Source organism: Arthrobacter sp. Soil_C_60 (assembly GCF_057656375.1).
The window spans coordinates 449,008-632,547 of the sequence record NZ_JBDGKM010000003.1 but is presented as its reverse complement, the minus strand read 5'-3'; the positions used below and the strand labels follow the sequence as shown (position 1 = coordinate 632,547).

At 65.5% G+C, this 183,540-nt stretch carries 158 protein-coding genes, 5 tRNA genes and 3 pseudogenes (1 of these 166 only partly in view); 87 read left to right on the top strand and 79 right to left on the bottom strand.

What is annotated here, in order from left to right:
• Positions 1-342: 342 nt before the first annotated feature.
• Genes glgB through AC3A4M_RS09715 form a run of 3 tightly spaced genes read right to left on the bottom strand, consistent with a single transcriptional unit; the run spans position 343 to position 8,020 of the window.
• Positions 343-4,158, bottom strand: a complete 3,816-nt coding sequence (gene glgB / locus AC3A4M_RS09725; protein WP_498735563.1) for a 1,4-alpha-glucan branching protein GlgB — start codon at positions 4,156-4,158, stop codon at positions 343-345.
• Complete coding sequence (gene treS, locus AC3A4M_RS09720; protein ID WP_498735562.1) at positions 4,155-5,951, bottom strand: maltose alpha-D-glucosyltransferase; 1,797 nt, start codon at positions 5,949-5,951, stop codon at positions 4,155-4,157. The genes glgB and treS overlap by 4 nt, the downstream gene beginning before the upstream one ends.
• Positions 5,951-8,020: an alpha-1,4-glucan--maltose-1-phosphate maltosyltransferase gene (locus AC3A4M_RS09715; protein WP_498735561.1), complete on the bottom strand. Its 2,070-nt coding sequence runs from the start codon at positions 8,018-8,020 to the stop codon at positions 5,951-5,953. Before AC3A4M_RS09715 ends, treS begins: the two co-directional genes overlap by 1 nt.
• A gap of 133 nt (positions 8,021-8,153) precedes the next feature.
• On the opposite strand from AC3A4M_RS09715, the gene glgP reads away from it, so the two are divergent.
• Positions 8,154-10,781, top strand: a complete 2,628-nt coding sequence (gene glgP / locus AC3A4M_RS09710; RefSeq protein WP_498735560.1) for an alpha-glucan family phosphorylase — start codon at positions 8,154-8,156, stop codon at positions 10,779-10,781.
• Positions 10,782-10,802: 21 nt separating this feature from the next.
• Here glgP and AC3A4M_RS09705 read toward each other — a convergent pair whose 3' ends face one another.
• Genes AC3A4M_RS09705 through AC3A4M_RS09695 form a run of 3 tightly spaced genes read right to left on the bottom strand, consistent with a single transcriptional unit; the run spans position 10,803 to position 13,241 of the window.
• Positions 10,803-10,961 (bottom strand): CDGSH iron-sulfur domain-containing protein, encoded by a 159-nt coding sequence (locus AC3A4M_RS09705; protein WP_498735559.1) that lies wholly within the window; start codon positions 10,959-10,961, stop codon positions 10,803-10,805.
• A 44-nt stretch (positions 10,962-11,005) separates the two neighbouring features.
• The gene (locus AC3A4M_RS09700; protein WP_498735558.1) at positions 11,006-12,172 is read right to left on the bottom strand and encodes a glycosyltransferase family 2 protein; all 1,167 of its coding nucleotides are present in this window, start codon (positions 12,170-12,172) and stop codon (positions 11,006-11,008) included.
• A 40-nt stretch (positions 12,173-12,212) separates the two neighbouring features.
• The gene (locus AC3A4M_RS09695; protein ID WP_498735557.1) at positions 12,213-13,241 is read right to left on the bottom strand and encodes an iron-containing redox enzyme family protein; all 1,029 of its coding nucleotides are present in this window, start codon (positions 13,239-13,241) and stop codon (positions 12,213-12,215) included.
• A gap of 97 nt (positions 13,242-13,338) precedes the next feature.
• Between AC3A4M_RS09695 and AC3A4M_RS09690 the strand changes: the two genes are divergently transcribed.
• From AC3A4M_RS09690 to AC3A4M_RS09675, 4 genes are read left to right on the top strand one after another with little or no spacing between them, the layout of a single operon-like run.
• On the top strand, positions 13,339-14,415 hold the full coding sequence (locus AC3A4M_RS09690; RefSeq protein WP_498735556.1) for a YihY/virulence factor BrkB family protein: 1,077 nt from the start codon (positions 13,339-13,341) through the stop codon (positions 14,413-14,415).
• A 47-nt stretch (positions 14,416-14,462) separates the two neighbouring features.
• Positions 14,463-15,386 carry an ATP synthase subunit B family protein gene (locus AC3A4M_RS09685; RefSeq protein WP_498735555.1) on the top strand — a complete coding sequence of 308 codons (924 nt, stop codon included), beginning with the start codon at positions 14,463-14,465 and terminating at the stop codon, positions 15,384-15,386.
• Positions 15,383-15,826, top strand: a complete 444-nt coding sequence (locus AC3A4M_RS09680; protein ID WP_498735554.1) for a phage holin family protein — start codon at positions 15,383-15,385, stop codon at positions 15,824-15,826. The genes AC3A4M_RS09685 and AC3A4M_RS09680 overlap by 4 nt, the downstream gene beginning before the upstream one ends.
• Positions 15,823-16,434, top strand: a complete 612-nt coding sequence (locus AC3A4M_RS09675; protein WP_498735553.1) for a DUF3618 domain-containing protein — start codon at positions 15,823-15,825, stop codon at positions 16,432-16,434. The genes AC3A4M_RS09680 and AC3A4M_RS09675 overlap by 4 nt, the downstream gene beginning before the upstream one ends.
• 111 nt (positions 16,435-16,545) lie before the next feature.
• On the opposite strand, the gene glgX is transcribed toward AC3A4M_RS09675, so the two are convergent.
• The 6 genes from glgX to AC3A4M_RS09645 form a co-directional block, all read right to left on the bottom strand.
• Positions 16,546-18,555 carry a glycogen debranching protein GlgX gene (glgX, locus tag AC3A4M_RS09670; protein ID WP_498735587.1) on the bottom strand — a complete coding sequence of 670 codons (2,010 nt, stop codon included), beginning with the start codon at positions 18,553-18,555 and terminating at the stop codon, positions 16,546-16,548.
• 183 nt (positions 18,556-18,738) lie between these two features.
• Positions 18,739-19,722 (bottom strand): 23S rRNA (guanosine(2251)-2'-O)-methyltransferase RlmB, encoded by a 984-nt coding sequence (rlmB, locus tag AC3A4M_RS09665; protein WP_498735552.1) that lies wholly within the window; start codon positions 19,720-19,722, stop codon positions 18,739-18,741.
• Positions 19,723-19,820: 98 nt separating this feature from the next.
• Positions 19,821-21,281, bottom strand: a complete 1,461-nt coding sequence (gene cysS / locus AC3A4M_RS09660; protein ID WP_498735551.1) for a cysteine--tRNA ligase — start codon at positions 21,279-21,281, stop codon at positions 19,821-19,823.
• 16 nt (positions 21,282-21,297) lie between these two features.
• Positions 21,298-21,804, bottom strand: coding sequence for a 2-C-methyl-D-erythritol 2,4-cyclodiphosphate synthase (gene ispF / locus AC3A4M_RS09655; RefSeq protein WP_498735550.1), 507 nt, complete (start codon positions 21,802-21,804; stop codon positions 21,298-21,300).
• 3 nt (positions 21,805-21,807) lie between these two features.
• Positions 21,808-22,602, bottom strand: coding sequence for a 2-C-methyl-D-erythritol 4-phosphate cytidylyltransferase (ispD, locus tag AC3A4M_RS09650; RefSeq protein WP_498735549.1), 795 nt, complete (start codon positions 22,600-22,602; stop codon positions 21,808-21,810).
• 86 nt (positions 22,603-22,688) lie between these two features.
• Complete coding sequence (locus tag AC3A4M_RS09645) at positions 22,689-23,171, bottom strand: CarD family transcriptional regulator (protein ID WP_074699806.1); 483 nt, start codon at positions 23,169-23,171, stop codon at positions 22,689-22,691.
• A 278-nt stretch (positions 23,172-23,449) separates the two neighbouring features.
• Between AC3A4M_RS09645 and AC3A4M_RS09640 the strand changes: the two genes are divergently transcribed.
• Positions 23,450-24,004, top strand: a complete 555-nt coding sequence (locus AC3A4M_RS09640; protein WP_498735548.1) for a hypothetical protein — start codon at positions 23,450-23,452, stop codon at positions 24,002-24,004.
• An 88-nt stretch (positions 24,005-24,092) separates the two neighbouring features.
• On the opposite strand, the gene AC3A4M_RS09635 is transcribed toward AC3A4M_RS09640, so the two are convergent.
• Positions 24,093-24,773 carry a winged helix-turn-helix domain-containing protein gene (locus AC3A4M_RS09635; RefSeq protein WP_074699808.1) on the bottom strand — a complete coding sequence of 227 codons (681 nt, stop codon included), beginning with the start codon at positions 24,771-24,773 and terminating at the stop codon, positions 24,093-24,095.
• The gene (locus AC3A4M_RS09630) at positions 24,770-25,969 is read right to left on the bottom strand and encodes a sensor histidine kinase (RefSeq protein WP_498735586.1); all 1,200 of its coding nucleotides are present in this window, start codon (positions 25,967-25,969) and stop codon (positions 24,770-24,772) included. The genes AC3A4M_RS09635 and AC3A4M_RS09630 overlap by 4 nt, the downstream gene beginning before the upstream one ends.
• 173 nt (positions 25,970-26,142) lie before the next feature.
• Between AC3A4M_RS09630 and phoU the strand changes: the two genes are divergently transcribed.
• A complete protein-coding gene (gene phoU, locus AC3A4M_RS09625) occupies positions 26,143-26,802 on the top strand; it encodes a phosphate signaling complex protein PhoU (RefSeq protein WP_498735547.1) in 660 nt (219 codons plus the stop codon).
• 120 nt (positions 26,803-26,922) lie between these two features.
• Here the strand turns inward: phoU and AC3A4M_RS09620 are convergent, their stop codons facing one another.
• Positions 26,923-27,681 (bottom strand): phosphoglyceromutase, encoded by a 759-nt coding sequence (locus AC3A4M_RS09620; protein WP_498735546.1) that lies wholly within the window; start codon positions 27,679-27,681, stop codon positions 26,923-26,925.
• Between the two features lie 338 nt (positions 27,682-28,019).
• Between AC3A4M_RS09620 and AC3A4M_RS09615 the strand changes: the two genes are divergently transcribed.
• Entirely contained in the window at positions 28,020-28,754 is a 735-nt protein-coding gene (locus AC3A4M_RS09615) for a class I SAM-dependent methyltransferase (RefSeq protein WP_498735585.1), read from the top strand.
• A 7-nt stretch (positions 28,755-28,761) separates the two neighbouring features.
• On the opposite strand, the gene AC3A4M_RS09610 is transcribed toward AC3A4M_RS09615, so the two are convergent.
• Both AC3A4M_RS09610 and AC3A4M_RS09605 read right to left on the bottom strand, forming a co-directional pair.
• Positions 28,762-29,097, bottom strand: a complete 336-nt coding sequence (locus AC3A4M_RS09610) for a DUF2516 family protein (RefSeq protein ID WP_498640220.1) — start codon at positions 29,095-29,097, stop codon at positions 28,762-28,764.
• Between the two features lie 28 nt (positions 29,098-29,125).
• Positions 29,126-30,283 (bottom strand): trans-sulfuration enzyme family protein, encoded by a 1,158-nt coding sequence (locus AC3A4M_RS09605; protein ID WP_498735545.1) that lies wholly within the window; start codon positions 30,281-30,283, stop codon positions 29,126-29,128.
• Positions 30,284-30,364: 81 nt separating this feature from the next.
• Here AC3A4M_RS09605 and tmk point away from each other — a divergent pair, with 81 nt between their 5' ends.
• From tmk to AC3A4M_RS09585, 4 genes are all read left to right on the top strand, one after another.
• Positions 30,365-31,024, top strand: coding sequence for a dTMP kinase (tmk, locus tag AC3A4M_RS09600; RefSeq protein WP_498735544.1), 660 nt, complete (start codon positions 30,365-30,367; stop codon positions 31,022-31,024).
• A complete protein-coding gene (locus tag AC3A4M_RS09595; protein WP_498735543.1) occupies positions 31,021-32,160 on the top strand; it encodes a DNA polymerase III subunit delta' in 1,140 nt (379 codons plus the stop codon). Before tmk ends, AC3A4M_RS09595 begins: the two co-directional genes overlap by 4 nt.
• A gap of 28 nt (positions 32,161-32,188) precedes the next feature.
• Positions 32,189-33,727, top strand: a complete 1,539-nt coding sequence (locus AC3A4M_RS09590) for an alpha/beta hydrolase (protein ID WP_498735542.1) — start codon at positions 32,189-32,191, stop codon at positions 33,725-33,727.
• A gap of 80 nt (positions 33,728-33,807) precedes the next feature.
• Positions 33,808-33,880, top strand: a tRNA-Thr gene (locus AC3A4M_RS09585).
• Positions 33,881-34,020: 140 nt separating this feature from the next.
• On the opposite strand, the gene AC3A4M_RS09580 is transcribed toward AC3A4M_RS09585, so the two are convergent.
• The 5 genes from AC3A4M_RS09580 to AC3A4M_RS09560 form a co-directional block, all read right to left on the bottom strand.
• Positions 34,021-34,485, bottom strand: a complete 465-nt coding sequence (locus AC3A4M_RS09580) for a hypothetical protein (protein WP_498735541.1) — start codon at positions 34,483-34,485, stop codon at positions 34,021-34,023.
• A gap of 5 nt (positions 34,486-34,490) precedes the next feature.
• A complete protein-coding gene (locus AC3A4M_RS09575) occupies positions 34,491-35,105 on the bottom strand; it encodes a bacterial proteasome activator family protein (RefSeq protein ID WP_498735540.1) in 615 nt (204 codons plus the stop codon).
• 176 nt (positions 35,106-35,281) lie between these two features.
• Entirely contained in the window at positions 35,282-35,503 is a 222-nt protein-coding gene (locus tag AC3A4M_RS09570; RefSeq protein ID WP_498735539.1) for a YbdD/YjiX family protein, read from the bottom strand.
• A gap of 5 nt (positions 35,504-35,508) precedes the next feature.
• Complete coding sequence (locus AC3A4M_RS09565; protein WP_498735538.1) at positions 35,509-37,806, bottom strand: carbon starvation CstA family protein; 2,298 nt, start codon at positions 37,804-37,806, stop codon at positions 35,509-35,511.
• Positions 37,807-37,980: 174 nt separating this feature from the next.
• Positions 37,981-38,967, bottom strand: coding sequence for an NAD(P)H-quinone oxidoreductase (locus AC3A4M_RS09560; protein ID WP_498735537.1), 987 nt, complete (start codon positions 38,965-38,967; stop codon positions 37,981-37,983).
• Positions 38,968-39,044: 77 nt separating this feature from the next.
• Between AC3A4M_RS09560 and AC3A4M_RS09555 the strand changes: the two genes are divergently transcribed.
• Positions 39,045-39,132: transfer RNA gene (locus AC3A4M_RS09555), tRNA-Ser, on the top strand.
• A 312-nt stretch (positions 39,133-39,444) separates the two neighbouring features.
• Positions 39,445-44,172: an ExeM/NucH family extracellular endonuclease gene (locus AC3A4M_RS09550; RefSeq protein WP_498735536.1), complete on the top strand. Its 4,728-nt coding sequence runs from the start codon at positions 39,445-39,447 to the stop codon at positions 44,170-44,172.
• Between the two features lie 1,247 nt (positions 44,173-45,419).
• On the opposite strand, the pseudogene AC3A4M_RS09545 reads toward AC3A4M_RS09550, so the two are convergent.
• Positions 45,420-45,962 (bottom strand): annotated as a pseudogene (locus AC3A4M_RS09545) (FAD/NAD(P)-binding protein); the annotation flags it as partial.
• Between the two features lie 131 nt (positions 45,963-46,093).
• On the opposite strand from AC3A4M_RS09545, the gene AC3A4M_RS09540 reads away from it, so the two are divergent.
• Positions 46,094-48,169, top strand: coding sequence for a prolyl oligopeptidase family serine peptidase (locus AC3A4M_RS09540; RefSeq protein ID WP_498735535.1), 2,076 nt, complete (start codon positions 46,094-46,096; stop codon positions 48,167-48,169).
• 95 nt (positions 48,170-48,264) lie between these two features.
• A tRNA-Ser gene (locus AC3A4M_RS09535) sits at positions 48,265-48,353 on the top strand.
• A 130-nt stretch (positions 48,354-48,483) separates the two neighbouring features.
• Here AC3A4M_RS09535 and AC3A4M_RS09530 read toward each other — a convergent pair.
• Positions 48,484-50,646 (bottom strand): RecQ family ATP-dependent DNA helicase, encoded by a 2,163-nt coding sequence (locus AC3A4M_RS09530; RefSeq protein WP_498735533.1) that lies wholly within the window; start codon positions 50,644-50,646, stop codon positions 48,484-48,486.
• Between the two features lie 70 nt (positions 50,647-50,716).
• Here AC3A4M_RS09530 and AC3A4M_RS09525 point away from each other — a divergent pair, with 70 nt between their 5' ends.
• From AC3A4M_RS09525 to AC3A4M_RS09510, 4 genes are all read left to right on the top strand, one after another.
• On the top strand, positions 50,717-52,126 hold the full coding sequence (locus AC3A4M_RS09525) for a phosphomannomutase/phosphoglucomutase (protein ID WP_498735532.1): 1,410 nt from the start codon (positions 50,717-50,719) through the stop codon (positions 52,124-52,126).
• 3 nt (positions 52,127-52,129) lie between these two features.
• Complete coding sequence (locus tag AC3A4M_RS09520; RefSeq protein ID WP_169992935.1) at positions 52,130-52,600, top strand: hypothetical protein; 471 nt, start codon at positions 52,130-52,132, stop codon at positions 52,598-52,600.
• Positions 52,601-52,657: 57 nt separating this feature from the next.
• On the top strand, positions 52,658-53,107 hold the full coding sequence (locus tag AC3A4M_RS09515; protein ID WP_498735530.1) for an RrF2 family transcriptional regulator: 450 nt from the start codon (positions 52,658-52,660) through the stop codon (positions 53,105-53,107).
• Positions 53,108-53,216: 109 nt separating this feature from the next.
• Complete coding sequence (locus tag AC3A4M_RS09510) at positions 53,217-54,389, top strand: globin domain-containing protein (protein ID WP_498735528.1); 1,173 nt, start codon at positions 53,217-53,219, stop codon at positions 54,387-54,389.
• Positions 54,390-54,472: 83 nt separating this feature from the next.
• On the opposite strand, the gene AC3A4M_RS09505 is transcribed toward AC3A4M_RS09510, so the two are convergent.
• Positions 54,473-57,049, bottom strand: coding sequence for a PEP/pyruvate-binding domain-containing protein (locus AC3A4M_RS09505; RefSeq protein WP_498735526.1), 2,577 nt, complete (start codon positions 57,047-57,049; stop codon positions 54,473-54,475).
• Between the two features lie 125 nt (positions 57,050-57,174).
• Positions 57,175-59,016, bottom strand: coding sequence for a phosphoenolpyruvate carboxykinase (GTP) (locus tag AC3A4M_RS09500; RefSeq protein ID WP_498735524.1), 1,842 nt, complete (start codon positions 59,014-59,016; stop codon positions 57,175-57,177).
• Between the two features lie 317 nt (positions 59,017-59,333).
• On the opposite strand from AC3A4M_RS09500, the gene AC3A4M_RS09495 reads away from it, so the two are divergent.
• A tRNA-Arg gene (locus tag AC3A4M_RS09495) sits at positions 59,334-59,410 on the top strand.
• A 113-nt stretch (positions 59,411-59,523) separates the two neighbouring features.
• On the opposite strand, the gene AC3A4M_RS09490 is transcribed toward AC3A4M_RS09495, so the two are convergent.
• The 3 genes from AC3A4M_RS09490 to AC3A4M_RS09480 all read right to left on the bottom strand — a co-directional run bounded on the left by AC3A4M_RS09490 (position 59,524) and on the right by AC3A4M_RS09480 (position 62,038).
• Positions 59,524-59,739 carry an AsnC family protein gene (locus AC3A4M_RS09490; protein WP_498735522.1) on the bottom strand — a complete coding sequence of 72 codons (216 nt, stop codon included), beginning with the start codon at positions 59,737-59,739 and terminating at the stop codon, positions 59,524-59,526.
• Positions 59,740-59,780: 41 nt separating this feature from the next.
• Positions 59,781-61,382, bottom strand: a complete 1,602-nt coding sequence (locus AC3A4M_RS09485) for an HNH endonuclease signature motif containing protein (RefSeq protein WP_498735521.1) — start codon at positions 61,380-61,382, stop codon at positions 59,781-59,783.
• Positions 61,383-61,516: 134 nt separating this feature from the next.
• Entirely contained in the window at positions 61,517-62,038 is a 522-nt protein-coding gene (locus AC3A4M_RS09480) for a SixA phosphatase family protein (RefSeq protein ID WP_139004201.1), read from the bottom strand.
• Positions 62,039-62,106: 68 nt separating this feature from the next.
• On the opposite strand from AC3A4M_RS09480, the pseudogene AC3A4M_RS09475 reads away from it, so the two are divergent.
• Positions 62,107-63,559, top strand: a pseudogene (locus AC3A4M_RS09475) (dihydrolipoyl dehydrogenase family protein).
• A 96-nt stretch (positions 63,560-63,655) separates the two neighbouring features.
• Here AC3A4M_RS09475 and AC3A4M_RS09470 read toward each other — a convergent pair.
• Both AC3A4M_RS09470 and upp read right to left on the bottom strand, forming a co-directional pair.
• The gene (locus tag AC3A4M_RS09470; RefSeq protein ID WP_074699833.1) at positions 63,656-64,504 is read right to left on the bottom strand and encodes a winged helix-turn-helix domain-containing protein; all 849 of its coding nucleotides are present in this window, start codon (positions 64,502-64,504) and stop codon (positions 63,656-63,658) included.
• Positions 64,505-65,018: 514 nt separating this feature from the next.
• Positions 65,019-65,657: a uracil phosphoribosyltransferase gene (gene upp / locus AC3A4M_RS09465; protein WP_498735518.1), complete on the bottom strand. Its 639-nt coding sequence runs from the start codon at positions 65,655-65,657 to the stop codon at positions 65,019-65,021.
• A gap of 115 nt (positions 65,658-65,772) precedes the next feature.
• Between upp and tadA the strand changes: the two genes are divergently transcribed.
• From tadA to AC3A4M_RS09405, 12 genes are all read left to right on the top strand, one after another.
• A complete protein-coding gene (tadA, locus tag AC3A4M_RS09460; protein WP_498735516.1) occupies positions 65,773-66,240 on the top strand; it encodes a tRNA adenosine(34) deaminase TadA in 468 nt (155 codons plus the stop codon).
• Between the two features lie 54 nt (positions 66,241-66,294).
• Positions 66,295-66,780 carry a pyridoxamine 5'-phosphate oxidase family protein gene (locus tag AC3A4M_RS09455; RefSeq protein WP_498735514.1) on the top strand — a complete coding sequence of 162 codons (486 nt, stop codon included), beginning with the start codon at positions 66,295-66,297 and terminating at the stop codon, positions 66,778-66,780.
• Positions 66,781-66,891: 111 nt separating this feature from the next.
• Positions 66,892-66,979, top strand: a tRNA-Ser gene (locus AC3A4M_RS09450).
• A gap of 132 nt (positions 66,980-67,111) precedes the next feature.
• Complete coding sequence (locus AC3A4M_RS09445) at positions 67,112-67,954, top strand: thioesterase family protein (RefSeq protein WP_498735512.1); 843 nt, start codon at positions 67,112-67,114, stop codon at positions 67,952-67,954.
• Positions 67,955-68,156: 202 nt separating this feature from the next.
• Positions 68,157-69,518, top strand: a complete 1,362-nt coding sequence (locus AC3A4M_RS09440; RefSeq protein WP_498735510.1) for a flotillin family protein — start codon at positions 68,157-68,159, stop codon at positions 69,516-69,518.
• A gap of 66 nt (positions 69,519-69,584) precedes the next feature.
• The gene (locus AC3A4M_RS09435) at positions 69,585-70,052 is read left to right on the top strand and encodes a 23S rRNA (pseudouridine(1915)-N(3))-methyltransferase RlmH (protein ID WP_498735508.1); all 468 of its coding nucleotides are present in this window, start codon (positions 69,585-69,587) and stop codon (positions 70,050-70,052) included.
• Between the two features lie 98 nt (positions 70,053-70,150).
• A complete protein-coding gene (locus AC3A4M_RS09430; RefSeq protein WP_498735506.1) occupies positions 70,151-70,765 on the top strand; it encodes a hypothetical protein in 615 nt (204 codons plus the stop codon).
• A 98-nt stretch (positions 70,766-70,863) separates the two neighbouring features.
• A complete protein-coding gene (locus AC3A4M_RS09425; protein WP_498735504.1) occupies positions 70,864-71,652 on the top strand; it encodes a YcnI family copper-binding membrane protein in 789 nt (262 codons plus the stop codon).
• 86 nt (positions 71,653-71,738) lie between these two features.
• Positions 71,739-72,431 carry a DUF4232 domain-containing protein gene (locus AC3A4M_RS09420; protein WP_498735502.1) on the top strand — a complete coding sequence of 231 codons (693 nt, stop codon included), beginning with the start codon at positions 71,739-71,741 and terminating at the stop codon, positions 72,429-72,431.
• Positions 72,432-72,477: 46 nt separating this feature from the next.
• Positions 72,478-77,343, top strand: a complete 4,866-nt coding sequence (locus AC3A4M_RS09415) for an ATP-dependent helicase (RefSeq protein ID WP_498735584.1) — start codon at positions 72,478-72,480, stop codon at positions 77,341-77,343.
• Positions 77,336-78,142 carry an Fpg/Nei family DNA glycosylase gene (locus AC3A4M_RS09410; protein ID WP_498735500.1) on the top strand — a complete coding sequence of 269 codons (807 nt, stop codon included), beginning with the start codon at positions 77,336-77,338 and terminating at the stop codon, positions 78,140-78,142. Before AC3A4M_RS09415 ends, AC3A4M_RS09410 begins: the two co-directional genes overlap by 8 nt.
• A gap of 28 nt (positions 78,143-78,170) precedes the next feature.
• Positions 78,171-80,123: a DUF6541 family protein gene (locus tag AC3A4M_RS09405; RefSeq protein ID WP_498735498.1), complete on the top strand. Its 1,953-nt coding sequence runs from the start codon at positions 78,171-78,173 to the stop codon at positions 80,121-80,123.
• Between the two features lie 48 nt (positions 80,124-80,171).
• Here the strand turns inward: AC3A4M_RS09405 and AC3A4M_RS09400 are convergent, their stop codons facing one another.
• Positions 80,172-80,471 carry a DUF4193 domain-containing protein gene (locus AC3A4M_RS09400; RefSeq protein ID WP_498735496.1) on the bottom strand — a complete coding sequence of 100 codons (300 nt, stop codon included), beginning with the start codon at positions 80,469-80,471 and terminating at the stop codon, positions 80,172-80,174.
• Between the two features lie 197 nt (positions 80,472-80,668).
• Here AC3A4M_RS09400 and AC3A4M_RS09395 point away from each other — a divergent pair, with 197 nt between their 5' ends.
• The 4 genes from AC3A4M_RS09395 (at position 80,669) to AC3A4M_RS09380 (ending at position 84,262) form a co-directional block, all read left to right on the top strand.
• Positions 80,669-81,598, top strand: coding sequence for an RluA family pseudouridine synthase (locus AC3A4M_RS09395; RefSeq protein ID WP_498735583.1), 930 nt, complete (start codon positions 80,669-80,671; stop codon positions 81,596-81,598).
• A gap of 159 nt (positions 81,599-81,757) precedes the next feature.
• Positions 81,758-82,639, top strand: coding sequence for a manganese catalase (locus AC3A4M_RS09390; RefSeq protein ID WP_498735495.1), 882 nt, complete (start codon positions 81,758-81,760; stop codon positions 82,637-82,639).
• An 11-nt stretch (positions 82,640-82,650) separates the two neighbouring features.
• Complete coding sequence (locus AC3A4M_RS09385; protein WP_498735493.1) at positions 82,651-83,394, top strand: MBL fold metallo-hydrolase; 744 nt, start codon at positions 82,651-82,653, stop codon at positions 83,392-83,394.
• Positions 83,395-83,431: 37 nt separating this feature from the next.
• The gene (locus AC3A4M_RS09380) at positions 83,432-84,262 is read left to right on the top strand and encodes an FRG domain-containing protein (protein ID WP_498735492.1); all 831 of its coding nucleotides are present in this window, start codon (positions 83,432-83,434) and stop codon (positions 84,260-84,262) included.
• Positions 84,263-84,313: 51 nt separating this feature from the next.
• On the opposite strand, the gene AC3A4M_RS09375 is transcribed toward AC3A4M_RS09380, so the two are convergent.
• Positions 84,314-84,835, bottom strand: a complete 522-nt coding sequence (locus AC3A4M_RS09375; protein ID WP_498735490.1) for an O-acetyl-ADP-ribose deacetylase — start codon at positions 84,833-84,835, stop codon at positions 84,314-84,316.
• Positions 84,836-84,881: 46 nt separating this feature from the next.
• On the opposite strand from AC3A4M_RS09375, the gene AC3A4M_RS09370 reads away from it, so the two are divergent.
• Genes AC3A4M_RS09370 through AC3A4M_RS09360 form a run of 3 tightly spaced genes read left to right on the top strand, consistent with a single transcriptional unit; the run spans position 84,882 to position 87,339 of the window.
• Positions 84,882-85,505: a DedA family protein gene (locus AC3A4M_RS09370; RefSeq protein WP_498735488.1), complete on the top strand. Its 624-nt coding sequence runs from the start codon at positions 84,882-84,884 to the stop codon at positions 85,503-85,505.
• A gap of 34 nt (positions 85,506-85,539) precedes the next feature.
• Positions 85,540-86,397, top strand: coding sequence for a TspO-related membrane protein (locus AC3A4M_RS09365; protein ID WP_498735486.1), 858 nt, complete (start codon positions 85,540-85,542; stop codon positions 86,395-86,397).
• Positions 86,398-86,442: 45 nt separating this feature from the next.
• Positions 86,443-87,339 (top strand): alpha/beta hydrolase, encoded by an 897-nt coding sequence (locus AC3A4M_RS09360; RefSeq protein WP_498735484.1) that lies wholly within the window; start codon positions 86,443-86,445, stop codon positions 87,337-87,339.
• A gap of 28 nt (positions 87,340-87,367) precedes the next feature.
• Here the strand turns inward: AC3A4M_RS09360 and AC3A4M_RS09355 are convergent, their stop codons facing one another.
• Genes AC3A4M_RS09355 through AC3A4M_RS09340 form a run of 4 tightly spaced genes read right to left on the bottom strand, consistent with a single transcriptional unit; the run spans position 87,368 to position 89,172 of the window.
• Complete coding sequence (locus tag AC3A4M_RS09355; protein WP_498735483.1) at positions 87,368-87,676, bottom strand: hypothetical protein; 309 nt, start codon at positions 87,674-87,676, stop codon at positions 87,368-87,370.
• A gap of 46 nt (positions 87,677-87,722) precedes the next feature.
• Positions 87,723-87,977 (bottom strand): Txe/YoeB family addiction module toxin, encoded by a 255-nt coding sequence (locus AC3A4M_RS09350; RefSeq protein WP_498735481.1) that lies wholly within the window; start codon positions 87,975-87,977, stop codon positions 87,723-87,725.
• A complete protein-coding gene (locus tag AC3A4M_RS09345) occupies positions 87,974-88,219 on the bottom strand; it encodes a type II toxin-antitoxin system Phd/YefM family antitoxin (RefSeq protein ID WP_498735479.1) in 246 nt (81 codons plus the stop codon). Before AC3A4M_RS09345 ends, AC3A4M_RS09350 begins: the two co-directional genes overlap by 4 nt.
• A gap of 29 nt (positions 88,220-88,248) precedes the next feature.
• Positions 88,249-89,172: a LysR family transcriptional regulator gene (locus AC3A4M_RS09340; protein ID WP_498735477.1), complete on the bottom strand. Its 924-nt coding sequence runs from the start codon at positions 89,170-89,172 to the stop codon at positions 88,249-88,251.
• Between the two features lie 100 nt (positions 89,173-89,272).
• Between AC3A4M_RS09340 and AC3A4M_RS09335 the strand changes: the two genes are divergently transcribed.
• Together AC3A4M_RS09335 and AC3A4M_RS09330 are read left to right on the top strand one after the other, a co-directional pair.
• Positions 89,273-90,298: an MBL fold metallo-hydrolase gene (locus AC3A4M_RS09335; protein ID WP_498735475.1), complete on the top strand. Its 1,026-nt coding sequence runs from the start codon at positions 89,273-89,275 to the stop codon at positions 90,296-90,298.
• Between the two features lie 62 nt (positions 90,299-90,360).
• On the top strand, positions 90,361-91,704 hold the full coding sequence (locus AC3A4M_RS09330; protein ID WP_498735473.1) for an MFS transporter: 1,344 nt from the start codon (positions 90,361-90,363) through the stop codon (positions 91,702-91,704).
• Positions 91,705-91,794: 90 nt separating this feature from the next.
• Here AC3A4M_RS09330 and AC3A4M_RS09325 read toward each other — a convergent pair whose 3' ends face one another.
• The 12 genes from AC3A4M_RS09325 to AC3A4M_RS09270 form a co-directional block, all read right to left on the bottom strand.
• The gene (locus AC3A4M_RS09325) at positions 91,795-93,345 is read right to left on the bottom strand and encodes an aldehyde dehydrogenase family protein (RefSeq protein WP_498735472.1); all 1,551 of its coding nucleotides are present in this window, start codon (positions 93,343-93,345) and stop codon (positions 91,795-91,797) included.
• Positions 93,342-94,115, bottom strand: a complete 774-nt coding sequence (locus AC3A4M_RS09320) for an HD domain-containing protein (RefSeq protein ID WP_498735470.1) — start codon at positions 94,113-94,115, stop codon at positions 93,342-93,344. Before AC3A4M_RS09320 ends, AC3A4M_RS09325 begins: the two co-directional genes overlap by 4 nt.
• A gap of 8 nt (positions 94,116-94,123) precedes the next feature.
• Positions 94,124-95,446, bottom strand: a complete 1,323-nt coding sequence (locus tag AC3A4M_RS09315; RefSeq protein WP_498735468.1) for an NAD(P)/FAD-dependent oxidoreductase — start codon at positions 95,444-95,446, stop codon at positions 94,124-94,126.
• Positions 95,447-95,448: 2 nt separating this feature from the next.
• Positions 95,449-95,769 (bottom strand): 2Fe-2S iron-sulfur cluster-binding protein, encoded by a 321-nt coding sequence (locus tag AC3A4M_RS09310; protein ID WP_498735466.1) that lies wholly within the window; start codon positions 95,767-95,769, stop codon positions 95,449-95,451.
• A 49-nt stretch (positions 95,770-95,818) separates the two neighbouring features.
• The gene (locus AC3A4M_RS09305) at positions 95,819-96,631 is read right to left on the bottom strand and encodes an SDR family NAD(P)-dependent oxidoreductase (RefSeq protein ID WP_498735464.1); all 813 of its coding nucleotides are present in this window, start codon (positions 96,629-96,631) and stop codon (positions 95,819-95,821) included.
• Between the two features lie 92 nt (positions 96,632-96,723).
• A complete protein-coding gene (locus tag AC3A4M_RS09300; protein ID WP_498735462.1) occupies positions 96,724-98,595 on the bottom strand; it encodes a PEP-utilizing enzyme in 1,872 nt (623 codons plus the stop codon).
• Positions 98,596-98,650: 55 nt separating this feature from the next.
• A complete protein-coding gene (locus AC3A4M_RS09295) occupies positions 98,651-99,811 on the bottom strand; it encodes a PEP/pyruvate-binding domain-containing protein (RefSeq protein ID WP_498735460.1) in 1,161 nt (386 codons plus the stop codon).
• A 4-nt stretch (positions 99,812-99,815) separates the two neighbouring features.
• A complete protein-coding gene (locus AC3A4M_RS09290) occupies positions 99,816-101,093 on the bottom strand; it encodes a cytochrome P450 (protein ID WP_498735459.1) in 1,278 nt (425 codons plus the stop codon).
• 170 nt (positions 101,094-101,263) lie between these two features.
• The gene (locus AC3A4M_RS09285; RefSeq protein WP_498735457.1) at positions 101,264-102,049 is read right to left on the bottom strand and encodes an IclR family transcriptional regulator; all 786 of its coding nucleotides are present in this window, start codon (positions 102,047-102,049) and stop codon (positions 101,264-101,266) included.
• A gap of 65 nt (positions 102,050-102,114) precedes the next feature.
• Positions 102,115-102,801, bottom strand: coding sequence for an HD domain-containing protein (locus AC3A4M_RS09280; protein ID WP_498735456.1), 687 nt, complete (start codon positions 102,799-102,801; stop codon positions 102,115-102,117).
• Between the two features lie 76 nt (positions 102,802-102,877).
• The gene (gene ppc, locus AC3A4M_RS09275) at positions 102,878-105,667 is read right to left on the bottom strand and encodes a phosphoenolpyruvate carboxylase (RefSeq protein WP_498735454.1); all 2,790 of its coding nucleotides are present in this window, start codon (positions 105,665-105,667) and stop codon (positions 102,878-102,880) included.
• A gap of 28 nt (positions 105,668-105,695) precedes the next feature.
• On the bottom strand, positions 105,696-106,082 hold the full coding sequence (locus AC3A4M_RS09270; protein WP_498735452.1) for a VOC family protein: 387 nt from the start codon (positions 106,080-106,082) through the stop codon (positions 105,696-105,698).
• A gap of 146 nt (positions 106,083-106,228) precedes the next feature.
• Between AC3A4M_RS09270 and AC3A4M_RS09265 the strand changes: the two genes are divergently transcribed.
• Together AC3A4M_RS09265 and AC3A4M_RS09260 are read left to right on the top strand one after the other, a co-directional pair.
• Positions 106,229-106,585: a hypothetical protein gene (locus tag AC3A4M_RS09265; RefSeq protein WP_498735450.1), complete on the top strand. Its 357-nt coding sequence runs from the start codon at positions 106,229-106,231 to the stop codon at positions 106,583-106,585.
• Positions 106,519-107,004, top strand: a complete 486-nt coding sequence (locus AC3A4M_RS09260; protein ID WP_498735449.1) for a DUF1684 domain-containing protein — start codon at positions 106,519-106,521, stop codon at positions 107,002-107,004. Before AC3A4M_RS09265 ends, AC3A4M_RS09260 begins: the two co-directional genes overlap by 67 nt.
• 5 nt (positions 107,005-107,009) lie before the next feature.
• On the opposite strand, the gene AC3A4M_RS09255 is transcribed toward AC3A4M_RS09260, so the two are convergent.
• Complete coding sequence (locus AC3A4M_RS09255; protein ID WP_498735447.1) at positions 107,010-108,227, bottom strand: acyl-CoA dehydrogenase family protein; 1,218 nt, start codon at positions 108,225-108,227, stop codon at positions 107,010-107,012.
• On the bottom strand, positions 108,227-109,003 hold the full coding sequence (locus AC3A4M_RS09250) for a 3-hydroxyacyl-CoA dehydrogenase (RefSeq protein WP_498735446.1): 777 nt from the start codon (positions 109,001-109,003) through the stop codon (positions 108,227-108,229). The genes AC3A4M_RS09255 and AC3A4M_RS09250 overlap by 1 nt, the downstream gene beginning before the upstream one ends.
• A gap of 127 nt (positions 109,004-109,130) precedes the next feature.
• Between AC3A4M_RS09250 and AC3A4M_RS09245 the strand changes: the two genes are divergently transcribed.
• The 4 genes from AC3A4M_RS09245 (at position 109,131) to AC3A4M_RS09230 (ending at position 114,401) form a co-directional block, all read left to right on the top strand.
• Positions 109,131-110,282 (top strand): glycoside hydrolase family 76 protein, encoded by a 1,152-nt coding sequence (locus AC3A4M_RS09245; RefSeq protein ID WP_498735444.1) that lies wholly within the window; start codon positions 109,131-109,133, stop codon positions 110,280-110,282.
• Positions 110,283-110,447: 165 nt separating this feature from the next.
• Positions 110,448-111,497: an iron ABC transporter substrate-binding protein gene (locus tag AC3A4M_RS09240; RefSeq protein WP_498735442.1), complete on the top strand. Its 1,050-nt coding sequence runs from the start codon at positions 110,448-110,450 to the stop codon at positions 111,495-111,497.
• An 8-nt stretch (positions 111,498-111,505) separates the two neighbouring features.
• On the top strand, positions 111,506-113,284 hold the full coding sequence (locus tag AC3A4M_RS09235) for an ABC transporter permease (RefSeq protein WP_498735440.1): 1,779 nt from the start codon (positions 111,506-111,508) through the stop codon (positions 113,282-113,284).
• A 22-nt stretch (positions 113,285-113,306) separates the two neighbouring features.
• A complete protein-coding gene (locus AC3A4M_RS09230; protein ID WP_498735438.1) occupies positions 113,307-114,401 on the top strand; it encodes an ABC transporter ATP-binding protein in 1,095 nt (364 codons plus the stop codon).
• Between the two features lie 18 nt (positions 114,402-114,419).
• Here the strand turns inward: AC3A4M_RS09230 and AC3A4M_RS09225 are convergent, their stop codons facing one another.
• Complete coding sequence (locus AC3A4M_RS09225; RefSeq protein WP_498735436.1) at positions 114,420-115,010, bottom strand: YdeI/OmpD-associated family protein; 591 nt, start codon at positions 115,008-115,010, stop codon at positions 114,420-114,422.
• 72 nt (positions 115,011-115,082) lie between these two features.
• Here AC3A4M_RS09225 and AC3A4M_RS09220 point away from each other — a divergent pair, with 72 nt between their 5' ends.
• From AC3A4M_RS09220 to AC3A4M_RS09195, 6 genes are all read left to right on the top strand, one after another.
• Positions 115,083-115,859, top strand: coding sequence for a VOC family protein (locus AC3A4M_RS09220; RefSeq protein ID WP_498735434.1), 777 nt, complete (start codon positions 115,083-115,085; stop codon positions 115,857-115,859).
• 80 nt (positions 115,860-115,939) lie between these two features.
• Positions 115,940-116,479 carry an NUDIX hydrolase family protein gene (locus AC3A4M_RS09215; protein WP_139004158.1) on the top strand — a complete coding sequence of 180 codons (540 nt, stop codon included), beginning with the start codon at positions 115,940-115,942 and terminating at the stop codon, positions 116,477-116,479.
• A gap of 280 nt (positions 116,480-116,759) precedes the next feature.
• Positions 116,760-117,662, top strand: coding sequence for a DUF6707 family protein (locus AC3A4M_RS09210; RefSeq protein WP_074699874.1), 903 nt, complete (start codon positions 116,760-116,762; stop codon positions 117,660-117,662).
• Between the two features lie 72 nt (positions 117,663-117,734).
• The gene (locus AC3A4M_RS09205; RefSeq protein WP_498735431.1) at positions 117,735-118,517 is read left to right on the top strand and encodes an SRPBCC family protein; all 783 of its coding nucleotides are present in this window, start codon (positions 117,735-117,737) and stop codon (positions 118,515-118,517) included.
• A gap of 131 nt (positions 118,518-118,648) precedes the next feature.
• Complete coding sequence (locus AC3A4M_RS09200) at positions 118,649-119,332, top strand: TetR/AcrR family transcriptional regulator (RefSeq protein ID WP_498735429.1); 684 nt, start codon at positions 118,649-118,651, stop codon at positions 119,330-119,332.
• Entirely contained in the window at positions 119,325-120,290 is a 966-nt protein-coding gene (locus AC3A4M_RS09195) for a TIGR01777 family oxidoreductase (RefSeq protein ID WP_498735428.1), read from the top strand. Before AC3A4M_RS09200 ends, AC3A4M_RS09195 begins: the two co-directional genes overlap by 8 nt.
• A 5-nt stretch (positions 120,291-120,295) precedes the next feature.
• Here AC3A4M_RS09195 and AC3A4M_RS09190 read toward each other — a convergent pair whose 3' ends face one another.
• Positions 120,296-121,363, bottom strand: coding sequence for an FUSC family protein (locus AC3A4M_RS09190; protein WP_498735426.1), 1,068 nt, complete (start codon positions 121,361-121,363; stop codon positions 120,296-120,298).
• 145 nt (positions 121,364-121,508) lie between these two features.
• Here AC3A4M_RS09190 and tgt point away from each other — a divergent pair, with 145 nt between their 5' ends.
• Positions 121,509-122,777 carry a tRNA guanosine(34) transglycosylase Tgt gene (tgt, locus tag AC3A4M_RS09185; protein ID WP_498735424.1) on the top strand — a complete coding sequence of 423 codons (1,269 nt, stop codon included), beginning with the start codon at positions 121,509-121,511 and terminating at the stop codon, positions 122,775-122,777.
• On the opposite strand, the gene AC3A4M_RS09180 is transcribed toward tgt, so the two are convergent.
• Positions 122,743-123,354 carry a DUF4126 domain-containing protein gene (locus AC3A4M_RS09180; protein WP_498735422.1) on the bottom strand — a complete coding sequence of 204 codons (612 nt, stop codon included), beginning with the start codon at positions 123,352-123,354 and terminating at the stop codon, positions 122,743-122,745. The genes tgt and AC3A4M_RS09180 overlap by 35 nt on opposite strands.
• 61 nt (positions 123,355-123,415) lie before the next feature.
• On the opposite strand from AC3A4M_RS09180, the gene AC3A4M_RS09175 reads away from it, so the two are divergent.
• Both AC3A4M_RS09175 and AC3A4M_RS09170 read left to right on the top strand, forming a co-directional pair.
• Entirely contained in the window at positions 123,416-124,207 is a 792-nt protein-coding gene (locus tag AC3A4M_RS09175) for a ZIP family metal transporter (protein ID WP_498735420.1), read from the top strand.
• Between the two features lie 93 nt (positions 124,208-124,300).
• On the top strand, positions 124,301-124,714 hold the full coding sequence (locus AC3A4M_RS09170) for an SRPBCC domain-containing protein (protein ID WP_498735418.1): 414 nt from the start codon (positions 124,301-124,303) through the stop codon (positions 124,712-124,714).
• A gap of 45 nt (positions 124,715-124,759) precedes the next feature.
• On the opposite strand, the gene AC3A4M_RS09165 is transcribed toward AC3A4M_RS09170, so the two are convergent.
• Positions 124,760-125,464, bottom strand: a complete 705-nt coding sequence (locus tag AC3A4M_RS09165; RefSeq protein ID WP_498735416.1) for a queuosine precursor transporter — start codon at positions 125,462-125,464, stop codon at positions 124,760-124,762.
• A 251-nt stretch (positions 125,465-125,715) separates the two neighbouring features.
• Between AC3A4M_RS09165 and AC3A4M_RS09160 the strand changes: the two genes are divergently transcribed.
• The gene (locus tag AC3A4M_RS09160; RefSeq protein ID WP_498735415.1) at positions 125,716-126,216 is read left to right on the top strand and encodes a hypothetical protein; all 501 of its coding nucleotides are present in this window, start codon (positions 125,716-125,718) and stop codon (positions 126,214-126,216) included.
• Between the two features lie 110 nt (positions 126,217-126,326).
• On the top strand, positions 126,327-127,172 hold the full coding sequence (gene thiD, locus AC3A4M_RS09155) for a bifunctional hydroxymethylpyrimidine kinase/phosphomethylpyrimidine kinase (protein WP_498735414.1): 846 nt from the start codon (positions 126,327-126,329) through the stop codon (positions 127,170-127,172).
• Positions 127,173-127,396: 224 nt separating this feature from the next.
• On the opposite strand, the gene AC3A4M_RS09150 is transcribed toward thiD, so the two are convergent.
• On the bottom strand, positions 127,397-127,798 hold the full coding sequence (locus AC3A4M_RS09150; RefSeq protein WP_498735413.1) for a VOC family protein: 402 nt from the start codon (positions 127,796-127,798) through the stop codon (positions 127,397-127,399).
• Between the two features lie 181 nt (positions 127,799-127,979).
• Between AC3A4M_RS09150 and AC3A4M_RS09145 the strand changes: the two genes are divergently transcribed.
• The 3 genes from AC3A4M_RS09145 to AC3A4M_RS09135 all read left to right on the top strand — a co-directional run bounded on the left by AC3A4M_RS09145 (position 127,980) and on the right by AC3A4M_RS09135 (position 131,142).
• On the top strand, positions 127,980-128,411 hold the full coding sequence (locus tag AC3A4M_RS09145; RefSeq protein ID WP_498735411.1) for an SRPBCC domain-containing protein: 432 nt from the start codon (positions 127,980-127,982) through the stop codon (positions 128,409-128,411).
• 129 nt (positions 128,412-128,540) lie between these two features.
• Positions 128,541-129,767 (top strand): glycine cleavage T C-terminal barrel domain-containing protein, encoded by a 1,227-nt coding sequence (locus AC3A4M_RS09140; RefSeq protein ID WP_498735410.1) that lies wholly within the window; start codon positions 128,541-128,543, stop codon positions 129,765-129,767.
• Between the two features lie 163 nt (positions 129,768-129,930).
• Positions 129,931-131,142, top strand: coding sequence for an MFS transporter (locus AC3A4M_RS09135; RefSeq protein ID WP_498735408.1), 1,212 nt, complete (start codon positions 129,931-129,933; stop codon positions 131,140-131,142).
• 47 nt (positions 131,143-131,189) lie between these two features.
• Here AC3A4M_RS09135 and AC3A4M_RS09130 read toward each other — a convergent pair whose 3' ends face one another.
• Entirely contained in the window at positions 131,190-132,107 is a 918-nt protein-coding gene (locus AC3A4M_RS09130; protein WP_498732532.1) for a LysR family transcriptional regulator, read from the bottom strand.
• Positions 132,108-132,378: 271 nt separating this feature from the next.
• Here AC3A4M_RS09130 and AC3A4M_RS09125 point away from each other — a divergent pair, with 271 nt between their 5' ends.
• Genes AC3A4M_RS09125 through AC3A4M_RS09115 form a run of 3 tightly spaced genes read left to right on the top strand, consistent with a single transcriptional unit; the run spans position 132,379 to position 137,396 of the window.
• Positions 132,379-134,742 (top strand): PrpF domain-containing protein, encoded by a 2,364-nt coding sequence (locus AC3A4M_RS09125; RefSeq protein ID WP_498735406.1) that lies wholly within the window; start codon positions 132,379-132,381, stop codon positions 134,740-134,742.
• A gap of 9 nt (positions 134,743-134,751) precedes the next feature.
• Complete coding sequence (locus AC3A4M_RS09120; RefSeq protein WP_498735404.1) at positions 134,752-136,980, top strand: tripartite tricarboxylate transporter permease; 2,229 nt, start codon at positions 134,752-134,754, stop codon at positions 136,978-136,980.
• A 35-nt stretch (positions 136,981-137,015) separates the two neighbouring features.
• Positions 137,016-137,396, top strand: coding sequence for a universal stress protein (locus tag AC3A4M_RS09115; protein ID WP_498735403.1), 381 nt, complete (start codon positions 137,016-137,018; stop codon positions 137,394-137,396).
• 67 nt (positions 137,397-137,463) lie between these two features.
• Here the strand turns inward: AC3A4M_RS09115 and AC3A4M_RS09110 are convergent, their stop codons facing one another.
• Together AC3A4M_RS09110 and AC3A4M_RS09105 are read right to left on the bottom strand one after the other, a co-directional pair.
• A complete protein-coding gene (locus AC3A4M_RS09110) occupies positions 137,464-138,759 on the bottom strand; it encodes a Y-family DNA polymerase (protein WP_498735400.1) in 1,296 nt (431 codons plus the stop codon).
• The gene (locus AC3A4M_RS09105; protein ID WP_498735582.1) at positions 138,752-139,132 is read right to left on the bottom strand and encodes a LexA family protein; all 381 of its coding nucleotides are present in this window, start codon (positions 139,130-139,132) and stop codon (positions 138,752-138,754) included. Before AC3A4M_RS09105 ends, AC3A4M_RS09110 begins: the two co-directional genes overlap by 8 nt.
• A 256-nt stretch (positions 139,133-139,388) precedes the next feature.
• On the opposite strand from AC3A4M_RS09105, the gene AC3A4M_RS09100 reads away from it, so the two are divergent.
• The 3 genes from AC3A4M_RS09100 (at position 139,389) to AC3A4M_RS09090 (ending at position 144,349) form a co-directional block, all read left to right on the top strand.
• Positions 139,389-140,042 carry a response regulator gene (locus AC3A4M_RS09100; protein WP_498735399.1) on the top strand — a complete coding sequence of 218 codons (654 nt, stop codon included), beginning with the start codon at positions 139,389-139,391 and terminating at the stop codon, positions 140,040-140,042.
• Between the two features lie 93 nt (positions 140,043-140,135).
• The gene (locus AC3A4M_RS09095) at positions 140,136-141,494 is read left to right on the top strand and encodes a carboxylesterase family protein (RefSeq protein WP_498735397.1); all 1,359 of its coding nucleotides are present in this window, start codon (positions 140,136-140,138) and stop codon (positions 141,492-141,494) included.
• A gap of 518 nt (positions 141,495-142,012) precedes the next feature.
• Entirely contained in the window at positions 142,013-144,349 is a 2,337-nt protein-coding gene (locus AC3A4M_RS09090) for a glycoside hydrolase family 3 protein (RefSeq protein WP_498735395.1), read from the top strand.
• 75 nt (positions 144,350-144,424) lie between these two features.
• Here the strand turns inward: AC3A4M_RS09090 and AC3A4M_RS09085 are convergent, their stop codons facing one another.
• The 4 genes from AC3A4M_RS09085 to AC3A4M_RS09070 all read right to left on the bottom strand — a co-directional run bounded on the left by AC3A4M_RS09085 (position 144,425) and on the right by AC3A4M_RS09070 (position 147,142).
• Positions 144,425-145,435: an ATP-dependent DNA ligase gene (locus AC3A4M_RS09085; RefSeq protein WP_498735392.1), complete on the bottom strand. Its 1,011-nt coding sequence runs from the start codon at positions 145,433-145,435 to the stop codon at positions 144,425-144,427.
• A gap of 22 nt (positions 145,436-145,457) precedes the next feature.
• Positions 145,458-145,706, bottom strand: coding sequence for a hypothetical protein (locus AC3A4M_RS09080; protein WP_498735391.1), 249 nt, complete (start codon positions 145,704-145,706; stop codon positions 145,458-145,460).
• 6 nt (positions 145,707-145,712) lie between these two features.
• On the bottom strand, positions 145,713-146,072 hold the full coding sequence (locus tag AC3A4M_RS09075; protein ID WP_498735389.1) for a hypothetical protein: 360 nt from the start codon (positions 146,070-146,072) through the stop codon (positions 145,713-145,715).
• 119 nt (positions 146,073-146,191) lie between these two features.
• Positions 146,192-147,142, bottom strand: a complete 951-nt coding sequence (locus AC3A4M_RS09070) for an AfsR/SARP family transcriptional regulator (RefSeq protein ID WP_498735387.1) — start codon at positions 147,140-147,142, stop codon at positions 146,192-146,194.
• A gap of 236 nt (positions 147,143-147,378) precedes the next feature.
• Between AC3A4M_RS09070 and AC3A4M_RS09065 the strand changes: the two genes are divergently transcribed.
• The 4 genes from AC3A4M_RS09065 (at position 147,379) to AC3A4M_RS09050 (ending at position 152,343) form a co-directional block, all read left to right on the top strand.
• Positions 147,379-147,909 (top strand): hypothetical protein, encoded by a 531-nt coding sequence (locus AC3A4M_RS09065; RefSeq protein WP_498735385.1) that lies wholly within the window; start codon positions 147,379-147,381, stop codon positions 147,907-147,909.
• A gap of 168 nt (positions 147,910-148,077) precedes the next feature.
• Entirely contained in the window at positions 148,078-149,568 is a 1,491-nt protein-coding gene (locus AC3A4M_RS09060) for a multicopper oxidase family protein (RefSeq protein WP_498735383.1), read from the top strand.
• Positions 149,569-149,574: 6 nt separating this feature from the next.
• A complete protein-coding gene (gene lepB, locus AC3A4M_RS09055) occupies positions 149,575-150,093 on the top strand; it encodes a signal peptidase I (RefSeq protein WP_498735382.1) in 519 nt (172 codons plus the stop codon).
• Between the two features lie 231 nt (positions 150,094-150,324).
• The gene (locus tag AC3A4M_RS09050) at positions 150,325-152,343 is read left to right on the top strand and encodes a fibronectin type III domain-containing protein (RefSeq protein ID WP_498735380.1); all 2,019 of its coding nucleotides are present in this window, start codon (positions 150,325-150,327) and stop codon (positions 152,341-152,343) included.
• Positions 152,344-152,412: 69 nt separating this feature from the next.
• Here the strand turns inward: AC3A4M_RS09050 and AC3A4M_RS09045 are convergent, their stop codons facing one another.
• Positions 152,413-153,111 carry an alpha/beta fold hydrolase gene (locus tag AC3A4M_RS09045; protein WP_498735378.1) on the bottom strand — a complete coding sequence of 233 codons (699 nt, stop codon included), beginning with the start codon at positions 153,109-153,111 and terminating at the stop codon, positions 152,413-152,415.
• A 180-nt stretch (positions 153,112-153,291) separates the two neighbouring features.
• Here AC3A4M_RS09045 and AC3A4M_RS09040 point away from each other — a divergent pair, with 180 nt between their 5' ends.
• From AC3A4M_RS09040 to AC3A4M_RS09030, 3 genes are all read left to right on the top strand, one after another.
• On the top strand, positions 153,292-153,618 hold the full coding sequence (locus AC3A4M_RS09040) for a GYD domain-containing protein (RefSeq protein WP_074699899.1): 327 nt from the start codon (positions 153,292-153,294) through the stop codon (positions 153,616-153,618).
• A 297-nt stretch (positions 153,619-153,915) separates the two neighbouring features.
• A complete protein-coding gene (locus tag AC3A4M_RS09035; protein ID WP_498735376.1) occupies positions 153,916-154,296 on the top strand; it encodes a hypothetical protein in 381 nt (126 codons plus the stop codon).
• 476 nt (positions 154,297-154,772) lie between these two features.
• Positions 154,773-157,373 carry an ATP-dependent Clp protease ATP-binding subunit gene (locus AC3A4M_RS09030; protein ID WP_498735374.1) on the top strand — a complete coding sequence of 867 codons (2,601 nt, stop codon included), beginning with the start codon at positions 154,773-154,775 and terminating at the stop codon, positions 157,371-157,373.
• Positions 157,374-157,476: 103 nt separating this feature from the next.
• On the opposite strand, the gene AC3A4M_RS09025 is transcribed toward AC3A4M_RS09030, so the two are convergent.
• Positions 157,477-159,063 carry a BCCT family transporter gene (locus tag AC3A4M_RS09025; protein WP_498735372.1) on the bottom strand — a complete coding sequence of 529 codons (1,587 nt, stop codon included), beginning with the start codon at positions 159,061-159,063 and terminating at the stop codon, positions 157,477-157,479.
• 77 nt (positions 159,064-159,140) lie between these two features.
• On the bottom strand, positions 159,141-160,088 hold the full coding sequence (locus AC3A4M_RS09020; RefSeq protein ID WP_498735370.1) for a flavin reductase: 948 nt from the start codon (positions 160,086-160,088) through the stop codon (positions 159,141-159,143).
• A gap of 141 nt (positions 160,089-160,229) precedes the next feature.
• Between AC3A4M_RS09020 and AC3A4M_RS09015 the strand changes: the two genes are divergently transcribed.
• The 9 genes from AC3A4M_RS09015 to AC3A4M_RS08975 all read left to right on the top strand — a co-directional run bounded on the left by AC3A4M_RS09015 (position 160,230) and on the right by AC3A4M_RS08975 (position 166,441).
• Entirely contained in the window at positions 160,230-160,916 is a 687-nt protein-coding gene (locus AC3A4M_RS09015) for a GntR family transcriptional regulator (RefSeq protein ID WP_498735368.1), read from the top strand.
• A gap of 48 nt (positions 160,917-160,964) precedes the next feature.
• A complete protein-coding gene (locus AC3A4M_RS09010; protein ID WP_498735366.1) occupies positions 160,965-162,083 on the top strand; it encodes an LLM class flavin-dependent oxidoreductase in 1,119 nt (372 codons plus the stop codon).
• Entirely contained in the window at positions 162,076-162,705 is a 630-nt protein-coding gene (locus AC3A4M_RS09005; RefSeq protein WP_498735364.1) for an amino acid synthesis family protein, read from the top strand. Before AC3A4M_RS09010 ends, AC3A4M_RS09005 begins: the two co-directional genes overlap by 8 nt.
• Complete coding sequence (locus AC3A4M_RS09000; protein ID WP_498732498.1) at positions 162,702-163,253, top strand: amino acid synthesis family protein; 552 nt, start codon at positions 162,702-162,704, stop codon at positions 163,251-163,253. Before AC3A4M_RS09005 ends, AC3A4M_RS09000 begins: the two co-directional genes overlap by 4 nt.
• 2 nt (positions 163,254-163,255) lie before the next feature.
• Positions 163,256-164,008 (top strand): alpha/beta fold hydrolase, encoded by a 753-nt coding sequence (locus tag AC3A4M_RS08995; RefSeq protein ID WP_498735363.1) that lies wholly within the window; start codon positions 163,256-163,258, stop codon positions 164,006-164,008.
• The gene (locus tag AC3A4M_RS08990) at positions 164,001-165,482 is read left to right on the top strand and encodes an aldehyde dehydrogenase (protein WP_170837943.1); all 1,482 of its coding nucleotides are present in this window, start codon (positions 164,001-164,003) and stop codon (positions 165,480-165,482) included. Before AC3A4M_RS08995 ends, AC3A4M_RS08990 begins: the two co-directional genes overlap by 8 nt.
• Positions 165,483-165,491: 9 nt before the next feature.
• Positions 165,492-165,707 (top strand): tautomerase family protein, encoded by a 216-nt coding sequence (locus tag AC3A4M_RS08985; protein ID WP_074699907.1) that lies wholly within the window; start codon positions 165,492-165,494, stop codon positions 165,705-165,707.
• Positions 165,707-166,012: a hypothetical protein gene (locus tag AC3A4M_RS08980; RefSeq protein WP_498735361.1), complete on the top strand. Its 306-nt coding sequence runs from the start codon at positions 165,707-165,709 to the stop codon at positions 166,010-166,012. The genes AC3A4M_RS08985 and AC3A4M_RS08980 overlap by 1 nt, the downstream gene beginning before the upstream one ends.
• 81 nt (positions 166,013-166,093) lie before the next feature.
• On the top strand, positions 166,094-166,441 hold the full coding sequence (locus AC3A4M_RS08975; protein WP_498735359.1) for a nuclear transport factor 2 family protein: 348 nt from the start codon (positions 166,094-166,096) through the stop codon (positions 166,439-166,441).
• A gap of 80 nt (positions 166,442-166,521) precedes the next feature.
• Here the strand turns inward: AC3A4M_RS08975 and AC3A4M_RS08970 are convergent, their stop codons facing one another.
• On the bottom strand, positions 166,522-167,934 hold the full coding sequence (locus tag AC3A4M_RS08970; RefSeq protein ID WP_498735357.1) for an MFS transporter: 1,413 nt from the start codon (positions 167,932-167,934) through the stop codon (positions 166,522-166,524).
• Positions 167,935-167,950: 16 nt separating this feature from the next.
• Positions 167,951-169,012 (bottom strand): MBL fold metallo-hydrolase, encoded by a 1,062-nt coding sequence (locus AC3A4M_RS08965; protein ID WP_498735355.1) that lies wholly within the window; start codon positions 169,010-169,012, stop codon positions 167,951-167,953.
• A gap of 106 nt (positions 169,013-169,118) precedes the next feature.
• On the opposite strand from AC3A4M_RS08965, the gene AC3A4M_RS08960 reads away from it, so the two are divergent.
• Entirely contained in the window at positions 169,119-170,012 is an 894-nt protein-coding gene (locus AC3A4M_RS08960) for a LysR family transcriptional regulator (RefSeq protein WP_498735354.1), read from the top strand.
• Positions 170,013-170,106: 94 nt separating this feature from the next.
• On the opposite strand, the gene AC3A4M_RS08955 is transcribed toward AC3A4M_RS08960, so the two are convergent.
• The 6 genes from AC3A4M_RS08955 to AC3A4M_RS08930 form a co-directional block, all read right to left on the bottom strand.
• On the bottom strand, positions 170,107-171,462 hold the full coding sequence (locus tag AC3A4M_RS08955; RefSeq protein WP_498735352.1) for an MFS transporter: 1,356 nt from the start codon (positions 171,460-171,462) through the stop codon (positions 170,107-170,109).
• Between the two features lie 117 nt (positions 171,463-171,579).
• The gene (locus AC3A4M_RS08950; protein WP_498735350.1) at positions 171,580-173,970 is read right to left on the bottom strand and encodes a bifunctional salicylyl-CoA 5-hydroxylase/oxidoreductase; all 2,391 of its coding nucleotides are present in this window, start codon (positions 173,968-173,970) and stop codon (positions 171,580-171,582) included.
• 13 nt (positions 173,971-173,983) lie between these two features.
• On the bottom strand, positions 173,984-175,639 hold the full coding sequence (locus tag AC3A4M_RS08945; RefSeq protein WP_498735348.1) for an AMP-binding protein: 1,656 nt from the start codon (positions 175,637-175,639) through the stop codon (positions 173,984-173,986).
• Positions 175,640-175,685: 46 nt separating this feature from the next.
• Positions 175,686-176,582: an acyl-CoA thioesterase gene (locus AC3A4M_RS08940; protein WP_498735346.1), complete on the bottom strand. Its 897-nt coding sequence runs from the start codon at positions 176,580-176,582 to the stop codon at positions 175,686-175,688.
• Positions 176,579-177,061, bottom strand: coding sequence for a cupin domain-containing protein (locus AC3A4M_RS08935; protein ID WP_498735344.1), 483 nt, complete (start codon positions 177,059-177,061; stop codon positions 176,579-176,581). The genes AC3A4M_RS08940 and AC3A4M_RS08935 overlap by 4 nt, the downstream gene beginning before the upstream one ends.
• 12 nt (positions 177,062-177,073) lie before the next feature.
• Entirely contained in the window at positions 177,074-177,928 is an 855-nt protein-coding gene (locus tag AC3A4M_RS08930) for a fumarylacetoacetate hydrolase family protein (RefSeq protein ID WP_498735343.1), read from the bottom strand.
• Between the two features lie 140 nt (positions 177,929-178,068).
• Here AC3A4M_RS08930 and AC3A4M_RS08925 point away from each other — a divergent pair, with 140 nt between their 5' ends.
• Positions 178,069-178,485 carry a RidA family protein gene (locus AC3A4M_RS08925; protein ID WP_498735341.1) on the top strand — a complete coding sequence of 139 codons (417 nt, stop codon included), beginning with the start codon at positions 178,069-178,071 and terminating at the stop codon, positions 178,483-178,485.
• 479 nt (positions 178,486-178,964) lie between these two features.
• Here the strand turns inward: AC3A4M_RS08925 and AC3A4M_RS08920 are convergent, their stop codons facing one another.
• The 5 genes and pseudogenes from AC3A4M_RS08920 to AC3A4M_RS08900 all read right to left on the bottom strand — a co-directional run.
• Complete coding sequence (locus tag AC3A4M_RS08920) at positions 178,965-180,245, bottom strand: MFS transporter (RefSeq protein ID WP_498735339.1); 1,281 nt, start codon at positions 180,243-180,245, stop codon at positions 178,965-178,967.
• 261 nt (positions 180,246-180,506) lie between these two features.
• Positions 180,507-181,703, bottom strand: coding sequence for an MBL fold metallo-hydrolase (locus AC3A4M_RS08915; RefSeq protein WP_498735337.1), 1,197 nt, complete (start codon positions 181,701-181,703; stop codon positions 180,507-180,509).
• Between the two features lie 507 nt (positions 181,704-182,210).
• Positions 182,211-182,915: a LysR substrate-binding domain-containing protein gene (locus tag AC3A4M_RS08910; protein ID WP_498735581.1), complete on the bottom strand. Its 705-nt coding sequence runs from the start codon at positions 182,913-182,915 to the stop codon at positions 182,211-182,213.
• Between the two features lie 15 nt (positions 182,916-182,930).
• Positions 182,931-183,116 (bottom strand): annotated as a pseudogene (locus AC3A4M_RS08905) (LysR family transcriptional regulator); the annotation flags it as partial.
• 48 nt (positions 183,117-183,164) lie between these two features.
• Positions 183,165-183,540 carry the 3' portion of a PaaX family transcriptional regulator gene (locus tag AC3A4M_RS08900; RefSeq protein WP_498735336.1) on the bottom strand. Its footprint extends 500 nt past the window's final position, so the window shows 376 of its 876 coding nt (coding positions 501-876); its start codon lies off the right edge, out of view; its stop codon occupies positions 183,165-183,167.

Genomic DNA, 183,540 nt, shown 5'->3' with positions numbered 1-183,540 from the left:
ACGACAATAATTCAACCAATAAAATAATTGGTATCAACAAACTTGGCACACTATTGAGTTCTCAAACAACAGGAGCACCCGGCACCAGTCGGACCCTTCTTCAAGGCCCTCCATCGCTCCGGAGCAACTTTTCAAATTTACCCGCACTGCAGGTCCCTGTCAACTCAACCCGTTCCCGCACGCCTCTCAATGAGGTTCGACCTAAGCCTTGTGTGGTTTCGAGCTGTTCAACTGTTCCCTCAGCGCGGATATAAACTCTACTCCGGTTCGGCCCAAATGTAAATCCAAGGTTGCCTGCGAGCGAAGACCCGCGGAATTCCGGGGGTCTCCGCTGCGGCAGCTTTAGGTCGCCGGCTTCAGATACAGGACTCCCAGCGGAGGCACCGTCAGCACGGCGGAGGCCGGATGGCCATTCCAGGCGCCTTCGGCACCGGCGACAAGCCCCTTGTTCCCGACGCCTGATCCTCCGTACTCCGGGTCATCCGTGTTCAGTACTTCCTGCCAGTTACCGGCCCAGGGCAATCCGATTCGGAAATCGGTATGCGGGTGTCCGGCGAAATTCGCGATGCAGACCACCGGGTTGCCGTGGTTGTCCCACCGGATGAAGGAGAGTGTGTTGCGCGCCCCGTCGTTTTCGTCGATCCACTGGAAGCCAGCAGGTTCGTTGTCCCGTTCGTACAGGGCGGGGGTCTCACGGTAGAGCCCATTGAGGTTGCGAACCAGCTTCTGCAATCCCTTGTGCGGAACGTTTTCGGACAGCCACCAGTCGAGGCCGTGTTGCTCGGACCATTCAGCTTCCTGCCCGAACTCCGTCCCCATGAAAATCAGCTGCTTGCCCGGATGCGCCCACTGGAAAGCAAGGTAAGCGCGCAGGTTTGCGAGCTGCTGCCACCTGTCCCCCGGCATCTTGCGGAGCATCGAGCCCTTCCCGTGCACAACCTCGTCATGGCTGATCGGGAGCAGGAAGTTTTCCGTGTAGGCGTAGACCATGGAGAACGTGGCCTTGTTGTGGTGGTGGACCCTGTTGATGGGGTCCTCCGAAATGTACTGGAGGGTGTCATGCATCCAGCCCATGTTCCACTTCAGCCCGAAGCCCAGTCCCCCGGCGCTGGTGGCCCTGGTGACGCCGTCGAACGCGGTGGATTCTTCCGCGATGGTGACAATGCCCGGCACCCGCTTGTACGCCGTGGCGTTGACTTCCTGCAGGAAGGAAATGGCTTCCAGGTTTTCGCGGCCGCCGTGGACGTTGGGGTACCACTGGCCTTCCTCACGCGAATAGTCGCGGTAGAGCATGGAAGCGACAGCATCCACGCGCAGCCCGTCGATGTGGAACTCCTCAAACCAGTAGAGGGCATTGGCAACCAGGAAGTTGCGTACCTCGCGGCGACCGAAGTCGAAGATAAGCGTGCCCCAGTCGGGGTGCTCGCCCAACCGGGGATCTTCGTGTTCATAAAGCGGCTGGCCGTCGAAGCGGGCCAAAGCCCACTCGTCCTTGGGGAAGTGCGCCGGCACCCAGTCCAGGATGATGCCGATGCCGGCCTGGTGCAGCTTGTCCACCAGGTATTTGAAGTCGTCCGGATGGCCAAACCGCGAGGTAGGCGCGTAGTAAGAGGTGACCTGGTAGCCCCAGGACCCGCCGAAGGGGTGCTCGGCCACGGGCATCAGCTCGACATGCGTGAAGCCCTGCCACTTGACATACTCGACCAGCTGCTCGGCCAGCTGGCGGTAGTCCAGACCGACCCGCCAGGAACCCAAGTGCACCTCGTACACACTCATGGGCGAGTTGTGCGGATCGCGTGCAGCACGCCGGGCCAGCCACTCGCCGTCGGAAAAGTTGTACCGGGTATCCACGACACGTGAACCGGTCAGCGGCGGCACCTCGGTCCAGCGGGCCATGGGGTCCGCTTTCTCATGCCAGTGCCCGTCGCGGCCCAGCAGCTCGTATTTGTAGATCGAGCCCGATGCGACGCCCGGGATGAAAATCTCCCAAACACCGGATCCGCCCATGGACCGCATGGCATGCCGGACAGCGTTCCAGCCATTGAAGTCACCCTTGACCCGCACGGCCTGGGCATTCGGCGCCCATACCGCAAAGCTGGTGCCGGTGACGTCGCCCAGTGTGGAATTGTAGTGGCGGACATGAGAGCCCAGAGCCGTCCACAGCGTTTCGTGCCGGCCCTCGCCGATCAGGTGCAGGTCGATTTCGCCCAGCGTTGGGAGGTAATGGTACGGATCGTCCACCAGGAGGGGGGCGCCGCCGTCGTACACCACCTCGAGACGGTAGTCCGGCACATGACCCGCACGTTCCGCGGGCAGGGTGGCAACCCAGACGCCTTCCTGCTCGTGCTGCATGGACACGCGTGTTGCCGCAGTGATGACGGTGACGGAGTCCGCTAGCGGCTGCAGCGAGCGGACCGTGACATGGCCGTGGTCATCCAGATGGGCGCCGAGGACGGCGTGCGGCTGGAAGTAACTGCCATGCGCGACGGCGGACAGCGTGTTCTGGTCGACCGGCACCGGATTGCCGGCGCTGGTGGCGGAGGTCGCCGACGTTTCGGCCCGCCCTTCGGCAAGCGTCGCCGCTGCGGGTCCGACAGCTTGTGCCGTTTCCGAGGAGGAGGCTTGGCCTGCAGCGGAACTGCTTGCAGCCGGTTCGCCGTCGCCCGCCGTAGAAGAGTTGGCGTTAGAAGAGTTGCCGGCAGAAGAGTTGGCAGTCTGCATCTGTTCCAGCGCGCGGCGGACGGCCTTGACCGGGACGCCGACCCAGCGCGGACGGTTCCGCTGTTCGTACACAACTTCGTAGAGCGCCTTGTCCAGCCACAAGCCTAGGAACAGCGGGGAGGTCGTGTCGATGCGGACCCCGGTCTCACGTTCATAGCCAGCGATGAACGCATCAGCGGCCGCGGCTGTCCAGCGGTCTGCAGCGGCTTCCACCTGTCCCGATTCGTTGCCCTCGGCGGTGGTGACCGCGACGCCGCCGGCATAGTCGAAGGAGCGGAGCATGCCAACGACGTCGCGCAGGGCGACATCGTCCGTACCGCGGCTGCCCATGGGACGCAGCGGTTCGCCTTCAAAGTCCAGGACTACCCAGCCGCGTTCGGCCGAGTGAAGGACCTGGCCCAGGTGGTAGTCGCCGTGGATCCGCTGAAGCTCGGGGCGTTCCTCAAGGTTTTCCAGCCGGCGCAGCAGCTCATCCACCGTCCGGTCCAGCGGACCGACGGCGGATCCTGCCTGCGCCCAACCCCACCGGATCCGCTCGCGGAGTTCGGCTGCCAGCGCTGCGGCTTCCTCTTCGGTAGCCTCATGTGCGCCGAAACTCTTCCGCAGCTGGCTGTGGATCCGGCCCGTAACCTGCCCAAGTTCGCCGGCTTCCTTGGTGAAATCGGCGTCGTCCAAGGCCGCCGCCGAGGCGGTGCGCCAGGCGTCCTTGCTGTTCGCGATGTACTCGCGCAGCACGCTCAGATGCCCGGAGTCCCACAGCTTGTCCGCATTCGAATCCGTGTGCTGGCCCGGCGTGTGCCAGCCTCCGGTCACCCAGCCGTAGGTGGCGGGAACTTCGCTGGCGCCAAGCTCGCTCAACATCGCCCCGATTTCAACATCGGGATTGGCGCCGGCCTCCAAGACGCGGAAGAACTTCACGATGAGGGATGCACTGTCCGTTTCCACGACCACCGAGGTGTTGGACTGCTCCCCGGCGAGCACGGAGGCCTTCAGCGGAGCGTCGAACGGCGGCCAGTCGCCGAAGCCTGCACCGGCGTGGCCACGGGTGCGGCCGTCCGCGGTCACGGATTCGCGCCGCATCAGTTCCAGCCAGGCGGCGACGAATACCGGGTCGTGGGTGCCGTCGTACAGCCAGCAGTTTTCCGTGCCCTGCCGTGGCTCGGCTCCGGTATGGCCGATCAGCGCCGCTTCGCCGCCCTCAAGCGGTTCGTGCCGGAAGCTGACCGGCACGTTGACGATGAAGACGTCCTGGTCGGTGTGGACCGCAACAATATGGACCTCCAGCGCGACGGCGTCTGCCGGGTCCTGCAGGCGGATTCCGCCGAGTCGGCGCAGCACCGTTTCTTTGCCTTTGGCCGGGAACCATCGCTGCTGCGGCAACCAGTCGTGGAGCAGTTCAGGCAAGGACTGCGAAGCATTGGTAACGGTGTTTGTCATGGGCTCTCCACCTCAGAACGGGTGTTCACCGAAGTGAGCACGGGAAGGGCTTCGGTCAAAGGCGACGCCGGATTGGACCGGGCCGAACGCACACGCAGCCAGAAGAAATCGTGGCTGCCGAGCGTCAGGGTCAGCTGACCGGCGTCGTCAAGGGCAGGAAAGGGTAGTCCGCCGAACAAGTCGCGCAGACCCCGCCCCGCAAATTCTGGCATCCGCAAGGGCGCGGCCACCGGGTGTTGCGACAGATTAAAAATGCACAGCAGCGCTTCCGGCTCCGCCCCTTCGCGGTTGCCCGGCGGAATTTCGCGGATGAATGCCAGGACGGATTCGGCTTCTGTGGGCACATTGCGGTAGCCGCCGAGCCCGAAGGCAGGATGGGCTTTGCGTACCGCGAGCATTTGGCGCACCCAGTGCAGCAGGGAGCTGCTGTGGGCAAGCTGCGCCTCGACGTTGACGTAGTTGTAGTTGTAGACCAGGGACTGCACCACCGGCAGATAAAGCTTGCCCGGATCCGCCGTCGAGAATCCGGCATTGCGGTCCGGGTTCCACTGCATCGGCGTGCGCGAGGCATCGCGGTCTTCGAGCCAGATGTTGTCGCCCATGCCGATCTCGTCCCCGTAGTACAGAAACGGGCTGCCCGGCAGCGACAGCAGCAGCGCGTGGATCAGCTCAAGCTCGGCGCGGGAGTTATCCAGCAGCGGGGCCAGCCGGCGCCGGATACCGATGTTGGCCCGCATCCGCGAGTCCGGCGCGTACCAGCCGAGCATGGCCTCGCGTTCTTCATTGGTCACCATTTCAAGCGTCAGCTCGTCATGGTTTCGCAGGAACGTGCCCCACTGTGCACCGGTGGGTATGTCCGGTGTCTCTTCCATGGTCTGGATGATGGGGGCGGCCTTCTGGTCGCGCAGGGCGTAGAACAGCCGCGGCATGATCGGGAAATGGAAGCACATGTGGCACTCCGGCACCAACCCGCCGTCGTCGGTCTTTTCGCCGAAGTACTCCACGACTTCATGCGGCATCTGGTTGGCCTCGGCAATGATCACCCGGCCGGGGTACTCCGAGTCCACCAGGGCGCGCAGGTCCTGCAGGAACTTGTGGGTTGCCGGCAGGTTTTCGCAGTTGGTCCCGTCCTCTTCGAACAGGTAGGGAATGGCGTCCGCGCGGAAACCGTCGATGCCCTGGTCCAGCCAAAACCTAACGACGTCGAAAACGGCCTCGATGACCTTGGGGTTCTCGTAGTTCAGGTCCGGCTGGTGGCTGAAGAACCGGTGCCAGAAGAACTGCCGGCGGATCGGGTCGAACGCCCAGTTGGATTCCTCGGTATCGACGAAGATGATGCGCGCATCCTGGTATTTCTCGTCCGTGTCGCTCCAGACATAGAAGTCCCCGTACGGCCCGTCAGGCTCCCGCCGCGACGCCTCGAACCACTGGTGTTGGTCCGAGGTGTGGTTCAGCGGCAGATCGATGATCACCCGGACGCCGCGGGCATGGGCCTCTGCAACCAGGCGTTTGAAGTCGCTGATGGTGCCGAATTCGTCCAGCACGTCGTAATAGTCGGCGATGTCGTAGCCGCCGTCGCGCAGGGGGGATTTGAAGAACGGCGGCACCCACAGGCAGTCGATCCCCAGCCACTGCAGGTAGTCCAGTTTGTCGATCAGTCCCGAGAAGTCCCCCGACCCGTCCCCATTGGCATCTGCGAAACCGCGGACCAAGACCTCGTAAAAGACGGCCTTGCGATACCAATGGGGGTCATGCGCCAGTCCAGGCGCATGGAGTTGGAAGGGACTGGCCACTAGCTGCTCCTACGGATATGCAGGATATGCGCGGGCTCGAAATGCGCGTCCAGCCGCACATAGTTGTGCTCGCCCCACCGCCAGCTTTCCCCGCTGATCAGGTCGTCCACCCAGAAGGTGCCGTCCTCGTTCAGGTCCGCCGGGTCCAAGCCGAGTGCGGCGAGGTCCAGGCTGACGGTGCATTCGCGGGCACTGTGCGGATCCACATTCACGACGATGATGATCGTGTCTTTCCCGGTGCCCTCGCTGCCGTCTGCGGCCGGCAGGTTCTCCTTGTGCTTGGAAAAGACCACGGTGGCGTCATCCGTGCTCCGATGGACAGTGAGGTTCTGCAGGTCCCGAAGCGCCGGGTGGGCACGCCGGATGTGGTTAAGGCGCGTCAGGTACGGGGCCAGCGAGCGGCCTTCCGCTTCCGCACGGGCAAAGTCCCGCGCCTTGTACTCGTACTTCTCATTGTCGATGTATTCCTCGGCGCCGGGCCGGGCGACGTGTTCGTAGAGTTCGTAACCGGCGTAGACGCCCCAGAGCGGGCTTCCCATTGCGGCCAGCACGGCGCGGATCTTGAACGCCGCCGGGCCGCCGTACTGGAGGAACTCGGTCAGGATGTCCGGAGTATTGACGAAAAAGTTCGGCCGGAAGAACGCCGCGGTTTCATGACTGACCTGGGTCAGGTACTCTTCGATCTCGGTCTTCTGGTTGCGCCAGGTGAAGTAGCTGTAGGACTGCTGGAACCCTGCGCGGCCCAGCGCATGCATCATCGCCGGCACGGTGAAGGCCTCGGCCAGGAAGACCACATCCGGATCGGTGGCGTTGACCTCGCCGATCAGCCATTCCCAGAACCAGACCGGCTTGGTGTGCGGATTGTCCACCCGGAAGATCTTTACCCCGTGGCTGATCCACAGCCGGACGATGCGCAGCACTTCTTCCGACAGGCCCTCGGGGTCGTTGTCGAAGTTCAGTGGGTAGATGTCCTGGTATTTCTTCGGCGGGTTCTCTGCGTAGGCAATGGTGCCGTCCACGCGGGTGGTGAACCACTCCGGGTGCTCCCTGGCCCAAGGATGGTCCGGCGAGCACTGCAGCGCGAGGTCCAGGGCGACTTCGAGCCCCACGTCCGCGGCGGACCGGATAAAGCGGTCGAAGTCCTCGAAGGCGCCCAGGTCAGGGTGGATGGCGTCGTGGCCGCCTTCGGCGGCACCGATGGCCCACGGCGAGCCCGGATCATCCGGACCGGCGGTGAGGGTGTTGTTGGGCCCCTTGCGGTTCGTCACGCCGATGGGATGGATCGGGGGCAGGTAAATGACGTCAAAACCCATGCCGGCGACGGCTGGGAGCCGCTCTGCCGCCGTCGTAAAGTTTCCCGACGTCCATTTGTTGGCGGCCGGGTCGAAGACGGCGCCCTCGGAGCGCGGGAAGAACTCGTACCAGGCGCCGCGCCCGGCCAGATCCCGCTCCACCAGGATGGGGTACCGCTGTGACTCGGTGACGAGGCTGCGGATGGGGTGGGTGCGTACTGCCGCGAGGACCTCATCCGAGCCGCCCGCGGCCAGACGGTCTTCGGCGGAGCGGCCTTCATCGGCAATGGCGCCCGCGGCCCGGCGCAGGACCTCTGCGTTCTCGGCCGGGCGGCCGTCCTGTCCGGCGGCCTGGTTGAACAGGCGGATTCCTTCGGCCAGCATCAGGTCCACGTCCACGCCCGCGGCGATCTTGACCTCGGCGTTGTGGTGCCAGGTGGCGTAGAGATCGCCCCAGCCTTCAATGGTGAAGGTCCAGTTTCCCGGCGATGTGGGGCGGAGGGTGCCGGCCCAGCGGTCCGTTCCGCCGCCGAGCGGACGCAGGTGGGTCCGCTGCACGGCGTGGCCGTCCGGGTCGTACAGCACCGCGGTCACGCCGAGCTGGTCGTGGCCCTCGCGGAAGACTGTGGCGGCGACTTCGATGTCCTCGCCGGGCACGGTTTTGGCGGGAAAACGCCCGCAATCCACCACCGGAGCGACCCCGGTGATGGGGATCCTGCCAAAGCGCAGGCGTGAGTTGGACGGTGCCGGACGCGGTTCCTCGGTGAATGTGCTCACAGACTAGACGTTAGCGACAAATGTGCCGGTTTGCTAAGGCTTCTGGACGAACTGGGTACAAATTCGGATCGTTACTCAAGCGTTTACGTATTTGAAACCGACATATGGTTACATCTGCGCTACCGTAGGCCGGGTGAAGGCAATCCGCAGATTTACGGTCCGCACTGTTCTCCCTGACAGCATCGCCGCCCTGGGCCGGCTGGCAGGCAATTTGCGCTGGTCCTGGCACCGGCCCACCCAGCAGTTGTTCGAGCGTCTTGACCCTGTCCTGTGGGCCAAAAGCCATGACCCGGTGGCGTTGCTGGGCTCGTTCAACCGCGAGCAGCTCCAGGCCCTGGCGGCCGACGCTGCGCTGGTGGACCAGATCCAGGCCCTCAGTGCAGACCTGGACCGGTACCTGAGCGACGACCGCTGGTACCAGACCCTCGGTGCGGAAGCACCGGCGTCGATCGCTTATTTCTCCCCCGAATACGGCATCAGCTCGGTCCTCCCCCAGTACTCGGGCGGGCTCGGCATCCTCGCCGGGGACCATCTCAAGGCCGCCTCGGACCTGGGCGTGCCGCTGATCGGTGTCGGCCTGCTCTACGCGGCCGGCTACTTCAAGCAGTCCCTCAGCCGCGACGGCTGGCAGCAGGAAACGTACCCGGTGTTGGATCCCGATGGGCTGCCGCTGACCCTCCTGCGCGAAGCCGACGGGACGCCGGCGCAGGTGGAACTGCCGCTGCCCAATGAGCGCCGCCTGCTGGCGCACATCTGGCGTGCCGACGTCGGACGCGTGCCGCTGCTGCTGCTCGATTCGAACGTGGCCGGCAATGACGAGGCCGCACGTCATATTACGGACCGGCTCTACGGAGGCGGCGGCGACCACCGGCTCCAGCAGGAGCTGCTGCTGGGCATGGGCGGCGTGAAGGCCCTGCGCATCTACGAGCGGCTGACGGGCACACCCGCGCCGGAAGTTTTCCACACCAACGAAGGCCATGCCGGCTTCCTTGGCGTCGAGCGTATCCGCGAGCTGATGGACACCGGGCTGAACTGGCACGAGGCGCAGGCCGCGGGCCGCGCCAACACGGTCTTCACCACGCATACCCCCGTACCGGCCGGAATCGACAGGTTCGAGAAGCTGCAGGTCGAGCATTTCTTCCGCGCCGGCCTGGCCCCGAATGTGCCGATCGAAATGATCCTCGCCCTGGGCGCCGAAAATTACGACGGCGGGGATCCCACCAAATTCAACATGGCCGTCATGGGCCTGAGGCTGGCCCAGCGGGCCAATGGCGTGGCCAAGCTGCACGGCGTGGTCTCCCGCGGCATGTTCTCCGGACTCTTCCCGGGGTTCGACACGCAGGAAGTGCCGATCGCCTCGGTCACCAACGGCGTGCATGTGCCTACCTGGGTGGATGCCCGGATCGCCGCGCTGGCCAAGGCCAAGTTCGGCACCGAGTCCGTGGTGGCCCGGCAGTGGGACAAGGTCTACGACGTCGACGACGAGGAGATCTGGAACCTGCGCCGCGAGCTGCGCTCCACCCTGATCGACGACGTCCGGCGGCGGCTGCGCTCCTCCTGGAAGAAACGCGGCGCCACGGATGCCGAGCTGGCCTGGACCAAGAACGTGCTGGATCCGGATGTGCTGACCATCGGCTTTGCCCGCCGCGTCCCCACCTACAAGCGGCTGACCCTCATGCTGCGCGATCCGGCCCGGCTCAAGGCACTGCTGCTGCACAAGGAGCATCCCATCCAGCTGGTCATCGCCGGCAAGTCCCACCCCGCCGATGAGCAGGGCAAGCGGATGATCCAGGACCTGGTCCGTTTCACCGACGACCCCGCGATCCGGCACCGGATTGTCTTCCTGCCCAACTACGACATCGCCATGGCGCGCACGCTCTTCCCGGGCTGCGACGTCTGGCTGAACAACCCGCTGCGGCCGCTCGAGGCCTGCGGAACGTCGGGCATGAAGGCGGCCATCAACGGCGGGCTGAACCTGTCCGTGCTGGATGGCTGGTGGGATGAAATGTACGACGGCGACAACGGCTGGGCGATTCCGACGGCTAATCCTTCCACGACGTCCGGAACGGATTCGGTGGTCAGCCCCGAGGAACGCGACGACATCGAGGCCGCCGCCCTGTACGACTTGCTGGAGAACCAGGTGGCCCCGCGCTTCTATGGGGAGGCCACCGAAGGCGCCACTGCCGCCGGGCCGTCCGCGCCGGTTGCACCGTCCGACCGGCTGCCGCACCAGTGGATTGCGATGATCCGGCATACCCTGGCCAACCTGGGGCCCGCGGTTTCGGCCGAGCGCATGGTGGAGGACTATGTCCGCCAGCTCTACACGCCCGCCTGCGCCGCAGGCCGCGACGCCCGCGCCGCGGACTTCGCCGTCGCCCGGGATTTTGCGGGCTGGATCAGGCGGGTGCGCGCGGCCTGGCCCGACGTATCAGTGGAACATGTGGACTCGCTGGGTGTGTCCGACAATCCGCAGATCGGGGACCCGCTGCGGGTCAATGCCTATGTGCGCCTGGGCAAGCTCAACCCTTCGGATGTCTGCGTCGAGGTAGCCCACGGCCAGGTTGGCGAGGGAGATGAGCTGGACCAGACGGGTTTCGATGCGCTCTCCTTTAAAGAGGACTTGGGCGAGGGCAGGTTCCTGTTCTGCGGGGAGGTCGTGATCGACCGCTCCGGTTCCTTTGGCTACACCGTACGGGTCCTGCCGCTGCATGACTCCATGGCGGCGAAAGCCGAGCTTGGGCTGGTGGCCAACGCGAATTAGGCGGCTGGCCGCCAACGGGGCCTATGCCTCCGGGGAGGACTGTCCCGCTGTGCCGACGGCGGTGGTGAAGCCGATCAGCTTATGGGTGCCGTCGCAGTAGGGCTTGATCGAAGACGCTCCGCAACGGCACAGCGCTACGGTCTTCCGGCGGCGCGGTACCAGTTCACCGTCCGGCGTCACGATTTCGACATCGCCGCGCAGCAGGAAGGGCCCGTCCGGGCAGGCTACGAGGACGTTGTCCGGGTGTGCGGGGCTGCAAGGGCTTCCTGACGTTCCGGCATTTTCATCGGTGTCTGCTGTATTGCAGGTTGGCTCGGTTGACTCGATCGGCTCGGCTGGCTGCATGGGAAGTTCCTTTCCTGGTCCCGGGGCGGGAGCGGTGATGGGATGTGCTGCGATCGTTGGGCGGCATACTTCCGCCGCAGTTGGTAGCGGGGCGTGCCCGCCGTGGGCATCCGGTTGCCGGCGTATTTCACGCCACCGGCCAGCCGCTGGCCCAACGCCAGCCAGATGCAGACGGCGCGTTCGAGCAGCCAGCACGGCGTCCACAGCGCCGAGGTCGGCGGGAAGACAGCGCGCCCGTTTTTCCGCCGTCGTCCGGCTTCCGCCATGGCGACGGCGGCCGCCAGCAACGGGATCCAGCGGGCCGGCCGGCGGGCCGCGAAGATCATTAACGGCAGCAGCGTAAGTTCCACGGCCAGCCGGACTGGCTGGGCGAAGTCGTCGTAGGCCTGGCGGACCCGCTGTCCCCTGAAATGTGCGGCCGTTGCCGGCATCCGGCCGACAAAAAGATCGTCCGCCCTAAGTTCCCGTCCGCCGGCGGCCTTGATCGTGCGGATCAGCTCGAGGTTTTCGAACAATACGTCCCCGTCGTATCCGTCTGTAGCGTCCAGAGCGCTGCGGCGGACTCCCAGCGTACCGGGGAAGTCCGAGGCAACGGCGCGGTTGAGCAGCGTGCGTGCGGTGTCCCAGCGGGCATGCCAGGGCAGGGCCAGGAAGTAGTTCTGCGGCCGGACAACGTCTGCCCCCGACAGCAGTGCCACCAGCCGGCGGAGCGAGGGAAGGGTGTAGCGGACGTCGTCGTCGGCCAGCACCAGGTATTCCTTGCTGCTGTGCCGCACTCCTGTCATCACGCCGGCGACTTTGCCGTTGCGCCCCGGCCAAACTTCGGGCCTGCGGTGCTCCACCAACCCGGCCCACGCTGCTGCGTGTACCTCATACAGTTCGGGGGCGGAGCCGTCCACCACGGTGATGCGGATCCAGCCCGAGAGCATGCGGAGGTAGCCGGTCAGCTCATCGAGGCCCTCGTCCGAAAACCAGCGCAGCGGCAGAATGTACTCCGCCTCGGGCAGCTGCACCTCGTGACCGCTGCTGCCCTCAGTCCCGGTCATGCTGGCGCTCCCTCCTGCCCGCGGACAGGACCGCCGCTGCTCATGCCGCCAGATCCAGCGGGATCCGCAGCGAGCTGCGCCCGGCCTGCCAGGCCGAAAGCTGGTGCGTTCCCACCAAAGCGTCCACGGCCAGCGCCGCTGCGGCCCCGAACAGGATGTCCGGCAGCAGCCCAGGTTCCGCTTCCGCGAGTCCGCCGGCCAGATCGCGCCCGGCGATCTGTTCGTGGACGGCATCGGCCTCGACATGCTCGTCGAAGTAGCCGGTCACATCCTCGCCGTGGCCATGGCGGCGGAAGCCCCGGCTGTAGAACTTGTTCGGGATGGATGACGTCATCTCGTACGCCGCCAGATGCCCCACGATCGCGCCGCGCAGCCGCCGGTTCAGGCCGAACAACGACATCATATTGACCGAGGCCAGCGTCACGGCAGGGATCAAATCCACATACGCGCCGTACTGATCGTCCAGCCCCAGGCCCCGCATTGACCGGGCGAAGAGTGCCGAGTGCATCCGCTCCGGCCGGCCGCCGCCATATTCGTCCGCCTGGATTTCCACCAGGGCCGCCTTGGCCCGTCCGGTCAGCCGCGGGATCGCCCAGCTGTGCGGATCCGCTTCCTTGAGCTGGTAGACGGACCGGTGGATCAGGAACTCCCGCAGTTGCTCCGGCGTCGCCTCCCTGGCGACGTATTTCGAAACGCTGGGGCCGTCGTCGTCCCCCGTGAGTTTGAACAGCGCCGCCGCTACGTCCCCGGCAATGGGCGGTGGAGCGTCGGGCACCTCGGTCATCCGGCGGAGGACGCCCTCAAAGCGGCGTTCCAGCTCCAGCCGGAACGCGGTCAGCTCCGGATGCCATTCCCACCGGTCGTCCACACCCTCGATGCCGCCGTAGTGCAGCTCGTAGAGACAGAAGAGCGCAAGCTGCAGGTCGTCGTCGTCCATTAGCTGACCCGGGGCCGTCTGTTCCATGGCGGCGCCCAGCCTTGCTAGCTCGGGCACATGGTGTTGCGGTGCCGTGGCGAGGATGTCCATCAGGATCGAGCTCACCGGTCCGCGAGGCGTAGGCATTTTCATTATTTCTCCTGTTCCAAGGGAACCCCTTACTTCTAAGCATACTTACCAATACGATGGAATTTGTCCGACCATGTCGGGTTCTCCCCAGGAGGTGATCATGACACACGAAGATACGACGGCGAAGGGATCGCGGGCGCCATCGCCCGAAGACTCCCGTAAGCCCGATTCGCCCGGCGACATTAAGAAACCGTCGTGGCTCTACGTCTTCCGCAAGGCCATCCGCGAGTTCTCCGCGGACCAGTGCACGGACCTGGCTGCTGCCCTGACCTACTATGCAGTGCTGTCCTTGTTCCCGGCACTGCTGGCGCTGGTCTCACTGCTCGGCGTCTTCGGACAGGGCGAGCAGACCACCACATTCATGACAGACATGCTCCAACGGGTGGCACCGGGAGGGGCAGCAGAGACCATGCGCCAGCCGATCGAGCAGCTGGCCAATGCGCCCACCGCCGGGCTGGCGCTGATCGTTGGTGTCGCCGGTGCACTATGGTCCGCTTCCGGCTACGTCAACGCCTTCAGCCGCGCGATGAACCGGATCTATGAAATCGAAGAGGGCCGGCCGTTCTGGAAGCTGCGTCCGGTCATGCTGCTGATTACCCTGGTGGTGGTAGTGCTGGCCGCGCTGATGCTGCTCATCCTGATCCTGTCCGGTCCCGTTGCGGAAGCCCTGGGTTCGGCCATCGGACTGGGCAGCGTGGCGCTGACGGTGTGGAACATCGCCAAGTGGCCCGTGCTGGCTGCCTTCGCCGTGCTGGTGGTGGCGCTGCTCTACTACGCCACTCCCAACGTGAAGCAGCCGAAATTCCGCTGGATGAGCATGGGCGCGTTCATCGCGCTGCTGGTGCTGGCCCTGACCACTGCCGGCTTTGCCTTCTACGTAGCGTTTTTTTCCAACTACAACCGGACCTACGGCGCAATCGGCGGCATGATCGTGCTGCTGCTGTGGTTCTGGCTGTCCAATCTGTCCCTGCTCTTCGGTGCCGAGTTCGATGCAGAAACCGAACGCGGCCGCCAGCTGCAGGCAGGCATCGAGGCGGAGGAAACCATCCAGTTGCCGCCTCGTGATACCCGCAAGAGCGACAAGCAGCTCGAAAAAGAAAAGGAGGACATAGAGCGCGGCCGTTCTCTGCGCCGCAAATACGCCCAGACCGAGGATGATTCCGGCGGCCCAGGCTAACCATCATCTGCTCCGCAGGAAGAAACCGACGAGGAAAAGGAATTGCGATGACTACGAATCCGAATACCGGCAACTACGACGACGGCGTTCCCGGCTACAGCCAGCCCGGCGGTCCGGTCAGCCAGGATCCCTACGCCCCGGATCCTTATGCCACGCCGGCCGACCAGCAGTCCAAGAGCGATACGGCAAAGGAAGAGGCCCGGGAAGTAGGCCGCGAGAGCAAAGCCGCCGGCGAGCACGTCAAGGAAACGGCCAAGGGCGAGGCGAAGCAGGTAGCGCAGGAGGCCAAGCAGAAGGCCCGCGGCCTGATGTCCGAGCTCGGCGACGACGTCAAAAGCCAGGCCAGCAGCCAGCAGCAGCGCGTGGCATCGGGCCTGCGCTCCATCGGCGACGAGCTCCGCTCCATGTCCCAGAACTCGGAAGGTTCGGGTACGGCTACCCATCTTGTGGGGCAGGCGGCTGACAAGGCAGGCTCCGTGGCAGGTTGGCTGGAGAACCGTGATCCGGGCTCGCTGCTGGACGAGTGCAAGCGCTTTGCACGCCAACGTCCCGGCGCCTTCCTTGCGATCGCGGCCGGCGCAGGACTGCTTGCAGGCCGGTTGACCCGCGGTATGACCGCAGACAGCGGAGGATCCGGACAGACCGGACAGGGCGCAACACAGTACGGCGGCGCACACCGCGCGACGCCGGCAGTGTCCGACTATGACTACGACACGCAAAGTGCCGCGGGCTTCGCTGCCCCGGGTGCACAGACAGGCTCGGCACTCGGCGGCGCAGCCGGAGCCCCGGAAACCATCGGGTATCCCTCCGGCACCCCGACCGGTGCCACCGAGCGCCAGGAAACAAATTCCGGTCTCGGTGGAGCGGCTGGCACGCCGGAGACCATCAGCTACCCGGAGGAACCGCCGGCCGGCGGCCGGGGCACGGCCATTCCGGAGCGGGACCCGTATGAGGGCGGTGGGAGCCGATGACCGAGAACCGCGTTCCCGATCCGGGTCAGGTTCCGCCCACGCGCGCCGAAGTCAAGGCGGAAAACGAGTCGCTGGGCGATTTGCTCGGCGAAGTCAGCCGTGACATTTCGATACTGATGCGCCAGGAACTGGAACTGGCCAAGGCCGAACTCAAGGAAACCGGAACAAGGGCCGGCAAGGGCGTAGGGATGATGGTGGGTGCCGCGGTCGCGGGCCACTTCGTCCTGCTGTTCCTCTCCATCGGCCTTTGGGATGCCCTCGGCTCCCTCATCGGCTGGGGCTGGTCCGCGGTGATAGTCGCCGTCATATGGGCAATCATCGGCGCCATCCTCTTCGCCGTCGGCAAGAAGCAGATGAAGACCGTCCAAGGGATGCCCCGCACCACGGAGTCCGTCAAGAAAATACCCGAAACTCTCAAGCCCAGTGAGGAAGCACGATGAGCCAGTCACCAGAAGAAATCCGAGCAGACATCGAACGTACCCGGGCACGGCTTGGCACGGATGTAGACGCCGTCGCAGAGAAGGCCTCGCCCTCGAACATGGTGCACCGGCAGACGGACAAGGTGAAGGATTCCGTTGGCCGGGCCAAGGACAAGGTCATGGGCGCCAAGGACTCAGTCATGGGTGCCAAAGATGACGCGAGCGGCTCCGCCCGGTCCATGGCGCACGACGCCGGCGAGGCAGTCAGCGAAGCACCGCACCAGATTGCCCGCAAGACCGAGGGCAATCCGCTGGCCGCGGGCCTGATCGCCTTCGGCGCCGGTTGGCTGGTCTCCTCGCTGTTCCCCGCCAGCAAGGTGGAGCAGCAGGCGGCCGAAAAGGTGAAGGACCAAGCCCAGCCCCTGGTCGAAGAGGTCAAGGGCTCCGCCCAGCAGGTGGCTCAGGACATGAAGGAACCTGCCCGGCAAGCGGCCGAGGATCTGAAGACTTCGGCCAAGGAATCGGCGGAGAACGTCAAGGCCGAAGGCCAGACGGCGGCGCAGGACGTCAAGGACCGGGCCGACACGGCACGGCAGCACGTTCAGGAACCGCCGGCCGGCCGGGTCTAGGCCGGCTTTCAGGGGTATCCGCTCCGGATTGGTCCGCGACTGTAGCAGAGCGGGACCTGGCCAAGACGGGTAGAGGGGAACGACGGCGGTGGTGCACACCGCCGTCGTTCTCTAATTTTCGCCCGGTAGCCAGGCGCGATAGACGCTGAGGGCATCCGCGCCGATGATCTCGCGTTCGCCGCTGCGCACTTTGGCGCCGCGGCGCTGGTCATCCAGCTTGGACGTGGTCAGGACCAGTTCAAACATCCGGTTGTTGCCGTCGAGGATGCCGAAATCCTTCAGGGCGCCGGCGCTGGGCATCGTGATCTTCCGCGGCTCGCACCGGCCGTTGATCACCACCAGCCCGTCGATGACGCCGTCCGGCGAGCCCATCAGCAGCTGGACGGTCCGGCTGCCGGGATCGGTCCACTGCTCCTGGGTCATGGGTTCGCCCGCTTCGTTGAACCACAGCAGGTAGGAGCTCTGTTCCCGGGTGGGATAACTGCGCGGCTGGCTGGTCAGGAAGGACTGCCGGATCCGCAGCAGCCGCCGCGTGATCTTGAACATCTGTTCCTGGCGGTCGTCGAGCACCCAGTTGAGCCAGGACAGCTCATTGTCCTGGCAGTAGGCGTTGTTGTTGCCGTGCTGGGTTTTGCCCAGTTCGTCCCCGGCGGTGATCATCGGGACGCCGAGCGAGAGCAGCAGCGTGGCCATCAGGTTCCGGGCGGAGCGGGCCCGCGCATCCAGGACGGCCGCGTCGCCCGTGGGACCTTCGACCCCGTGGTTGTAGCTGCGGTTGTGGTTGGTTCCGTCCCGGTTTTCTTCGCCGTTGTCCTCGTTGTGCTTGCGGTCGTACGATGTCAGGTCCGCCAGGGTGAAACCGTCATGGGCGGTGATGAAGTTGACCGACGCCAGCGAGCTGCGGCCGGAACCGGCGAAGACATCGGCCGAGCCGGCCAGACGGCTCGCCAGGCGTGCCACCGATCCGCCCGGCATGCCCTGGCTGATGGCGTGCTGGTCCCCGAGCCAGAAGTCCCGGACGGTATCGCGGAAACGGTCATTCCAGTCCGCCCAGCCGGCAGGGAAATTACCGGTCTGCCAGCCGCCCGGCGCCACGTCCCATGGTTCGGAAATCAGTTTGACCCGGGACAGCGTGGGGTCTTCCGCCGTCGCACGCAGGAACGGATGGCGCGGATTGAAATGGCCGTCCGGGTCGCGGCAGAGCGAGACGGCCAGATCGAAACGGAAGCCATCGATATGGAATTCCTGGACCCAGTACCGCAGCGAGTCCAGCACCAGGGCCAGGACCTGCGGCTCGTTCAGGTCAAGGGTATTGCCGCAGCCGGTGGTGTCCAGGTAGTTGCCGTGGCCGTCGTGGCGGTAGTAGACCTCGTCGCCCAGGCCGCGGAACGAGTAGGTCTGCTGGTGTTTGCCGCCCTCGGCGGTGTGGTTGTAGACCACGTCGAGAACGACTTCGAGCCCGGCTTCGTGCAGACTCTTGACCATGGACTTGAACTCGTCCTGCACAGCCTTTGGCCCCGCGGCGCGGGCGGCCTTGGTGGCGTACCGGGCGTGCGGGGCGAAAAAACCCAGCGTGTTGTAGCCCCAGTAGTTGGACAGGCCCAGCTCCTGCAGGTGCGGCTCGTCGATATGGAAATGCACCGGCAGCAGCTGGACGGAAGTAACGCCCAGGTTCTTGAAGTACGCGAGCATGACCGGGTGCGCCAGACCCGCGTAGGTGCCGCGGAGCGCTTCGGGGATCTCCGGGTGCAGCTTGGTCTGGCCCTTCACATGGCATTCGTAGACCACCGTGTCCCGCCACGGCACCTCCGGCGAAGTGTCGCCGGCCCAGTCGAACCCGGCCTCCACATGAACCGAACGGAAGATGCCGCCGTCGTCGTCAATGGCACGGCCGTAAGGATCCAGCAGCAGCTGCCCCGCACCGCCGTCGGGCAGTGCTTTGCCGTGCGGCCACAACGCATAGCGGCCGCCGGGGAGCAGACCCCGGACGACCCCATGATGCACGCCATCGGTCAGCTCCGGCAGTAGCGCGGAAACCCACCGGCCGTCGGAGTCCTCGAAATGGATGTCCAGGGCGGAGACCGCCGGCGCGAACACCGCCACGTTGACCTCCCCGGCCACCAGCCCGGCAGCACCGGCGCTGACGCCCAGCGGTGCGGGACTGGAGGTCCGGGAGGAACGGCCCTCGCTGCCCCGGCGCCCGGCGGTCTGCCTGCCGACGCTCGGGTTGGCTGTGGTGTTGACGGGAGTGACGGAATCGGCGGTGTTGGCCAAGGGTTCGCCTGTTCTGTTGGTACGGCGGCGCTATTGCGCAGCGCGCTGCCGGGATACTTCGTACAGGCTGATGCCCACGGCCATGGACGCGTTCAGCGATTCCATGTCCGAGTCGATCGGGATGGAGACAATCTGATCGCAGTTCTCGCGGACCAGCCGGGACAGGCCCTTGCCCTCGGAACCGACCACGATGCACAGCGGCTCGGTAGCGAGTTCCAGCCCGGGCAGCGAAACGTCTCCGCCGCCGTCGAGCCCCACGACGTAGATGCCCAACTGCTTGAAGGCCTTGAGCGCGTTGTTCAGGTTGGAGGCCCTGGCCACCGGGACGCGCACGGCCGCACCGGCACTGGTCTTCCAAGCAGAGGCCGTCATGCCCACCGAGCGGCGCTCGGGCACAATGACGCCGTGACCGCTGAAGGCCGAGGCCGAGCGGATGATGGCGCCGAGGTTACGCGGGTCCGTGATGCCGTCCAGCGCGACAAACAGCGGCGCGTTGCGGATATAGCCCTTCTTGAACTTCGCCATGGTTTCTTCGGCCAGTTCCAGCGCGTCCTGGTAGTCGTACGGCGGGATCTGCAGGACCAGGCCCTGGTGGACGGCGTCTTCGGTCATCCGGTCAAGTTCCGGCTTATGGGTTTCCATCACCGGGATACCGCGTTCGGCGGCGAGCTTCAGGGACTCCTTGACCCGGTCATCCATCTCCACCCGGACCGCGACGTGCAGCGCCTTCGCCGGCACTCCGGCGCGCAGTGCCTCCACCACGGAGTTGCGCCCGGTGACGACCTCCTCCGCGGTCTTGCTGCGTCCGCGGGAGGCCCCTGCCCGGCCTGCGGGCCGCTTGGCAACGGAACGTTCGGCGAGTTCCTTGCCGCGGTAGGCCTTGTGGTACGGCCGGTCCTCCGCCTTCGGGGTCGGCCCCTTGCCTTCGAGAGACTTGCGCCCGTGCCCTCCGGTCCCCGTGGTGGGGCCCTTCTTGGTCTTGCGCACCGCTCCGGGGCGTCCTTTGTTGGCCATGGTTTTACCTTCGGTCAGTCAAATATGCTCCGCACCGGTCGGCGCGGGATCAGTTTCTAGCGATTCCCGTCGTCCAGGTCTTGCCTATGCGTACGAGTTTACCGGGCTGCCACGGTCCACGTGGGCCCGTCCGCGGAATCCTCCACCACGACGCCGGCCGCGGCCAGCGTGTCGCGGATGGCATCGGCCCTGGCCCAGTCCTTCGCTTCGCGCGCTGCCCGGCGTTCCTCGAGCTGCGCCTGGACCAGGGTGTCCAGCGCCTGACGTGCCGCGATGTCCGTCCCGCCGGTGTTCCAGTGCGGATCCAGCGGGTTGATGAAGAGCACGTCCGTCATCGCGAGCACCTGGTGCAGCGCCCGCTCTATCCCTTCGCTGTCCTTGCCGTCCAGGGCTGTGTTGCCGGCCCGCACGGTCTCGTGGATCACGGCCAGCGCCTGCGGCACGTTCAGGTCATCATCCATCGCGGCGCGGAAGGCCTCCGGGACATCGCTGCCCACGAAGCCGAAGTCTTCGCCGTAGAGGAACTTCAGCGACCGCTGCAGGAACCCTTCAATACGTTCGACGGCGGCCGCGGCCTCCGTGAGCGAGCCCGGGTTGTAATCCAGTGCGGAGCGGTACTGCGCCTGGCCCAGGTAGTAGCGGACCACCACGGGCCGGGCCAGCTCCAACATTTCGGTGGGGGTGACAATGTTGCCCACGGACTTGGACATCTTTTCACCCTCGTAGGTGACCATGCCGTTGTGCATCCAGAAGTTGGCGAACCCGTGGCCGGCGGCGCGGGACTGCGCCATCTCGTTTTCGTGGTGCGGGAAGCGCAGGTCCAGCCCGCCGCCGTGGATGTCGAACTCCGGGCCCAGGTACTTGGTGACCATGGCCGAGCATTCCAGATGCCAGCCGGGGCGGCCGGTGCCCCACGGGCTGGGCCAGCTGGCGGTGGCGGGCTCGCCCTCCTTGTAACCCTTCCACAGCGCAAAGTCGCGCGGATCCTTCTTGCCGCGGGGACCGGCGTCGGGCGCTGCCTGCATGTCTTCGATCTTCTGCCGTGTCAGCGAGCCGTACTCGGACCACGAGCGCACGTCGAAGTAGACGTCGCCGGAGCCGTCCAGCGCGGGGTAGGCGTGGCCGCGGTCGATCAGCAGCGCGATGAGCTGGTGCATTTCCGGAATGTGCCCGGTGGCGCGCGGCTCGTAGGTGGGCCGCTGCACGCCGAGGATGTCGTAGGCGCGCTCGAAGGCCTGCTCGTAGCGGTAGGCCAGCGCCCACCACGGCTCATTGGGGACCGCCAGCGGGTCCTCCAGCGCTTCCGGCAGGTAGGAGGCGGCGGATTTGGCCAGGATCTTGTCGTCGATGTCCGTAACATTGCGGACCACGGTGACCTCATAGCCGCTGTAGCGCAGCCAGCGGGTCAGCTGGTCAAACGCGATGCCCGAGCGGATGTGGCCCACGTGCGGATCCCCCTGCACCGTGGCACCGCAGTAGTAGAGGCCTACCTTCCCGGGCTCCAGCGGGACGAAATCGCGGACTTCTGCACTGGCGGTGTCATAGAATCTCAGGCTCACCGCTCCAGATTAGCTGTCAGGGCTGGCGAACCGAAACAACGACGGCGGTCGCCACCGCCGCGATCCCCTCGCCTCTGCCGGTGAAACCCAGGCGGTCGCTGGTCGTGGCGGCGACGCTCACCGGCGCTCCGGCGGCCTGAGTGAGGGCCGCCTCGGACTCGTCCCGCCGCGGGGTGAACTTGGGGCGGTTGCCGATCAGCTGCACGGCGACGTTGCCGATCTCGAACCCGGCGTCGCGAACGATCCGGGCGGCTTCGGCCAGCAGCGTGAGCCCGGATGCGCCGGCGTATTCCGGCCGGTCGGTGCCGAAGTGGGTGCCGAGATCGCCCACTCCTGCGGCCGAGAACAGGGCATCTGCGGCGGCGTGGGCCACGGGATCGCCGTCGGAATGACCGGCCAGGCCTCGTTCGCCTTCCCAGTGCAGGCCGCCCAGCCACAGCGGCTGCGGGTCATCCTCGGGTGCGTAAGCGTGGACGTCCACGCCGATGCCTGTGCGCGGAAGCGGGTAGGGGAACGTGGCCACGGATCAATCCTCCATTGTCGGGACAGGCTGGTTAGCGGTGGTCGGCTGGCCGGTTCGGGAGCGGGCTGCCACCAACGCTTCGGCGGTCATCAAGTCGAGCGCCGTGGTGATCTTTAGGGCCTCCGGCGATCCGGGCACCAGGAACACCTCGGTGCCTTGGCTTTCCAGCAGCATCGCATCGTCCGTGATCGCCTCGGCCTCCAGCGGCCCCATCGCGGCCAAGGTGCGGTGCGCGGCGGTCAGGGCGGCGGCGTCGAAACCCTGCGGGGTCTGCACCGCGCGCAGCCGGGAACGGTCCGGGGTTCCGGCCACTTTTTCGCCGGCGATGGCCTGTTGCCCGGCTGCGGAGGGAACGGCGGTCTTGATGGTGTCCGCCACGGGAACCGCAGGAATGACGGCCTTCGCCCCCGCGGCCAGCGCCTCGACCACGCGGACGAAAACTTCCGGCGGCGTGAGCGCGCGGGCGGCATCGTGGACCAGGATGCCGTCCAGATCCGGGCCCAACCCGGCCAGTGCCCGGCTCACGGAAGCGGCACGGCTGGCACCGCCCTCCACCGCCGTCACGGGAACCCGCCCGGAAGCCCCGGCACAGACGGCCCGCAGCACGGAATCGCCCGCCGGTACGGCCACGCAGATCCGCTCCGCGATCCCTGAGGCCTGGATGCCCTCCAGCGCGTGCGCCAGGATGGTGCGTCCGGCCAGCGGTACCTGGGCTTTGGGCAGCCCGTAGCCAAGTCGTTGGCCGGAGCCTGCTGCAACAACAACGACGCCGATCCGCGGCTTGGAACTTCTGGGCACGGCCCAAGCCTATACCGGCATTGAAAAAGCGGCCGGTCCATCAGGACCGGCCGCTTTAAGTTCATTGTGCCTTGCAGGCTGCCGGGTTAGGAGGCCAGGACCTCGTCGAGCACTTCAGCTGCCTTGTCTTCGTCTGTCTTTTCCGCAAGAGCCAGTTCGGAAATCAGGATCTGGCGGGCCTTGGCCAGCATGCGCTTTTCGCCTGCCGAAAGACCGCGGTCCTGCTCCCGGCGCCACAAGTCACGGACTACTTCCGCTACCTTGATAACGTCACCGGAGGCCAGTTTTTCCAGATTCGCCTTGTACCGACGCGACCAGTTGGTGGGCTCTTCAGTGAACTCGGCACGGAGAACGTCGAACACGTGCTCCAGGCCTTCCTTGCCCACTACATCCCGAACGCCAACCAGGTCTACGTTCTCTGCCGGAACCTCAATGGTCAGGTCACCCTGAGCCACGCGGAGCTTGAGATACATCTTCTCTTCGCCCTTGATGGTGCGCATCTTGATCTCTTCGATCTTCGCTGCACCGTGGTGAGGGTAAACTACCGTCTCGCCGACCTCAAATACCATGTGGACTTTCCCCTTTCCCGCCTACAAGTTTACCACGGAAAAAGGCCCTACTTCCCCGAGTTTGCGCTGGTCAGAGGCCCTCGGAGGGGCAAAATGATCCGTCTTATGGTCTTGACGGATCCGACGATTGATGCATCCCGGGGTCAGTCTGACGCGTTCTTTACGGGTGCCGAGTCCTGTTTTTTGGGCGATTACGGCTAGGCTAGTGACCGTGTTGTGCTTTCTGTCCGCGCAACCGCCACTCATCTACAAAGCCTTTTGATTGAGGAGTTCCTGCTGTGAAGATTGCGCCGAAGAACCGTGTGCAGCGTGCCCTTGTAGCCGGCGCCGCCGCACTAGCCCTGCTGGGGACCGCAGGGTGCAGCGCCATCAATGAACAGGCGACTACGTTCTCCTACGCGGCCAGCGATGGCGTCGTGGCCGACATCGGCCCGATCGACCTGCGCAACCTGATGATCGTTGCCGCCGATGCCGAATCGCCGGGCCGCGTGCTGGGCACCGCCGCAAACACCTCGGACTCCCCCGTCCAGCTGAGCCTGGCCGTTGCCGGCAGCACCGCCAGCGTTACTGTTCCGGCCAACGGGCAGATCCGTTTCGAGCAGGATGAGAACGAAACGATCCTCAGCAACCCGGGCGGCGTTCCCGGTTCCATCGTCGACGTCACCGTCCAGGTCAACTCGGACTCCCAGGTAGTCGGCGTACCGGTCCTGGACGGCACCCTCGCTGAATACACCGAGTTCGTACCCGGCGGCACCCCGGCCGAAACCAGCGCCCCCGCCGAAAGCGCCAGCCCGGAAGCAACCGAGGCAGCAACCGAAACGGCGTCGCACTAGCCGCTGCCCCGCGCCGGCTGGCCCGGCCTGGGCATACAAGAAGGACCGCACTCGCAAGGAGTGCGGTCCTTCTTGTATGCCCAGGGGTTTACGGCTCGAATTTGTAGCCGAGGCCGCGGACGGTGACCAGATAACGCGGGGCGGACGGGTCCGGCTCCACCTTGCTGCGCAACCGCTTCACGTGGACGTCCAGGGTCTTGGTATCCCCGACGTAGTCGGAGCCCCAGACCCGGTCGATCAGCTGGCCGCGGGTGAGCACCCGGCCCGCGTTGCGCAACAGCATTTCCAGCAGTTCGAATTCCTTCAGCGGCAGGGAGACCTGCTCACCGCTGACGCTCACCACATGCCGCTCGACATCCATCCGGACCGGGCCGGACTGGACCGTATTGGAAATCAGCTCTTCCGGCTCGCCCTGGCGGCGCAGGACGGCGCGGACACGGGCTACCAGTTCGCGCGAGGAATAGGGCTTGGTGACATAGTCGTCGGCGCCCAGTTCCAGGCCGACCACCTTGTCGATCTCCGCGTCCTTGGCGGTCAGCATGATCACGGGTACGTTGGATCGCTGGCGCAGCTGCCGGCATACCTCGGTGCCGGACTGTCCTGGCAGCATCAGATCCAGCAGGACCAGATCCGCACCGGACCGGTCAAACTCCACTACGGCGTCCAAACCGTTGTCGACAACCTGTACTTCAAAGCCCTCTTTGCCCAAAAGATAGCTCAGCGGATCGCTCAGCGACTCTTCATCTTCGACAACCAGAATGCGGGTCAAGCACTAACTCCTTGCTCACGGGCGCCTGCGCCCTTTGGTGTTTCCCGGGCCGGTTCATTGCCGGCCTCGTCCTCGGAATCGGACTGCTCCATCTCCGGCAGCCGGACGGTAAAGGTCGATCCCTGCCCGGGCTGGGACCAGACCGAAATTTCACCGCCATGCTGGGAAATGACGTGTTTGACAATGCTCAGTCCCAGCCCGGTTCCGCCGGTCTGCCTCGAGCGCGCGGCATCGATGCGGTAAAAGCGCTCGAAGATGCGGTCCTGCTCATCCTGGCTGATCCCGGGCCCCTGATCGGTAACCGACACCGTGGCGAGGCCATCGCGGGTCCGCATGCCGACTCCCACGGTGGAGCTCTCCGGCGCATAGCGGATGGCGTTATCGATGAGATTGCGCAGCGCGGTCATGAGCAGATCTGCGTCCCCGTAGACTTCGTTGTCTAGTTTGCCGCCCACCACAATCTTAATGTCCTTGCTTTCGGCCGGCAGCCGGTTGCGGTCCACGGCTTCGGCGACCACCGCGTTGAGGTCGACAGCCTCACCGGACTGCACCACGTCGGCACTTTGCAGCCGCGACAGTTCGATGATGTCCTGCACCAGCGCGCTGAGTCGTTTGGACTCCTTCTCCATCCGCTTGGCGAACCGGCGCACCGCCACCTCGTCATCCGCGGCCTCTTCAATCGCCTCGGCTAGCAGCGACAAGGCGCCGACCGGGGTTTTCAGTTCGTGCGAGACGTTGGCGACGAAGTCGGTGCGCATCGCCTCGGTGCGGGTGATTTCGGTCCGGTCGTCGGCCAGCAGCAGGATGTATTCGTCCCCGATGGGAGCCACCCGTACCTGCACGATGATCGTGCCTTGGCCCAACGGGCCGCGGGGCAGTTCCAGCTGTCGTTCTTCGATCACGCCGTCGCGGCGGACCCGTGCGGTCAGTTCCAGCAGTTCCTTGTGCACCACGGTGTGGCCGCGGACCAGGCCAAAGGCATAGGCCCCGGGGCTGGCACGCACTACGCCGTCGATCACATCAACAATCACGTAGGCACGTCCGACGACGGACAACACTTCCGCCGATCCATCCGGAATGGTCGGCTCGGCAACTTCGATGCGGTCCCGCCGCTGGCTCTCGCTCAGCCTGAAGGCGAACACACCAAAGGCGCCCAGCACGATGCCGGCCAGTCCGGCCAGCAGGCCGATCATCAGAGCACTCACGCCTCTAGCTTATGCCTACGAAAGCGCCACAATTACCCGTTCCAGTAGTAATCAAACAGGGGTTCAACTAACGTTCACCTAGAGACGGGTAACAGTTCACCGGGCGCTGAAAGTCTGCTTGGTAAGTGTGACCACAACTATTGCAACAAGTGAAAGGACGCCCTGTGCGCAAGGTATTCCAGGCGGAGCTCCACCAGGTCGGCGAACAGCTGATCGAGATTTCACGGCTCGTAGCCGAAGCGATGGAGAAGGCGAACCAGTCGTTCGTTAACGCCGATATCGAACTCGCCCAGGAGGTCATCGCTGCCGATACGCGGATCGATTTCCTGCAGAACGACCTGGACGAACGCGCCATTGAGATCCTGGCGCTCCAGGGACCGGTGGCTTCGGATCTGCGCATGATCGTGGGGGCGCTGCGTATGAGTGCGTCGCTGGAGCGGATGGGCGACTTAGCCCGCCATGTCGCACAGCTGGCACGCATGCGCTATCCGGCGAATGTCAGCCCCGAGTCGCTGCGCCCCACGTTCGCGGAACTCGCCGAGAATGACATCGCCATCGCACGAAAGCTAACGGAGCTGCTGGACACCCGCAACCTCGAGTTGGCGCGGGACATCAACCGCCACAACGACCGTATCAACGAACTGCATGCCGGTATCTTCAAGGCCATTGCGGCCCCTGACTTCTCCGGCACGGCTCCCACCGCCGTCGACGTTTCACTGGCCAGCCGCTACTTCGAGCGCTTCGCGGACCACGGCGTCTCGGTGGCCCGCAAGGTCACTTACCTGGTGACCGGCGAATGGCAGCCCCACGCCGAGTCCAGCTAACCGTTCTCGGTCCGGGCGGCCACCGTCCGGCCTCAAGAAACCCTCCGGACCAAAAGCGAAGGCCGGCCCTAAGCGCAGTAACTGCGCCGAGGGCCGGCCTTCGGCGTATCGGTACAGGGGCTACTTTTTGCCCTGGTTGGCCACGGCTTCGATGGCCGCCGCCGCCGCGTCGGCGTCGAGGTAGGTGCCACCGGCCTTCACGGGCTTGAGGTTTTCGTCCAGTTCGTACACCAGCGGGATGCCGGTGGGGATATTCAGGCTGGCAATGTCGTCGTCGCTAATGCCGTCCAGGTGCTTGACCAAGGCGCGCAGCGAGTTGCCGTGCGCGGCCACCAGCACCGTCTTGCCGGCTTTCACGTCCTTGGAAATATCCGACTCCCAGTACGGGATGAACCGCTCCAGCACGTCCTTGAGGCACTCGGTGCGCGGGATGTTGCCGTTGAGGTCCGCGTAGCGCGGGTCCCCCACCTGCGACCATTCGCTGGAGTCATCCAGCTTGGGCGGCGGGGTGTCGTAGGAGCGGCGCCACAGCATGAACTGCTCGTCGCCGAACTCTTCGCGGATCTGCGCCTTGTCCTTGCCCTGCAGCGCGCCGTAGTGGCGCTCGTTCAGGCGCCAGTCCCGCTTGACGTCGATCCAGTCCCGGTCCGCCGCCTCGAGCGCAATATTGGCCGTGACGATGGCGCGCTTGAGCCGCGAGGTGTAGAGCACGTCGGGCAGGATGCCCGCCTCAACCAGCAGTTCGCCGCCGCGCTTGGCCTCGGCCCGGCCCTGTTGGGTCAGCGGAACGTCCACCCAGCCGGTGAAGAGGTTTTTCTCGTTCCAGTCGCTTTGGCCGTGCCGCAGCAGAATCAGCTTGAAGTTCGAAGAGGCAGTCATGGCTGTAATCCTAGCGTTTACACGCCTTTCCCAGCCGTCCGCGACCGTGACGTTACGCACGCTGCTGCGCCGCGCCCCGCCGTCGTCATTCGGGCCTTCCCCTGCTGTGACCTGCGGATTTAGTTTCCACCAGGAGCAATTACGACGGCGGTGGGCGGCCGCCGTCGTCATCCCGTGTTTCCGTGCGGCACTTATTCTTTTTCCTTGTGCCCAGCCTGAATACTGCTCCCGCCGCGTCCGGCCTCACTGTGGAGTACCCGAGGGTCGGGCCCGGCAGGCCAGGCAAACCGGTCGGTTCGATCACGCGGGGTACCACCAACCCGAACCGGCTGCGGCGGATGGACCGCTGGCTCTCCGGCCCGAGCGCGGCCAGCGTCAAAAAGGCAGCCGACCCGCTGGTCATCGATCTGGGCTACGGCGCAGCGCCGATCACCGCCGTCGAACTCCACCACCGGTTGGCCAAGGTGCGCCCCGATGTCGAAGTGATCGGGATCGAGATCGAACCGGAACGGGTCCTCCGTGCTAAAGCGCTGGAGCGGCCTGGGTTGAGTTTCCGGCAGGGCGGCTTTGAGATCCCCGTGGCGGGGCGCCGCCCGGCGGTGGTGCGCGCCTTCAACGTGCTGCGCCAGTATGACGAGTCGGAGTACGCCGCGCACTGGGACATGGTCCGGGCGCGGCTGGCACCGGGCGGGCTGTTCATCGACGGCACCTGCGACGAGATCGGCCGGCGCGCCACCTGGGTAGCCATTGCGCCTGAGGGGCCGGTGTCGCTGAGCATCTCGCTGCGGTTCGGCGCCTTCGACCGGCCCTCCGATGTGGCCGAGCGGCTGCCCAAGGCACTGATCCACCACAATTTCCCGGGCGAGAAAATCCACGGCTATCTGCAGGCGCTGGACAAGGCCTGGGCGGAGGCCGCCGTGCTGGCTTCCTTCGGCAACCGGCAGCGATGGCTGGCGATGTGCCACAGCATGGCCGCGGCCGGCTGGCCCGTGCTGGACGGACCCTCGCGCTGGCGCCTGGGTGAAGTGACGGTGGCCTGGGCGGCAGTGGAGCCGGGTTACCAGGGTTTGTAGGAGCCGTTTACCAGGGCCCGTAGGGACCGTAGGCGCTGCCGCCCGATCCCTTGAGCTCGTTCAGCGCTGGCTTCACATCCGCCAGGTACACGGAGGCGACGGCGACGGCGGCCAGCTGGAACAGCATCAACGTGCCCAAGCCTGTGCTCAGCAGCGACAGGGCGCCCACGGCAACGGAACCGGCGGTCATGCCGGTCCAGAACCCCTTGGTGCGCTTGAAGGCGGCCTGGAAGTGCTCGCCCTTCCGGCCGAGGCAGTCGACCAGCGCCCACAACTCAATGCCCAGGGCAAGAATCCCCAGGCCGAAATACAGCCAATGCTGGAACGCGTAGACAAGTAGCACCTTCCAAGCCTAACCGTTCTTGCGCTTATCAGTCCTGCACTTTTTCCAGCGCCTGCTCAAGATCGGCCCACAGGTCGGCCACGTTCTCGATTCCGACGGACAGCCGCAGCAGGTTTTCGGGTACGCTCTCCGGTTCGTTGACGTGCCGGCGGCGGCGCTCGATCAGCGACTCCACCCCGCCCAGCGAGGTTGCGGGCAGCCACAGCTGCAGTGCCTCGGTAACGGCTTCAGCGGCAGCCGCACCGCCGCGGATCTGGATGGCGATGATGGAGCCGAAGCCGTTCATCTGCGCCTTGGCGCGCTCGTGTCCCGGATCGCCCGGCAGACCCGGGTAGCGCACGGCTTCCACCCGCGGATGCTGCTGCAGTTTCGCGGCGAGCTCTCCCGCCGTCGCCTGCGAACGGTCAACCCGCAGTGCCAGGGTGCGCACCCCGCGCAGCGCGAGCCAGGTTGCGAACGGCCCGGCGATGGCGCCGTGCAGGGAGCGGTGCGTGAGCAGCTTCGCCTGCAGCTCCGGATTGGACGTGACCACGGCGCCGAGAACGACGTCGGAATGCCCGGCAAGATATTTCGTCACCGAATGGACGACGACGTCGACGCCGACCTCCAGCGGGCGCTGTCCCAGCGGGGTGGAAAAGGTGTTGTCGGCAACCACCAAGGCACCGGCGTCGTGCGCTGCCTTGGCCAGGACGCCGAGCTCGGCTATCTCGAGCATGGGGTTGGTGGGGCTTTCCAGCCACACCATGTCCGCGCCCTCCAGCTGGGCCTTCACCGCCTCGGTATCCGCAATGTCCACCCTGCGGATCTTCACCGCGCCGCGCCCGGCCAGGTCTTCGGCCAAGGCCAGGCTGCCCTGGTAGCTGTGCTGGGGCATGACCACCACGCCGCCGGCGGGAACCAGGGACAGCGCCGCGGCCACGGCGGCCAGGCCCGAGGCGAAGACCAGGGCAGGCAGCTCGGCGCCCTCAAGCTCGCCCAGGGTTTCCTCGAACGGGTCCCAGGTGGGGTTGGAGTAACGCCCGTAGGCGCGGTCGCCCGCCACGACTTCGCCGAGGCCGAAGAACGTCGAGGACAGCACCACCGGCGGGTTCACCGGGGAATCGTGCGTCCGCTCCGGGCGGCCGGCGGAAACCACCACGGTGTCCGGGGCAAGGTGGTCTGGATGCTGGGATGCGCTCTGGCTCATGACAGCAAGGTTAATCCCGCGGGCCGTCCACAGGTTAACTCATGACTCTGTGGCCGCAGCGAAGAACGGTACGCTAATTGGGTGACTTCCCCCGGTATCCCCTCCCCCGCTCGCGCCCGCGCGGGGCTGTTCATCGCGTTCGAGGGCGGCGACGGGGCAGGCAAGTCCACCCAGGCAGCTGCGGTCCAGGCCCGGCTGGAAGCCGCCGGTCACGCTGTATTGCGGACCCGGGAGCCCGGCGGCACGCCCATCGGCGAAAAGCTACGCTCCCTGGTGCTGGACCATGGCCACGGCGAGATCGACGCCCGCACCGAAGCTTTGATTTTTGCCGCCTCGCGGGCGGCCCACGTGCAGCAAGTGATCCTCCCGGCGCTGGAGCGCGGCGAGATTGTGCTGTGCGACCGTTTCATCGACTCGTCGGTGGCCTACCAAGGTGCCGGGCGGGAACTGGGCATTGCCGCGGTGCGGGACATCAACCTATGGGCCACGGCTTCGCTGCTGCCCGATGTCACGGTACTGCTCGACGTTGCGCCCGATGACGGCCGCGACCGGCGGTTGGCCGGTGAAGCGGCCGAAGACCGGCTGGAGTCCGAACCGGATGACTTCCACGGGCGGATCCGGGCCGCCTTCCTCGAACTGGCCGCGGCCCGCCCCGACGAGTACCTGGTGCTGGACGCGCGGACCGAACGCGAGGCCCTGACCGCCGCCATCCTCAAGCGCATCGACGGGATGCTGGCATGAGCGTCTGGTCCGAGCTGCCCGGCCAAGCCGCCGTGGTGGAACAGCTCAGCCGTGCCGCGGCAGCAGAGCGGCCCAACCACGCCTGGCTGTTCACCGGACCGCCCGGCTCCGGCCGGTCCAACGCCGCGCGGTCCTTCGCCGCCGCGCTGTTGTGCGAGCAGCCCGACCCCGCCGCCCGTGGCTGCGGCGAGTGCCACGCCTGCCACACCGTTTTGGGCGGCACCAACGCGGACGTGTCCGCCATGGTGACGGAGAACGTGTCCTTCACCATCCGCGAGGTCCGTGACTGGGTCACCAAGGCCCAGGACAAACCCTCCTCGGGCCGCTGGCGCGTGATCATCATCGAGGACGCCGACCGCATGGCGGAGCGGACCACCAACGTGCTGCTCAAGGCCATCGAGGAACCGCCGCCGCGGACCATCTGGCTGCTCTGCGCGCCAAGCCCGGCGGACGTACTGGTGACCATCCGCTCGCGCTGCCGCCCCGTCGGCCTGCGCATTCCGCCCGTGGGCGATGTGGCCGAACTGCTGGTCCGCCGCGACGGCGCATCTCCCGAGCTGGCGGAGTTCGCTGCCCGGGTTTCGCAGAGCCACATCGGTGTGGCCCGCCGGCTTGCCGCCAATGAGGACGCCCGCAGCCGCCGGGACACGATTGTCCGGCTGCCGCTGCGCCTGCGCGGGGTCTCCGATGCTGTCATGGCCGCCGGCGAGCTGGTGGAAATCTCCAATGCCGACGCCGCCGCTGCCTCCGAGCAGCGCAACGCCGCCGAGCGCGAGGCCTTGCTGCACACCCTCGGCGCGCCGGAAAAAGGCACGCTGCCGCCGGCCATGCGCAGCCAGCTCAAGCAGCTGGAGGACGAGCAGAAACGCCGGGCCAAGCGTAGCGTGAGCGACTCCCTGGACCGCGTCATGATAGACCTGACCACGTTCTACCGGGACGTGCTGGCCCTCCAGCTGGGCGCGTCGTCGGACCTGGTCAACGAGTACCTGCGGCCGGAGCTGACCACATACGCGGAACAATCGACCCCCGAGAAGACGTTGGAGAGGTTGGACGCCATCGCCCAGACGCGCAAACGGCTCAGCACCAACGTGGCACCGGTACTGGCCATGGAAGCCATGGCTGTCAGTCTGCTTTAGATCCTTGACCACCCCAGGAGAACAATTGATGCGCACACTACCGCGACGATCCGGCGCCAGCGCCAAAACCGCAGCGGCCGCCGTCGTGCTTTTCCTGCTGGCCGGGTGCGGACTGCTCCCGGGCGCAACGGAGGCCCCGCCGTCGTCATCACCTGAAGTCATCGGCAGCGTAGACGAGCAGCTGATGCCCTACTACAACCAGTCGGTCAGCTGGGAAAGCTGCGAAGGCCGGTTCGAGTGCGCGGAGATCGAAGTCCCGGTCGATTATGCCGATCCGGACGGCGAGAGCATCACGGTCGCCGCCATCCGCAGCACCACCGACGGCGATTCCTTGGGTTCCATCCTGCTGAACCCCGGGGGTCCGGGCGGTTCCGGCTATGACACCGTGCGCGGCTCGCTGGAGCAGATGACCACCGAGGAACTGCGCGGCAGCTACGACATCGTGGGCTTCGACCCCCGCGGCGTGAAACGTTCGGCCCCGGTCACCTGCATGACCGACGCGGAGCGGGATGCCGCACGCGAGGTGCAGTATGACCTGGACAGCGATGCCGGCATCGCCGAAGCCAGGGAGGACGCGGCCGAGCTGGCCGAGAAGTGCGAGGCGAAGACCGGCGAAGTCCTGGCCCACGTAGACACCGCCAGCGCAGCCAAGGACATGGACATCATCCGCGCCGTGGTCGGGGACGCCAAGCTGAACTACCTGGGCTTCTCCTACGGCACCTTCCTCGGCGCAACCTATGCGGACCTCTTCCCGGAGCGGGTGGGCCGGATGGTGCTCGACGGGGCGATGGATCCGTCGCTGACAAATGAGCAGGTGACGCTCGGCCAGGCCAAGGCGTTCGAAGCAGCGATCCGCAGCTACGCGGAAAGCTGCCTAGCGTCCGCTGAGTGCCCCTTGAGCGGCGACGCGGATCAGGCAGTTGGCCAGATCCAGGACCTGATCCAGTCCGTCGAGGCCAACCCGTTGACGGCCGAGGACGGTCGCCTGGTCACCGTGGGCACCTTCGTCTCGGGCTTCATCGTCCCGCTGTACAACGACGTGAACTGGCCGCTGCTGACTCAGGCCCTGGACGGCGCTTTCGACGGCGATCCGACGGACATGCTGTACCTGGCAGACCTGGGCGCCGAACGTCAGGCGGACGGCAACTACACATCCAACAGCACGGCCGCGTTTACCGCCATCAACTGCCTGGACTATCCGATGGAATCCGATCTGGCGGGCATGAAGGAAAATGCGGCGGCCCTGGAGGAAGCGTCGCCAACGCTGGGCCGGTACCTCGCCTACGGCGGCACCACCTGCGAGAACTGGCCGGCGGAGCCGGTGCGCACCCCCGCACCGGTTGATGCTGCGGGAGCGGATCCGATCCTGGTCATCGGGACCACCGGCGACCCGGCCACCCCGTACGAATGGGCCGTTTCCATGACAGAGCAGCTGGAATCCGCCTCGCTGCTGACCTACGAGGCGCAGGGCCACACCGCCTACGGCCGCGGCGACAGCTGCGTACAGAACGCCGTGGACAGCTACTTCATCGAGGGCACGATGCCGGACGAGGGTACTGTTTGCTAAGCCGGTTTTGACCAGCGTGCCCTTGCTCTCCTATAGTTGTTCCTTGTGGATTCTGGCCGGTTATCCGGCTTGGAAGCCCGGCCTCCTTAGCTCAGTCGGTAGAGCGTTTCACTCGTAATGAAAAGGTCGCCAGTTCGATTCTGGCAGGGGGCTCACCTAAGAAATCCCGTCGCATCAGCAGATGCGGCGGGATTTTTCTTGCCCATTCCGCGGGACGGGCTGGCAGAGCATCCGCTACGCCGCCGCAACCATCGACCGACTGTACTGACACTTACCAACCGACGACGGCGCCGCTAACGGGTTTCAAGGTAGCGCTGCGCGTCCGCAACGTCCTCGATCACGATGTCGGCCCGCCGCCGTACGTTTTCAACGTTAGCCGAGCCGCTGGAGGGTGTATCGGAGTGCCCAGGGTTCAGCCGGATCATGGCGGCGGCCTGCGCTGCCGCGGCCAATGAGTTTCCGGCCTTGGACAGGCAGCGGTGGACGGCGGCCAGATTCCCGCCGGGGATGTCCATCCCGTCGCTCGGATGCAGCTCATGTGCCGCCATGCAGTAGGCACGCACCCGGGGCAGCAGCGCGGCGAGTTCGTCGGCGATGACCAGGAGCTCGCCGTAGAGTTCTTCGTCCTGCACGCCTTCAAGAACCTGGTGGTAGCGGTCCAGCCCGCGGCGGAACCGGTCATGGGTGCGCCGCCAGATGCCTTTGCCCAGTTCCTTATCGTCCCGCCGGGCCTGGCGGGCGGCTCCGAACAGCGCCACGGAACTCAGAGGTACTGGCCCGGAGTGTGGGTGCCGGGGCCGGTCGGGTTTTCCGATTCCGCTCCGTCAGCGCGGCGCGGTTCGCCGTCGTTGCCAATGACCACGCCGGGGGCAATGACCGTGCCGGGCGGGAGCTGGCGCATCTGCATCCGCGCCGCCATCTGCTGGGTGGCGGCCTGCTGCGCGGCGATGGCGGTTTGGATACCGTGGAACAGCCCTTCGAGCCAGCCGACCAGCTGGGCCTGGGCGATCCGCAGTTCGGCGTCCGACGGCGTGGAGTCGTCGGTGAAGGGCAGATTGATCCGATGCAGTTCGTCGATGAGCTCCGGGGCCAGGCCGTCCTCGAGTTCCTTCACGGAGCGTTCGTGGATTTCCGCCAGCCGGTTCCGTGCGGCATCATCGAGCGGGGCGCTGCGGACCTCTTCCAGCAATTGGCGGATCATGGTTCCGATCCGCATGACCTTGGCGGGTTCATCCACCAGGTCATGGAGCTGCGAGCCCTTCTTCCCGTTGCTGCCCGCTCCGTTCCGGGCCTCGGCTTCCTCCGCGCGCTGCTGGTCAGGGGTGAGAGCTCCTTCGATGGCCGGTTCTTCCGTCTGAGGTATCTGCTCGTCGCTCATGGTTTCATCTTGCCAGAGGCCGAAGCTAAATCCAGCCCTGCGCCCGCACATCGCAGGCACAGCAGGATTGCCGGAAACTTCCGCCGGAGCACAAACCGTCACAAAACGGCACCCGCCCCGAAGTCCCAGTGAGGAGCTCGAGGCGGGTGCCGCCGTCGTTGTTCAGCTGTGGGCCGCTAGCAGCAGCGGCCTTCCGGATTGCGGTCCTGGCGGTCCGTCTTGTCCCGCCAGAACTCGCGCTCGGTCATGGGCGGTTTACCGGTGTGGGTCCGCGCGTGGTGGTCTAGGTACGCCTGGTAGGCGTTCTCGCCCATCAGGGACTTGAAGTACCAGACGAAGCCCTTCCAGCCGGCGTGTGCTTTGCCGGCCGCCTGGTTGAAGGCCTTGTTCGTGGACATGGTCATCAGTGCTTCGACCGTGCCAGCCGCTTGTCCTGGGGCAGTTCGTCCCAGCGCTTCTGCAGTTCGCGCTCCGGTGGTGTGGCGATGAAGCCGGCCGGCGCGTAGGTGGCCGAGACGACGGCGGGGTCCTCATGCGACTTTTCGCCGCCCCGCTGCCAGGACTTGATCGTGGCGATGATGGCGGTGGCGATGACGATGATGGTCAGCACCACGAACACGATGGACAGCGTGCCCTGGACCCAGGTATTCCGGACCACCGCCTCCATCGCTTCGACCGACCCTGCGTTGCCCAGGCTGGTCTCGCCGTTGGCCAGCGCTTCCTGGTGCGCGAAGTGGTTGGCCCAGTAGCCCACCCGCACGTCCGGCGAGAAGATCTTCAGGATCGACGCCCAGATGGTGATCACTGCCGCGAAGGCCAGCGGGAGGGCGATGATCCACAGGTACTTGAACACGCCCTTTTTGGCCGCGATGGCCATGCAGACCGCGAGCGCGATCGCCGCGAGCAGCTGGTTGGCGATGCCGAAGAGCGGGAAGAACGTGTTGATGCCGCCCAGCGGATCCGTCACCCCGAGTATCAGGATGTACCCCCAGCCGGCCACCATGATCGCCGTACAGATCCAGACCCCGGGGCGCCAGGACATGTCCTTGAACTTGGGAGCGAAGTTGCCGATAGTGTCCTGCAGCATGAAGCGGGCCACGCGGGTTCCGGCGTCGACGGCGGTGAGGATGAACAACGCTTCGAACATGATGGCGAAGTGGTACCAGAACGCCATCAGGCCTACCCCGCCGATCAGGCTCTGCATGATCTGGGCGAGGCCGACGGCGAGGGTCGGGGCACCGCCCGTCCGCGAGACCACCGACTCCTCGCCGACGTTGGCCGCCAGCTGGGTCAGCATGTCCGGGGTCAGATTCACGCCGGCCAGGCCCAGACTGTTGACGAAGGCCACCGCGCCCTCCACGGTGCCGCCTGTGGCGGCGGCCGAGGAGTTCATTGCGAAATAGATCCCGCGGTCAATGGAGATCGCAGCGACCAGGGCCATGATGGCCACGAAGGACTCCATCAGCATGCCGCCGTACCCGATGAACCGGGTCTGCTTCTCCTTGTGGACCATCTTCGGCGTGGTGCCCGAAGAGATCAGCGCGTGGAAGCCGGACAAGGCGCCGCAGGCAATGGTCACGAACAGGAACGGCCACAGGGAGCCGGGTACTACCGGCCCATCGGTCCGGCCGGCGAACTCGCTGATGGCGGGGATGTTGATTTCCGGACGCACCAGCACGATGGCCACGGCCAGCATGACAATGGTGCCGATCTTCATGAAGGTGGAGAGGTAGTCGCGCGGGGCCAGCAGCAGCCATACCGGAAGCACCGCGGCGATGAAGCCGTAGATGATGATGCCCCAGGCGATGGTGATGCGGTCCAGCGTGAAGACGGCTACGCCCCAGTCGGTTTCGGCAATCATGCCGCCACCGATGATCGCAGCGATCAGCAGCACGAAACCGATGATCGAGATCTCGCTGACTTTGCCGGGGCGGATGAAGCGCAGGTAGATGCCCATGAAGATGGCGATCGGAATGGTCATGGAAACCGAGAAGACGCCCCACGGGGATTCGCCCAGTGCATTGACCACAACGAGGGCCAGGATGGCGACGATGATGATCATGATGGCCAGCGTGGCGATCAGGGCGGCGGTTCCGCCGATCAGGCCCAGCTCTTCGCGGGCCATCTGGCCCAGCGAGCGTCCGCCGCGGCGCATCGAGAAGAACAGCACCAGGTAGTCCTGCACCGCACCGGCCAGAATCACGCCGATAATGATCCAGATGGTGCCGGGGAGGTAGCCCATCTGGGCGGCGAGGATGGGACCGACCAGCGGTCCGGCCCCGGCGATCGCGGCGAAGTGGTGCCCGTAGAGCACCCGGCGGTCCGTGACCACATAGTCTTTGCCGTCCGCCTTGTACTCCGCTGGCGTGGCCCGCTTGTCGTTGGGCCTGGTGATCTTGTTCTCGATGAACTTCGAATAGAAGCGGTAGAAGATCAGGTAGGTGCAGACTGCGGCGAAAACGAACCAGATGGCGTTGACGGTTTCGCCTCGTACAAAGGCGAGCATCGTCCAGGCCACGCCGCCCAGCAGCGCGATGACTACCCAAATGGCGATCTTCAGCGGCGGCCACCGGCGCTCCTCAGCGGCAGCGATCTCCGGGTCGAGGGCTACCGGTGGAAGGTTGGGATCCTGGACCAGGACAGCTGAATCACGGTCCTGGTCCGGATCCGGCGCGGATCCTGCTGTTGGTGTTTGGCTCATCATTGCTCCCTGTTGAGACGCACGGCGGATAAAAAGCTTACTTATCAGCAATCTAACAGCAGCGTGCATCAAGTCACAGGGATTCGGCCTACCAATAGCCGAGCAGTCCGGACTATGCGACCAGCGGGTCTCCCGCTGCGGGGGCCCGCTGGCTTTCCCCCTTGCCAGACGGGGCTAGGCGGCCGCGGTGGTGAGCAGGATCTTGCCGATGTGCTCGCCCGAGTCGAAATACTCGTGCGCCTCGGCCGCCTGATCCAGCGCATAGGTCCGGCCCACCTGCGCGGCGATATCCCCCGAGGCGACCAGCGGCCAGACATGGGTCATGACGGCCCGGACGATCGCGGACTTTTCCTCCACCGGCCGCGAGCGCAGCGTGGTTCCGATGACGGCGGCGCGCTTGGACATCAGCTGGCCGAGGTTCAGTTCCGCCTTGGCGCCGCCCTGCAGCCCGATGACCACCAGCCGGCCGGAGGTTGCCAGCGCATCCAGATTGCGCTGCAGGTATTTCGCTCCAACGACGTCGAGGATCACGTCAGCGCCGCGGCCACCGGTGGCTTCCTTGACCCTGGCGACAAAGTCCTCTTCCTTGTAGTTGATGAGGACCTGGGCACCCAGGGGACGTACGACGTCGAGCTTGGCTTGGGAGCCGGCAGTCACCATAGGCAGGCCACCGAACGCGCGGACCATCTGGACCGCCATCGTGCCGATGCCGCCGCCGCCACCGTGGATGAGCACACTTTCGCCCGCCTGCACCCCGGCCGCCATAAAGAGATTGGAGAAGATGGTAGCCGTCACTTCCGGCAGCGCCGCCGCCGTGACCAGGTCCACTCCTTCGGGCACGGTCATGAGTTGGCCTGCAGGCACCGCAACCTGCTCGGCATAACCGCCGCCGGCCAGCAGGGCGCAGACCTCGTCGCCGACCTTCCAGCCGGTGACGTCTTCGCCGAGTGCAGCGATACGGCCGGAAACCTCGAGGCCGGGAATGTCCGAGGCGCCGGGCGGCGGCGGGTAGACTCCGCGGCGCTGCTGCACGTCAGCGCGGTTCAAGCCGGCGGCAACGACGTCGACAATCACCTCGCCCGGCTTCGGCACCGGCGGCTGGACCTCACGGACCTCGATGACCTCGGGACCGCCTGAGCCTTCGTAAAAAACCGCCTTCATTCACGCCTCCTGGTGCACGCCGAAAACCGGCCGGAGTTTTGATATCTCCGGCCCCTCCGTGACACACTACTAGGCAGGGAAGGTTGTCCGAGCGGCCGAAGGAGCTGGTCTTGAAAACCAGTAGGCGGTAACCCCGTCTCATGGGTTCAAATCCCATACCTTCCGCTCCCTGTTACTCAAGGGCCCCGGTTCCGGGGTCCTTGAGTTATTTAAGCGCCGACACTGTTTCGCGGGCCGCGGCTTTTGTCAAGACTTCCCGAGCGTCACGGACGTTCCGAAGCCCTTCTTTCACAGAACTATTCCCTTGGTACTACCCGCGCGGTAACCTCTCGTTCATCCTGCTGGGCGGGGATGGTCAGGTGCGCTCACACACCATCACTGCCTTGCTGCCGGACCGGCTCGCCTTGGGTGCCGTCCTCCGGCACACCTTTATGGGGAACCGAAACTGGAGATACCGTGCCAAAGGCTGCTTCATCTATGAAGGCCACGCTGGGCGCTGCATTGTCGATCGGCCTGCTGGCCGCTCCCTTCGCAGCCCTGCCCGCCGTGGCAAACGAATCCGATCCGGAACCGACCACGGTCTCGTCGCCTGCCGAAGACCAACAGGTTGAGACGCTGGACGTAGGCGACACCTACGAGCTGAACCTGCTGGGTATCAACGACTTCCACGGCCGCATTGACGACAACACGGTGAAGTTTGCCGGCACCGTCGAACAACTGCGGGAGCAGAACCCGGATGGCACGCTCTTTACTTCTGCCGGCGACAACATCGGGGCTTCGCTGTTCGCCTCGGCTTCCCAGGACGACCAGCCGACCATCGATGTTCTGAACGCGCTGGAACTGGCGACCACCGCCGTCGGCAATCATGAGTTCGACAAGGGCTTCGAGGACCTGAACGGGCGCGTTTCCAACAGCTCCAGCTACCCGCAGCTTGGTGCCAACGTGTATTCGAAGGGCACCACCACTCCCGCGCTGCAGGAATACGCCCTGGTCGAGGTGGACGGACTGACGGTTGGCGTCATCGGTGCGGTGACGCAGGAAACCTCGACGCTGGTCAGCCCCGGCGGCATTTCCACGCTCGACTTCGGCGATCCCGTGGCAGCCGTCAACCGTGTTACTGCCGAGCTGACGGACGGCGCCGGCGACGAAGCAGACATCATTCTGGCGTCGTACCACGAGGGCGCCGCCACCGGTGCGAGTCTGGACGCCGCGCTGGGTAGCGCCGTCTTTGCACGCATCGCCAACGAGACCTCGGCCGAGGTGGATGCGATCTTCACCGGGCACACGCACCAGGCCTACACCTTCGACGCTCCCGTACCCGGTGCCGCCGGCGAAACCCGGCCCATCGTCCAGACCGGGCAGTACGGCGAGAACATCGGCCAGATCCAGCTCAGTGTCACCGAGGGCGAGAAAAACGGCGAGGCGACCTTCGATGTCACCAGCTACGAGACGGCCCTTGTCCCCCGCGTGGCGATCCCGGACGAGGACGCTGCGAATGCGGACGAGCTAAACAAGGCCCTCGATGACGAGCTGGCTGGCAGGTACCCCCGGGTAGCCGAAGTCCGGACGATCGTTGACGCAGCCCTGGCCGAAGCCGAAGTGGTGGGGGCACGGCCGGTCGGTTCCGTGACGGGCGACATCACCACGGCCTTCACCCCCGACGGCGAGGACGAGGATACGCTGCCTGAGCGCGACGACCGCGCCTCCGAATCCGCCCTGGGCAACCTGGTGGCGGACTCGCTGGTCGAAACACTCTCGGCCGAGGGACTGGGCGGCGCCGAGATCGGCGTAGTCAATCCGGGCGGCCTGCGCTCCGAGCTCTACTACGCGCCGGACGGAACCATCACGTTCGCCGAGGCCAATGCGGTGCTGCCCTTCGTGAACAACCTGTGGACCACCACGCTCACCGGCGCCCAGTTCAAGACGCTGCTGGAGCAGCAGTGGCAGCTGGATGCCGACGGCAATGTGCCCAGCCGCCCGTTCCTGCACCTGGGCCTTTCGGACAACGTCACCTACACCTACGATCCGGACGCCGAACAGGGCAACCACATCACCGGCGTGTGGATCAACGGCGAGCAGTTGGACGAAACCCGCGGGTACCGGATCGGCACGTTCAGCTTCCTAGCGCAGGGCGGGGACAACTTCCACGTCTTCAACGAGGGCACCGATACCCGGGATTCCGGCCTGATCGACCGTGACGCATGGATCGCCTACCTGGAGCAGAACAGCCCGCTGTCCCCGTCCTTCGACCGCCGCGCGGTAGCCCTCACGGGTGTGCCCGCCACGGTTGAACCGGGCCAGCAGGTCTCCTTCGAGGTCTCCAAGCTGGACCTGACCTCGCTGGGCGCTCCGGTCAACACCGAGCTGACGCTGCGTTACGAACCGGCCGACAGCGGCGCCAGCCCTCTAGGCACTTTCGACGTGACCGACGGCGCCGCTACCGTCTCCTTCACCGTTCCGGACGAGCTGAGCGGCGGCGTGTTCGCCCTGACCGCGGCCGGGTCCGGCACGCTGGTGCGGCTGCCGCTCGAGATCCCGGCGAGCGCGGCGGAACCGGCAGACACCGCCGTCGTAATCAATGAGGCGTACGTCAACGGCGGAAGCCGCAACGCGCCCTATGCCCATAAGTTCGTGGAGCTGTTCAACACGACGGACTCCCCCGTCAGCCTGGACGGCATGTCCCTGCAGTATCGCTCGGCCACAGGCACCGAAAATCCGAACGGCGTGGTGCAACTGCGCGGCACGATCCCGGCCAATGGCCACTTCCTCGTCGAGGGCGGCAGCAACGGCGCTAACGGTGTTGCCCTGCCCGAGCCGGACATCTCCAGCGGCGCGCTGAATCCGTCCGGAACGTCCGGCACGCTTGTGCTGGCCGACCAGCCGGGCGCATTGGACGGGCTGGCTACCGGTTCAGTAACCGATGACGAGCGGGTGCTGGATCTACTGGGCTACGGCAGCTCCAACACCTTCGAGACCTCGGCCGCGCCATCACCCGGCGGGAGCACGAACCCGCTCTCGATGAACCGTACCGAGGGCGCGGACACCAACGACAACTCGGCCGACTTCACCTTGAGCGACCAGGTCACGCCGACCAATTCCGGCGGAACCGGCGCCGAGCCCGGTCCTGAACCCGAACCGCAACCGGCCGAGGAACGGACCATCGCCGAGATCCAGGGCACGTCGGACGTCTCGCCGCTGGCCGGCAAGAACGTGACGACCCGCGGCATAGTGACGGCGGTGTACCCGGAGGGCGGGTTCAACGGGTACTACATCCAGACGCCGGGCACCGGCGGGGACATCGACGCGGACCATGCAGCGTCGCACGGCATTTTCGTCTTCTCCTCCGCCACGGTGGATGAGGTTGCACTGGGCGATTATGTCGAGGTTACCGGCGGGGTCAGCGAATACTACGGGCTGACCGAGCTGACCGTTGAAGAGGGCGGGCTGGTCCTGCTGGACGAAGCGGCCGAGCAAGTGAAGCCTGCTGCCATCGAGTGGCCCGCCAGCGACGGCGAGCGGGAGAAATTCGAGGGCATGCTGCTTGATCCGCAGGGCAGCTTTACCGTGACGGACAACTACTCGCTGAACCAGTACGGCGAGATCGGTCTGGCCGCCGGCGACCAGCCGCTGGTCCAGCCCACCGCCGTCGGCACCTACGGCTCGGACGAGTTCTGGGCGGAAACCGAGAAGAATGCCGCGCATTCCGTGACCCTGGACGACGGTGCCAGCATCAACTACCTGGGCTCCGACGCCAACAAGGACATCCCCCTGCCGTACCTGACCCCGGAAACCCCTGTCCGGGTGGGCTCACCGGCATCCTTCGACACGAGCGTGGTGTTGGACTACCGGTTCGGCCTGTGGCGTTTCCAGCCGCTGACCCAACTGACCGCAGCCAACGGCGGAACGGTCCAGCCGGCGTCGTTCTCCGATACCCGCACGCAGGCGCCGGAGGACGTGGCCGGCAATGTGAAGATCGCCTCCTTCAACGTGCTGAACTACTTCACCACCACCGGCGACCAACTGGACGGCTGCAACGCCTACACAGATCGGGACGGTAACCCGATCACCGCCCGGAACTGTGACGCCCGCGGCGCCTACGACGCCGAGAACCTCGAACGGCAGGAGGCCAAGATCGTCGCCGCGATCAACGCACTGGACGCGGACGTCGTCGCCCTCGAGGAGATCGAGAACTCCGCACAGTTCGGCAAGGACCGGGACGATGCCCTGGCCACGCTGACCGCCGCCCTGAACGAGGGCCTCGCCGCCGACGGCGAAGACGCAGCATGGGACTACGTCCGTTCGCCGGAAGAGCTGCCCGCGCTGAAGGACGAGGACTTCATCCGCACGGCCTTCATTTACAAGAAGGACGCCGTGCAGACCATCGGCGAGTCCGTCATCCACAACGACACGGAGGCCTTTGCCAACGCCCGCAAGCCGCTGGCCCAGACCTTCAAAGTCAAGCACGGCGGCGCGGACACGAAGTTCATTGTGGTGGCCAACCACTTCAAGTCCAAGGGCTCCGCCCCGTCCTCGGGCGAAAATGCGGACCACGGCCAGGGTGCGTGGAACGTAGCGCGCACCGAGCAGGCGGAATCCCTGGTGGACTTCGCCGGGGCGATGCAGGAGCGGTTTGCCACGGAGAAGCTCTACCTCACCGGTGACTTTAACTCCTATGCGCAGGAAGATCCGATCCGCGTCCTGACGGAGGCCGGCTACATCGATCAAGGCGCCAAGACCGGCGAGCACAGCTACAACTTTGATGGCATGGTGGGCTCGCTGGACTACATCTTCGCTTCACCCGAGGCGGACGCCGTGGTGGAAGGCGCGGACATCTGGAACATCAACTCGGTGGAGTCGATCGCGCTGGAATACAGCCGGTACAACTACAACGTGACCGATTTCTACGCCCCGGACATGTTCCGGGCCAGCGACCACGACCCGATCGTCGTCGGCCTGGACCTGCCGACCGCGCGGGACAAAGGCGCACGGCAAGCGGTAGGGCAGGAGGAAACCCGTCAGGCAGGGCCCGCGGCAGAGCCGGCCTTAACCCGGGCGGCACCGGCGGGCGCGGCCGCATCCAGAATGGCGCGCGCAATATCGTCCGCGTCCTTCAGGGTGCGGCCGCCCTGGCCCACCGGCGCACCGGCTTCCGCGGCAATGGATGTCCCCCACTGCACCGAGGACAGCTGGAGCCCCAGCACATAGAGGTTCTCCACGGGCCGGCCGTTGATCCCGATCGGGCGGTACGGCGGCCGGGTGACATCCAACCCCGACGTCGGAACCGGCGCCCCTTCGGCACCGAGCATCTGCTTAGGCCGGACCAGCCCGGCCTCCAGCAGGTGGCGCAGTAGCGCGGAGCGGTTCTGCGCCACCCGGTTGGCCGGCATCATGGCTTCCATCAGATACGTCGCCGAGTACGCCGCGCCAACAACCCAGGGCGAAGCGGCCCGGAACTGTTCGGTCTCCGGGTCCACTTCGAAGTGCGGGTCAGGTCCTACGAACTCGACGATTCCGGCGCGGGCGAGCGCAGCCAGTTGCTCGATACGCTGGGCCGGCGGTCCGCTGGCGAGGCCTTCCACCAGCGGTTCGAACCAGCCCCGCAGCTCGGCGAGCCAGGATTCGTCGGTCAGTCCGCCGTCGGCCACAATCTCCTTGAGCAGGCTCCGCCCGGCGTTCAGCGCTCCGATCGCCATCTTCAACGGGTCGTCCTCGCCCAGCGCCGAGCCGGCCGCATCCGCGTCGAGATAAGCGACCATGGCCTGCTGGTACTCCTGTGCGGAGGCGAACTTCCGTCCCGCGAAGGGCCGGGCCAGCGCCTCGACGTCCAGCAGCCTCCCGGGCTCAATGTGTTCGTCCAGGTACCCGCGGATGCGGTTGCGCAGGGTCGGGCTGCCCGGAACGGTTTTCTGGTCCAGCAGCCCCTGAAGCCCGGCCAGGAATTGGCGTGGATTCCCGTTGATGCTCCCGGGCTCCACCCTCACCAGCGTGGCATAGTACGTCCACAGCACATCTCGCTGCAGCAGCGGCCACAGGTCGTGGTCAAAACCCGGCTGCACACCGGCGTCCGCAAAGAGCCGCGCGGCGGACGGCGTGAAATAGCGAAGTTCGACGCCGGCAGGAAGGTAGCTCTGCAGCCTCGCCTTGGCGCGGTACGGGGTGCCGCGGCGGGAACCGGCCACCAGCTTGGGTTCCTTGCCGGAGGGGACGTACCGCATGGGTTCGGTGTCCGACGCCGGCAGGAACGTTCCGCCCCGGCCTTCGGTCAGCTGGATCATCACGTCGAAAAAGTTCAGGCCCAGGCCGCGGACCAGCATGGTGCGGCCGGCCGGGATGCGGCTGAAGTCGAGATCCGCAGGCACATTCGGCGGCAGGTAGTGCAGGCCGTACCGGGCGGCCTCGTCCTGCAGGTTCTGTTGTTCGGGGTTCAGCGCGGCAGGCAAATGCCCCAGCGCCAGCACCACCGCGTCCGCGTCCACAGTGCTGCCGTCGGCGAGGGTCACCCGGCTGGTGCCGTCGATCCGGTGCAGGTGGGTGGCCTCAGTCGCGTGGACGTGGACCACCACGTGGTTTCCGGCCGCCTCGTTCAGCCGGGCGAACGTCCAGGCCAGGTACCTTCCGTACAGTGCCCGGCTGGGGAAGTCCGAGGCCGTGAGCGACCGGGCCTCGTCTACGTCCTCCGGCGGCACATCGCTGATGCTCCCGGCAACGACGGCGGTCCGCCAGGCCTCGAAGGACATTCCGGTCAACGGTGCGGCGTCCAGTTCTCCGGTCGGCACCACGGTGGGAAACAGCGAGGGGGTGTTCATCAGGAACAGCCGGGACTGGCCGGAACGCCAGACGTGGCCGGGGCCCGGCGGGTACGGATCAATGAGATGGATGTGCAGCCGGCCGGTCTCGCCACGGTCCCGGCGATTGGCTACCAAACGTTCCAACACGGAGGTGCCGCGCGGGCCTGCACCCACGATAGCCACCCGGTAGCCGCGCTGAGATTCCATGCCTTCTAGCGTAACCGGGCCCGCGCACTGGCCCGCTCGTGGCCCCTCCGGCTGCCTCGCACCAGGCCGCGACGGCTCACTTGCTCTGGCCCCGACGGCTTGGTTGCCCGGTCCTGCCTAGGATGGGAAGCATGACTCAGGAGCCCACTCACCTGCCCGACGACGAATTCCGCTGGCTCGAAGACATTTACGGCGAGAAACCGCTGGACTGGGTCCGCGACGAGAACGCCCGCACCCAAGCCAAGCTGGTAGACGAGAAGTTCCTTGAGCTGGAGCAAAGCGTGCTCGAGGTGCTGGACTCGGAGGACCGGATTCCTGCCGTCACCAAGCGCGGCAACTTCTACTACAACTTCTGGCGGGACAAGACAAACCCCCGCGGCCTCTGGCGGCGCACTACGTGGGAGAGCTACCTGCAGGACTCGCCCGAGTGGGACGTCCTGCTCGACGTCGACGCGCTGGCCGCGGCCGAAGGTACGGAATGGGTCTTCGCCGGTTCGCAGTTCCTCCGCCCCGCGGACGGCACCAGCTACCGGCGCGCGCTGCTGCGGCTCTCCCCCGACGGCGGGGACGCGGTCACGCTGCGCGAGTTCGACGTCGAAACCCGGAGCTTCGTGGACGGCGGCTTCGAGATTCCCGCCGCCAAAACCTACGCCAGCTGGCTGGACGAGGACACCATCCTGCTCGGAACAAACTTCGGACCCGGCAGCATGACCACGTCCTCCTACCCGCGCACCAGCCGGATCCTGCGCCGCGGCCACAGCCCGGCGGACGCCGAACCGTATTTCGAAGTGCCCGCCGAGCATATGCTGGCGCAGGCCGTCCACGACTCCACACCCGGTTTCGAGCGCGAGATCGCGGTAGACGTGATCGATTTCTTCAACTACCGCAACTACCTCAGGCGCGACGGCGGATGGCTGCCCATCGACGTGCCCACGGACGTGGAGGTCGGCTTCCACAAACAGTGGCTGACCCTGCGCCCGCAGACCGACTGGCAGCCTGCCGGCACCGACACCACCTACCCGGCGGGCTCGCTGCTGGCCGTCGGGCTCGAGGATTTCCTCGCCGGCAGCCGCGACGTCATCGCCCTCTTCACGCCGGATGCCGGCACCTCGCTGCAGTCCTGGAGTTGGACGCAGAACTTCCTGCTGCTGAACTTGCTGCAGGACGTCTCCTCGCAGGTGCTGGTCCTGGACCCGGCGAAGAACTGGGCGGCCGTGGAACTCGATGCCTGCCCGCCACTGCATTCGGTGGACGCCTCGGCCGTGGACGATGAGGACAGCGACGACTACTGGCTGGTGGCCACGGGCTTCCTCACGCCGTCCACGCTCTCCCGCGGCACCGTGGCAGATCGCCCCGCGACGGCGGTGAAGTCGTCGCCGTCGTTCTTTGAAGCCTCCGGCCACACGGTGGAGCAGCATTTCGCCGTATCCAAGGACGGAACCAAGATTCCGTATTTCCAGGTGGGACCCAAAGAGCTTACGTACGACGGCGGCAATCCCACCCTGCTCTCGGGCTACGGCGGGTTCGAGGTCAGCAGGACGCCCGCCTACAGCGGGACCGTCGGGCGGGCCTGGCTGCAGCAGCGCACGGCGGACGGGCGCGGCGGAGTGTACGTGCTCGCCAACATCCGCGGCGGCGGCGAGTACGGCCCGGCCTGGCACCGCGCCGCACTGCAGGCGAACCGGCACCGGGCCTACGAGGATTTCGCGGCCGTCGCGCAGGATCTGATGGACCGCGGCGTGACCCGGCGGGAGCGTCTGGGCTGCTCGGGCGGTTCCAACGGCGGGCTGCTGGTGGGGAACATGCTCACCCGGTACCCGCACCTGTTCGGGGCGGTCTCCTGCGGAGTCCCGCTGCTGGACATGGCCCGCTATACGAAGCTGTCCGCGGGGTATTCGTGGGTTGCCGAATACGGCGACCCGGAGGACCCGGCGCAGTGGGACTTCATCCGCACCTTCTCGCCGTACCACCTGCTTGAGCCGGGAACCGACTACCCGGATACCTTGATCTGGACGGCAACCTCGGATGACCGGGTCGGACCGGTGCAGGCACGGAAGATGGCGGCCCGGATGCGGGCCATGGGCGTGCAGAATGTCTGGTTCCACGAAGCGCTCGAAGGCGGGCATGCCGGCGCCAGCGACAACAAACAGGCCGCCCGCCTGCAGACGCTGTCCAACACCTTCCTGTGGAACGCGCTCACGGATTGAGGCCCTGCTGCACGGCGGCGGAGACCACCTGTTGGCGCCCGTTTTGATCTGGCCCGGTTATCTGGGTAATCTTGATGGGCTGGCAACAGCATCTTGGAGACGTGCCAGAGCGGCCGAATGGACTTCACTGCTAATGAAGGGTCGGGGTTAAACTCGACCGGGGGTTCAAATCCCCCCGTCTCCGCGTTTGGCCCCTGCAGTTCCGCGAGGAACCGCAGGGGCCTTTTGCGTTTCCACGCGGCGTTCCGCGGAGTCTGAGGCCCCGTGCCGGCCCGGCGACCGGGTGGGCACGGGGGCCTCTCAGTCCCGCGGCATCAGGCTTTCAGCGCCAGGGCGAACGGCAGCACGGCCTCGGCTCCGGCCCTGCGCAACGTGCGGCCGGCAACCGTAACGGTCCACCGGCTGTCCGCCAGATCATCCACCAGCAGAACCGGCCCCGGGTTGTCCGCGAACCATTCGGCTCCACCAGCCGGCACCTCGAACTGATCCCAGACGTCGGCCAAACGGTACGCGCTGTTGCCGCCCGGGCCGCTCTTCGGACCACCGCCGGGCATGGACAGAGCGCCCAGGTAGGGCATCCGCCCGATGCTGGCCAAGCCCTCAGCCAGCGAACCGACCAGTTGCGGGCGGGTCCGGGACGGCACGCTGACCACCGCGACGGGCCGCTGGGCCCAGCCCCATTCCGCGAGCACGCGGACGCAGGCCTGCAAAGTCAGCTGATCCAGCGGCTGATCCGGCGCCTGATCGGACAACAGTTCACGCAGTTTGCCGCCCCAGCCCAGATCCGTCAGACGGGCCAACGCGCGCCCGGGCAGGTTCGTCTCCGCCGGTCCGATCTTGCCTTTGACCTCCACACCGAGCCGGTTCATGCCGGTGGGCCACATGGCACGCGGATCCAGTTCGACCCCCACCCGGTGCAGGGCGGCATCGGCGCTTTCCGTGGCGGACTCTGCCACGGAGTCCGCGTACCAGCGGCCCGCGCAGTTATCACAGCGGCCGCACGGTGCCGCCGCCGGATCGTCCAGCTCGCGGGACAGGAATTCCATCCGGCAGCCGGCGGTGTTCTCGTAATCCAGCATCGAGTTCTGCTCCGCGACGCGGGCCTTGGCAATGCGCTCGTAGCGCTCCCGATCATAATCCCAGGGCTGCCCGGTGCCTTCCCAGCCGCCCGAGACCCGTTGCACGGCACCGTCCACGGCCAGCACTTTGAGCAGCAGTTCCAGCGGGGAGCGCTTGAGATTGACCCGGGTTTCCAGCGCCGCGGTGGACAGGACGGTCCCCGGCTGCGCCAGTTCCCGGAGCACGGCCAGCGCGGTGTCCTCGTTCGGCATGGACGCGGTGGCGAAGTACTCCCAAATATCGCGGTCTTCGCGGCCGGGCAGCAGCAAGACGTCAGCGTTCGGCGTGCCGCGGCCGGCGCGGCCCACCTGCTGGTAGTACGCCACCGGTGACGACGGCGCCCCGAGGTGCACCACGAATCCCAGGTCCGGCTTGTCGAACCCCATGCCCAGCGCGCTGGTGGCGACCAGTGCCTTGACCCGGTTGTCCTTCAGTGCCGCCTCGGCAGCCTCGCGGTCCGCCGGATCCGTCCGGCCGGTGTAGGCGAGCACTTCGTGGCCCGCCTCGCGCAGCAGCCGGGCGGTATCCTCGGCGTTGGAAACGGTCAGTGCGTAGATGATGCCGCTGCCGGGAAGCTCGTGCAGATGCGTCAGCAGCCAGCCCAGCCGTGCCCTCGCATTGGGCAGGCGCAGCACCCCCAGCCGCAGCGATTCCCGGGCCAGCGGACCGCGGATGGTCAGCACCTGTCCGCCGGCAGCAACGTCACCGGCAAGGGCCGCGGCCCCGAGCTGTTCCTCGATGTCATGGACCACGCGGGAGTTAGCCGTCGCGGTAGTGGCCAGTACCGGCACGGATGCGGGCAACTGCTCGATCAGGTCCCGGATGCGCCGGTAGTCGGGGCGGAAATCATGGCCCCAGTCCGAGATGCAGTGCGCCTCATCGATCACCAGCAGGCCCGAACTGCGGATCAGCTCAGGCAACTGTTCATCCCGGAACCGCGGATTGTTCAGCCGCTCCGGGGAGACCAGCAGGACATCCACGCTGTTGCCCGCCAGTTTGGCGCGGATGTCGTCCCATTCCAACTGGTTGGCCGAGTTGATGGCGGCGGCGCGGACCCCGGCGCGTTCGGCCGCGGAGACCTGGTCCCGCATCAGCGCGAGCAGCGGGGAGACGATCAGGGTCGGCCCGACACCCCGGGCCCGCAGCAGCAGGCTTGCCACGAAGTAGACGGCGGACTTTCCCCAGCCCGTCCGCTGGACCACCAGCGCCCGCCGGCCGCCGGCCACCAGAGCTTCCACAGCCTCGAACTGCCCCGAGTGGAACTGTGCCTCCGGATTTCCCACCAGCCGGCGGAGGATTTCGGTTGCTTCTTCCCTAAGGTCGGTTACCTGTCCGGTCATGCTCTGCAAATCAGCCATTACCCCAGTATTACAGCCGCGCCTGACAGCCCTGTCGGTTATCCACAGGGGTTCCTTATAAGCTAGGGCGGTGACGAGTCTCGATCTTAGTGTTTCTTTCCAGGAGTCCTTCAAGGCGTACGACGTGCGCGGCATCGTCGGCGAAACGATTACCGCGGCCACGGTGGAGGCCACCGGCGCCGCGTTTGTGGACGTCCTCGGACTGGCCGGCCAGACCGTCCTGGTCGGCGGGGACATGCGCCCGTCCTCCCCCGAATTCGCCCGGGCCTTCGCCCGCGGCGCCGCGGCCCGGGGCGCGAACCCGAAGATGCTGGGCCTGATCTCCACGGACGAGCTCTACTTTGCCTGCGGCACCCTGTCCGCGGCCGGCGTCGTCTTCACCGCCTCGCACAACCCGGCCGAATACAACGGCATGAAAATGGCCCTGCCCGGCGCCGTCCCGGTCTCCTCCGACACCGGCTTGTTCGACATCCGCGACACCGCCGCCCGCTATCTCACGGACGGGATTCCCGCCTCCGACCCCGGCACCCTCAGCGAACAGGACGTGCTGGCCGACTACGCCGGCTACCTGCGCTCCCTGGTCGACCTCTCCGGCTCCCGGCCCCTGAAGATTGTGGTCGACGCCGGCAACGGCATGGCCGGGCTGACCACCCCCGCGGTCCTGGGCGACGGCGTGCTGCCGGCCCTGCCGCTGGAAATCGTCGAGCTGTACTTCGAGCTCGACGGCACGTTCCCGAACCATCCGGCCAACCCGCTGGAACCGGAAAACCTGCGCGACCTGCAGGCCGCCGTCGTCGCCCACGGCGCGGACATCGGCCTGGCGTTCGACGGCGACGCGGACCGCTGCTTCGTGATCGACGAAACCGGCAACCCGGTCTCCCCCTCCGCCGTCACCGCACTGGTGGCCCGCCGCGAAATCGCCCGCGCCAAGGCCGCCGGCGAGCACACCCCGGTCATCATCCACAACCTGATCACCTCCCGCGCCGTGCCCGAACTCGTCGCTACCGACGGCGGCCGCGCCGTGCGCACCCGGGTGGGACATTCCTTCATCAAGGCCGTGATGGCCGCCGAAGGCGCCGTGTTCGGCGGGGAACACTCCGCGCACTACTACTTCCGCGACTTCTTCAACGCCGACACCGGCATGCTCGCCGCGATGCACGTCCTAGCCGCCCTCGGCGAACAGAACCAGCCGCTCTCCGCCCTGGCGCACGAGTACGAGCCCTACGTCTCCTCCGGCGAAATCAACTCCAAGATCGAGGACAAGGACGCCGCCGTCGCCCGCATCCGCGCCCGGTTCGCCGGCGACGACGTGGACATCGACGAACTCGACGGCGCGACCTTCACCGCCCGCGACGGCTCCTGGTGGTTCAACCTCCGCCCGTCCAACACCGAACCCTTCCTGCGCCTGAACGCAGAAGCCATCGACACCGCAACACTGGACAAGGTCCGGGACACCGTCCTGGGACTGGTAAGGGAATAACCAATGAGCACAGAGGGCACTTCGTGGCGCGAAGGCATAGAACCTGAGGTCCTGAACGACATCGACACGCTCTTCGGTACTGGCCTGGGTATGGCGCAGGAGCAACTGGAAGAACACGGCGCCTTCCTGCCGGTTGGCCTGGTCATGACCACCGACGGCGAGCTGCGGCTGATCGCCGTCCAGCCCGAGGACATCGAGGGTGATGAAGAGTCCGACGAGGTGGACGCGGATGCCATGATCCAGGACATCTACACCGCGCTGCAGCAGGAGAAGTCGCAGTTCCGCGCCATCGCGGTGATCAGCGACATCTATCTGCCCGACAATGACACGGACGCCATCCACGTCGCCACCGAGCATTCGTGGGGAGCGGCCATCGCCGCTATCCAGCCCTACAGCCATGACGACGACGGCGAATGGACCTACCCGGATCCGTTCATCGACCCGCAGGACCGGATTGTCTGGCCGCCCGCCTAAGACCGGACGGAGCAACCACCGGACGGAGCATCAACGCGGCGGCGTTAGAATGCCTGCATGCGGATCAATGCCTTCTCTGACGTGTGCCTGCGCGCTATCATGCTGCTCAGCGCCTCGCCCGAAGGCGAACTGCTGACCACCCAAGCCATCGCCGACGGCGTCGGGACTCCCTACAACCACGTCAGCAAAGCGGTCCTGAAACTGCGCTCCCTCGGCCTCGTGGACGCGGTCCGCGGCCGTTCCGGAGGCGTGCGTTTGAGCACCAAAGGGCGTACGACGACGGTGGGCTGGCTGCTGCGCGAACTGGACGGGCGCGAAGACCTCGTCGACTGCGAAAGCGCCTCCGGCAACTGCCCGATGAGCAACAACTGCGGCCTGCGCGGCGCCCTGCGCCGCGCCCGCGAAGCCTTCTACCGCGAGCTCGACGATCTGGTCGTCTCGAGCCTGCCGCATCAGGCCCAAATGGAGCCGGTTTTTGTGATGTTGGGCACACGCCGCCAAGCCTAGCTGCGAAAAATCAAGGAAATTTCTACATGCGGTAGAAATGGGGATTTAAACCAGCATGTTGAATGCTACTTTTGAGGCATCAACCACCTTCTGACCCCAAGGAGTAACGATGCTCTCGGAGAAATCCCGCCCCATCATTGAAGCCACCCTTCCCCTCGTGGGCGAGCGGTTGGGGAGCATTACACCGAACTTTTACAGCCGCCTGTTCGCGGCGCATCCGGAACTCCTGGACGGGCTTTTCAGCCGCGCCAACCAGCGCAACGGGGAGCAGCAGAAGGCCCTGGCCGGCTCCATCGCCGCCTTCGCCTCCGCTCTGGTCGCCAACCCGGACCTGATCCCCGAGGCCATGCTCAGCCGCATCGCCAACAAGCACACCTCGCTGGGCATCACCGAAGACCAGTACGAGATCGTCTACAAGTACCTCTTCGAAGCCATCGCCGAAGAGCTGGCCGATGTGATCACCGCCGAGATCGCCGAAGCATGGAGCGAGGTCTACTGGCTGATGGCCAATGCCCTGATCAAGATCGAAAAGGGCCTCTACGCACAGCAAGCCAACGACAAGATGTGGATGCCGTGGAAGGTCGTGGAGAAGAACCAGGCCGGCACCGGGTCCATGACGTTCGTCCTTGAGCCGGCGGATGACACCCCGGTCACCGTCGCCCGCCCCGGCCAGTTCGTCAGCGTCAAGGTCCAGCTGCCCGACGGTCTGCGCCAGGTCCGCCAGTACTCGCTCTCCGCCGACGTCCACTCCACGGACCGCCGCGTCTTCACCGCCAAGCTCGACGACGGCGGTGACGTCTCCCCCGTGCTCCACCAGAACATTCAGGTCGGCGATGTACTTGAGCTGTCCAACCCCTACGGTGACGTCACTCTGGACGAGGGCGACACTCCGGTGGTCTTCGCAACGGCAGGCATAGGCTGCACCCCGTCCGCATCCGCGCTGCGCTCCCTGGCCCGGCAGGGTTCCAGCCGCAAAGTAATGGTGCTGCACGCGGAAAAGAACCTGGAAGCCTGGGCCCTCCGCGACCAGATGGTCAACGACATCGAAAAGCTCGACGGCGCCAACCTCAAGCTGTGGCTCGAGGAACCGGCCGAAGGCGCAACCACAGGCTTCATGTCCCTGCAGGATGTCGAGCTTCCGGCCGATGCCTCCGTCTACGTCTGTGGCCCGCTGCCGTTCATGAAGTCCATCCGCAGCCAAGCGATCGATGCCGGCATCCCCGCCACCAAGATCCACTACGAGGTCTTCGGTCCGGACCTCTGGCTCGCCTCGGCCAACTAAGGCCCCTCACATACTCAGTCACCATCCCAACGACGGCGGCCCGGAAACGGCCGGGCCGCCGTCGTTGTTAAGCGCACTCATCGTCAAGTAAGCTCATCGCCGGCAGCAAGCACCAGGCCTGCCGACCCGTCGACCAGCACTTGCTGGCCGTCCTGCAGCACCTTGGTTCCAGTGCCGGTTCCCATTACCGCCGGAATGCCGTATTCGCGGGCCACGATCGCGGCGTGCGAGCCGAGGCCGCCGGCATCCACGACGACGGCGGCGGCTCGCTGGAACAGCGGCGTCCACGAGGGATTGGTGTACGGGCACACCAGGATCTCCCCGCTGGCCAAGGTGCCGAAATCCGCCGGCGAGAGGATCACCCGGACCGGTCCGGCCGCCCGGCCCGCGCTGGCCGCTGTACCGGAAACCAGCGCGTTCCCATGCCGGCGCCTTCCGGCGAAGAGGGCATCCATCGGCAGCAGCGGGATGCCTTCGAGCTCGCGACGTTTTGCCTCGCGTGCCAGCACCACGCGGCGGTACCGCTCGCGTTCGGCGGCCGGCAGCGCCCCGCCGTCGCCGCCACCGCCGATTGTCATCGTTTGGAGTTCGTCGAATCGCAGGTGGTGGACCTGGTCCGGTGAGTCCAGCACACCGGCCGCGACGAGCCTCCGCCCGAGCTCCAGCAGCGCCCGGCGCAGCGGTGGCAGCAGCTTCGTGGCATAGAAGTGGGTGTCTTCGCGGAACGCTATGCCCGATTTGGCAGCCGCGACGGCGCCAAGAACCTGGCGCCGGAGCGGCCCGATCCGGAGGGCGGGATGGCGCTCCAGCTCCCGCAGGGCCTGTCCGGTCTGGTCAGCGCCCTGGTGCCGCTCGCCCAACATCGCCTTGACCAGACCGAGCACCACGTCGGGAGCGCCGGACCAGGTGGGTGCGCTGCTGAGGACAACGCTCACTGTCTCGCGGTGGCCGTACTCCGCCAGGAAAGCGTCGAAATCAGCGCGGAAGCCGGCGAACTCCGGCTCCGCCAGCCGGACGAGCAAGTCTGCTGGGGCCAGCTCGTCGAACGCCGCGGACAGGACTGGATCGCGCCGGATGCCTTCCGCCAGCTGCTCAAGGCCGCGGTTAGCCTGGCTGGTGCGGGTTTCGGCGCCTGCGATCAACGCTGCCGCCAGCCGTGGTTTGCCCAGCAGCAGCAATAACAACCGCAGCTTCGCCTGCGGGACAAAGGCACCGGGCAAATAGGAAGCTCGCAGTTCGGTAATCCAGTGGAGCGCGGCGAAAGCGTCTTCGGCCAGCTGGATGACGCCCTGCCAGCGCAGCGGCTGCGGATCCCGGGCATTCAACTGCTCCACCTCGGCCAGGAAGGCGGTGAACCGGCCATCCTCGGTCCACTTTTCCGGCTTGAACCGGCGGACGCGCAGGGCGACGGACAAGGGCGCGGCCAGAGTCCGCAGCGTTGGCCGCGGGACCGGCGGGACCAGCCGGACCACCACCCCGTCCTCTTCCGGCAACAGCTGTTGAATGCTCGGGAAGCGGACGCCCACGCTGCCCGCCATGCCCCGGAGCATGGCGCCGATTCCCCGGTCCATCCAGCCGGAGACATCCATTGGATACGGACGCTGCGTGAACATCTCCAAGAAGAACGGCCCCATAAGCCTCTGGAACCGGTTCAGTTTCACCGGCTGCGGCGGCAAGGCTGTCATCGGGCGGGACTGGAGGACGTACACTCGGCCTCCGGCTACCGCCCACTCCATGTCCTGCGGTCGGCCGAACAGCTCCGCCGCCTGCCGCGCCAGCCCTGCGAGTTCCGCGAGCTGTGGCGGGCTAAGTGACGGCTGCCGGTCCGCGGTGCCCTGGCCCTGGACGCGGCTGTGCCCCTCGCCGGCACCTCGGCTCCCGCTGGTCCCGTTGCTCTCGCCAGCACCTCGGCTCTCGCCGGTTCCGCCGCCCTCGTGCGCGTGAATCACTACTTCACGTCGACCAGGGGCATAAGCCGTCAGGCGTCCGGCGCCGTCGAGAACGTAATGGTCAGGAGTGACCAGGCCGGAGACCACCGCTTCCCCCAGCCCGCTGCTGGCATCCACGACAGTCTCATCCCGCGCACCGGTTACCGGGTTCGCGCCGAACATCACGCCGGCAATTTCCGCCGGAACCATCTCCTGAACGACGACGGCGATGGCCACCTCATGCGGATCGATCCCCCGCCGCTGGCGGTACGCGATCGCCCGGTCCGTCCAGAGCGAGGCCCAGCAATCCGCCACGGCACTGATCACTGCGTTCTCTCCGACAACATTGAGGTATGTGTCCTGTTGGCCGGCGAAGGCCGCGCCCGGCAGGTCCTCGGCGGTGGCACTCGACCGCACGGCTACCGGTTTCGACCCCAGCTGTGCATACGCATCCGCTACTGCAACCCGGATTTCCGGCGGAACGGCCGTGGCGGCAAATTCCGCCCTGATGCTGGCGCCGTCCGCGCCGGACTGCAGCAGTTCTGCCAGTTTCGCGCCCAGCGGGGTGGAGTCCAGCAGGGCGGCGTAGGCCCGGGTCGTAACGACGAAGCCGTCCGGCACGGGAAAGCCGTTTCGGATCAGCTCGCCAAGGTTGGCACCCTTGCCTCCCGCCAAGGCGATATCCCCGGCGTCGAACCCGACCAAGCGTCCAACAAGTGCGCTTTGAGTCATTCCGAGGCTCCTCCGGGGGTCGCGGGCGGCGGTCCTCTACAAGATACGCCCGAAGCCAATTAAAAGAAGCAGGCCCCGACTCAATTGTCGGGACCTGATTCCGTACGGCCTAGCGGCAGGGAACCTTACGCGGCGAAGCGCTCCTGCAGCACCTTCAGCTGTGCGGACAACTGCTCCGGCAGGGACTCGCCGAAGCGGGCGTACCATTCCTCGATGCCCTTGAGCTCTTCGGCCCATTCAGCAGGATCAACCTTGACGGCTTCCTCAACCTGTTCCGGCGTCATGTCGAGACCGGTGAGATCGAGGGAGTCCGGCGTCGGCACGAAGCCGATCGGCGTTTCCGTGGCGTCGGCCTTGCCTTCGATCCGCTCGATGGCCCACTTCAACACTCGGGAGTTGTCCCCGAAGCCCGGCCAGGCGAAGCCACCGTCGGCCGTGCGGCGGAACCAGTTGACCAGGAAGATCTTGGGCAGACGCTCCTGATTGCCCTTGCCGGAAACGGTGATCCAGTGGCGCAGGTAGTCGCCTGCGTCGTAACCCATGAAGGGCAGCATGGCCATCGGATCGCGGCGGACCACGCCCACGGCACCGGCTGCAGCAGCAGTGGTTTCCGAGGACAGCGTGGAGCCCATGAAGATACCGTTGGTCCAGTCGCGGGCCTCGGTGACCAGCGGGATGGTGGTCTTGCGGCGGCCGCCGAAGAGGATGGCGTCGATGGCCACGCCCTGCGGGTCGTGGTACTCCGGTGCCAGCATGTCGACCTGGTCGATGGGCGTGCAGAACCGCGAGTTCGGGTGCGCGGCTGGACGGCCGGCCTCCGGGGTCCATTCGTTGCCCTGCCAGTCGGTCAGGTGCTCGGGAACCTCATCCGTCATTCCTTCCCACCAGACACCGCCGTCGTCGGTCAGTGCCACGTTGGTGAATATGGAGTTGCCCTTGGCAATGGCGCGCATGGCGTTGGGGTTGGTGCTCCACCCCGTACCCGGTGCAACACCGAACAGGCCTGCCTCGGGGTTGACTGCCCGCAACTCGCCGTCCTTGCCAAAGCGCATCCAGTTGATGTCGTCACCGAGGGTCTCGGCCTTCCAGCCTTCGATGGTCGGATCCAGCAGGGCCAGGTTGGTCTTGCCACACGCAGACGGGAATGCCGCCGCGACATGGTAGGCCTTGTTCTCCGGACTGGTCAGCTTAAGAATGAGCATGTGCTCAGCAAGCCACCCCTCATCGCGGGCCATGACGGACGCGATGCGCAGGGAGTAGCACTTCTTGCCCAGCAGCGCGTTGCCACCGTAGCCGGAACCGTAGGACCAGATGGAGCGCTCCTCGGGGAAGTGGACAATCCACTTCTCCTCGTTGCACGGCCACGGGACATCCTGCTGCCCCGGCTCCAGCGGAGCACCGACGGAGTGCAGTGCCGGCACGAAGAAGGCATCCAGCTCTTCGATCTTGCGCAGCACATCCGAGCCGATGCGGGCCATGATGCGCATGGAGGCGACCACGTAAGCGCTGTCGGTAATTTCGACGCCGAACTTCGGATCTTCTGCGTCCAGGTGTCCCATGACGAACGGGATCACATACATGGTGCGGCCACGCATGCTGCCGGCGAAGCGCTCCCGCAGGATGCCCTTCATCTTGGCCGGATCCATCCAGTTGTTGGTGAAGCCGGAGTCGCGTTCGTTCTCCGAGCAGATAAACGTCCGCTCTTCGACGCGGGCCACGTCCTTGGGATCGGAGGAGCCGGCAAAGGAGTTCGGAAACAGCTCGGGGTTCAGCCGCTTGAGTGTGCCTGCCTCGACCAGTTCATCCGTGAGTTGCTTGTACTCTGCTTCGGAACCGTCCACCCAATAGACTGAGTCAGGCTGCGTCAGCTCGGAAACTTCGGCAACCCAGGCCAGAAGCTTGGCATGTGTAGTTGGTGCGTTCTTGAGTGTTTCGTCAAGAACCGGCTGACGCGCGTTATCGCCCATGACTCTTCCCTTTCTCGGGCCAGTGGTGTGTATTGATGCTATGGGCCGTGGGGTAGACCGGACTGCAGCTTTGTAATGCGCAGCACTGTTCAGAGTGACAGTCAACCGCGGAAAATCAAGGTTTTTCGAATCGAGCTCCTCAATTTAAGTGATAAAGGTCATATAGACCGGTCTAGTTCACAGTAGTCACCGACGGTCGCAATCCGGAGCCAGCCGCATGGTTCCCTGGGTTTATGAGGAGTGGCGATCCTCACCCTAGCGCCGATTTGGTGACCGGAGGGAAACACGCTAGAGTTATATCCGGCCGCGAGGCCAAAGCGCCCATAGCTCAGCTGGATAGAGCGTCTGTCTACGGAACAGAAGGCCGGGGGTTCGAATCCCTCTGGGCGCACCATTCGAGATGAGGCTCGGTCAACATTTTGACCGGGCCTCATTTTTGTTTCCGGAACCGTCGATTTGCGAACGGTACCTCATCAGGCTGACCTCCTGAATCAGCTGACTCTTACATCACCCGGCCGACCGCTTGCGAAACTTCTGATGAGCCGCCTGCTTGCTCACGCCCAGGACTGCGGCAATGGCCGCCCAACTGACGTCGGCGTTCCGAGCTTGCAGCACCCAGTAGTGCTCCTGCCGCTCCAATTGCAATCGGGCCGTGCGGATAGCGCCGAGTTCCTGCAGAGGATCGCCACCTTCTGCTTGGCTTAGATCAGTTTTTGAGGCCATGCCGTCAGGCTACGTTGACGACATATGCACGTCAATCATTTTCAGAAGGGCGGTGGGGTGTAGAGGTCCGGTGGTGGTGGTTCGGTTGGTGGGCGGATGGACCAGCTGTTTTCCGGCGTGCTGGTCCATTCGTGGCCGGTACGCGATTTCCAGACGGTGCTGCCGTCGGCATATTGGGTGACTTTCCAACCGCCTTTGTGTTTTGCAGCGTGCTCGGGTTTACAGAGCGCCTTGAGATTTTCGAGCACGGTTTTGCCGCCTTCTTCCCAGGCGATGGTGTGGTCGATCTCGCAGAACCGGGCTTCTACGCGGCAGCCGGGGCCGCTGCAGTGCCCGTCGCGTAACCGGACGAGTCGTTTGAGCCATTCGGGCGGGTGCCGCAGGTCTTTCGCGGCGGCGATCGCGTTGCCGTATCCATCGGTCAACACCGGCAGCCACGATTCCGCGAGTCCGGCGAGGTTGCGGGCCATGTCCGGCGGGATCGGCCCGTACCCGGCGAGTTCACCGGGTTCCTCGCTCAACCCCGCCGCGGTCTCCAATGACAACGTGACCGCGACGCTGGCCGTCACCCCCGCGCCGGCACCGGTCCCCGTCCCCGCGCCGCTGCCGGTGCAGGTGGCTGCGCTGCTGCCGGCGCAGGTTCCGGTCCCGCTGCCGTTGCAGGTGCCGGGGCTGTGGAGGATCAGGTCGGTGATGACGTCGGCGCGCAGCTGGGGCAGGGTCCGGGCTTCGTCGGGGCCCTGCAGCTTCTTCGCGAGGGCCTGAACCAGGTTGAACACCATCACCGCCTTGTCCGCGCTGCAGCGGAACCAGACTTCGGCCATCCCGTCATCCTGCGGCACCAAGCCGACGTTCCGGGACTGGTTCGCGCGTTCGTGCCGGACGGTCAGGCTATCGGGGTGCAAACGTTCACAGGCCTTGCGGGCACGGGCCCGCACACTGTCCACGGTGATCCCGCCAGCTTGGGGCAGGACCCCGGCCTCGAACGCAGGCAAGAGTTCTTCGGGCAGGTCGGCGGAGCCGCGCGCGATCGCGGTGGCCCGCGGCAGGTCCAGGTCCCCGGCGGCCATCGCCTCCACCGTGGCCGGCAAATGGTCGCACAGCTGCGCGGCCTCGGTGAGGTCCTGCTGCGCAGCCCCGCGGGGCTGGGCCAGGGCCGCGGCGATCTCCGTCGCCGCGCAGGAAGAGAAGCCATGCGCGTTGCCGGTCTCGGCGCCCTCGGCCGGGCGCAGCTCGGTGAACCGGCTCAAGGCCTTCACCCGGCCGGACTGCAGCCACGCCACGGCCTTCGCGGATGCCTGCAGGTAATCAATGGTCCCGACGTCATCCAGGCCGTCCGGATCAATCCGCTCCAAAACCGCGGCCAGCGCCGCCGGCGCCAGGTTTTCCCAGCCCTCCGGCAGGCCCGGCACCTCCGGCAGCACCGCGGCCGTCGCCAGGGTCCCGGCCGCTTCCTCGGCCGCTTCATCGAAAGGCTCCGAGTGCCGGCCGCCGAAGGCCAGGTTCTCCTCCGCCCAGGCATCGAGGAGGAGTTTGTGCAGCATGATTTCCAGCAACGAACGCCCCGCCAAACCGAGCGCCCGCAAACCGCGCTCCCGGTCCGGCTCCGGCGCCGGTATGAAATCAAACTGGAAATCTTCCATACACCCACCCTACGAACCGCCTCTGACAGTATGTGACCACGCACACACCATGCGGTGGAAACCACTGGAAAACATTCCGGCACGTGCCGAGCTTGCGTTGGCTGACCAGGACGAGGTGATGTCGGGATTGCCGTTTAGCGGCGAACGACGAAACGCGTCAGCTTGGCGTCCCGGCCATCGAGCTCGGCCCAGCTCTTTTCGTGTTCGAACACCGTCAGGCCGGACGTCGGGTAGTGCGTGGCCATGTCCATCACCGACTCCTCGTCCGACTCGACGGATGCGAGCCGCATGGCCAGGTTCTGTACCGCGGGCATGTGGCTGATCACCAGCAGGCTTGTGATGGTATCGGGGAGTTGGTTGATCTCGCTGAGTACCTGCGTGGCCGAGGCTTCGTAAATTCCGTCGGAGAGCATCGGGGTGGGCGCTTTGTCGCCGAGTTCGTTGCAGATCCAGGTGCAGGTCTGCCGGGTGCGAAGCGCGGACGAGCACAAAATGAAGTCGGGAATGTGGCCCTGCTCCACCATCCACCGGCCGATCAGCGGCGCCTCGTTGTGCCCGCGCTGGGCCAGCGGCCGCTCGTGATCGTCCACGCCCAAGGGCCAAGCGGCCTTCGCGTGGCGCAGGATCAGCAGCTTCTTGATGTGGTGCTCGCTCATCCTCCGAGTCTAGCGGCGGCGCCGTCCAACCCCTTGTGCCGCGACCGAGCAACTGGGAGGCTCGGCACATGGCGGATCAAACGATGAAGGTGGACGCAATAGTCATTGGCGCGGGTGCCGTTGGCGAGAACGTGGCCGAACGCACGGCGCGCGGCGGCTTGAAGACCGTCCTGATCGAAAAGGCGCTGGTGGGCGGTGAATGTTCTTACTGGGCTTGTATGCCTTCGAAGGCACTCTTGCGTGCCGGGACGGCGGTGAATGCCGCGCGAAGCATAAACGGCGCCAAACAGGCAGTCACCGGGTCGCTGGATACTGACGCGGTGCTCCAGCGCCGCGACGGCTTTACCTCCCACTGGGACGACAAGTCACAGGTGGAGTGGGTGCACGGCGCTGGCATCGAACTGCTGCGCGGCACGGCCCGGCTGACCGGTGAGCGCACGGTGGAACTGGCTGCCGAGGACGGTACAACCAAGGCCATCGAGGCGCGCCACGCCGTCGTACTGGCCACCGGCTCAGTGCCCACGATCCCGCCGATCGAAGGTTTGGACAGCGTGGACTTCTGGGGCACGCGCGAGGCCACCGCTTCACAGGAGATCCCGCAAAACCTGCTGGTGCTCGGCGGCGGGGTGTCCGGGGCGGAGTTGGCGCAGGCATATGCGCGCCTGGGAGCAGCCGTCACGCTGGTTGCCCGCGGTGACCTGCTGGCCAGTTATCCGGAACCGGCACGACGCCTGGTGGAAGCCGGCCTGCGCGAGGACGGCATCGATGTCCGGCTGCACACCACCACGCAGAAGGCTGCGCAGGATGAATCGGGTATCCACTTGACGTTGATACCAACAGATAACGACGGCGGCGCCGCGCCTTCGAATGTCAGCGGCGCCAAGCTGCTGGTTTCCACCGGGCGCCATCCGGCCCTGGTCGACCTGGGCCTGGAAGCCATCGGCGTTGTTCCCGAGGACCTTAAGACCGACTCCAGTGGTCAGGTGGCAGGTGTGGAGGGTGGCTGGCTTTACGCTGTTGGCGACGCCGCGGGAAAAGCGTTGCTGACCCACCAGGGGAAGTACGAGGCCCGCGCAGCTGGCGAGGCAATCGCGGCAAGGGCCGCGGGCGACTTGGACGGCGGGACGCCGGAACGGTGGAGCCGCTTCGCCGCCACGGCGGACGAGGCTGCGGTACCGTCCGTGGTCTTCACCGATCCGGAAGTGGCGATGGTGGGGCTGACCCTTGAGCAGGCGCGGGAGGGCCGCGCCAAAGCCAGAGGCGTAGAACTGCCGATCGCCGTCGCCGGTTCGGCGCTGCATGCAGACGGGTATGACGGCTGGGCGCAGCTAGTGGTTGGACGAGGACCGCGAAGTAATTCTCGGTGCCACCTTTGCCGGCCCCGATGTCAGTGAGCTGCTGCACGCGGCGACCATCGCCGTCGTCGGCCAGATTCCGCTGGACCGCCTCTGGCATGCCGTTCCGGCCTACCCCACCATCAGCGAAGTCTGGCTCCGGCTGCTCGAGGAATACGGCCTCTAAACGGCACCGGCGCCTGGCGAGCTTCAAGCGCTTACGGCGGGCTTAAAGCGGCGAGGGCGCCTCCTTGCGGAGACGCCCTCGGGCCAAAAGCAGGACTTAGATGGAGTACTCCGGCGCGGCCCAGACGACAACCTCGGGGTGCTCGTAGAAGCGGTAGCCCTGGCCGCGGACGGTGCGCACGGTGTTGGCCAGGCGTCCGAGCTTGGAACGCAAGCGGCGGATGTGCACGTCGATGGTGCGCTCATTCGGCACCTCTTCGGCGTTCTTCCACAGGCCGGAAAGCAGTTCATCGCGGCCCACGGTCCGGGTGGCATTTTCCACCAGGTAGTTGAGCAGCTCGAACTCCTTGAACGTCAGGTTCAGGGTTTCGCCATCCAGGTGGACCTCGCGGCGAGACAGGTCGATCAGCACGCCGCTGGGACGGCTCGACTGCTGCGCCGTGTGCACCGTGCGCTGCTGGACCTCGGTCCGCGGACGGCGGCTGACGGTCGGGTCGCCAAGGGCCTGGCGGACGACGTCGATATTCTCGCCCTGTGCGTCGGCAGGAGCCAATGCGACGGCGGCATGGCTTTGCGCTCCGGGAACCAGGGTCTGGACATAGGAGCGGATCTGGGAAGCAAGCTGTGTCAGCGACGTACCGGCTGCCGCGGCGGCGGACTCGTCCAGGCCTACATACAAAACAAACCCGCGGGCGACATTGTCAGCTGACACTGCCTGCGGGCCTGGTTCCCCATTGGGCGTAATCACCGGCGTGGGAGCGGTGGTCGGGTTGGCGGCATCGCCGTCGAACTGCCCGGGAACGGCGCGGAGCACACGGTACTGCTGAGCGGGATTGGCCTGGGGCGCGCCGTACTGCGGGCGGTTGAAGCCCTGGCGCTGGGCTGCAGCGGCCCGGTTCTGGGCGTTGCGGACGGAGATGTGGACGTATCCGGATGAAACTGACATGTTCTAAAACCTCATATGTGAATGGCCGTCATCGCGGCGCGAATGCATGGGTATGCCCGCACGGGATGCTGTTTGCCCGCCATCGGACAGATGAATTGCCTGAATAACTCTTGGGTGGTGAGTTAGGCCTGCATTCGACAACAGCACAAGGTCCATCCGGAATGGGATCCGGTGAGGATTGCTGCGGCTGCAGATGCTGTTGAAATGTTGTTCACGTCTCTGATTTTGTCCGTAATAAACGGTACGTGCAAGTAACAAAAGCTGATTCGTCTCGCATCGTGAGATTTCTGGCCCTTTTGTGTTCCAACTCACATTCAGAGGGCTGAATAATTATAAGGGGCCTTATCGCGATGATGGCGAGGAGTCAGGGCATATTCATGCACGTTAACGGTATGTATATGCAGTTTGAACGATCATAGTTACTCGCAAAGATGCAAGTGTCCCACTATATGGACCGCTGGTCCATGGCGAAGGTCTGTAGCACAACCGGCTGGAGGTGCTTCTCAGGTTTAGGTCAGCCGGCGATGCCGTACAGCCGGTCTCCAGCGTCGCCGAGACCCGGAACGATATAAGCGTGTTCATCCAGCCGATCGTCCACCGAAGCCAGCACGATGGTCACGTTTTCGGCATCGCCAAGTTCGGCCTCGAGCATCTTGAGCCCCTCAGGGGCGGCGAGCAGGCAAATGCAGGTCACGTCGGCGGCACCCCGGGCAAACAGGAACTTGATGGCCTCGCGCAGGGTGCCGCCGGTGGCCAGCATCGGATCCAGCACGAAGACCTGGCGGCCGGTCAGATCAGCCGGCAGACGCTCGGCATAGGTGATGGCCTCGAGCGTCTCCTCGTTGCGCGCCATTCCGAGGAAACCGACCTCTGCGGTGGGAACCAGCTTGGTCATGCCCTCGAGCATGCCGAGTCCCGCGCGGAGAATGGGCACCACCAGCGGGGTGGGCTTGGTGAAGGCCGTCCCGACGGTCCTGGTCACGGGCGTCTCGATTTCCACCGGTTGCGTGCGCACGTCGCGTGTGGCCTCATACGCCAGCAGGGTCACCAGTTCTTCGGTCAACTGGCGGAAAACGGGCGACGGAGTGGTCTTGTCGCGGAGAACGGTGAGTTTGTGGGCAACAAGAGGGTGGTCCACTTCGAGTACGCGCATGCGTCAAAGTTACAGTCACGCGGATAGGCAGCACAAACACCCCCTGGTTAGTCCGAGGGTGTCTGCGGCCGTACCGAAGTTGTCCGGAGCAGTGCCCGCGGCAACAATTGAGCACATGATGCCTGCCGACCCGCTGCACAGCGAGTGGATGGACCTTGCCCTGGAGCAGGCGCGCCTTGCCCTCATTACCGCGGACGTGCCGATCGGCGCCGTCGTTATTGGTCCGGACGGCACGGTCATCGGGTCGGGACGGAATGAACGCGAAGCCCACCACGACCCCACCGCGCACGCGGAGATGGTGGCGATCCGTGAGGCGGCGCGGAAGCTGGACTCCTGGCGGCTGGAGGGCTGCACCCTGGTGGTCACGCTGGAGCCGTGCGCCATGTGTGCCGGCGCGGTGGTTCTTGCCCGGGTTCCCAAAGTCGTGTTCGGGGCGTGGGACGAAAAAGCCGGGGCGGCCGGCAGCGTGTTCGATATCCTCCGCGAGCGCCGGCTCAACCACTGGGTGGAGGTCCATCCCGAGGTCCGCGCCGATGAGTGCGGGAACCTGCTGCGGGAGTTCTTCGAGGCCCACCGCGACTAGCCACAGCCCCGATAGCAAGTAGGCTTGGTAATTCCGGAACCCGAAAGGATAGCGATGACTAACCAAGAAAACGGACATCAGGAAGTAGCCAAGATCCTCAAGGATGCCGACATCGCGGTGCTGACCACGGTGAACGCCGACAACCAGCTGGTCAGCCGCCCGCTGGCCCTCCAGTCAGTGGAGTTCGACGGTCTGCTCTGGTTCTTCACCCAGGACCCCTCCCCCAAGGCCGATGAAATCCGCGCCAACCAGCAGGTCAACGTCTCGGTCCACGCCGGCGGCGGTTACCTCTCCATCTCCGGCACCGCGGACATTGTGCACAACAGGCCGAAGATCGACGACTTGTGGAGCGCCGCCGTCGAGCCTTGGTTCGAGAACGGCAAGGATGATCCCACGGTCGCCCTGATCCGGGTTGCGGCGGACACCGCCGAATACTGGACGCCCGATTCACCCAAGGTTGCCACCCTGTTCAAGCTCGCCAAGGGAATGGTCACCGGTGAACAGCCCGACGTCGGCAAGAATGACGTCGTCGAGATGTAGCCGCGCCCGGGAGGTATTTAGAGCATGCACCGGGCCGGGGACGCACCGCTGACGGACTGCTGACGCGCCGTTTTGGGCCACAGCCCAACTACCGGTAAAGTTGACGCGTCTGGTGACGTGTCCGAGCGGCCGAAGGTGCAACACTCGAAATGTTGTTTGGTGCAAGCCAACGTGGGTTCAAATCCCACCGTCACCGCCACTGATAGCCCCGCAACCCCCACGGTTGCGGGGCTATTGTTTTGTCCCGGCTCCGCCCCGGCGCAGGTCGGACCGGATCCCGCTGCCGTATGACGGGTTCCGTATCCTGAGCGGCGGTCACTAAAGTTGGACCATGGCCGACTCCCTCACCACAATCGCCACGGAACATATTGGTGCCGCCGGCGAAACGATCCCGGACGCCTACTACATCCGGCTGGACGACACCCGCTTCCACTCGACCCTGCACTCGCAAGGCGCTTGGAATGCGCACGAGCAGCACATGGCGAGCGCCTCGGGGCTGCTGATCCACGCGGTCCAGCAGAACCATCCGCGGCCGGAAGTGGCGCTGAGCCAGGTCACGTTCGAGATCCTCGGGGTCATCCCGGGCGGCGAAATCGAAGTGACAACCGAGGTAGTCCGTCCCGGCCGCACCATAGAACTGATCGAGGCGACGCTCAGCGGCAACGGCCGCCCGGCGATCCGCGCCCTGGTCTGGCGCCTGCTCACCGGGGACACCAACGAAGTGGCCGGCGGCGAGGGCGGACAGCTCAAGCCGCCCTCCGAATGCGCGCCCTATGAGATGGAGTCAGTCTGGGACGGCGGCTTCATCGCGTCCACCGAATTCCGCATCGCGGAGCGGGGCGGGCCGGGCAACGGTGCCGCGTGGATACGCACGCCGTACGCGATTGTGGACGGCGAGGAATCCGAGCCCATCGCCCGTTTCCTGGGCCATGTTGATACGGCTAACGGCATTGCGGTCCGGCAAAGCCCGCGGAAGTACATGTTCCCCAACCTGGACCTGACCGTGCACCTGTTCCGCCAGCCCGAGGGCGAGTGGACCGGCATGGACACCCGCGTGCACTTCGGCGCGTCCGGCGTCGGCATGACCGCCACGGACCTTTACGACGAGCGGGGCCTCGTGGGCAAGGCGGCGCAGATCCTCACCGTGCGCAAGTTCCCCGAGCCGAAGGCATAAGCGCCAAAGCCCGAACGAACGACGACGGCGGGGCTCACCTTAGCGGGGCGTTGCTCGCGTTTGTGGGGCTACTGCGGTTCTCCACAGCTGGTGAAAGCTTCCAACAGCCCATGGCCTAGGATCGAAGTGGGGCCGCCGGAGTGACGCACCAGACAACGGCGGTTGTCTGTCCTGCCCAGTCTCGCAAAGAAAGCAGTCCGCCGTGGAGTTAGTTCTGCCAGCCGTTCTCGTCGTCGTCGTTCTCATCATTATTTTCAGTTTCATGCGGGCCTACCGCGTCGCCGGTCCTTCCGAGGCGCTGATCATCACCGGCCGGGGCGGCCAGGATGACCAGCGGGTGGTCTCCGGCGGACGCGTCATTGTGTACCCCTTCATCCAGCGGGCGTACACCATGTCGCTGGCCTCGCGCCAGATCCGGGTGGAAATCGACGGCATCTCGAAGAACGGCATCCAGCTCTCTCTCACCGGCGTCGCGCAGGTCAAGGTCGGTGGGGACGAGGTCTCCATCCGCCGGGCCGCGCAGCGTTTCCTCAACCAGCAGGACCAGATCGACCACTACACGCAAGAGATCCTGGCCGGCTCACTGCGCGCCGTCGTCGGAACGTTGACCGTGGAGCAGGTCATCCAGGACCGCGCGTCCTTCGCCGCCTCGGTTTCCGAAGAGGCCGAGCACTCCATGAACAACCAGGGCCTGGTCATCGACACGTTCCAGATCTCGGCCGTGGACGATGACGGCGACTACATCAACAACATGGGCCGCCCGCAGGCCGCCGAGGTGGCCAAGCTCGCCGCCATCGCCGAGGCGCAGGCCACGCGCGAGGCCTCCGAGGCACAGGCCCTGGCCGATGAGAAGGTTGCCATCGCCCAGCGCACGCTGGCCCTGAAGCAGGCCGAAATCAAGGAAGAGACCGATGCCCGGCTGGCCGCTGCCAACGCCGCCGGCCCGCTGGCCGAAGCCGCGCAGCGCCAGCGGATCCTGGAGCAGGAAGAACTTGTTGCCGTCCGCCAGGCGGAACTGAAGGCCAAGCAGTTGGACACCGAAGTGCGCCGGCCGGCCGATGCGGAACGTTACCGCCAGGTGCAGATCGCGGAGGCCGCCAAGACCCAGTCCATGCTGGCCGCCGAAGCCGAACTGGCCCGCCGTGAAAACGAAGCCAAGGCCGTGGAGCTTGAAGGTGCCGCCAAGGCCGCCGCCATCCGCGCGCAGGGTGAAGCAGAGGCCGCATCCACGCTGGCCAAGGCCGAGGCCTACAAGCAGTTCAACGACGCCGCCGTGCTGGACCGGATGCTGGACACGCTCCCCCTGATCGCGCACGAGCTGGCGGCACCGTACGCCAATATCTCGGAGCTGAACGTCATCTCCAACGACGGCGAAAGCAAGCTCAGCCAGAACATCTCCACCAACCTGGTGGAAACGCTGTCCATGCTCAAGACCATGACCGGCGTGGATCTGACCGACGTCGCCCGCAACATGACGGCGGAAAAGACCTCCAAGGCGGGGGCTACCGGAACCAGCACGGATCTGCTGGCGGCCTCCGACAACCACGAGCGCGCCGGAAGCTAGCGGTAACTCCGTTGGACCGGCGGGCTCCTGGCCCGCCGGTCGGCAGCCGGATGACAAGATAGTCCAATGGCACTTCGCATTCTGACCGTCGGCCGCAAGCACGAGTCCTGGGTGGCCGAGGGGATCGACCGCTACGAGAAGCGGATGAAGAAGCCCTTCGATGTCACCTGGCTGCCCATCCCGCACTCCGCCCGCGAGCACGACGCTGCCCGCAAGGAGGAATCCGAGCAGCTGCTGGGCAAGCTGGGCGGCAAGTGCGCCAACGACTTTGTCATCCTGCTGGACGAACGCGGCAAGAACATCGACTCGCCCACACTGGCCCGCACGCTGCAGGCGCCGCTGGATACCTCGCGCAACATCACGTTGATCATCGGCGGCGCCTACGGCGTGGACCAGAGCATCCACCAGCGCGCCGATTTCGTCTGGTCCCTGTCCAAGCTGGTATTCCCGCACCAGCTGGTCCGGCTGATCCTGATCGAACAGCTCTACCGGGCTCAGGAAATTGCAAGCGGCCGCCCCTACCATCACGAGTGAGGCAACAGGGGCTGTGCCGGCGCATGATTTGAGGCGCGCGGGTCCCTGGCGGCTAGACTTTTACGGAATGTAGAAGAACGGCGGGAAGGGAGGCGGCGATGCTATCCGTGGCTCCCGTCCGCCTGCTCCGCGCCGCCGCGGTAAGCGCGACGGTGCTGTGCCTCGCTGCCGCCGCGCACGTGGCCGGCGGCGGCACTATGCCGGCCGCCGGCGTCGTTATTGGCCTGGGTGTGCTGACGCTGCTTCCGGTGACCTTGCTTGCCGGCCGCAAACTCGGCCCCACCACGATGGCCGCCATCCTCGCCGCTAGCCAACTGGCCCTGCATCAGGCCTTCACTGCTCTAAGTACGACGGCGGTGTGCACCGAAGCGGGCCACCACGCCTATGCGGGGGCCGGGTCGCTGGAGTGCGTGGCCGGCGCCGCCGGTGCTGCTGGTGTTGCTGCGCACGGGCCGGCCGAGCATGGTGCTGCCATGGTCGTCGCCCACGTGCTCGCCGCCGCGCTGACCGGGCTGCTCCTGGTCCGGGGCGAAGAGGCCGTCTGGGCGCTTGCCGCCTGGCTTCGGCCGCTCGCCAAGCTGCCCTCCGCCGTCGTTCTTCCCATCCGTCCCGCCCATACCGCGCCGGCACCCGGTACGCTGCTGCGCCCGCGGACCCTGTGCCAGCTGAAGCTGGAGCCGCTGCGCGGGCCACCGGCGCTTTCCTTTCACTAAGCCATCCGGCTTGCAGCGTTCCGGGCAACACCCCGGCCATCGCCCGCAGGCCATTCAGCTCACGCGCCCTACTTGGCGCACCCTGAAAGGTAATAGCCATGACCACCCAGACAACGAACCCTGCCCGCACCGCCGGCGCTGCCCGCACTAACCGCCGCACCGCGCGCACCCTGCGCACCGGGCTTGCCGCCGCCGCGACCATCGGGCTCCTCGGCTTCGGTGCCGCCGCGGCCTCGGCCCACGTCCATGTCACCCCGGACAGCACGGCCGCCGGCTCCTCGTCCCTGCTCACCTTCGACTTCTCACACGGCTGCGAAGCTGCGCCAACCACCGAAATCGCGATCAGCCTGCCGGAGCAGATCGACGACGCCACGCCTACGGCGCATCCGGGTTGGGACGTCGAGAAGGTCGAAGAGACGTTGGAGACGCCCAAGAAGCTCGAGAACGGGACCACCATCACCAAGCGCGTGAGCGAGATCGTCTACACCGCGAAGGAGCCGCTGGCCGACGGCGTCCGCGATGTCCTCCAGATCCAGGTCCAGCTGCCCGCGGCCGAGGGCGAAAACCTGGCCTTCCCCGTGCTGCAGACCTGCACCGAGGGGTCCACGGACTGGGCGCAGGTCGCCGAAGCGGGCCAGGACTCCCACGATCTGGAGTCCCCCGCGCCGTCGTTCGCGGTAACCGCGGCCGAGGCGGCGGGCCAGGGCCAGGGCACGGCCGGGGGCTCCGCCGACACCGAGCAGGCGTCGAACACCTCCGCGGCCGGTACCGGTGGAACCAACGACGGCGGTGCGGCCACGGCCGGCTGGGTCGGCCTCGGGGCCGGGCTGCTGGGCCTGCTCGCGGGCGCCGCGGCGCTGGTTCGCACCCGCGGAGTGAAGAAGTAAAGAACGCTCCGCAAAAAGTCGGCGAAACCCGGTCCTTGGCGGCCGGGTTTCGTTGACTCCGGGCCGGCTGGCCGTACGCTGGTGTCATGGTGAAACGTAACAAGCTGCCCGGGGCAGCAGCGGCAGTTCTGATGGGTTGTGCTGTACTGCTGGCCGGGTGCGGCCAGCCGGAATCCCAGGAGCCCGCCGGCAGCGCTCCTGCCGCCTCGTCCGCCGCCCCCGAGGCCTCGGAGCAGGCCTCCGGTTCGGCGTCGGGGTCCGGCTCCGCCGCCACCGAAAGCACGCCTGCGGAAGAAGCAGAAACCTCCGCCCCGGCCGCCGAAGAGACGGACGCGCCGGCCGAGGGCACTGCCGAAACGGGCGAGTGCAAGGCGGACCAGTTGGAGGCCGCCATCAAGACCGAGCCCGGGGCCGGCGCGGCCGGAAGCGTCTATCGCAGCCTGATGGTCACCAACATCGACTCCGAGGACTGCACCGTCCGCGGCTACCCCGGGGTGTCCTACGTGGACGCCGCCGGCAACCAGATCGGCGCGCCGGCGGACCGGGATCCGGCAGCGGAGGCCGTGACCGTAACGCTGGCGCCGGGCGAATCCGCCGTGGCCCAGCTGCAGCAGACCAATGCGGGTAACTACGGTCCCGAATGCAACCAGGCGGACGTGGCTGGGGTCCGCGTCTACCCGCCGAACGACACCGCCTGGCTGACCGCACCGCAGGAGACCATCGGCTGCGCCAACGAGGCCGTGGTGCTCATGACGGTCGGCACTTTTGTAGCTGCATAACCGCCGGCGGGTGCATCCTGTCAGTGCCGGGCGATAGTCTCGAACTATCGAAAACAGCTCGCCGGTTCTGTCCAGGTTCTCCCCGGCCACAAGCGCGTGGTTCGCCGGGGCTTTTAGCGCGCCCACGGACGCGCAGGAGGGCGCCTGGAACGCCATCTCGGCCGGCTCCCATGCGCTGGTGGTCGCCCCTACCGGCTCCGGCAAGACGCTGGCGGCCTTCCTCTGGGCGCTGGACAGCTTCATCACCGCGGCCGAACATGCCCCGGAGCTGCCCATCGAAGAACTCCCGGCAGCCAAGCGCGGCAAAAAACCCTCCCGCGGCACGAAGGTCCTCTACATCTCGCCGCTGAAGGCTCTGGGCGTGGACGTGGAACGGAACCTGCGCGCGCCGCTGATCGGCATCACCCAGACCGCCAAACGGCTCGGGCTGCCAGCACCGGAGATCACGGTAGGTGTCCGGTCCGGGGACACCCCGGCGTCGGACCGGCGCCGGCTACTTACCCACCCGCCTGACATCCTGATTACGACGCCGGAATCCCTGTTCCTGATGCTGACTTCCAGGGCGCGCGAGACTTTGGCGGCGGTGGACACCGTCATTGTGGACGAGGTCCACGCCGTCGCCGGGACCAAGCGCGGCGCCCATCTGGCCCTGTCGCTGGAGCGACTGGATGCGCTGCTGCCGAAACGTGCCCAGCGGATCGGGCTTTCGGCCACGGTTGAACCGCTGGACACGGTCGCCCGCTTCCTCGGCGGCAGCGCGCCGGTGGAAATCGTGGCGCCGCCGTCGCAGAAGAAATGGGACCTGACCGTCTCCGTCCCGGTGGAGGACATGACGGCGCTGGCGGCACCGTCGGCGGAGGAACTCGGGCCGGGCGCGCAGCCGGCATCCATCTGGCCGCATGTCGAAGAGAAGATCGTGGATCTGATCGCCGCGAACCGGTCCACCATTGTTTTCGCCAACTCCCGGCGGCTGGCCGAACGGCTCACGGCCCGGTTCAACGAGATCTGGGCCGAACGCCAGACCGCCGCCGAGGTGTGGGCGACGGAGCAGCCACCGGACAATGCCGCCGGGGCCAACGGGACGTCAGCCGGCGCCGAACCTGTTCCGGACGCCGGTCCAGCCATTGCCGGTTCCCCGCCGCGCATGCCCGCGCAGATCATGGCGCAGGCCGGTTCGATGTCCGGAGCGGAGCCGCTGCTGGCGCGTGCCCACCACGGGTCGGTCAGCAAGGACCAGCGGGCCCTGATCGAAGATGACCTGAAGTCCGGCCGGCTGCGTTGCGTGGTCGCCACCTCCAGCCTGGAACTGGGTATCGACATGGGTGCCGTGGACCTGGTGGTCCAGGTGGAGTCCCCGCAATCGGTAGCCAGCGGGCTGCAGCGCGTGGGCCGGGCCGGGCACCAGGTCGGCGAGACCTCGCAGGGGGTACTGTTCCCCAAGCACCGACAGGACCTGGTCAACACTACGGTCACCGTTGAGCGCATGCTGGCCGGGCGGATCGAGCCGCTCTACATTCCGGCCAATCCGCTGGACATCCTCGCCCAGCAAACGGTGGCGGCCACAGCGTTAGGTCCCGTGGAGGTGGAGGAATGGTTCGACGTCGTACGCCGTTCCGCACCCTTCGGCACTCTGCCGCGCTCCGCCTTCGAGGCCACCCTGGACCTGCTCGGTGGCCGCTACCCCTCGGACGAGTTCGCCGAACTGCGCCCGCGGATTATCTGGGACCGCGTGGCCGGAACCATCACCGGGCGGCCGGGTGCGCAGCGGCTGGCAGTTACTTCCGGCGGCACCATTCCGGACCGCGGGCTCTTCGGCGTCTACCTGGTGGGCTCCGAAGACGGCGCGGGCAAGGGCGGCAGGCGGGTCGGCGAGCTGGACGAGGAGATGGTCTACGAATCGCGTGTGGGGGACGTGTTCGCCCTGGGCGCCACGAGCTGGCGGATCGAGGACATCACCCATGACCGGGTGCTGGTCTCCCCCGCCTTCGGCCAGCCCGGCAAGCTCCCGTTCTGGAAGGGCGATTCGCTCGGCCGGCCGGTGGAGCTGGGCCGCGCGCTGGGCGCCTTTGTGCGCGAGCTGGCCGCGACTGCACCCGAGCCGGCGCTGGAGCGGCTGCGCGGAAACGGCCTGGACGAGTGGGCCGCCGCCAACCTGGTGGCTTATCTGGCCGAGCAGCGGCAGGCCACGGACGTGGTGCCCAGCGACCGGGCACTGGTGGTGGAGCGCTTCCACGACGAGCTCGGCGACTGGCGGGTGGTGCTGCACAGCCCGTTCGGTATGCCCGTGCACGCACCTTGGGCCCTCGCCGTCGGCGCCCGGCTGCACCAGCGCTACGGCCTGGACGGTTCGGCGATGGCCGCGGATGACGGCATTGTCCTGCGCGTGCCGATGATGGAAGACGAGCCGCCGGGCGCGGAGCTGTTCCTGTTCGACCCGGAGGAGCTGGACCAGATCGTCACCGCCGAGGTGGGCGGTTCCGCCCTGTTCGCGTCCCGGTTCCGTGAGTGCGCGGCCCGCGCGCTGCTGCTCCCCCGGCAGAACCCGGCCAAACGCACCCCGCTGTGGCAGCAGCGCCAGCGCTCGGCCCAGCTGCTGGATGTCGCCCGGAAGTACCCCACGTTCCCCATCGTGCTCGAAACCGTGCGCGAATGCCTGCAGGATGTCTATGACCTGCCCGCGTTGAAAGACATCGCCTCGTCCATCGAGCGCCGGGAACTGCGTATGGTCGAGACCACCACGCCGCAGCCGTCCCCGTTCGCCCGCTCGCTGCTCTATGGCTATGTGGCGTCCTTCCTCTACGAAGGCGACTCCCCGCTGGCCGAGCGGCGCGCGGCGGCCCTGTCGCTGGATCCGTCGCTGCTCAATGACCTGCTGGGCCGGGCGGAACTGCGCGAACTGCTGGACGCGGACATTATCGCCCGCACGGAGCGCGAACTCCAGCGCCTCAGCGAGGATCGGAAGGTCCGCGGCATCGAGGGCATCGCGGACCTGCTGCGGCTGCTCGGACCGCTCACGACGGCGGAAATCGCCTTGCGCGTCGAACTCCCCGAGGGCGCGGGGCCGGCGGAAGCCGAGACCACGACGCCGGATAGCGAGGCTGCGGTGGACGCTGCCGCCGCAGCCTACGTCGAGCCGCTGCTGGCGGAACTGGCCAAAGCCAACCGTGCACTCAAGGTGGGCATCGCCGGCGTCGGGCGCTGGGCCGCCGTCGAAGACGCCGCGCGGCTGCGCGACGCACTCGGTGTCCCACTGCCGATGGGCGTGCCGCTGGCCTTCATCGAGCCGGTGGCGGATCCGCTCGGGGACCTGGTGGGCCGCTATGCCCGTACGCACGGTCCGTTCACCGCGCCGGAATGCGCGGCGCGGCTGGGGCTCGGCGTGGCCGTGGTGGACACCGCGCTGCGCCGCCTGCTCAAGGACGGGCGCGTGGCCGAGGGCGAGTTCCGGCCGCCGGAAAGCACCGTCCCGCCGGTGACCGGCGTGGTGGAGTGGTGCGATGTCGAGGTGCTGCGCAAGATCCGCCGCCGCTCGCTGGCCGCCCTCCGCCAAGAGGTGGAGCCGGTGGATCCGGCCACGTACGCGCGGTTCCTGCCGGTCTGGCAGAACGTGGGCTCCGGCCTGCGGGGGCTCGACGGCGTGGCCACCGTGATCGACCAGCTCTCCGGCGTGCCGGTGCCAGCCTCGGCCTGGGAGCCCCTGATCCTGGGCACCCGGGTTGCCAACTACGCGCCGTCGATGCTGGACGAGCTGACCGCTACCGGCGAGGTGCTGTGGGCCGGGGCCGGATCGCTGGCCGGAAACGACGGCTGGATCACGCTGCAGCTGGCCGAGAACGCCCCGCTGACGCTCAACCCGCAGCCCGATTTCGAGCCCAGCGTGCTGCAGTACGAACTGCTGAACCTGCTTGCCTCCGGCGGGCAGTTCGGCGGGGCCGCCTTCTTCTTCCGCCAGCTCGCGGATGCGCTGGCGGCCGGCGGCACCCAGGCAACGGATACCGACGTGGTGACCGCCCTGTGGGAACTCGTCTGGGCCGGGCGGATCACCAATGACACGTTCACACCGGTGCGTGCCCTGCTCGCGGGCGGGACCACGGCGCATAAGCAGCGGCCGTCCGCGCCGCGCGCCCGCTCGGCACGGCTGGGCCGGATCGGGCGGATGCACGGGCTGGGCACCGGGACCGGCCTCGGGTCGGGAGCCGGGCTGAGGCCGGGCGCCAGCGCGGGACACTCTGGCCGCGCGGCCCTCCCGCTCGCGGCCGGTCGCTGGTCGCTGCTGCCGGCGCCGGAAGCGGATCCGACCATCCACGCCCATGCCACTGCCGAACTGATGCTGGACCGCTACGGCGTGGTGACCCGCGGCTCGGTGGCCAACGAAGGGATTCCGGGCGGCTTCGGGCTGCTCTACAAGGTGCTGGCGCGGCTGGAGGAAACCGGGCGCTGCCGGCGCGGCTACTTCATCGAACATCTCGGCGCCGCGCAGTTCGCCGTACCCGCCACCGTGGACCGGCTGCGTTCATTCAACCGCGACGCGCAGCTGGCCGAGCAGGCCCCGGCCGCGCTCGCCCTCGCCGCCACGGATCCGGCCAATCCCTACGGGGCTGCGCTGCCGTGGCCGGCCCAGGACGGCGGACACCGGCCGGGCCGCAAAGCCGGTGCGCTGGTAGTGCTGGTGGACGGAGAGCTGTCGCTGTACGTGGAGCGCGGCGGCAAGACGCTGCTGACCTTCACCGAGGATCCGGACGCACTGACGCTATGTGCCGAGGCCTTGGTGGGCATCATCCGCCGCGGCGCCGCGGACAAGATGGCGGTGGAGAAGGTCAACGGCGCACCCGTGCTGGACACGGATGTTGCCCGGGCGCTGACCGGCGCCGGCTTCTACACCACGCCGCGGGGACTGAGGTTCCGTGCCTGAGGGGGACAACGTCTGGCGCACTGCGCGCAGCCTGCGCGCGGCGCTGGCCGGGCAAGTGCTGCTGCGCTCGGACTTCCGTGTGCCCAAGCTGGCCACCCTGGACCTCGCGGGCAACACCGTGGACAACATTGTCTCGCGCGGCAAGCACCTGTTGATGCGCACCTCCGGCCCCGCCGGGGACCTGAGCATCCATTCCCACCTGCTGATGGACGGCAGCTGGCGGATCTACGCCCCGGGCCAGCGGTGGAACAAGCCGGCATTCCAAGCCCGCGTGGTGCTGGAGACCAAGCCGGCCACCGCCGTCGGGTTCCTGCTGGGCATCCTCGAAGTAATACCGACGGCGGAGGAAGCCCAGTCGGTGGGCCATCTGGGGCCGGATCTGCTGGGCCCGGACTGGGACGCGGAGGAGGCGCTGCGGCGGCTGCGCTCGGACCCGGAGCGCGGCATCGGCCTGGCGCTGCTGGACCAGCGGAACATGGCCGGCGTGGGCAACGTCTACCGTTGCGAACTGTGCTTCCTGGCGGGAGTGCACCCGCTGGCGAAGGTAGGGCAGGTACCGGACCTGCCTAGGATCGTGCGGCTGGCCAAGACCCTGCTCGAAGCGAACAAGGACCGGAATCGGCGCAACACCGTCGGCGGGCCGGCGGGCCGGAACGCGAGTCCGGTCTGGGTCTACGGCCGCGCCGGACAGCCCTGTCTGCGCTGCCGCACCCCGGTGGCCCATACCAAGCTGGGCGAGACGGAGCTAACGGAGCGGGACCTGTATTTCTGCCCGCGCTGCCAGCCCGAGACCATATGATTAGCAACGGAACGCGAGAAGGGGGACTATGAGCTGGGTCGAGACCATCCCGGCCTTCGTGACGGCCGTGGTGCTGGTCTTCGGACCCGGCCTGCTCTGGGGCGGCGTCCTGGGACTGCGCCGCCTGGCGCTGGTCGCCGTGGCCGGGCCGTTCAGCGTCACCGCCATGGTGGTCGCCGCGGAATTGGGCGGGCTGACCGGATTACCCTGGGCCTGGCCAACCCTGCTGCTGGTCACCGTGGTCGTTGCGGTAGCGCTCTGGTGGCTGCGACGGCTGATGCGCAACCGGCTTCACCGCGAACATACTGCGGCATCGGCCCCGGCGCTGTGGCGGACGGTCGCGATTACCTGGGCCGTCTCCGCCGTGCCGCTGGCCGGCTACATGTTCTGGATCATCGGCTCGCCGGACAATATCGCCCAGTCGCACGACAACGTTTTCCATCTCAATGCCCTGCGCTACATCGCGGATACCTCCAATGCCTCCTCGCTGACGCTGGGCTATCTGGGCACCACCGACCAGGGAGTCTTCTACCCGGCCGGCTGGCACGCCGTTGTTTCCCTGGTCATGACCACCGCCGGCCTCCCCGTGGCTGCGGCCATCAACGTCACCAACATTGTCCTGATCACCGGCATCTGGAGCACCGGCTGCCTCTTTTTGGTCAGCCGCATCACCGGCGAACGCATGATGCCGCTGCTGGTGGCCGCGGTACTCTCCACCGCCTTCAGCAGCTTTCCGTACCTGCTGCTGGAATTCGGCGTTGTCTATCCGTTCATGCTCTCCATCGCCATCCTGCCCGCCGCCCTGGGCCTGGTGATCCAGTTGCTGCGGATCGGCCTGCCCGGCACCATCTCCACCGAGGGCAACATTCTGTTGCTGGTCGGGCTGATACCGGGCATGGCGCTGGCGCACCCGGCCACCGTGATGGGACTGCTGGCGCTTGCGACGCCGATGGTACTGGCTGCGGCGTACGGCGTCTCCCGCTCGGGTACTTCACGCGACAAGACAAAAGCCGGGCTCAGCACGGTGGCCTATCTGGTGGTGCTCGGTTTCCTGTGGGCAGTACTCCGGCCGGCGCGCAGCAGCTCGGAAAACTGGGACAACATGGGCAACGCGCTCCTGGCGCTCTGGGAGGTGGTGGTGCATGCCCCGCTCTACCGGCCCATCGGAATCCTGGCGACGATACTCACCATCGTGGGGGCCGCCGTCGTACTTAATGTGCGCAAGCACCGGTGGGTCCTGGGGATCTATCTGGTCGCCGCCGTGATTTTCGTGGTGGGGAACTGGAAGGAAGCCCCGCTGATCCGCTGGCTGGTGGCCGGCATCTGGTACAACGACTTTTTCCGGATCAGCGCCATGCTCCCGGTGGCCGGCATCCTGATCGCCTCCCTGGGCGGGGTGGCGTTGGCCGGGACGGCGCGGTCCTTCTTCCGGGCGTGGCTGGCGCACAAGGACAAGAAGCAGCCGGTGTGGTTCCGGCCGGCCGCCACGGCGGTGCTGACCATCGTGGCGCTGGCGGTCGCTCCGCTGTTCGCCGCCCAGCGCAGCATCCAGGAAGCGGCGTTCAAGTACCGGTTCACGGACGATTCGTACCTGCTGACCGAGGACGAACTCGCGCTCATCAAACGGCTGCCCGAGCACGTTCCGGCGGACGCCGTCGTCGTTGGTAATCCAATGACCGGCGCGTCCTTGTCCTACTCGTACACGGGAATCCAGACGCTGCTGCCTTCCGGCACTACCTCCCCCGCCGTCAACGGGAAGCTCATTCTTCAGAAGCTGGACGAGATGGACTCGGACCCGGCGGTCTGCGAAGCCGTGCGCGCTGCCGGCGTGGGATTTGTCCTGGACTTCGGCACGAGTTCGGTCCACCCGGGCGAGACCAGCATCCAGCCGGGGCTGCGGGACCTGGATACAGAGAACGGTTTCGAGCTCGTGGACAGCGAAGGCGACGCGGCGCTCTACCGGATCACCGGCTGCAGCTGAGCGGACGGGGCGCGATGGCTGCCGGGTGCGGTGGATGCCGGCCGCGGGTCAGCTTTCGCAGTCCTTGCAGTAGAACAGGCCGTCCTGTTCCCGGGCCAGCATAGAGTGGTGGCGGATCAGGAAGCAGGATGAACAGGTGAATTCGTCCTCGCCGGGCGGGATGATCCTGACCTGGAGCTCCTCGCCGGAAAGGTCGGCACCGGGCAGCTCGAACCCCTCTGCCGCGTCGGCTTCATCCACCTCGATCTCCGAGGACCGGCTGTCGCTCTTGTGGGATTTGAGTTCCTCGATGGACTCTTCGGGCTCGTCCTCGGTCGATTTTCGCGGTGCATCGTAGTCTGTAGCCATCGCGGGCCTCCACTTCAACTGTTGACAGTCCTCGTACGCTTCAGCACGCTCCCGCAAGAACGTTGGTTCCCCACTATAGGGCAGTTGCCGGGGTCGCTGTCATCCCTTTCCACAGGAATGGCAGCGGCGCTGGGAGCGGGCGTGGGCAGCGGCGGCCGGACAACTGCTGCGCCGGGCGCCGGTACCCTTGAAGGGTGATGAAATCCCCCCTCCCTGTGCGCGACGGCGTCAACGCCACCCGGCTGCGCCTGCCTGACAACGGACCTTGGCAGACGGCACTGGACTACATGCTGCACCGCTGGGGCCATGTGGATCCGGAGGGCATCAAGGACCGTTTCGACCGCGGCGAGATTGTCGGCGAGGGCGGTGTGCGGTTGCACCGGGACACTGCGCTGGAGGACCACACCTTCATTTGGTACTACCGGACGCTGCCGGCCGAGGACCGGCTGCCGGTGGAGCTGGACATTCTGCACCAGGACGAGAACATCCTGGTGGTGGACAAGCCCCATTTCCTCCCGACGACGCCGGGCGGAACCTACATCAGCGAATCGGCCCTGGTCCGGCTGCGCGTCCAGCTCGACATCCCGGACCTGATTCCCATGCACCGGCTGGACCGCCTCACCGCCGGCGTGCTGCTCTTCTCCACCAACCCCGCCACCCGCGGCAACTACCAGGTGCTGTTCGAAAAGCGCCGCGTGGAAAAGGAGTACGAGGCGATCGCGGCGGTGGACCAGCGGCTTCAGTTCCCGCTCGTCGTGCGCAACCGGATGGTCAAGTCCCGCACCTACTTGCTGGCCGAGGTAGTGGAGGGCGCGTTCAACGCCGAGACCCGGATCGAGCTGGAAGAAACCCGCGGCGTGCTCGGCAAGTACCGGCTGGAACCGCATACCGGCAAGACGCACCAGCTGCGCGTGCATATGGCCTCGCTGGGAGTGGGCATCCTGCACGATCCGTTCTACCCGGTCCTGCTGGACAAGGCCCCGGACGATTACAGCCGGCCGCTGCAGCTGCTGGCGCGCGGCGTCCGCTTCACTGATCCCCTCTCCGGCGCACCGGTCGAATACCGCAGCCGGCTGGAGCTGTCCGAATGGGCAGCCGCTGCTGCTCCGGAGCCTGCGGGACGCTGAGCGGGACAGATCATAAGCCGACTGACCATTTCGGCCAAACCTCTTATGCCGCCGGTGGTTCATAGTTAGAGTCGGATCATCCAGCCCGGTCCGCACAGACCCAGAAAGACGAGTTGGCTGTCGCACGTCCGGGCACTCGCTATGCGGAGGAAGCCATCCATGTTTTTCCATAAGCAAGAGCTGCAATACAAATCAACGCCGGACAAGCCCGATGCCGTTTATGCCCGCAAGTTGCAGGAGGTATTGGGCGGACAATACGGTGAAATCACCGTGGCGATGCAATACAGCTTCCAAGCCTGGAACATCCATATCCCGGGCAAGTACAAGGATCTGCTCTACGGGATCGGCGCCGAGGAATTCGGCCACGTGGAAATGCTCGCCAAAATGATCGCCCAACTGCTGGAAAAGTCCCCGCTGGGGATTACCAACGACGCCGTGCAGTCGGATCCTACCGTAGCGGCAGTTGTCGGCGGCACCGACGTTCAGCAGGCAATCGTTGCCGGGGCCGGCGCGAGGCCGGTGGACAGCAACGGCAACCCGTGGATGGGTTCCTATGTCACGGCCAGCGGCAATCTGTTGGCTGATTTCACCGCCAACGCCAATGCGGAAATGCAGGGCAGGCTCCAGGTGGCGCGGCTCTACCACATGACCGATGACCATGGCGTGCGGGATCTGCTCTCCTTCCTGTTGGCCCGCGACACCATGCACCAAAACCAGTGGATTGCCGCCGCACGCGAACTCCAGGAAGAAGGCGCCGAAACACTGCCGGTACCCAGCAACTTCCCGCTTTCCAAAGAGAACCGCGACGTTGCCTACCAGTACCAGAACTTCTCGGACGGCGCCGCCGCTTCCGAAGGTTCCTGGGCCAATGGACCCACACCGGACGGGCGCGGGGAATTCACGTACCACGATGGCCCGACCACTACCGGCCCGATGCCGGAGCCGACGCATCCCGATTCACGCTTCTACGGCACCACGGAACTGCCGAACATCGTGGAAAAAACCGCCGGCTCCGTTCAGGACAAGCTGCACAAGGAGTAGAGGACTAAGGCATGTTCCACCGCAATGTAGCCGAGAAGATCCATCTCATTGAGCACGCCAATGTGAACCTGTACCTCGTCGAGGACGGTGACCAGATCATGCTGGTTGATTCCGGCCTGCCGGCCATGTGGAAGATGACGGTCGCTGCCCTCCGCGAGCTCGGCCGTTCGCCACGTGACATTTCCGCGCTGGTCCTGACGCACGCGCACTTCGACCACCTCGGGTTCGCCGCCAGGATCCAGCACGATCTCGATGTGCCGGTCTACGCGCACCCGGGCGACAGCTACATCGCCGAGCACCCGTACCGGTACAAGCATGAAAAGAACCGGCTGACCTACCCCGTTAAGTACCCCGCCTGCGTTCCCATCCTGGCCCGGATGACCCTGGCCGGAGCGCTCAACGTCCGGGGAGTCAAGGATCTTCGCGTACTGGGCGCCGAGGCCGGCCTGCAGTTGCCCGGCGCACCGGCGGTTATCCATACGCCCGGTCATACCGAGGGCCACTGCGCGCTCCATTTTCCGGAACGGGACACCATCTTCACCGGAGACGCCTTGGTCACCCTCGATCCGTACACCGGCAAGCGCGGCCCGCACATTGTCTCCGCGGCGGCCACGGCAGATACCAGGCAGGCGCTGAAATCGCTCGAACTGCTGGCCGAAACCGGTGCCGGCACGGCGTTGCCCGGCCATGGCGAACCGTACCGCGGCGGAGTTGCCTCCGCAGTGGACGAGGCCGTGCGCCGCGGCGCCACCTAGCACCGGCGGCCAGGACAGCAAGGGCAGGAGGGCCGCGATGGAATCCGTAGTGGAGGTTGACCCGGATGATCTGTACGGCCTGATCGCCGCCCTGACGCAGGACCAGTGGCAGCCCGTCCGTCCGCACATTCGTATCGCAGTGGCCTACCGCGGCCACACCTCCGCTGAGCGTGACCTGTCTACCGGACTCGTGCGGCTGCGCGGGGACTCAAGTGCCCAAGTGGAACCGCATCTGATGCGCAACTTCCGCAAATATGCCCACCGGGATACCACCCCCGGGGACTCGGACTGGAACTGGTTGAGCGTAGCCCAGCATTACGGCCTGCCGACGCGGCTGCTGGACTGGAGCCACTCGCCCTACGTTGCGCTGCACTTTGCCACGAGGGACACCTCCCGCTACGAGGAAGCCGGCGCGGTGTGGTGCGTGGATTATGCTGCGGCCCATGAATTGCTGCCACCGGAACTGCGCAGCGAGATCGAACCGGCCGGCGGCGGGCTCTTCACCACCGAGATGCTCTCCCGCTCGGCCTACACCCTCGCCGAGTTCGACCGGTTCCATGACGACGACGGACACAGCATCCCGTTGTTTTTCGAGCCGCCCTCGCTGGACGAGCGCATTGTGAACCAGGCCGCGATCTTTTCCACCATGTCCGACGCCACGGCCGGCCTGGACGAATGGCTGCAGCGCCACCCGGAGCTGTACCGGAAGGTGATTGTTCCCGCGCAGCTCAAATGGCGGATCAGGGACCATCTGGACCAGGCCAATGTGACCGAGCGCGTGCTGTTTCCCGGTCTCGACGGCCTGTCCCGCTGGCTGCGGCGCTACTACAGTCCACGTGACCCGGTGCGGAACCCGCGGGACGCCTGAGGAAGCGGCCTGCTCATGGCCGACGGCGAGCGCCGCTGGTCCAAGCGAGCGCTATTGGCCCAGCAGGCTCCGGTGGACGGCGCGGAAGGTCTGGGCCAACCCGGCAGAAAACAGCACGAACTCGATGAGCTGGACGCCGCCGTCGTATTTCCTGGCCTCACCCAGCCCGGCCAGGGCGACGCTCCCGCCGTCCCAGCCGTAGACCCCGGCGCTGATCGCCGGGAAGGCCACGGACCGGGCGCCCAGCTCATCGGCCACACGGAGGCTTTCGCGGAAGCAGGAGGCCAGCAGGGCCGGATCATTCTGGCCAGCGTGCAGGTTGGGGCCGACGGTGTGGATCACCCAGCGGGCGGGCAGCCGGAAGGCCTCGGTGGCGACGGCGGATCCTACCGGCAGACCGTCGGGCAGCTGCGAAGACCGCAGTTCCCGGCACGCGGCCAGCAGCTCCGGACCGGCGGCGCGGTGGATCGCGCCGTCCACCCCTCCTCCGCCCAGCAGGCTCGAGTTCGCCGCGTTGACCACGGCGTCCACCTCGCGGCGGGTGATGTCACCTTCGAGAATCCTTATCTCCATACTTTGTACTCTGCCACCGGTGCAGCATTGCGGGTAGATTGGGGAGGTGGAAATCCCCGAAGGGCCGTGGCAATGGCTGTATTATCCGATGACCTTGCTGATGGTCGTTCTGGATGCCCCCATGCCCGCCGCGCCGTCGGAAATCATGGTCATCGGCGGCGGCACGCTGCTGGCCCACGGGGAGCTGATCCTGCCGCTGGTTGTCCTGACCGCGTTCGCCGGCAGCATGGCCGGGGACGTGCTGCTGTTCCTGCTCTTCCGAGGCGGCATCAACACCCTGCTCAACCGGTACCGGTGGGGCCGCAGGGTGGACCGTGCCGTGACCCAGGCGCTGGAGAAGGCCGGCCGGTCCTCCACCTATGCCGCCATTGTCGCCGCGCGCTTTATCCCCGGCGGCCGGACCGCGTCCGTCGCGGCTGCCGGCCTGGCGGATGTCCCGCTGAATACGTTCCTGGTCTTGTCCGCCACGGGCTCCACAGTCTGGGCGTTGTGGATGACCGGATTGGGGCTTGCCACCGGCCTCGCCACGGATCTGCCGTTCTGGGTGAATCTTGTTTTGGGTACGGTGATTGGCATACTGGTGGGCACGGCCATAGCTGCCGTCATCAGCCTGCGCCGCCGCAGCCAGCCGGCGCCGGTGCTCGGGGGTGCCGTCGACATCGAGGAGTAGCAGGAGCGAACACCCCGCTTCGGTCCAAGCCGTTATGGACGCCGTAAAACCCTACCTCCACAAGACCCGGACCATCCTCGCCACCGACCTGGCACGCCAACTCGCGGTCAGCGTCAGCCTGATGTTCGCGCTGCTGATCGGGGTGCGCGGTGCCGGCCTGCTGGGCGGCACCGCAATCAAGGACGCGGCCGGGGGCGCCTTTGCCCCGGACTTCACCCTGCTGGCCCCCGCTTCGGGCGCGTTCAGCATCTGGTCGGTGATCTACGTGGGGCTGGTCGGCTACACCATCTTCCAGTGGTGGCCGACGCAGCGCCGCACACCGCGGCAGCGCGCCGCAGGCTGGCTGGTGGCCGCGTCGCTCGTCCTCAATGCCTGCTGGATCCTGAGCGCGCAGGCCTCGAATGTGGGGCTGAGCCTGATCGTCATGATCCTGCTGCTGGCCGTACTGCTGGCCGCGGTCTACTTCCTGACGCGCTATCCGACAAAGTCCCTCGTGGAAGGGCTCCTCACAGATGCTCCGGTAGGGCTGTACACCGGCTGGATTCTGGTAGCGGAAGGCGCCAACGCGGCCAGCTGGCTCACGCTGCGCGGCATCGACCTGTTCGGCTGGGGCGCCGATGTCTGGGCCGTCATCACCCTCGGCATGGTCTCCTTCGCCGGAGCGGTAGTGGCTATGACTGGCCGCGGCCGGATGTCCGCCGTAGCGGCCTTGTGCTGGGGGCTGGGCTGGATCGCAGTATCCCGGCTCCTGGGCGATCCGGTCTCCGTGCCGGTGGTCATCGCGGCCGGATTCGGTTTCTTCTTTGTGCTGGTCTGCGGGACGTCGCGCCGTTTCCGTGTGGGGCACGAGGAGCGCCGGGCCTTTCGCCGCGGCTACGTTCCGGAGATCTGAGATCCAAACAACGACGGCGTGCCACGGCGGCCAAGGGGTATCAGTATGACCAGCAACTACGGCACTTTCGTCCAACGTCCCGCAGGACCTGCCGGAGCGATGGAGAGCACGTGGTGGCCGTGGCGTGACATGGACGTCCATGTTGAGCGCATCGGCGCCCCGGACGCCCCGGTGCGGTTGGTACTCTTCCACGGTGCCGGCGGCAACGCCGACGCCATGCGTCCCTTCGCAGAACATCTGGCAGCATTGGGAACCTGCGTGAGCGTTCCGGATCTTCCCGGGTACGGCCTCACCCGGTCACCCGATCCGGCAGGTATCCGGTACGGACACTGGCAGCAGTTCGCCCAGGACTTCGTGCGTGCCGAATCCGATGACCGTCCGCTGGTCCTGATGGGAGCCAGCATGGGCGGGCTGCTCGCTTTCGAAGCGGCAGCCGCCACCTCGCTCGCCGCCGCCCTGGTGGTGACGTGCTTGCTGGATCCCCGGGACGAGAGGGTCCGGGCACGCCTGGCCTGGCATCCGGTGCTGGGGAAAGTAGCCGGCTCTGGGCTCCGGCTCCTGGCCGGGCCCCTTGCCCGCGTGCGGGTTCCCATCCGCTGGCTTGCCGATATGCGCCACATCAGCAATGATCCCGGACTGGTGCGTGCCGTCCTCCGGGACCCCAACGGCGGCGGTGGCTCGATGTCCCTGGGCTGGATGCGCAGCTTCATGGAATGGCAGCCCGATGTTGAACCGGAAGACTTCAGCTCAGGCCGCGTCCTGATGGTGCATCCTGCCGAGGACCGGTGGACGCCGCCGGAGATCAGCGAGGCGTTTTTCGAACACATCGCGGCGCCCAAGCAGATCGTGATGCTGGAGAACGCGGGGCATTTCCCGATCGAGCAACCAGGGCTGGACCAGCTTGTGGCGGCTGTCGGACAACTGGTGGCGGACCTCCGGTAGCCTCCGCTTGGGGCGCGGCAGGTCGAGGTCAGCGCAGCGTCTGCCACTTTCCGCGGCTGCGGCGCAGGACGGCGAGTCTTTCAGTGGTGGCCACCTGCTCGACGGCATGGCGCATGTTAGCGGCGGCCTGCAGCGCCTGGCGGTTTTCGGCGTCGTACGCATTCGGGTCCACCGTGAAACGTACGGTGATCCGCGGGACCCCGGCAACGACGTCGAGCTGGTTCGCTTCCACCACGTGGGCAGAGCCGATGGCAGCGACGGCGGCCTCCATCACGTGCTCTGGAACATGTCCGGGGCGCAGGCCAGTGATGTTGAGCTGGGCTCGGAAGGATGGCATCGCTCAACTCTATCTGCGCCACGCGAACGAATCCGACCCAATACCGTCAGTAATGGTGGCGGGCGGCAATGACCACCAGCTGGGCATCCTCCATGGCATAGACCAGCCTGTGTTCTGCGGTGATCCGGCGTGACCAGTATCCCGCCAGTTGGTGCTTCAACGCTTCCGGCTTGCCAATGCCCCCGAACGGAGTGCGCCGGCATTCCTCAATCAGCCGGTTGATGCGCTTCAGGATGGCCCTGTCCGTTGCGATCCAGTACTGGTAATCCTGCGAACCGATATCGGTAAACAGGACATTCACTCGGCGAGCTGCCTGGCCGTTGCTTTTCCGGCTCGATGCTGGGCGATGCTTTCAGTGAGGCGGGCGGCGTTTGCGGGGGTTCGCAGCAAGTATGCCGTCTCCTGCAAGGCCTCGTAATCTTCAAGCGACATGAGCACAGCGCTGCCCTTTTTGGACACAATCTCAACGGGGACGTGGTCCTCGTTAACCTGTTCGATCAAGGGAAACAGCCGCGCGCGTGCTTCCGATGCGGTTATGGCCATGAATCCTCCTAGTGGTACTGGATATTGTACTACTGAGGTCTGTCGGCGGACGGAGCGGATGCTACAGCCTCCCGAAGGAAACGGATCGCTTCTTTGACCCGCCGCGGGACGCGGGTCCCTGGCGGCAGGGCGGCAACCACGGCGTTAGGCGGCAGCTCGTCGGCAAGCGGAACATAGGCGACCTTGAGCCCGTCCCCCGTTGTGTCGTTCACCGGGCGGGTGTTGACCATGGAATAGCCCAGTCCGCGGGCAACAAGGGAGCGGATGGTTTCCATGTCTGTGCTGGGCCAGCGGAGCTTTGGCTCGACGCCGACGGCGCGCATCATGCCGGTCGCCCTTTCGATGGTGGGCGGCACGTCATGAAGGATGGCCCATTCATCCTGCACCTGGGCGAAAGTAATGGACTCCTGACTTGCCAGCGGGTGCGTTGCCGACAACATCAGGTGCGGTTTCACCCGGGCAATTTCCGCCAGCTCCACGCCGTCGACCGCCTGCAGCGAGTAGATCAGGGCAAGATCGATCCGCCCCTCCAGGACGTCCTGCTGCAGTTCGGCAGCGCTGGCCTCACGGAATGAGACGTCTACTGCCGGATACTCCCGGCTGAAATACTCCACGAGGCCAGGCAACAAACGCGGGGACAGGGTGGGGCTGCAGCCCGCACGCAACGCTCCCCGCATTTCGTCGAAGCCGCCGGCAACGGCACCTTCAATGTCGCCGATCATGCTCAGGATGTGCCTTGCCCTCGCCGCGAGCTCCACGCCCGCCGGCGTTGCCACCACTTTCTTCGCGCGGGTCCGGATCAGCAGATCAACACCTACTGCGTGCTCCAGCTGGGCGATGGCCATGGAGGCCGCCGCCTGGGAGATATTCGATTCCTTCGCGGCTGCCGTGACGGAACCGTGGTCCAGTACGGCAACGAAGTACTGCAGTTGGCGGATGGTGAACTCAGCCATCAACTCCCCTTATGAACTCCATCAGATTGATTGACTATACACATTTTGTGATCGGAGCCACACTTGAAGAAATCAACGATCTTCATTTCGAGGAGCATTCATGACCGCGTCGAACCTCAAGCCCCGCATCGTTACCCTCGGCACGGCCGGCGGCCCCCGGTGGTGGACGCCCGCGGAGGAGAACAACCGGACCGGGATCGCCACCGCCGTCGTCGTCGGGGATTCCTTCTACCTGGTGGACTGCGGACACGGTGTTGGCCGCCGTTTGAGCCAGGCCGGCCTGAAGCTGGCCAACCTGCGCGGCATCTTCCTCACCCACTTGCATTCGGACCACACTGTGGATCTGGCCAGCCTTGCCATTTTCGGGCTGTACGACCTTCTCGACCGGCGCACCGATTCGGTCAGGATCATCGGACCCGGAAACCGCGGTATGTTGCCGTACACCTCGCCGCGGGCCACCGTTGAGCCCGTCCCGGTGGCTCCGCACTGTCCGACTCCCGGAACCCGCGAGATGTTCGAGCAGCTGATGTACGCACATGCCACGGACCTCAACGACAGGATCATCGACAGTCTGCGACCGTCCCCGTTTGAGCTGTTCGAAGCCACCGATATCGAGATTCCGCAGGACATCGGCTACCACCCGAATGAGAATCCGACGCCGGCCATGGATCCGTTCGTGATCTACGAAGACGACCTCGTCAAGGTCTCGGCAATCCTGGTGGAGCACCCGCCGGTGGCGCCGGCTTTCGGGTTCCGCTTCGACACGGCGGAGGGCTCGGTCACGTTCTCCGGGGACACCACCTACACGCAGAACATGGTCACGTTGGCACAGGACACCGACCTGCTGCTGCACGAGGCTATCGACTTCGATTTTGTCGAGGCCCTGTACGCGGACAAGACGGACGAAGGCTCCCGCGCGGCCAGGGACCACCACTACAAGTCGCACACCAGCGTCCGTGATGCGGCCAAGGTCGCCAGCGAGGCCGGCGCCAAACAACTGGCCCTGCACCACCTCGTTCCCGGCATGGCCGGCGATTCCGTCTGGAAGCAGGCCGCGGAACACTTCCACGGTACCTTCCACGTACCGGCAGACCTCGAACACATCGAACTCCGCCCGTCCCGCTGAATCCTAGCGCTCCATCCATGAACCCCTCCCAAGATCCCTCGAACTCATCATCAGGAGGAATTGTGTCCGAGTCACCGACGACCGTTACGCAGTCCGCACCGTCCGCACCGCAGCACCAGTCCGGCTCCGAGTCCTTGAACACGAAGGACATGCGCCGGATCCTCGCGTCCAGCTTCATCGGCAGCGCCATCGAGTACTACGACTTCATTCTGTACGCAACCGCAGCCAGCATCGTTTTCAATACCGTTTTCTTCGCCAACCTCAGCCCCGCCTTCGGCCTGTTTGCCTCCTTCGCGACGCTGGCCGCAGGCTACCTGGCGCGTCCGCTCGGCGGCATCGTCTTCGGCCACTTCGGCGACAAAATCGGGCGCAAGAAAATGCTCGTGCTGTCCATGCTGCTGATGGGCGCCTCGACAGTCCTCATCGGCCTGCTGCCTACCACCGCCGTGATCGGAATCCTTGCCCCGGTGCTGCTGGTGACCCTGCGCGTCATCCAGGGCATTGCCGTGGGCGGCGAATGGGGCGGCGCTGCCTTGATGGCGCTGGAGTCTGCACCGCAGAAGAAACGCGGCCTGGCCACTTCCTTCGCCACCGCCGGCGGCCCCGCCGGTGCAGTACTCGCCACCCTGGTGGTGTCGCTGACGTCCGCCCTGACCGGCGATGCGTTTCTGCAGTGGGGCTGGCGCATTCCGTTCCTGCTCAGTGCCGTACTGATCGCCGTCGGCATGATCATCCGGCTCAAGGTTGCTGAAACGCCCATGTTCCAGAAGCTGCAGGAAGCCGGCGAGAAGAAGCGCATGCCGCTCTTCGACGTGCTGCGCAACCATCCGCGTGCCGTGGTTGTTGCCTTGATCGCCACCATGAGCTTCTACGCCTGCCAGGGCATCCTGACCGTGTGGGGCGTTTCCATCGCCGTCGGCAATGGGGTGGACCGCTCCGGTGTCCTCAACTGGAAAGCGGCGGGCGCCGTCCTCACCCTGATCATGTGCTTCTACACCGCCCGGCTCAGCGACCGCATCGGCCGCCGCAAGGTCCTCACCGTCGCGGGCATCACCGGCATCGTGCTGGCCTACCCGCTGCTGATGCTGCTGAACAACGGCACGCTGTGGGGCTTCGCCGTCGCCATCGTGGTCGGCAACGGCATTGTGCAGGGCGCCCTCTTCGGCCCCATCGGCGCCTACATCGCGGAGCAGTTCCCCACCCGTATGCGCTACACCGGGGCCTCGCTGTCCTACCAGGGTGCCTCGGTGCTTGGTGCCGGCTTCACCCCGATGATCGCCACCGGCCTGATGATCGCGGGCAACGGCAGTATCTGGCTGGTCGGAGCATTCTGGATCGCCGTCATCCTCGCCGGTACCATTGCCGTCCGCGCGACGCCGGAAGGCACCAAGGTCAACCTCGACTGACACGGAACACACCAAACAACTGAAGAGGAAAATGCCCGGATGGAAACTCCATCCGGGCATTTTCCGTTCGACACGTAAGGCAGTCGCAGGTTACGGCCGGCGGTGGATGGACTTGTAGCTGAGGTAGGCGTTGAGCCCCTCGATGCCGTATTCCGTGCCGAGACCCGAATCGTGCCGCCCGCCAAACGGCGCGGAGTGGTTGGAGGCAAAGAAGTTGATGCCCACGGAGCCGGTGTCCATCCGGTCAGCGACGGCGAGGGCAGCGTCCTGATCCGTGCCGAACACCAGGCCACCCAGGCCGAAATCGGTGTTGTTTGCTAAGGCGACGGCCTCGTCCACGTCCGCGTACTTGAGGACAGAGATCACTGGACCGAATATCTCCTCGCGCGAGATCCGCATGGACGGTGTGACATCGGCGAAGACCGTGGGTTCCACGAAGAAGCCTCCTTCGAGTCCGCCGCCAAGCTGCGCTGCGCGGCCGCCGGTGGTCGCCCGGGCGCCTTCGGCCCGGCCTGCGTCCACGTATTCCAGCACCGTCCGGTACTGGGATTCGGTGGCTGCCGGCCCGAAGACGGTGGCGGGATCCAGCGGGTCTCCCTGCACTCCGGCGGCGATGGTGGCGGTCACCATGTCCACCACCTCGTCGTAACGTCCCGCGGGGGCCAGGATCCGGGTGGAGATGTAGCAGGTCTGGCCGGTGTTGCGCATGCAGGAGCGCACCAGACCGCTGGACATGGCATCCAGGTCAGCATCCGGCAGCACAATGGCGCTGGACTTGCCACCCAGTTCCAGCGTTACCGGCCGCAGCAGTTCACCGCAGGCCGCGGCGATCTTCCGGCCCACCGGCGTGGAACCGGTGAAGGCCACCTTGTCCACGCCCGGGTGCCGAACCAGGGTGTCGCCCAGCCGGCCGGAACCGGTGACCAGGTTGACCACGCCGGCGGGCACACCGGCGGCGGCCACGGCGTCGACAATCAGCCGGAAGGACAGCGGAGTAGGCGAGGCAGGTTTCATCACCACGGTGCAGCCGGCCAGCAGCGCCGGCGCCAGCTTGATCACCATCAGGTTGATCGGGAAGTTCCACGGGGCGATCAGCGCGCACACGCCCACCGGATCCCGGCGCACCACGGACTCGCCGCCGCCGCGCGGAAACGGCCGGACGTCATCGCGCTCCAGGTACTCCGCGAGCGTGGCGAAGTAGCGGAAGATGCTCGCCGCGTTGGCCGCGGCCCCCGAGGACTCTGAGATCGGGGAACCGTTCTCGCGGGTGTTGGTCAGCGACAGCTCCTCCGCCCGCGTGTCCACTTCGTCGGCGATGCGTAGCAGGTAGGCAGCCCGCTCCGATGGAGCCAGCCGGGACCACCCGCCGTCGTACGCCTTGCGCGCCGCGCCGACGGCGGCGTCGATATCCTCTGGGGTTCCGTCCGGAACCGAGCCCCAGACCTGGCCCGTGGCCGGATCCGTGACGGAGTTGCGGCCGGTGCCGCGGGCGGGGACCCAGGCGCCGTCGATGAAGACATCGTCCACGTGGGTGTAGGGCAGGGTGAGCGCGGCGCGGGCGTCCACGGCAGGGCCGGAGAACGACGCCGGAGCTTGCCCGGTTGCCGCGGTGGCAGTTGCGCTGTGGGCAGCGGAAGTCATCGGATCACTCCAGTCTTGAGCAGTGCGTTGGACCGGGCAAGGTCGGCCGTGCCCATCGCGTAGGCGGCTTCGGTGATGAGTTCGGGGATGATCTCCGCGGCCAGACGGTCCGTGTAGACAGCCGGCGTCATGCCGAACCAGGACGAGGCCAGCGCAATGCCGGCGTGGTCGAAGCGCCACAACCGGTCGGCGTCGCGGACCAGGGCATCCTCCAGCGAAAAGGCCACATGGCGGGTGTCGTGCCCGTCGATGATTTCGCAGACACGCGCAATGAAGCCGCCGGAGTAGCCCAGTCCGGGCAGCACCCGGCGGGCCACTTTGCAGCCTTCGGCCTCGTGCTCGAAGCGGATGGCAGCCTTCCGCCAGTCGCCCGTGAAGCCCTCGGAGAGGATGCGCGATTCGTCCACGTGCGCCCAGCCGGTGTCATGCAGCACGATCGCCACGCGGACCAGCTCGGCGTCGGCCTCCGGGTAGGCCCGGCAGAGCCGTTCGGCGTAGGCCAGCGAGATGGGCAGGTGGATGTCGTTGCCGCGGCTGCGGGTTTCCTCCACCACGGCCTTCCAGAGCCGGTCCAGGTCTTCGGCCGCCGGGGTGCCGGCGATGGGCGAGGTATCCAGGGTGCCGGTGGCCGGGACGGGGCGCACCGGGTGCGCGGCGGCAAAGGCGGCGGCGCGGGGATCTTCCGCATGCGCAGCCGGATCCGCTGCCGGCCAGGCGGTGCTGGCCGCGTCGCTGTTGGTCTGCGGACTCTGCGTGTCGGGGGTTCTCATGGGGCTCCTTAGCCGTCCGTGATGATGGTCTTCAGCACGACGGCGGTATCCGCCGCCGCGTCCGCGGGTATGTTCTGTCCCTTGGCCAGGGCGTTCTTGACCGACATGAAGTCCAGCGGTGCGTTGACGCAGTCCGCGGCAATGATCCGGCCGCCGCGGTAGTAGAGCACGGAGAATTTGCCGCGTTCCTCGTCGCGCCGGACCACGGTCTGGTCGTAGCCGAGGGTCAGTCCGGCGATCTGCAGTTTCAGGTCCACCTGGTTGGACCAGAACCACGGGATGCCCGCGTAGTCCTCGCGCCGGCCCATCAGCGAATAGGCGGCTACCTTGGCGTGCTCGATCGCATTGTTCACGCTTTCCAACCGGATGCGCTCGCCTTCCGGCGAACCGGGCAGCGGGTTGGGCATGTTCGCCACATCGCCCACCGCCACGGTGGTGCCGTCGGAGGCCAAGGCGTGCGAGTCCACCACAATGCCGTTGTCCACTTCCAAGCCCAGCTGCTCGGCCAGTTCGGTGTTGGGGACCACGCCGATTCCGACCAGCACCAGCTGCGCGGGGATCACCGTGCCGTCCTCAAGTTCGACGCCGGCCACACGGCTTCCGTCGTCGGCTGCGGTCAGACGCTTCATCCTGGCATCGAGCCGGATGTCGATGCCGCGGCCGCGGTGGGCCTGGAGGAAGTAGTCGCTGGTGTCTTCGCCCACGGCGCGGCCGATCAGGCGCGGGCCGTACTCGAGTACCGTGACGGCCTTGCCCATTTTGTGCAGGCTGGAAGCCGCTTCCAGACCGATGAAGCCGCCGCCGACCACCACCGCTTCGCGGACGCTGTCCAGCTGTGCCTTCAGGGCCAGGGCGTCGTCCGCGTTGCGCAGGTAGACCACGCCGTCCAGGTCCGCCCCGGGCAGGTCGAGCTTCCGCGCCCGGGCGCCGACGGTCAGGGCCAGGCGCTTGAAGCCGAATTCGGCTCCGGAGGCGGCATGCGCGGTGCCGGAGCCGTCGTCGTTCTTATCGATCCGGGTGATGCACTCGCCCTTGACGAGGATGATGTTGTGCTCGTCCCAGTACTCGTTGGAGCGGAAGATCAGCGATTCGCTCTCCACGGTGCCCTGCAGGAACTCCTTGGACAGGGCGGGGCGCTGATAGGGCCGGTGGTCCTCGTCGCCGAGCAGCGTGATGTGCTCGTCGAAGCCCAGGGCCCGCAGCGAGACGGCCAGCTGCACGCCGGATTGGCTGGCGCCGATGATCAGCAGCCCGGTCCGGGCTGGCGCCTTCGGTGCCGCGGCGGCGCCGTCGTTGGTCTTGGTTGCCGCGTCAGCGGTTCCGGTGTTCATGATCAGACCTGTGTTTCCGGTGTGGTGACGTGGATGTCCTGGCCGTCGCACAGCTTCAGCTGGCAGGACAGGCGTGAGTTGTCCTCGCGGTCCACGGCCGTGCCGTAAAGCATTTCGTCCTCCATGTCCTCCATGGGCGGCAGCTCGGCCAGCTCGTCCTCGCGGACAAAGACGTGGCAGGTGGCGCAGGACAGCGAGCCGCCGCATTCGGCGACGATGCCGGGGACGCCGTTGCGCACGGCCGTCTCCATGACCGAGTCCCCGGGGTTGCCGGTGATCTCGCGTGTGGTGCCTTCCGTGTCGGTGAAATAAACCGTTGGCATGGCTCCTCCTTGGGGTGGAAATCTACTGTTGGAAGTTGGGTGGAAGCTTTTAGATGAACTGGCGGCCGCCGTCGACCACCATGGTTTGGCCGGTGATGTACGAGCTGTCCGGACCGGCGAGGAACAGCGCGGCCCCGACGATGTCTTCGGGCTGGCTGGCCCGCTTGAGCGCCCCGCGGTCCACGCCGTAGCTTTCGGCGTCCTCCATCAGCGAGTAGCTGGATTCGGTGAGCGTGAAGCCGGGAGCGATCGCGTTGACGGTGATGCCGCGCCGGCCCAGCTCCTTGGCCAGCACCCGGGTCAGCGCAACCACTCCGCCCTTGGAAGCGACGTAGTGCAGCCACTGCTCGGAGCCGGAGAAAATGGTGGCGCTGGAGAGATTGATGACGCGCCCGCCGTCGGCCAGGTAAGGGCTCGCCGCGCGGGTCACCAGCCACGGGCCCTTGAGGTTCACATTCATGACCAGGTCCCATTCGTCCGGGTCGATGTCCTCGAAGGGCGTGCGGGTCACCGTGGCGTAGATGGCCGCGTTATTGAGTACGACGTCGATGCGTCCGTTCCCGAATTCCGCCACCTGGGCGGCGAGCGACTCGGTGGACGCGCGATCGGTCACGTCGGCCTGGTAGGCCGCCGCGTCGGCGCCGCCTTCGCGGACCAGCTTGGCCGTCTCTTCGGCGCCTTCCAGGTTCACATCCGCGACGGCCACCCGGTAGCCGCGGCTGGCAAAGCCGAGGGCGAAAGCCCGGCCGAGGCCCCCGGCGGCACCGGTGATCAGCACGGTCCGCTGGGCCATATCAGTGCCCGTACGCTCCACGCCGCGGGCAGCAGCGGCGTCGTTGGCGTCGGTGGGTTGCTGCGTCATCTTCAAACCTTTGCGTTGGGTTGTGCCGGACCGGGGCCTTGGGAAGGACAGCGCGCCCGGCCCGGCACTGGGATCACCTGAGGGGGAGGTGCTCAGGCGTGGCTGTGGCTGTGCGCGCCGGGGCCGGTCACTACGGGGGTAAGCTCCTCGGCATCCAGGATCTGCACGGTGCCCTTGGTGCCGTCGACCCGCAGCAGCTGCCCGGTCTTGATGGTGGTGGAGCCGCTGCCCGTGCCGGTGACCGCCGGCAGCCCGTACTCGCGGCAGACAATAGCGGCGTGGCTCATCATGCCGCCGATGTCGGTCACGGTGGCCTTGATCTTGCCGAAGATCGGGCCCCAGGACGGCGCGGTCACGGTCGCCACCAGGATCTCGCCCTGCTGGACCCCCGAAAGCTGGTCCGCGTCCGTCACGACGCGGGCAACGCCCTCGACGACGCCGGGTGAGGCCGCCATGCCGCGCAGTCCCCCGCCCTCGACTTCCTCGCCCGCACCCAGCCACTGCTGGACCTGCTCGGTGGTGATGCCCCAGAGCATCCGGGTGAACGGTTCGGTGATGGATTCCGGCGGCGTGTTCAGCGCCGGCTGCGGACGGGCGGTCTTGAGCGCATCGACAATGCCGCGGCGGCGTTCGATCTCCTCCGGCCAATAGGTGGGGCCGATCGGTTCGGCGCCCACACCCCAGCCAGTGACCAGGTCGAAGAGCGCGTCGCGGACCTCGTTGCGGGTCAGGTAGAGCAGGTCATCGGGTTCGGCCCAAAAGCCCTCGGCGTGCATCATCCGGGACAGTTCCCGGATCTTGCGCCAGAAGACGCCCATGGTCCAGTGCTCGATGTAGAAGTTGTGGTTTTCCACGTACGGGTACGCCGTGGCGGCGAGCTGGCGCTTGGCGTCGAACAGGGCCTGGGTTTCACCTTCGAGCAGGTCCCGGTACTCCTCGACGATGCGTTCCTTCTCCACGATGAGCTCCTCGGTGGGGCGCATGATGTTCTGGCCCTCGCCGAGCCGGCGGATGTAATCGGCAATGTAGCCCAGGGGGATCTCCTGGTGCTCATACCAGTACTTGTCGTGTCCGTAGAAACCGTTGCCCACAGTGAAGTTGAACCACGGATCCTTGGCGCCCTCGTACTGGGCAATCCAACGCTCCCCGCCCGGTGCCGCAGCAATGGCACTCAAGGTGGCATCGACGTCGTCCGTATTGCCGAAGGCGGACTCCAGGCGAAGCTCCACGGCCAGTTTGGCGAGCTTCTTGAGCTCATCGTCCGGGCGGAACAGCTCCATGTCCACGCCCTGGACCATGGTCGCGATGGACTGGTCCGGAATGTTCGGGAACACTTCCTTACAGAAGTTGAAGAAGTCCAAGTAGGCAATGTAGCCCAGGTTCAGGAACTCGAAGTGGTACTGCCAGTTCTGGTAAGCCAGCTGGATCAGCCGGTCGTAGTTCTCCAGCAGCACTTCGGAGCCGTCCATCGCTTTGCCGGTGGTGATGTCATCCATCGGAACCATGTCCGGCAGCTTGTTGAAGGACAGCGTCTCCATCTCGTCGATGGTGCCGCGGACCTTGATGTGCCACTGCTTGAGCAGCTCCTCCCAGTTCTGGAAGTAGTGGCCCACGCGCTGCTCGAAATGCGGAACCCGCGCCGCGATCTGGTCCTCGGGGACCGGGATCGGGGACATGTACAGGTAGCCCAGGTGCACGCGGAACTCGATGCCGTTGGCGTTGGGGATCATCAGGTGCCGGGCGTTGTACTGGCCCAGGCACTTTACCGCGAACTCCCCGCCGATGGTTTCGAACGGCTTGTAGACGGTGGGCCAGTGCTGGCTGTCGCAGAACCAGAACTTCGAGTCTTCCTGCTCCTTGAGCTTGTCCTGGAAGACCAGATAGTACGGGTAGATCTGCTCCCATCCTTCGGCGCCAGCGGGCACCGGCAGTTCGGACGGCTTCGGGAAAGACTTCATGGACATGACGGACCTTTCGATGGTGGCTCGGCGGTGAGCCTGTGGGTCGGTAACGGTGGTTTCACACCGAGGGTTTGAGCAGCGAGGCGGTGATGCTGCCGAGGCTGAAGCCGCTGCTGGCGGCGGGCGTAGAGCCGGTAGAGGTGGAGCCGGTGGTGGAAGCAGCAGCGCCGGTGGCGCCGAAGGCTGCGGCGTATCCGCTAGTGCTGGCTGCAGCGGGAACCGTCGGCTTGGAAGAATGCACGGTTTCGGGGCGGGACTGCAGGAGCAGCAGATTCTCGCCGTCGGGCAGGTCCGCATCCAGTGCCCACTCGACGTCCTGCGGGCATTTGTAGTGCTTCTCGGCCCGCTTGGCCATCTGTGCGACCGCCTTGACTTCCTCATCGCTCAGGCTGCGGCGGCCGCGGCGCTCGGTGTCGACCTCCCGTTCCACCAGGGCGCGTGCTGCGGTGTCCGGAACGAGTTCGGCGTGCTTGTCGCCCAAGTGTTCAGACACCAGCGCGAGCGTCACCTTGTCCAGCACGATGTTGTCCGGAGTGACCTGGCCCGAGACCACCATCTCGCCGACACCGTAGGAAGAGTCGATGGTGATCTTGGAGCGGTCACCATTGGTCGGGTCCATAGTGATGGCAACGCCGGAGACCTTGGAGTTGACCATTTTCTGCACCACCACGGCCATGGACAGTCCCTCGTCGGGAATGTTGTTCTTCAGCCGGTAGATGATGGCGCGCGACGTGTAGAGCGAGGCCCAGCACTGGCGGATGTGCTCGGTAACGGCCTTGACGCCCTCCAGCCACAGATAGGTATCCTGCTGGCCGGCAAACGAGGCGTCCGGCAGGTCCTCGGCCGTGGCGCTGGAGCGCACGGCCACCGGGACCGGTGTTTCGAACCGGGACATCAGGGAGTCGTACGCCTGGATGGTCACCGCCCGGATGGCCTCCGGAACCGGCCGGGAACAGATGTCCGCCCGGATAGCCGCAGAGACCTTGTCCACTTGGGCAACGTCTTCGGGATCGAGCCCCGCCAGGAGTTCGTTGATCTGCCGCGTGATGCCGGCTTCGGCCATAAACGCATCGAACTCGGCCGTAGTGACCACGAATCCGGGCGGCACCGGCATGCCGGCGGCGGTCATGGTGACCAGGGATGCGCCCTTGCCGCCGAGCGTTTCGAGATTCGGTTCGAGGCCGCCATCGAAAAACTGGATGTACTCGTTGCTTTCCATGTGCTTATGCCTCCCAAGTAACGGGAACGGTTTCGGGGACCCGGAAGGACAGGTTTTCGCGGAACGCGATCTCCTCGGGATCCTGCAGTTTCAGGTTCGGAGCAAGCCGGGCGACTTCCTCGAGGGCGATCTTCGCCTGCAGCTTGGCCAGCATGTTGCCCAGGCAGTAGTGGATGCCGAAGCCGAAGGACAGGTGCTCGCGGGCATTGGGCCGGGAGATGTCGAAATCTTCGCCGTTCTCGAACTTGCCCTCTTCGCGGTTCGCCGAGCCCATCAGCAGCAGCAACTGGCCGCCTTCCTCGATCTTCACGCCGCCGACCTCGGTGTCTTTGAGCGCCTTGCGCCGCCAGCCGACAATCGAGCCGGCATAGCGCAGCACCTCGTCGATGGCGCCGGGGATCTTCTTCGGCTCCTCGACCAGCACCGCCCACTGTTCCGGGCGGGCCAGCAGCACGCGCAGTGAATTGGCGATCAGCGTGGTGGTGGTTTCGTGGCCGGCGAAAAGCAGGCTGTAGAGGACCGATGCGATCTCGTGGTCGGAGATTTCCGCGCCGTCGTTCTGCGCACGCACCAGGTCGGCGGTGAGGTTGTCGCCGCCCTTCTCATGGACTACGCGGACCAGGCGCAGGCATTCCTGCCAGTACTCCACCAGGTTGTGCGCATGCGGGATCTGCTGGTCGTCGCTCAGGTCGCCCCAGGTCATCGCCGCGCGGGAATCGCTCCAGCGCTTGAACTTGTCGACCTGACTGACATCGGCGCCGATCAGCGTGAGAATGGTGATCGTCGGGACGTCGTAGGCCAGGTCTTTCACCAGGTCGCCGGTGCGTTCGGGCCGGGCCAGCATCTTCTCCACCAAGTCCACCACGTTCTGGCGGATGAAGGGCTCCAGCGCCTTGTAACGGCGGGGCGTGAAAGCCTTTTGCACTACCGAGCGGATCCGGGTGTGCTCCGGCGGGCGGCGGGCGGAGAGTCCCGAGTACGCGGTGAAGCCGCCCTCTTCCATGATCTTCTTGGCGGCCGGGCCGCGCTCGCGGACCGGGGCCTGGGCGTTTTCGCTCGAGAAGGTCTCCCAGTCCTCGAAAACTGCCTTGATGTCGTCGTAGCGGGAAACTACGTAGTAGCCGATGCGCTCGTCGAACATGACCGGCTGCTCGGCCCGCAGTTCCGCGTAGGCGGGGAAAGGATCCTTCATCTGGAACGGTTCGTAACCGTGGTGCCCGGCAGGCGCCTCGGCTCCGTGGCCGAACGGGCAGCGGGCCGCCGTTTCCGTCGAGGGTGACATCTGTTCTCCTTGGGGTTGGTTCCCGTTGGCGGTTGCTGGACCATCCAATGGGTTCGTTCACACCAGTGTTGTCCACATCACCCGTGGTGCACATCACGGTCTTCCACTGAGTAGAAACCGAATAGAACGACGACGGCGCCTTCTCTTCGCTGGAGCCGTGCATGCAGCGGCTATTTGCGGTGGCTGCCCAGCAGCGTTTCGAGCGGGATGTGGGCCGTGGCGCGCTCGATCTGCACCGAGACGCCTTTGAGCACGGGCAGGTGGCGGTTCATGGTGGCGGCCTGTGCGGTCGGCAGCACCAGCCCCAGTCCCGCACCGATGACGCCGGTATGGAAGACCGGAACGGCGATCGAGCAGGATCCGAGCCGGACTTCCTCCAAGGTGGTGGCGAAGCCCTGCTCGCGGATGGTGTCGAGTTCCTTGGCCAGCCGGCCAGCATGGATATGCGTGTGAGCCGTGGGACGTTCCAGCTCGCGGTTCAGGTAGGCGATGCGGACCCATTCCTCCTCGAAGGCCAGGATCACCTTGCCGACGGCGGTGGCATGCATGGGCAGCCGGCCGCCGACCCGCGAGGCCCGCGGGACGCGCTTCGTGCCGTAGATGCGCTCGATGTAGAGCACTTCGTGTCCTTCGCGGACCGCGAGCTGGGATGTCTCCCCGGTGAGGGAAAACAGGTCCTGGACGAAAGGCCGCGCTGCCTCGCGCAGCTGCCGTCCGGCGTTCTGCGCCAGCTCCCACAGGCGGATCCCCAACTGGTAGCGGCCGTTGGCTCCGCGCGAGAGGAATCCCCAGTCGGTCAGCTCGGCGACCAGCCGGTGCGTGGTGCTGAGCGGCAAACCGGATCCCTCGGAAATCTCCGTCAGGCTGAGCGATCCGCGGGCCTTTTCGAACACCTCGAGGATGGCAAGCACCCTGGAGGTCACGGATCGTCCCGCATCGCGGCTTCCGCCCGCCATCGCTGCCTCCTCATCCGGCCGCTCTCGGTCCGGCACCTGCCGCCGGCCGCCGGCCGAAACCGAGTCTAGTCCTCAGCCAGCAGGGCACGCCGCTGCGGCCACAGGGTCACCGATTCCAGCGCCGATAACGCCCGCGCCATGGCTTTCGCCTCCTCGGTCAACAGGTGGCCGTGGACCCGCTGGCTGCACAGCCGCACGGCTTGCTCTCGCTCCAAGCCGAACCAGTCCATCACGGTGTCTATCCCGTGTGGGGTCAACCGCCAGGTCTTATCCGAGTCCTTCACAATGGCGTCCTCGACCGAGAGTGCCTCGCGCCGCGAATCGTGTCCGTCAATGATCTGCAGAATCGCGGGAACCTTGGCCGCGTTGTAGCCGACCTCGGCCAGAATATCCGCGGCCAGGCGGGCGCCTTCCTTCTCATGCAGCAGCACCAGATCCGGCCGACCACCGCCCGGGGCGATCGCGGAGAGCACTTCGTCCGGGGGCACCTGCGACCAGCCGATGTCGTGCAGCATGATCGCCGGAAGAACGACGTCGGCATCCGCCTCCGGGTGCAAGCCCAGTAAGGCTTGGGCCAGGCCGAAGGCGTACAGAGTGTGCGCGTCGTTGTCGCGGACGGCCAGCAAGGGCGCTGCCAGCTCCCAGATCCGGGCGAGGACCGGATCCAGGGCGATGACGCCGTCGGGATTTGCGGCAATGGCGCCGGTGACATCGTGGCCGTACTGGTTGGCGGCAGGCAGGAACTTGGTCATGCTCCCACCGTGGACCAGCAGCCGCGGCCGTGGCAACAATCGGATTCCGCTGGCCGGAAGCGGCGCGCGGCCTGCTTCAGCCGGTGTTGCGCAGGCCCGCCGCGACGCCGTTGACCGTGATCAGCATGGCCCGCTGCAGGCTTTCATCCGGCGCATCCCCACTCGAGGTCCCGTTCGCACGCAGCCTGCGCAGCAGCTCCACCTGCATGTAGGAAATCGGATCCAGATACTGGTCCCGCACTTCCAACGACTTTTTGAGCACCGGCTGGTTGTCCAGCAGCCGCACTTCGCCGGTGAGGCGCCGGACCTCGGCCACCGTGAGCTCGAACTCTTCGCGGATCCGGTCGAACAGATGCTGCAGCCGGGCCGGCACCAGCGTGGCCACATAGTGCGCGGCGATGTCCAGGTCGGTCTTGACCAGGGTCATTTCCACATTCGAAACCACGGTCTGGAAAAAGTGCCACCGGTCCGCCATCTCCTGCAGCACCTCCCCGTGGCCGGCTTCGCGCGCCGCCTTCAGCCCGGAGCCGACGCCGTACCAGCCGGGCACGATCTGCCGCGACTGGGTCCAGCCGAAAACCCACGGGATGGCACGCAGACCTTCCAGGCCGGCGCCTGAATCCGGCCGCATGGAAGGACGTGAGCCGATCTTCAGCGAACCGAGCTGCTCCACCGGCGTCGAGGTGAAGAAATACTCCGGCAGGTCCGGGTCCTCGATGAGCTCCCGGTAGCAGCGGAAGGACGCATCGGAGACGGTTTCCATCACCTTGCCGTAGCGATGGCGCTCGCCGGCGGACGTGCGCGGCTCCCGGTGCAGCGCAGAGCCTTCCAGCACAGCCGCCAGCGACAATTCCAGGTTCTCCCGCGCCAGCGTCTGCAGCGAGTACTTGTCCGAAATGACTTCGCCCTGCTCGGTGAACTTGATTGCGCCTTCCAGCACGCCGTTCGGCTGGGCCAGGATGGCGTCGTAGGTGGGTCCGCCGCCGCGCCCTACGGAGCCGCCCCGGCCGTGGAAGAGCCGCAGCCGGACCCCGTGCTTGGCAGCGACGTCGCGCAGGACCCGCTGCGTCTGGTGGATTTCCCACAGGCTGGTCAGCACGCCGGATTCCTTGTTCGAGTCCGAGTACCCGAGCATGACTTCCTGCACGTCGCCGCGGAGCCGGACAATCTCCCGGTACTGCGGATCCGCCAGCAGCCCGTCCAGAATCCGCCCGGACCGGCGCAGCTCCTCCACGGTTTCCAGCAGCGGCGCGAAACCGATACGTGCAAACGCGTCCCCGCCGTGCAGCCGCAGCAGGCCGGCTTCCCGCGCCAGCACCGCGGCGGCGAGCACGTCATCCGGTCCGCGGGTCATGGACACGATGTAGGTCTCCACCACGTTCGAACCGTAGGTCTCCAAAGCCCGCTGGATTTCGCCGAACACCGCGTACGTCTTGGCTTCCTCGCCTGCCAGCGGAGCCGGCACCGGCGCCAGCGGCCGGCGGGAAGCGAGCTCCTTCGACAGCACCGCCTGGCGTTCCGCCCGCGCCAGGTCCGCATAACGCCCGGGCAGTTCGCCCAGCCGGTCCATCAACACACCGACGACTGCGTGGTGCCGCTCGGCGTGCTCGCGGACATCCAGCACGGCCAGGTTCAGGCCGACAGCGGACATGATCCGCCGCACGCCTGCCAGCGCTCCATCCGCCGCCAGCGAGGACCCGTGGGCGCGCAGCGATCGTTCCAGCAGTCCCAGCTCGTCCAGCACCTGTGCGGCGGAGGCATAGTCCCGCCCGGGCTGGTGCGCGGTGCCGTTACGGACGCGGGCGGAGGTGTTCATCAATTTGGCCTTGATGCAGGTGAGCTTGAGCCTGTACGGCTCCTGGGCATTGAGCACGAGCACGCGCTTATCCAGCCCGGGCAGCTTTTCCAGGTCCTGCTGGATGGATTCCAGCAGCTCCGGCTCCGCTTCGGCGAGCGCCGTGGAGTTGGACAGCACCGAGATCAGCTCGTCCACCTGCTCGATCCCGATCCGCACGGCGTGCTGGTTCTGCAGGGCGAGGATCTCCCGCGTTACGTCTGCGGTGACATTCGGGTTGCCGTCCCGGTCGCCGCCGATCCAGCTGCCGAACCGCAGCGGCGAGCGCTCGGCGGACAGGACTGCGCCGTGGCCGTCCAGCAGTTCCGCCAGTTCGGCCAGCAGCTCCGGCACCGCGCCGCGGAAAATGTTGTCGAGGTAGTAGAGGGCGTTGCGGGCCTCGTCCACCGGGCTGGGCCGCACCTGCCGCAGCTCGTCCGTCTGCCACATCTGGTCGATGATTTCCGCCAGGATGCGGTCCTGCCGCCGCCTGGCCACGCTGTCCTCGGCGGTCCGCACCGCCAGCACATCGGAGAGCTTGCGCAGCTTATCCAGCACCGAACGGCGCGATGCCTCGGTGGGATGTGCGGTGAAGACCGGCCGCACATCCAGCGCGTCCACGGCCTCCTGCAGCACTGCGGGGCCTGCCTTCGCGGCGACGTCCGCCACGGCCTTGGCCAGCCAGCCGTCCTGTTCCGGGCGGGTCCGCAGGGTCCGGACGCGGTGGACCTGCTCGGCGGCATTGGCCAGATGAAAGTAGAAGGTGAAAGCCCGCACCAACTGCGTCGCCTGGCCGGTGGGCAGCCCCGCCAGCAGTTCGCGCACCTGGTCCGCCACGTCACGTGCCGTCCATGGCCCGCTGGCCTCCCCGCCCCCGCGAGCCGCCTCCTTGGACTCCTTGGTCAGCAGCCGCACCTGCTCCACCAGCTCCAACAGCTCCGGACCGTGCTGGCGCACCAGCGATTGGCCCAGCAACGTGCTGACGCGGCGGACATCCGCACGCAGCCTGGCATCGAGATCCCCTTCAGGCATCAAAACCCTCCTGTGCCATCAACCGGCCCTACAGATTGAACGCGGGCGCGTGCGAGGGCTGGTACAGCAGGATGTCGTCGGCGCCGGGCACCTGCAGCATCGCGCCCGTGCCGAAACCCAGGTCCGTTGACTCTGAGCTGAAGCCCGCGCCGCGGCTTTCCAGTTCGGACATGGTGGCCGCCAGGTCGTCGCACATCAGGGCGATCTGGTGGTGGCGCGGGGCAGAAAACTCCTCGCCTTCCCAGACGCCGCTTGTCGGATGCACGCCCAGCTCGCTCGGACCGGTCTTGAAAATCAGCCAGTCCTCGCCCGAGCCGGCGTCGGGAACCGAGGGCCACTGCAATACGTCGCGCAGGAACGCCCGGGTAGCCGTCGGATCATCGGAGTAGATCAGCGTGTGCACGGAAGTGATCATGGACCTAGGCTAACGCCCAGCACTGCCTCCGGTAACCTCCACCGGGACGTCCCGGTGCGGCTTGTCTTGCGGCAGACCCCGGGGCAGACTGTGCTGATACAGCCCCGGGTGGGCGGTGACAGCCTCAGCCAGCCCCAAGGAGCGCAATGACCAGCCTGGAAAACGAGGTCACTACGGCCGAAGCGGAGTTCGGTGCCTGGCACAGAAAGCGCAATGACGCCTTGGCCGAGGATTTCGGCCTCCTGACCCTCACCTCGTTCCAGTGGCTCGCCGCTGAACCGTCAGCCGTCGATCTTGTCCCCGGACTGTGGAGCGCCGGCCGAGCGGTGGCGGCACTGAACGCCGGCGACTCGGATGGCTTCGTTATGTACGACGGCGGCACACCGGTCCGCGGATCCTCACCCAGGCGGTGGCCGAGCGTGGCCAGACAATGTGGGTGCGCTGGTGCGCCGGTCCGGAACAGGTGGCGGTGGAGCTGGCCAGGCGGGACGGCCGCTATCTGATCCGCACGCGAGCCGCCTCCACGCCGGCACAGCAGAATTTCAGCGGCGTGCCGGTCTTCGACTTCGATCCGGACTGGATTCTCAAGGGCAGCTATGTTCCGTACGACTCGCCCCAGGTCTCGCGGATCTCCACGTCCCGCAGCGATACCTCGCTGACCGTGGTCCTGGCGGGCGAGATCACCTTCAACTACCAGGGCTCAAGCTACCGGCTGCGGGCCGAGTTCGAACCGGGCACGGGCGCGCTGCGCGTGACCTTCCACGATGCGACCAATGGACTTGGTACCGCGCCCTGGCGCTTCCTCGACGTGCCGCCGCCTGCGCTGGACGGAACGGTACTGCTGGATTTCAACCGCGCGCAGAACTATGCAGGGAACCAGCTTCCCCTCGCAGTCACCGCCGGGGAGAAGCTGCCGGTCTGACCGGCTCAGGCGATGGCGGAAATGCCCGTGACCGCGCGGCCCACAATCAGGCTGTTGATCTCGTACGAGCCCTCGTACGTGTAGATCGCTTCGGCGTCGGAAAAGATCTTGGCCATGAGGTAATCGGTCACGATCCCGTTGCCGCCCAGAATGGACCGGCCCAGCGAGACGGTCTCGCGCATCCGCGCCGAAGTGTAGGACTTGGCGAGCGCGGCCTGCGCCATGTCAGCCCCGCTGTGCCGGGTGCCCCGCGGGCCGGTGTGGCTCTCCTCCTGCAGCTGGGCGACCCGGGCCAGCATGCCCAGCGACGCCGTGGCATTGCCGAGCATCCGCACCAGCTGGTCCTGGATCAGCTGGAAACTCGCGATCGGGCGGCCGAACTGCTCGCGTTCCAGCGCATACCGCCGGGCCACCTCGTAGGCCGCGAGCTGCTGGCCGACCGCCTGCCAGCCCACCATGATGCGCGAGCCCCGCAGCAGATGCTTGGTGTCGTCGAAGCTGCCGATCCCGGCAAACCGGTCCGCTTCCGCAACGCGGACATTGTCGAGGATGATGTCCGCGTTCTGCACCGTGCGCAGGGAGATCTTGTTGCCGATCCGCTCAGCCCGGAACCCCTCCAGCTTCGAGTCCACAATGAACCCGCGCACCTGGTTAGTGTCTTCGTCCCGGGCCCAGACCAGCATGTAGTCGCAGAAGGTTCCATTGCCGATCCAGCGCTTGGCCCCGTTGAGGATCCAGTCCCCGCCCTCGCGGCGCGCCCTGGTTGCCATGCCGCCGGCGACGTCGGAACCGTGCTCCGGTTCGGTCAGCGCGAAGGCGCCGGTGATGCGCAGCGCCAGAGCGTCCTCAAGCAGGCGGGCCTTCTGCTCAGCGCTGCCGAACTCGTACAGCGCCTGCACAAACAGGTCGTGGTGGACCATGAAGAAGGTGGCGATGGATGTGTCCGCGCGGGTCATTTCGGCGATGACCAGCCCGGCGAAGAGGTGGCTGTAGCCCTGCTGGACCGGCGTGCTCAGCTCCAGCCCGGCCAGTCCGGGCAGCAGCTCCGCCGGAAAGCGGCCGCGGTTCCACCAGTCCACCGCATGCGGTTCCACCTCGGCGGCGAGGAACTCGCGCAGCTGTGCCAGCTTCAGCCGCTCCCGGTCGCTGAGCAGGGACTCGAACCCGTAGAAGTCCGGCCGCGGCAGGTCCGCCATGTTCACCGTGTCCCCAGTGCCCGGCATTAGCGCGGCGCCATCCGGATGGCGCCGTCCAGCCGGATGACCTCCCCGTTGAGCATGGCATTGTCGATGATGTGCGCTGCGAGGTTGGCGTATTCGCCAGGCCGGCCCAGCCGGGACGGATGCGGCACCTGCTGCCCGAGCGAATCCTGTGCCTCCTGCGGCAGCCCGGCCATCATCGGCGTCTCGAAGATGCCCGGGGCAATGGTGACCACGCGGATCAGCGAGCGCGCCAGTTCGCGGGCGATCGGCAGCGTCATGGCAGCCACGGCTCCCTTGGAAGCGGCGTACGCCGGCTGGCCGACCTGCCCGTCGAAGGCAGCCACGGACGCGGTGTTGATGATGACGCCGCGCTCGGGCCCGCCCAGTTCCGTGCTGACCGGCTCGGTCTCGGCCATGGCGGCGGCCGCCAGACGGATCACGTTGAAGGTGCCGATGAGGTTGATCTGCACTACCTTGCTGAAGTTCTCCAGCGGGAGCACGCCGCCGCGTCCCAGCACCTTGCCCGGGGTGGCAACTCCGGCACAATTGACGACGACGCGCAGCGGGCCGAGCGAAACGGCCGCGTCAACCGCCGCCTGCACGTCTTCTTCGCTGGTCACATCGGCCGGCGCGAAGACGGCCCGTTCCCCCAGTTCCGCCGAATACTCGGCCCCCGCGGATCCCGGGAGGTCAACCAGCACCACGGAGGCCCCGGCGTCGTACAAGCGGCGGGCGGTGGCAGCCCCCAGGCCGGACGCCCCCCCGGTCACCAGCGCAACGGAATTGGCAATCTCCACGTCAACCTCCTGAAATGAATCCTTTCCGCCAGCCTAGTGTGGTCCGGCGCACAACGCATTCGGGCGGCTGGCCACTGGGCAAAATTCCTTTCGTGAATACTCGGACCGGGACAGCTACGCTGGTCAGATGGTCGCAGAGTCCAGCAAGCTTCCCGGCGAACACCCGCCCCCGCCCAGGTTCGCCTCGGGCCGGGCGGACGAGGCCGCCGTCGCTGTCATCCGGCACTTCGGCCAGCGTCTGCTGTGCCTCCCGTTCACCCATCTGGGGGCCGTGGCCAGGCCGCGGCAGAGCTACCTGCCGCTGGTCGGGCCGTGGCACTACTGGTGGCAGGCGCACTATCTGGACTGCCTGGTGGATGCAGGCTGGCGCGAACTCGAACACCAGCAGCACTACGACGGCGGGTTCGGCGTCAGCGCCGGCCAGCTCGGTGCGCGTCTGCTGCGCAGCATCAAGTGGCGCAACTGCTTCCGGTTCACCAACTCCTACTATGACGACATGGCCTGGCTGGCGCTGGCCGTCGGCCGCCTGGACGTGCTGGCCGCCGCGACGGGCAAGCCGCGGTTCCGCAACCGGGCCGCTGCCCGCGCATTGCTGCCGGCGCTGGAATCAGCCCATACCGCGGACCTGGGCGGCGGACTGTTCTGGAACACCAAGCGCGATTTCAAGAACACTCCCGCCACGGCCCCGGCCGCCCTCCATTTTGCCCGCATCGGCCAGACGGACCGCGCGGCGGCCCTGCTGGACTGGCTGGATGACAAGCTTTACGACGGCGTTTCCGGGCTGTACCAGGACGGGCTGCGCATTGTGGGCGGCGAGCCGGTGCTGGTGCCGGACATCTACAGCTACAACCAGGGTCCGGTGCTGGCGGCGCTGCTGGAAGTGGGCCGGGAGGCAGACCTGCGGCGTGCCGCCGACCTGATCAAGGCGGTGGCCGCCGGGCTCACCGCCGACCATGACGGCATGCCCGTGCTGCGCACCCACGGCGATGGCGACGGCGGACTGTTCACCGGGATCCTGGCGCGCTATCTGGCCGTTGCTGCCAATTCGGATCGGCTGCCCGTAGACGCCCGGGAGCAGGCGCGCACGCTGGTAGCCAACACCGCCGCGGCGTTCTGGTCCGGCCGCCGGCTGGAGAACCACCGGACGTGGGAGGTGCTGGTGTTTTCCAAGGATCCCGCCCTGCCGGCCAAGACCACTTATCCGCCGGGCGAGCGCGTGCAGCTCTCCACCCAGCTACAGGCCTGGATGACGCTCGAAGCCGCCGCATCCGTCGCCTGACAACCGGCGTCGTTGTCACGTTTCGACAATAAGTCACACAAGCGTTGCCGATTTACTGCGGCTTCTGCCACAATGACGAGCACAGGTGAGCTAAGCCTTACCTAATATTTACCGGGCAACGCGGTGGGGACCGCGCCCGGTCCTCATTTTCCTGAAAGGTTCTCCATGAAGATCCGATTTCCGCAGCTTTCCGCAGCCGCCATCGTCGCCGCCGCTGCACTGACCCTGTCCGCCTGTGGCTCCGGCTCGGCCTCGCCGGCACCCGAAGGATCCACCGCCGCCGCGGCCGGTGAACTCACCGTCTACAACGCCCAGCACGAATCCATGACCCAGGCCTGGGTGGATGCGTTCGAGGCCGAGACGGGCATCAAGGTGAACGTCCGCCAGGGCAAGGACACCGAGATGAGCAACCAGATCATCGCCGAGGGGGATGCCTCCCCCGCCGATGTCTTCATCACCGAGAATTCACCGGCCATGACGCAGGTGGAAAACGCCGGGCTCTTCGCCGACATCTCCTCCACCGTGCAGGAGAACGTGCCCGAGCAGTACCGGCCGTCGTCGAACAAGTGGTCAGGCGTCGCGGCCCGGTCCACGGTCTTCGTGTACAACAAGGACGCCGTGAAGGAAGCCGACCTGCCGGCGTCGATCATGGATCTGGCCGATGACAAGTGGGCCGGAAAGTGGGGAGCGGCTCCGGGCGGAGCGGACTTCCAGGCCATCGTCTCCGCCATGCTGGAACTCGAAGGCGAAGAGGCCACCGCCGAATGGCTCAAGGCCATGAAGGAGAACGCCAAGGCCTACCCGAAGAACGGCGCTGCCATGAAGGCCGTCAACACCGGAGAGGTCGACGGCGCCGTCATCTACCACTACTACTACACGGCGGACCAGGCAGAGACGGCGGAGAACTCCGGCAACGTTGCCCCGCACTACTTCAAGAACCAGGATCCGGGCGCCTTTGTCAGCGTCTCCGGCGGCGGCGTCCTGAAGTCCTCCCAGCACCCGGAAGAGGCGATGCAGTTCCTTGAATTCATCACTTCCAAGCAGGGCCAGGAGTCTCTGGCAACGGGCAGCGATTACGAGTACCCGGTGGGCAAGGACGTCACCCCGCGCGAAGGACTCGTTCCCCTCGAGGAACTCGAAGCTCCCTCCGTCGATGCCGCCAAGCTGAACAGCCAGAAGGTTGTCGAGCTCATGACGGATGCCGGCCTGTTGTAGAACTGCCCATGTCGGTTCATCCACGAACGCGTACCGGTAGCCGGGGCCCTGCGGTCCCGGCTACCGGTGCGCCGTCCGCCGACGTTTCAGTTGAGCTGACCCAAGCCGCGCAGCGGGGCTCTCCGGCTTCGACCGACGCTGCTCCACCGGGCGCTGCTCCGTCTGGCACAGTTGCCGGCGTTGCGTCACCCCGCATCATTCCGTCCGGCCCCAACCTGCCCGGCCCGCAACATCCGGTTCGGCGCGCACTCCGGCGCAGGCGCAGCGCTGCGCGGCCGCCGTACGGAACGGTAGCCGCCGCCGTCGTTATTTCGCTGGCAACCCTGGTGCCGCTGGGCTTCGTCATCGTGATGACGGTGGCCACCGGCTGGGAAACGGCGGCGGAGCTGATCTTCCGGCCCCGCGTGGGCGAGCTGCTGTTCAACACGGTGGCGCTGGTGCTGGCCGCGGTGCCGCTGTGCATCCTGATCGGCATTGCGGCGGCCTGGCTGGTGGAGCGGACGCAGCTGCCCGGCGCGAGGTTCTGGTCCCTGGTGCTCGCCGCGCCGCTGGCCGTGCCCGCATTCGTCAACAGCTATGCCTGGGTGAGCACCATTCCGTCGCTGGGCGGGATCGGCGGCGGCACGCTGATTTCAGTGCTCTCCTATTACCCGCTGGTGTACATTCCCGCGGCCGCGGCCCTGCGCCGGATGGACCCCGCGCTCGAGCAGTCCGCGGCGTCGCTCGGGCTGGGACGCTGGCGCACCTTTTTCCGCGTGGTCCTGCCCCAGCTCTGGCTGCCGATCACCGGCGGCGCGCTGCTGGTGGGCCTGCACCTGCTGGCCGAGTTCGGCGCGTTTTCGATGATTCGGTTCGCCACCTTCACCACCGCGATCATGGAGCAGTACCAGTCCACCTTCAACGGCGCGGCCGCCAACATGCTCGCCAGCGTGCTGGTCTTCATCTGCCTGCTGATGCTGCTTGCCGAATCCCGCCTGCGGGGCAACGCCCGGTACGCGCGCCTGGGCTCCGGGGTAGCCAGCCGCCCGCCTGCCCTGCCGCTGGGACGCTACCGGGTTGCCGCCGTCGTTGGCGTGCTGGCCCTGGCGGTGCTGGCGCTCGGGGTGCCGCTGGGCAACATCCTGCGCTGGCTGCTGGCCGGCGGAGCGGAAATCTGGGATCTGCCGGTGATCGGCGAGACGCTGCTGCAGACCCTCGGTTTCGGCCTGGCCGGCGCGCTGCTGACCGTGGTGCTGGCGTTCCCCGTGGCATGGCTGGCCGTGCGGTACCCGGGCTGGTTCACCAAGCTGCTGGAAAGCACCAACTACATCACGTCCTCGCTGCCCGGCATTGTGGTGGCGCTGGCCTTCATCACCGTGGCGATCAACTTCGCGCGGCCGCTCTACCAAACGGTGCCGCTGGTCATCGCCGCCTACGTGCTGCTGTTCCTGCCGCGGGCGCTGGTGAACCTGCGCGCCGGGCTGGCGCAGGCGCCGCAGGAGCTCGAAGAGGCCGCGCGGTCGCTGGGCAGTTCGCCGTTCAGGGCGTTCCTGCGGGTGACCCTGCGCCTGACCGCGCCCGCTGCCGCCGGCGGGGCCGCCCTGGTTTTCCTGGGCATTGCCAACGAGCTGACCGCCACCTTGCTGCTCGCGCCCACGGGCGTGAACACGCTGGCCACGCGCTTCTGGGCGCTGAGTTCGGAGATCGACTACACCGGCGCCGCGCCGTACGCGCTGATCCTGATCCTGCTCTCGCTGCCGATGACCTACCTGCTTTACACCCAGTCGCAGAAAGCTGCCGGGCAATGACCTTTGTGAAAGGGACCCGCCTGTGAGCCCCGCGGACATTCCGGTGCCGGAGGGCCACCTGGTCGTCGATGCCGTCACCAAGTCCTTTGGAGATACGTCCGTGCTCCGCGGCGTCAGCCTGTCCGTCCAGAGGGGAATTACGACGGCGATCGTAGGCCCCTCGGGCAGCGGCAAGACTACCTTGCTCCGGCTGATTGCCGGCTTCGAGGCACCGGACTCCGGCCGCATTACGCTCGACGGCGAGGCGGTGGCCAACGGTGGCCGACTGGTTCCCGCGCACCGGCGGAACGTGGGTTATGTGGCCCAGGACGGAGCGCTCTTCCCGCACCTGAGCGTGGGCCGGAATATCGCCTTCGGGCTGGAGAAGAAGCGGTTCGCTTCCCGGCCGGCGGTGGAACGCCGGGTCGCCGAACTGCTGGCCATGGTCTCGCTGGAACCCGGATACGCCGGGCGCCGGCCGGACGAGCTCTCCGGCGGCCAGCAGCAGCGCGTCGCCCTGGCCCGGGCGCTGGCCCGCGAGCCGGAGCTGATGCTGCTGGACGAACCGTTCAGCGCTCTGGACGCCGGCCTCCGGGTGGCTACCCGCAAGGCGGTGGCCCGCACCCTCGCGGCGGCCGGGGTGACCACCATCCTGGTCACGCACGACCAGGCGGAGGCACTGTCCTTCGCCGACCAGGTGGCGGTGATGCGCCGCGGCGTCCTGGCCCAGATCGGCAATCCCTTTGTGGTTTACACCCGGCCCGCGGACCGGGAAACGGCCGAGTTCCTCGGCGATGCGGTGATCCTCAACGCGGAGCTGCAGGGTTCCCTGGCCACCTGCGCGCTTGGCGGTATCCCGGTCCGCCGGCCCACATGCCAGGGGAAGGTGCACCTGATGCTGCGCCCGGAGCAGATCCGTATTTCCGACGGCGGACCCATCCGCGGCACCGTGCTGGAGACGGACTTTTTCGGGCCGGAGGTGACGGTGCGGCTGGAACTGCACGGACCCGAGGACGGCCAGGGAAACCGGCAGCGCGGGGAGACCATCACCATCCGCCACTGGAATGCGACGCTGGCCAAGCCCGGCTCGGAACTGTTCCTGCGCGTGATCGGCGAGGGCGTGGCCTTCCCGGCCTGAGTCTTTCCCGAACCTGGGCTACGGCTTTTTCTTCTGCGGGTACGGTGCCTCGTGCCGGGCCAGCATCTCCACGAAACCCGTGATCTTCTTCCGCCGGGCGTCCTCGGTCTTGAGCTGGCTGAGCCGGAAAATCAGCGCGAACCGGTTCTGCGAGGTCAGCACGTCGAACATGGCCTGCGCCCGAGGCACGGCAGCGATCGCCGCGGCGAGATCCTCGGGTACTTCCGCCGTCGCGGGTCCGGCGTAGGCCTTGTCCCACCGCCCATCGGCCTGCGCCGCCGCGACCGCCGCGCGGCCGGCGTCGTGCATTTTTCCTGCCGCCTCCAGCTGCTCGATCCGTGCCACGTTGCGCAGCGACCAGATGCTGCGCTTGCCCCGCGGGCTGAACCGCTGGAAGGAACTCTCGGCGTCGCGCCGCTTGGCCTGCCCGTCGATCCAGCCGAAACACAGCGCTTCTTCGAGGGCGCCGGCATAGTCGAGCGTGGTGACGGTTCCGCCCTTCTTGTGCAGCACCAGCCACACGCCGGGCGAGCTGTCATGGTGCTCCTGAAGCCAGGCACGCCAGGCGGCGGCGTCGGGCAGCAGCAGTTCGGGGAGTTCGACAGCCATGCGCACACACTAGCCGCGCAACCGGCCGCCGCGCCATACTCTGGGAAGAGGCCGCTACCGAGGAGACAAAAAATGCTGCGTGTCCGCCCCGTCCACTACACCTCCCGCATGCACGAGTACAAGGAACTGCTGACCGCGCTCGGGCTCGCCGTCACCGCCGACTACGAGACCTGGATGGAGTTCGACGCCGGCCACGGGCGGCTCGCCGTCCACGCCATGCCCGCAGGGCCCGACGACGGCGTCACCTCTCTCGGCTTCGAGGCGCGGGACCTGGAGGAATTCCGCCGCCGGACCGAGGAAGCGGGGACGCGGGCCGAGCCGTTCTCGGCGGACCACGGCGGCAGCGTGAAGGTCACCTCGCCGGAGGGCACCGTGTTCCTGGTGGACCGGGCGAACGAGGCGGCCGAACCGCATGATGCGGATCGGTCACTGACGGTAGCCGCGGTGTGGACCACAACCGAGCTGCCCACCGCGGCCAAGGTGCTCGCGGATATCGGTGCCCGCCGGCGTTCTGCGGCACGGGCTGGCGGCCAGTCCGAGTTCAGCCAGGTGGACTGGGACCTGACCGACGTGGGCCGGGTTGACTTCGCCGCCAAGAACGGCGGGATCATCACGGTGCAGCAGGGCACTGCTGCCGGGATTGCCCTCGGCTTCGAGTACGACGGCGGGCTCGAGGTTCTGCGCGACAGGCTGGCCTCGGCCGGAATCCAGGCGCGGCTGGCCGAGGACGACGCCGGCGCCCGCGTCCTCCTCGTGCCGGACCCGGACGGCTCGAGCAGTGCAGGCGGCGCAGGCGGCGCAGGCGGCGGGAACATCAGCATCCGGGAGGCAACCGCACCGCAGGCGTGATCTTACGCTCTACGGAAAACCCGCACCCTCCCGGCTGGTCCCGCGTGACGGGCGCATCAGCCGTGCGGTACAACAAGTACATGAATGTTCGCACTCCCGACCCGTATCCAGGCTGGCTCTCCGAAGAGGATCTCTACGAGGCCCGGCAGCGTTTGCCCATGGTCTACGTGGAGGCCGTGCCGGTACGGCTGGATTCCCTCGGCTATGTGACCGAAGTCGGGCTTTTGCTGCAGGCTTCCGACGAGGGGCAGATGGTGCGCACCTTTGTCTCGGGGCGGGTGATGTACCGGGAGACCATCCGTGCGGCGCTCATCCGGCATCTGGAAAAGGATCTTGGGCCGCTGGCGTTCCCGCAGCTGCCGGCCTCCCCGGTGCCCTTTACCGTGGCCGAGTACTTCCCTTCCCCGTCGGAAACCGGGATGACCGATGACCGCCAGCATTGTGTCGCGCTGGCCTATCTGATCCCCGTCACCGGCGAGTGCGAGCCCCGGCAGGACGCACTGGAACTGACCTGGATGACGCCGGACGACGCCCTGAGCCCGGAGGTCCAGTCGGAGTTCGTCGGCGGGCGCGGCAACCTGCTGCGCCATGCGCTGGCCCACGCCGGCTGGTGCCGCTGACCTCCTGATAACGACGGCGGAGGTCCGGCTTTCGTCTCCGGCGCACCGACCGTTGGCCCCGGCGGAATGCCGGACGACGCGCCCTCCGGCCGCCGTCGTAATCCCTGCCTTCCGCGGGGTGCGGCACCCCAACGGGTGTCCCTGATCCGCTGCCTTCGTTAGCCGCGCGTCATGAAGGATGCCGGCTGCTGCCACGTGCTACCGGCGTGGCGCAACTTCGGCTTGAGAGGTAACAAATTCATATACTGAGGTTTGACCCTGAGCTTTGGAGGACCACCCAATGACCGAGCAACAGCCACAGACATACGTCCATAATGTCAAAGCTGAGGCGGTTGAACCGGGCCATATGTTTCTGCGTCGGCGCGGAAAACAATCGGCCGCGGTGGTGTCCTCCGCCGTCGAGAAGGATGATTTCGGCTCGCCGGCCTTGGTGATTGCGAAGCTGGCGGACGGAACGCAGGTGCGCATCGCCCACGGTTCGAGCATCCGGGTTGCCTCCACGCGGCCCTTCCAGAAGGCTCCGACCGTCCTGACCAACAGCGACCTTGAGCTGATCCCCGCCGAGGAGGGCACTCCGGAGGCGGTCATCGTGGGCACCGCGCGGGCCCATCCGAAGGACATCAGGGTCCAGCGCCTCGCCGCCCGCCTGAGCAAGGGACTGAACACCAAGGCCGGCAGCAACCTGCAGGATGTCCGCGATCTGGCCCACCGGCTGTTCGTCGACCTGGCGGATGAGGACAACGCTCTCCATGTCTGCCGCTTGGTAACGGACCTGCCCTTCGACGGCAACTTCGGGCGCTGGAAGTGGATCCAGTCCACCCTGGCGATCGCCGCCTACATCACCCACGAGGCCGGCGACATCGAGGAGTCGCAGCGGCTCGGCGACGCCATGCGCGCCCCGGACGAGGCCGAAGAGGAAGATCCACTGCGCGCCAAGATGAACGCAGTGGTACGCCAGCGTCAGCTCAACGAGCCCAACCTCTACGACTCGGAGATCCACCGGGCGATGGCCTCCGGCGATCAGTCGGCGGAGCACGAATGGCGCGTCGAACGCCTTTCCACACTGATGTACCTTCGCACCCACGGCGGCTCCGAGACCCTGGAGCCGGCCGAACTGGACCGCCGCATCGCGAATGAACTGGTGGCCATCCGCGCACTGAACGGCAAGCTGACCGCCCCCTGACCACCGTCCTGCCCAGACCTCTGGCCAGTCCAAGGGGCCGGGGGTAAAGTCGGCCTCATGACGGATAGCGCTGTGAAAACAGAATCAGAATCTGGTCCCCGCAAGCTCAGCGTCCACATCAACGCAGACGCCCAGCAGGTATGGATCATGCTGCGCGAACCCAAACGGCTTGCGCAGTGGCACGGCTGGGAGCTGGACGGCCTCGATGAGGAGATCAAAGAGATCTACTTTGCCGGCGCCGTCGAAAGCCCTGATCACAAGAAGCTCACGCTGGGCAATGGCGATACGTTCATCATCGAGCCGGTAGAGGACGGCGTCCAGCTGACGCTCGAACGCGGACTCCTGGATCCGGCATCGGAAATGGCGCATTGGGACAAGGACCTCACCGAGGGGTGGACCACGTTCCTCCAGCAGCTGCGTTTCATGCTTGAGCGGCATCCGAACACCCCGCGGCAGACAACATACTTTTCGGCCGATTCCGTACCCGAAGGCGGCCTCCTGCAGAGCCTGAGCCTGACGGTCCTGCCGGAGCCCGACGAGCCGTACGAGGCGACCCTGAGCACGGGCGAATCGATCAGCGGGAAGGTCTGGTTCCGCACTGAAGCGCAGCTAGGACTGACGGTACAGTCCTATGCCGAGCACGGGGACGGTCTGCTGATTCTCGCCACCATGCCCCAACTTATGGACGAAAGGCCCGACGGCGGCACGCAGGTTCTGATTACCACCTACGGCTTGGGTGCCAAGTCGCTCGCCGCCATCCGGGACGCCTGGGACGGCTGGCGGACGCAGCACTTCCCCTCCTCGGAGCCGTTGTCCACGCGCAGCCGCTCCCGCGACGAACTGCCCGTCCGCTAGAGCCAACGCTTCGCCGGATTGCCCTAAAGACCTAGCTTCTTTTCCGCTCCATCTTTTGAACGTGTTCATTTTCGTGTTCTACTGGAAATTGAACACGTTCAATTCATCACGCTCTGGTCGGAAGGTGCGCTATGGCAGCCGAAGAGAAACCAGCTCGCACGCCCAAAAGTGCGCAGACCCGGGCGGCTCTCGTCGAGACGGCTCTCCAGATGTTCCGCAGCCAGGGCTATGACAAGACCACCATGCGTTCCATTGCCGATAAGGCAGGACTCTCCGTCGGCAACGCCTACTACTACTTCCCATCCAAGGACGCGCTGGTTCTCGAACTCTATGACCGGCTGCAGGATGAGCACCGGGAACGGGCCGTTGCCCTCCTGGAGGATGGAAAAGGCCTGAACGCACAGCTACGGGCAATCCTTCACACCGGCATCGACGTGATGACGCCGTACCACGAATTCGGCGCAAATTTCATCAATGTAGCCATTGCACCGAAATCGCCTACCAGCCCTTTCGGACCAGGCGCAGGAGTTGCGCGCGGCAAGGCTGTCGCACTCTTTCGCGAAGCGCTGCAACGCTCACGCCAGCAACCGCCGCCTGCCATTCGGGAAGAACTGCCCGAACTGCTCTGGCTGCTGTATATGGGCATCACTTTGTTCTGGGTCTACGACCAGTCTCCGGGGCAGAAACGAACGCGCAGCCTGATCGACAAGACCGCTCCGCTTGTCGCCAAGCTCGTAGCGCTATCACGGCTTCCGGGGGTCCGGAAGATCACCGAGGACATCGCGGGTCTTGTGCGGGAGGTAAAACGTGACTGACAATGCCGAGAATCCGGCGGCGGCGGCCCCAGCGACAGTGGTTCTGGCCGGAGCATCAGGCTTTATTGGGCGCTGGTTCCAGGATCAATTTGCCGAAGCCGGCACTACCATGCGCACCATCGGACGCCAGCCCGAAGACAGTGCGCACTGGGACATTCCGGAGGCTATGGCCAATGCCTTGAACGGTGCCGATCTGCTGGTCAATCTCGCCGGGCGTTCCGTTAGCTGCCGCTACAACCAGCGCAACCGGGACGAGATCCTGGACTCGCGCACGCGGACCACCGCGCAACTTGGCAGCGCTTTGGCGTCGGTTCAGCGGCAGGGCGGAACGCCGCCGTCGTTATGGGTTAATGCGAGCACCGGGACGATTTACCGGCACGCCGAGGACCGCCCGCAGACCGAAGCCGAGGGTGAATTGGGCACCGGATTTTCCGTTGACGTTGCCAAGGCATGGGAGCAGGCCCTGCACGAGGCCGCAACACCGGGAGTCCGGCAGGTTGCCCTGCGCATCGCCATTGTGCTTGGTCCCGGAGGCGGTGTGATGGATCCGTTCAAGAACCTGGCCCGCTGCGGTTTGGGCGGCCATATGGGCACGGGGAACCAGAAGTTCAGCTGGATCCATGTCCAGGATCTTTACCGCGCGGTGCTGCATCTTTATGCGCATCCAGAACTGTCCGGGCCGGTCAACGCTGCCGCGCCTGAGGTGGTCAGCAACCGCGAACTGATGCAGGCCGTACGTCACGCCTACCGGATGCCCGCGGGCCTTCCGACGCCGCGCTGGCTGCTGGAGCTGGGAGCAGTGATGATTCGGACGGAGACGGAGCTGGTGCTCAAGAGCCGCTGGGTAGGCGCGGAAAAGCTGGCGCAGTCAGGCTTTGCCTTCCGCTATCCCAACTTGGACGCCGCGCTGGCGAGCATCGTCGGCCTGTCGCCTGGTCCTGCTGTGTCGCGCGCCTGAACCCGTCAGGCCTCGGGATCCTGGTGCTTCCGCAGCCGGCGGCGGGTCTTTTCCCGCAGCGTGCGCTGATGCATCAGGTAGACCAGGCTGAGGCCCACAAGCGCGCCGATGGCCGTCTGGATGGCGCGGTCCACCATCAGGGCGGTCGGGTCCGTAGGCGCCGCCAGCTCGGTCATCAGCAGTGCCAGCGGCGTGATGAAGATCAGCGCCAGTGCGTAGTGGCGCAGCACAAACATCTCCGCAGCGAACTGCAGCACGATCACTATCAGCACCATTACCCACGGCGCCGGATGCGGTGCCAGCAGCAGTCCGGCGGCAGCCACCCCGGCAAACGTACCCAGGATGCGGTGGACGCCCTTGTTCACGCGCTGCGCCAGGCTCGGACCGGCGATCGGTGCCACGGCGGCCACCATCGCCCAATAGTTGTGGCCCAGGCCCACCATCGTTGCCAGCGCCCCCGCGGCAAGGGCGGCCAGGGCGTTGGCGCCGGCTTCGACGCCGAATTCGCGCCAATGCCCGGGAGTCAGGATGCGGCGTTCGGGCGCGGCCATGGAGGTCCGCCAAGCCGGCCGCAAGCGGCTGCTGATGCCGATCAGCATGGCCAGCACCACGCTGGCCAGACCGGTCAGCATCGCCTGCCAGAGCGGCGTCGTCAGCGGGATGGAGCCGACGGCGGCGTAGCCGAAGGTAAAGAAGATGACCCCGGCGGGGCGCAGCTGGAAGTAGTTCACCGCCAGCGACCACAGCCCGGCCACGATGGTGGTGCCGAAAACGATTCCCCAGGGGCCGGCGCCGACCGCCGAGGTCAGGGCGCCCGCAAACATGACCAGCAGGATCAGCACGCCGAACTGGCCCTGATGCCGGAGCCGCACGCCGTGGGCCTCGCCGCGGCCGTATATTCCGGTAAAGGCACCGAAAGCGGCGAAGATCATCAGGTCGAAGCGGCCCGCCGCCAGCAGGATGAGCAGCGGCAGTCCCACGCTGACGGCACAGCGCGTGGCCACAACGTGATCCCGGCGGGCCGGGCCCACGCGGAAAAACTCGCGCACATGGTGTTTCACGTTACGGCTCACCGCCTTTCATCGAGCGTTTACAGCCTGCCACGGCCGGACGTGCGGCCAATTTATCGTGCAAACAAGAGACTGCTTCAATTTTGTGAGCAGTCAGACAAGGCTCCGGCGGAACCGCCAGCCCCGTGGCGTAAGGCAAAATGGATAGGTGCCGCAATCTGATTTCTCCTTTACCGTAGGCAAACGCCTGTCCGAAACCGCCCCACCCACCGCCGCCCAGGTCGAGGCCAACGGCGGTGAATTCAAAGGGCGCACCGGCACCATCGCCACCCCGCATGGCGACATCCAGACGCCGGCGTTCATCGCCGTCGGCACCAAGGCCACGGTGAAGGCTGTGCTCCCCGAATCCATGAAGGACCTCGGCGCGCAGGCACTGCTGGCCAATGCTTACCACCTCTACCTGCAGCCCGGCCCGGAGATTCTTGACGAGGCCGGCGGTCTGGGAAAGTTCATGAACTGGGCCGGCCCCACCTTCACCGACTCGGGCGGTTTCCAGGTGATGAGCCTGGGCTCCGGCTTCAAGAAGGTCATCAACATGGACGCGGCCGCCGAGGCCGGGGCCGGTTCCGGCGCCGATGATCGCGTGGCGGCGGGCAAGGAACGCCTCGCCCACGTGGATGACGACGGCGTCTGGTTCAAGTCCCACCTCAACGGCGACCGGCACCGGTTCACGCCGGAAATCTCCATGCAGGTCCAGCACCAGCTCGGCGCGGACATCATGTTCGCCTTCGACGAGCTGACCACGCTGATGAACTCCCGCGCCTACCAGGAGCTCAGCCTGGAGCGGACCCGGCTCTGGGCCGAGCGCTGCATCGTGGAGCATGAGCGGCTGACCAAGGAGCGTTCGCACCGGCCGTACCAGGCGCTGTTCGGCGTCATCCAGGGCGCCCAGTACGAGGACCTGCGCCGCAAGGCCAGCAGCGACCTCGGCGCCATGAACTTCGACGGCTTCGGCATCGGCGGCGCGTTGGAAAAGGAGAACCTGGGCACCATTGTGCGCTGGTGCAACGAGGAACTCCCCGAGGACAAGCCGCGCCACCTGCTGGGCATTTCCGAACCCGATGACATCTTCACCGCCATCGAAAACGGCGCGGACACCTTCGACTGCGTCTCCCCCACCCGGGTGGCCCGCAACTCCGCCTTCTACACCCCGGACGGCCGGAAAAACCTCTCCAACGCCAAGTTCAAGCGTGACTTCACCCCGCTGGTGGAGGGCTGCGACTGCTACGCCTGCGCCAACTACACCCGCGCCTACATCCACCACCTGTTCAAGGCCAACGAGATGGTCAGCCACACCCTGATCTCCATCCACAACGAGCGCTTCACCGTGAAACTGGTCGACGACGCCCGCCTGGCCATCGAGGACGGCTCTTTCTTCGACTTCAAAAACGAGGTCTTGGGACGCTACTACGCCTGACCCCCGGCCGGCGGAACCTGCGGTACAGCAACCACAAACCAAGTACGACGGCGGCAATCACCACGATCACGAGCGCTGGCAACAGTACGGCAGCCAAGGCGAGCGACAGGCTCGCCGTGTCCTCGGCCGTGCTGACCACCGGCGCCGCAGTGCCGACGGTCGCAGCGTTCAGCACCGGCCGGGTCATCATCTTCACCAGGTGGACGGCAAAGGCGATAACAATGCCGATGACCACGGGGATCCAGGCGTCGCCGCCGAAGAACGCATCCGGGTCTGAAACGGTCACGGTTTCCGAAGACACCCCGCTGCCGAAGACGATGCCGCCGGCAGCCGGCCGGATGACGGTCTGGATCCAGTCGTTGACGCTGTCCACCATCGGGATTTTGTCCGCGGCGATCTCAAGTACCAGCAGCAGGCCCACAATCAGCAGCACCCACCCGTTGCCCAGCCACGCCCACTCGGCGGGCAACTGGACCAGGTCCGTGTACCGGTCCAGCAAACCAAGGAGCAGCATCGGAATGAACGCATTCAGTCCCGCTGCCACAGACAATCCCGTGCCGGTCAGGATTTCGAGCATGGCATAAGAGTAATCCCAATTCAGCGGGTCCGACGTGGCCAAACGCTTCTATACTGGCGCCATGGGACCGTCGCTGGTTTTTGGCGCCGTGGCTTCCAGCGCACTGGTGCTGGGCGCACTCATCGGAGTGAAGTTCGAGTTGCCCAAGCGGTTCCTGGCCATGTTGCTCTCCTTCGCGGCGGGCGCCTTGATCACCGCGTTGAGTTTCGAGCTCTTCCAGGACGCCTACCAGCACGGCGGCATCTGGCGGGCGGCCATCGGGCTCTTCGTGGGCGCGGCGGTCTTCACCGCCTTGAGTGCCTTGCTTGACCGCTGGGCCCAGCCCAAGTCGCGGCCTACCCCGGCCGACCAATATCAGGGCAGCGCCAAGCTCGACACCAACGCGGCTGCCGAGGACCGCGCGCCCACCAAGGAATCCACCCGGGGTGCAGCGGGCATGGCCCTGCTGGCCGCCGTAACCCTCGACGGCGTGCCGGAGAACGTCGCCCTGGGCGTCGCGCTGACGGAAGGAACCGGCGGGCTGGCCCTGCTGGCCGCGATCTTCGTGTCCAACCTGCCGGAGTCGCTCGTCGGCGCTTCCTCCATGCGCAGCCAGGGCAAGTCCACGGGCAAGATCCTCGGCCTGTGGCTGGCGTGTGCGGTGCTGCTCGTCATCGCCGTCGTTATTGGGGCCGGTCCCCTGTCGGGCAGCGACCCGGAAACCATCTCCCTGCCGCTGGCTTTCGCCGCCGGCGCGGTCATCGCCTCGCTTGCGGACACCCTCATGCCCGAGGCGTTCGAGCACGGCGGTCCGGCGGTAGCGCTGAGTACCGCCGCCGGTTTTGTCCTGTCGTTCGTGCTGTCGCTCGCCTAAGGATGGCCGCTCAGTTCTCCACCCATTTCCCCGCCGCACTTTCCCGTGGCCGGGCCATTGACGCACGCCCTGCGAGCGGGTAATCCGGTGTACATGACTCCAACAGGATTAACGCAGGACGCTGGCTGGGAAATGGGAGTCCGCAAGACGGTTCCAGCACCGTTGCCCCGGGTCTGGGATTTCCTCATCGGCGAGGGTCTGCCGCTGTGGCTGGGCGAAACGGCCCTCGGCACCCGCCGCCGCGACCAATATGAAACCACGGACGGCACCCGGGGCGAAATCCGCAGTTTCCACCCGCACGAGCGGATCAGGCTGACCTGGGAACCGCAGGACTGGGATCACGATTCCATCCTGCAGATCACGCTGATGCAGGTACAGGCAGGCACCACCATCGGCTTCCACCAGGAGCATCTGGCCAGTGCCGCTGAGCGGGAGAAGATGCTCGATCACTGGCACGACGTTGCCGATCGGATCGCCGCCGCCCTTGGCAAGAGAACCGCGCGTTAGGGCGCTGCCGTCCGGGCGCGGCCCGGGGTGAGGGCGCTGCCTGCTTTAGGACGCAACCCCGTACGAAGGTTCCCGCTTCTTCACCCAGCCGATGGCCGCCGTCGTAAGTGGAACGAAGAGGAACTCAACCAGGGTTTTGTAGACAAAGCCGACGACGACGTAGTTCACGAACGTCGGGATATCCGTAATGCCGATGACCGACGCCGCGATCGAGCAGAAGATCAGCGTGTCCGCGAATTCGCCGACGCCGGTGGAGCCCATCAGCCGCGCCCACAGCTTGCGTTCCCCGAAGCGCTCCTTCATCTTGACCAGCATCCAGGAATTCAGCGTCTGGCCGACCAGGAAGCCCAGCAGGCTCGCGAGCACAATCAAGGGCACCGGGCCGAGGGCCAGCTCCAGCGCCTCCTGCTTGGCGAGGCCGAAATCGTCGTTGAAGCCGGGCAGCGCGATGATGACCCAGTAGCAGAGCGAGGCGAAAACGGACAGGGCGAACGTGGTGAGGATAGCCTTGCGCGCCACCTTGAAGCCGTACACCTCGCTGACCACATCGCCCAGGATGTAGGCCAGCGGGAAGAGGAAGAAACCGCCGTCGGTAATGATCGGGCCGATGGCCACGCCCTTGGACGCGCCGATGTTGGACAGGATCAGCACCACGGCCATGGCCGCAAGCATGATGCCGAAATACGGGCTGCCGATCGAGGCGAACTTGGCCGGCGCATGGCCGGGGCGGGATTTCTGCAGGTCAGTCATTGTGGTTTTGTACCTTTTTGGAAGTAGTGGTTCGCGCAACGCCGCGATGCTGCCGGTAGTGCCGGCGTCGAAAGCGTTGGCTGTATTAGCACTGGGCCCGTCTGCGCCCGGACCGGCATCAATTCTCCCACGTCGCCGGAGGAATGGTTGCGTTACCGGCGCTTCGATCTATTCTGGGGTTAGACCCTCAGTCCGGCGCCGGCAGGGGACAGTGCCGCGGCGACTGTCACTGACCTCGGAAGGGGCACGCAATGACGCAGGACGGGACCAACGCGGATCCTCTCGAGCCAGGTCTGCCGGAGGACGAGCAGTTCGCGGACGAACTGCTGGACCACAAGTCCGGCCACCGCATCACGTTCGGCCCGTTGGCGTTCTTCACCGGTTTCTTCGTCACCATCGCCGCCTTCTCGCTCACCCTGATGCTGATCTCGATCGTCGGCGGCACGTTCAGCTGGCGGCAGGTCTGGCCGACCTTCGGGATGGCGTTCGTGGTGCTGCTCTACGCCGCCGGCATCGGCCTGATCATCGGCGCACCCATCGCCTTCCTGCTGGGCCTGGCGCTGCGGCCGGTGCGCCGCCAGTGGGTCCACGTGCTGGTGTTCTTCGTGGTCATTACTCTGGTGGCCTGGTTGATTTTCAGCGTGATGTACGGCGGGGCGGCGTGGGAGACGCTGCTGCTGGCCGCGCTGATCGGGCTGTGCGCCGCAATCGGCCGGGCCTCGGTGTGGAAGCTCGTGACCGTTTACGACTGAGGGGTGCGGGTCCGTTGGAACCCAGATCCGGTCAGCGGAACGACGGCGGTGCAGGCCCATGGATCGCGCCCGGTTGGCCATCGACGGGGGTCACGGTGGAAAATGGACGCATGCCTTCTTCCACTGACATTTCCGCCGACGCTGCCCTGAATGCCCGTCCCGCTATCACGCTGACGATTGCGGGCTCCGAAGCCACCGGCGGCGCCGGTGCCCAGGCGGACCTGAAGACCTTCCAGGAACTCGGCACCTACGGCATCACCGCCCTGACGTGCATTGTCTCCTTCAATCCGAAGGACAACTGGAACCACCGCTTCGTCCCGGTCGACGCGAACGTCATCGCCGACCAGCTCGAAGCCATCCAGACCTGCTACGAGGGCTCGCTGAAGACCGTCAAGATCGGCATGCTCGGCTCCCCCGTCACCATCGACACGGTAGCCAGCGCCCTGGGCAACCAGGAGTGGGACAACATCGTGCTGGACCCCGTGCTGATCTGCAAGGGCCAGGAACCCGGCCACGCACTGGACACGGACCAGGCACTCAAGGCGCAGGTACTGCCGCTGGCTACCTTCGTCACCCCGAACCATTTCGAGGCCGAATCCCTCTCCGGCATCACGATCAACAATGTCGAGGATCTGGAAAAGGCCGCCCGCATCATCCACGAAGCCTCCGGCGCTGCTGTGCTGGCTAAGGGCGGCGTACGCCTTGAGGGCCCGGATGCCGTGGACGTCTTCTTCGACGGCGAGACCCTCGAGGTACTCAGCGCACCGAAAATCGGTGAGGTGGCCGTCAGCGGCGCCGGCTGCTCCTTGGCTGCGGCCGTAACCGCCGAACTGGCCAAGGGCGCCACTCCGCTGGAGGCCGCCCGGACCGCCAAGACCTTCGTGACCGAGGGCATCAAGGCGCGCGTCTCCTCCCACGCCCCGTTCGACGCACTGTGGCAGGGCTTCGCCAACTAAGGCGCGGGTCCGGCGGCCGTTCCGCTCGCTTTCAGGCGTTTCCGCACCTTTTCCGCCCTGTTCAAACCCAAGTTCAGGCTTATCGGTCCAACTTTAGGCTTCAAGCGTCCCGCTGACTTGGGACGATGTTCCGGGCGCGTTTTAAACATGGGTCGTTAGCGGGGACCAGGTCGAACGACGACGGCGGGGGCCCGTGTGGGGCAGAGGCCCACAGATTCCGCTGGTCAGAGTTCCCGGGGATTCCGAGTGTCGCGCCGGATCGGGTGGTCCTCCGGGACCTCCACCAGCACGATGTGCACGCCGTCCGGATCGGCGATCCACATTTCCAGCAAACCCCACGGTTCCTCCACCGGCGCACGCAATATGTCCACCCCGGCGGCCTGAAGCTTCTTCCACTCGGCTTCGATGTCGCGGACCTGGATCCACAACTCCAGCCGCCCGGCGCCCTCATCGCCGCGCTGCCCGGATACCTCGAGCAGACCGTTGCCGAGGAAGAATACGATGCCTGGACTTTCGGGATCGCCGAATTCACGGTAGACGGCCAGCCCCAGGGCGTCGCGGTAAAAGGTCTGGCTCTTCGCCGGGTCGGAAGGCCGCAGGATTATGCGACTGCTCAATGGCTCCATTCCGCGATCTTGTCCCAGCCATCCCCAGGCGTCAACCGCTGGCGGGTCGGCGGCGGTACGTCGGCGCGGTCCCGCTTCGAGCGCGAAGTGGAACAGGCAGCCCCGTAGTGCCCTCCCGAACTGCCCTCAGCGGGAGTAATCTAGGGCCAGCGTCGATGCTGCTTCGATGAAGGAGAAGGCTGTGCCCGGGAACTATGTCGCCACCTCGACAATCTTGATCGACGCTCCGACGAGCCAAGTCTGGTCCGTCATCACGGACCCCGAATCGATCCAGGAGTTCATGTTCGGCACCACCGTCGTCACTGACTGGACCGTTGGCAGCCCGGTCAACTGGCGGGGCGAGTGGAAAGGCAAGGCCTACGAGGACAAGGGCGTAATCCTTGCGGTCGAACCCGGTAAGCGGCTGGTGCACACACACTTCAGCCCGCTCTCCGGTCAGGCCGACGTGCCGGAGAATTACCACACGCTGACATGGACGCTCGAGAACAAGGCAGACAAGACCAAGCTGACCCTCTCGCAAGATAACAACCCCAGCGCCGAAGAGGCGGAGCACTCGAAGGGCATGTGGGACAGCTTGGTCCAGGGCGTGAAGACGGTCGCCGAGCGAAGCTAGCCGGTTAAGCTACCCCTTGACTGCCCCTCGCAGCGACTGCCACCATGAACTGCACAGGGCGCATCGTTGCGCAGCATGCGCAACTGAAGAGTTCGGACTGGCGCCAAACTCTCGAAGGAGCAGCACCGCATGTCGCAGATCATTCCCGGTTCCGGCCCCGCCCAGCAGGCCGCCGCGAACCTGCCTGGCCCCGTCCCGCATCCCGACATCACGCTCTACACCCGGCTGCGGAAATCACCCTACTTCTGGAAGTCGCGGGAGCACGGCGTCGCCGCCTACAGCGTCTACAACCACACCTACCACCCGCGCCACTATGGCGATCCGGTCAGCGAATACTGGTCCCTGCTGAACGATGTCACCCTGTGGGACGTCGGCGTGGAGCGGCAGCTGCAGATCAGCGGTCCGCAGGCGTTCGACTTCGCCAACATGCTCACCCCGCGCGACCTGACCAAGTGCCGGGTAGGCCAGTGCAAGTACGTCTTCATCACCGCTCCTGACGGCGGAATCATCAACGATCCCATCCTGCTCCGCGTGGCAGAGGACAAGTTCTGGCTCTCGCTCGCAGACAGCGACGTCCACCTCTGGGCCATGGGGCTGGCGCACGCCGGCGGCTGGGACGTCACCGTCGAAGAAGTCGACGTCGCGCCGGTCCAGATCCAGGGCCCCAAGGCCAAAGGGCTGATGAGCGACCTCTTCGGGCCCCAGATCCTCGACATGCCCTACTACCACCTGCAGCACCACACGCTAAACGGCATGGACGTGGTGGTCAGCCGCACCGGCTACACCGGCGAGATCGGCTACGAAATCTACCTCTACAACGCTACCCTGGACGCCGGGAAGCTGTGGGATACGATCTGGGAAGCCGGGCAACCTCATGACCTCCGCGTGATCGGCCCCTGCCATATCCGCCGGATCGAGGCCGGCATGCTGGCGTACGGCTGCGACATCACCCTGAACACCAATCCGCTGGAGGTCGGCTACGGCTACGACTGGATGGTTGACCTGGACCAGGAGGCCGACTTCGTTGGCAGGGAGTCGCTCCGCAAGGCCCGCACCGACGGGATCGGCCGGCTCATGGTCGGCGTGGAGATCGGCGGCGACCCGCTGGGCAGCTACAACGACGGATCGATGATCGAACCATTCCGTGTCACGACGCACGGCGGCGTCCCGGCCGGCGAAGTCACCAGCGCCTGCCACTCCCCTCGGCTGGAACGCAACATCGGCCTGGCTATGGTCTCGATCGCCCACAGCCGCCTCGGCACGGAACTTACTATCCATACGCTCGACGGCGAACGCCCGGGAACCGTCGTCCAGAAACCTTTCGTGGATCCCACCAAGGCAACACCCAAGGACTGAACAACCGCCGCCCAGCCCGCCGCGGCGACCCCGCGCCGGGTCAGACACCTCTTTATTACGACGGCGGGGCGCGTCTTACGTGGCCGGCGCCGCCTTTGTACGCCTGCGGATAATGTGGACGGACAGACCCGAAGGCGGAAGGAGAGCTGTGGCGGCTCCGGTCATGACTCGGCAGCGCACGGATGCGGCGTGGATCGTCGTCGTGCTTGCGGGCATTACCGCAGCCATGCATATCTGGAAGCTGCCGTCGGCGATCCCCGTCATCCAGTCCGAGCTGGACATGTCTCTGGTGGAGGCCGGGGTGCTGCTGGGACTCGTGCAGGTGGCCGGCATGGCGGGCGGACTGGCCGTCTCCCTGTTCGCCGAGATGATCGGTGCGCGCCGCTGCCTGCTGATCGGTCTGGGCCTGCTGTTCGCCGGCTCCGTGGTGGGCGGTTTCGCGGAGACCGCCGGACTGCTGATGGTTTGCCGGGCCGTGGAAGGTGCCGGATTCCTGCTGGCTACCGTGGTCGCACCCGGCCTGATCCGCACCAACACTCCCCTGCGCCGGGTCAACACCGCCGTGGGATTCTGGAGCGCCTACCAAGGATGCGCCACGTTCGTTGGCCTGATCGCGAGCGCGCTCGTGCTGCAGGTGACGGACTGGCATACGTGGTGGTGGATCATGGCGGCCCTGACCCTGGTGCCGGTGCCGCTGGTGCTCGCCTTCGTTCCGAAGGATCCGGCGGGCGACGGCAGCGGTCTAAAGGCAGCGGTACGGCGGATCGGCGTGACCGTGCGCTCGCCGAAACCGTGGGTGGCCGGCGTCGTCTTCGGCTGTTACACCATCCAGTGGATGGCCGTCGTTGGCTTCCTGCCGACCATTTACCAGCAGAACGGCGTCACCGGAATCTGGCCGGGCGTGCTCAGCGCAGTGGTCGGCGGCCTCAATGCCGTCGGCGCCATCGCCACCGCTCCCCTGCTGCAGCGCGGCGTCACCGCCCGCCGGCTCATCATCCCCACCTTCATCCTCATGGGTGCGACGTCGTTGCTCACCTTCGCGGTGGATTGGACCACGGTGCCGGGAGGCATTGCAATCCAGTTCGCCTGCGTGGCGGCGTTCTCCCTGGTCGGGGCCGCGATTCCCTCCACGCTCACGCGGATGGCCGTCGACCTGGCCCCGCCCGGCGGCTCCACCCCGGCGGCCATGGGCCTGATGCAGCAGATCTTCAACGTCGGCAATTTCACCGGGCCGGCCATCGTCGCCTGGCTGGCCACCGCCACCGGGGGCTGGGACTCCACCTGGTGGATGACCTGTACGTTCGCCGCGCTCGGAATCGGGCTGAGCCTCTACCTGAGCGAGAAGCGCCTCGGCCTGAGCTTCGCGCACCGCTAACTGCACCAGAGCCCGCATCGGCTGCTAGTTGCACCGGTATCAAGCGATCAAGCGTGGATGCCGGCGCTCCATTGCTCCCCGACGGCAAGCAGCATTGACTGGAACGCCACCTCCGCCGGTGCCCGCACTCTGTCATGCCGTTGGGCCAGCATGACCCTCCGCGACGGCACGGAATCACCCAACTGCAGCACCTTGACGCCAGGATGCTGATTGACGACAGCAGTCTGAGGCGCCAGAGCGATGCCGAGCCCGACGCTCACCATCGCCTGCGCTTCCTGGTAGTCGTTGGCTTGGAAAGCAATATGGGGTGCGAAGCCGGCGGAATTACAGCTCCGTTCGAGCACTTCCGCCACCGGATGCTCGTTGGCCCGGACAATCCACTGCTCCTGGGCAAGATCGGCCATCTCAACTTTGCCCATCCCTGCCAGCCTGTGCTCGGCGCCGACCACCAGCACCGTGGGTTCGACGAAGACCTGCGTGAGCTCGAACATCTTCGGATCAAGCCGGTGCCAGTCATACTCCCAGAGGAGGCAGAGGCCCACATCGCCTTTGGCAAGCAGCTCAACCAGCCCGTCGAGCCTGCTGCTGCGTACGTCCAGCCGGATGGCAGGATACTCGCGGCGGAACCTGCTGATAACGATCGGCAGGAACGATCCTCCAAGCGTCGGGAACGTACCCAGGCTCAAGCTGCCGCGCTTGAGTCCGGCGATCTGAGCAAGGTCAGCAACGGCTGCGTCCATTTCCCTCAGGATAGAGCGGGCATGGCTGGCAAGGACGTGCCCGGCATCGGTAGGCACCATGCCCCGGGAGCGGCGCTGGAGCAGCGGCTGACCCACCTCTTCCTCTAGTTTGCGCAGCTGCTGCGACACCGCCGACGGGGTATAGAACAACTCGTCTGCCGCGGCGGTAACCGAACCTGTCTCGACAACCTTCAGTAATATCTGCAGTCTCTTGATATCCAGCATGCCTGACTCCTTTAGCGCTGCTTCAACATACTTTAGAAAACGAGTTTTAGCTACATGGTGTCTCTACTCCCGACCAGTCCGCGGCCGACGTCATGGTGTCTTTCTGGCTGTTGGTGCCCTTCCTGACCCCAGCACATCCTGAATGAAGAAACACTACATACAAGTCCAGTTTTGGTAACTGGTAATTAACTCTCGCTGCCCTCACTATCGAATCAACAAACTTCGTGGGCCCCATCACATCGGGGCACCCAATCTCCGATTCCTAAAGTAGGTGAGAACAATTACCAGATCAGTCGACGCCGTCTGGATGCGCGGCGGAACCAGCAAGTGCTGGGTGTTCGAACGAGAGCAGCTGAATATCCCCGGCTACACGGTGGACGAGGTCCTGCTTCGGCTTTTCGGCAGCCCGGACTCACGACAGGTCGACGGCGTTGGGGGCGGGACCTCGACAACCAGCAAGGCTGTCATCCTGTCCCCTTCCCAGGAACCGGATACGGATGTTGACTACACCTTCGCCCAGGTCGGCATTGACGAGGGCAAGGTCGACTGGGGCAGCAACTGCGGCAACTGTTCCGCCGTCGTCGCCCTCTACGCGATGGATCGCGGCTGGGTCCAGCCGCAAGGGGACGAGACGCTGGTCCGTGCCCTCAACACGAACACACAACAGCAGATTGTGCAGAGGGTCGCGACGCCGGGCGGCAAGTGGCAACCGGAGCTCGACACGATGATTCCCGGTGTACCCTTCCCGGGCACCGAAGTGGGCTTGGGCTTCGTCGAGCCGGCAGGCAAGACCACCGGCAGCCTTCTGCCGACAGGCAACGCCGCCGACCTGCTGATGGTGGGCGGCCGCGCCGTCGAGGCTTCAATGGTTGATGCCGGGGCGCCGCTGGTGATCATTTCCGCCACCACAGCGGGACTCGGCGAGACGGATTTCCGGGAGTGGGGCCTGGAAGTACTGCCCGAACTGGAGAATCTGGACGCGATCCGCCGGGCCGGCGCCGTCGCCATGGGCCTGTCCGACACACCAGAAAGCGCCGAACGTGCCATCCCCAAGCTGGCCATCGCCGCGCCGTCGGACAGCCCGGGCGAGGCCGACGTCCAGATCATGATGCTCTCCATGGGCAACCCCCACCCCGCCTTGGCCATCACCGGGAGCATCGGCCTGACGCTGGCGGCGGGTACACCCGGCACAGTTGTCGAACGTGCCCTCAAGTCACCTGCGGGCACTTCCTTGAATATCCGCACGCCGGCAGGAATCATTTCCACGTGGCGCAGCACCTTGGACGGCAGCGAAATCGTCGGCTCGGTCCGCACCGCCAGGATCCTTGCCCGCGCTTCGCTTCCGCTGCCCCCGCTGCGTGCTGCTGAAGGGCACGCACTGGAACCTGCAAGGCACAGCCAGTCAAAGGAGACACCGATGGTCCAGCTGCCCCCTGCGTCGCAGGATAACGACGACGACAACGGGCGCGACGATCTGCCGCCCGCCGACAATGAATTGGCCGAACTCGCCGATCCGCCGCAGCATTCGCGCCGCACCGTGCTGACCGCCGTCGGGCTCTTCGCCGCGCTCGGCCTGGGCACCACCGTATTCGGCGGCGGACTGCTGCGGCCGCCGGTGACGACTGCGGACGGAGACTACGCCGGGGAGACCATCAAGATGGTCATCCCGCTGGCGGAGGGTGGCGGCACCGATACGTGGGCACGGTTCATCGGCACGGAGATGGTCCATTTTGTTCCCGGCGTACCTGGATTCGCGCCCACCAACGAGTCCGGCGGCGAAGGCATCACCGGAAGCAACCACTTCGCCACGTCCGCCAAGGACGATGGCACCGAGCTGCTTGTCAGCACCGCAACCACGGTGGTCCCCTGGGTTCTCGGCCGGCACGCGGTCAAGTACTCCTTCAGTGACCTGACGCCGGTTCTGGTCAACGGAACAGGCGGAGTCATCTACGCCCGGACCGCCGCCGGCATCAAGTCCGTCAAGGATCTCATCGGCCGCGACAAGCCGCTGGTCTTCGGCGGCATCAGCGCGACCGGCCTCGACCTCACTACCCTCGTCGCCTTCGACCTGCTCGAGGCGGAGACCACGGCCACGTTCGGATTCGAGGGACGTGGGCCAGTCAACCTGGCGCTCCAGCGCGGCGAGATCGATATCGACTACACCACCACTTCCTCCTATGGCTCGGCGGTTGAAGGCATCGCCGAGGAAGGCAAAGCCGTAGTACTGATGTCCTTCGGCCAGCTGGACGCAGACGGCAAGGTCATCCGCGATCCGAACTTCCCCGACGTCCCCACCGTCGTCGAGGTCTACCGCGAACTGCATGGAACCGAACCAAGCGGCGAAAAGCTCGAAGCGTACAAGACACTGCTCGGCCTGACCTACACCTACCAAAAGGGTCTGTGGGCGCCCGCCGGCACCCCGGACGAAGCCGTGAAGCTGCTGCGCGAGTCCGCCCACAAGATGGCCACGGACAAGGCCTTCAACGCCAAAGCGGACAAGATTCTGGGCGGTTACCCGATTACGGCCGATGCACAGTTGCCCGCACGCGTTGCCGAGGCTTACACGGTGACGGATGCAACCAAGAAGTATGTGCTGCGCCTGCTCAAAGACACCTACGACATCGAAGTCGACTAAGGAATAACAATGCTTGATTCAGCTATGGCCGCATTGGCCTCATTGGCGGACCCGGCACTGCTGTTAATGCTGCTCGTCGGCGTTGTGGCAGGCCTGGTCATGGGCCTCATCCCGGGCCTCGGCGGCACCGGAGCGGTGGCGATCCTGCTGCCCATTACCTTCGGCATGGAACCCGCACCCGCTCTGGCCCTGCTCATCGGAGCCCTCGCCGTCGTCCATACCTCGGACACCGTCTCGGCGGTACTGCTCGGCGCACCGGGATCGGCGTCGGCATCGGTGACGATGCTCGACGGCTACTCAATGGCCCGCAAGGGCCAGGCCAAACGTGCACTCAGCCTGGCCTTCCTCTCCTCCATGGCGGGCGGCCTCATCGGTGCCGTTGGCCTGACGCTGGCGATCCCGCTGGCCCGGCCGCTAGTGCTCTCCTTTGCCAGCCCGGAACTGTTCATGCTGACCGTCCTCGGTGTCGCGCTGGCCGCGGTGCTCTCACGCGGCAACGTAGTGAAGGGCCTGGTCGCCGGCCTCATGGGCCTCCTGCTCGGCATGGTGGGCACTTCGCCTACAACAGCCGAGGAGCGCTTCACCTTCGGCAGCCTGTTCCTCGGCGACGGGCTCTCCCTGGTCGCCGTTGCACTGGGCATCTTCGGCCTCGCGGAAATCGCGTCCAGGGCCAGCCAGCGCCGCGGCGAAAATGCTCCGGTCAAGGTCACAGGCGGCTGGGGTTCGGGTATCCGCGAGTGGCTCACCCACTGGTCGCAGGTCATCCGCGGCTCGTTGATCGGCATCTGGGCCGGCGTGCTCCCCGGCGTCGGCGCGACCGCCGGCACCTGGCTGGCCTACGGCCAGGCCGTGGCCACGGCGAAAGACAAGCGTCAGTTCGGCAAGGGCGACCCGCGCGGCATCGTCGGACCGGAAAGCGCCAACAACTCGGTGGAGGCCGGGGACCTGATCCCCACGCTGCTGTTCGGCATCCCCGGCGGCGTCCCCTCCGCGATGCTCCTGGGCATGCTGCTGACCTACGGGATCCAGCCGGGACCGTCCATCATCACGGACCACCTTGACCTGATGTATCTGATCGTCTGGTCCTTCGCCATTGCCTCCGTGCTCGGCGCGCTGTTCTGCTTCCTGACCGTGCGCCCGTTGGCTTCGCTGACCAAGGTTCCGTTCGCCGTCTTGGCGTCCGGCCTCGTTGCGATCATGCTGCTGGGCTCCTTCCAGGAGGGCGGCCAGCTGGGCGACCTCTGGGTCATGGTGCTGCTGGGCGTGGCCGGCTGGGTCCTGAAGTCCACCGGCTTCCCGCGGGCTCCATTCCTGATCGGCTTTGTCCTGGCCATTCCGCTGGAACGCTACTACTTCCTGACCGACAGCCTGTACAACGGCTTCGAGTGGATGCTGCGCCCGGGCACTATGGTGTTCCTGGCGATCCTGGTGCTGCCGATCCTCTGGAACATCTTCAAGTGGATCCGTGCCCGCCGCCGGCTGGACCGCGACGACGACCCGACGCAGGAGAATGCTGTCGACGCCGAAAGTCCGCTGAAGAACTCCACCTGGTCGCGGGCCACCGCACTGGTCGTCATCGTGATCTTCGCTGGCTCGCTGGTCATCTCCTCCGGGTTCTCCCCGGAAGCACGGCTGGTGCCGCAGTTGGTCGGCTGGGGCGGTCTCATCATGGGCCTTGCCCTGCTGGGCCAGGAAATCCTTATTCGGCGCAGGGCCGGGCAGCTCCAAGCCGCCATGCCCGAGCGGGTTGCGGTGGAAGCGGCGTCGCCGTCCATCGCCACTGGGTCCACCAGCTCCGCGCACGCCAACGGCTCGGCCGGTTCCGCGGGAATCACCGGCTCAACCTCCACCGAATCGATTTCCTCGGCAGGCACGGGGACAGGCTCCCGCCGGGCCGCCAGCTCCGTGTCCCTTGTCCGACCTTCGGCGGAGTCGGCAACGAGCGACGTCCCTGCGAGCGGCCAGGCGTCCCCAGGGTACGGGCCGGGCTGGACCAAAGAGGCAGGATTCGCCTTCAAGACGTTCGGCTGGATGGCAGGGTTCCTGATTTTGATCGGCATCCTTGGCTACCTCATTGCCGTCATGATCTTCGTTCCGGCCTTCCTGCTCATCGTCGCCCGGGCCAAAACCAAGACGACGATCATCTACACGGCCGTTCTCTACGTGGTACTGCTGGCCCTGCCGACACTGCTGCCCATCGACCTGCCGCAGGGCTGGCTCAGCCAGCTTGTCGGCTGAGCCAGCGAACGATACGAAAGCGAAAGGAACCAACGATGACAATCCTCGCCTGCTTTACCGACACCCCTGAAGGCCGGGCCGCAGTTCGGCGTGCAGTCGAAGAAGCCGGGCGGCTCAACTCCGACGTGCTGATCGCGAATATCGACACCGACCGACGGGAGCTGTTGCTGGCGGAGTTGGACATCGATCCGGCCGAGTTCAACAGTGGAGGCCGTACGGTTGCCGTGTTGCCGCCGTCGTCGGTCATCCATGACGCAGCGGATCTGGTGCTGCAGACCGAGCAGGAGCGCAAGGTCGCCCTGATCGTCCTGGGCCTGCGCCGGCGTTCCCGGGTGGGAAAGCTCATCCTCGGCAGCCACGCGCAGCGGATCCTGCTCGACGCCGGCTGTCCGGTCCTGACCGTCAAGGCGAACTGACCGGGAAATGAAACTCGTCCCCGGGCATTGCACGCAAGCGATGCCCGGGGACGAGTTGCTTAAGGCCTCAGGCACGTACCACCGGCAGGTCGCTCCACTCGGTGGTGTAGCGCGGGGAGGAGAAGTCCCGCTTCATGGACCATGTGGCCGGAACGGCCAGCCCGCCCTGGCCGAGGCCGATGGCCGCTTCGCCGAACTTGGCGCGGACGCTGCCCAGCAGGTCCCCGATGTGCCGCTGGTCCAGATCGCTGACAAAAGGGTCCAGCGTCTGCTGCCCGTCGGCCGGCTCGAGTCCGGTGAACAAAACACCCGCCCGCACATAGGAAGTCCCTTCAGTGATGCAGGTCCGCATTGTCGCCACCGCCGTCCTGGTCAGCTGGATGGGATCCTGCGTCGGCACCGGCAGCCGGGCGCTGGCGGAGGGAAACGACTTCTCCCCGCCGCCGAACCTGCTGGTTCCCGCCGTCACCGTCAGCACCGAGGCGCTCAGACCCTCGGCCGCCATCCGGGCTGCACCGCGCTGGGCATAAACCGCCATCACCTGGTCCATTTCCTCTGCGCTGGTTACCGGCGTCGAGAAGCTGCGTGAGAACATGACCTGCTGTTTGTCGGCCCGCTCCTCGGAGTGCGGGATGCAGGCAGTTCCGTTGAGTTCCAGCACCGTCCGCTGAAGCACCACCGAAAACCGCTTGCGGATAAGCTGCGGGTCCGCCGCCTTCAAATCCGCGACAGTCTCGATCCCCATCGCATTCAGCCGCTTCGCGGTCCGGCCGCCCACGCCCCACAGCCCCGTGACCGGCACGCGCGACTGGATCCGCGCGACCTCCGCGGCCGGCATGGAGTCCAGCGAGCAGACGCCTTGCATGTGCGGATTGCGCTTGGCGATGTGGTTCACGAACTTGGCGAGCGTCTTGGTGCCGGCTACTCCTACACACACCGGAACACCGACGTGCCGCATGACGGCCGCCCGGATCCGTGCGGCCGTCCCGAGCAGTTGCCGCTCATCCCCGGGCAACCCTAGGAAACACTCGTCGATCGAGTAAACCTCCTGCCAGCTGCCGAAGCGGCCCAGGACCTCCATCACCCGCGCGCTCAAATCGCCATAAAGCTCGTAGTTGCTGGAACGGGCCACCAGCCCCCACCGCTCGGCCTCCGGCGCCACCTTGAACCACGGCGTTCCGGTGGCGATGCCCAGCTGCTTCGCCTCCTCGGAGCGCGCCACGACGCAGCCATCGTTATTGGAAAGTACGACGACGGGACGCCGCTCGAGCGCGGGGTCGAAGACCCGCTCGCAGGAGACATAGAAATTGTTGACGTCCACTAGCGCGATGCGTCCGCCGGAGAGTGCTGGTTCGCTAGACATGGTGCAGGCACCGGGTGACGACGCCCCAGATGCTCAAGTCGGCGAGCTCGGGCACTTCGGTGGGGACTCCGCCGTCGTCCGTCTGCAGTCTGACGTGGTCGCCGGAGAGATGCAGGCGCCGGATGATCAGTTCACCGTTGACCACGGCCACAACTACGGAGCCGTCCCGCGGGGTAAGGGACCGATCCACGATGAGCTCATCGCCGTCGCTGATGCCCGAGGCAGCCATGGAACTGCCGCTCACCCGCATGACAAACGTGCAAGTACGGTCGCGGATCAGATGCCGGTTCAGGTCGATGCCGCCGTGGAAATAGTCCTGCGCAGGAGAAGGAAACCCGCGCGCATCCCCGGGCCCGCCGTCGTCGTCGTTCATCTCCGGGCCTGGACCGGATGGTGAAGGCGTTTCCATACCGAACACAGCAGCCGCCACCCTTCGAATCTATCTTCGATGGATAACCTTACCACCGGGTGGATCGGGAATTTCTTGAGCTAATTTTGCGCAAGAACCGGCCCAACGCTTGAGTTGCCGCTGGCACGATTATGATCCACAGGCGATGGAGACAGCACAGATTCGGGCACTCGCCCCGACCACCTCCTCGGCTGAGTCATACAGGGTGGGGGCCCCTCAGATGAACGAACCAACGGACAACCGTCCATGCATAGTGATAATCAGCGGCCAGTTGCTGCTCGCAGAACTGCTGTCCGGGGCGCTTGCATCCCACAACCTCATGTCCGGAGGCTTTGCCGGCAGCGCGGCGGAAGGCATCGAGCTGTGCCGTGGCCTGCTGCCGGACGCTGTGGTCCTTGACTATCGGCTGCCTGATAGGGAGGGCCTGGAGACGGCCGAGCAGATCCTGTCCGATTCACCGGCTACGCGGATCATCCTGCTGACCGCCCACCCGTCCCACGACCTGCTTGGCCGTGCGGCCGACCTGGGCATCTGCGGACTGCTGCCGCTGCACGGCACAGTCGATTCGCTGTTCGATGCGATCGAGCACGCTCGGCCCGGCGCCATGGTGATCCATCCGTCCTTCCTGGTGCCAGTCACGCCACCCCTCGGCGCGCCCGGCCTGCCGACGTTGAGCAGGCGCGAACGGCAGGTTCTGGCGCTTCTGGCCGAAGGTTGCGACGTCAAGACTTCGTCCAAGCGGCTGAATGTCACGATCAGCACCTGTCGCGGATATGTGAAATCCGTTCTGTCGAAGCTGGACGCGCACACGCAGCTGGAAGCGGTGGCCGTGGCCAGGCGGATGCAACTGCTGGAACCGGCCCAGCCGGTTTAGCGGCTGCTCCCCCATGGTCTTTCACTAGGATAACTTCGAGCAGGACCGCGCTCTGAAGAACCACGACGACGTTCAGTGATAGAAAAAGGAAGCATGACCACGACAGCGCTCACCTTCACTCCACCCTGCGGTCCAATAGACGGCTGGGAGGACGGGGACGTCATTCGGGCGACTGGTATTCCCTATGCAAATGCCGACCGATTCGCCGCGCCAGCCCCGTCGCCGGACTGGACGGAGCCTTGTAAAGCCACGGAGCTTTCGCCGGCCTGCCCCCAAGTCCGTTCACGATTCCTCACCGAGGTCCTCGGGAACCCGCTGGCCGGTTTACCGCGAGACGAGCAGTGCCAAAGGCTTTCGGTGACCCGGCCCCATGACCTGCACGTGGATGAAAAGCTTCCGGTGATGGTCTGGATCCACGGTGGCTCCTACACCACTGGGGCCGGCGACGCGTCGATAATGGATCCGGCCCGACTGGTGGCAGAACAGCAAGTAGTGGTCGTGGCCGTCACCTACCGGCTGGGCCTGTTCGGTTATCTGGGTTCTGCCGACGCCCGACCGGCCAACCTTGGACTGCTCGACCAGCTGCAGGCATTGCGCTGGGTGCAGCGCAATATCTCTGCCTTCGGCGGCGACCCGGATCAGGTCACGCTGTTCGGCCAGTCCTCCGGCGGTGACGCAGTCGCACATCTCATGGCAGTTCCGGAGTCCATTTCCCTGTTCCGGCGCGCTATTCTCCAAAGTCCTCCTTTGGGCATCTCCCGCGGTCGCCACAAGATGAACGTTGCCATGGCGCAGGCTGCTGAGGTCGTTACCACCGCCATGTCAGCAGACGAGGTGGTGGCTCTGCAGGCCGAAGTCCAGAAGCATGCTTCTTCATACGGTCTCATGGGACAGATGGCATTCGGCACCCAGTACGGACATCATCCCCTGCCCGCCGAAAAAGAGATCGAGGCCGCTTGGGACCGCGCAGCTCCGCACATCGACATCCTCATCGGTCACACCGCAGAGGAGGCGCTGCTTTACTTTCCTACGGTGCCTGCCCTACAACGAGTCGCCAGTATCCCGCTGATCGGGCCTTTGATCCGCCGCGTTGTCGTAAAGCTCGTAACGGCGGCAGTCTACTCGCACGCAATCCACCGGTTCGCCCGGCGCCACGCCCGCGCCGGCGGCACTGCCCACACGTACGTGCTCACTTGGGCAGCCCCCGGCAACCCATACGGCGCCGCCCACACTATCGACCTGCCACTGCTGTTCGGCAACGAGCAGGCCTGGGCTGGTTCGCAATTGCTAACCGGAGCTTCATGGGCGACCGTTGACGCCCACGGCCGGAAGATTCGAAAGTTATGGGCGGATTTCGCGCGCGGCCTCCCACTCGCCGCAAAGGGGCAGGTCCCTGATGTGCTCAGCTATAGCTCGGCTTCCGGAACGTGGTCGAAACCATCCCCAGAATAGGGGGGCCATTGGGGATTGATTTTTGGGACTGAGATTTTTCGAAGGACGGCAGGGCAAGCTTGGTCCTATCTTGATCCCCAGAAACCGCTGACACTGGTCCCAAAGTGATCAAGACTCCGGAGTCCGGCGAGCTCGCCCCAGCCCCGCCGGGCTCCGGATCCCCTTATCCCAGCAGACTCCGGGAACTTAAAAAAGGCCGAACAGATAACCCGACTCAGCGGTTGCCGCGAACGATGTCGTCTGGCATTCCAACGAAATCGTGGGCCCGCTATCGTGTGTCCAGCGTCCTCACGTGCAGGGTTGAGCCCGTTGCTCATCGGTGTCCGTGTCGGGCCAGGATCGGTACCCCGAACGAGGGCAACAGATGGCAACTCCTTTCCCACCGTGTCGAGGGTCACCGAGACTGGGGGTCATGCCCGGGATGCTCCCGGGCACCGACGGCCGCGATCGGGTCCTCGGTACACCGTGGGGAGCGTCGCACTGCGCGCCTCTCCGACTCTGTTCAAAGGAGAACTTCGTTGACCACAGCCAATTCGCGCATGAGACGACGGCGCGGCATGGTGGGCCTCGCCGCCGCGCTGCCGCTAACCTTCATCCTGGGCGCCGGCGCCGTAGCCGCTGCACCCCAGTCCACCAATGAGGGCAATCACGGAAAGCCCGCGGCGCTGGAGACCCGCGCCAAGGAGATCATCAAGGTCAAGGGGCGGCAGTTCAAGGACCTGAATGGCAACGGCAAGCTTGACGTCTACGAGGACTGGCGAAAGCCGGTCGAGGCTCGAGTCGCCGATCTCGTCGGGCAGATGACGCTTGAGGAGAAGGCAGGCCTCATGCTCATCGACACGGTGAACGCCTCGTGCGACCCGGCGACTGGCAAGTTCGGCACCGTACCCGATACCGCCCGCGACTACATCGACAGCCAGCAGATGCACCGGTTCATCTTCCGCAACGTCGTCGACAGCGGTGAGCGGGATGCCTGCCAGCCCAGCGGCGGCGGCTTCGGGACCAACGTGCGCGTCACCCCGGGCGAGGCTGCGACGTTCATGAACGACGTCCAGGAGCTAAGCGAGGCCACTCGCCTCGGCATCCCCGTGCTGTACAAGTCGAACGCCCGCAACCACATCGATCCCCAGGCCAGGGCCGGCATCAACGAGGCATCCGGGGCATTCTCCGCGTTCCCCAAGGAAGCCGGCATCGCCGCCGCCGCCCTCGGCGAGCAGGCGAAGGCCACCGGCGAGGCGACCGATGGAGATATGTCCGTCGTCGAGGAGTTCGCCGAAGTGATGGGCGAGGAATGGTCCTCCATCGGCCTACGCGGCATGTACGGCTACATGGCCGACCTGTCCACCGAGCCGCGCTGGTACCGCACGCACGAGACGTTCACCGAGGACGCCGACCTGGGCGCGAACATCATGGGCCAGCTCGTGGAGTCGCTCCAGGGTGAGGTCGGCAAGGACGGCAACTCCCTGAGCGCAGAGACCGACGTCGCGCTCACGATGAAACACTTCCCGGGCGGCGGCCCGCAGGAGCTCGGCCTCGACCCGCACTACGCCTTCGGCAAGGCGCAGGTCTACCCCGGGGATGCCTTCGGCTACCACCTCAAGCCCTTCGAGGCCGCCATCGAGGCCGGAGTCTCGTCGATCATGCCGTACTACGGCGTGCCGGTCGACGTCACCCACGAGGGCGTGGACTACGACGAGGTCGGCATGGCCTTCTCCGACCAGATCGTTAACGGGCTGCTGCGCGACCAGATGGGCTTCGACGGCTACGTCAACTCCGATACCGGCATCATCAACGATCGTGCCTGGGGACTCGAGGACGCTACCGTTCCCGAGCGCGTCGCCGCGGCCATCAACGGTGGCACGGACACCCTCTCGGGGTTCAACGAGGTGCAGACGATCACCGACCTCGTCGATGCGAAGCTCGTGACCGAGGACCGTGTGGACCTCGCCGCGGAGCGCCTTCTCGCCCCGATGTTCGAGATGGGCCTGTTCGAGGACCCATACGTCGACCCCGCGGTCGCGACCGCCACGGTCGGCAGTGACGAGAACCGCGAGGTCGCCCTCGACCTGCAGCGCAAGTCCACCGTGCTGCTGCAGAACCAGGAGATCGACGGCGACTCCGTGCTCCCGCTCGACGGCGACGAGACCGTGTACGTACTCGGCAACGTCGACGCCGAGGAAGTTGCGGCCTCCGGCTACGAGGTCATCGACGGCAACGACCCGGCTGAGCAGCGCACTGCTGCGGATGCCGACGTCGCGCTCATCTCGATGACCGCGCGGAACGTCAACACCGGCAGCTACGTCAGCAACGACCCGGCCACGGGCCTCAACCCCGAGCACATCAATCCGAGCGCCATCGAGGGCTTCGACGGCCTCGACGGGCAGAGCCCGTACGGCGCGGCGGACGCGTGTGTGGTCAACGGTGGTGGCGCGTGCACCGACGACCGGCTGCGCTTCGGCGGTTCCTTCCCATGGGAGTCGAGCACGCTCGACTTCACCGGCATGAAGGACGCCGAGTCCTGGGAGGTCACCCCGTCGCTCGACGCGGTGCAGCAGGTGATGACCGAGGTCGGTGCCGAGAACACCGTGCTCGACATCTACTTCCGCCAGCCGTTCGTGCTCGACGAGGCCAGCGGCCTGCGCGACGCCGGTGCGATCCTCGCCAACTTCGGCAACACCACCACGGCGCTCATGGACGTCGTCTCGGGCGAGTTCAACCCGCAGGGCCGGATGCCCTTCGCGTTGGCCGGAACCCGTGAGGCGATCCTCCAGCAGAACAGCGACACTCCGGGTTACGACGAAACCGACGACGGGGCGCTCTTCCCCTACGGTTTCGGCCTCAGCTACAAGGAGTAACGCTTTCTCTTCCATTGAAGCGGCGGGCTACCAGAACGGTGGTCCGCCGCTTCACCGTGCCGCGCGAATGGCTAGTCAGGGAGGATCTGGTGGCGGCGAGACGTCATCCGGATCCAACTCCGGGCGGTAACGCAAATAGCGCAATGGGTGACGGAACGACTGCCCGGACCAGGCTGTGTCGGCGGAGACCTCGACAACGATGGGTTCGATGAGGGTCAGCTCGGTCTCTTCCCTGGTGGCGTTGAACCGGGCCATCGCGGTGGACTTCACGCGTTGCGGCCATGGATGCCAGCCGGCCGGCGGCTGCAGCCGCGACCCCAGTAGTTTGGCCGCCGCCGGCTTGAGCGGAACAGAGCGCCCCACTATCCGCAGCTCACCGTCGAGGGGCAGGCCGGCGACGATTGCTTGCGGCTTGGCCATCGGACCGATGACGGCTGCGCAGACGACGTCCAGCGTTTCCCTGTGCTTGACCTTGAGCCATTGGCGCTGACCGCCGTCGTAACTTTGACCGGCGCCTTTGATGACCAAACCTTCGACTCCGGTTGCCGGCAAATCCCGGAACCAGGCGGCGGCTTTTTCCGGATCCGCAGTCACCGGCGACAACTCCAACGGGCCGGACCATCCCTTGGCCAGTTCCTCGAGCAGTGCGCGGCGGTCGCGCAGCGGCTCCTGCCGAATGTCATGGCCAGCCACTGCGAGCAGATCGAAGGCGACGAAGTGCGCGGGCTTGTCCTGCACCTGACGCCACAAGGATTGGGCGGATGCACTCAGACGCTGCTGCAGGAGCGAGAAGTCCAGCCGGTCCTGCGACCAGATCACCGCCTCACCGTCCACCAGGCATCCGGGCGGCAGGTACTCGTGAGCAGCTGGCACCAGGTCCGGGAAGTAGCGGGTGAGGTCCTTGCCCTGGCGGGACTGTAAGAACGTGTCATCACCGTCCCGGCAGACGAGGAGCCGATAGCCGTCCCATTTGGGTTCAAAGAAGCACCCGCCGGGCAGGGCGCCCGGTTTGGGGATCAGTGGGACACTGCGGGCCAACGCCACGTCCAGCGGTGGCCGCAGCTCCGGCGGCAGGCGGTCGGACACTAAGCGAACCGGAACGCCATGCCTACACCGGCGCCCCGGCAGGACGTCCGTTCGAGGCCCTGCGCAGGAGGTCGTTCGCGTCCCTGCGGTCGAGTTCCTGCCGGATCTCGTCGACGCGGAATTCCGTCTCGGGGTCCGGGGAACCTGAACGCTGATATTCCAGATCCAGCTGCCGGTGCAGCAGGCTGTTGAGCACATGGAGCCGTGTGTCCGAAAGCGTGGTCAGGTCAGCTGGGAAGGGCGCATCCGGCGGCAGACTGCTGGCAGTCATCGAAACCTACGCTGCTGCCGGCTGTGCCGGCCTGATCGGCTGGCTGCTGTCCGGCAGTGCGCCCTGGCTGCAAGCGCCTGAATTCGTGGGAAGGACAATGCCCATACTGCCGATTCCCGCGATCTCCAGCTTTCCGATCATTTCGCCCAACTCGGTGTAGCCGAGGGCGTCCAGGACAGTTGGCTCCAGATAATCGGCCTCGCGCAGATCAAGACTGATCTGCGCATCAGCGGCCAGGCCTTTGGTACGAATCAGCAGAGGCAGGAGCGCCTTGTAGTTCCGGGCGGTTACACAGCCGCGGACTTCGATGCGGACCGAAGCCATGTCGGTATCGAGGCACACGCAGACATTCAAACTATGTTCCATTAGTCCTTCTCAAAGGAATGGGAATTGCGGCGCCTGCTTCACCGCTTCAAGACTAGGCATGAGCCTGTTGCGTTCACAATGCCTCGGGGCCACTTTTAGGCCGAGGAAGGGGAAATACCTCAGGCCGAGGCGAGCGCCCTTCGCAGGAACGAGTCGATCACGCTGCCGGCGGTCTCATAGACAGTGGTGTCGCGGCCATCGGTTTGTTTCAACGTGCATGCTTTGCCGGTCCGGCTCTTGACCCGCTCGTTCAAGCAGATCAGCGCGGACAGTACCTCCTCCAGCTCCGCGTCCTCGTCGGAGGTGCAGTGAAGCAGTCGGGCATGTGCGGCTTGCAGCAGCGGTCCTGGGTTGCAGTGCAGCTCACGCCGGAACAGCAGCCGGCAGTTGTCGTAGGCCTGCAGGGCTTCGATGTAACGCGCGCCTTGTTCCAGTCCGTCCACCAAAGCTGTCCATGCGCGTTCGTTCAGCGGCTCCGCAGCAACAGCCTGCCGCGCCCAGTGGACGGCTTCGTCCGTTTTTCCCAGCTTCACTGCCATCTCGGCTGCCCTGGCACTGCAGTCGGCGACTTGCGCCGCATGCCGGGCGCGAGCAGATTCCGCCCATTCGAAAGTCAGCTCATCGCTCAGCAAGGGCGCGGACGCCAGCTCCAGTGCGCTGACGAGCTTAGGATAAGCCTCCGCCGGCTTGGTGCCGTCTGCCGCGCCGATGGTCCGTTCGAACAGGTCAAGATCCACCTGAACCAGCTTCGGGTCCAGAATGTAGCTGCCTTTGTCGGTGCGCAGCGGGCCGTTCTTCGCCTGCCCTGGCTGTATGTTCCGGCGGATGACACTGACGTAGCTTTCCACCGTGGCGCTGGCCGCCGACGGCGGGCTGCCGTGCCAGAGGATATTGATGATTTGTTCCCGCGGGACCGGCCGGCCCAACTGCAGCGCCAAAATTTCCAGGATCTGGCGGGCCTTCGGGCTGCCGAGCTTGGCCGCCGTCAATACCTGCCCGTCCCGCTCCACGCGCAAGGGACCGATGAGTTTGATGGAAATACCCACGGATGGACCAATAAGTCTGTTCATGATGTGCCCCAACCCCCGATAAACCAACGCCCTAGCGGGCATCTGACCTAATAGTCGGCGTACTGCCGCCGGTTCACCAGCCCACGGTGGAGGGTAGGGTGCACCCTCAAATTCGGGGAGCAGGACCCGGGACCTCGGACCCTAGTGCTGATGGAAGAACTAGGGCGCTCGAAGGGATGCGGATTCATCGTGTCCCGGCCGAAGTTTTTTGCAAGTTTTCGGCGAATCATGGCGACATGTCAGCAATAGATGTCAGAACTGACGGCCGGGCAAAAACTGGCCGTCGCACGATCGCCATTCCCCTGGTGCTCGTGGCTGTGCTCGGACTTGCGTTCGGGTACCTGTTCCTCACCGCAGATGTGAAAACCAGTGCTCCGCTGGGCGCATCTGCTGAGGTTGAAGGCGGGGTGGCCAGCATTACCGGGGTCGTTCCGCTCGAAAGCGATGGATGGCAGCCGCCCTCTCCTGTGGCTGCCCTCCAGAAAGATCCGCAGGAAGGCGCACACCGCGTTCGCATCCAGGTGCAGTTCACCGCCTTGGAAAAGACCGGCTTGCCGTTGGATCCTGGCGGATTCTTCGTTGACGGACTCGGCTCGGGAAAGCCCGGCCCGCTATGGACCTCGTCGTCCTCCACGACGCTGGCCCAGGGTGAATTCGTCAACACCACCATGGTGTTCGAACTTCCGGACAAGGCCATCGCCTTGGTCCTCGAAGACGCCGCCGGCAGCCGACTCTCCCTCGGCGTCGAACACCACACGGCTGGCTAAGCAGCCAGCTTGATCCACGAAGTCATCATTGGGAAGTGACTCGATATGTCAGTAACAAGACGGCAACTCCTCACCTGGGGAGGTCTAGGAGTTGTCGGGGCCGGTTTAGTAACCGTCCCCATTTCTACCGTGAGTGCCAAATCGGCCAGCCAACTAAGTTCGCGGGATATGCCTCGGCCATACAAGGCGGCATTTACCAGACCGCCAAGGCTTAAGCCCGATTCAGTCAGCTACGAATCGGACGGCACCCCGGTCAACCACTACACCCTCGCGATGCGCCAAGCGCAAGCCCAGATCCTGCCGACGAAAAAGACCGGAATTCTGGGCTACAACGGAATATTTCCCGGTCCGACGATCGAGCTCGACCAAGGCACTAAGGCAGTGGTGCACATGCGCAACCGGATGCCGAAGAACCACCCGCAGTGGAACCACCACCTGTTGGCGGCATCGACGCATCTGCACGGTTCGGCGTCGCTGCCTCAGTTTGACGGCTACGCCAGTGATGTCATCCAACCAGGCTTTTGCAAGGACTACCACTACCCGAATTTCCAGCCTGCACGGACTCTTTGGTACCACGACCACGGCGTCCATTTCACCGCGCAGAACGTCTATTCCGGTCTGGCCGGGGTGTATGTGATGCATGATCAGCTGGAACGGGAATTGCTGCCGCAGGGCGACTTTGATGTGCCCTTGGTGGTCAGCGATGCGATGTTTGCAGCGAACGGTTCCCTCGCCTACGACGACCGGGAACATTCGGGTTTGTGGGGCGACATCATTCTGGTCAACGGCCAGCCATGGCCGGTGATGAAGGTACAGCCCAGGGTCTACCGTTTCCGGGTCCTAAACGCCTCCATTTCGCGGTCCTACCGGTTCGCCCTCAGCAGCGGCCAGCCCTTCCACATCGTCGGAACGGACGGCGGCCTCATGCCGGCGACCCAGTCCGTCAAGAATTTTCGCCAAGGCATGGCCGAGCGGTACGAAGTCCTGATCGACTTCAGCAAATACACGCCTGGGACACGAGTGGAACTGAAGAATCTTTCCAACGACAACAACCGCGATTACGACCACACCAACAAGGTGATGAGGTTCGACGTCGTTGCTGCCGCCGCCGACATGAAATCGGACCCGAAGTGGAACCAAATTCCTACCAAACTGGTGGACAGCGAAGTCATGTCCCTGACCGACGACGACGCAGACGAAAAGCGCCGCTTCCGGTTGGAAAAGGATGGCGTGGTTGAACCGTGGACGTTCAACGGCGTCACCTGGGAAGACGTGATCGCCAGCAACTTCAAACTGGCCAGCGCGGATCCGGCGCTCAATTCGGTGGAAGTGTGGGAGATCGAGAACAAGTCCGGCGGATGGTTCCATCCGGTGCACATCCACCTGGTCGACTTCAGGGTCCTCAGCCGCAACGGCAAGGCACCTTTCGCCTGGGAGCGGGGGCCAAAGGATGTGGTCTACGTCGGGGAGAACGAAAAGGTGGACCTCGTCATGAGGTTCGGCCCGCATGAGGGCCGCTACATGGTCCACTGCCATAATCTGCCGCACGAGGACCATTCCATGATGTTCCAGTTCCGGGTGGGCCTGGGCGAGGACGATCCGGACCCCTGTGATCCGATGACGGCGGCCATGGCGGAACTCGACACTGACCCGGACTAAGCCGTCATGCCTACCGGCGCGACACAACGTCCCTCCGTTTCCAGTCCCCGGAAACGGAGGGGCCGGGGCGGACTGGTCCTGCTGGGCCTGGCCGGCCTTCTGGCCATCCGAATCTGGGTGGTGGAACCCGCCATCGTGGATTCGGACAGCATGGAACCCACGTTGAATCCGGGCAGCTTGGTGTTTGTCTTCAAGGCGGCACCCCAGCTGTCCGGCATCCACCCCGGCGACGTGGTGGTTTTCCAGTCGCCCGAAGACAACTCGACGATGATCAAGCGCGTGGTGGCAGTAGGAAACCAGACCGTGGAGGTCCGGGACGCCGTGCTGTTTGTCGATGGCATCGCTCCGGATGAGCCGTTTGTGGACCACGAAACCATTGACGGCACTCACTTCTCCTTGCAGCGCATACCTCCCGGCGAGGTGTTTGTGCTGGGAGACAACCGCGAGCGCTCCATCGATTCCCGCGATTTCGGTACGCTGCCGCTTTCCTCCCTCCAGGGCTTGGTGCTCGGAGCGGGAAAGTAGGAGCCAATCCGGACATCTGTTCCTCTGGCGCGCCCGCCGAATCTTGCTACCGGGAAGCTAAGGAATTTTCAAGAAGCAGCAGACAGTCTCAATCTCATTCCTGGACGCCATGGACGGCAGCGGCACAGGAAAAACCGGGGGAAATGTCATCAGCTCGGATCGAGGGTCAGCCAACGGCCCGGGCACACAAACAGCGGATCTGCCGGTCCGCAATTCCTGAAGGGTAAGAAAATGCAACACAGACCAATTGGCCAGGGGCAGCGTAGGACGCGCACAGCTCTGGTCACCCTTACCGCAGCAAGCCTTTCCGCCACGGCCTTGTTCGCGGCCGGAGCTGCGACGGCGGCCGTGCCCAAATTCCCTAACAACGTAGTGGTTTTCCCTGACCGGGACTTCGTTTCGATCGAGGGCTACGCCGACCGGGTCGGTGACGAGGCACTGGTAGAAGTCACCCGGCCCGGTGCCGGCGTTGTCGGCTCCGCGAAGAGCAAGGTTTCGGGCACGGATGTAGCCTTCGAAATCAACCATCCAGGTGGAGTCTGTTGGGGCGCGGGCACGACCCATCAGGTGACTCCGGACATCAAGCCGGGCGACGTTGTCTCCATCGCTTTCGAGGACGGCACTAGGGATGAAACCACAGTGGCGGATACTACCGTCACGAAGGACATGACCCTCAACGGCAATACGATCACGGTGGACGGCCGGGTGGGTACCGGTGTCAATACCGCCCAGATGGAACAGCGGATCATCAATCCGGACATGGACGATACCGCCATCGGCCGCCGCGACATTCGTGCAGTACCCGGTCCACTGACGCCGTCAGACAAGGGCGGATACTCCTCCAGTCTCGAGTTCCCCACCGCGGACACCTTCCTAGCCACGTACGTCTTCGATGACCCGGCTGTTGCGGAAGTCGCCGCAGCCGCAGACCTCGGCGAGCGCGCCATGGCCTGGCAGCAAGAGGACGCGGACGGCAACCGCCAAGGCCTGACCATTTCTGAGTACGGTGAGCTCGGCGGTCCGGGTATGGGCGGTTGCCCCGCCGGTCCGGCAGACCAGGGCGCTCCGGCCGCGGGGACTGCCTCCGTGGTCTACTCCTCTGACCGCACCACTATGAAGGTCAACTGGACGCCGGCCACTGCACAGCCTGGCACCACTGCTGTCACGGGCTACAGCGTGACTGCTGTCGCCGGCACCGCCGTCTCCACCGGCCAATACGCACAGGTCGGCATGCGTACGGATGCAAACGCCACCTCCACGACCCTCAGTAGCCTCAAGCCGGATGAGAAGTACACCGTTGAGGTGCGCTCCATCGCCGGGGCCCGCATGAGCGAAGCTCTCACCATCACCGATGCAACTGCACCCGGTTCGGATGGCAGCACTCCGCCATCGGACACTACCGCTCCGACTTTGACGCTCAGCCCGGCGCCGACAGCAGACACTGTCACGACCGCCTCGTCCGTCACGGTTACGGGCGACGGCCAGAACTTCTACACCACTGATGGTTCGCCGGTCATCAACGCTGGCCTACCCTCGGACACGGCCAAACTGTATAGCGGGCCGATCGCCATCACCGAAGCCGTGACGCTCAAAGTGGCAGCCTTCGATCAGGGCGGCAACTACACACTGATGGAAGGGGCCTATGCACCCGAGCCTGCTGACGCCACTCCCCCGGCCGCGCCCGAGGGCCTGACAGCTACTGCAGGGCAAGGCGAGGTCACGCTTCGCTGGAACGCCGGAGATGCCGCTGTCACGGGGTACCAGGTTTCGGTATACGATACTGCGGGAGCTGCGGCCACCGGCATTCAACAACCCGCTGAAACAACGGCACGTACCCAGACCGTCACCGGCTTGACTGCTGGCACCGAATACCAATTCAGCGTCAAAGCCAAGACGGCCGCCGGAGGTTGGGGCGCTGAAGCAGAAAAGGTGAGCGCGACCCCGCAGGCTGTTACTGATCGCCTCACCATCGGCACCGCCAGGTACCGCGCCGGTGATGAATTCCGCGTCTCAGGCACTGGATCGCAGGTAGGCGCTACAGTCACCGTCCACCGCCCCGACGCCCAGGGCAATATCGGCGCAGCGATTCCCGGTGCGACGGCGCGCGTCCTGGCAGGAGCTGTTGCCGGAACCGGCAACTACTCTATCCGTCTCAGGGACAACACCGTCCCGGCCAGCAACCCCGGCCGAATCTGGGTAAAGTCCAGCGGCGGCGGAACTGCCGGCCCCTTCACAGTGGCAAATCGTTAGTCCCCTTCCCATAACAGAGGACCTGCCCGCCGGATCACCCCGGCGGGCAGGTCCTTTGTCGCGTTCGATTCAGCGTTCTACGGCGGCAAGGATGGCCTTGCCGAGCTCGGCAGGTTTGGTGAACTGCGGCCAGTGCCCCGTGGGCAGGTCCACATACTCAACCTCGCGGATTCGCGCCAGCTCCGCCACATAGGGATGGCCGGATGCGATCCATTCGGTAAGCACTGACGACGGGAACTCGCACGCGATGACGGTGGCCGGAACGTCGTAGCGCCGCTCGTCGGTCAAGTGCTGTTTGTCGTACGCGACCCCGCGCGGCTGTGGTATGGCCCGTGCACGGAAAGCCGCCCGAAGCCCGTCGTCCAGATCCACAAGATCAGCTTCGTCAAAGCCGTCCCAGGGAGGCAGCGGAATCTCATCGCCCTCCGCCGGCAGTTCGTCGTTGATGACGCCGCCGTCCGCCAGCGGACCGCTGTCCACGTAGACAGCGCGAGCCACGCGCTCCGGTCGCGCATCGACGACGCCGTTGATGATGGCACCGCCTCCGGAGTGGCCGACCAGCACTACCTGCCCGTCAATCCCATCGACCGCCGCAACAACGGCGTCGATATGGTCCCGCAACCCGATACCCGCCCGTGATGCGTTCACGGACTCCAGCCCAGGCAACGTTAACGGGTGGACTGCGTGGCCTGCCGCGACCAGCGCCGGCGTGACCTCCGACCACGAGGAAGCGTCCAGCCAGATTCCGGGAACAAGGATGATATCCATGCCCGGTACCCTACGCGGGCCCAGTCGCAAATGGTACGCATCGGCCCGAAACTGCTGCCGCCAGCCCGCAGAAAAGAGCCCGCAATCAGGACGGGAGATACCCGATCTTTTCGAGGCTCCCGGATCTAGACTTTAAGCCGAACCGCAACTTCGCCGGTCCGGTGGACGAGAGGAATAGACATGCCGCTCTATCTTTCAAAGTTCAGCTACACTCCGGAGACCTGGGCCAGGTTGATCAGCAAGCCCGAGGACCGGCGCCAAGCCGCACAGGCGTACATCGAGGCGGTTGGCGGCAAGCTCCACGGTTTCTGGTACGCCTTCGGTTCCTATGACGGATACACGCTGTGGGAAGCCCCGGACAACGTTTCCATGGCCGCCGTGGCGCTCGCCATCACCGGAGGCGGCGCGCTAAGCACCTTGGAAACAACCGTGCTGATGACGGTCGACGACACGATGCAGGCACTGCGGCACGCAGACCAGGTCCGCTACCGCGCTCCCGGCACCTGATTTCAAAAACGTACGACGGCGGGACTTTCGGCCCGATTTTGCCCAACCAAGGCTTCGCCAAGGTTATTTTCAGCTTGCATTCAGCTTCCGCTCCTACCTTGAGAAATCTCATTTCGGATCTGCGGTCGGAGGTCATCCATCCTCCCCGCAGGGGTTCCGGGGTTATCCCGTCGGGACGGGGCATCCGGAAGGGGAAATTCACAGCTGAGGGCGTTTAGCCCGATGGGAAAGTGTGCCAGGAGACGACGACGTCTTCGCGCCTCGATCCCGTTTATATCTATGCATTGGGGCAGAACTATGAACAACAACACCTTGAAAGTCGTAACCGCCGCACTAGCAGCCGCGGCACTCGTAGCGTTGGGAGCTGGCCCCGCGTCGGCGGCACGGAGCAGTTACGGAGCGCATGTTTACAAAGATTCCGGGTCTGTCTACGAGTACAACATGGTGACGACTCCCAACTCGAAGTTAATCGTCCAGTACAACGAGCACAGCGGATACGGCAAGGACTCGTCCTTGAAGAGCGCCAGCCATGGCCATGAACTCATGGACAACGAGGGAACCAAAGAAACGCACGGCAAATACTCGTACTCCGACAGCAGCGGGTCCAAGTCCGAATACTCATTCCATGCCTCCAAGGGAAAGACCCAGGAACGTTCCCGGTCCAAGGGCGGGCACTAGGCGCTATGCGTGCGGCTCACTGCAGGTCCTCCCCTGCTTCCCGCGGCTCGGTGAAATCGCAGGTACCGGGATGGCGTTCGGGCAGGAGGCACGTACGGCCGGTTGGAAGGTGAAGGTTGGCACAGCGGCCGGCCCGCGCTACGTCTTCGCGGACATGCATGTTGGCCAGGTCGGGCCGTTCCTGACCAACCTGATGAGGCTGAGGAGCGGTGGGATCTGGTTCTTGGGCGTTCATCTCTACCAACCGATCTTCGTAGTGGACGGTTTGTGCGGATTCCAGCCACAGCGGGCGCTGCTTCCAGTCTGGCGTCGCCAGGTTAACCTCGGATGTCGCCCGGATTGTCTTTCGATGACGGATGTCACCAGCGAATCACAGACCTGAGCCAACTTCGCTCAATTTTTTCAGGCAGGCGGAATAATTCTCCAGCCTCAGCGTTAACATGAGTCGAAGGTACTCAAGTTCCTGAGGAGGATACATGCCATTGTTCTTCGGACCCGCCGCATCAGGCAGCGGCTCATTCGACGAATTCCTGGCCCGCTACCTGCAGGGCCAGCGGGCCGCACAGGCCCGGCGCCCCATCGACATCACCCGGCTGCTGAGCCGACGCTCGCATGAGCTGCTCAGCCACGCGGCCCGCTTCGCCACCGACCACGGCCACTCCGAGGTCGACGCGCTGCACATCCTGCGCGTCATGGTGGAACAGGAGCCGACCGCCAGCCACCTCAAGCAGGCCGGCGCCGAGCCAGCCGCCATCGCCAAGGCCGCCGAGCAGCGACTGCCGGGAGAATCGGACGAAAAGCCGGACACTCCGCCGTCGCTCACCCAGTCGGCCCAGCGCGTACTGCTGGACGCCCACCAGGTAGCCCGCTCCTTCGGGTCCACCTACATCGACCCCGAACACCTCTTCATCGCATTCGTCCTTAACACGGAGTCGCCCGCAGGACAGGTGCTGGCTGCGGCCGGCGTCACGCCGCAGTCGCTGCAGGAAGGCGCCCGGGAAGTCCAGTCCAACGGCGCGGGCAACCGCCAGGGCTCAAACACGGCCGCCGAAAATTCGGAAACCCCGATGCTGGACCAGTTCGGTACGGACCTGACCGCTTTGGCGCGCGAGAACAAGCTGGATCCGGTGATCGGCCGGTCGGAGGAAATCGAGCAGACTATCGAGATCCTGGCCCGGCGCACCAAGAACAACCCGGTGCTGATCGGCGAAGCCGGCGTCGGCAAGACCGCCATCGCGGAAGGCCTGGCGCAAGCGATCGAGGCCGGCGATGTTCCTCAGCAGTTGCGCGGCAAGCGCGTGGTCTCCCTCGACCTGCCCGGCATGCTCGCCGGAACCCGCTACCGCGGCGACTTCGAGGAGCGGCTGACCAAGACGATGGACGAGATCAGCGCCAACAGCCAGAGCATGATTGTGTTCATTGACGAGCTGCACACTGTGGTCGGCGCGGGCGGTTCGGGCGAGGGCGGCATGGATGCCGGCAACATCCTCAAGCCGCGGCTGGCCCGGGGCGAACTGCACCTGGTCGGCGCCACCACGCTCGGCGAGTACCGCAAGATCGAGAAGGATCCGGCACTGGAACGCCGCTTCCAGCCGGTCACGGTCGGCGAGCCCAGCGTCGAGGACGCGGTCCGGATCCTCGCCGGGCTGAAGGACCGTTACGAGGAACACCACGGCGTCACCTACACCGACGAGGCGATCCGCGCCGCCGTCGAAATGTCCGCCCGGTACATCACCGACCGCTTCCTGCCCGATAAGGCGATCGACCTGATCGACCAGGCCGGCGCCCGGCTGAGCCTGCAGCGGGGTCCGCGGGTTGACATCGCGGCACTACGCGAACAGGCCGCAACTCTGGAAGCGTCCAAGAACGCCGCGGTGGCCGAGGAGCACTACGAGGAAGCCTCCCGCCTGCGCGACGAGATCGAGGCGCTTAACCAGCAGATCGCCGCCGCCGAGGGTACACAAGCCGGCCACAGCGCAACGGAAGCTAACGACGGCGGGGCGAGCGCCGGCGTCGTACGCTCACCGTCCGTGGTGGGTGAGACCGAGATCGCGGCGATCATCGCCCGCGCCACCGGCATTCCCGCCGCACGGCTGACCGAGGGCGACCGCGCGCGGCTCGCCCGCCTCGAGGAAGACTTGCATCAGCGGGTCATCGGGCAGGAGGACGCGGTGGCCGCCATCGCCAAGTCCGTGCGGCGCAACCGCACGGGCATGGGTGACGAGGGCCGGCCCGTGGGCAGCTTCCTGTTCCTCGGTCCCACCGGCGTGGGCAAAACCGAGCTTGCCAAGGCGCTGGCCCAGTCGCTGTTCGGCGACGAGAAGGCCATGGCGCGCTTCGACATGAGCGAGTTCGGCGAGCGCCACACCGTGAGCCGCCTGGTCGGGGCTCCCCCGGGCTACGTCGGCTACGACGAGGCCGGCCAGCTGACCGAACGCGTGCGGCGCCAGCCGTACTCCGTGGTGCTGCTCGACGAAATCGAGAAGGCCCACCCGGACGTGTTCAACCTGCTGCTCCAGGTGCTCGACGACGGCCGCCTCACCGACAGCCAGGGCCGCACCGTGGACTTCCGCAACACCGTGGTCATCATGACCTCGAACCTCGGCTCGGAGTTCCTGGCCAGCAAGGGCGGCGCCCTGGGCTTCACCGCGAACAACGACGGCGACGGCTTCGGTTCCGAACCGGAGCTGCGCGCCCGGGTGATGGGCCGGCTGCGCGAGAGCATGCGGCCGGAGTTCATCAACCGGATCGACGAGATCGTGCTGTTCCGCAAGCTCAACCAGGAGCAGCTGCGCGAGATCGTCCGGCTACAGCTGGGCAAGACCGAGGCCCGGCTGCAGGACCAGGGCATCGGCCTGGCGGTCAGCGAGGAAGCCGTGGCCTGGATCGCCGAGGCCGGTTACGAACCGGAGTACGGCGCCCGGCCGCTGCGCCGCGTCATCCAGCGCGAGCTCGATGACCGCATCGCGGACCTGCTGGTCACCGAGGCACTGCGCGACGGCGGGCGGGTCACCGTGACCGTCGACGGCGGACAGCTGCGGGTTTCCGCAGGCGTGGCAGCACCGATGGCCGCGTAAGGCCTGCGGCACCGTTGCCTGAGCGGTCAGGCACCCAAAAGAGCCGGCCGGGAAGAGTTGCATCTTCCCGGCCGGCTCTTTGCCTAATCTGACCAGCAGCTACCTAAGCAGGCGGGTTCTTACCCTTTTCTTCCAGATCCTTAAGCCGTGCGTGCCGTAGAGCCTCGAACTCCCGGTCCTTCCTCAGTTCCATGACCAAGCATGTTCCGAGGAGGGCCACGATGACGGTGAAGGGCAACGCTGAGAGCATCGCCGCCTGCTGCAGGGCCGTTAGCCCGCCGACCAGCAGCAGGAGAACGGCGCAGGCTCCGGTCAGTCCGCCCCACAGCCCGAGGACCGGCTTGCTTGGCTCCAGGCTTCCCTTCGAGGACAGCATGCTCAGGACAAACGTGTTCGCGTCGGCACCCGATATGAAGAAGAGTGCAACCAGGACAACCGTGACCACTGCTGTGAGCTGGACGAGCGGCAGATTCTCCAGCATTGCAAAGAATGCGCTATTGATGTTCTCAGTTGTCGCCGCACCGATGCCTGCGCCGTTCATGTCCATCTGAATGGCGGAGCCGCCAAAGATGGTGAACCAGGCGAAGAAGACCAGACTGGGCACGCCGAGCACGCCTGCCACGAACTGGCGGATGGTGCGACCGCGGGAAATCTTCGCCAGGAAGACTCCGACGAAAGCGCCCCAGCTGAGCCACCAAGCCATCATGAAGTAGGTCCACCACTGCATCCACTGCAAATCGTCCGGGGTGCTGGGGGTTATCAGGCTGACCTGCAGGAAGTCACTGAAGTACTGCCCGACAGACCGGAAAAACAGGTTGGAAATGAAGTTGGTCGGGCCGGCGATGAAGACATAGATGGCTAACGCCAACGAAAGTGTCATGGTGATCTGGCTGATGTACTTAATGCCACGGTTCACGCCGGAGAGCGCCGAAAGGGTGAAGAGGACAGTCACCACAGCAATAATCAGAATCTGGGTGACCAGGCCGGACGAGACACCGAAGACACGTCCCAGGCCCTCGGCGATCTGCGAGGCGCCCAGCCCCAGCGAAGTGGTGGTGCCGAAGAGAGTGGCGATGATGGCGAAAACGTCGATCATCTTGCCGAACCAACCGTCCACCAGCTTGCCGAAGATCGGGCGCAGCATCGGGGAAACCAAGCCGGGGCGCTTCTTGCGGTGGGTCGAATACCCGATCGCCAGGCCGAAAATTCCGAAGACCGCCCAGGCATGCGGGCCCCAATCGAAGAAGCTGAACTGCATGGCCCGGACTGCGGCTTCCATCGTTTCGGGCTGCGCCAGGGCGTGCGGCGGGGCCATGAAATGGGAAATGGGTTCCGCCACACCGTAACTAATGAGGCCGATCCCCATCACAGCCGACAGGATCATGGCCAGCCACGCCCACGTACTGTATTCGGGCCGGTCTGTATCGGAGCCGAGTCGGATCCCACCAAAGCGGCTGAAGCCCAGGTAGAGCATGAGACCGATGCACAGCAGAGTCACCACCAGGTAGCTCCATCCCACGGAGGCTGCCACCCAGTTCATGCTGGCCGTCATGACGTCGCCCAGACTCTGAGGCGACACCGAAGACCACAAGACAAAGGCCGCGATAAGAGCGATGGACGACCAGAAAACGGCACCAAGGCGCGTTGTACCGGCGCCGTTCGTCTCGTCGGGCAAATTATCTTGAGGCATGTCATCCACCGTCGGACGGGTGATTTGTTGAACCATGAGTGGTCTCCGAATCTCAGGAGTAGGGCGTCGCACGGACGTCAGAGCTGGGACAGGCCTTCGCTGTCGAAGAAGCGGCCTGCCTGATATACCATCGGCGACGTCTCGCTCACTTCTGCGTGGCGGACGCGGCAAATAAAGATGGTGTGGGTTTTCGCCTGGAAGCGTTCCCGGATCTCGGCTTCCAGCGCCGCGGAAGATCCGTCGATCAACGGTGATCCGCTGGGGCCTGCGTGCCAGTCCAGATCGGCAAACTTGTCCGCCGATTTTGAGGCGAAAGTGGAAACGGTGTCTTTTTGCTGGTTGCTCAGGATGTTGATGCCCAGGTGGCTGGAGGCGAACAGGGCGGGGTAGGTGGAGGATGTTTTCTGGATGCAGACCATGACCAGCGGCGGTTCCAGCGAAACGGAGGCGTAGGCGTTCACCGCAAGCCCCTTGGGAACGCCGTTTTCGTTGGTCGTGACAACGGTAACGCCGGTGACGAACTGCCGGTTGAAGGTCTTCATGATCTCAAGGTCCGGCTCACCCGCGAGCGAATCGACGACGACGGCGGGGTCTGCCGGTGCCATCGCGTCACCCAGATGGCGGATGCCGAGGGACGCGAGCAGCTCACTGCTGTCCCAGGTAACGGTTTCCTGCTTGATCCGGCCGTTTTCCATGGTCAGGAAATTGGAACCCCGCGTCTGCACCTGGCGTCCCGTGGGCGGTACGCCCATGAACGGAGCCGTGTGCGTCCCGGTCGAGGTCCAGAAAATCGCAGCGGTCTCACCGTTGACGACCACAGCATCGACCGAAGTCACCAGATCCGGGAATCCTTCCCTGATCGCCAGGATCTCATTTTGGTGCTGCGTAAGGCTGGAGGCCTTGCCGCTGCCCTTGCTGACCCTGATGTAATCCGGAGTGACCAGCGCCCCAAGGGCCTGCACTTCTCCGCGATCCCAAGCGGCTTCCCAAGCGTTCGCTACTGCATTCTCAAAAGTCTGTTGCATGGCAGACAGCGTAATCTGCATCACGTGCAGAGGTCAACAGATAGATCAAGAATCTACAAAAGTGCCTAAATTATGCGGATTCTCTTCGGCAAACACTCCGCGCACTTGACGACGTGATGCATGCAACATAATCTCTCATGTATGCAACAGACGATCGTGAATCAGCCGGGCAGAAACGGTGCCCTCCAGGGAGAGCCGCTGCTCGACAAGGTGCGCACCCTTATCCTCGGCGGCGACTATCCACCCGGAGCCCCAGTGTCCGAGGTCTTCCTCGCGCAGGAATTCGACGTCAGCCGCACTCCCATCCGCGAGGCGTTGAAGCAGCTGCAGCATGAAGGTCTGGTGGAGATCCGCCCGAAGGTGGGCACCTTCGTCCGTGAACCCACGCGACGCGAGATTGTCGAACTGTTCCAGCTCAAGGAAAGCTTCGAAGGACTCGCAGCAGGCCTGCTGGCCCGCCGGGGCAAAGTACGGGAGATCTCCATCCTTGAACGCAACGTGGAGGAGTCCGACGAAGCCGCGGCCGAGCAGGACGTCGAACGCTATGCCGAGCTGGTCCACGAGTTCCATCACACGATCATCACGGGTGCGGACAACAGCAAACTTGCCGAGCACTACGAGCGGCTGATGAACCAGCTGGCCTACCACCGGCTGGTACTGCGCACGGCCGGCCACCCTGGCCGCATCAGCTCCTCCACCTCGGAACACCGCACCGTGCTGGCCATGATCAAAGACAAAGACCATTTCGGAGCCGAAGCGGCCATGCGCAACCACGTCTATGCATCTTCCCGCGAAGTGCTGACGGATTCGCGCGACCAAACTGACTGAAGACTTCCTTAGCTAGACCATTTTTGAGCCACCCTGAAAGGACCAACCATGCGCTTTTCGATTTTCCACGGCCTCGGCGCCCCCGGCGATCTGGCCAACTACAACCAGCATATGAAGGACGCCCGCGAGTACGCGGTAGCCGCTGAGAAGTATGGCTTCTGGTCCACTTGGTACACGGAGCACCACTTCGGGCACGAGGGGCAGGAGCTGACCCCGAACCCAATCATGATGGGTGTCGACATTGCCGCCCGCACCTCTAAGATCCGCATCGGCCAGGCCGCCTCGATCGTCACCTTCTGGCACCCGCTGCGGCTTGCCGAGGATCTCGCGCTGCTGGACCAGCTCTCCGACGGCCGCCTCGAAGTAGGCGTGGGCCGGGGTCTGTATGGCCGCGAAGCACTGAACCTGAACCCGGCGGCCGATCCGCGCGACCAGAAAAAGAACCGCGCGCTGTTCGCTGAGACCATGGAGATCCTGCAGAAGGCCTGGAACAACGAGTTCTTCAGCCACAAGGGCGAGTTCTACGAGTTCCCCGCGCCGGGTGTGAAGTGGAGCCACCCGCTCTCGCCGGCCACGCCGGACTTCACCGAAAACGGGGAGATCACGAAGATGGCGGTGGTTCCCCGCCCGCTGCAGCCCGAACTCCCGCTCTGGCAGGTCATCGACACACCCCGCTCCATCATCAGCGCCGCCGAAACCGGCGTGCAGGGCATCTTCTGGCTGCCGCCCGTGTCCGCACTCAAGGGCCGGTTCGAGCTGTACCGCGAGCATGCTTCCAAGGCCCAGGGCCGCGAGGTTCCGCTCGGCGAGGGCATCGCCCTGGTCCGCGATGTCTACGTGGCGGACACGATGGAGCAGGCCCGCGAAGAGTTCGAGGAAGCGGTCCTGAACACCTACAAATGGATCACCCACTGGCGCGGCCTGTCGAACCTGATGGAAGAGGGCGAAGAGCTCACCGACGGGCACAAGCTGGATTTCGACCTCCTGATGGACCGCAACATGCTGGTCGGCACGCCCGAATTCGTCACCGAAAAGATCCACGAGCTGAAAGGCGAAGTCGGCCTCGAGCACATGATGCTCTGGACCACGCACCCGGGCCTGAAGCACGAGAAGGCAATGCGCAGCCTCGAGCTGTTCTCCGAGAAAGTGAAGCCCCACTTTGACTAGCATTGAGCAACCCAATCCCGACGCCGCCGCCGGCATCCGGAAGATCGTGTACTACCAGGAAGAGATTCTGGTAGAGAACGGGACCATGCCGCCGGTGCCGGCCCTGCGTGCCACCGCAGCCGCTGTTATTACCAACCCTTGGAAAGGCACCGGACCGGACACCGATCTGGGACCCGAGGCCCAGCGGATCGCTCCGCACATCGCCAAGGCGCTGACCGACCGTCTGATTGACGGACTCGGCGGTGTTGAGGAGATCGAGGCCTTCGGCAAGGCCGCCATCGTCGGAACCGGAGGCGAGATCGAGCACGCGGGTGCATTGATCCATACTCCCTTCTTTGGCAACCTCGTCCGGGAGTACCTCGACGGCTCGTCCATTATCTGCTTTGCCGACGACCGGGCCGAAGCCGGGCAACCGCTGGTTGTGCCGATGTGGCACAAGACCCACGCGGCAACCCGCAGCCACTACCAGACCGTTACCGCCCGGATTCCGGACGGGCCGCGGGCCGACGAGATCGTCGTCGTTGCCGCGGCCTCAACCGGACCGCGTCCGCACGCCAGAATCGGCGACCGCAAAACAGACCCTGCAGTAACTTCCCGCGTCCTTGAAGGAGCCACCGCATGAACGTCCGCAAGATCGTCACCCTGGTTGAAGAGACTCTCACCGAGGGCGGCCGGCCCGTCGAACCTAACGCCCGTGTGGTCGTCGTCGCCGCGATCATCGAGAACCCCTGGCACGGACAGGGATTCGTCGAAGACCTCAGCGCCGGCATCGACGCGGTAGCGTCCGACATCGGCGAACTGCTCGCACCGCGCGTGGTCAAGACACTGGGCGGGAACGTCGAAGCCTACGGCAAGGCCGCGATCGTCGGCCTGGACGGCGAGATCGAGCACGGTTCGGCCCTGATCCACACGCTGAAGTTCGGCGACCACTTCCGCAACGCCGCCAACGCCACCACCCTGCTGCCGGCTGTGGAAAAGCGCGGACCGGCCGGAGTCACGTTCGATATCCCGCTCAAGCACATCACCGACGCGACCATCCGCTCGCACCACCAGAGCATTGAGGTCCGCTTGGCCGACGCGCCGCACCCGGGCGAGATCGTCATCGCCCTCGCCGCCGCGTCCCAGGGCCGTCCTCAGCAGCGGTTGGCAGCCCTGTCAACGGAACAGTAACCATGGATGCGAAACTGCCCATCGTCCTGCTCCACGGTGTGGGGCTGGACAGCACCATGTGGGACCAGTTCCGGGACGAAATACGCCGGACCAGCGACCGTGAGGTCCTTGCCCTGGATCTGCCCGGCCACGGCAGCCGGCCGCCGCTGGAACGGGAAGTTTCGCTTGGCGACCTGGCCGACGACGTCGGGAACCGGCTCCCAGCGCGAGCCCACCTTGTAGGGTTTTCGCTGGGGGCGCTGATCGCCCAGCATCTGGCCCGGTTCCATCCGGAGCGGGTGGCCACCCTCACCAGCGTCAGTTCGGTCTGCCTTCGGACACTTCAGGAGGCTGAGTCCGTGGATGCCCGGCTGCAGAATGCCGCCGCGGACTTCTCCGGGAGCGTCGAGGCGTCCATCGAGCGCTGGTTCCCGGCCGATGCCGGGACGGATCCGGCCACGGTGGCCGGCGTCCGCCGGACGCTGCTGGCCAACGATCCGAGCTCCTACCTTCACGCGTACCGCGTGTTTGCCACAGCCGACGCCGAAATCGGGGCCGAGCTTGGGACCATCGCGGTGCCGTCCCTGGCCGTGACCGGTGACCAGGACCCGGGCTCCACGCCGGAGATGACCCGGCGTTTAGGCGAGGCCATTCCCGGAGCACGCACCGCCGTCGTACCTAATACCCGGCACATGCTTCCCGTGCAGCGCCCGGCGGAACTGGCACGCATCATCATCGAGTTCATCGAAGAATCGAGTCGAGATATCCATGACTAGGCAATACGAGCACTTCATCAACGGCAAATGGGCCACCCCTGCCGAAGGCGCCTATTTCGAGAGCACCAACCCGGCTACCCTCGAGGTCCTCTACGCGGCCGCCCGCGGCAGCAAGGCCGATGTCGACACGGCCGTCCGCGCTGCCCGCGCCGCCTTTGAGAATCCGCTCTGGCGTGACCTGAGCCAGACCAAGCGCGGCCATCTCTTGCGCAAGCTGGGAGACCTCGTCGGCGAGCATGCCGAGGAACTGGCGCAGATGGAAACCGCCGACAACGGCAAGCTGCTGCGCGAGATGCGCGGGCAGCTGGCAACGCTGCCCGAGTACCTGTACTACTACGCCGGACTGGCGGACAAGGTGCAGGGCAGCCAGATTCCGACGATGAATCCCGCCGTCCTCAACTACACCCAGCGCGAACCGCTCGGCGTGGTCGGGGCCATCACCCCGTGGAACTCGCCGCTGACCTTGACGACGTCGAAGCTTGCCCCCGCGCTGGCTGCCGGCAACACCGTGGTCATCAAGCCGTCCGAATACACGTCCCGCACTGTGCTGCGGCTGGCCGAGCTGACCGTCGAGGCCGGGTTCCCCGACGGCGTGGTCAACGTTGTCACCGGCCTCGGTGCCGAGGCCGGTGCCGCCCTGGTGGACCACCCGGAGATTGCCAAGATCTCCTTTACCGGTTCCACCGCCACCGGATCCGCCATCGCGGCTTCCGCGGCAGCCCGCTTCATCGGCTGCACTCTGGAACTCGGCGGCAAGAGCCCGAACATTGTGTTCGAGGACGCCAATATTTCGAACGCTGCCATGGGCGTGGTGGCCGGCATCTTCGCCGCTGCCGGCCAGACCTGCATTGCCGGCAGCCGCGTCTTCGCACACCGGTCCGTGTACGACGAACTGTTGGAGAAAGTCTCCGCGCGGGCCAAGAGCATCGTGATCGGCGATCCCCGCGAGGACAGCACCGAGCTCGGTCCGCTGGCGTTCGCCGCCCAGCAGGAAAAGGTCGGCTCCTACGTCGAACTGGGCGTCTCGGAAGGCGCCAAGGTACTGACCGGCGGCGGCCGGCCCGAGATTGATCTGCCCGGTTACTTCTACGCGCCGACTGTCCTGACCGACGTCGATAATTCCATGCGCGTGGTCCGCGAGGAGATCTTCGGACCGGTCGCGGCCATCATGCCCTTCGACTCCGAGGAAGAGGTCCTGCGCTTGGCCAATGACACGCAGTACGGCCTTGCCGCCGGCGTTTGGACGCAGAATCTGGCCAGGGCGCACCGGATGAGCCGCCGTCTGGAAGCCGGCACCGTCTGGGTCAACACCTACCGCGCCATGTCGCCGATGTCACCGCGGCAGGGATTCAAGAACAGCGGCGTGGGCATCGAGCACGGGCTGGAGTCAATGCACGAATACACGCGGTTGAAGAGTGTCTGGATCAACACCGATGAGGGCCCTGTAGCGGACCCGTTCGTCATGCGTGCATAGGAGAAAAGAATGCCACTGATTGATGTGTCCATTGCTGAGGGCCGCACCCCGGAGCAGCTGCGGGAACTGACCGCTGCGCTGCACCGGGCCGCGGAAGAATCCGTCGGCGCGCTTCCCGAAAACACCACGGTGATTATCCGTGAGGTTCCGACCACGCACTGGTCCAAGGGAAACCAGACCATCGCCGAACGGCAGCAGGCAGCGCTGGAACAGGAGCGTGCCTGATGTATGTGGAGGTCCAGTCTGCCGGGGACGCATCCGTGCAGGACGTTGAAAACCTCCGTGAGCTTGCTGTGCGTGCCCACGGCGTGGACGTGAATGGGATTTCTGCCGCGCTGCAGGCCAGGGGCTTGGGAACGGTGGAAGGCGAGCACGCCTGGCTGGTCGTGGAGAGGCTTCGCCGCAGTGGGCCGGATGACCTAGCCCAGTGGAGCGAGGGCTTCGACGGGATGATCTCGTATGCGGGCAAGCAAGGCTGGCTCAACGAGGACGGCACCAGAGTCCGCGCCCATCTGGAGCATGTGGCGTAGATGAGTTGAGGAGCCAAGGGCCGGCCGGGACGAACCTATCGTCCCGGCCGGCCCTCGCGCTTCCCCGGTACTCTTTATCGCATGCGGGACGAAGAAGCTATTGTGCGGGCCTTCAACGACGCGATCAACCGGCGGGATGTCGGTGGTCTAGCCGCGTTGATGACGCCGGGCCATCGCTTCATTGATACGTCAGGCGCGGCGATCGAAGGCAAGGACGCCTGCATCGACGCCTGGCGCCGGTTCTTCGCGGCTTTTCCGGACTACCTTAACTTTTTTGACGAAGTGCGGGTCGTGGCGGACGGACGGGTGGAAGTGCTGGGCCGGTCCGAATGCAGCGTCCCGGAGTTGAATGGCCCGGCCCTGTGGCAGGTTTCCGTCCGGGACGGCTTGATCGACGAGTGGCGTGTCATGGAGTTCCCCAGCGACTGACCGCGCGGGTCGAGTACGACGCGCGCGGGCGGCCGGGAAGAGTTGCATCTTCCCGGCCGCCCGCGTACAGCTACTGGTTCTTAGGCCCGTACAGCTGCTGTTTCGCCGTCGTTCTGTATGGAAGTGCTGGTCTCTGGGGCCGCTGCCGCCGCAGGCTCGTCCAGCTGCTGGATGTCCTGGCCGGACCGGTCCTTCGCCGCAAGCAGGGCCACCAGGCTCATCCCGGAGAACGCGATCCAGAGGCACGCCACCATCCACAGGGACCCGCCGCCGGCGACTACCAGCGCCGTCGCAATCAATGGCGTGAAACCGGCGCCCAGGGTGGAGGCCAGCTGGTAGCCGATGGAGGTGCCGGAATAGCGTACCGACGTCGGGAATAGCTCGCCCACGAAAGCACCGTACGGCCCGGAGGTGAAGCCCTGGACAGCTGACAGCCCGAGGAAAATCGCGAGCATGAACGCCACGGTCGAACCCATTTCCAGCAGGGACATGACGGGGAAGGCCAGCAGCATGGCGCCGATGTTGCCCCAAATCAGAACCTTGCGGCGGCCCAGCCGGTCGGAGAGCTTGGAGGCAATGATGATCATCACGATCGTGCTGACGCCGCCAAGGGCCTTGAGGTTCAGCACCTCTCCCGGTGCGAGCACGGCCTGCTGCACCGCGTAGGAAATAGCCCAGGCGCCCATCAGGCCCTGTGCCATCTGGCCGGAGAGCCCGGAGGCGACGGCGATCAGCAGTGACTTGGGATGCTCGCGGAACAGCTCGGCTGCCGGAACACGCTTCTTCTTTGCCTCGCTCTTCGCCGAGATTTCCTTGAAGACCCGGGACTCCGAGACGCGCATCCGGATGAAGATCGCCAGTCCCATCAGCACAGCCGAGAGAACGAAAGGCACTCGCCAGCCCCACTCCAGGAACTGTCCGTCCGGCAGCGTTGTCATCGCCGAAAGCATCAGTGTGCCGAGGATGGTGCCGGCAGGTGCGCCCATGTAGGCGAAGGCCGACGCGAATCCGCGGGACTCTTTCTTCGCGTTCTCAAAGGCCAGCAGCATCGCCCCGCCCCATTCGCCGCCAACGGCGATGCCCTGGAACAGGCGGAGGGCAACCAGCAGGATGGGAGCCCAGACGCCGATCTGTTCGCTCGTCGGCAGCAGGCCGATGAGCGTGGACGCGATGCCCATCATCAGTACAGTACCAACGAGGATTGCCTTGCGCCCCAGCAGATCGCCAAGATGGCCGAAGATAAAGCCGCCCAACGGACGGGCGATATACCCCACGGCGAGGGTGCCGAAGGAAACGAGGATTGCCAGGTTCGGGTCCATACCGGCGAAGAACACCTGGTTGAACACAATGCCGGCGGCGGTTGCGTAGAGGATGAAGTCGTAATATTCGACGGCGGTGCCCAGGAAGCTGGAGAAGAGGATCCTGCGCATTTCGCGCGGGCCCGCGGTATAGCTTCCGCCGGGTACAACCGGATTCTGCGGCTGAGTGGTCATGACGTGTCCTTACTCTTTACCGGGCGGCTGCGCTGCCGGCGGTGACGGGCGTGGCCAGCACTTCGGTGTCGTGGCGGCCGAAAGGGATGACCTCGAGATCGTCGGGGATGCTCAAGGTCCCGTTGTAGGTGGAGCGGGCCTCGGCCCAGGCCTCCGGTGGTGAATAACTCGGAACCAGATGGTGCAGCGCAAGGTGGCGCGCACCGGCGTCGTACGCAATTTGGCCGGCCTCCGCAGCCGTTGTGTGGGCCCGGCGGTGGTGGTCCATGGTGGCCTGGAGCATCTCCGCGTCCGAGTACTGGCGGGCGAGAATTTCCAGATTGATTGCCTCGTGCAGCAGCAGGTCCGTGCCGCTGGCCAGGCGCACCATGTTGGTGCAGGGGGCGGTGTCGCCCGAGATGGTCACGGAGCCGGACTCGGTATCGAACCGGAAGGCAAAGGCGGGTGCCGTCGGGTGGTGCGAAACCAGGATGGCGGTCACGGTAACGTTCGCGTCCCGGAACACCTCGAAGGGCTCCATCTCCGGGGCCACATTGGTGTCGGGGTCGAAGCCGATGCCCGCGGGCAAGGTGATCTCCCGCGGCCTGAACTGCTCGGTTGGACTCTTGGCGAGCGAATCGAAAATCCGGTCGTTGCAGTCCGTGGCATACGCGCCGAGCAGACCTTCCACCAGCCCCGCAACGCCAGGCGTCGGCCGCAGCGGCGCGACGGGCACCGGGACGGAGGTGGCGCGAGGCGAAAGCGGCGGCAGCTTACCGCGGTCCCCCGGCCCGACAATGGGGATGGGGCCGCGCGGGGAGTTCTTCAGTTCGAACGCGCCGAAGAGCAGCAGTGAGGGTAGGTCCACCGTGTGGTCCGAGTGCATATGCGTGATGAAAATGCCGCCCAGATTCGCCATGTCGAGGCCGGCCGCATTGGCTTGGCGGCCCGCCCCCTGGCCGCAGTCCACCAGGTACCACGTGTTATCGACGACGACGGCGGTGGCTATGCCGAAGCGCGGCGTGCCCTGATGGTCCTTCCACCAGCGGGGTCCGCCGGCGGTGCCGAGGGTGATCACATAGGGGGCCTGATGCTGCACGGGGCCGGTCCTTTCCAAAGGGGCGAAAATGTTCCTTCTTCGAGGATGGTGTGCCGGATCACATTTGTCGAACTACAATAACTGACCAGACCTACAAGGAGAGCTTATGAAGGAGATCACCCTCCGGCAGCTGGAGTACTTCGCGGCCGTGGCGGAGACGCAGTCCGTAACCGAGGCGGCCAAGCGCTGCAATGTTTCGCAGGCGGCTGTGAGCCTGGCGTTGGCCCAGTTGGAGGAGGCGGTCGGCGCAACGCTCGCCATCCGCCGGCGGGGCAAGGGCATGGCGCTCACGGCCGAAGGGCAGACTGTCGCCACCCGTGCACGTCAGGTAGCCGAACAGATCGCCGATCTGGCCTCCGCCGTGGACCGGGTGCACGGCGAACTGTCCGGCAGGCTGGTGATCGGCGTGTTCCGGACGCTGGCCATGCACGCCATCCCGCCTCTGGTGGACTGGTTCACGGCACGGCATCCGCAGGTAAAACTGGACTTTATCGAGGGCGCCGGGCCGGACATACAGGAGGCGATGTTGGCGGGGCGGGCCCAGCTGTGCGTGCTGTACGAAGCCCAGCTAATGCCTGATTGCTCGCCCGAGTTGCTCATGGAGGCGAAGCGGCAGGTGGTGTTCAGCCCCGATCATCCGCTGGCTGCCAAGGACAACGTGAGCTTGGCCGAGTTGGCGCAGTATCCGGCAATAATGATCGACGAAGAGCCTGCCCTCCAGCGGACTATGGCCGAATTTGCCAAGGCTGGCGTGGACCCATTGGTGCGGTGGCGCTCCGCCAGCGTCCAAGCCATCCACAACGTGGTGGGGCGCAATCTGGCCTATTCGCTGCTGATGCAACCGTCGCCACTGAGTCCAGAAGGCCGTCCGCTGGTCTTCCGGCAACTGGCCGGAGACGTTCCGAGTAACGCCGTGTTGGCCGCCTTGCCCGCGGGAGTTGTTCGGAGCGCGCTAGTCAATGAGGCGCTGGCGGCGCTGCACGCGCACTGGAAAAACTAGGGCAGAGGAGGCGAATTGGCCGCCACTCACTAGCGGCACAGACGCGTGCCAGCAGGCCGGGAAGCACAAGTTCGCCTTCCCGGCCTGCTCGCATTTAGTTTGCGGTCACGCCAACCGTTTCGTCGCCGGCTACCGCCGGCTCCGGCTGTGCTTCCCGCCGCTTCGGGATGAGCGCCACTGCGGATGCTGCCAGCACGGCGATGGCAGCAAAAATGATGAAGTTCCATTCGAACGGCAAAGCCGCGCTGCCGATCCAGCCGCCGATCAACGGCCCGCAGATAGCACCAATTCGAGCGAAGCTCAGGGCCCAGCCGGTGGCTGTGGCACGCACCTTTGCCGGGTAGTAATCGGCAATGTAGCCGGTCAGGACCAGAGAGGTCGAGATGGATCCGATGCCGGCGAAGGCCACGAATACGAGGTTCACCACCATATTTCCCGGGAACATCAGCAGCAGGATGCCGCCACCGCCCAGGAGGTAGAAAGCAACGAGGATGAGCTTTTGCCCGTACTTGTCCGCAGCCCGGCCGAGGGCGAGTCCACCTGCCGCCGAGGCGAGGCTGAAGACCAACAGGAAGGTCAGCGAAGAGCCCAGGTCGTAACCGGCGGATTTCATGATGGACGGCAGCCAAGTGTTCAGGCCATAGACAAGAACCATGCCGCAGAACAGGGAAATCCAGAAGAAGACAGTGGAACGCAGGTACAGGGGTGAGAACATCGCGGTGATCGTCCGCCACCATGGTTCCGCGAAGGCCCCACTCGTCGTGGGAGCGGTTACCGCCGGAATGTAAGGTGCAATTCCAAGCCGTGCTGCCAGCCGGTCGGCTTCAGGGCGCTTGCCCTTGGCCTCCAGATAATCCAGCGACTCAGGCAACAGCTTGGCGATAATCGGAAGCAGAACGACGGGGAGCGCGCCGAAGGCGATTACCCAACGCCAGCCGATTGTCGGCAACAGGAACATTGCAACCAGGGCTGCGGCAACAATGCCGAGGGAGTACCCCGAGTACATGACGCCATAGTTATAGGAGCGTTTCTTCGGCGCTGAGTACTCGATGGTCAGGGCAGCTGCGACGGGGATGACGCCGCCCATACCCAGCCCGCCGATCAAGCGGAAAAGGCCGAAGATCTCCGGTGTGGGTGCAATGGCTGCACCGGCTTGGGTCAAAGTAAAGATGACCATGGAGAGCAGGAGCATCTTCTTGCGGCCGAACAAATCGCTGAGCGTGCCGATGAAGAGGGCACCGAGCAGCATTCCTACCAGGGCGTAAGCGCCGAGGCCGCCGAGTTCCAGCGGCGAAAGGTCCCAGGCTCGGTATTCCGCCAGCGCGGGCAGGACGGCGCCGAGGACACCGACGTCGTAGCCTTCGGCCAGGATCGCCAGCCAGCAGCAAAAAAGCACCAGGCGGGTTGTCCGCGGGGGTACGTTCCAATCATTTATGGGCGTCGTTGCCACATGTTTCTCATTTCATTTCTTGAAGGGAGGTTGGTATTGCTGAGCTCGGGTGGCGGGACGGATCATAAGGATCTGTCCCGCCACCCATGTTTACCTGAACCCGCTTCCCTGCGGGAACTACTTGACCAAAGCAGGCTCCGCGTTACGCGCGGGGCGCCACCGCAGGTGGGCGTTGGCCAGCTCGTCTTCGGTCTCGCGCAGCAGGGACAGCCGGGGCCGGACCGCGTCGGTACGCGAGCTCGGCGGCTTGCGCCGTCCGGCCCGGAACTGCGGGATCCATTCCGCGCCTTGACCCTTGTAGTCCTGCTCTGCGGCGGCGTGTAGCGTCCACTGCGGGTCATACAGGTGCGTACGGCCCAGTGCGATCAGGTCCGCGCGACCGGCGAGCAGGATCGAGTTGACGTCGTCGTACGAGGAGATGGCGCCGACGGCGATCACTGCGATCCCTGCCGGTTCGGCCACTTCCTGTCGGATCCGGTCCGCATACGGGGTCTGGTAGCTGCGGCCGTAAGCGGGTTTTTCTTCCTTGCCCACTTGGCCGGTGGAGACGTCGATACCGTCGGCGCCGTGAGCGGCGAAGGCTTTGGCGATCTGAACCGCGTCATCGAGGGTGTTGCCGCCGTCGATCCAATCGGTCGCGGAGATACGGACTGTGAGCGGTTTCTGTGCCGGCCATGCGGCGCGCACGGCGTCAAACACCTCCAGCGGGTAGCGCAGCCGGTTTTCAAGGCTGCCGCCGTACTCGTCGGTCCGCTTGTTGGCTACCGGGGACAGGAATGACGAGAGCAGGTAGCCGTGCGCAGCGTGTACCTCGAGCAGGTCGAAGCCGGCTTCGTCGGCTCGGCGGGCGGCGGCCACGAAGTCCGCTTTCACCCGGTCCATTTCGTCGCGGTCCATCTCGCGCGGCGTCTGGCTGCCTGGCCCGTACGGCAAAGCCGAGGGGCCCACCGCTTTCCAGTTGCCGGACTTGAGCGGCTCGTCGATGCCGTCCCACATCAGCCGGGTGGACGCCTTGCGCCCCGCATGCCCGATCTGGGCACCGATCTTGGCCGAAGAGTTGCCGTGGACGAAGCCTGCTATTTCCTTCCAGCTGTCCCGCTGAACATCGTTGTACAGACCGGTGCAGCCAGGAGTGATGCGCCCTTCTGCGGAGACACACACCATTTCGGTCATGATGAGCCCGGCGCCGCCGAGGGCCTTGCTGCCCAGGTGTACCTTGTGGAAATCCCCGGGCACGCCGTCGGTAGCCGAGTACATGTCCATGGGCGAGACGACAACCCGGTTCTTCAGCTCCAGTCCGCCGATGCGGTAGGGCTGGAACATGGCGGGTGCTACCTGGGTCAGCCCTTGGGACTCGGCGAACTGCCGATCCACCCGGTCGGCAAATTCGGGATCGCGCAGCCGCAGGTTGTCCTGGGTGATGCGGCGGCTGCGGGTGAGCAGGTTGAACGCGAACTGGGTCGGTTCCTGGTCCTTGTACTGGCCGATGCGCTCGAACCATTCCAGCGAAGCCTGGGCGGCACGCTGGGTAGATTCGACTACCGGCCGGCGCTCGGTCTCGTAAGCGGCCAGTGCTGATTCAAGGTCCGCGTGCTCATGCAGGCAGGCGGCCAGTGCGAGGGAGTCTTCCATGGCCAGCTTGGTACCGGAGCCGATGGAGAAGTGTGCGGTGTGCGCGGCGTCGCCGAGCAGGACGACGTTGTTATGCCGCCAGCTGCGGTTGCGGACAGTAGTGAAGTTGATCCACTTGGAGTTGTTGGCCAGCACGTCGTGGCCGGCAAGTTCCTCGGCGAAGATTTCCTGGATTTTGGCGATCGCCTTCTCGTCCGAGACGCCGGGCGGGAAGACGTCATTGGCGGTCTCGTCGAAGCCGGCGGCATGCCAGACGTCTTCGTGCATCTCGACAATGAAGGTGGATCCGGCGTCCGAGTACGGGTAGCCGTGGATCTGCATGGTCCCGAACTCGGTCTCCTTGACGAAGAACTTGAAGGCCTCGAACACCTGGTCCGTGCCCAGCCACATGAACTTGTTGGGCCGCGGGTCCAGGCTGGGTCCGAAGGAGTCCGCGTACTTCGCACGGATCTGGGAGTTCACCCCGTCCGCCGCAAGCACCAGGTCGTATTCGGCTTCCAGTTCTTCCACTGGCGGGGCCATTGTCGAGAAGCGCACGTCCACGCCGAGTTCAATACTGCGGCGCTGCAGCAGTTCCAGCAGTTCCTTGCGGCTCATCGCGGCGAAGCCCTGGCCGCCCACCGTAATGGTCTCGTCCTTGAAGTGGATGTCGATGTCCGACCAGCGGGCGAACCGGCGGCTCATGTAGTCAGCCACCACCGGATCGGCGTTGCCGATCCCGCCCAAGGTTTCGTCTGAAAAGACGACGCCGAAACCGAAGGTATCGCTGGCGGCGTTACGTTCCCACACCGTCACCTCGTGTGCCGGATCCAGCTGCTTCATCAGTGCCCCGAAGTACAGGCCGCCCGGGCCGCCTCCGACGATTGCGATCTTCATTTTCATTGTCCTTTCAGCGGCCTTGGCCTGCGCCGGCTAATTCTGTGGTTTCTTCCGAGACGGCAGCGCGCAATTTGAAGTGCTGCAGCTTGCCGCTGGGATTGCGGGGCAGTTCGGTCACGAACCGCACGTCCCTCGGATACTTGTATGGGGCGATGGTCGCCTTGACGAAGTCCTGGATTTCTTTGCGCTTGGCTGCATCGGCTGCGACACCGTCGCGCAGCACGATGAATGCGCAGACCACGCTGCCGCGTTCCGGGTCGGGCCGGCCTATTACGGCGTTCTCCACCACGTCCGGGTGCTGATCGATCGCGGCTTCGACTTCGGGAGCGCCGATGTTGTAGCCGGAGGAGACGATCATGTTGTCGGAGCGGGCCTGGTAGTAGAAGTACCCTTCCTCATCGCGCACGAACGTGTCGCCGGTGACGTTCCAGCCGTTGTGGACGTAGTTCAGCTGGCGCTCGTCGTTCAGGTAACGGCAGCCGGTCGGGCCGATCACGGCCAGCCGGCCGGGCTCGTTCGGGGCGGCCTCGTTGCCGTCCTCGTCGAAGATCGTTGCGCGGAACCCCGGGATGGCAACGCCGGTCGCGCCCGGGCGGATATCGTCTCCGGCGGCGGAAATGAACACGTGGAGCATTTCCGTGGCGCCGATGCCGTTGACCAGCGAGAGTCCCGTGGCCTCGTGCACCGCTTCCCAGGTTTCCTTGGGCAGATGCTCGCCGGCCGAGACCGCGACGCGCAGGTTCTTGAGCAGGTCACCCCGGCCTTCTTTCAGGATGGCCCGGTAGGCCGTCGGCGCCGTGAAGAGCACGGTGGCACCGGCGGCAGCGGCCTGCCGGGCCAGATCCATCGGCGTGGCCCGTTCGGTCAGCAACGCCGAGGCACCGAAGCGCAGCGGGAAGACTACCAGCCCGCCAAGTCCGAAGGTGAAGGCCAGCGGCGGCGAACCGGCGAAGACGTCCTCTGAGGTGGGCTTGAGAATGTGCCGTGCGAACGTGTCGGCGTTGGCCAGGATGTCCCGATGGAAGTGCATGGTGATTTTCGGGGTGCCGGTGGTGCCTGACGTCGGCCCCAGCAGCGCCACGTCGTCGGCCGCCGTCGGCACATCCTTGAAGGTCCCGCTCTTCGCGGCGCAACGGGCGGTAAGGTCGCTATCGTCGCTGGCGCCGTAAGTAACGACGGCGGTGCCTGCCCTCACCGCGTCCTGGACATCCGCCGAGAAGCGGTGGTCCGAAATTGCCACAACGGGCTCGGTCAGCTCGCAGATCTTGGCGACTTCGCTGGCACGCAGTACCGGCATGGTGGTCACAACCACGGCCCCGGCCTTGAGCACGCCGAGCCAGGCGGCCACCAGCCACGGATTGTTCGGGCCGCGCAGCAGGACACGGTTGCCCGGCACCACACCCAAGTCCTCCGTCAGAACCTGCGCTACCTGGTTGGCGTGCCGCTTCAGCTGGCCGTAACTCCAGGTTCCCCCGTCCGGAGTGTGCAGCGCCGGGCGCTCCGCTCCGAAGGTCTCGACCGCGTCGTCGATGAGGACCGTCGCAGCGTTGAGCCGGTCCGGGTATTGCAGTTCCGGCAGGGTGAATTCAAGTACCGGCCACTGCTCGGCCGGCGGCAGGTTATCGCGTGTGAAGGTGTCCACGTGCGCCGATGGTGATAGTTCCATGGCGTTCCTTTCGAATGCTGGATGAAGCGGAGGGATGCGTCCGGTGTCAGTTGCCGGCGCGGATCATGCCTTCCTGGGCAACAGTGGCCAGGAGGCGCCCCGAGCGGTCGAAGAACCGGCCGGTTGCGAGTCCGCGGTTGCGCTGGCCGGTCACGGCTTCCTGCGCGTAGAGGACCCACTCATCGGCACGGCCATCACGGTGGAACCACATGGAGTGGTCCAGGCTTGCGGTCGCCAGCCCGGGTGTGGACCAGTGCAGGCCCTTGGCCCGCAGGATCGGTTCCAGGATGGTGTAGTCGCACACATAGGCCAGCGCGGCACGGTGCAGGTTTGCAGTGCTCTGCGCATCCGGGCCGTCGGGCAGGCGGTCGAAGGCTTTGACCCACACTGCCTGCTGCGGCGTCTGTTCGCCCTCAATCTGCACGTAGACCGGACCGGGGACATGGCGCATGTCGAAGCTGCGGCCTGCTGCCCAGTAGGCCGCGGCATCGCCGTCGACGCCGTCCAGTACCTGGGCCGCACTGCGCAGCGACTCGGGCTCCACTGCTGCCGGCATTTCGGCTTGGAACTCCGGGCCGTCCTCAGGCACCTGAAACGATCCCATAGCGGCGAACACGGTCTTGCCGCCTTGGTAGCCGCGAACGCTGCGGGTTGAATAGCCCCGGCCGTCGCGTAGGTTCTCCACCTCGTAGCGGACTACGGCACCGATGTCGACCGGCCGCATGAAGTAGCTGTGCATCGAATGCAGCTGGCGGTCCACGCCGACCGAGCGCATCATCGCTGCCGCGGATTGCGCCACCATATCTCCACCATAGGCTTTGGGCCACGGCACATACTGGGTGGTGGCCTCGTAGGCCTCGTCGAAGACCTCGGGTACTACGGCGTCGAGCTCAATGGCGCGGAGGAAAGTCTCGGCTGTCAGGGATCCGGTTAGCGTGTTCATGCCCGGCGGTATCCTTCCAGCTTTTCGTCGGCTACATCATCCAGGTTGACCACGAGGTTTTCCGGCGTGCGGGCGGTCAGCCAAACCAGCTCTTCGGTGACGGACATGTTCGCTTCGACGTGCGGCATGAACGGCGGCACGAAGACCCAGTCGCCTGCCTTCATATCGATGAATTCGGAGTAATTATCACCGAAGTAGATGCGGCCGTGGCCGCGGAGTACGTAGCCCCCGGTTTCCGCTTCGCCATGGTGGTGCGGCAGCGAGCGGTAGCCGGGGACGTTGGAGACCTGGCCGAACCAGATCTTGGTGGCGGGGGTGTGCTGGATACTGACGCCGGAAACCCGGACGCAGTCGCCTGACTGGGCGGTGTTGGTGTCTTCACTGCCTGCTCGGGTTACCACGGGTACCACCTTGCCGTCGTTGGCGGCGTAGATGGAGTTATCGCCCTCGAGGCGGTATCCGGTTGCTGTCTCAGTCATGTCTTCTCCTTCTTAGTGGAACGCAGGTTGGCGGATCAGAACGCGGTTCTCCAGGCGTCCAATGCCGTCGATCTCGGTGGTAATTACGTCGCCGTCAGTGAGGAAGCGCGGCGGGGTCATGCCCATCCCCACTCCCCCGGGGGTCCCGGTCAGCACGAGGTCTCCCGGGCGGAGGGTTGTGAATTGGGAAATGTAGGAAAGCAGGCGTGCCGGGCCGAACACCAAGGTTCGCGTGTGGCCTTGCTGGACCAGTTCATCATTGACGTAGCCGCGGACTTCGAAGCCGCCGCCGTCGAATTCATCGGGCGTCACCATGACCGGCCCGACAGGCGTGGTCCCGTCAAAGGCCTTGCCTTGGAACCACTGCAGCGTGCGGTTCTGCCAATCACGCATGGAAACGTCATTGGCCACCGTGTAACCGGCGATGGCGGCCTCGGCTTCTGCCTCATCGGCCCGGGTCAACGTCGCACCGACCACCACGGCCAGCTCCGCTTCCCAGTCCACCCGGGTACTGCCTTCCACCGTCAAATCATCGGCAGGACCGGCAAGCGTGTCAGCAAACTTGGCGAAGAGAGTGGGGTATTCCGGCAACTCCCGGCCCATTTCCTGAATGTGGTCGCCGTAGTTCAGGCCGCAGCAGATGACCTTTCCGGCCTGCGGCAGCAGCGGTGCCACGTCCGCGGCCGTGTAAGGAACACTGTCGGAAGCCGCCGCGGCCGCCAGAGCCTCTTCAGCCTTCGCCTGCCAGCACGGGTCGGCAAGCAAGGCGCCAACGTCACTGGCAGGAAGCGGCAGATAAGCATCCGAACGTAGCTGGATTGCCGCCGTCGTCGTTGCTGGGCCGGTACGGACCGTGGCCAGTTTCATCTCTAGAATCTCCTTTGATCTGATGTATCGACTTTTTTACGGCCGTCACATATGCTCAAGGTAGCACGATCGAAAGGATCTGCACCAGAGGTTTTTCTCAAAAATCTTGGATCCAGATAACCGATGCCAAGGAGGCACAGATGAGCAACCAGACCGCGGTCGGGAACCGCACTATCAACCCGGATTCGCTGCCGAAGCCTTCCGGTTACGCCCACGGGATTCTCGCCGGCAACACGGTCTTCCTTGGCGGCCAGACCGCCCTGGACAAGGACATGAACATCGTCCCCGGCGGCATCGTTGATCAATTCCGCCAAGCGTTCTCCAACGTTCTGGCCACACTGGCCGAAGCCGGTGGACGCCCGGAAGACCTCGTCAGCGTGACCATCTACCTGACCGACGTGGATGACTACATGGCCAACGGTCGGGAAATCGGCAAGCTATGGCGCGAAATGGCCGGAACCGAATACCCTGCCATGGCCGGCATCGGGGTTAGCAGGCTCTGGCAGAAAGAGGCGCTGATCGAAATTCAGGGAATCGCAGTAATTCCAGAGCGTTGATTCATGCGAGTGTTGCCCGGCCGGTGAGAACCAGCCGGGCAACACTCATTTGAGGCCCTTTCTTAAGGTTTCCTAAGCGGCCTCCCGCCACTGTTAGTGCCCTTGCTGCGTGTAACCATCCGTCACCCGCATTCATCATCTCGAGTGAGCCGGGCGGCATTCATACTGAACGCCATCCAAGCCCGCGTCGATCAGAACGAATAATGGATCATCGCCAGCCCTAGAGGCCTTAGGCGGTCAGGATAGTTACGCTCGAGACTCAAGCGCCTACGACGCATATACCCTGCGTTCGTTGGTCGGAGGCTGTCCGCAGGGGTACCTGCGTCTCCCGCCATATGCCTGGTCAGCTTTGGTTGAGTCACTGTTTCATCGCGGGAATGCCACTGGGAAAGGAAATGGGATCCGGAATGAACGGTGCCCACTTCCTTTTCCCTAAGGTCTCTATGCAACATAGAAGGTGGTTTTCCTACTGGCGGTGATTAAGCTCCTGCGGGAGTGGTCTCACTGGGGGTCGGCGACGAGTCGACATCTTTTCCTACCCGGTTGGACAGCTTGGGCAGAATGAGCCAGCAAATAGTAGTGATGATGATGGGAGCAGTCAGGAGCAAAACGATGTTTTGCGCGGGCCAGGACAGTGCGAGGAGAACACCTCCCACTGTTGGGCCCAGAATGGATCCCATTCGTCCGACCGCAGCAGACCATCCAACGCCGGTCGTTCGCACCGAGGCTTCGTAGATCGATACGGCGATTGCGGTTTGCCCTATCGAGCCTGCCGTGATGCCGGCCCCGGCGATGAGTGTGATCGCCATGAGCAGTGCGGTTTCGACTGAGAAGGTAGCAAGTGCTGCTGTCGCGAGAGCACCGATGGTGGACATCAGAACAAGTGCACGTGCTGTACCGATTTTCGCGGAGAGCAGCATCACCACCAGACCGGCCACCACACCGCCGAGGCTGTAGTATGCCAATCCCAGCCCCGCGTCCAGCTTGGACAAACCGTAGTCGGTGAACAGGGTCGGAAGCCAGGACTTCAGCGTGTATGTGACGGTGAAGATGAGGAAGGTCGCTGTCCAGAGCAAGAAGGTTGCGTGACGATGGTCTCCGGCGAAGATGGCGGCTATTCCCGTGCTCGGGGCGCCGGCCTTGGAGTTGACGGCGGGCCGGTCGGAAGTCGCCGGCACGTACATTTGTAGGAGGATAGCGATGACGAGAGGCATGACTCCTGCCACCCAAAGGACACCGTTTGAGCCAAGGCCCTCGATGAGCAGCCCCCCAGTGAAGCCGGCCACGGTGGCCCCGCTGATCAATCCCATGGTGACCATCACTGCCAGAGGCTGGCGCTTGGCCTCCGGTCCGTTTTGGGTTCCGACAATAACGGCCATGGGGAGAACAACCCCCAGACCTAGCCCTGTGATAGCCCGGGTAATACTGAGGACGCCCATTGATTCCATGGGCAATGTGGCAGCGGTGAGGATCGTCGCGACGCCGAATAGGGCGGTACCGAGGACCAGCAGGCGCTTCTGGCCCAGCAGTTTAGCCAGGGCACCGCACGAGAGGTAGCCAATTACGACGCCCAGGTTGGTAAGCACCAGCGGATAAGTGAATGCGGCAGGCGTCGTTGCCCAGTCCTGGGCCAGGTGGGGCACAAGCATGGCGAGGATCGCGGTGTCGAAGCCGTCGGTGAGCACAGCCAAGAAGGCCAGAGCGATTACGACCTTATTGACTCCGACCGTTGACCGGCCGTTGAATTCCATATTGCTCATAGTATAAATCTCCTGGATCTAGGAGTCCCGCCTGAGGGACGGGATCGAATGCGATAAGACCGCTTGAGCCTGGAACAGCTCGGTCAATTGAGCAGCCGGGCCGGCCAAGCCTTATGGGCGGGATCTGCCGGCTGTACGTCCAATGCCCGGGAGGAGCAAAGAGCAGTCATGGCAACCCCGAGAGGATCAGTTCCAAAGAGGACTATGCCTTGGGGCGCCGCTGCACCACTCATTCCTTCGCCTCCGCGGCTGAATTTTCCGTCAACCCAGGGGCAGGCCAGCTGGGACGCGCCACTCGGCTGAGTGATCGGACGCGATGCTCGATACGTCAATCGAGAGTAGATCTCGACCTACAACAACGATTCCTTCGAATTCGGACGCGGCTCCGTGAAGGAATTCTTCGTCGGAAACGGTGCCGTCTCCGGGATAGATGTGGTTGAGAACGAGGGACTTGACGTTAGCCGTTCTCGCTACGGTTCCGACTCCCGGAATCGCCGGGAGCCCGTCCCCGGCCTCCCTGCCAACCAAGGGGGTATGCGCACTCAGAAACTGATGGGCCATGGTCGAGTAGATACGCGTGCCCTTGAACCGCGCTATCGCTGGATCAACCGCCATCACTTCGTTGACGAGTGCATCCGCACCCTGTGCGAGCTCTATGAGATTTGCACAGGGACTGGTGTCGCCGCTGAAGACCACGGATCCGTGGTCGGTATCGAACCGGAATGCGAATGCAGGAAACACAGGTGGGTGATGTACCAGGGTGGCCGTAACCCGCACCTTTTCATCCTCGTACACGAGAAACCCCTCGCAGTCCGGTGATGGGTTGCTTACGCTGGCACCGGCGGGGACCACGATGTCATTCGTTCTGAACATGGGTGCCCCGAAGACCCCGGTAAAGTCGAGAGCCCTCCCGTCCTTCCGTCGGGTAGAGCGAAGGCGTTCATTAATGTCATAAGCATTTGCCCGGATAAACAACTCGGTCATGTCACGCAGGCCCGGTGTCGGCAGCTCCGGGGTGATGACGGGAGTATCGGAGTAGTCAGGGAGCCCCGGCACTTGTGAATCCTCAGGGCCGCAGGCGGAAGCACGTCCGGGACCAAACAGTTCAACAGTTTGCTCGTCCGAGTCCCAGTTGGTCCAGTTGAGCATGAAAAAGTTGAAGTAATCCGAATAATGGTCCGAATGCAGATGCGTGATGAACATTCCACGGACCTGATCGAAGCGGAGACCGGCTTCAGAGAAGCGCACCGGAAGACCGCTTCCCGCATCAACGATGTAAATACTTCCGTCAACGACCAAGGCGCTGGAAGTGGCGGCACGCTCCCCGGGTATCGGCCCACCCTGCGTACCCAAAAGGATTACATGGGTCCCCGAAGCAGGAACTCCCCCCAGGGACTTTCGAAGATCCGTCGAGTATTCGGCGGAACCCAAGGTAGATGATCTGTTTTCGATTGGCATCGATGCCCTCCTACGGGGACTAGCGCTGAGATTGGAGCTGCCCCGGTCGGGCCTCCGGCCGGCGCGAAAGCTGAAAGCTGATTGCGCTTCTAGGAACTTTGCGTTTTCAGTTTCTGTGACACGGGTCACCCGTGTAAAACAGTTATTAAAGGGCAATAATGTAAGTTCAGCTTTCAATATCCTCGCCCGCATCCAGGAGCACGGGGCGCATGCGAGGTACAACTCCTGGAGCCTGACACGGGCTTGCAGCGCGCCGCAGGCGCTAAAGGTTCCACGCCGTGTTACCGGCGCACTGCTAAAAACGGAGTCCTCGCGCTCGCGCCGCAACGATGCCGTCTGCGAACCGATGGAAAGGGGGTGCGCCGACACATCACCTACTGCTGGCGCGGGTGTCCGTATTCGTTGATCAGGACCTGAGCACGCTTCAGTCCATGAAGCTCCGGCGGGAATTCGCCTGACAAGGGTTTAGCGCCATGCAGGAAAGACATCTGCGCATAACCGATGTTCTTAGCCGGTCAACGTCCTGACCGCGTCGCTGCGAAGGATCTCCGCGAGCTTATCCACCTTGCCTATCTTCTGCCGACGAGGCGGCAAGGCGATAACAAGGGCATTGCGGGAGAGCCGGTCGCTGACCGGCACAGCAACTACCGGCGGGCTGCCGGGTTCCGATGCCGGAGGAAAGACATAAAGCAGGGAATACCCAAAGCCCCGTGCCACCATGGCCCGGATAGTCTCCGGACTGGCAAAGGTCCAGCGGATGTTCGGTTCCACGTCCGCTTCCCGCATCACGGCCAACATGGCTTGCAGAGCCGGCCCGTCCGGCGTGATGGCTGGCTCATCCGCCAGTTCGGCCAGCGAGATGTTCGTGCGAGTCGCCAGCGGATGGTTAGCCGGCAGGGCAACCTTGACCTGGATCGGGCAGATATTGATTGACTCCAAATCGTCCGGCATCTGGCGCTGAAACACGAGGCCCGCATCCACCTGGCCGTCCCGCACCGCCTGCAGCACCTCTGCCCCGATCCCCTCCCGGAAAACCAAGTCGACCTTCGGATGGCGTTCGGCAAAGGTTGAAGCAATCAGGGGAATTAGCACCGGCGACAATGCCAGGGTACAACTGACCGACAGTTCCCCAGTCAGCTCCTGCTGTCCGGACTGCCCGAGCAGATCAATTCCGGCAGCATCCTTTAGGATGTTTCTGGCCAGCGGCAGCATTGCCCGGCCGGCAGCGGTCGCAACCACGCCCTTGGCCTTCCGACGGACAAGCAGCTGTGTCCCGACGGTACGCTCCAGTTCGTTAAGCCCGTTGGAAATCCCTGCATGGGATATATGGCATAGCCGGGCAGCGCCGCTGAGGCTGCCCGTCTGCACAGCCGCCACGAAATACTCCAACTGTTTCAGAGTAAAGCCACTCACAGCGACAGCTTACATATCAACAGCTTGAAGCCTCCTTGTCCGGGTCCCCTAAGCGGCCTCGGCCTTGTTCACGAGGGACATTGCGTAAGCCTCCGCCATGGGGGCGATCAACCTGTGCACCCCGAAGAAAATACTCCGGACTTCCGGGCCCTGCCATCCCTCCGGCAAGTATTCGAGCGGCAGGCCTGGGTCCCGATACGGGAGACGGCGCCACAAGGTCAGCATCGGAACGTAGTACCGGAACGCATCACGGCGAAGTTCTTCTGAGGATGCGGCCAGCGCCGCTGCTGGATCCTCTCCCACGTATTTCGTCCAGTCGGTGAGCGAATTCCGGTAATAGTCCATAAACTCGGAAATCTGGACGCCCAGCGCCTCCAGATCCCACCATTTGGCTACCTTGCTCCGCATATCCCCCTCTGCGGAA

What these genes read in the sequence shown, in the direction of transcription:
- AC3A4M_RS09285 (WP_498735457.1), bottom strand. Translation starts at nt 102,049, where the DNA reads ATGGCGGGCGGAAGCCGCGATGCGGGACGATCCGTGACCTCCAGGGTG.
- AC3A4M_RS09520 (WP_169992935.1), top strand. Translation starts at nt 52,130, where the DNA reads ATGAGCACAGAGGGCACTTCGTGGCGCGAAGGCATAGAACCTGAGGTC.
- AC3A4M_RS09500 (WP_498735524.1), bottom strand. Translation starts at nt 59,016, where the DNA reads ATGGGCGATAACGCGCGTCAGCCGGTTCTTGACGAAACACTCAAGAAC.
- AC3A4M_RS09400 (WP_498735496.1), bottom strand. Translation starts at nt 80,471, where the DNA reads ATGGCTACAGACTACGATGCACCGCGAAAATCGACCGAGGACGAGCCC.
- AC3A4M_RS09140 (WP_498735410.1), top strand. Translation starts at nt 128,541, where the DNA reads ATGTCGCAGATCATTCCCGGTTCCGGCCCCGCCCAGCAGGCCGCCGCG.
- AC3A4M_RS09455 (WP_498735514.1), top strand. Translation starts at nt 66,295, where the DNA reads ATGACTAACCAAGAAAACGGACATCAGGAAGTAGCCAAGATCCTCAAG.
- AC3A4M_RS09035 (WP_498735376.1), top strand. Translation starts at nt 153,916, where the DNA reads ATGAACAACAACACCTTGAAAGTCGTAACCGCCGCACTAGCAGCCGCG.
- AC3A4M_RS08985 (WP_074699907.1), top strand. Translation starts at nt 165,492, where the DNA reads ATGCCACTGATTGATGTGTCCATTGCTGAGGGCCGCACCCCGGAGCAG.
- AC3A4M_RS09335 (WP_498735475.1), top strand. Translation starts at nt 89,273, where the DNA reads ATGACCGCGTCGAACCTCAAGCCCCGCATCGTTACCCTCGGCACGGCC.
- AC3A4M_RS09160 (WP_498735415.1), top strand. Translation starts at nt 125,716, where the DNA reads ATGACGCAGGACGGGACCAACGCGGATCCTCTCGAGCCAGGTCTGCCG.
- AC3A4M_RS09435 (WP_498735508.1), top strand. Translation starts at nt 69,585, where the DNA reads ATGGCACTTCGCATTCTGACCGTCGGCCGCAAGCACGAGTCCTGGGTG.
- AC3A4M_RS09100 (WP_498735399.1), top strand. Translation starts at nt 139,389, where the DNA reads ATGAACGAACCAACGGACAACCGTCCATGCATAGTGATAATCAGCGGC.
- AC3A4M_RS09480 (WP_139004201.1), bottom strand. Translation starts at nt 62,038, where the DNA reads ATGAGCGAGCACCACATCAAGAAGCTGCTGATCCTGCGCCACGCGAAG.
- AC3A4M_RS09015 (WP_498735368.1), top strand. Translation starts at nt 160,230, where the DNA reads ATGCAACAGACGATCGTGAATCAGCCGGGCAGAAACGGTGCCCTCCAG.
- AC3A4M_RS09595 (WP_498735543.1), top strand. Translation starts at nt 31,021, where the DNA reads ATGAGCGTCTGGTCCGAGCTGCCCGGCCAAGCCGCCGTGGTGGAACAG.
- AC3A4M_RS09505 (WP_498735526.1), bottom strand. Translation starts at nt 57,049, where the DNA reads ATGACTCAAAGCGCACTTGTTGGACGCTTGGTCGGGTTCGACGCCGGG.
- AC3A4M_RS09095 (WP_498735397.1), top strand. Translation starts at nt 140,136, where the DNA reads ATGACCACGACAGCGCTCACCTTCACTCCACCCTGCGGTCCAATAGAC.
- AC3A4M_RS09320 (WP_498735470.1), bottom strand. Translation starts at nt 94,115, where the DNA reads ATGAGAACCCCCGACACGCAGAGTCCGCAGACCAACAGCGACGCGGCC.
- AC3A4M_RS09120 (WP_498735404.1), top strand. Translation starts at nt 134,752, where the DNA reads ATGCTTGATTCAGCTATGGCCGCATTGGCCTCATTGGCGGACCCGGCA.
- AC3A4M_RS09175 (WP_498735420.1), top strand. Translation starts at nt 123,416, where the DNA reads ATGGGACCGTCGCTGGTTTTTGGCGCCGTGGCTTCCAGCGCACTGGTG.
- AC3A4M_RS08915 (WP_498735337.1), bottom strand. Translation starts at nt 181,703, where the DNA reads ATGCCAATCGAAAACAGATCATCTACCTTGGGTTCCGCCGAATACTCG.
- AC3A4M_RS09430 (WP_498735506.1), top strand. Translation starts at nt 70,151, where the DNA reads ATGCTATCCGTGGCTCCCGTCCGCCTGCTCCGCGCCGCCGCGGTAAGC.
- AC3A4M_RS09115 (WP_498735403.1), top strand. Translation starts at nt 137,016, where the DNA reads ATGACAATCCTCGCCTGCTTTACCGACACCCCTGAAGGCCGGGCCGCA.
- AC3A4M_RS09290 (WP_498735459.1), bottom strand. Translation starts at nt 101,093, where the DNA reads ATGTCACCCTCGACGGAAACGGCGGCCCGCTGCCCGTTCGGCCACGGA.
- AC3A4M_RS09355 (WP_498735483.1), bottom strand. Translation starts at nt 87,676, where the DNA reads ATGCCATCCTTCCGAGCCCAGCTCAACATCACTGGCCTGCGCCCCGGA.
- AC3A4M_RS09080 (WP_498735391.1), bottom strand. Translation starts at nt 145,706, where the DNA reads ATGACTGCCAGCAGTCTGCCGCCGGATGCGCCCTTCCCAGCTGACCTG.
- ppc (WP_498735454.1), bottom strand. Translation starts at nt 105,667, where the DNA reads ATGCCTGAAGGGGATCTCGATGCCAGGCTGCGTGCGGATGTCCGCCGC.
- AC3A4M_RS09510 (WP_498735528.1), top strand. Translation starts at nt 53,217, where the DNA reads ATGCTCTCGGAGAAATCCCGCCCCATCATTGAAGCCACCCTTCCCCTC.
- AC3A4M_RS09130 (WP_498732532.1), bottom strand. Translation starts at nt 132,107, where the DNA reads ATGCTGGATATCAAGAGACTGCAGATATTACTGAAGGTTGTCGAGACA.
- tadA (WP_498735516.1), top strand. Translation starts at nt 65,773, where the DNA reads ATGATGCCTGCCGACCCGCTGCACAGCGAGTGGATGGACCTTGCCCTG.
- AC3A4M_RS09305 (WP_498735464.1), bottom strand. Translation starts at nt 96,631, where the DNA reads ATGACGCAGCAACCCACCGACGCCAACGACGCCGCTGCTGCCCGCGGC.
- AC3A4M_RS09045 (WP_498735378.1), bottom strand. Translation starts at nt 153,111, where the DNA reads ATGGATATCATCCTTGTTCCCGGAATCTGGCTGGACGCTTCCTCGTGG.
- AC3A4M_RS09360 (WP_498735484.1), top strand. Translation starts at nt 86,443, where the DNA reads ATGACCAGCAACTACGGCACTTTCGTCCAACGTCCCGCAGGACCTGCC.
- AC3A4M_RS08970 (WP_498735357.1), bottom strand. Translation starts at nt 167,934, where the DNA reads ATGACCACTCAGCCGCAGAATCCGGTTGTACCCGGCGGAAGCTATACC.
- AC3A4M_RS08925 (WP_498735341.1), top strand. Translation starts at nt 178,069, where the DNA reads ATGAGCAACCAGACCGCGGTCGGGAACCGCACTATCAACCCGGATTCG.
- AC3A4M_RS09105 (WP_498735582.1), bottom strand. Translation starts at nt 139,132, where the DNA reads ATGAACGACGACGACGGCGGGCCCGGGGATGCGCGCGGGTTTCCTTCT.
- glgB (WP_498735563.1), bottom strand. Translation starts at nt 4,158, where the DNA reads ATGACAAACACCGTTACCAATGCTTCGCAGTCCTTGCCTGAACTGCTC.
- AC3A4M_RS09225 (WP_498735436.1), bottom strand. Translation starts at nt 115,010, where the DNA reads ATGGCTGTCGAACTCCCCGAACTGCTGCTGCCCGACGCCGCCGCCTGG.
- AC3A4M_RS09550 (WP_498735536.1), top strand. Translation starts at nt 39,445, where the DNA reads ATGAAGGCCACGCTGGGCGCTGCATTGTCGATCGGCCTGCTGGCCGCT.
- upp (WP_498735518.1), bottom strand. Translation starts at nt 65,657, where the DNA reads ATGCGCGTACTCGAAGTGGACCACCCTCTTGTTGCCCACAAACTCACC.
- AC3A4M_RS09380 (WP_498735492.1), top strand. Translation starts at nt 83,432, where the DNA reads ATGGAATCCGTAGTGGAGGTTGACCCGGATGATCTGTACGGCCTGATC.
- AC3A4M_RS09070 (WP_498735387.1), bottom strand. Translation starts at nt 147,142, where the DNA reads ATGAACAGACTTATTGGTCCATCCGTGGGTATTTCCATCAAACTCATC.
- AC3A4M_RS09150 (WP_498735413.1), bottom strand. Translation starts at nt 127,798, where the DNA reads ATGGAGCCATTGAGCAGTCGCATAATCCTGCGGCCTTCCGACCCGGCG.
- AC3A4M_RS09645 (WP_074699806.1), bottom strand. Translation starts at nt 23,171, where the DNA reads ATGGTATTTGAGGTCGGCGAGACGGTAGTTTACCCTCACCACGGTGCA.
- AC3A4M_RS09395 (WP_498735583.1), top strand. Translation starts at nt 80,669, where the DNA reads ATGAAATCCCCCCTCCCTGTGCGCGACGGCGTCAACGCCACCCGGCTG.
- AC3A4M_RS09300 (WP_498735462.1), bottom strand. Translation starts at nt 98,595, where the DNA reads ATGTCCATGAAGTCTTTCCCGAAGCCGTCCGAACTGCCGGTGCCCGCT.
- AC3A4M_RS09265 (WP_498735450.1), top strand. Translation starts at nt 106,229, where the DNA reads ATGACCAGCCTGGAAAACGAGGTCACTACGGCCGAAGCGGAGTTCGGT.
- AC3A4M_RS09695 (WP_498735557.1), bottom strand. Translation starts at nt 13,241, where the DNA reads ATGAAAATGCCTACGCCTCGCGGACCGGTGAGCTCGATCCTGATGGAC.
- AC3A4M_RS09235 (WP_498735440.1), top strand. Translation starts at nt 111,506, where the DNA reads ATGTCGGTTCATCCACGAACGCGTACCGGTAGCCGGGGCCCTGCGGTC.
- AC3A4M_RS09050 (WP_498735380.1), top strand. Translation starts at nt 150,325, where the DNA reads ATGCAACACAGACCAATTGGCCAGGGGCAGCGTAGGACGCGCACAGCT.
- AC3A4M_RS09065 (WP_498735385.1), top strand. Translation starts at nt 147,379, where the DNA reads ATGTCAGCAATAGATGTCAGAACTGACGGCCGGGCAAAAACTGGCCGT.
- AC3A4M_RS09445 (WP_498735512.1), top strand. Translation starts at nt 67,112, where the DNA reads ATGGCCGACTCCCTCACCACAATCGCCACGGAACATATTGGTGCCGCC.
- AC3A4M_RS09530 (WP_498735533.1), bottom strand. Translation starts at nt 50,646, where the DNA reads ATGGCTGATTTGCAGAGCATGACCGGACAGGTAACCGACCTTAGGGAA.
- AC3A4M_RS09315 (WP_498735468.1), bottom strand. Translation starts at nt 95,446, where the DNA reads ATGAACACCGGAACCGCTGACGCGGCAACCAAGACCAACGACGGCGCC.
- AC3A4M_RS09515 (WP_498735530.1), top strand. Translation starts at nt 52,658, where the DNA reads ATGCGGATCAATGCCTTCTCTGACGTGTGCCTGCGCGCTATCATGCTG.
- AC3A4M_RS09240 (WP_498735442.1), top strand. Translation starts at nt 110,448, where the DNA reads ATGAAGATCCGATTTCCGCAGCTTTCCGCAGCCGCCATCGTCGCCGCC.
- AC3A4M_RS09030 (WP_498735374.1), top strand. Translation starts at nt 154,773, where the DNA reads ATGCCATTGTTCTTCGGACCCGCCGCATCAGGCAGCGGCTCATTCGAC.
- AC3A4M_RS09605 (WP_498735545.1), bottom strand. Translation starts at nt 30,283, where the DNA reads ATGAGCCAGAGCGCATCCCAGCATCCAGACCACCTTGCCCCGGACACC.
- AC3A4M_RS09010 (WP_498735366.1), top strand. Translation starts at nt 160,965, where the DNA reads ATGCGCTTTTCGATTTTCCACGGCCTCGGCGCCCCCGGCGATCTGGCC.
- AC3A4M_RS09700 (WP_498735558.1), bottom strand. Translation starts at nt 12,172, where the DNA reads ATGACCGGGACTGAGGGCAGCAGCGGTCACGAGGTGCAGCTGCCCGAG.
- AC3A4M_RS09075 (WP_498735389.1), bottom strand. Translation starts at nt 146,072, where the DNA reads ATGGAACATAGTTTGAATGTCTGCGTGTGCCTCGATACCGACATGGCT.
- AC3A4M_RS09390 (WP_498735495.1), top strand. Translation starts at nt 81,758, where the DNA reads ATGTTTTTCCATAAGCAAGAGCTGCAATACAAATCAACGCCGGACAAG.
- AC3A4M_RS09365 (WP_498735486.1), top strand. Translation starts at nt 85,540, where the DNA reads ATGGACGCCGTAAAACCCTACCTCCACAAGACCCGGACCATCCTCGCC.
- AC3A4M_RS09020 (WP_498735370.1), bottom strand. Translation starts at nt 160,088, where the DNA reads ATGCAACAGACTTTTGAGAATGCAGTAGCGAACGCTTGGGAAGCCGCT.
- AC3A4M_RS09675 (WP_498735553.1), top strand. Translation starts at nt 15,823, where the DNA reads ATGAGCCAGTCACCAGAAGAAATCCGAGCAGACATCGAACGTACCCGG.
- AC3A4M_RS09425 (WP_498735504.1), top strand. Translation starts at nt 70,864, where the DNA reads ATGACCACCCAGACAACGAACCCTGCCCGCACCGCCGGCGCTGCCCGC.
- AC3A4M_RS09000 (WP_498732498.1), top strand. Translation starts at nt 162,702, where the DNA reads ATGAACGTCCGCAAGATCGTCACCCTGGTTGAAGAGACTCTCACCGAG.
- AC3A4M_RS09280 (WP_498735456.1), bottom strand. Translation starts at nt 102,801, where the DNA reads ATGACCAAGTTCCTGCCTGCCGCCAACCAGTACGGCCACGATGTCACC.
- rlmB (WP_498735552.1), bottom strand. Translation starts at nt 19,722, where the DNA reads ATGGCCAACAAAGGACGCCCCGGAGCGGTGCGCAAGACCAAGAAGGGC.
- AC3A4M_RS08950 (WP_498735350.1), bottom strand. Translation starts at nt 173,970, where the DNA reads ATGAAGATCGCAATCGTCGGAGGCGGCCCGGGCGGCCTGTACTTCGGG.
- thiD (WP_498735414.1), top strand. Translation starts at nt 126,327, where the DNA reads ATGCCTTCTTCCACTGACATTTCCGCCGACGCTGCCCTGAATGCCCGT.
- AC3A4M_RS09210 (WP_074699874.1), top strand. Translation starts at nt 116,760, where the DNA reads ATGACCGAGCAACAGCCACAGACATACGTCCATAATGTCAAAGCTGAG.
- AC3A4M_RS09200 (WP_498735429.1), top strand. Translation starts at nt 118,649, where the DNA reads ATGGCAGCCGAAGAGAAACCAGCTCGCACGCCCAAAAGTGCGCAGACC.
- AC3A4M_RS09060 (WP_498735383.1), top strand. Translation starts at nt 148,078, where the DNA reads ATGCCTCGGCCATACAAGGCGGCATTTACCAGACCGCCAAGGCTTAAG.
- AC3A4M_RS09170 (WP_498735418.1), top strand. Translation starts at nt 124,301, where the DNA reads ATGACTCCAACAGGATTAACGCAGGACGCTGGCTGGGAAATGGGAGTC.
- AC3A4M_RS09040 (WP_074699899.1), top strand. Translation starts at nt 153,292, where the DNA reads ATGCCGCTCTATCTTTCAAAGTTCAGCTACACTCCGGAGACCTGGGCC.
- AC3A4M_RS09165 (WP_498735416.1), bottom strand. Translation starts at nt 125,464, where the DNA reads ATGACTGACCTGCAGAAATCCCGCCCCGGCCATGCGCCGGCCAAGTTC.
- AC3A4M_RS09245 (WP_498735444.1), top strand. Translation starts at nt 109,131, where the DNA reads ATGGTCGCAGAGTCCAGCAAGCTTCCCGGCGAACACCCGCCCCCGCCC.
- AC3A4M_RS09310 (WP_498735466.1), bottom strand. Translation starts at nt 95,769, where the DNA reads ATGCCAACGGTTTATTTCACCGACACGGAAGGCACCACACGCGAGATC.
- AC3A4M_RS09110 (WP_498735400.1), bottom strand. Translation starts at nt 138,759, where the DNA reads ATGTCTAGCGAACCAGCACTCTCCGGCGGACGCATCGCGCTAGTGGAC.
- AC3A4M_RS09295 (WP_498735460.1), bottom strand. Translation starts at nt 99,811, where the DNA reads ATGGAAAGCAACGAGTACATCCAGTTTTTCGATGGCGGCCTCGAACCG.
- AC3A4M_RS08995 (WP_498735363.1), top strand. Translation starts at nt 163,256, where the DNA reads ATGGATGCGAAACTGCCCATCGTCCTGCTCCACGGTGTGGGGCTGGAC.
- AC3A4M_RS09420 (WP_498735502.1), top strand. Translation starts at nt 71,739, where the DNA reads ATGGTGAAACGTAACAAGCTGCCCGGGGCAGCAGCGGCAGTTCTGATG.
- AC3A4M_RS09470 (WP_074699833.1), bottom strand. Translation starts at nt 64,504, where the DNA reads ATGTCAGTTTCATCCGGATACGTCCACATCTCCGTCCGCAACGCCCAG.
- AC3A4M_RS08910 (WP_498735581.1), bottom strand. Translation starts at nt 182,915, where the DNA reads ATGCTGCCGCTGGCCAGAAACATCCTAAAGGATGCTGCCGGAATTGAT.
- AC3A4M_RS09025 (WP_498735372.1), bottom strand. Translation starts at nt 159,063, where the DNA reads ATGCCTCAAGATAATTTGCCCGACGAGACGAACGGCGCCGGTACAACG.
- AC3A4M_RS09255 (WP_498735447.1), bottom strand. Translation starts at nt 108,227, where the DNA reads ATGCCGGGCACTGGGGACACGGTGAACATGGCGGACCTGCCGCGGCCG.
- AC3A4M_RS09375 (WP_498735490.1), bottom strand. Translation starts at nt 84,835, where the DNA reads ATGGAGATAAGGATTCTCGAAGGTGACATCACCCGCCGCGAGGTGGAC.
- AC3A4M_RS09385 (WP_498735493.1), top strand. Translation starts at nt 82,651, where the DNA reads ATGTTCCACCGCAATGTAGCCGAGAAGATCCATCTCATTGAGCACGCC.
- AC3A4M_RS09325 (WP_498735472.1), bottom strand. Translation starts at nt 93,345, where the DNA reads ATGACTTCCGCTGCCCACAGCGCAACTGCCACCGCGGCAACCGGGCAA.
- AC3A4M_RS09180 (WP_498735422.1), bottom strand. Translation starts at nt 123,354, where the DNA reads ATGCTCGAAATCCTGACCGGCACGGGATTGTCTGTGGCAGCGGGACTG.
- lepB (WP_498735382.1), top strand. Translation starts at nt 149,575, where the DNA reads ATGCCTACCGGCGCGACACAACGTCCCTCCGTTTCCAGTCCCCGGAAA.
- AC3A4M_RS09345 (WP_498735479.1), bottom strand. Translation starts at nt 88,219, where the DNA reads ATGGCCATAACCGCATCGGAAGCACGCGCGCGGCTGTTTCCCTTGATC.
- AC3A4M_RS09680 (WP_498735554.1), top strand. Translation starts at nt 15,383, where the DNA reads ATGACCGAGAACCGCGTTCCCGATCCGGGTCAGGTTCCGCCCACGCGC.
- AC3A4M_RS09685 (WP_498735555.1), top strand. Translation starts at nt 14,463, where the DNA reads ATGACTACGAATCCGAATACCGGCAACTACGACGACGGCGTTCCCGGC.
- AC3A4M_RS09135 (WP_498735408.1), top strand. Translation starts at nt 129,931, where the DNA reads ATGACTCGGCAGCGCACGGATGCGGCGTGGATCGTCGTCGTGCTTGCG.
- AC3A4M_RS09565 (WP_498735538.1), bottom strand. Translation starts at nt 37,806, where the DNA reads ATGAGCCAAACACCAACAGCAGGATCCGCGCCGGATCCGGACCAGGAC.
- AC3A4M_RS09590 (WP_498735542.1), top strand. Translation starts at nt 32,189, where the DNA reads ATGCGCACACTACCGCGACGATCCGGCGCCAGCGCCAAAACCGCAGCG.
- AC3A4M_RS08975 (WP_498735359.1), top strand. Translation starts at nt 166,094, where the DNA reads ATGCGGGACGAAGAAGCTATTGTGCGGGCCTTCAACGACGCGATCAAC.
- AC3A4M_RS09620 (WP_498735546.1), bottom strand. Translation starts at nt 27,681, where the DNA reads ATGACTGCCTCTTCGAACTTCAAGCTGATTCTGCTGCGGCACGGCCAA.
- AC3A4M_RS08990 (WP_170837943.1), top strand. Translation starts at nt 164,001, where the DNA reads ATGACTAGGCAATACGAGCACTTCATCAACGGCAAATGGGCCACCCCT.
- AC3A4M_RS08920 (WP_498735339.1), bottom strand. Translation starts at nt 180,245, where the DNA reads ATGAGCAATATGGAATTCAACGGCCGGTCAACGGTCGGAGTCAATAAG.
- AC3A4M_RS09560 (WP_498735537.1), bottom strand. Translation starts at nt 38,967, where the DNA reads ATGAAGGCGGTTTTTTACGAAGGCTCAGGCGGTCCCGAGGTCATCGAG.
- AC3A4M_RS09570 (WP_498735539.1), bottom strand. Translation starts at nt 35,503, where the DNA reads ATGTCCACGAACAAGGCCTTCAACCAGGCGGCCGGCAAAGCACACGCC.
- AC3A4M_RS09690 (WP_498735556.1), top strand. Translation starts at nt 13,339, where the DNA reads ATGACACACGAAGATACGACGGCGAAGGGATCGCGGGCGCCATCGCCC.
- AC3A4M_RS08980 (WP_498735361.1), top strand. Translation starts at nt 165,707, where the DNA reads ATGTATGTGGAGGTCCAGTCTGCCGGGGACGCATCCGTGCAGGACGTT.
- AC3A4M_RS08960 (WP_498735354.1), top strand. Translation starts at nt 169,119, where the DNA reads ATGAAGGAGATCACCCTCCGGCAGCTGGAGTACTTCGCGGCCGTGGCG.
- AC3A4M_RS08935 (WP_498735344.1), bottom strand. Translation starts at nt 177,061, where the DNA reads ATGACTGAGACAGCAACCGGATACCGCCTCGAGGGCGATAACTCCATC.
- AC3A4M_RS08945 (WP_498735348.1), bottom strand. Translation starts at nt 175,639, where the DNA reads ATGGAACTATCACCATCGGCGCACGTGGACACCTTCACACGCGATAAC.
- AC3A4M_RS09405 (WP_498735498.1), top strand. Translation starts at nt 78,171, where the DNA reads ATGAGCTGGGTCGAGACCATCCCGGCCTTCGTGACGGCCGTGGTGCTG.
- AC3A4M_RS08930 (WP_498735343.1), bottom strand. Translation starts at nt 177,928, where the DNA reads ATGAAACTGGCCACGGTCCGTACCGGCCCAGCAACGACGACGGCGGCA.
- AC3A4M_RS09490 (WP_498735522.1), bottom strand. Translation starts at nt 59,739, where the DNA reads ATGGCCTCAAAAACTGATCTAAGCCAAGCAGAAGGTGGCGATCCTCTG.
- AC3A4M_RS09575 (WP_498735540.1), bottom strand. Translation starts at nt 35,105, where the DNA reads ATGAGCGACGAGCAGATACCTCAGACGGAAGAACCGGCCATCGAAGGA.
- AC3A4M_RS09270 (WP_498735452.1), bottom strand. Translation starts at nt 106,082, where the DNA reads ATGATCACTTCCGTGCACACGCTGATCTACTCCGATGATCCGACGGCT.
- AC3A4M_RS09485 (WP_498735521.1), bottom strand. Translation starts at nt 61,382, where the DNA reads ATGGAAGATTTCCAGTTTGATTTCATACCGGCGCCGGAGCCGGACCGG.
- AC3A4M_RS09220 (WP_498735434.1), top strand. Translation starts at nt 115,083, where the DNA reads ATGCTGCGTGTCCGCCCCGTCCACTACACCTCCCGCATGCACGAGTAC.
- AC3A4M_RS08940 (WP_498735346.1), bottom strand. Translation starts at nt 176,582, where the DNA reads ATGAACACGCTAACCGGATCCCTGACAGCCGAGACTTTCCTCCGCGCC.
- AC3A4M_RS09615 (WP_498735585.1), top strand. Translation starts at nt 28,020, where the DNA reads ATGGACCGCTGGCTCTCCGGCCCGAGCGCGGCCAGCGTCAAAAAGGCA.
- AC3A4M_RS09540 (WP_498735535.1), top strand. Translation starts at nt 46,094, where the DNA reads ATGACTCAGGAGCCCACTCACCTGCCCGACGACGAATTCCGCTGGCTC.
- AC3A4M_RS09215 (WP_139004158.1), top strand. Translation starts at nt 115,940, where the DNA reads ATGAATGTTCGCACTCCCGACCCGTATCCAGGCTGGCTCTCCGAAGAG.
- AC3A4M_RS09340 (WP_498735477.1), bottom strand. Translation starts at nt 89,172, where the DNA reads ATGGCTGAGTTCACCATCCGCCAACTGCAGTACTTCGTTGCCGTACTG.